This window comes from Melioribacteraceae bacterium (assembly GCA_030584085.1).
Classification (GTDB): Bacteria; Bacteroidota; Ignavibacteria; order Ignavibacteriales; family Melioribacteraceae; genus SURF-28.
Genome location: CP129490.1, coordinates 2998912 through 3229597, shown reverse-complemented (window position 1 = coordinate 3229597; position 230686 = coordinate 2998912). Strand labels below are relative to the sequence as shown.

The 230686-nt window shown below is 34.5% G+C and carries 190 protein-coding genes and 2 tRNA genes (2 of these 192 running past the window's edge); 118 read left to right on the top strand and 74 right to left on the bottom strand.

Features of this window, described 5'->3' with window-relative positions; all coding sequences use genetic code 11:
• From QY331_14560 to QY331_14530, 7 genes are all read left to right on the top strand, one after another.
• Positions 1-124, top strand: partial view of an ABC transporter permease subunit gene (locus QY331_14560; protein WKZ69180.1) — the 3' end only. Its footprint begins 716 nt before the window's first position; 124 of the gene's 840 nt are visible here — the last part of the coding sequence; the start codon falls outside the window, past its left edge; it ends in the stop codon at positions 122-124.
• Positions 121-816 (top strand): hypothetical protein, encoded by a 696-nt coding sequence (locus tag QY331_14555; GenBank protein ID WKZ69179.1) that lies wholly within the window; start codon positions 121-123, stop codon positions 814-816. The genes QY331_14560 and QY331_14555 overlap by 4 nt, the downstream gene beginning before the upstream one ends.
• Positions 817-965: 149 nt before the next feature.
• Positions 966-2126 carry an ADP-forming succinate--CoA ligase subunit beta gene (sucC, locus tag QY331_14550; GenBank protein ID WKZ69178.1) on the top strand — a complete coding sequence of 387 codons (1161 nt, stop codon included), beginning with the start codon at positions 966-968 and terminating at the stop codon, positions 2124-2126.
• A 44-nt stretch (positions 2127-2170) separates the two neighbouring features.
• A complete protein-coding gene (locus QY331_14545) occupies positions 2171-2542 on the top strand; it encodes a hypothetical protein (protein WKZ69177.1) in 372 nt (123 codons plus the stop codon).
• 126 nt (positions 2543-2668) lie between these two features.
• Positions 2669-3763: a vWA domain-containing protein gene (locus QY331_14540; protein ID WKZ69176.1), complete on the top strand. Its 1095-nt coding sequence runs from the start codon at positions 2669-2671 to the stop codon at positions 3761-3763.
• A 189-nt stretch (positions 3764-3952) separates the two neighbouring features.
• Positions 3953-4402, top strand: coding sequence for a large conductance mechanosensitive channel protein MscL (mscL, locus tag QY331_14535; protein WKZ69175.1), 450 nt, complete (start codon positions 3953-3955; stop codon positions 4400-4402).
• Positions 4403-4504: 102 nt separating this feature from the next.
• Positions 4505-5077, top strand: a complete 573-nt coding sequence (locus tag QY331_14530) for a YdeI/OmpD-associated family protein (protein WKZ69174.1) — start codon at positions 4505-4507, stop codon at positions 5075-5077.
• A gap of 164 nt (positions 5078-5241) precedes the next feature.
• On the opposite strand, the gene QY331_14525 is transcribed toward QY331_14530, so the two are convergent.
• The 5 genes from QY331_14525 to QY331_14505 all read right to left on the bottom strand — a co-directional run bounded on the left by QY331_14525 (position 5242) and on the right by QY331_14505 (position 13541).
• Positions 5242-5802 carry a hypothetical protein gene (locus QY331_14525; protein ID WKZ69173.1) on the bottom strand — a complete coding sequence of 187 codons (561 nt, stop codon included), beginning with the start codon at positions 5800-5802 and terminating at the stop codon, positions 5242-5244.
• Between the two features lie 263 nt (positions 5803-6065).
• Positions 6066-9191, bottom strand: coding sequence for an N-6 DNA methylase (locus QY331_14520; GenBank protein WKZ69172.1), 3126 nt, complete (start codon positions 9189-9191; stop codon positions 6066-6068).
• 108 nt (positions 9192-9299) lie between these two features.
• Positions 9300-10751 carry a TrkH family potassium uptake protein gene (locus QY331_14515; protein WKZ69171.1) on the bottom strand — a complete coding sequence of 484 codons (1452 nt, stop codon included), beginning with the start codon at positions 10749-10751 and terminating at the stop codon, positions 9300-9302.
• Positions 10748-11512 carry an MCP four helix bundle domain-containing protein gene (locus QY331_14510; GenBank protein ID WKZ69170.1) on the bottom strand — a complete coding sequence of 255 codons (765 nt, stop codon included), beginning with the start codon at positions 11510-11512 and terminating at the stop codon, positions 10748-10750. The genes QY331_14515 and QY331_14510 overlap by 4 nt, the downstream gene beginning before the upstream one ends.
• Before the next feature lie 445 nt (positions 11513-11957).
• Entirely contained in the window at positions 11958-13541 is a 1584-nt protein-coding gene (locus tag QY331_14505; protein WKZ69169.1) for a T9SS type A sorting domain-containing protein, read from the bottom strand.
• Positions 13542-13903: 362 nt separating this feature from the next.
• On the opposite strand from QY331_14505, the gene QY331_14500 reads away from it, so the two are divergent.
• The 4 genes from QY331_14500 (at position 13904) to QY331_14485 (ending at position 19022) form a co-directional block, all read left to right on the top strand.
• Positions 13904-14917 (top strand): tyrosine-type recombinase/integrase, encoded by a 1014-nt coding sequence (locus QY331_14500; GenBank protein WKZ69168.1) that lies wholly within the window; start codon positions 13904-13906, stop codon positions 14915-14917.
• Between the two features lie 218 nt (positions 14918-15135).
• Complete coding sequence (locus QY331_14495) at positions 15136-15948, top strand: hypothetical protein (GenBank protein WKZ69167.1); 813 nt, start codon at positions 15136-15138, stop codon at positions 15946-15948.
• Positions 15949-16201: 253 nt separating this feature from the next.
• Entirely contained in the window at positions 16202-17155 is a 954-nt protein-coding gene (locus tag QY331_14490) for a tyrosine-type recombinase/integrase (protein ID WKZ69166.1), read from the top strand.
• A complete protein-coding gene (locus QY331_14485; GenBank protein ID WKZ69165.1) occupies positions 17145-19022 on the top strand; it encodes a phage/plasmid primase, P4 family in 1878 nt (625 codons plus the stop codon). The genes QY331_14490 and QY331_14485 overlap by 11 nt, the downstream gene beginning before the upstream one ends.
• A 434-nt stretch (positions 19023-19456) precedes the next feature.
• On the opposite strand, the gene QY331_14480 is transcribed toward QY331_14485, so the two are convergent.
• Positions 19457-21346, bottom strand: coding sequence for a site-specific DNA-methyltransferase (locus tag QY331_14480; GenBank protein ID WKZ69164.1), 1890 nt, complete (start codon positions 21344-21346; stop codon positions 19457-19459).
• A gap of 15 nt (positions 21347-21361) precedes the next feature.
• Positions 21362-24058 carry a DEAD/DEAH box helicase family protein gene (locus QY331_14475; protein ID WKZ69163.1) on the bottom strand — a complete coding sequence of 899 codons (2697 nt, stop codon included), beginning with the start codon at positions 24056-24058 and terminating at the stop codon, positions 21362-21364.
• Positions 24059-24387: 329 nt separating this feature from the next.
• Here QY331_14475 and QY331_14470 point away from each other — a divergent pair, with 329 nt between their 5' ends.
• Together QY331_14470 and QY331_14465 are read left to right on the top strand one after the other, a co-directional pair.
• Positions 24388-24999, top strand: a complete 612-nt coding sequence (locus QY331_14470; protein ID WKZ69162.1) for a nucleotidyltransferase domain-containing protein — start codon at positions 24388-24390, stop codon at positions 24997-24999.
• Complete coding sequence (locus QY331_14465) at positions 24992-25399, top strand: hypothetical protein (GenBank protein WKZ69161.1); 408 nt, start codon at positions 24992-24994, stop codon at positions 25397-25399. The genes QY331_14470 and QY331_14465 overlap by 8 nt, the downstream gene beginning before the upstream one ends.
• Positions 25400-25608: 209 nt before the next feature.
• On the opposite strand, the gene QY331_14460 is transcribed toward QY331_14465, so the two are convergent.
• Positions 25609-30372 carry a T9SS type A sorting domain-containing protein gene (locus tag QY331_14460; GenBank protein ID WKZ69160.1) on the bottom strand — a complete coding sequence of 1588 codons (4764 nt, stop codon included), beginning with the start codon at positions 30370-30372 and terminating at the stop codon, positions 25609-25611.
• A gap of 148 nt (positions 30373-30520) precedes the next feature.
• A complete protein-coding gene (locus QY331_14455; GenBank protein WKZ69159.1) occupies positions 30521-31855 on the bottom strand; it encodes a hypothetical protein in 1335 nt (444 codons plus the stop codon).
• Between the two features lie 487 nt (positions 31856-32342).
• Here QY331_14455 and QY331_14450 point away from each other — a divergent pair, with 487 nt between their 5' ends.
• From QY331_14450 to QY331_14420, 7 genes are all read left to right on the top strand, one after another.
• On the top strand, positions 32343-32489 hold the full coding sequence (locus tag QY331_14450; GenBank protein ID WKZ69158.1) for a hypothetical protein: 147 nt from the start codon (positions 32343-32345) through the stop codon (positions 32487-32489).
• A gap of 12 nt (positions 32490-32501) precedes the next feature.
• Positions 32502-32681, top strand: a complete 180-nt coding sequence (locus QY331_14445; protein ID WKZ69157.1) for a hypothetical protein — start codon at positions 32502-32504, stop codon at positions 32679-32681.
• A gap of 96 nt (positions 32682-32777) precedes the next feature.
• Positions 32778-32948: a hypothetical protein gene (locus QY331_14440; protein ID WKZ69156.1), complete on the top strand. Its 171-nt coding sequence runs from the start codon at positions 32778-32780 to the stop codon at positions 32946-32948.
• Positions 32923-33138: a hypothetical protein gene (locus QY331_14435; GenBank protein WKZ69155.1), complete on the top strand. Its 216-nt coding sequence runs from the start codon at positions 32923-32925 to the stop codon at positions 33136-33138. Before QY331_14440 ends, QY331_14435 begins: the two co-directional genes overlap by 26 nt.
• A gap of 28 nt (positions 33139-33166) precedes the next feature.
• Positions 33167-33670 carry a host-nuclease inhibitor Gam family protein gene (locus QY331_14430; protein WKZ69154.1) on the top strand — a complete coding sequence of 168 codons (504 nt, stop codon included), beginning with the start codon at positions 33167-33169 and terminating at the stop codon, positions 33668-33670.
• A gap of 1 nt (position 33671) precedes the next feature.
• Positions 33672-34172 carry a hypothetical protein gene (locus QY331_14425; GenBank protein WKZ69153.1) on the top strand — a complete coding sequence of 167 codons (501 nt, stop codon included), beginning with the start codon at positions 33672-33674 and terminating at the stop codon, positions 34170-34172.
• Positions 34173-34285: 113 nt separating this feature from the next.
• Complete coding sequence (locus QY331_14420) at positions 34286-35128, top strand: zincin-like metallopeptidase domain-containing protein (GenBank protein WKZ69152.1); 843 nt, start codon at positions 34286-34288, stop codon at positions 35126-35128.
• Positions 35129-35388: 260 nt separating this feature from the next.
• Here QY331_14420 and QY331_14415 read toward each other — a convergent pair.
• Positions 35389-35461, bottom strand: a tRNA-Thr gene (locus QY331_14415).
• Positions 35462-35572: 111 nt separating this feature from the next.
• Between QY331_14415 and QY331_14410 the strand changes: the two genes are divergently transcribed.
• Positions 35573-35911, top strand: coding sequence for a DUF971 domain-containing protein (locus tag QY331_14410; GenBank protein ID WKZ69151.1), 339 nt, complete (start codon positions 35573-35575; stop codon positions 35909-35911).
• Positions 35912-36667, top strand: coding sequence for an RNA methyltransferase (locus tag QY331_14405; protein WKZ69150.1), 756 nt, complete (start codon positions 35912-35914; stop codon positions 36665-36667).
• On the opposite strand, the gene QY331_14400 is transcribed toward QY331_14405, so the two are convergent.
• From QY331_14400 to QY331_14385, 4 genes are all read right to left on the bottom strand, one after another.
• Positions 36668-37120: a DinB family protein gene (locus tag QY331_14400; GenBank protein WKZ69149.1), complete on the bottom strand. Its 453-nt coding sequence runs from the start codon at positions 37118-37120 to the stop codon at positions 36668-36670. It lies immediately after the preceding gene.
• A gap of 46 nt (positions 37121-37166) precedes the next feature.
• Positions 37167-40946 (bottom strand): S8 family serine peptidase, encoded by a 3780-nt coding sequence (locus QY331_14395; protein WKZ69148.1) that lies wholly within the window; start codon positions 40944-40946, stop codon positions 37167-37169.
• Positions 40947-40962: 16 nt separating this feature from the next.
• Entirely contained in the window at positions 40963-43770 is a 2808-nt protein-coding gene (locus QY331_14390) for an alpha-amylase family glycosyl hydrolase (GenBank protein ID WKZ69147.1), read from the bottom strand.
• Between the two features lie 73 nt (positions 43771-43843).
• Positions 43844-45856: a hypothetical protein gene (locus tag QY331_14385; GenBank protein WKZ69146.1), complete on the bottom strand. Its 2013-nt coding sequence runs from the start codon at positions 45854-45856 to the stop codon at positions 43844-43846.
• Between the two features lie 237 nt (positions 45857-46093).
• On the opposite strand from QY331_14385, the gene QY331_14380 reads away from it, so the two are divergent.
• Positions 46094-46375, top strand: coding sequence for an HU family DNA-binding protein (locus QY331_14380; protein ID WKZ69145.1), 282 nt, complete (start codon positions 46094-46096; stop codon positions 46373-46375).
• A gap of 50 nt (positions 46376-46425) precedes the next feature.
• Here QY331_14380 and QY331_14375 read toward each other — a convergent pair whose 3' ends face one another.
• On the bottom strand, positions 46426-46947 hold the full coding sequence (locus QY331_14375) for a hypothetical protein (protein ID WKZ69144.1): 522 nt from the start codon (positions 46945-46947) through the stop codon (positions 46426-46428).
• 76 nt (positions 46948-47023) lie between these two features.
• On the opposite strand from QY331_14375, the gene QY331_14370 reads away from it, so the two are divergent.
• Complete coding sequence (locus QY331_14370) at positions 47024-47482, top strand: hypothetical protein (protein ID WKZ69143.1); 459 nt, start codon at positions 47024-47026, stop codon at positions 47480-47482.
• Here QY331_14370 and QY331_14365 read toward each other — a convergent pair.
• The 3 genes from QY331_14365 to QY331_14355 are packed head-to-tail and all read right to left on the bottom strand — an operon-like array spanning position 47479 to position 51567.
• Entirely contained in the window at positions 47479-48501 is a 1023-nt protein-coding gene (locus QY331_14365) for a PorV/PorQ family protein (protein ID WKZ69142.1), read from the bottom strand. The genes QY331_14370 and QY331_14365 overlap by 4 nt on opposite strands.
• A gap of 7 nt (positions 48502-48508) precedes the next feature.
• Complete coding sequence (locus QY331_14360; protein WKZ69141.1) at positions 48509-49330, bottom strand: DUF4249 family protein; 822 nt, start codon at positions 49328-49330, stop codon at positions 48509-48511.
• Positions 49327-51567, bottom strand: coding sequence for a TonB-dependent receptor (locus QY331_14355; protein WKZ69140.1), 2241 nt, complete (start codon positions 51565-51567; stop codon positions 49327-49329). The genes QY331_14360 and QY331_14355 overlap by 4 nt, the downstream gene beginning before the upstream one ends.
• 238 nt (positions 51568-51805) lie before the next feature.
• Between QY331_14355 and QY331_14350 the strand changes: the two genes are divergently transcribed.
• The 3 genes from QY331_14350 to QY331_14340 all read left to right on the top strand — a co-directional run bounded on the left by QY331_14350 (position 51806) and on the right by QY331_14340 (position 59309).
• Positions 51806-54979: a T9SS type A sorting domain-containing protein gene (locus QY331_14350; protein ID WKZ69139.1), complete on the top strand. Its 3174-nt coding sequence runs from the start codon at positions 51806-51808 to the stop codon at positions 54977-54979.
• Positions 54980-55192: 213 nt separating this feature from the next.
• A complete protein-coding gene (locus QY331_14345; GenBank protein WKZ69138.1) occupies positions 55193-58258 on the top strand; it encodes a T9SS type A sorting domain-containing protein in 3066 nt (1021 codons plus the stop codon).
• Positions 58259-58349: 91 nt separating this feature from the next.
• Positions 58350-59309, top strand: a complete 960-nt coding sequence (locus QY331_14340) for a YpdA family putative bacillithiol disulfide reductase (protein ID WKZ69137.1) — start codon at positions 58350-58352, stop codon at positions 59307-59309.
• A gap of 42 nt (positions 59310-59351) precedes the next feature.
• Here the strand turns inward: QY331_14340 and QY331_14335 are convergent, their stop codons facing one another.
• Positions 59352-60788, bottom strand: coding sequence for a PQQ-dependent sugar dehydrogenase (locus QY331_14335; GenBank protein ID WKZ69136.1), 1437 nt, complete (start codon positions 60786-60788; stop codon positions 59352-59354).
• 117 nt (positions 60789-60905) lie between these two features.
• Here QY331_14335 and QY331_14330 point away from each other — a divergent pair, with 117 nt between their 5' ends.
• The 3 genes from QY331_14330 to QY331_14320 are packed head-to-tail and all read left to right on the top strand — an operon-like array spanning position 60906 to position 62166.
• The gene (locus QY331_14330; GenBank protein WKZ69135.1) at positions 60906-61409 is read left to right on the top strand and encodes a sigma-70 family RNA polymerase sigma factor; all 504 of its coding nucleotides are present in this window, start codon (positions 60906-60908) and stop codon (positions 61407-61409) included.
• A 2-nt stretch (positions 61410-61411) separates the two neighbouring features.
• The gene (locus tag QY331_14325; GenBank protein ID WKZ69134.1) at positions 61412-61855 is read left to right on the top strand and encodes a hypothetical protein; all 444 of its coding nucleotides are present in this window, start codon (positions 61412-61414) and stop codon (positions 61853-61855) included.
• Entirely contained in the window at positions 61852-62166 is a 315-nt protein-coding gene (locus tag QY331_14320) for a YbjQ family protein (protein WKZ69133.1), read from the top strand. The genes QY331_14325 and QY331_14320 overlap by 4 nt, the downstream gene beginning before the upstream one ends.
• A 299-nt stretch (positions 62167-62465) precedes the next feature.
• Here QY331_14320 and QY331_14315 read toward each other — a convergent pair whose 3' ends face one another.
• The 9 genes from QY331_14315 to QY331_14275 all read right to left on the bottom strand — a co-directional run bounded on the left by QY331_14315 (position 62466) and on the right by QY331_14275 (position 71835).
• A complete protein-coding gene (locus QY331_14315) occupies positions 62466-63803 on the bottom strand; it encodes a deoxyribodipyrimidine photo-lyase (GenBank protein WKZ69132.1) in 1338 nt (445 codons plus the stop codon).
• 78 nt (positions 63804-63881) lie between these two features.
• On the bottom strand, positions 63882-64340 hold the full coding sequence (locus QY331_14310; protein WKZ69131.1) for an EVE domain-containing protein: 459 nt from the start codon (positions 64338-64340) through the stop codon (positions 63882-63884).
• Between the two features lie 18 nt (positions 64341-64358).
• Complete coding sequence (gene uvrA, locus QY331_14305; protein WKZ69130.1) at positions 64359-67136, bottom strand: excinuclease ABC subunit UvrA; 2778 nt, start codon at positions 67134-67136, stop codon at positions 64359-64361.
• Between the two features lie 185 nt (positions 67137-67321).
• A complete protein-coding gene (locus tag QY331_14300; GenBank protein ID WKZ69129.1) occupies positions 67322-68365 on the bottom strand; it encodes an MlaD family protein in 1044 nt (347 codons plus the stop codon).
• A 12-nt stretch (positions 68366-68377) separates the two neighbouring features.
• Positions 68378-69127 carry an ABC transporter ATP-binding protein gene (locus QY331_14295; protein WKZ69128.1) on the bottom strand — a complete coding sequence of 250 codons (750 nt, stop codon included), beginning with the start codon at positions 69125-69127 and terminating at the stop codon, positions 68378-68380.
• The gene (locus QY331_14290; protein WKZ69127.1) at positions 69109-69918 is read right to left on the bottom strand and encodes an ABC transporter permease; all 810 of its coding nucleotides are present in this window, start codon (positions 69916-69918) and stop codon (positions 69109-69111) included. The genes QY331_14295 and QY331_14290 overlap by 19 nt, the downstream gene beginning before the upstream one ends.
• A 92-nt stretch (positions 69919-70010) precedes the next feature.
• Positions 70011-70376: a YraN family protein gene (locus QY331_14285; protein WKZ69126.1), complete on the bottom strand. Its 366-nt coding sequence runs from the start codon at positions 70374-70376 to the stop codon at positions 70011-70013.
• A 2-nt stretch (positions 70377-70378) separates the two neighbouring features.
• Entirely contained in the window at positions 70379-71002 is a 624-nt protein-coding gene (locus QY331_14280) for a ribonuclease HII (protein WKZ69125.1), read from the bottom strand.
• A complete protein-coding gene (locus QY331_14275; GenBank protein WKZ69124.1) occupies positions 71002-71835 on the bottom strand; it encodes a geranylgeranylglycerol-phosphate geranylgeranyltransferase in 834 nt (277 codons plus the stop codon). Before QY331_14275 ends, QY331_14280 begins: the two co-directional genes overlap by 1 nt.
• Before the next feature lie 103 nt (positions 71836-71938).
• Here QY331_14275 and QY331_14270 point away from each other — a divergent pair, with 103 nt between their 5' ends.
• Together QY331_14270 and QY331_14265 are read left to right on the top strand one after the other, a co-directional pair.
• Complete coding sequence (locus QY331_14270) at positions 71939-72160, top strand: 4Fe-4S binding protein (GenBank protein ID WKZ69123.1); 222 nt, start codon at positions 71939-71941, stop codon at positions 72158-72160.
• 9 nt (positions 72161-72169) lie between these two features.
• Positions 72170-73345, top strand: a complete 1176-nt coding sequence (locus tag QY331_14265) for an NAD(P)/FAD-dependent oxidoreductase (GenBank protein WKZ69122.1) — start codon at positions 72170-72172, stop codon at positions 73343-73345.
• On the opposite strand, the gene QY331_14260 is transcribed toward QY331_14265, so the two are convergent.
• The 17 genes from QY331_14260 to miaB form a co-directional block, all read right to left on the bottom strand.
• Positions 73346-75100, bottom strand: a complete 1755-nt coding sequence (locus QY331_14260; protein WKZ69121.1) for a BamA/TamA family outer membrane protein — start codon at positions 75098-75100, stop codon at positions 73346-73348.
• Positions 75081-76049, bottom strand: coding sequence for a PfkB family carbohydrate kinase (locus QY331_14255; protein WKZ69120.1), 969 nt, complete (start codon positions 76047-76049; stop codon positions 75081-75083). The genes QY331_14260 and QY331_14255 overlap by 20 nt, the downstream gene beginning before the upstream one ends.
• A gap of 5 nt (positions 76050-76054) precedes the next feature.
• Positions 76055-77335, bottom strand: coding sequence for a GWxTD domain-containing protein (locus QY331_14250; GenBank protein ID WKZ69119.1), 1281 nt, complete (start codon positions 77333-77335; stop codon positions 76055-76057).
• Positions 77336-77337: 2 nt separating this feature from the next.
• On the bottom strand, positions 77338-78642 hold the full coding sequence (gene rimO / locus QY331_14245) for a 30S ribosomal protein S12 methylthiotransferase RimO (GenBank protein ID WKZ69118.1): 1305 nt from the start codon (positions 78640-78642) through the stop codon (positions 77338-77340).
• A gap of 62 nt (positions 78643-78704) precedes the next feature.
• Entirely contained in the window at positions 78705-79532 is an 828-nt protein-coding gene (locus QY331_14240) for a phosphatidate cytidylyltransferase (GenBank protein ID WKZ69117.1), read from the bottom strand.
• Complete coding sequence (locus tag QY331_14235) at positions 79532-79876, bottom strand: DUF2007 domain-containing protein (GenBank protein WKZ69116.1); 345 nt, start codon at positions 79874-79876, stop codon at positions 79532-79534. The genes QY331_14240 and QY331_14235 overlap by 1 nt, the downstream gene beginning before the upstream one ends.
• Positions 79873-80832: a CPBP family intramembrane metalloprotease gene (locus QY331_14230; GenBank protein ID WKZ69115.1), complete on the bottom strand. Its 960-nt coding sequence runs from the start codon at positions 80830-80832 to the stop codon at positions 79873-79875. The genes QY331_14235 and QY331_14230 overlap by 4 nt, the downstream gene beginning before the upstream one ends.
• 58 nt (positions 80833-80890) lie before the next feature.
• Positions 80891-81670 carry a DUF3108 domain-containing protein gene (locus QY331_14225; GenBank protein ID WKZ69114.1) on the bottom strand — a complete coding sequence of 260 codons (780 nt, stop codon included), beginning with the start codon at positions 81668-81670 and terminating at the stop codon, positions 80891-80893.
• 7 nt (positions 81671-81677) lie between these two features.
• A complete protein-coding gene (locus QY331_14220) occupies positions 81678-82700 on the bottom strand; it encodes a glycosyltransferase family 9 protein (GenBank protein ID WKZ69113.1) in 1023 nt (340 codons plus the stop codon).
• Entirely contained in the window at positions 82697-83308 is a 612-nt protein-coding gene (locus QY331_14215; protein WKZ69112.1) for a DNA-3-methyladenine glycosylase, read from the bottom strand. The genes QY331_14220 and QY331_14215 overlap by 4 nt, the downstream gene beginning before the upstream one ends.
• A 16-nt stretch (positions 83309-83324) precedes the next feature.
• Positions 83325-83933 carry a tetratricopeptide repeat protein gene (locus QY331_14210; protein WKZ69111.1) on the bottom strand — a complete coding sequence of 203 codons (609 nt, stop codon included), beginning with the start codon at positions 83931-83933 and terminating at the stop codon, positions 83325-83327.
• Positions 83930-85405 carry a glycosyltransferase gene (locus QY331_14205; GenBank protein WKZ69110.1) on the bottom strand — a complete coding sequence of 492 codons (1476 nt, stop codon included), beginning with the start codon at positions 85403-85405 and terminating at the stop codon, positions 83930-83932. Before QY331_14205 ends, QY331_14210 begins: the two co-directional genes overlap by 4 nt.
• A gap of 12 nt (positions 85406-85417) precedes the next feature.
• On the bottom strand, positions 85418-85942 hold the full coding sequence (locus tag QY331_14200) for an LptE family protein (GenBank protein WKZ69109.1): 525 nt from the start codon (positions 85940-85942) through the stop codon (positions 85418-85420).
• The gene (locus QY331_14195) at positions 85929-87035 is read right to left on the bottom strand and encodes a sigma-54 dependent transcriptional regulator (protein ID WKZ69108.1); all 1107 of its coding nucleotides are present in this window, start codon (positions 87033-87035) and stop codon (positions 85929-85931) included. The genes QY331_14200 and QY331_14195 overlap by 14 nt, the downstream gene beginning before the upstream one ends.
• A gap of 60 nt (positions 87036-87095) precedes the next feature.
• Positions 87096-87869 (bottom strand): MBL fold metallo-hydrolase, encoded by a 774-nt coding sequence (locus QY331_14190; GenBank protein WKZ69107.1) that lies wholly within the window; start codon positions 87867-87869, stop codon positions 87096-87098.
• Positions 87870-88562 carry an SPOR domain-containing protein gene (locus QY331_14185; protein ID WKZ69106.1) on the bottom strand — a complete coding sequence of 231 codons (693 nt, stop codon included), beginning with the start codon at positions 88560-88562 and terminating at the stop codon, positions 87870-87872. It lies immediately after the preceding gene.
• A 4-nt stretch (positions 88563-88566) separates the two neighbouring features.
• Positions 88567-89916, bottom strand: coding sequence for a tRNA (N6-isopentenyl adenosine(37)-C2)-methylthiotransferase MiaB (miaB, locus tag QY331_14180; protein ID WKZ69105.1), 1350 nt, complete (start codon positions 89914-89916; stop codon positions 88567-88569).
• A gap of 315 nt (positions 89917-90231) precedes the next feature.
• Here miaB and QY331_14175 point away from each other — a divergent pair, with 315 nt between their 5' ends.
• From QY331_14175 to QY331_14140, 8 genes are all read left to right on the top strand, one after another.
• Positions 90232-90936 carry an SDR family oxidoreductase gene (locus QY331_14175; GenBank protein ID WKZ69104.1) on the top strand — a complete coding sequence of 235 codons (705 nt, stop codon included), beginning with the start codon at positions 90232-90234 and terminating at the stop codon, positions 90934-90936.
• A gap of 3 nt (positions 90937-90939) precedes the next feature.
• Positions 90940-91650 (top strand): ribose 5-phosphate isomerase A, encoded by a 711-nt coding sequence (gene rpiA, locus QY331_14170; GenBank protein ID WKZ69103.1) that lies wholly within the window; start codon positions 90940-90942, stop codon positions 91648-91650.
• Positions 91651-91743: 93 nt separating this feature from the next.
• Positions 91744-92676, top strand: coding sequence for an ATP-binding cassette domain-containing protein (locus QY331_14165; protein ID WKZ69102.1), 933 nt, complete (start codon positions 91744-91746; stop codon positions 92674-92676).
• Between the two features lie 2 nt (positions 92677-92678).
• A complete protein-coding gene (locus QY331_14160; GenBank protein WKZ69101.1) occupies positions 92679-93407 on the top strand; it encodes an ABC transporter permease subunit in 729 nt (242 codons plus the stop codon).
• A gap of 5 nt (positions 93408-93412) precedes the next feature.
• A complete protein-coding gene (locus QY331_14155) occupies positions 93413-94921 on the top strand; it encodes a GldG family protein (GenBank protein ID WKZ69100.1) in 1509 nt (502 codons plus the stop codon).
• Positions 94914-95846, top strand: a complete 933-nt coding sequence (locus tag QY331_14150; GenBank protein ID WKZ69099.1) for a DUF4340 domain-containing protein — start codon at positions 94914-94916, stop codon at positions 95844-95846. The genes QY331_14155 and QY331_14150 overlap by 8 nt, the downstream gene beginning before the upstream one ends.
• A 299-nt stretch (positions 95847-96145) precedes the next feature.
• Complete coding sequence (locus QY331_14145) at positions 96146-97246, top strand: glucosyl transferase (protein ID WKZ69098.1); 1101 nt, start codon at positions 96146-96148, stop codon at positions 97244-97246.
• 189 nt (positions 97247-97435) lie between these two features.
• The gene (locus QY331_14140) at positions 97436-98740 is read left to right on the top strand and encodes a hypothetical protein (protein WKZ69097.1); all 1305 of its coding nucleotides are present in this window, start codon (positions 97436-97438) and stop codon (positions 98738-98740) included.
• Between the two features lie 68 nt (positions 98741-98808).
• Here QY331_14140 and QY331_14135 read toward each other — a convergent pair whose 3' ends face one another.
• From QY331_14135 to QY331_14115, 5 genes are all read right to left on the bottom strand, one after another.
• Entirely contained in the window at positions 98809-100263 is a 1455-nt protein-coding gene (locus QY331_14135) for a M20/M25/M40 family metallo-hydrolase (GenBank protein ID WKZ69096.1), read from the bottom strand.
• Between the two features lie 200 nt (positions 100264-100463).
• Positions 100464-101471 (bottom strand): AmmeMemoRadiSam system radical SAM enzyme, encoded by a 1008-nt coding sequence (gene amrS / locus QY331_14130; GenBank protein WKZ69095.1) that lies wholly within the window; start codon positions 101469-101471, stop codon positions 100464-100466.
• Positions 101472-101578: 107 nt separating this feature from the next.
• The gene (locus QY331_14125; GenBank protein ID WKZ69094.1) at positions 101579-102139 is read right to left on the bottom strand and encodes a transposase; all 561 of its coding nucleotides are present in this window, start codon (positions 102137-102139) and stop codon (positions 101579-101581) included.
• 142 nt (positions 102140-102281) lie between these two features.
• On the bottom strand, positions 102282-103709 hold the full coding sequence (gene pyk / locus QY331_14120; protein ID WKZ69093.1) for a pyruvate kinase: 1428 nt from the start codon (positions 103707-103709) through the stop codon (positions 102282-102284).
• Complete coding sequence (locus QY331_14115) at positions 103706-106186, bottom strand: AAA family ATPase (GenBank protein WKZ69092.1); 2481 nt, start codon at positions 106184-106186, stop codon at positions 103706-103708. The genes pyk and QY331_14115 overlap by 4 nt, the downstream gene beginning before the upstream one ends.
• Before the next feature lie 216 nt (positions 106187-106402).
• On the opposite strand from QY331_14115, the gene QY331_14110 reads away from it, so the two are divergent.
• From QY331_14110 to mfd, 3 genes are all read left to right on the top strand, one after another.
• Positions 106403-108829 carry a HAMP domain-containing sensor histidine kinase gene (locus QY331_14110; GenBank protein WKZ69091.1) on the top strand — a complete coding sequence of 809 codons (2427 nt, stop codon included), beginning with the start codon at positions 106403-106405 and terminating at the stop codon, positions 108827-108829.
• Positions 108804-110168 (top strand): sigma-54 dependent transcriptional regulator, encoded by a 1365-nt coding sequence (locus QY331_14105; GenBank protein ID WKZ69090.1) that lies wholly within the window; start codon positions 108804-108806, stop codon positions 110166-110168. The genes QY331_14110 and QY331_14105 overlap by 26 nt, the downstream gene beginning before the upstream one ends.
• A gap of 776 nt (positions 110169-110944) precedes the next feature.
• On the top strand, positions 110945-114334 hold the full coding sequence (gene mfd / locus QY331_14100) for a transcription-repair coupling factor (protein ID WKZ69089.1): 3390 nt from the start codon (positions 110945-110947) through the stop codon (positions 114332-114334).
• Here mfd and QY331_14095 read toward each other — a convergent pair.
• Positions 114308-115678 (bottom strand): hypothetical protein, encoded by a 1371-nt coding sequence (locus QY331_14095; protein WKZ69088.1) that lies wholly within the window; start codon positions 115676-115678, stop codon positions 114308-114310. The two genes, mfd and QY331_14095, sit on opposite strands and share 27 nt — an antisense overlap.
• Before the next feature lie 212 nt (positions 115679-115890).
• Between QY331_14095 and aceE the strand changes: the two genes are divergently transcribed.
• The 4 genes from aceE (at position 115891) to QY331_14075 (ending at position 122948) form a co-directional block, all read left to right on the top strand.
• Positions 115891-118575: a pyruvate dehydrogenase (acetyl-transferring), homodimeric type gene (gene aceE, locus QY331_14090; protein ID WKZ69087.1), complete on the top strand. Its 2685-nt coding sequence runs from the start codon at positions 115891-115893 to the stop codon at positions 118573-118575.
• 25 nt (positions 118576-118600) lie between these two features.
• On the top strand, positions 118601-120280 hold the full coding sequence (locus tag QY331_14085; GenBank protein ID WKZ69086.1) for a dihydrolipoyllysine-residue acetyltransferase: 1680 nt from the start codon (positions 118601-118603) through the stop codon (positions 120278-120280).
• Between the two features lie 67 nt (positions 120281-120347).
• Positions 120348-121760, top strand: coding sequence for a dihydrolipoyl dehydrogenase (lpdA, locus tag QY331_14080; protein WKZ69085.1), 1413 nt, complete (start codon positions 120348-120350; stop codon positions 121758-121760).
• A gap of 6 nt (positions 121761-121766) precedes the next feature.
• Positions 121767-122948 carry a tetratricopeptide repeat protein gene (locus QY331_14075; GenBank protein WKZ69084.1) on the top strand — a complete coding sequence of 394 codons (1182 nt, stop codon included), beginning with the start codon at positions 121767-121769 and terminating at the stop codon, positions 122946-122948.
• On the opposite strand, the gene porQ is transcribed toward QY331_14075, so the two are convergent.
• Positions 122938-123867 carry a type IX secretion system protein PorQ gene (gene porQ, locus QY331_14070; GenBank protein ID WKZ69083.1) on the bottom strand — a complete coding sequence of 310 codons (930 nt, stop codon included), beginning with the start codon at positions 123865-123867 and terminating at the stop codon, positions 122938-122940. The genes QY331_14075 and porQ overlap by 11 nt on opposite strands.
• A 151-nt stretch (positions 123868-124018) precedes the next feature.
• Between porQ and htpX the strand changes: the two genes are divergently transcribed.
• The 8 genes from htpX to QY331_14030 all read left to right on the top strand — a co-directional run bounded on the left by htpX (position 124019) and on the right by QY331_14030 (position 131782).
• Positions 124019-124864 carry a zinc metalloprotease HtpX gene (gene htpX / locus QY331_14065; protein WKZ69082.1) on the top strand — a complete coding sequence of 282 codons (846 nt, stop codon included), beginning with the start codon at positions 124019-124021 and terminating at the stop codon, positions 124862-124864.
• A gap of 122 nt (positions 124865-124986) precedes the next feature.
• Complete coding sequence (locus QY331_14060) at positions 124987-125580, top strand: hypothetical protein (protein ID WKZ69081.1); 594 nt, start codon at positions 124987-124989, stop codon at positions 125578-125580.
• A 74-nt stretch (positions 125581-125654) separates the two neighbouring features.
• Positions 125655-126395: an outer membrane protein assembly factor BamD gene (bamD, locus tag QY331_14055; protein WKZ69080.1), complete on the top strand. Its 741-nt coding sequence runs from the start codon at positions 125655-125657 to the stop codon at positions 126393-126395.
• Positions 126395-126874 carry an acyl-CoA thioesterase gene (locus QY331_14050; protein ID WKZ69079.1) on the top strand — a complete coding sequence of 160 codons (480 nt, stop codon included), beginning with the start codon at positions 126395-126397 and terminating at the stop codon, positions 126872-126874. The genes bamD and QY331_14050 overlap by 1 nt, the downstream gene beginning before the upstream one ends.
• Entirely contained in the window at positions 126804-128888 is a 2085-nt protein-coding gene (locus tag QY331_14045) for a VCBS repeat-containing protein (protein WKZ69078.1), read from the top strand. Before QY331_14050 ends, QY331_14045 begins: the two co-directional genes overlap by 71 nt.
• Entirely contained in the window at positions 128885-130498 is a 1614-nt protein-coding gene (locus tag QY331_14040) for a hypothetical protein (protein ID WKZ69077.1), read from the top strand. Before QY331_14045 ends, QY331_14040 begins: the two co-directional genes overlap by 4 nt.
• Entirely contained in the window at positions 130491-131126 is a 636-nt protein-coding gene (locus QY331_14035; protein ID WKZ69076.1) for an ABC transporter ATP-binding protein, read from the top strand. Before QY331_14040 ends, QY331_14035 begins: the two co-directional genes overlap by 8 nt.
• The gene (locus QY331_14030) at positions 131123-131782 is read left to right on the top strand and encodes a heme exporter protein CcmB (GenBank protein ID WKZ69075.1); all 660 of its coding nucleotides are present in this window, start codon (positions 131123-131125) and stop codon (positions 131780-131782) included. Before QY331_14035 ends, QY331_14030 begins: the two co-directional genes overlap by 4 nt.
• On the opposite strand, the gene QY331_14025 is transcribed toward QY331_14030, so the two are convergent.
• A complete protein-coding gene (locus QY331_14025) occupies positions 131779-132453 on the bottom strand; it encodes a response regulator transcription factor (protein WKZ69074.1) in 675 nt (224 codons plus the stop codon). The genes QY331_14030 and QY331_14025 overlap by 4 nt on opposite strands.
• 105 nt (positions 132454-132558) lie before the next feature.
• Here QY331_14025 and QY331_14020 point away from each other — a divergent pair, with 105 nt between their 5' ends.
• The 13 genes from QY331_14020 to QY331_13960 all read left to right on the top strand — a co-directional run bounded on the left by QY331_14020 (position 132559) and on the right by QY331_13960 (position 143540).
• Complete coding sequence (locus tag QY331_14020; protein ID WKZ69073.1) at positions 132559-132954, top strand: Fur family transcriptional regulator; 396 nt, start codon at positions 132559-132561, stop codon at positions 132952-132954.
• Complete coding sequence (locus tag QY331_14015) at positions 132930-133769, top strand: zinc ABC transporter substrate-binding protein (GenBank protein WKZ69072.1); 840 nt, start codon at positions 132930-132932, stop codon at positions 133767-133769. The genes QY331_14020 and QY331_14015 overlap by 25 nt, the downstream gene beginning before the upstream one ends.
• A complete protein-coding gene (locus QY331_14010) occupies positions 133766-134518 on the top strand; it encodes a metal ABC transporter ATP-binding protein (GenBank protein ID WKZ69071.1) in 753 nt (250 codons plus the stop codon). The genes QY331_14015 and QY331_14010 overlap by 4 nt, the downstream gene beginning before the upstream one ends.
• Position 134519: 1 nt before the next feature.
• Complete coding sequence (locus QY331_14005; protein WKZ69070.1) at positions 134520-135314, top strand: metal ABC transporter permease; 795 nt, start codon at positions 134520-134522, stop codon at positions 135312-135314.
• Positions 135315-135325: 11 nt separating this feature from the next.
• A complete protein-coding gene (lgt, locus tag QY331_14000; protein ID WKZ69069.1) occupies positions 135326-136111 on the top strand; it encodes a prolipoprotein diacylglyceryl transferase in 786 nt (261 codons plus the stop codon).
• A 17-nt stretch (positions 136112-136128) separates the two neighbouring features.
• Complete coding sequence (locus QY331_13995) at positions 136129-137283, top strand: hypothetical protein (GenBank protein ID WKZ69068.1); 1155 nt, start codon at positions 136129-136131, stop codon at positions 137281-137283.
• A 90-nt stretch (positions 137284-137373) separates the two neighbouring features.
• Positions 137374-137616: an AbrB/MazE/SpoVT family DNA-binding domain-containing protein gene (locus QY331_13990; protein WKZ69067.1), complete on the top strand. Its 243-nt coding sequence runs from the start codon at positions 137374-137376 to the stop codon at positions 137614-137616.
• Positions 137610-137972: an endoribonuclease MazF gene (gene mazF, locus QY331_13985; protein WKZ69066.1), complete on the top strand. Its 363-nt coding sequence runs from the start codon at positions 137610-137612 to the stop codon at positions 137970-137972. The genes QY331_13990 and mazF overlap by 7 nt, the downstream gene beginning before the upstream one ends.
• 11 nt (positions 137973-137983) lie before the next feature.
• Complete coding sequence (locus QY331_13980; protein WKZ69065.1) at positions 137984-138409, top strand: hypothetical protein; 426 nt, start codon at positions 137984-137986, stop codon at positions 138407-138409.
• A 1-nt stretch (position 138410) separates the two neighbouring features.
• Positions 138411-139841 (top strand): RsmB/NOP family class I SAM-dependent RNA methyltransferase, encoded by a 1431-nt coding sequence (locus QY331_13975; GenBank protein WKZ69064.1) that lies wholly within the window; start codon positions 138411-138413, stop codon positions 139839-139841.
• Positions 139842-140053: 212 nt separating this feature from the next.
• Positions 140054-141151, top strand: coding sequence for a T9SS type A sorting domain-containing protein (locus QY331_13970; GenBank protein WKZ69063.1), 1098 nt, complete (start codon positions 140054-140056; stop codon positions 141149-141151).
• Between the two features lie 69 nt (positions 141152-141220).
• A complete protein-coding gene (locus QY331_13965; GenBank protein ID WKZ69062.1) occupies positions 141221-142759 on the top strand; it encodes a T9SS type A sorting domain-containing protein in 1539 nt (512 codons plus the stop codon).
• 169 nt (positions 142760-142928) lie between these two features.
• On the top strand, positions 142929-143540 hold the full coding sequence (locus tag QY331_13960) for an inorganic pyrophosphatase (GenBank protein ID WKZ69061.1): 612 nt from the start codon (positions 142929-142931) through the stop codon (positions 143538-143540).
• Positions 143541-143629: 89 nt separating this feature from the next.
• Here QY331_13960 and glnA read toward each other — a convergent pair whose 3' ends face one another.
• From glnA to QY331_13945, 3 genes are all read right to left on the bottom strand, one after another.
• Positions 143630-145054, bottom strand: a complete 1425-nt coding sequence (gene glnA, locus QY331_13955; protein ID WKZ69060.1) for a type I glutamate--ammonia ligase — start codon at positions 145052-145054, stop codon at positions 143630-143632.
• A gap of 8 nt (positions 145055-145062) precedes the next feature.
• Complete coding sequence (locus QY331_13950) at positions 145063-145509, bottom strand: Lrp/AsnC family transcriptional regulator (protein WKZ69059.1); 447 nt, start codon at positions 145507-145509, stop codon at positions 145063-145065.
• A gap of 126 nt (positions 145510-145635) precedes the next feature.
• Complete coding sequence (locus QY331_13945; GenBank protein ID WKZ69058.1) at positions 145636-146772, bottom strand: 4-phosphoerythronate dehydrogenase; 1137 nt, start codon at positions 146770-146772, stop codon at positions 145636-145638.
• Positions 146773-146863: 91 nt separating this feature from the next.
• Here QY331_13945 and aspS point away from each other — a divergent pair, with 91 nt between their 5' ends.
• The 13 genes from aspS to QY331_13880 all read left to right on the top strand — a co-directional run bounded on the left by aspS (position 146864) and on the right by QY331_13880 (position 163681).
• Positions 146864-148630 (top strand): aspartate--tRNA ligase, encoded by a 1767-nt coding sequence (gene aspS, locus QY331_13940; protein WKZ69057.1) that lies wholly within the window; start codon positions 146864-146866, stop codon positions 148628-148630.
• A 378-nt stretch (positions 148631-149008) separates the two neighbouring features.
• Positions 149009-149392 carry a hypothetical protein gene (locus QY331_13935; protein ID WKZ69056.1) on the top strand — a complete coding sequence of 128 codons (384 nt, stop codon included), beginning with the start codon at positions 149009-149011 and terminating at the stop codon, positions 149390-149392.
• Positions 149393-149477: 85 nt separating this feature from the next.
• Positions 149478-149879 (top strand): hypothetical protein, encoded by a 402-nt coding sequence (locus QY331_13930; protein WKZ69055.1) that lies wholly within the window; start codon positions 149478-149480, stop codon positions 149877-149879.
• 115 nt (positions 149880-149994) lie between these two features.
• Complete coding sequence (locus QY331_13925) at positions 149995-151335, top strand: type II secretion system F family protein (GenBank protein ID WKZ69054.1); 1341 nt, start codon at positions 149995-149997, stop codon at positions 151333-151335.
• 14 nt (positions 151336-151349) lie between these two features.
• A complete protein-coding gene (locus tag QY331_13920; protein WKZ69053.1) occupies positions 151350-153143 on the top strand; it encodes a GspE/PulE family protein in 1794 nt (597 codons plus the stop codon).
• Positions 153144-154370: a PilT/PilU family type 4a pilus ATPase gene (locus QY331_13915; GenBank protein WKZ69052.1), complete on the top strand. Its 1227-nt coding sequence runs from the start codon at positions 153144-153146 to the stop codon at positions 154368-154370. It begins immediately after the preceding gene.
• A gap of 4 nt (positions 154371-154374) precedes the next feature.
• Positions 154375-155961, top strand: a complete 1587-nt coding sequence (locus QY331_13910) for a hypothetical protein (GenBank protein WKZ69051.1) — start codon at positions 154375-154377, stop codon at positions 155959-155961.
• Entirely contained in the window at positions 155951-156835 is an 885-nt protein-coding gene (locus QY331_13905; GenBank protein WKZ69050.1) for a hypothetical protein, read from the top strand. The genes QY331_13910 and QY331_13905 overlap by 11 nt, the downstream gene beginning before the upstream one ends.
• 1 nt (position 156836) lies before the next feature.
• On the top strand, positions 156837-158099 hold the full coding sequence (locus QY331_13900) for a type II and III secretion system protein (GenBank protein ID WKZ69049.1): 1263 nt from the start codon (positions 156837-156839) through the stop codon (positions 158097-158099).
• A gap of 1 nt (position 158100) precedes the next feature.
• Positions 158101-158466 carry a response regulator gene (locus QY331_13895; protein WKZ69048.1) on the top strand — a complete coding sequence of 122 codons (366 nt, stop codon included), beginning with the start codon at positions 158101-158103 and terminating at the stop codon, positions 158464-158466.
• Positions 158463-161921, top strand: coding sequence for a response regulator (locus QY331_13890; GenBank protein ID WKZ69047.1), 3459 nt, complete (start codon positions 158463-158465; stop codon positions 161919-161921). The genes QY331_13895 and QY331_13890 overlap by 4 nt, the downstream gene beginning before the upstream one ends.
• Positions 161922-161925: 4 nt before the next feature.
• Positions 161926-162603, top strand: a complete 678-nt coding sequence (locus QY331_13885) for a response regulator (protein ID WKZ69046.1) — start codon at positions 161926-161928, stop codon at positions 162601-162603.
• Positions 162604-162619: 16 nt separating this feature from the next.
• Positions 162620-163681 carry a saccharopine dehydrogenase NADP-binding domain-containing protein gene (locus tag QY331_13880; GenBank protein ID WKZ69045.1) on the top strand — a complete coding sequence of 354 codons (1062 nt, stop codon included), beginning with the start codon at positions 162620-162622 and terminating at the stop codon, positions 163679-163681.
• A 20-nt stretch (positions 163682-163701) separates the two neighbouring features.
• Here QY331_13880 and QY331_13875 read toward each other — a convergent pair whose 3' ends face one another.
• On the bottom strand, positions 163702-165006 hold the full coding sequence (locus QY331_13875; protein WKZ69044.1) for a toxin-antitoxin system YwqK family antitoxin: 1305 nt from the start codon (positions 165004-165006) through the stop codon (positions 163702-163704).
• Positions 165007-165121: 115 nt separating this feature from the next.
• Here QY331_13875 and QY331_13870 point away from each other — a divergent pair, with 115 nt between their 5' ends.
• Entirely contained in the window at positions 165122-165529 is a 408-nt protein-coding gene (locus tag QY331_13870; protein ID WKZ69043.1) for a thioesterase family protein, read from the top strand.
• A gap of 5 nt (positions 165530-165534) precedes the next feature.
• Here QY331_13870 and QY331_13865 read toward each other — a convergent pair whose 3' ends face one another.
• From QY331_13865 to QY331_13835, 7 genes are read right to left on the bottom strand one after another with little or no spacing between them, the layout of a single operon-like run.
• Entirely contained in the window at positions 165535-166845 is a 1311-nt protein-coding gene (locus tag QY331_13865; GenBank protein WKZ69042.1) for a class I adenylate-forming enzyme family protein, read from the bottom strand.
• Positions 166846-166892: 47 nt separating this feature from the next.
• Positions 166893-167948 carry an enolase C-terminal domain-like protein gene (locus tag QY331_13860; GenBank protein WKZ69041.1) on the bottom strand — a complete coding sequence of 352 codons (1056 nt, stop codon included), beginning with the start codon at positions 167946-167948 and terminating at the stop codon, positions 166893-166895.
• Positions 167945-168841, bottom strand: coding sequence for a 1,4-dihydroxy-2-naphthoate polyprenyltransferase (locus QY331_13855; GenBank protein WKZ69040.1), 897 nt, complete (start codon positions 168839-168841; stop codon positions 167945-167947). The genes QY331_13860 and QY331_13855 overlap by 4 nt, the downstream gene beginning before the upstream one ends.
• 42 nt (positions 168842-168883) lie before the next feature.
• Entirely contained in the window at positions 168884-169717 is an 834-nt protein-coding gene (gene menB, locus QY331_13850; GenBank protein WKZ69039.1) for a 1,4-dihydroxy-2-naphthoyl-CoA synthase, read from the bottom strand.
• 30 nt (positions 169718-169747) lie between these two features.
• Positions 169748-170572 (bottom strand): 2-succinyl-6-hydroxy-2,4-cyclohexadiene-1-carboxylate synthase, encoded by an 825-nt coding sequence (gene menH / locus QY331_13845; GenBank protein WKZ69038.1) that lies wholly within the window; start codon positions 170570-170572, stop codon positions 169748-169750.
• Positions 170569-172320: a 2-succinyl-5-enolpyruvyl-6-hydroxy-3-cyclohexene-1-carboxylic-acid synthase gene (gene menD / locus QY331_13840; protein WKZ69037.1), complete on the bottom strand. Its 1752-nt coding sequence runs from the start codon at positions 172318-172320 to the stop codon at positions 170569-170571. The genes menH and menD overlap by 4 nt, the downstream gene beginning before the upstream one ends.
• Complete coding sequence (locus QY331_13835; GenBank protein ID WKZ69036.1) at positions 172304-173728, bottom strand: isochorismate synthase; 1425 nt, start codon at positions 173726-173728, stop codon at positions 172304-172306. The genes menD and QY331_13835 overlap by 17 nt, the downstream gene beginning before the upstream one ends.
• A gap of 88 nt (positions 173729-173816) precedes the next feature.
• On the opposite strand from QY331_13835, the gene QY331_13830 reads away from it, so the two are divergent.
• Both QY331_13830 and QY331_13825 read left to right on the top strand, forming a co-directional pair.
• Complete coding sequence (locus tag QY331_13830; GenBank protein WKZ69035.1) at positions 173817-174476, top strand: SprT family zinc-dependent metalloprotease; 660 nt, start codon at positions 173817-173819, stop codon at positions 174474-174476.
• Between the two features lie 24 nt (positions 174477-174500).
• On the top strand, positions 174501-174923 hold the full coding sequence (locus tag QY331_13825) for a MarR family transcriptional regulator (GenBank protein ID WKZ69034.1): 423 nt from the start codon (positions 174501-174503) through the stop codon (positions 174921-174923).
• A gap of 6 nt (positions 174924-174929) precedes the next feature.
• Here QY331_13825 and prmA read toward each other — a convergent pair whose 3' ends face one another.
• From prmA to purM, 4 genes are read right to left on the bottom strand one after another with little or no spacing between them, the layout of a single operon-like run.
• Positions 174930-175781 (bottom strand): 50S ribosomal protein L11 methyltransferase, encoded by an 852-nt coding sequence (prmA, locus tag QY331_13820; protein WKZ69033.1) that lies wholly within the window; start codon positions 175779-175781, stop codon positions 174930-174932.
• A complete protein-coding gene (dacB, locus tag QY331_13815) occupies positions 175778-177193 on the bottom strand; it encodes a D-alanyl-D-alanine carboxypeptidase/D-alanyl-D-alanine-endopeptidase (GenBank protein ID WKZ69032.1) in 1416 nt (471 codons plus the stop codon). Before dacB ends, prmA begins: the two co-directional genes overlap by 4 nt.
• A complete protein-coding gene (locus QY331_13810) occupies positions 177193-178551 on the bottom strand; it encodes a YchF/TatD family DNA exonuclease (GenBank protein ID WKZ69031.1) in 1359 nt (452 codons plus the stop codon). The genes dacB and QY331_13810 overlap by 1 nt, the downstream gene beginning before the upstream one ends.
• A 23-nt stretch (positions 178552-178574) precedes the next feature.
• Complete coding sequence (gene purM, locus QY331_13805) at positions 178575-179567, bottom strand: phosphoribosylformylglycinamidine cyclo-ligase (protein ID WKZ69030.1); 993 nt, start codon at positions 179565-179567, stop codon at positions 178575-178577.
• A gap of 192 nt (positions 179568-179759) precedes the next feature.
• Here purM and hrcA point away from each other — a divergent pair, with 192 nt between their 5' ends.
• From hrcA to QY331_13755, 10 genes are all read left to right on the top strand, one after another.
• Positions 179760-180803, top strand: coding sequence for a heat-inducible transcriptional repressor HrcA (gene hrcA, locus QY331_13800; protein WKZ69029.1), 1044 nt, complete (start codon positions 179760-179762; stop codon positions 180801-180803).
• A gap of 15 nt (positions 180804-180818) precedes the next feature.
• Positions 180819-181454 (top strand): nucleotide exchange factor GrpE, encoded by a 636-nt coding sequence (grpE, locus tag QY331_13795; GenBank protein ID WKZ69028.1) that lies wholly within the window; start codon positions 180819-180821, stop codon positions 181452-181454.
• Between the two features lie 2 nt (positions 181455-181456).
• Positions 181457-182578 carry a molecular chaperone DnaJ gene (gene dnaJ, locus QY331_13790; GenBank protein ID WKZ69027.1) on the top strand — a complete coding sequence of 374 codons (1122 nt, stop codon included), beginning with the start codon at positions 181457-181459 and terminating at the stop codon, positions 182576-182578.
• Between the two features lie 121 nt (positions 182579-182699).
• Entirely contained in the window at positions 182700-183083 is a 384-nt protein-coding gene (locus tag QY331_13785) for a helix-hairpin-helix domain-containing protein (protein WKZ69026.1), read from the top strand.
• Positions 183084-183110: 27 nt separating this feature from the next.
• A complete protein-coding gene (locus tag QY331_13780) occupies positions 183111-183671 on the top strand; it encodes a hypothetical protein (protein WKZ69025.1) in 561 nt (186 codons plus the stop codon).
• A 7-nt stretch (positions 183672-183678) separates the two neighbouring features.
• Entirely contained in the window at positions 183679-184599 is a 921-nt protein-coding gene (locus QY331_13775) for a hypothetical protein (GenBank protein WKZ69024.1), read from the top strand.
• Positions 184599-185144 (top strand): 16S rRNA (guanine(966)-N(2))-methyltransferase RsmD, encoded by a 546-nt coding sequence (rsmD, locus tag QY331_13770; protein WKZ69023.1) that lies wholly within the window; start codon positions 184599-184601, stop codon positions 185142-185144. Before QY331_13775 ends, rsmD begins: the two co-directional genes overlap by 1 nt.
• The gene (locus tag QY331_13765) at positions 185134-187227 is read left to right on the top strand and encodes an FG-GAP-like repeat-containing protein (GenBank protein ID WKZ69022.1); all 2094 of its coding nucleotides are present in this window, start codon (positions 185134-185136) and stop codon (positions 187225-187227) included. Before rsmD ends, QY331_13765 begins: the two co-directional genes overlap by 11 nt.
• An 18-nt stretch (positions 187228-187245) precedes the next feature.
• A complete protein-coding gene (locus QY331_13760; protein ID WKZ69021.1) occupies positions 187246-189198 on the top strand; it encodes a choice-of-anchor B family protein in 1953 nt (650 codons plus the stop codon).
• Positions 189199-189202: 4 nt separating this feature from the next.
• On the top strand, positions 189203-190627 hold the full coding sequence (locus tag QY331_13755; GenBank protein WKZ69020.1) for a beta-propeller fold lactonase family protein: 1425 nt from the start codon (positions 189203-189205) through the stop codon (positions 190625-190627).
• Between the two features lie 23 nt (positions 190628-190650).
• Here the strand turns inward: QY331_13755 and QY331_13750 are convergent, their stop codons facing one another.
• Positions 190651-191856 carry a right-handed parallel beta-helix repeat-containing protein gene (locus tag QY331_13750; protein WKZ69019.1) on the bottom strand — a complete coding sequence of 402 codons (1206 nt, stop codon included), beginning with the start codon at positions 191854-191856 and terminating at the stop codon, positions 190651-190653.
• Between the two features lie 69 nt (positions 191857-191925).
• On the opposite strand from QY331_13750, the gene coaD reads away from it, so the two are divergent.
• Positions 191926-192447, top strand: a complete 522-nt coding sequence (gene coaD / locus QY331_13745) for a pantetheine-phosphate adenylyltransferase (protein WKZ69018.1) — start codon at positions 191926-191928, stop codon at positions 192445-192447.
• 1 nt (position 192448) lies between these two features.
• Here coaD and QY331_13740 read toward each other — a convergent pair whose 3' ends face one another.
• Positions 192449-192664: a hypothetical protein gene (locus QY331_13740; GenBank protein ID WKZ69017.1), complete on the bottom strand. Its 216-nt coding sequence runs from the start codon at positions 192662-192664 to the stop codon at positions 192449-192451.
• Between the two features lie 91 nt (positions 192665-192755).
• Between QY331_13740 and def the strand changes: the two genes are divergently transcribed.
• Entirely contained in the window at positions 192756-193283 is a 528-nt protein-coding gene (def, locus tag QY331_13735; protein WKZ69016.1) for a peptide deformylase, read from the top strand.
• A gap of 69 nt (positions 193284-193352) precedes the next feature.
• Here the strand turns inward: def and QY331_13730 are convergent, their stop codons facing one another.
• Complete coding sequence (locus tag QY331_13730) at positions 193353-195500, bottom strand: sodium:solute symporter family protein (protein ID WKZ69015.1); 2148 nt, start codon at positions 195498-195500, stop codon at positions 193353-193355.
• Positions 195501-195996: 496 nt separating this feature from the next.
• On the opposite strand from QY331_13730, the gene QY331_13725 reads away from it, so the two are divergent.
• On the top strand, positions 195997-198081 hold the full coding sequence (locus QY331_13725; protein ID WKZ69014.1) for a peptidylprolyl isomerase: 2085 nt from the start codon (positions 195997-195999) through the stop codon (positions 198079-198081).
• A 47-nt stretch (positions 198082-198128) separates the two neighbouring features.
• Here QY331_13725 and QY331_13720 read toward each other — a convergent pair whose 3' ends face one another.
• Together QY331_13720 and QY331_13715 are read right to left on the bottom strand one after the other, a co-directional pair.
• Complete coding sequence (locus tag QY331_13720; GenBank protein WKZ69013.1) at positions 198129-199154, bottom strand: hybrid sensor histidine kinase/response regulator; 1026 nt, start codon at positions 199152-199154, stop codon at positions 198129-198131.
• A 1-nt stretch (position 199155) separates the two neighbouring features.
• On the bottom strand, positions 199156-200505 hold the full coding sequence (locus QY331_13715; GenBank protein ID WKZ69012.1) for a sigma-54 dependent transcriptional regulator: 1350 nt from the start codon (positions 200503-200505) through the stop codon (positions 199156-199158).
• A 168-nt stretch (positions 200506-200673) separates the two neighbouring features.
• Between QY331_13715 and QY331_13710 the strand changes: the two genes are divergently transcribed.
• Positions 200674-200745 (top strand) — tRNA-Lys (locus tag QY331_13710).
• Positions 200746-200995: 250 nt separating this feature from the next.
• Here the strand turns inward: QY331_13710 and QY331_13705 are convergent.
• Complete coding sequence (locus QY331_13705) at positions 200996-201808, bottom strand: sugar phosphate isomerase/epimerase (protein WKZ69011.1); 813 nt, start codon at positions 201806-201808, stop codon at positions 200996-200998.
• Positions 201809-201938: 130 nt separating this feature from the next.
• On the opposite strand from QY331_13705, the gene QY331_13700 reads away from it, so the two are divergent.
• From QY331_13700 to QY331_13605, 20 genes are all read left to right on the top strand, one after another.
• Positions 201939-202994 carry a LacI family DNA-binding transcriptional regulator gene (locus tag QY331_13700; GenBank protein WKZ69010.1) on the top strand — a complete coding sequence of 352 codons (1056 nt, stop codon included), beginning with the start codon at positions 201939-201941 and terminating at the stop codon, positions 202992-202994.
• A gap of 70 nt (positions 202995-203064) precedes the next feature.
• Positions 203065-204399 (top strand): ABC transporter substrate-binding protein, encoded by a 1335-nt coding sequence (locus tag QY331_13695; GenBank protein ID WKZ69009.1) that lies wholly within the window; start codon positions 203065-203067, stop codon positions 204397-204399.
• A gap of 11 nt (positions 204400-204410) precedes the next feature.
• Positions 204411-205340 carry a sugar ABC transporter permease gene (locus QY331_13690; GenBank protein ID WKZ69008.1) on the top strand — a complete coding sequence of 310 codons (930 nt, stop codon included), beginning with the start codon at positions 204411-204413 and terminating at the stop codon, positions 205338-205340.
• On the top strand, positions 205340-206176 hold the full coding sequence (locus QY331_13685) for a carbohydrate ABC transporter permease (protein WKZ69007.1): 837 nt from the start codon (positions 205340-205342) through the stop codon (positions 206174-206176). The genes QY331_13690 and QY331_13685 overlap by 1 nt, the downstream gene beginning before the upstream one ends.
• Positions 206177-206178: 2 nt before the next feature.
• Positions 206179-207528 carry a GWxTD domain-containing protein gene (locus QY331_13680; GenBank protein ID WKZ69006.1) on the top strand — a complete coding sequence of 450 codons (1350 nt, stop codon included), beginning with the start codon at positions 206179-206181 and terminating at the stop codon, positions 207526-207528.
• Positions 207529-207563: 35 nt separating this feature from the next.
• Positions 207564-208517, top strand: a complete 954-nt coding sequence (locus tag QY331_13675; protein ID WKZ69005.1) for a hypothetical protein — start codon at positions 207564-207566, stop codon at positions 208515-208517.
• Between the two features lie 26 nt (positions 208518-208543).
• Positions 208544-209842: an outer membrane protein transport protein gene (locus tag QY331_13670; GenBank protein WKZ69004.1), complete on the top strand. Its 1299-nt coding sequence runs from the start codon at positions 208544-208546 to the stop codon at positions 209840-209842.
• Positions 209843-209901: 59 nt separating this feature from the next.
• Entirely contained in the window at positions 209902-211851 is a 1950-nt protein-coding gene (locus QY331_13665) for a T9SS type A sorting domain-containing protein (protein ID WKZ69003.1), read from the top strand.
• A gap of 72 nt (positions 211852-211923) precedes the next feature.
• Positions 211924-212877, top strand: coding sequence for a zinc-binding dehydrogenase (locus tag QY331_13660; GenBank protein WKZ69002.1), 954 nt, complete (start codon positions 211924-211926; stop codon positions 212875-212877).
• 43 nt (positions 212878-212920) lie between these two features.
• Complete coding sequence (locus tag QY331_13655; protein WKZ69001.1) at positions 212921-215809, top strand: TonB-dependent receptor; 2889 nt, start codon at positions 212921-212923, stop codon at positions 215807-215809.
• A gap of 26 nt (positions 215810-215835) precedes the next feature.
• Positions 215836-218019 (top strand): hypothetical protein, encoded by a 2184-nt coding sequence (locus QY331_13650; protein ID WKZ69000.1) that lies wholly within the window; start codon positions 215836-215838, stop codon positions 218017-218019.
• Positions 218020-218067: 48 nt separating this feature from the next.
• Positions 218068-219051, top strand: a complete 984-nt coding sequence (locus QY331_13645) for a PorV/PorQ family protein (protein ID WKZ68999.1) — start codon at positions 218068-218070, stop codon at positions 219049-219051.
• A gap of 23 nt (positions 219052-219074) precedes the next feature.
• Positions 219075-221264: a GH92 family glycosyl hydrolase gene (locus tag QY331_13640; GenBank protein WKZ68998.1), complete on the top strand. Its 2190-nt coding sequence runs from the start codon at positions 219075-219077 to the stop codon at positions 221262-221264.
• A gap of 20 nt (positions 221265-221284) precedes the next feature.
• Positions 221285-224563 (top strand): glycosyl hydrolase, encoded by a 3279-nt coding sequence (locus QY331_13635; protein ID WKZ68997.1) that lies wholly within the window; start codon positions 221285-221287, stop codon positions 224561-224563.
• A gap of 16 nt (positions 224564-224579) precedes the next feature.
• On the top strand, positions 224580-225494 hold the full coding sequence (rbsK, locus tag QY331_13630) for a ribokinase (protein WKZ68996.1): 915 nt from the start codon (positions 224580-224582) through the stop codon (positions 225492-225494).
• Between the two features lie 24 nt (positions 225495-225518).
• On the top strand, positions 225519-225920 hold the full coding sequence (gene rbsD, locus QY331_13625) for a D-ribose pyranase (protein WKZ68995.1): 402 nt from the start codon (positions 225519-225521) through the stop codon (positions 225918-225920).
• Between the two features lie 17 nt (positions 225921-225937).
• The gene (locus QY331_13620; protein WKZ68994.1) at positions 225938-226921 is read left to right on the top strand and encodes an aldo/keto reductase; all 984 of its coding nucleotides are present in this window, start codon (positions 225938-225940) and stop codon (positions 226919-226921) included.
• A 244-nt stretch (positions 226922-227165) separates the two neighbouring features.
• On the top strand, positions 227166-228623 hold the full coding sequence (locus QY331_13615) for a hypothetical protein (protein WKZ68993.1): 1458 nt from the start codon (positions 227166-227168) through the stop codon (positions 228621-228623).
• A gap of 62 nt (positions 228624-228685) precedes the next feature.
• Positions 228686-229195 carry an ureidoglycolate lyase gene (locus tag QY331_13610; GenBank protein ID WKZ68992.1) on the top strand — a complete coding sequence of 170 codons (510 nt, stop codon included), beginning with the start codon at positions 228686-228688 and terminating at the stop codon, positions 229193-229195.
• 18 nt (positions 229196-229213) lie between these two features.
• Positions 229214-230686 carry the 5' portion of a DUF6259 domain-containing protein gene (locus tag QY331_13605; protein WKZ68991.1) on the top strand. It continues 192 nt past the right edge of the window, so the window shows 1473 of its 1665 coding nt (coding positions 1-1473); it begins with the start codon at positions 229214-229216; the stop codon falls past the right edge of the window.

The following is a 230686-nucleotide window of genomic DNA, read 5'->3' as shown; positions in this document are numbered from 1 at the left end:
GTTTTTTGGTGACCCGGTTGGTTACGATGTTATAATTGAATCGGGATTAATATTGCTTGGCCATATTGTAGTTCTATTTGCAGTTACAACTTATATATTTAATCGTAAGGACATTCTTACATGAGAAAGATAATTTATCTATTAATTATTGCATCAGTTTTATATTCACAAACTGTTGATCCGAATGAAGTACTTCAAAAAACCAAACAAAAGATAAACAGTGTAGAAGATTATCAAGTTGAAGCAGTTATAAAAATTGATGTAAATTTTCTTCGAGTTCCGGAAACTCACGCAACCATTTATTTTAAACAACCCGATAAAATTAAGATGGAATCTACGGGTTTTGCGTTACTTCCTCGACAAGGATTGAATTTTTCGCCTGCAAATTTATTGAAAGACGAATACACGTCGGTTTTTGCTAAGGAAGATATAATTAATAAGAATCCTGTTTACTTAATAAAAATACTTCCGTTATCGGATTCGTCGGAAGTCGTGCTCTCGAATCTCTGGATTGATAAGAATAAATTTATTGTTTACAAAATCGAAACAACCACAAAAAAAAGCGGGACTGTTACAATCGATATTAAATATGGTGAACAAATTGAACACGCTCTGCCATCCGAGTTAAGAATTTCATTCAAAGTCGATCAGATGAATTTACCACCGGGTATGACAGGCGAATTTGAATCAAATCAAGAAACCCAAAAAGAAGGTAAGATGGAAGGTACAGTAATTGTTCAATACGAAAACTATAAAGTAAATATTGGTCTGAAAGATGAATTTTTTATAGAAGAAGAGAAATCAAAAAGAAGATAGATTTATTTGTAAGATTGATCTTAAAACTCTTTAGTTGCTATTATAACCCACTATTAGCACTAAAACACGTATTTCAGTCCAAATTGATTCTTAGACCCAAATCGTTTAATTTAGCATACATTTTAATAGGAAATTAACGGAAGGAACTAATGAAAATTCACGAATATCAAGCAAAAGAGATATTGCGGAAGTTTAAAGTTGCAGTACCTGAAGGAATAGTTGCATTTAATGTTGATGAAGCAGTAGATGCGGCAAAAAGAATAGGTGGAAATGTTTGGGTTGTGAAGGCTCAAATTCATGCCGGTGGAAGAGGAAAAGGCGGTGGTGTTAAAGTTGCTAAAAGCATAGATGAAGTCCGCGAATATGCTAAACAAATTTTAGGAATGAATTTAATAACTCATCAAACCGGTCCTGAAGGCAGATTAGTAAAGAGATTATTGATCGAACAAGGTATAAATATTGAGAAAGAACTCTATCTGGGAATTACATTAGACAGAGTCTCATCAAAAAATGTTATTATGGTCTCAACTGAAGGCGGTGTTGAAATAGAAAAAGTTGCTGCCGAAACTCCCGAGAAAATTCTAAAAGAAGCAATTGATCCCGGTGTCGGTATTCAAGCTTATCAAGCAAGAAAATTAGCATTCGGACTCGGTTTGGAAGGCGAACAATTAAAGAATGCCGTAAAATTTATTATGGCTCTTTACAACACATATGAAGCTACCGATGCATCTTTAGCCGAAATTAATCCTTTAGTTGTAACTAAAGAAGGAAACGTAATTGCTCTCGATGCAAAAATGAATTTTGATGATAACGCATTATTCCGTCATCCGGATATTATCGAATACAGAGATTATGATGAAGAAGAACCGCTTGAAATTGAAGCATCAAGATTCAATTTGAATTACATTAAGTTGGACGGTAATGTTGGTTGTATGGTCAACGGTGCCGGTCTCGCAATGGCTACAATGGATATAATAAAATTAGCCGGCGGTGAACCTGCAAACTTTTTAGATGTCGGCGGCGGTGCAAATAAAGAAACTGTATCAAATGGATTTAAAATTATTTTATCTGATCAAAATGTGAAAGCAATTTTAATTAACATCTTCGGCGGCATTGTAAGATGCGATAGAGTTGCACAAGGTGTTATTGACGCTGTAAAAGAAATAAACGTACAAGTTCCTATTGTTGTTAGATTAGAAGGAACTAATGCAGAGGAAGCCGGTGTTTTATTAAATGAATCCGGTTTAAAATTTGAAGTCGCACAAAGTTTACAAGATGCGGCAAAAAAAGTTACGGCAGTTTTGAATTAAAAATATGAGGAGAATCTAATTCTCCTCAAAATTTTATACTAATTATGATAGAAATTAATTTACCTACAGAAGCAGCAATATCTTTATTGAATGATCAATTTGCTCTGGAGTTTAAGCGTCAAAGAAAACTCTCGAAGAATAAATCCTTTAATTCAATTGAAGAGTTGAGTGATTCGGAATTTAAAAAAATTCTTGAGATTTCTCTGTTCGATATTCTATCGCTTTTACCAGTGACTTTAATCACAGAAGAGAGTAATCTTCCTGAAATAATTTCAAAGTCTGTTAAAGGTCTTGCATACAAATATTACAAACCATCCTTTTATAAATTCAACGAAAAGAACGCAAAATCAATTCTTTTATTAGTCCGAAAATCCTTTGGTAGTTTTAGCAGCACAACTACTTTTCAAAACAATTAATTCACTTGTTTTTCTTATGCAATTCAAATCACAATTGGACTATTGTGTCTGAATAACTAAATGCATATTTTATTCTGTGCTTTTAGATTAACAACTAAAGTTAACCAGTTATTTAAAGGAGGGTATATGTTCAAGAAATTACTTTTTATTTTGTTAGTGGCAATGAGTTTAATTTTCTTTGGCTGCGATAAAGCCGAAGATGATGACAACACTAATACAGATATTCCTGCCGATCCGGTGAATGTAACACCACCAACCCCGACAAAAAATAATGTTCAACCGACGGCTTCATTTTCTGCACAAGGCGAACGTATTAACGTAAACTTACAAGGATTGGTTGATCCTAATACTCAACAACCGATTAATCTATTTTACAATTCAAGTAACCCATCATCATCAAATTTATTTGTTACACAAAATGGAGTTACAAAAGGACTGTTAGTTACTAAAGTAGGTACAGGTACAACTTTAAAAGCCGATGTTGTTTTTACAGTTGATAACTCAGGCAGTATGGGTGAAGAAGCTGATGTTGTTGCAACGGGTATTGTCAATTTTGCAACAGCCCTTGCTAATAGCGGATTAGATGTTCAATTTGCATGTGTCGGCTATGACGGAAGTGTTAACGGTGCACTTAATTTTACAACAGCAGCAAACTTATCAACTTATTTAAACAGAAGCGGATATACCGGAACTTCGCGAACGGTTGGTTTCGGCGGTGGTGATGCTACAACTTTACAAACAAACGCTTCTTCGTTCGCATCGGGTATTTGGGGTGAAAACGGTGTTGTTGGTTGTTTATTCGGATATCAGTATTTCAACTGGAGATCTGGCGCTTCAAAAGTATTTATAAACTTTACTGATGAGCCGACTCAACCAGGCTCAAGCGGTGAATACAATACTGCACAATTATGCAACACAATTGGCGGTATTGCTACAGTTCATACTGTATTTAGCGAAGATACAACTTATTATTCCGGTTATTGGAGTGCTAGTTATGAACGTCCTTGGGACATGTCAAAATGTACAGGCGGTACTGTTAAATTTGTAGATAGATATGCAACAAACTTAGTATTGACAGATCTTCCTGTAGTTGGCGCACTATCAAACAGTTACTTGGTTGAATATATGAAGGGTTCATCTACAGTACAAGAGTGGCTTGTTAAAATTATTGTTTACACTTCAACTGCAGATGGAGAAATAACATACAGAGTCACTTACTAATGTAATTGACAAATTTACTGTTCTTTAATATTTTGATACATCAGTTAACAAATATTAGTGAGGGAGACTTCACTACTTGCCGGCAAACCCATCTACGTGATGGGTTTGCTGTTTTAAATATAGTATTGTTACACTTTTTTTGAATTAGCATAATTTGTAAATTTAATCCTCACCAATAAGGAGTAAGAAATGTTCAAAGAGTTCAAAGAATTTGCTATGCGGGGGAATGTAGTTGATATGGCCGTCGGTATAATTATCGGTGCGGCTTTCGGAACAATTGTAAAGTCTCTTGTATCTGATGTTATCATGCCGCCTATTGGATTGCTGCTTGGGGGTGTAGATTTTTCTAATTTATTCTTTGTAATTAAAGAAGGTACGCTTCCCGGTCCTTTTGATACTTTACAACAAGCACAGGAAGCGGGAGCGGTTACAGTAAATTACGGTACTTTTATTAATACAGTTATTAGTTTTTTGATTGTCGCTTGGGCAATTTTTGTACTCGTTAAAGGCATGAATAAACTAAAAAAGAAAGAAGCAGAAGTTCCGGCAGAAGCTACCACGAAAGAATGCCCATATTGCTTCAACACAATTTCGATTAAAGCAACCAAATGCCCGGCTTGTACTTCTTCGCTGACTTAAAAAATCATTAATGTTTGTTTTCGAAACCCGGATTATTCTAATGATTCGGGTTTTACTTTTTATTAATTCAAAAAAACTAACCATATTCAAAAAAGGATTTGTGTGCAGCCTAAATTTTTCAAAACAAAAAAAGAATTAAGAAAATGGTTTGAAAAAAATCATAACAAATTAAATGAAGTGTGGATTGGTTACTATAAAATTGCAACAGGTAAAAAAAGTATTACCTGGTCGGAATCGGTAGATGAAGCAATCTGCTTTGGCTGGATTGATGGCTTAAGAAAATCAATTGATGAAGAAAGTTATATGATCAGGTTTACCCCAAGGAAGCCAAGCAGCAATTGGAGTGCTGTAAACATTGAGAAGGTAAAAATACTTACTAAGCTTAGCTTAATGAAACCGGAAGGTATTAGGGCGTACAAAAAAAGAAAGTCCCATAAATCAAAAGTGTATTCGTACGAACAAGAAAGTGATCAACTCGAAAAAAGGTTTGAGAAAATTTTTAAAAAGAATAAAAAAGCATGGCAGTTTTTCAATGAGATGCTGGCTCCATCATATAGAAAAACTTCAATCAGATGGGTGATGAGTGCAAAACAAGAAACAACCAGATTAAAACGACTAGAAATATTGATCGATTCATCCGGTAAACATGAAAAAATCCCGTTACTAAAAAGATAGACTGTAGGGGAAACAAATCTTGCGTCCACCTATAACATCAGATAGATTCAAGATTCGTAGGGGTCGAATATTTTCGACCCCCGGAATATCTTCGACCCTCGGAATATTTTCGACCCCGATTGTTCGTTAAAAAATATTGTGAGAGGATGCAAAATTTGCATCCCCTACATCAAGTCCAAATTTTCGATATTTTTTTCAATTTCCCATCGCAACGGATTTTGTTCGATGTAATCTCTGATGTGGTACAATTCTTTTTCGTTGCGAATTATCCTGTCATAAAATGAACGCTGCCATTTGAAGTTTGCAATGTTATTATTCTTGCACCATATGGTAACACCGATTTTAAATCCCTTTACAACATTAGATAAATTCGAAGGTTGTATGGGTCGAATATCTTCGACCCTTAGAGTATTTTTGTCCCCGGTCGTATTATTATCATTTACATTTCGGGGTCGATGATGATCGACCCCTACGTCATTGATTATTATGATTGCATGGATGTGATTTGGCATTACAATAAATTCATCTAATTCTACATTGGAATAATGTGATGGAATTTCTTCTAAAAGTTTTTTTGTGATTTCCCCGAGTTTATTCAAAATCATTTTACCGTTTTTAACCTCACCGAAATGATAAATGTGCTTATGCGTGCATATTGTTACGTAATACCATGCGGGATTGGAATAATCATACTCGGGTAATCTGTTACGTTTGCGGTTTTTCATTTTGTTATTATTTGGGGATGCAAGGTTTGCATACCCTACGCTTTATGATTAATAATATTGCTTCGGGGTCGAAAATATTCGACCCCTACATTATTTTATTAATATTGCATTTGTGGACGCAAAATTTGCGTCCACTACTTTATGATATTATTTGTTACGGGTCGATAATGATCGACCCCTACATTTTAAATTTTGTTTGGGGGACGAAAATATTTGTCCTCAACATAAATGTTTGTGAAAATTTTTAATTACAAATTAATTCGTTAAATGAAATCAATTTTGTTAATCTCTTTCATCAATCTGTCGGTTTCGGTTAATGCGACGATGATTTTTTGATAATGTTCAATGTCTTCGTTGGTGAGGGTTCTGCCTTTGCGGTCTTTTAACCATTTTTGTGCGGGTTGGTATCCGCCGATGTAAAAATTCCACGCGGATTCAGGTACGTTGCCGAAATATTGGGTTTCGTTAATGTACACATGGCCTGTGGTGGACGCAAATTTTGTGTCCATTATGTTGTGGGAATTATTTGTCTGGGGTCGATCATCATCGACCCCTACATTTTTGTTTTTTGGGGATGCAAGATTTGCATCCACAACATATTTTATTTTACCGACTTCGTATGAACCGTCGTTGGGGAATGTGGTTATAAATTTATTTACAACGGGTGATTCTAATAAATGTATTTCACGTAATTTCGTCCCGAGTTTTACCAGCTTATTAAATGTGGTTTTATCTTTTGGATACGGCACACGCGGGAAATCTATCTTTAAAAATTCTTTGTACTTTTCGCGGTAACTTGGTGAGTGCAGTACCGCATAAATGTAGTCTAATATTTCTTTCGGCTCTGTTTTACCGGTTGTCTTTTCTAACTCGTTAACTATTTCTTGATTTAGGTTCGGTACTTTTTCGCCGTCTTCTGTGTAGAGGTAGAGAGGGAATGCGTAGGTTGACTCTTTTGTTTGTAAAGAAACGGAACAAATATCACTTAGTACTTTGGTGATTAGAACGTGCTGGAAATCAAAACTACTTTGTTGTCTGCATGTCAGTAGAGAGATATTATTTTGTAGCATATTCTTCATTACGTTAAATCGATGTCGAACAACTTTCTTCAAATCGTATTCAATGTTTCTCACATCAAATGGTCGATATAAATATTTATAATTATTCTCAGCAAATTCTCGATGACTGACTAATTCACCATCATTATGTGTTTTAACTCCAGATGTACTTGATGAGAAAATCTCATCAATCTTAAAACCTTTTTCATACATTTCTATTGATTCAAAATCCTTCTCAACAAAAAAGTAATTCGGTTCGGCGGTTTTTAATTTTTTCCATTTTATTGTATCAATTTTATTTTCATTCAGTTTTTCAAATTTTATTTCGCGTTTGCCGTAAAGTTCGGCAAATTTAACAATTGCCCGTAGGGGACGAATATTTTCGTTCCCCAGAATATTTTCGTCCACCGTGTTATTGTTATCATTCCTTCGGGGTCGATGATGATCGACCCCTACGTTATTTACTTTCTTGATCATTATTGAAATTGCGACACCTTGCTGAATATCAAAAACATTTTCATCTTTGCTTCCGTCGGGTGCGGTTTCTTTTTTCTTCGCGTTGCCGTGTAAATCTAAAATGTAAATTTCGTCAAATGTTTCAAGCAGATGTTTACGCATTTGTCTATGAATAATTCCATCCAAAAAAGAATTATTCGTTATCATAGCGACAATTCCGCTTCCGTTTTTTTCAATGTAATGTTCTGCGTAACGGATAAACTTAATATAATCATCGCTTAACGGCTGAATGTTTCTTTCGTTCAAATCTTTTTTGTAATCTTTAATCAGGTTGGTTATCCAATCACCTTTATTGGAAGAACTAACGCTGTAAGGCGGGTTTCCTATAACAACCATAATCGGCGTATCGTTTTTAATCTGCGCCGCTTCTTTGGATTCTTCGGCTATGCTTTCTGCAAAACCGAACCCGGTAAAAAGATCGCCGATTTCATCGGCTTCTTCGAGAGAGTTAGTTAGATAAATTCCCAATCGCCGGTTGAAATGTTTGAATCCCGTTGCCTTAAAAGCCATACTTAGTTTAAGATGAGCAATAGTGTAAGGCGCCATCATAATTTCAAAACCATGAATACGTGGAAGCAGATCGTGATGAACATAAGTTGTCCATCTTCCGAGTTGTCCGTTATCTTTCAAACGCAAATAAATACTTCTTATAACCGCGCTTAAAAATGTTCCGGTTCCTACCGCGGGATCAAGTATTTGAACTTTGTGAATATCGTTTTGAGTTTTTGTCGTATCCGCCAAACCGTTCGGTAGTCCGAATTCTTTCTGCAGAAGATGATCAACTGCACGGACAATAAATCTAACAACCGGCTGCGGTGTGTAATAAGCGCCGAGTTTTTTACGAAGACCGGCATCGTACTCTCTCAAAAAATCTTCATAAAAATGAATAACCGGATCGGGACCTTCATTTGTCTTTCCCCACAAATCATCGCGGAAATACTGCTTCATTAACTCGGGTACATTTGCGTGAGAAAAAACTTCGCAAAGTTCATCGACAATGTATTCGAGACGTTTGTCAAAATCGGGACCGACAATATGATCGAAGAAATGACGAAGAAACGGGTTTGAAGTCGGGACAAGTTCACGAGCTTCTCTTCGTGAAAAATTTTCGGGTGATTTATCGTGATACCTTGCAACAAAAAGTCCGTAAACTAAAGTCTGCGCATACATATCTGCGAACGTTTCAGCTTTAAGATCGTGAACAAGAAGTTTCTGAAGAGTTTTATAAATCTTTTTTATTTCATTATTCTTTTCCGAATCAACAGAAAGAAATTGAAGAAGATTATCGCGGATACGCTGAGCTTTACCGCCCATAATTTTTGCAAGATGAAGTCCGTTCTTAATCGGTTCTTTTTGTGATTGTGTAAAATCGATTAATGTTTTTGCAGCGTGTTCAAATGAATCGGGGAAAGGATTGATTGTTCTATTCTTTAAATCATATTCGGCAATTTTGATAGGTTCGTCATAACGCTGACCGTTTCTGTAAAAACGAAACTCAACATAATCGGTAAGCACTAAATTCGTATAACCGAAATACCGCGCCATCTGTTCGGACTTTTCAATTTTATTGAGATCAACGCCTATATCTTTTGTTTCGATGTATAGAATTGAAATATCATGTTTAAGAATTGCGAAATCCGGTTTGTTGCCATCTTTTGCTTTTGCATCGTGATCAATTCGCGGGCGGGTTACAACTTTTTCAAAAATATCTTTTAGTAGAATTTCAAAATCTGTGCGATAACCCATTTCGCTTGTTTCGGGATGCTTGAACTTTTTTGAAATTGAATTGAGATAATTTTCAAAAGCATTTTTCATGGAAAGTAAAATAATAAAAAATGATTATAACTTAACTATTAAAGTTTGGTTTGCTGGATGAATTGTTTTTTAGAAATGATTTTTTGCTATCTACTATTCAAACAAATTTTACTCACTTTTTAGCTTCCATGTCTGAGGTAAAAAGAATAGGATCACACCATAAATTTCCAACCGACCAAGAAGCATAACAGCAGATAAAATCCATTTACCGACATTTGGGATCATGCTGAAATTTCCGGTTGAACCAACTTCGCCGAGACCGGGACCGACATTACCCGCAGCGGCAATAGTTCCGGTAAAAGCTTCAAGCGGATCGACATTAAATGCTACTAATAATAATCCACCTACAAACACAATCAATAAATAGACTACAATATAAAGGATGCCCAAGAACGAATCTTCATCCTTTATATTTTTGTTACCGATTTTAAGGCTTATTATTGCTCGAGGATGTCTAAGAAGTTTTAATTGTTTACCGATCGCTTTAAAAAGCATAACAAACCTATCGGCTTTAATACCACCCGAAGTAGATCCGGCAGTGGCACATTGCAGGGCAAAGAACATCAGAAGGATTTGAGAAAGAGCCGGCCAAACGCTGGAATTTGTTGTTGCAAACCCGGTAGAAGTTCCGAGTGAAATGACTTGGAAAGCTGAATACCTTAGCGCATCTGTGAAGTTAGAATAATTACTTCCGTAAGTATTAAAGGTAACAATGGCGATTCCGGCAATCATTATAAATAAGTAATAACGAACTATTGTTGACTTAAAAATATTTAGCGAACCTTCAAAAAATGTTGTGAAAAGTAAACCAAAATGTAAACCGGATAAAATCATAAATACGATTATGACGATCTCGATTCCGAGACTATCATAGTACGCAACGCTTAAATTTTTAGGAGAAAAACCACCGGTCGCAATCGTCCCGAATGAATGAGTAATTGCATCAAATAAATTCATTCCGAAAATCATCAAGAAAATTGTTTGAAGAAAAGTTAGACCGACATAAACCATTAAAACAATTCTTAAAGTTTTTTTTGCAGTTTGCTTAAAATTATCTTGCGCCACAGGTGACATTTCAGTTCGATAGAGAATCATACTGGCGGAACCCAAAGAGGGAAGTACCGAAAGTACAAACATAATTATTCCCATTCCGCCTAACCAGTGAGTAACACTTCGCCAGAATAATAATCCGTATGGAAGCTTTTCAATGTCGGTTAATATCGAAGAGCCGGTAGTTGTAAAACCGGAGACACTTTCAAACCAGGCATTTGAGAGAGTAAATTCACCTCCCCACATAACATACGGAAGCATACCTACAATGCAAGTGAGAATCCAACTTGCAACAACAATAAATAAACCTTCGGTTTGGGTTATATTATCTGCCGGAGGAACAAAAATTAAGGGAAAGAGACCGAATAATGCTGTGACAACAGCGCTATAAAATAAAACACCAAAAGAATTATCGCCGTAAGCCAACCCGACAAATGCCGATATTAATAAAAAAAGAGCATCTATTAGCAGCACTAATCCTACATATCTCAATACAAAATAGAGTCTCATTTTATATTTCTATTTGCCTCCGATAATGAACATAAAGTGCTTATAGAAGTATTTAGTGATGTAAGTTCATCTTTTGATTCAATATTTATTGAATATGGTTTTTTCTTTTCAATAAAATCTTTAACGCCGTTATTAATTTTCATTATTGGATTCACGAAATAATAATTGACAAAGTAATTGAACATAAGAGAAAAAACTAATGCTGAAAGGATAGCAATAATAGCAGGCATAAGTGCACGGTTAGCTTGCTCACGCAAATTGGATGCTGTCGAAAACATCGCTTTATCATTAATACTCATTAAATCATTTACGGAAGATTTTACAGTTAAGAATTCTTTGTGTACACTTTCAAAATACCAATTAATATCACCTTCTTTTGAAGTCCCGACTATTGGTCTTTCCCAGATATTTTTATAATTCGCATAATTATTTTTAATTTTCTCAATGTAGTTCCCTTCATCTGCAATGGTGAGATTATTAGCTGCGATTTTAAAAGCATTTTGAAATTGAATATCAGCATCGGCAATAATTTTTCTACCTTCATCCCATTTACCAAGAATTAGTAAAAGAACACCGCTATCCTCGCGCTCTAATGCTTCAATCATTTTCTTGGATGCGTCGATACTTTTGTAGTTGTCTTCCATTATTTCATTAACTGAAGAACCGATCGATTTGATTTCATAGATTGACCATACTGCGGCTGCGGCTAGCATAATAACTAGTATTAAGAAACCGGAAAGAATTTTAAGTCGTAGTTTCATATTAACCTCACTGCACAAATTTAAAGGCAATAAACTAACTTAACTAAAATCCATTATAGAAATTATAAAAATTATTTTAGCTCTAGTATCGGCAAAATAGAAAAAGTAATAATGGAATATTTATCAGACTATATGACTATCGGGTATAGTACAGAATTATCCAAATCCAATTAATCCAAGTAGTACTATTAAGTTTAGCATTCCTAAATACAGCAATGTTAATATTTCATCCTTTAATTCACTTGGTGAAAAAATTGTAACTCTGCCAAATGAATTTAGGTCAGCCGGTAATTAAAGAATAGATTTTGACGGCTCAAATCTTAGCAGTGGTGTTTATTTCTATCAGACAACTGCAAGCGAATATACATCCACTAAGAAGATGTTATTAGTAAAATAGTATTCTTTTGATTTATAATCGGGGTGGACATCTAAGTCCCGATTTCTATTATTTTCTTAGTATCATTTTTTTAGTCTTTGTTAACTCCCCGACCGAAATTTTGTAAAAATATACGCCGGTTCCTATTTTATTAGAATAAAATTCCACTTCATGCGCTCCTGATTCAAATTTTTTATTAACAAGTTCAGCAACTTCTTGTCCCAGAATATTATACACCTTTAATATTACGAAATCAGTCTTTGATATTGAAAATGGTATATGAGTAACCGGATTAAAAGGATTAGGATAATTTTGACCCAGGACAAACTTAAACTGTTGATTTTCCAGCAAACCTCCTGTTGGAAATGAAATAGTAGGATCAAAGCTCTTAGAAACTACTGCTGTGATAATTTGATTCCCAGGTCCTCCGCTTAATTGATTTGTAACCAGCCAACCATTAACTAATCGAACGTCAATCTGTGTTTCGGAAGCCCCTCCAGGATTCAGTTGATCCGTATCATCTTTGAAAGTTAATTTCATATTGTTTGCATCTTTTGAGATCCCCGTTAGAGTAACTGCATGGCTTGATCTCCAACCTGTTCCATCCCAATTTGAGTAAACCATTGTTACATCTTCTCCGGCATCCATTTCGCTTTTTATCCAATCCCATGATACTTGATTAGCATTCGGATTTTGAGGATTAATTCCCTCATTTTCAGCAGAATGTCCGTAATCAAAATTTGGAGAATCAATATCGCGATTCAATCCGAGGGATTGAAATTTCACCGAGATGGGAATTCGATTACTATCTATGAAATCCAATGCACCTTCAATTACGCCCTGCATATCCGGAGCTCCGGAAGCAAAATCTCTATTTACCGCCTCATCAAGCTGTTGAATCATCTGCCGGGTTGATAATCCTGTATTGAATTCAGAATGTTTTGAATCAAGCCAAGCAAAACTGTTTGCTAAAGATGCCTGAGCGCATGCGTTAAGATCCCCCTGATATAAAATATTTCCCTGATTGTCCATATTGAATGGATATGTCGAATTGTCCAGATCAATATTAGGAACTTCACATCCTCTGTAAATCCATGTAGTATCTCGTTCGGGAGTCCACATCGGAATTAATGGGGTTACTTCTATTGAGTCTATTTTTGTTGATGTTTCAACTCCGTTTCCAACAGCATAATTATAATCCCCGATAAGATATTCTGAAAATTCCTCAAGAGGCAGGTTAGGCTTTTCAAGTAAAAGTTTCTCTGTCAAAATGTAAGCAATCGATAATTCTTGAAGATTCATTCCGCTCAGTCCTCCAACAGAATGGAGATCCAGCACACAATTCAAAGTAACAGGAGTATAGAATGGATTAAGTATAATATTCTGTCCCCACCAAACATCTTCAAATCCAGGATTGACTGATTTTGCCACGATATTTAAAACTTGTCTTTGTTGATCAGGCGGTGAATCATAATTGATAGTAATCAAAGCTGATGCTGAGTTTTCGATTTCAATCGGTTTAATATAATTGATCTGCTCAATGGAAGTTATTAGTGTTGGATATTTTTGGGCTAATAAAACAATGGAAAGGAAAAGTATAATATAGAAAGTATTCCGAACGGAGGATAAAGAAGATATGTCCAAAGGTTTCATCTTCTACCCCCAATATTTGTTACTTAAAAATAATCAAGCTGATCATCATAATAAATACAAATGTGCAGCAATCAAAACAGAAGATTATTAAACGAGTAAAAATGATATTATAATAATCGGGTTTACGATTTGGTTTGAAAGTAAAATGAGGTATTAAACGAAATAGAATAAATAAAAAACCCCGATTATAAACTATAATCGGGGTTTTTGTGAGCTGGCAATGGGACTCGAACCCGCAACCTGCTGATTACAAAGAAGCCGGTATATTGCATTTAATGATTGTTTTTTCAGCAATTTTGAGCACTGTTCAGTGGACTGTTCAGTAAGCTATCGTAAGACCTCTTGTAGCAAAGGAGGTCATTATGTTTATCTTCAAACGAGGAAATGTTTATCATGTAGAATTCCTTGATCCAATCCAAAACAAAATCCGCAGAATCTCTAGTGGTTCTAAACTAAAGTCCGAAGCAATTAAATTTGCTTCCAACCTTGAAGCAGAATTAACCAAACCTAAAGAAACGAGAGCAATTAAGTTCAGTACCTTTAAGAAAGAATATACTGCATATGCAGAACATCGGTACACTGAGTCATACATCAGAAGTATCGACCTCTCTTTCCGGCAATTAATAAATTACTTCGGTGACAAACAATTAACTCAGCTAACAAAGCATGATGTAGAAAAATTTATTGGGGAAACATATTCCAGAGCAAAATATTCAGCACATCTCTATAATCGTACACTAAAAGCTGCTATGAACAAAGCTATTGAATGGGAATTACTTGTTAAGAATCCATTCAAGGGAGTTAAAACACCTAAGACAAACAGAAAGTATCCGGTATTTCTAACAGATGATCAGTTCAATAGAATACTTGCTCATACAAATAATGTGTCAATGAGAAATATCTTTATTATGGCTTACAATACGGGTCTTAGACTTGGTGAGTTAGTTAATCTAACCTGGTCGGCAATAAATATGGTTGAAAAAATTATTGTTGTGGGTAATCACAATTTTACTACAAAAAGTAAAGCCGCAAGAACAATTCCAATGAATTCCACTGTTTATTATCTGTTGAAAGATTTATATAAAGACTCAGTGGATATAGAAGCATATGTGTTCACAAATTGCAATGGAATTAGATTCAACAATGATCATGTGAGCAAATCATTTAAGAAGGCAATTATAGCTGCTGAATTAAATCAAGATGTACACTTCCATACCCTACGTCATAGCTTTGCAAGTAAACTAGTACAAAAAGGAGCAAGCATTTATGTGATAAAAGAACTGCTTGGACATAGTGATGTCTCTACAACTCAGATTTATTCACACCTAAATAGGGAATCACTCAAGAATGCGATTGAATTGCTATCAAACGATTGATATAACAGCAAGGTGAACTGTATATAATGTATAAATCTCCATTGGGATTGAGATATAACATCGGTTAAATATTGGTTAAATTTGTCAAGAATAATATATTTTAATAATTTTCTAAACTTTTATTAGAATCTTCTGAATAAAAGTGTTAAGAAAAATCGAAGTATTTCTAACACTTTAGTTTTTCATTAATATTGTAATTGAACAAAATCGGAACAAGTATGATCAATTCTCAACTTTCAAAAGAGCAGAAAAGAGACATTATCTTACAAAGTGGATTTTTAAATATTTATAGAGAGAAACTCCAAGAGAAATTAAGTGAATTGGGGACAAAAACTAATAAAGGAAAAATGCCTTCTGTTCCATTTAACTTGGAGGAGCCAGATGAATTTGGATATAAACGCGGAAGTGAATTCGAGTCATTTAGAAATAATTTAGCCATTATTTCCATTCGCGACCTAGTCAGCATTATGGAAAATGATTTTGATGAATATTTGAGTATAAAACAAGAATCTATCTCGATAGAAGATTACACTAAGAAAAAAAAGTTCTTTAATTCACAGAATATTTATCATTTATTGAAGGATGATATAATTATTTGCATTGAGATACATGTGGAAAAAGTAAGAATGAAAATCGATTCATATTTTAGACCATACATTCTTTTAGCAGAGGCTTTTAAGCATGACAGACTCTCTATAGATTTTCGAGCTAGTATTGATGAAGCAATCTATATTGACAATCAATCTAAAACTTCTACAAAAGAAATCAAAAGCTTTAACTCAACAATTGAGACGGATGTGATAGAAGCATTGAAAGAAGGAGCGGAATTAACCTCGACATTAAACGGAGGTAAAGCAGATTTATCAAAGATAGCAAGAACTTATGGAAAAGCTCGCTCCTCTTTTGAGGAAGATCTTAAAAAGCATAACATCAAATATGATGGTAAAACGAAATCATTCTATGATTGCAAGGGAGAAGTAATAATTAATTGTAATACATTGAAAAAAGATTTGCAATTAGAAATTAATTAGCCTTATTACTCGCAATTAAGTAAAGACTTAATCCTCAGAAGAAATCATACCGTTAATTTACGTGAATTATTCCATCAATAATTTATTTGTTAAGAACCGTTAAATTTTTGTCAAAAATTGAGACATAACATTTTCTTCGCCCTATCAATATTTTCTTTTCATAATCGTTAAAAATGCAGATTACATTTCACGGAATTTAACGGAACGTCTCCTGCAATAATCTCTGTAACTCAAAATAAAACGGAGATTCTACATGAATTTCAAAAACAATCTTAACAACTTCTCGACGGAGGAAATGAAATTCCTCCATGATTCGCTTTCGAATCTTTTGGAAAAGCGAAGTAGCAGTTCGTTGCACCTTGATGGATTTAGCCAAGAATACACTCGGTATTCTAAATCCTATCACTCATTAAAGTACAACAAATCCATCGAACTTTCATTTCAAAAAATGATTGAGTTCTTTGGAAAAGATGCTAAGCTGATCGATATCAATTTTAAAAGAATAATTGATTTCATTGATTGGCTAAAGCAGACCGCTCCCAAAGGGTATCGCGTCTATTATCGCAACCTCAAAGCAGCTTTTAATAAAGCTAAAGATTGGGAGTACATTAACGACAACCCGTTTACTAAAGTAAAACTTAGTAAACAGCAATTGGAGTTTCCTTTCTATCTGACGGTAGAAGATCTGAATCTAATTCTGGAAGAGACTGTAGACGTTACCCATTCAACTTTGTTTCTGTTTGCATTCTTTACGGGATGTAGATTATCAGAAATAATCAATCTAAAATGGAGTAATGTCGATTTCTCTAATCGAGTAATTACAATCGGTGATAATGAATTCATAACAAAAACTCGTGAACAACGTATAATTCCATTATCCAATCGATTGCATTCTGCTCTATTAGAATTAAGAAACAACAATAGCTCAAATGGATATGTTTTCTGTAAGAAGAACGGTTATCGTTATTCCACAGACTACATTTCAAAACTGTTCAAATCAATTGTGCGAAAATTAGGGTTCGATGAAAAAATCCATTTCCACACGCTCCGTCATTCATTTGCGAGTCATTTAGTGCAAAATGGAGCTGATTTATACACAGTAAAGGAAATCTTGGGGCATAGCAATGTTAAAACAACAGAACGATATGCTCACCTAAATCTCAATAACTTAAAAAAAGCAATGGAGGTGTTTAATTATGCAGCATAATCTACAACAATTAGAAGTCATGAAAAAAAGATGCAATTATATGGTAAATAATTTAGATAAAATGATAAGCAAAGAGGATTTAGAAGATTATGATCTTTTAAAGTCAGCAATTCTCTTTTCCGAATTCGAAGAAATTGGTAAAAAGCAGTTTCAAATTCTTTGCTTCGATGCCGGTATTGATTTGAATAGGGTTGATGAAATATGGAACTCAATTCAAACTGATGAAAAACCTAAAAGTGATTTATGTGAAATGATTTGTGGTAAGGAGAATTTATGTTCTCTTGCAAAATCATTAAACATAAAAACTCCACTTGAACTGCCGGAAAGAGTCAGTGAAAAATTCAATGAGTCATATGCGGCAAAATATTTCATTGATTACAACAAGCACTTTATCTTATATCATCTTGCAACTCATAATTTTTATTATTATGAAGATGGTGTTTGGAGTGTACTACATGAGGATAAATGTAAAATGCACATTGAGAGTTTTCTCAATGCAATTTATGAACCGGAGCAAATAAACACTACACGAATCAATGGATTATTCAAACGACTCAAAACAAAAGAAGAATTATTTTTCGAGAGGGATTTCAATAGCGATAAAATGATTCTTAATTTCAAAAATGGTTTATACGATTTATGCAAACAGCAACTTATGCCACATACGCCTCATCATAAATCAACAATACAATTTCCTTTAGTTTATGATCCTGCGGCTGAGTGTAAATTGTTTGAAGAAAAAATCATTGAAATACTTGGCTCGAAAGAAGTTGTTGACTTCATACTCAAATGGATGTTGTACACAATGATCCCAACGTATGAATACCAGAAATTCCTTTTCCTTCTTGGTAAGGGAGCAAATGGAAAGTCAACACTTATTAATTTGTGGTCGGCTTTTCTTGGCAAACAGAATGTACGCAATCAGTCATTAAAAGATCTATCCACAAACGCGAATTATTCCGTTCAACAGTTAGTTGGTAAGTTGGCGAATTTCTCTAACGAAATATCATCTTCAGAAAAGGAATCGAGCATTCTAAAATCACTCTCCGGAGGCGATACCATAGCTGCTCGGCAAATTTATGAGAAACCATTGGAGTTTTATAACAATGCGCGACTCATAATTGCAGCTAATCGAATGCCTTCATTCAAAGAGGTTGATAATGCAATTCTTAGAAGGTTACAAATAGTTAAATTCGAGAATAACTTCGAAAAAAATCCTGATCCAACGCTTGATAAAAAACTGATAATGGAATTATCGGGAATTTTAAATCTTGTACTTTCAAAAGTACCGGAAATCATAAGAGAAGACGGATCCGTGTATTTTGATTCTCCCAAACATGTTGATGAAAACATCGAAGTCTTTAAAAGAAAGACAAATTCTATAGGTGAGTTTGTTGAACAAAGCTGTGATCTAACTGCCGAAAGTGGAATTGATTGCGCGACAACATTAAAGCATATCTATGCTTCATACCAGCACTGGTGCAACAAAGAACAAGGCACAACTGCCAAGTCCAGAACGGAGTTTATGAATACGCTCGAGTCCTTATTCCATTGTCCGACCCATATCATAAATCACGTTAAATCACACTCCGGGAAGATCTACAAGAAAATTCATTGGGTTATAGGAATAAAAGTAAATGATTCTGAGTTTGATTACACGGCAGATGCTGAACCGATTAAATCAATCCTCGGAATTTCTCAACAGACTGAGGAAGCCACGAAGGAAGAAGAATTATTCCCGGATTTAGATTCTGAAGAATACGAAGAATTGTATGAACTCATGGAAGAAATCGGGATTTCACCTCATTCTAAACCTTTGAGCGAGGATGAACTTCTGAACTTACCTGAGTATAATGGCGAGGAGTGAGTCTAAACCTCTTTGTTGGTAAATCATGAATCAAACAGATATAGTGCTTGTGGAACAATTAGTTCCGCAAGCACTGATTTTTCATCCCTTGAATTATTAATTCTATAGCTCCTATTTCATATATGGGTGGAGAGGTGGAGTACTCACCCATACATTAACTGAAACTTTTACAAGCAATTAATCTTTTAGTATTTACAAGAACAATCTCCACCTTTCCACCTTTGCTGATATATATATGTCTATAATATATATTGCTTTCCACATAAGGATATAATGTATAATCTATAATATATGATATGATTTCTAATTTTGGCTGTAATCATTATTGAGCTTTTTACATCGGATATAATGGAGGAGAACTTCCGTTCTCCATGCTCAAGGAGGAGATTCAACTGTCCAATATATATAGGATATACATGAATATATTTGTATCTCTAGAAAGCTACTAAATAATCTCCCAGTAATTGTTTGAGATTCCACTTCATCTTTGTATCCAGCGATTGCTCTAGACATATAAACTTTGTATCCTTATAACTCTGCAGTTCTGTAAAAGTATCCGGCTCGATCTTCATATCGAGACAGATCAGTGCTGATCTTTCGCCGTCAGAGACTTTATATAGATCATTCTTCTTAAAGCTCTTAATCTTCTCCTTGCTGTAGTTGAGTTTAAAGCCATTTTTCAACAGTACTTCATCCATCACATCAGCCGCATTAGTAAGACTTATAAATGAGGCTTCTTTTTCTAATATATACTTCTCTAACGCCGCGGCATTCTCTTCTTCTGATTTATCCGGATCCGGTCTAAAATCAACTCGAGGGAAGTTGGATTTAGCAAGTCTGTAGACCTTAAAGCCAAGAGATAAATCCTTATCCTTGAACAAGTCCGGTTTATCTGCCATTTCATTTTCTATCCTGGCTGTGACTCTTTTGTTACGTTCAATTGTTATATCAGAAATCTTTTTATATCCGGCTTTATGGGCTTCGCTCTTTTCATCTGTTAATTCCGGTATCTGTATAAGGACGAATTTTCTATTCCCGCCGTCCTCTTTGTTAAGCTCCATAACTGCCTGAGCAGTGGTTCCAGAGCCAGCAAAGAAATCAAGGACAATTTCATTCTCAGATGCGGCAGTTTCAATAATCTTTTTTAATAACCTAACCGGTTTAGGATAATCAAAAACGTTTATTCCCAATAATTGATCAACCTCTTTCGTACCTTCATCGATGGAACCTGAGTTTTTATAATTCCAAAAATTGATTGGAACAAGTCCTTCTTTTAATTCTGACATAAATACTTTTAGACGGGGATAGGTATGATTACCAGCTTCTCCCCAATACAAGCGATTCTCCTTGATGTGCAAATCGGTTTGTTCTTTGCTATACTTCCACGAATGAGTTGGATGATATATCTCATTATTCGTGTATGGATTTATGATGCTATAGCATAAATTTGGTCTCTCGGATTTTGGTCTTTGGCTTACATAGGAAATGCTTGTCCAATCACCTCTTGGATCATTGTCTGGGTTTGAATAACCTTTATTTGATTCTTCTGGGCGTGGTTCGCGCATTTGTGAAAGCTTATCCGACTTTCGATATACTGCAATATATTCAGCAACATTGTTCATGAGTTTTGCATCGTTACTCCTTCCAGCACGTTTTAACCAAGTTATTTCGCCCACCAAATTATCCTCACCAAATATCTCGTCACATAATTTTCGCAAATGATGAACTTCGGTATCATCAATCGAAATAAAGATAACGCCATCTTCACGCAACAACTGCCGGGCTATAAGAAGCCGGGAGTACATCATATTCAGCCAATTACTGTGGTATCTGCCGCTTGAATCAGTATTTGTATCTAATCTAACACCGTCTTTTGTAACGCCAATATGCTCCCAGTAAGATTCCTTGCTTTCATCCCACTTATCGCTGTAAACAAAATCTTTTCCTGTATTATACGGCGGATCAATGTATATACATTTAATCTTTTCTCTATATGCAGCAAGGAGGCATTTTAATGTTTCTAAGTTTTCTCCCTCAATAATCATATTGCCATCAGCCTTATCCGGATTCACAGAACGGTCAACATCATATCTTAATGTAGCTCGGCTCGGCGTAAATGCTCTTCTCTTGGCTTCGCTTTTACCAAACCACTTAAACTCATATCGCTCGGTTTCATGAACTGCAGCCGGATCAACTAATTTCTCCAACTCATGAGTATTAAGTTTTCCTTCAACTGTGAATAAGTCCGGATATAGTTTTTTCAATGTCTCTAATCGCTCCGAATTAAGATCGGGAGTTTCCATCATATATTTTCCTTTACTCATAAAAATTTCTCCGTCTTAAATATCCGCGGCTAATACTTTACTATCAGCTTTTTTCTTAAATGATTTGTACTCTTTAACCGGCGCATAGTAATCGAAAAATGCATCTATGCCAAGGGCAGTAAAATGCTTTTGTGCGCATTTAATCTTTGTGATTTCATCTAGCGTTAGAGCTTTATGATCATTTATATCATTAGTGCCTTTGGTTTCTATAACAAAGTAAAATTCATCGGCATCAGTGCTTTTAATCTTCTTCCGTTTTAGTACAATTCCAAAATCCGGATTATAGGGACCAATCGGAGTATCGATCTTATAAAATTCCGGCAGCTTTAAGAAACATACAACTTCACTATCTGTATCTGCTTCCTTGGCAAACTCTTTTTCTATATCACTTTCCCAGAACATCAAATCGTAGATTCCTCTGTTGGGCGTTTCTTGAAATCTATCAGTATTACGGATGATGATTTCTTTTAAGTCATTTAAATCATACTTATCACCGTTAAGCTTATATGTCAAGCCTCTTACTAATTCATCTAACTCAATTTGCCTGATCTTTGTAACAGCTTCTTGTAAAAACTTAGGAGGATTCTTGGCTACTTCATTATAATTATCAATTCCTTTTAATATTTCAAAAACAGATTTGTATGAAATCCCTGTGTTTTCGCTGATCTCTTCAATTATATCCATTGGCGCAAAAGTAACTTTTCCTTTCCCGGCTTGACGCCCTTTATTCTCAGCAGTAGTATATACATCCTGGATATCGCTTATACGGTGCAAAGCCACTTCAACTTGAGGAGCTTCCACCTTAATCGTCTTCAAAGCTTCGATGGATTTTGCAATTATCACATCATCATCAAAGGAAACTAAATAATCTGTTTTGCGTGCTAGTTTACGCCAGAACTTCTTAAAAGATTCTGACTCAAACAGAGTCTTATTTCTTGTTGCTTTCTTCTCTGATTTCTTTTCACCTTTATGGGTATGCCTTGTTTCTGCTCCGGCTTCGGTTGAGCCATAAATCTCAACTATTTCACTTTGATATTGAGCGGCAAACGCTTCATATGTCTCATTAGGAATAATCGTAAGTAAATTGATCTCTTCGCCTTCGCGTACTGACGGCTTATCATAGATTCGCCGTCCGTCTTGGTTTACACATATTCTTAATCCGCGCCCGATCTCTTGACGTTTTTTAATCTCACTATATGACTGATTCAAGGTTGCGATGTTAAAAACATTTGGATTATCCCATCCAACCCCAAGAGCCGAATGAGAAAATATAAATTCTACCGGGTTATCTATTGAAAGCAACTTCTCTTTATCTCTCAAGATTAGATCGAAGAGTTCTTTGTTCGTATTCATGGAACGTTCACTATCGGTATAATCTCCCTTGCCGGTTTGAGCAAAATAGTATCCTTGAATATTTTCTATATCCTCTTTTGATGGCTCTTTTTTATAAACTTCTTTATAGACTTTATTGTATTGTTCAGCAAAAGCTGTCTTGATAATTCCATTGTCATCTATATAATTTGCAACTCTGTCTATAAATATCAGCGACAGACATTTGATCCCATGCTTCTTTAGTTTTTCCTTCTTATCGAAATGACTATATATTAGCCAATATAATTGTTCACCGAATATCAATGAAAAATCCTGAGCCTTCTCTGATTCGTTAATTACTACGCCATTCTTAAACTGCACGAATCCTTTTTTCATAGGCGGTTTTGTAATACGGTCAATTTCATATCCAGGGTAACTAACATTATTTGTTACTTCATCAAGTTTATCATCTTTGCCAAGGAGTTTAGTCCCTTTGAACTTATAGCCGCTTGCGGTAAGATGCCAAGCCTTAAGCTTCACCTTAATATCTTTAGAAGTGTCTATTCTATCAATCTCTACTTTCATTGAGGCTTCGTCATTCTTTTCGGTAACGGTAAGAACCTCTATCTTTTTAACCAAACCTTGTTTATAACTTTCAAATGGAGTTAGGCGATAGATGAGATTTCTCATTACTTTATGAGTAGCCGAATAACGGAGTTTATAAATTGGATTCAACTTCTTAATACGTTCTATGGAATTATCTGTATCCATTCCTTCTTGCGGCTCATCCATTATAATAAATGGATTAGTTGCGCCAATCGCATCGATGTATGCTAGGTTAGCAAAGAGATCTTCTCGTTCAGCCTGATTCAGAATCTTATCTTCAGAATTAAAAGACTGCAGCGTCATTACCATTATTTGCGGATGCTGCTCCTCTATATAACTCTTTACCTTACTCAATCTTTTGCTATCATACTCGAATAAGTTCGGCGTAAATCCATAGAGATCGTCCAACTGTTTATGAAATGCCTCAAACGTTGATAAGATACCTTCTCTTATAGGAACTGTTGGAACCAATATTATAAACTTGGTAAAACCATAACGAGCATACAATTCATAAATTGTTTTTAGATAAACTAAAGTTTTACCCGTTCCGGTTTCCATTTCAATACAAAGATCATTCTCCTGGGAAAGTTTACCAGCTTCCAAGGATATCCCGTTTTCTTCGGTGACTTTTTTAATATTGGTTAACAGTTCATCTTTGGTAAGCGTAAGAATATTCGAACGAATTCCATCACTCCCGGCGTTCTCGAAGGTATTTCGTTCCTGTCCCTCAAAAACTTTTATAACTGAGTTAATCGCCTTTTGCTGATATTCGAGTTGTTCGAGTTTTAGAATCATTCACTATAAGTATTTTTGAATTGCAATCCGAATTTAGCATAAAATAAATCAAGATTAAAGCTTACGGATGATCTTACATGAACTTGCAGTTTCAACTAAGGATAAATCTTCTCTAAGCTTAAGTGTTACATATCGAGCCTATTCCAATCTCTCTCGAAACCCTGGGAATTCTATTTAAGCTAAGTAAAATGAATTCTCCCAATAAATCTTTTTTGACTTTCCCTTATATCGCAAAATTTCTATTATATATTTCCATAATAATCATTATCTTTGTGTCAAGTTTACTAGACATATGTCAATAATAATAGACACAGAATAAGTGAGATAAGATGAAAATCTATAACGTACTGAACAGCATATTTTCTGCTCCTTCAGCGGTTTCATTGTTAAGAGAACTTTCAATTCGCAATACGGGTTTAACCGGTCGTGAGCTTGCTAGGATTACTAATCTAACACCGCAATCCGCCCACAATACCCTTGCAAACTTGGAGGCTCTCAAAATAGTCAATAGAATTACAGCCGGAAGGTCTCACTATTTTACCTTAAACCGGAATCATTATCTAAACAAGCAAATAATTGAAAACCTATACTCATATGAAAGAGAATATATAAACGCAATATTTGAAAGTATTAAAAAGAGTCTTGGCAAGTGGTCAATTAGCTTAATTATATTTGGTAGTGTCGCGCGAAGAGATGAAACAGTTGAAAGCGATCTAGATTTATGCATTGTCTATAAGGGAAAGAAAGCTCTTGTTGAGGAGAAGATAAGTAGTTTACGTGATAAGCTGTTTAATGAATTTGGTGTTAATCTTGCCCCATTCTATATAACCGAGCGAGAATTTAAATCAAGGGCTAAAAATATAAAGCCGCCAATTGATAATATAATCAAAGAAGGTAATGTTATTTCCGGTAAATCAATAAATAGGATAATCCATGGTTAAAAAAGTACCAAGAAAAAGATATGATGCAACCGACTATTCCAAGTTTATCAAAGTCTCTCATAATTTTATAAATGGAGCTGACGTTGCGGCAGATTATGAATACTACAATGCAGCCGGGGTCTTGATTATTCACGCTGCAATTGCTCTTGCCGATGCAGTTACCATACGGTTTGCCTCAGTAAAATGCACCGGGGATAATCATTATGAGATTATCAAATTATTAAAGGAAGCTGCCCCAAACGATAAACAGAAAAGTAAAGCTATAGCTCACTTTGAAAAGTTGATCGATCATAAGAATATTGTTTCCTATCAAGGAGAACTGTATAAAGTTTCTGACATCCAGCTATTACGGAAACACTTTGAAAGATTTAGTGCGTGGGTTGAATTGATTTTATCCTAAATAGTGAGGTTTTATCTCATGGATACTCTGTTATACAATCCTAATATTTATGCGAACCAACCGTCCAGCTCATTAGGCTTTTTAATAATATATTTTGAGGTATTTTCTTTGAATAAGTTTGTGAAATATTTTGGCTACCTCATTGGAAGTATTCTTTAATGATAATTAAAGTACGTAGCGACTTCACTAAAGAAGCCGCTACATATACATTATTTCACCAGCATCATCTTTTTAGAAGTAACAAAATCATTTACTTCCAGACGATAAATATATACACCGCTTGATAGTTCATTTGCATTGAATACAGCTTCATATCTACCGTCTACCAAGTATTCATTTACTAGTGTCGTAACTTCTCTGCCGAGTATATCGTACACTCTTAACTTCACATGACCGGATTTCGGTATTTGGTATTTTATTGTTGTTGTAGGATTAAATGGATTAGGATAGTTTTGAACTAAGTCATAATCTTTTACAAGCAGTTCACCTTTATAATTTAATTCATGGTAGCCCTTCTTATACATTAATGAATCCTCCACCAACAAATTACCGATGCTGTAATTCTGCTTAAAGTTATCCTTGACCTGTAAGCGAAGTCTAACAGTTTTATTCCCGATACCTTTTGTATCTACTTGATAGTTTTTATTGGAATAATAATTAATACTGTCGGAAGTAAAGGTTACATTATCATAAACACCGAGTACTTTTTGACTTTTATCTTCTATCAACTCAACTTTGAAATTAATGTATTTATTTTTCTCCAGCGCAACCTCAACATCTGCCGAGTCAGCTACTCCACACATCACGCCATATGTAAATTGTGAGTTATCATCTAGAGTAAAAGGTTCACTAACTAAAAACTTATTTAATTGATTGGAATTTTTTATTTCCTTCATCGTGTCCGGAAGTTCAACGAAATTTACCTGTACACCATCAACAATAATTTCTCCAAAAGTAAAGTAGAATTGCACGCTGTCTCTTGTTGTTACACCTTCTCTGCCGATTAATGCATAATTTTCAGTAGACCCTTGTTTATATTGCGTAGCTATATTGCCATTCTTCAATGAATAAGGCGGTCCTAAAGGTTGAAGATGTTCACTTGGATAGTCAACATCAAACCATTTCATATTATTTAGCGAAGAGCCGTTGGAGAGCATAAAAGATTTCCCGCCGTCGGAGATATTAAATATTGTATTAAACCCGTCTCCACTTTGAACTCCACGGGTATAGTAAGTTTCCAAACTAGTTTCTGTATAATAAGCAAATACAACCGAACTCCCCGCAGTATTAAGAGCAACGTCATCAACATCACTTCCGAGAGCTTTTATAATACCGCTCCAGCTTGATCCGTTAAATGATCTTAGAAGTCCTCTTTCCTTCCATTCACCAAAAGAACATCCGCCTCCGCCAAATGCATTTGTTTTCCATTGGATTGGTCCCGGTTCTTCCTCACCGGCTTCATATCTTTGCCCAACCCATCCAACATAAACAGTTGATCCGGAAATAACTACTTCGGGGTTCCAGTGGTTTTCGTATCCACTTTGGTTTGAGATAGTAGTAACGTTGCTAAACTGCGGAATATCATTTGGTGATGAAGCTTTAATATATTTTATGCTATTATTGCTCTCCGCCCAAACCAAATAATAGTTCGAGTAGCCTGCTATTTTATCTGAAACAAGACTTGGTGTTGTTGATAAAGATGTTGAGTTCGGGATATTTATTACCACAGTCTTCCAATTAATTTGTTGATCCGTTAAATTCATAACTCCGAATCGATAACACAGATTGTCTTCTTGTCCATAAGCTATTGAGCCCATTCTTTCCCAAACTATAAAAACTCTTCCGTCTGAACCGGTTGCTAATACCGGATTGGCATCGTGGCTATTATAATCTCCGAAGTCTTGTGTAACCTGATATGTCAACTCCAACGACCCATAAAGGAAAAATTTGTAAACAATAGAATGCCAGTCCCAATTATCGTCTTGCTGAAAAACTATGCTTACACCTTCACCAGATACATCAATGGAGGGTAGTTTCCCTCTATAATTGTCAAGAGGTTGAGCATTGTTCATTAATTCCCAAGAACTTCCTCCGTCTGTACTTCTCTCATACCAAACATGGTCCATGCTCTCGTAAACAAGATGGAGGTGACCATTGGGCGTTCTTGCTATTTTGCGCTGACTTGCACCCCGCAATGCACTAGTTGTATTGCTTAATAATGAGCCTTTGTAGTTTGCAGTTACAACAGGGTCATCACTTGTAAAGACTACAGGACTCTTATGAAATCCATTATCGAGTTGTGGAGCTAGTCCTTGAGTGCCTGTTGAACTTACGTCAAGGTATTTTACTGTTGTATTCAACCCATTTAATGTAATTGATAAAACATCTGCAAATTTAATTGAGTAATAATATCCATCAGGTACGAGTTGATTTTTAAAAACTCCTTTATAATTAGTATTCTCGTGTAATAGAAATGGTGAACCTAATTCTTTAAATTCGGCATCCACTCCGCTATTGTATTTTGCGTCAGCATGATTACTACTAACCCTATCTAACAACCAAGGGTCTTTAAAATATAACTTGTTATTGGGGTCATTAACGTTTTCGTAACCTTCAATACTATTTTTAATAGTCAAATCGTTGGCAATAGGAGAGAATTTTGCTTCAAACACATTTTCTGTTGAATTGATTCCAAAAGTATTAAAATTGATTAATGAAAGTAATGCATTAGTTGCATCTTCCCATCTATGCATAAGTTCATTTGCATTCGGGTTAATTTCTTGCGAGGCTTTCAATATTACTTGTGAGCCCTGATTTTTGCTTCGATAAAAAGGAACACTCTCTGTCTGCCAACTATTATTTTCCCAAATCTTAACATCACCAAATGGAGTGAGATCGGATGCTAATTGATTAACCTCAACATTACCTTTGTAGTAAATTTTAATTTTAGGTGAATATTTACTATAAAGTCTTTGACCACTCGTACCTGAGGCCTCATGTTTATTTATGAGAGAAAAATATATTTTTTCACTGGATTGCCTATCAACAATATCTTGAAATTTACTGATAAAGCCACTATTGGTTATATTATATTTTTCAAATTGTGCTGGGATGGTTTCTATCACTCCACCTATAGCAGTGGCACCCCAATACACACTTGGTAAACTTCCTGGTTGAGGAGCGGTATAATTGTATAACTTATAAAAGTTATCAATACCTGATTGAAAATCAATTTGTAGCTCAACACTTTCAATTACTGAATTTTCTGGAATATTATTTCCAATTCCGCTAAACCAAATGTAAGCCCTGCCTATTATTGGTACATAAGAATTCATGAGACCCAAATACCCAAGATGTATATCTTCATTATTTAGTTCTGTGACAAGAGTGCCTGCTTTTTTTAGTGTTTTTGCATTCCCTACAATTGTAATCGATTGAATATTTTCATTAATATAATATTTCCCCGTAACTGTTTCACTCTCTGTAACAGTTCCATTTGGTAATGTAAAAATCGATTTTGCCTTTATAATCGTTGTCTTATTAATTGTAATAGATTGACCATCTGTATAATCAATAGTTGGTTCACTTTCATCAAGAGAATACTTTATTGTAGCCCCCTCAGTAAATGTAAAAATTCGAATATTTTGTTCACCGGTATAATGACTTGGTGGCGGATCAAAGTATGGCTCTGCCGGTTGAGATGATATTGTAAATGTTTGACTTGTTCCCCAGCCAATTGGCAAAGTATATCCCTCGTATTGCAAAATATATTGACCTTCGATAAGTTGATCGCTTATAGTCCATTGAAATGAATTTGCACCACCTGATGCGGAGGTATAATTGCTAAGTATAGGCGGATCCAGAGGAATTAATACTTCACCCTCATATCTTTTTAGAACAATATTAATATTTTGTCCCAATGAAGTTCCGTGATAATCGAACCAGTTTATAGTTGTTGTGCCTCCCTTCATTAGTTTCTCACCACCTAAAGGTTTAAGGGTATAAATAAATCTATTTGTTTCCCAACCAAGATCTTCTAAAATTCCTAATAATATTGGTCCCGGGGTATGCACAGCTTCAGCATGTGCAGTTTGAGGAGTTATAAGGGAATTTATGGTCCCTTCAAGATATGTGTTCTCATCAAGATGAGCAATGCTCGATCCTCCGCTCCAGGTTGAAGGAGAATATAGTTTGGGTTCAGTATTGTTATTACTTTTCATTGCTTTAGGCCCATTGAATTTAACATTTCCTGAGGTTACTGCTGATCCCAATGTTTGTGGGTTAGTGATGTTTGTAAGAAGATTACTTCCAGACTTTTCATGCTTGTCAAAAATTGTTGGATATATTCCACTTTTATCATTATCAATGCTATCCAATCCCATCCATGCATCGCCTTCTGAATAATAAATCGAATGAGTGACCCCTAGACCATGAGCGATTTCATGCATAGCTATAGTAACAAAATCTGACTTGCCTTCGTATGGTATACCATGAACTGAAAACGACCAATCTTGACTAGCATTAAATGTAAGAATAAAGTCAAACTCTGGAGGATTGGTCAACACCCCTTTTTGTTTTGCCAATGCTGTCGGGTATTGATAATTGTTAGAGGGCGCATCAGGAAAATTATTGTAATAAAAAGTTTCAGCTTGTGCATTAATTGTCGCATCAAGAACATCCCATTCCACTTTTACTTTTATATCATTCGCTGCTACTATTAGGTATGACCAAATGTCTATAGCTTTTTGGAATGCTTCCTGTTGTTCTAAAGACCATGAGCCTTCGAAGGTAATATCAAAATTCGAAGATGGGGATTTTGCCAATATATTTCTTGATAAATATACAGATGGTGCTTCAACAGATGTAAAAGCATTACCTGGTTTAACTTTACAGACTGAAGTAATACTTTCCTGTGAAAACATTGTTGAACATATTAATACTAATGGAAGTAGAAGTAAATTGAATTGCTTCATTACTGTTTCCTTATAATAATGAAAATAACGCGGACAATGAGTATATTTAAAATGAAATAGGTATCCACATAGTCAAGGTAACCGCCTGATGAAGTGTTTATCTATTTCTTTTTATTTACTCCCGGTGCCGCCATCACCGGGAGTTTGATTAATTTCTTCTGCCGATTTTTACTACTGCCTTACCTCCCTCTCTTCCCGCTATAGCAATTATATCATCCTTAATTGCAACTTGTCCAAGCGCTCCGCTACCTAAGCTTACCAATGATTGCCAAGTAATGCCATTAAAATGTAATATTAGACCAAATGCACCGACAACGAAGATATCATTAAGCTTTGTACCCAGCACTTTATTTGTAAATATTGATGGAAGACCTGGAATTCTTTTCCAATCTTGACCATCATATTTATAAACTCCGTCTCCACTAGAATATATCGGCAAACCTTTTCTTGTCCATGTTGAAGTAATGCTGGTTCTTGAGTCCCATTCCATTTCATTTACGTTATTATTTTCGTCAATTAGCAAAATTTTGTTATCCCCATCAATAGATTGTGATATAGCCGATGCAACGACGTTTAGCTTATTATCAATCGGGGAGACATAACCGATAACATCTGCTATACCTGCATCATTTTCACTTTGGTATATAATTTTCCATCCGCTTCCATAGTAATTATAGACTGTTCCATCACTTCCGCTACCCAAATAAATATTATTTTCATCTGTACCCCACATACAAGTAACTTGACCTGTAAAAGGTAAACTTTGCATAAAAAAGGCTTTTGTATCAAATTGAGTAAAATCCCACTTTAATAAATTGGCTGAGCTGGCTATAAAGGTGCTATTAATTCCAAACGAATAAATAGCATTGAATCTGCTATAAGCTTTATAGTTATATAATGAATCATAAATCTGAACTTTTTCTACGGACCAAGTAGAGCCATTCCACCGAGCCAAACCATATGGCTCAGAATCGTAATCACCATTTTCATCTTTTAGAAATATTTCACCAACCGCCCAAATGCTATTTTCATCAATGATGGCAACATCATAGAGAATACTTGAAAAGTCTCCAAACTCGTAGGTCTGCCATGTAAAATTATGACTGGTTGCTTCCAATGTTTTTATTGTAACTTCATTTGTTGTTTCAATAATCTCATTCCTTAGAGATTTTGATACTTTATATGTATAATCTCGATTTTCATTAAGACTTGTATCAACAATAACTGTATCTGTAGCGGAACTGTTAAAAGTAGTAATTACACTATTATCTCTTTCTAGTATTAAGTCATAATCCCTATTTGGTTGACTGTTGTGCAAGTGCAGATATACTTCAGAAACACCAACATCAAGTTGAATTATATAAAAATCGGTATAGTTGATCGGTGGTTCTGTCGTGTTGCATGAAACTAGAATAAAGAACAAAGGCAAAAGGAAAAAGTAGATTAATGCCCGATGTGTTTTTAAGTTAGATATAGTTTTCATTTTTCCGCCTAAATTTTAATTTCTTTTGTTCCGCTCAAGCTGATGAGTTACTTGAGGCTGCTTTCACTAATTCAAATTAAGTAATTATGCTTTTTATTGCATTACATTTATCACCTCCTAAATTTATTGACGAGAAGTGTTCATCGACAGCCGCGAAATAAATTGTTATTTGTTTATAATATAGGTTGGCAATCAATTAAAGTAAATCCGTAGAAATACGGAGGAATAGGACATCGGGGGTTTTTATTGAGCAAGCATGTTTAGAAGAATGATACAATAAAGTACTTTGACAAATAGACCCGACAGCTAGAAGGAACCAGGTATATCCTTGAAGTTAGCATGGGACCCTTTTCAATTCCGATGCGAGGCCGCCGGTCAAATAATATAACCACATAATCTTTACATAAAAATTCAATTTACAGCCGCCTTTGAGAGACAATCTCATTGGCGGCTTTTTTTATTCATTCAAATCAATTAGGAGGTCTTTATGCAAAAGCAAAATCTCTCAGACAGTATCAACATGCCCGTTATGGTGACAGGTGCTATCATCACTACCTTTATCATGCCGCCTTTGGCTCCATTTGTCTGGATAGCTGTTGCGGTATGTGCAGTAATCAAATTATTCAATCTATAACAAGGAGGGAATATGGTATCAACCAAAGAAGTAAGCTTAACTGTAAGAAAGCCCTACAATTATTTCCCCATACCGGAACACGAGAAGAAAAGAGTTAGTAAGTTTCTCTCCAAAACTCTCCTCGAAGTAGCCAACCGCTTTGACGGCCCCTCTAAAATAACCGTCACCATTCAAGCCAAAGGCAACGCCTGACAGAACTGACGCTTTTCAAAAGTATATCTATTCTCAAAACCTGTCAGAAGTGGCAGTAACAATCCAATTAATTAATAACTCAACATGGAGGTAAAAATGTATTCCCCGAAGATCAAGGAGGAGTATGTTCCTTTACTATATCAGCTGAAGCAGAAAGTAAAGAAACCAATGACCGTATTGGTCTCTGAAGCTATAGCTGAATTTCTAACCAAACATCAATCATTAATTAAGGAGAATCAAGATGAAAAGTATCCATCAAATCGATGAAGTATTAGTTGAACAGAAACTAAAGCAAAACGGCGGGTATAGTTATTTAATTTATTCGCCCGAAGATGATATAGTCATCTGTCCATGGTGCTATAATCAAACAGTATATTCTTTTTCCATGCCTAACCGCTGTACAGTCTGTGCAAGAGAAATCACCGATGCTGACTTACTTAACTCATACCAAGACTAATTAATAACCAAAATGAAAGGAGCTAAATATGGAATCAAGAGATTTCATCGACGAATTAATCCGTGAAGCGGAACAGAAAGAGGAGCAGCAATCCCTTGCCTATTATGATATGCTTATTGTGGATATCATTAATGAGCAAAAACGGATCAATGAGATTAATGATCAGACCAAGCGGGAGATTGAGCTTATCAATCAATGGAAAGACAGCATGATAACCAAGCATTTAGATCGGATTGAATTCCTGGAAACTAAACTTCATGCTTTTATTGTAGAGAGTAATGTAAAAACTATAGATCTGCCTCATGGAAAGCTACAGATTAGAAAACGCCCAGATAAGGTAGAGGTAATAGATGTTGATACATTTATTATATCGGCAAAGAGTGAGATGTTGAAGGCTATTCCGGAAAGCTATAAGCCTGATCTAAATGGAATAAAGAACTATATAAAAAGAACGGGTATTGTTCCTGAAGGTGTAAAGTTCACAGAAGGGCAAGACTCATTTAGTCTATCACTAAAAATATTGGAGGTATAAAATGGTAACTAGAACTAAGCTTGAACTTGAGGTCAACAAGGCAGTTGAAATTGAGATAATGTACAATGAACCAGTAACTGGATTTAATTCTTATGGAGAATATTTTCTTTATGCAGTTAAAGTCGGCGAAGAAGAGTATGCCTTTTTCCCGCCGCGGGAAGTACATGATGCTCTAAAAGAACTTAAAGCCGGAGATCGAGCAACTATAACAAAGCTAGTAGCAAAACGAGGCTCGAGAATTGTATCAACTTATGACGTAAGTGTAAAAGGCAAAGTTAAATCAAAACCCAATCAGACCATTACTGAAGTTGATGAGCCTGAGCCGGTCAAGGAACAAGAACCTAAAACGGATAACTATTATGAAATCATGCTTCAGTCATTCAAGGATGCAATCAAGATAAGTAATGAGTTAAACGGTATGGTTGAGCCAACTAGAGTCGCCATAACTTTATTCATACAACGCACCAAGAACGGTAACGGTCATAACGGCTTCAATTACTAATCTATAATAAATAGGATCTGATCAATCCTATTCCATTCAAATCTACTTGCGCAAGTAGTGCTTTATAAATCACATACAATAAATAATAACATCTATATAGAAGGAGAATTTATATGAACCGTCAAACTATATATTCACGCATAACTGATACTATACTCTCTAAGCTTAAGGAAGGAACGATTCCATGGAAACGCTCTTGGAAAATTGGATTGCCAGCTAATTATATTTCAAAGAGAATCTATTCCGGAATAAACTTTCTATCCTTGCTTGTAAATGATTTTGCATCTCCATATTACTTGACCTATTTACAATGTTCTAAGAAACAAGGCAAAATACTTAAAGGGGCTAAGGGCATACCTATTATATTTTGGAAAATCACTGATATAGCAAATAAGGATATAGATGATATGTCTAATGAAGTTAAACAAGTTCCCATTGCTCGACTAAGCTATGTATTCAATTTAACTCAAACGGATCTATATAAAGATAACGCGGATCAACTGAAGATCTATTCTTGTGAATCAATAATAGAGGGCATGGGAGATAATAGACCTGTAATAAAGCACAATCCGGTAAGAAGTTACTACTCTTCAAAGAAGGATTATATCTCTATTCCTCAAATAGATGATTTCGATAATCCCGATGAATATTACAGCACACTTTTTCATGAATTGATCCATTGGACTGGAAATATCAATAGACTAAATCGATTGTCAATTATATCCGATGTAGATAAATATTCACTGGAAGAATTAACTGCCGAAATTGGTTCAGCTTATCTTTGCGGTTTAACGGGAATAGAATCAAATGTAATAGATAATCAATCATCATATATAGAGGGCTGGTACAGAAATCTTCAATCTAACCGAGATGCATTAATCAAAGCTTCTTTGCAAGCACAGAAGGCAATAGATTACATTTTGCGAGACTACTCCCAATTGTCTGCTTCCTCCTAGTTCTAAAAATCCACTCAAAATATTGCTATCCATAAGTTGTTGTGTTTAAAGGGTTTATTGGATTTATAGATTATACGAGGGAATCTTATTTATAATTCATGACAAAATTCGTAAGTTTCGATTACAATCTTAATTAACCCAAGATGTTCTTACGATAACTTGATAAAAAGTGTTCAGTCAACTGTTCAGTGCGATTTTAGTTTAAAAACAAAAAACCGCCTTAAAGTCAGACGGTTTATTGCGTTTTTAAGCTATTTTCGAGCTGGCAATGGGACTCGAACCCGCAACCTGCTGATTACAAATCAGCTGCTCTACCAATTGAGCTATGCCAGCATTTTTGAAGAGTTCAAATCTAATATATTTTCGTTTTCTAAGCAAGAAGAAGATTAATATTTTCCTAAACTATATATTTGTAATTATTCTTATTTAGAAAGTGGGCAAAAATTGAATCCAACCAAAATTAAAATAGATGACGGTTTCTTAAAACTTACTTGGGATGATGATTCTTCGGATCTGATATCACTAAACTACTTGCGGGATGAATGTCCTTGTGCTAATTGTAAAGGTGAAACAATTCTTCTGAAAACTATGCGACCGGCAAGACAAAATAAAAATGCTCCGGGTCGATATGATATAACCAAAATAGATGTAGTCGGGGGATATGCGATAAAAATTTCTTGGAAAGATGGGCATGACACGGGAATTTATAGTTGGCAATACCTTAAGACATTGGCAGAAGATGAAGCAAGCGGAAAATCTCATGATTATAAACCGTTGATATAAATGTTAAGCAAGAACGCAATTAAATATTATTCAACTTTACTTCATAAAAAATATCGTGATAGAGAACGAAAATTTATTGTCGAAGGAAAACGGATTGTAATCGAGGCGTTAAACAGTTCTTTAATTTGCGAAATTGTTTTGGTTACGGAAAATTTTATTTCTTTAGAATCTAAGCTTGTTGAAGAATTGAAATCTTCTCACCGCGTGGAAGTTGTTAAAGAAGTTGATTTTAAAAGATTGTCCGATACACAATCACCTCAAGGAATACTTGCAGTTTTAGAAATGGAGAAACTCAGTTTCATCTTCGAACCAAAGTCTAACGTTATTCTTGCGATGGAAAATATTTCTGATCCGGGTAATGTCGGGACTATAATTAGAAATGCGGATTGGTTCGGAATTCAACAAATAATTTTAAGTGAAGACTGTGCAGAGATTTTCAATCCGAAAGTTTTACGTGCATCTATGGGATCTGTTTTTCATTTAGAACATGCGCACAACATTGATTTTTATTTAGAGCTGGCTAGATTAAAGGAAAACGGTTATAAAATAATTGTTGCCGATATGGATGGAGAAAACATCTATAATTTTATTAAACCCGATAAATTTGTAATTGTAGTTTGTAATGAAGCTCATGGTCCCTCTAATAAACTTCTTGAACCAGCAAATGCAAAAATTACTATTCCTCAAAAAGGAAAAGCCGAATCACTAAATGTTGCAAGTGCTTCGGCTGTAATATTAAATGAGCTTACTAAATAATTATTGTCGTTTATATAAAATATAATCTATTGTCGCGGGTTCAATCCCATTTTGTCTGAGTAGTTGATTAATTTGTCCACGATGATAATTCCCATGTGCGGATAAGTGTGTTAAGATATCACTCAGTGTATTTTCGAATTCTACTCCCTTAGTGTTTTTGTACTTTATTAATTTGTCAAAATCATTTGCTTCTTTAACAAAATCAATCCACTTGCAAAATAATTCATTAAGCATTTTAATAATATCTTCAGGGCTACTCTCTTCAAATAAATTTGAAAAACATCTTTCAGTATTATTAACACGACTTAACCATGCATCAGTTGCGGCAGCGATATGATGAAACAAAATTTTACATTTTGATGGTATTTCCTCTTGATTCACAAGAAATTCTGCAATTTTATTATTTGCCCAATTATCGTATTCTAATAACGTTATAAAGTATTCTCTATTCATAATTATAGTACGTAGCGACTTCAATATTGAAGCCGCTACGAAAATATTATTTTATCAGCATCATCTTTTTTGTATGAACAAAATTTTGTCCGTCACTTCCAAGAGCAGAAATTCTATAGAAATAAATCCCGCTGCTTAACGCATCTGCTGCATTAAATGACAGTGAATAATTTCCGGAATTCATGCTTGCATCGGCAAGTACCTTTACGACTTCACCTAGAACATTATACACAACAATCTTTACATCGGATTTAACAGGTATCGCAAAATTAATTGTTGTGCTAGGATTAAACGGATTTGGATAATTTTGACTGATATCAAAAGACAACGGTATTTCATCGAGTCTTTCTACAGATAATGTCGGATCCGGAGTTACATTAACTATCACATCATCTATGTAAACGCCATCGGCAGTAGTGCTTCCGTTTGTATAAAGTCTGAATCTTAAATACACTTCACTGTTTTCAGCAGTTGTATAATTTGAGATATCAATCGTTCTCTGCGAAAAGAAAATAAAGTTTTGTGAAATTGCATCAATGATTTGCCAATTTCCTCCACCGTTACTTATTTCCAGAAGAAGTGAATCCACCCCAACTTCTAATTGAGATCTTACCCAATAGGAAATTTCACCGGAAATGTAGTTGCTTAAATCAAGCGGAATTTTATAAGTAGCTGTACTATTAGTATTGTTTCCATAAGTTCCGGAAGGACTATCGCTTAAGGAATAATTTCCATTCTTCTTAACTGTTGATGAGAGTCCCCAAGTTCCGGTTAAATCCCATTCTAAAAATGGTAATTCGAAATCATCTACAATTTGTGTTGTATCTATAGTGAATGAAACCGTATCCGATGTTCCCAGGTTTGCATTACTTGATAAATCATTCACAGCAAAATAATAACTTACCTCATCTCCCCATGTAAGTCTAGAATCAGAAAAATCGATTGTACCGGAGAATGTATTTAAATCAAAAAATGATAATGGTTCCGAAATTACCGATCCGTCATTTACCCAATAGTTTATTGTGGCGGTAGATCCGTCAATTCCATATTCATCATCTAAAAATGCGAGCAATTCATAAGGAGAAATACCGCTTAAGTTGATCGAGTTCCTCAAAGGATTGCTGAGCATCTGAACAGTTGGAGGTACTATATCTGCACCGACGTAAAACGAATTTTCTCCTGTAACAATGCTGTATCCATCGTCAGTAGTAATTCCAATAAAATAAGTAATATCAGTTCCATCAGCTTGAGGGGGAATACTTGCTTGGTAGTTGTCATTGCCGCTGTTAGTCATTTCTAAAATATTGTAAGGTGGTGTACCATCCGTGTCATAGTATAATTTTACAGATGACAAAGATGATTCACTTTGCACTGTAATATTAACTTCAATTGGTGATTCAGTATCCTCGGTATTACCAACAACAGACAGCCAGTATTGAATTCCGGAGAACCAACTGATTATTCTGCTTAACACAGTTCTTCTGGCATCATCGTCCAAAATCGACTCGTATCCACCGAAAGCAAAATATACTAGATCATAATCTCCGCGATACCTAATTGCACCTGAAGTCCCGTCATTAAAATTAAAAATTGATTGTGCACCTCCAATTCCCGAAATTCTATCCGGATACTGATTTGCACTCGATCTTCTAATTTGAAAAAATTCAGAACTGATACCGTGACTTATGGGATCACTGTCAACCCCATTTATAAAAGACATACCGGCATCATCGGCAAGGTAATTGGATTTTAGATAATTATTGAAAAAAGTGATATCAAGATTATCGGCGTTTTCATTTAAGTCCCAGCCAATATCTTGCCCGGAGAGAAATAGTGCACCGCCATTATCCAAATATTCTTCAATTGCGGCTCTATCGTTAGCATCTAGCGAAGGGAAGGCCCATTCGCAAGCCCAAATAACAATATTATATTTACTTAACATTTCATAAGTAATGTCTGTTTGAAGTCTATGCACGTAATCAAATGAAATTTTTTGTGTATTAAAATCATCGAAATAGAACTGGCTGAAATCAACTGTACCGTTATTATCTTCTTCAAAATCTGCTACAAATAAAAGTTGTGGTGCAATTCCGAGTTGGAAGTTTAATGTATCATCAACATCAGTTCCGCTTAAAACTAATTGCATTGGAACGGCTGTTGGAAAAGCATCAGCTGAACATGATACTGAAAAAGTAACAGTTTGTTTTGATGTGTTTGTATCTAGAACACTGCCAATTGAAGCGATGTTTTCTGAACCGTCTAAAATTGTAATAGGCCATTCGACTAGCGCAGAAAGATTAGCACTAATATTTGTAGTTGCAGCCCACATATTACTTATTTCAATATTTACATCAACAGTTTCACCGGGATCTAATATTCCATTACCGTTACCGGAAGTTTCTGAAATAGTAATATTCTCAAATTGCAAATTCGGAGGAAGTGGAGTAACCGATTCGGAGAGAGCTCGCGCAGCATTTACTTTACCGGTTCCTAATGCATCAACAAATGCCGGATTAACATCATCAAGATTATCGGCGGTTTTTACTACTTGAGTAAATAATTCTATGACATCCATTCCCGGATATTTAGCTTTAACTAAACCTGCAACCGAAGCAACTAATGGTGCAGCCATTGAAGTTCCGGATAATCGAACATATTTATTTCCACCAAAGTAACTTGATGGTTCAACAATTGTACTCAATATACTCGAACCGGGAGCTGAAACAGCTATATAATCACCATAATTTGAGAATGAAGATTTAGTATCATTTGGATCAAGTGATGCAACGGAAATTATCCATGGTTGTGCACCTAATGCAGAAGGTGTTTGGTTGTTGGAGTTTCCTGCAGATTCTATAATTAATACACCATTTAAAAAAGCATAAAAAGCCGCATCAACTATTAACTGCCCTGAACTGCCGGAACTTTGATTTGTTATATGAGCACCATTATCGGCTGCATACATATAAGCCTGAGCAGCAAATAGACTGCTAACATAACCTCTTCCATCATTACCGTTCCAACCGGCTCTTAATGACATTACTTGAGCACCGGAAGAAACTGATGCAATTCCAATATTGTTGTTAGTTTCTGCTGCAGCAATTCCCGCTACATGAGTTCCATGTCCATTATAATCCATGGGGTTATTATCGGGAACTTCACCATCTTCATTAGGTGAAGAATTTGTTGCTCCGGAACCGGAGACGCCCGTAACAAAATCCCAACCTCTTATATCATCAATGTATCCATTACCATCATCATCTATTCCATTGTCAGCAATTTCACCGGAGTTCATCCAAATTATATCGGCAAGATCTTCATGATCCCAATCAACACCGGAATCTATAACGCCAATAATAACTGAAGAACTTCCATATTGATCATCCCAGGCTTCGGGAGCTGAGATTTGAGGTAAATGTTGTTGTGAACCATATAAAGGATCGTTAGGAATTTCCTCGAGAGGGGAGAGATAAATTGGTTCAGCATATTCAATCGATGGATCTGCATTAAGTTGTATTATTAATTTATTTACATCAACTACTGTTGGGACTTCGTATACAAAAATGTTGTTAAGATTGAGATGGTTCTTCAACTCAATATTTTGCGCACTTTCAAAGACGGCTTTTTCTGCTTGAAGACCAAACTTTGCACTCAATTGATCTTTCACCTTTTTGTTAACGGCACCGTAAGAATCCATCTTTTTATATTTAACAACCACTTTTCCTGGTTGAATTATTACCTCCGGATTTGCTTTGAAATAGTTAGTTGAATTTGCAGCAAATGCAATGGAAAACGATAGAAGTATTGCTATAAGAAATTTGGACATCAGCCCTCCTGTTGATTTATTTTAAAAGAATCATCTTTCTTGATTGAAAAAAATTATCGGCATCTATTCTATATATATAAACACCGCTTGATAAGTTTTGGTTAAAATCGTTTGTACCGTCCCAGCTTACTTGGAAACTGCCCGGCTGCATCTCTTCGACTAATAATGTTTTCACTTTCTCTCCAAGAACATTATAGATGTTAATATTCACAAAACTCTGAGCCGGAATTGAAAAATTAATTGTTGTACTAGGGTTAAAAGGATTTGGGTAATTTTGAGATAGTGAATAATTAACTGGAATTTCATCATGTTCTTGAATAACATTACTTATAATATCACCTTCGGGAGTTGGTAATTTTTCTGTTGTGAATATGTGAAAATCACCCGGTAATAAATTTTGGAATGGTGCCGAAGATGTATATTCAACACTGTCCCCGGTAAAAAAGTTATACCATGTCCCGGTACTTTGGAAATCAAGAGGTTGACCGTTTGAAGTAACTCCGAAATTCCCAATGATATAAACATTCATTGATTCGTGATACAATTTGATTTTCTTAATCGAGCCGCTGACACTCAACTGAAAATCATCCGTATTGAAGGCTTCATAATTTTTCTTCAAATTTATTATAGCAGAAAATGTTTTAAACAATTTTTCTCTTGCAAGAATATCTTGATAATCCCATCTGATCGGTTTTGGAGTTAATCGATCGCTATCGGTTCCGGATGGATAATTTATTGAGTAATCATAACCCAATTCACCGAACTGCCAGATCATTTTTGGTCCCGGAATTGTAAAGAAAAACGCCGCGGCCATTTTCATTCTTTGAAGCGCTGTAACTAACTCTTGAATGTTATAGCTTCCATTTGAATTTCCGTAAAGCAAATTTTTGTACATCAATCTTTCTTCATCATGACTTTCCATATAACCAATTAAATGCGGATCATTCCATCCACGTGTTTGATATGAAACCCAGCTTAAATCGGATTTATTGTTATCATGATAACCCATAGTTGCTTCATTGTATTGGTCGGTCATTTTTCCCCAAAGCATGAAACCGTAATTTGCTAATTCAGTTTCTTCGTTATTTGCTCCAAGGTGTTCAAGAATCATATAAGCGTCTTCATCGTAAGTCCTAACTTCGTCATACATTCTTTTAAGTAAAGCAATTCTTGATGCATTGTAATCATAAAAACTTCCGGTTTGCATAAATCCCTTTGAGAGATCAAAACGGTAACCGTCGAATTTAAATTCCTCCAGCCAATATCTATTTACTCTATCAACAAACTCTTGAGTTAATTTGCTTTCATGATTCATATCGTAACCGACATTAAAATCATGTCTAGCAACCGGATTAAACCAAGGATTATCTACTGATGGTCTGTTTAATGCATCATTCCAATATAATCTTACCAGCGGTGATTGACCGAATTGATGATTTAATACCATGTCAAGAATTACAGCAATACCGCGTGCATGACACTCATCAATAAATTTTTTCAATGCATTTTTTGTTCCATAATATTTATCAACGGCAAACATAAACGAAGGATTGTAACCCCAACTAATGTTTCCTTCAAATTCATAAATGGGCATTAATTCGATTGCGTTCACGCCAAGGCGTTCGAGATAATCTAATGTATCAATAATTGTTTCATAACTATGTGATGCAACAAAGTCGCGAATTAAAAGTTCGTAAATAATAAGATTGTCTTGAGGAGGTCTTTGGAAATCTGTTACCTGCCATTCATATTCCTCTTGTGCTGTTTGGAATACTGAAACAGGTTCGGTCGTTTTCCCGAAAGGATATGGCTTTAAGTTTGGGTATACATCATCTGTTATGTACGAATCATTCCAAGGATCTAAGACTTTATCAGTGTAGGGATCAGCAATTAATAATTCACCATCTACTAAATATTGGAAAGCGTATTCTTCGCCGCTCGTTAAACCCGTTATCTCGATCCAGTAAGTTGAGTCATTTGGTGTACGTTTCATGTATGAATCAGGACCAAATAACCAATCATTAAAATCTCCGGTTACATATACAAACTCTTTCATTGGTGCAAGTAGTGCAAGGGTTACACTTGTCTCGCTTGTATAGTTAATGCCATGCATAATTTCATCAGGTAATTCAGCTTCTTGAACTTCACCGCGAACTATAAAAATTGCAGAATCGGAAACTGAATTTGATTGAGAATCGACAGCTTTGGCGATTATATATTTTGACATTTCCTCTGTAGCTGAGAGAGTATAAGTAATCGTATCTTTATCTGTTTGTGTCAATAGTTCGTCATTCAGAAATAAATAAAGAGAATCCGCAGATGAACTGATTGCGGTTATGTTTAGTTCATCACCGACTTGCTTAATAGTAAAGGGAGAAGATGGCTGCAATATTGTTACTTCCAAACCGCCTTCGGAAATTGGAAGAAATATATCTTCTGTTTGTTGTGAAGCATTAGCGCTTCTGAAAACAAAATTTAGTGAAGTAATTTTTACGCTGGGACTCGTTATGTTATAAAATTCTCGCGGGTAACCGATTTCGAGTTCATATAAATCGGTCCCGATTCTTGTCAGTTTGGGTTGAGTCGTGTTATTGCCCCAAGTTCCAATTACATACTGCCAATTTTGAGTAGCTGTATTAACACCTGTATGTACATAAAGGTCACCGGTATATCCGACAAGACTTTTATTTGTTGCTTGTGTTGCATCAAATGTAATTGTAATAAAATCATCTTCGGTAGGAAATGGGGGATCGGATGAAACAACCTGTGCAGTTAAACTAGTAAGTGTTATTAGTAAAAGTAAGACATTTAAACGTAATTTCATTTGTAGACCTTTAGTTGGTAAATAATAATTGGGGAGTAGCTTAATATATTGCAAAATAAACTCTAATAAAACTCTAATCAAGGAATTCCCACGCGACTCCAAATCTGAATCCCGGCGGTTGAATAGGGTAGTATGGGATAAGATAATATTGTTCGTTTAATAAATTTTCGAAAACCAAATATACTATTGCACGTTTTCTTATTGTGCCGGCAACAAATAAATCTAACTGATAATTACTATCAATAAATAATTCTGAATTAAACCCGGATAAGGGATTTCCATTAATGTCAATGTAAGCATTTTGCATTCTCTGAAAATCATAATGAGCAAATCCCCGTTTACCGTAAAACTTATAATTAATTCCGGCTTTTAGATCGAGATTGTCGTTGAATAATGTATCTATATAATATAATCCTCCGAAAGACGTCTGCTCCGGAATAGTGTAAGAAGGTAAACCACTCTCGCCAAAATAAATTGAAGAGTTTGTTTGTAAAGATAATTTCCAAAAATTAACATCTAGTTTAAGATTTAGACCGTTTCTTTTTACAGTTGCAAAGTTATAATTCGTAATCTCAGATTGGTTGAGATAATCATTTACATCGTCTACTTTTCCTAACGGCTGAATTGATTGTTCAATTGAAAAATATTCAAGAGAAAGATTGAAGAAGGAATAATCAATCATCAAGCTTGCATCAATTACCTGAACATCACTCTTTTGATTAAATGACGAAGTAAGAAAATTATTTACGTCTCTATCATAATCGGAAATCCCGAATCCAAATTTCAACCAGTTCAAAGGATTAAAAATAACATTCCCGCCCCAGCCGAAAAATCCATTATCATCCAAAGCTGATTGCTTAATGAATGCAGAAGGAGTAATTAATCCGGAAAGAAATGAGCCGCTTAATTTTCCACCGATTGACCATCTGTCTTGTGTAGAGATGTGATTTGCATAGACTACATCAAAATCAGTTCTTTCATAATTGCCAAGTATTTCTATATTAAACGGAGAAAAATCAAATCTCTGCTGAAGATGTGCACCAAAAGTTTTATAAGAATTATTATTGAAAATCTTTACCTCGGTGGTATCAAACGAGAGTTCATTCTGTCTATATTCATTCAAAAAATATTGATAGTAGAAGGTAAGATTCGTGTAACTCAATGAATCGATTTCAACGATTGAAGAAATTGAAAAATTATGAGTTGTTGATTTATGATATCTGTCTATAAAATTAACTTCCGCTTGTAAATTTTGAAATAGCTCAGTAGGAGTTGTATTAACATTAACTCCGCCGTTTAAATCCATATTCAAATTTGAAAAACTATAACTGCCGATAATATTCAAAAAATTAGATGGCATATAACGAATCGAAGAACTGAATTGCCAATTACTCAACTCAGAATTAAGATATCTTGAATCCGTGCTTTGATTTGAAATACCGAAGGAAAGGTTTACTCTTTTGAATAAATAAGCGCTGAATTTTCCATCAAAGCCACCTTCATTTTCAGGAGCTTGATAAAATCTTATTCGCGAGTATGGTCTTATGTTTACCCTGTTCTTTTTAATAAAATTAATTGATACGGGATTATTTCGGTTGTTATAAAAGAACCCTGAAGAAAGCGATGGAATTTCAATCAGATCATAATCTTCGGACTGGAGAAGATTGAGGTCTAGAGCATTTTGATAACGATTCGTTATCTCAATCCCGTTTGATAAAAATGAAATGTTATCAAATCCCAATCCAAATAAATAGACTTCAGATGGATTTCCAACCGAACCAAGATCGGCATGATATCCGAACGGAAATTGATTAATTAAATCACCGCTATATCTATAATCACTTCTATCTATTGTCTCCTTATCAACGGATTCAATTAAACCGTCAGTTAACGATAAGCCTTGATAATACAAGGGTTTCAGCGTATCGCGTTTAACCGGTACTTGCAAGGAATCAGATATTTGAATAGCTGTCGAATCAACAGAAGTAGAATCTGAAATATTGATTATCCCTTGCTGCGGTTGGGCTAACAATGAAATTGAAAAAACTATAAATGAAAAGAAAAGAAATTTTGTTTTGATCATCATTAATAAGTAGTAAATATCTTTCGAAAATACTCATAATAATTTTGAGTGCCAAGATTCGAATCTAAGTACAAATGACTGGAAATTTGTGTCTTGGGAAACCCATATCCCGCGTGAAGATGGTGGAATTGACCTCGATCAAAAAATAAAGCAAAACGTTAAAAAAGATTTCATTTATTAATGAAAATGTTTATTTTTATTCATCACTAATTAATCTCTAACTAAATAAGAGGGAGAGCCATGGCAAAATCAATGACTAAAGCCGAAATAGTAGATCACCTTGCCGGCAAGGTTGGTACAACAAAAAAACAAGCTACAGAATTCTTAAATACTTTTGTTGAATTAACCTACAAACAAGCTAAGAATGAATTTGTAATTCCAGGCTTAGGTAAAGTATCTGTTGGCAAGAGAAAAGCAAGAATGGGCAGAAATCCACAAACAGGTGCTGCGTTAAAAATTCCTGCTTCAAAAGTATTGAAATTCAAATTTGCTAAAGCTGCTAAAGATGCAGTTATAAAATAATTCTGAGTTTTATTACGGAGATGTGAACCCCGGCAACTACCGGGGTTTTTTTATTTCTTCTTTACTCGTTTTGATCTAATCAACGCAATGTCTTCATTAAACTCTTTCATCTTGTCGAGAAGTGAATTGTAGAGTTCTTTGTTAACATTACTTAAAATTTTTGTAACAACTTGATTGTAACCTTTAAGGTGAATTCTAATGGCAATTGTTTGGTTATTGTTGTCAATTATATAAAGTGGTCGAGCTTTATTTCCGCTGAAAATACTTCCCTTTATTTCTGTTATATCTTTGTGATAAATTGTTAACGATCTTTTTGAAAAGAAGAAATCTTCACAAATCATTTTTTCATTATCGACGGAAATTTTATAAGGGAAAAGTTTATAGCCTCTTATATAATGACGGTTTAAGAAGAAAAGTATACCGGCTTCAAATATAACGGCAAATATGTAATACCATTGGTAAAATGATGCAAGAATATAAACGACAAGATAAAATAGTAGCACAATTGTAAGCGGAATATTTGCCCAGCGGTAAATTAACCTTGCAATAAATGAATATGTGTGTATTGACATAATTTTTTTTCTTTTTCTAAATTTACTTATTCTTTCCGTAAATTGGTTTTAAATAATTATAGAACTTGGAGGTGATATGATAAAAATGTTAGTCTACTTTTCTTTAGTATGCATAGTATATTCTCAAAGCACACAGTTAAAATCATTCGATGAACTTTATGAAACTTTGATGAACGGAAATGATGTTAACATAGTTATTAAATACGGAATGACAAAACTCATTATTGATGGAGAAGAAAGCAAAGCTCCGGATGCGATTGGCGGAATGGAATTATCGACTTATGAATATTTTGCACCCGGCGTTGTTAGAAATGATAAAGCTTACATCTCATGTTCGGAAACTGTTTTAATAAACCATCCCTTTTATGGCGTTGTTTATAATTATGCAAAATTAAGAATCTATGAAGATGATACAGTTGAAATTACTGCACAATATTTAGATCCCGTTTCATATGAAATAAAAATGAATGAAAAGTTTATAACAATTTTTAACAATGGTGAAAATGAAGGTGGAGTTTATTTTTATAAAGATTAAAATCCCAAACTAACAGAGATAATATGATTGTTTGAGAAAAATCTTGCTTGTCTAAATCCATAATCAACAATAACGTTAAAATCCCCTTTAATTCGGAAACCGGCACCAAAACTTGGTCCGAAAATATTATTATCTGAATTTTCATCTGCTTCTTTTATATAAGTATAACCGCCACGCAGATACACTAAATTATCATATGAAAATTCGCCTCCTATTTTATACTCATTGTTGAAATATTCACTGCTTTGAAAAGCAGTTGAAAAAGAGATTGAGTAATCCTCAGTTATTTTTTTATCATATGCAATTCCGATTTGGACTTGTAGCGGAAGTTCAAACTCAGGTGTGTCGTATTTTATAAAATCAATACCACCGGTACCTGACCTTTCTGTTTGAGAAAGCAGATCGGCTCCGTCAAATTGCAATTCCGGACCTAGATTTTTTAACACTCCGCCAAGTTTTAATCCTACGATACCGAACATCTTAGCTATTTGAAAACCCAAATCAAAGGAGATAGTATTTGCTGTAGTTTGAAGTATTTTTTCAGTGACCAAATTTGCGCTTACACCTACGGTTAAGTTATCCGAAAGCGAATTAGAATAAGTAATTCCGGCTGTTATGTATGTAGGAGAAAAATTTTCTCCGGTGCCGTAAGGCTTTTCAACAGTAGTGATAGGTATTTCTCCAAAATCCAAATTTCGAACATTTACGGCGAGTACGCCAAAGTTTTCAAATTTAAATCCGATTGCTGCATAAGAGAAATTAATATCGGCTAAATACTGCATATAAGAAAACATAACTCCGATATCATTATCAATATAAAAAAGTCCGGCGGGATTATATGTTAGCGCATCAAGTCCCGAAATACCGGCAATGTAAGCATCACTTAAAGATAAACCAACTGCACTTGTAGGAATTAATAGTTCATGTGCACCGGCTACCCCTGCTTTGTCTTGGGCTGATAAGCTTAATGATATTAACAAACTAATTACGGAAATATGTTTGTATATATTCTTTTTCATAATATTTTTATGGAATTTTAATAATAAAATCAGATTTACCTATAAATAATCCAATAGCGTTCCCGGTTACATTCCAACGTAAGTTTATCCCAGATTGACTAAAAATATTGGTTGAAGCATTGTTTGCGTCTTGTGTAATAAAGTAATTATAGAATACCTCATCGAATGCATGTATGCGAATAAATAACGAGTTGCGATATTGCTTTACAAGGTTGTTAGGAATAGATCTTGTTTTAATTAATAATAGTCCGGCAAGATTAGCATCTTTTTCTCTAACTAAATTAGGAATAACGTCATCTTCAATTCTCACAGTATCAAGAGCATCAAGCACAGACCAAGTTGCACCGTAAACGGCATTTTCTCGCGGAGTTAAAAATCCTTGCAAATAAAAAACAGAATCACCGGCTGCAGATATTTCACTTTGTACTTGTGCTTTTTGGAATGTTGTAGAAAATGGAATATAAGTTTGTGCTTTTATTGTATCTCCATGCCAAACCGCATTTAAAGAATACTCTTCTCCGTTAACAGCAATGAGATTATTATTCACGTATATACCGTCACCAATATGCTCAAGCGGAAAAATATTACTTCCGTTTCTTATTGAAACATTAACATCCTCCAGAAACGTTTTACTTGGATCGAATGTAGAGTTAGGTGGAAATGTTTTTCCGAAATAAACTTCAATTGGTTTACCTGCTTCAAGCAGAGATCGAACAACAACCTTCTCATTGAATGATAAGTCGTTATCAACAATCTGATCACTGCATGACCAAATTGAAAATGATAAAACAAAAACAAATATGATTCTATTAATATAAAAGTTTTTCATAATCGAACCGATAAACTTACTGTTGGTAAAATTGGGAATAATGTAAACTGTTTAAGAACCGGTGTTGCCGTATTTGCTGATTCGTCAAATTCATAATCTATATATCTTGCGAAAGCATTTTGTTTGTTATAAACATTATATACACTGAAGCTAAGCTTACACGGTACTTCAAACCAATTAAAACTATAGGTCGCACTTATATCCATTTTGTGATAATCGGGGAGTCTGTATTCATTGATATTTGTGTAATCAAGATAAATATCTCTCCCGTTTTCATTTGATGAATATATGCTTGGAAAATAATATTGCCCTGTAGGCATCGTATATGCTTGGCCTGATGCATAATTCCACGTCATCCCAAACTCCCAACTTTCCGAAAATTGATAAGTTACGACAACAGAAATATCATGACGTCTGTCATATCTTGGATAAAATGTAATACCTCTATTCAGATTATCGAAATTTCTTTCAGTCAAAGCAAGTGTATATCCAATCCAACCTGTAAAGTCACCCGATCGTTTATTTAAAAATAATTCAAGACCGTAAGCGACACCGTTACCCTCGGTAAGTTGATTTTCAATTTTTTCCTCAAATGTAAAAGTTGAAGTATCACTGTATTCATATAATTTTTGCATGTCTTTATAATAAGCCTCTGCACTCAGTAAATATTGTTTATCATTTGATACCCATTCTAATCCGAATATTCCTTGCTGTGCATAAGTAGGTTTAATTTCCGGTGTGGATGGAAACCACATGTCGGTAGGAAGAACGACATCATTTCTTACTATTAAATGTAAGAATTGATTGCCTACTCCATATGCCGCTTTAAGAAAAAATTTATCAGTAACTGCAAATTTTAAAGCAGCACGCGGTTCGGGACTAAAGTACCTTGCTTTAGGAAAACCATATAGTCTTAATCCTAAATTTGCAGTTAATAATGGAGTTATGCGCCATTCATCTTGAATAAATACGGATCCTTCCAAACCAACTAAACTATTTTCGATTCGCTCATCGCTTTCAATTTCGGAAGTATAAAAATTGTTATTCAATAAATTAAATCTATGGATGATAACCTCAGCACCAATTTTAACCGAATGTTTTTCAGTCGATAAGTACTGTCCTTCTCCCTTTATGGAATAGTCCTCAATTTTAGAGGTAGAAAAGAAATCCTGTTTAAATGCATCAGGGGCTTTATCTAAAATAAGAGTATTAAATTCGTAACTGGTATAATTAAATGAAAATAGAGTATACTTATTTTGGGCAGGTACATTTAGCCAACTTAAATTAACAAAGGTATTTTTCCAGCTGATATCATAATCAACATCCTCAGTGTTTGATGGTGAGGTTAAATTATCATCACCGGTATAGGCACTTATTGAAATCATATCATTATCCGTCACATTCGCGGAAATCTTCGCGTTGATATCATAAAAATTATATAACGGATAATTTTGATCATCCAAAAAAGCTTCCTGAAGTTTATTAAGGTATAACATTCTACCGGAAATCATATAAGTAATATTTTCGTTTATAGGTCCTTCAATGGCAAGACGAGAACTTATTAAGCCAACCCCAATATTAGCTTTATCTTGAAAAGGGTCACCGCTTCTTAATTTAATATCTAGTACACTAGAAATTCGCCCGCCATATTCGGCACCGAATCCACCTTTAATTAGTTTGATATCTTCAATAGCATCGGAGTTAAAGGTTGAAGCAAAACCACCAAGATGAAATGGATTATAAACAGTTACACCATCAACCAGAGTTAATGTTTGATCCGGTGAACCGCCTCGCACATATAGTCCGTTCGATAACTCGGATGAAGAAGTTACTCCGGGAAGCATTGTCAAAGCTCGGTACACATCCGCTTCTCCGCTCATTGACGGAAGCTGCTCAACAAAGTTCGGATCAATTCTTATTGTACTTATATTATAGTTTGTATCCTGTTTTGCTTCGACTAAAACTTCATCAAGTCTTAGTTGAGTTTTTTCCATACCTAAATCTAACTCGACAGTTCTTGGCGGCGATATAATTACAAAATTCTGCTGCAATGGTTTATATCCCAAAACTTGAACATATATCCAGTATTCACCTGGCGATAGTCGTTCAATTTCATAATTGCCGTTAAGACTTGATGCAGTACCGGTAATCTGATTAAGCCTTCCTTCATCCGAATATAAAAGTATGTTTGCATTTGGCAGTGGTTCATCTGTTTGGATATCGGTGATTTTCCCCATTACTTTTCCAGTGCGGTTTTGAGCACTGTATGAAACTATTAGGATTAATAGGAGACAGATTAGGCGAGTAATTTTCATACTTATTTATATTCGTTAAAAATTTGTTCAATATATCAACATTTTGAAATAAACAAAAGATATTAATTGAAGAACTAGTAAAATATTTGAAAATATTATTATGTTTTCATTTTCCATATATAATCTATATTTTTAGAAAAATTTTGAAGGACTGATTCGAATGCAAAAATTTATATTTTTTTTTGCTTTGCTATTTGTTTGCTTTAGTGGATTGGAATTAAAATCTCAGGACAAGCAAGAACTAATAATAAATAGTGGAAAAAGTAAGCAATCAGTTCAATACGAAATGAGTAACAGTTTCACTTCAATAAACCAAATGAAGTGTTGGGTATCAAACACTAATCCTGGGGCAATTAAGAGAACATTAGGCGGTGCTATTGAATGGCCTGGTGGTAGAAATGCTTTTAAGCAACTTGTTTTTTTTGATGGCTTACAGCTGTTAGGATATATAAACGGTGAACCACGAGCATTAATTCAAAACTCATATTTCCTTCCTCAAAATTTTGGTGCTACTCTTCAACCCGGCAAAATCTTTGATGACGGCACCCCGGATAATCCGAATAATTCAAAATATAGGATATACAAAATCCAAAAAGGTTGGGAAAGTTTACCCTTTGGTGCTGTTCGTGATGAACTTGAAAGAGATTATAATCAGTGGCCTGTAGATGATGGTGCACCTTGGGTTGATATTGATGGTGATGGTTTTTTCTCAAGAGGTGTTGATCAACCCGATTTCATTGGTGACGAAGTATTATTTTTTGTATCAAATGATTCAGATCCCTCATTAAAATTAGCAGTCAATGGTACCACATATTCGGATCCATTTAATATTGAATTCCAAGTTCTAACTTTCGCAAAACAAGGTACCGGAATTTTGGGAGATGTTGTATTTAGAAAAATTAAACTCATTAATAAAAGTAATCACACAATAGAAGACTTCGTTATTAGCTGGTACAGCGATATCGATATTGGTGGCCCCGGGGATGATGCAGCCGGGATTGATACTTCGGCCGGGTTAATGTATACATATAATTATACGAACAATGATGTCATTTATGGAGAAGCTCCGCCTGCTGCTGGATATATCTTAGTGTACGGACCTAAAGTCAAAGGCTCTCCTAATGACAGCGCATATTATAATGGGAAATGGATTCAAGGTTATAGAAATTTAGAGATGGTTAACTTTAATTATTTCCGAGGTTTTGGACCTGTCCCCGACGGTGTAACTGATTCAGCTTATTATTACGATAAAATACGAGCTCCAAGAAATGTTGAAGAATACATAAATACAATCAATGGTTTATGGCATAACGAAAGACCTTTCGTAAATCCTTATACAGGGGAAGAAACTCTATGGCCCCTTAGTGGAGACCCGGTCTCAAAATCGGGCTGGTATGATCATCCAAATGCATGGCCGGGAGACACTGCAAATCCCGGTATGTCAGATAAGTATAGTCAATTTGCGATTGAGGGATTTGATTTTGCACCTTTTGATACAGCCGAAGTAGTTATTGCTGTCATTGCCGCTCAAGGTGATGATAACATCTTAGGAATAGAAAAATTAAGAAGAATTTCCAAAGCAGTTAAGAAATCATATTTAGAAGGCTTCCGAACAAATTTAATTCCTCAAAAACCCCTTACTCATTCATATGAAGATGACCAATCGGTTACACTTTGGTGGGAAGGCAATGCAGAAAGTTTTGATGAGTTCGATATATTTTTAGAAAATCAAGGTTTGTCGGACACAACATATACCTTTGAGGGATACATTGTCGAGCAGTATAGTGACTCCCTAGGCAATAATCCCGAAACAATATTTATTGCCGATAAAGTAAACGGAGTGACGGTAATTGAAGATAATCAAATTGTAAATGGTGTTAGTGTAAAAGTCCCGGTAATTTTTGGGAGTGATAGTGGCTTAAAACGATTTATAAACATAAATAGTGATGCATATACAAACGGTCCGCTGTTAAGTGGGAGTGAATATTATTTTGGAGTATCGGCATATGCATACTCGCGATTTAGTGATCCTTCTTATTTAAAAAGTGAGCCTAATATATTTAAAATAATTCCGGGTAAATCAAAAATTGATTTCAGCTCGCCCTATAGTCAAAACGAGAATGTTGAAAGTAATCAAACTGTTGGTGTTTCGGACGCAACGGTATCGACTCAGATAATTGATCCGGCATCAACAACTGAACATACTATTAAAGTCGAATTTGTAGATACAACTTTTGGAATTGCATATAATTTGATTAATGCTGCCACGCAGGATACGCTTACCAAGCTTAACTACCAAATAACACCGGATATTAAAGACAAACAAATTTATAATGGTTTTATTTTACTAATGAATGATTATGGAAGAGATTCTATTATAGCAATAGATCCTAACAGAGCATATGCAGTAAACGAGATCTTGGAGATCAGAAACGAAGAAGGATATTTAGACACGCCAACGAAATTATTGAACAAGTATAATTCAACAAACAAGTGGAAATTCAGAATAGGCGGAGTACAATTTCCGAAAAAGAGTCATCTCAACTATGCGGAGAATATCGGTTATAACACATATGAAATACGCTTTACCGAAGAGGGAAGTGAGTATTATACAACCGGCTATTCACCGTTATTCTTTTTCCGAAATGATGATCCTAAAGGAAAAGGAAGATTGCCTTTTGAAATATGGCAGATAAGCAGAGACGGCAAAGAGACGAAGCGGTTGATAATAAAAGTATTTGATCAGACCTTAAGAGATACCGCATGGACAAAAGATGAAACGACAAATATGTGGGAGAGATTCTATTGTTACGAACCGGATGGAGAATATCCGGAAGTATTTCCTGAGACCTCGGGAAGAAGTTTCAGTGCGCAGCATAGAGTAGGGAATATAGTATTCGAAGGAGAACAACCGGAAGAAGGAACGATCATACGTATAACGACATTCCGTCCTCTAAGCGATGGAGATGAATTTGAGATATCGTTAGAAGCGCCTAACTTTAATGACACCGAAAGCGGTAAGGAGAAGATAGATGAGATCAGTGTATTCCCGAATCCGTTCTTTGCGGGAAATAACATAACGAATCAAAATTATGTACGGTTTATCGGATTACCAACGAAAGCCACGATAAGAATATTTACGATATCGGGGCAGTTAATAAGAAAATTAGAAAAAGATGATCAAACAAAATACATTGATTGGGATGTAAGAAATGGAAGCAATCAAATAGTAGCAGGCGGAATGTATATAGCTCATTTGGATATGCCGGGAATAGGAACGAAGGTATTGAAAGTGGCTGTAATTCCTTCTAAAGAATTTCTTGATATAAGATAACCAATTATTCTAACCTTGAGGATTTCCTTAGAAATTAAACCCGCGGTCTAATTTTTTAAAAAATATCTTATACTTAATTGTAATTGGATCATATAATATAATGTAGACATGTTAATAAAAAATAACACATATAGATTATTTAAGTCGCTTCTTTGTCTATTGTTTATAACAACTTTCTATTCGCAAGAAAATTTTCTCTTGCAAAATAAATTAATGAAGCAAAGCATACCTCAATATGAATCATCAGTAAAATCACTTTCAATAAACCAGATGAAATTGATCTTGAGTAATACAGAAATTGGAGCAGAAAGTTTGGATGATGTTGGTTTCGGTGCAATTAAATGGCCCGGCGGATCCAAAGCATTCAAACCATTAGTCTGGTTTGATGGTTTACAACTAGTTGGGGAAGTGAACGGTCAAACAGAAGTGTTGATTAGAGCGAGCGGTGGTTTATATCATAGAGTTCAGCCCGGTAAAATGTTCGATGATGGTACGCCGACTAATCCGGAGAATCCCCGCAATAAAACTTATAAAATTCAACGTGGTTGGGAAACTCTTCCCTTTGGAGATTTACGTGATGATCTTGAAAGTGATTTTAACCAATGGCCGGTTGAAGATGGTGCATCATGGATAGATATTGATGGAGATGGTTTCTTTTCTAGAGGAGTTGATCAACCTGATTACATCGGTGATGAACATGTATTTTTTGTTGCCAATGATGCAGACTCTTCATTAAAATCCGGAGTCTTAACAGGAAATATTTATTCGCTCCCGTTTGGGATAGAATTTCAAGTGTCTGCCTTTGCCTTTCAAGGTACAGGAGTTTTGGGAGATGTTGTTTTTCGAAAGATAAAAATGATAAATAAAAGTGGAAAAACGATTAAGGATTTTATAACCAGTTGGTATTCGTTCCTCTCAATTGGCGGTATGCCTGATGATGGAGTAGGAATTGACACTGTTCGAAATTTTGTTTATGGATACAATCGCGATAGATTTGATGATGAATATGAAAACTTCCCTCCGGCATTCGGATATGTTTTTCTCGAAAATCCGATCATTGAATCATCTAATACCGATAGTGCTTTTTTTAACGGAAGATGGAACAAAGGATATAAAAATATAGAGTTAATGAGTTTTAATTTTTTTCGAGGATATGAACCTGTAATTCCTCTTAATGATCCTTACTATGAAGACAAGCTGATTGCTCCATATAATGTTGAGTCATTTTTAAATACAATTAATGGAAAAACACATAATGGCAGGCCACTAATTGATCCGAATACAGGTCGTGAAACTGTTTTCCCATTAGCAGGAGATCCGGTTGAAGAAACCGGTTGGTATGATCTTCTTGAAGGGTGGGGCGGTGATACCGTGCATATCTCAAATTCGTTTAAACAATTCCAAATTGCATTAAGACCGTTCGATTTCGCACCGTTTGATACTCAAACAGTGGTTGTCGCAAATGTTGTTGCACAAGGGGAAGACAATATTGATTCGATAATTAAATTACGTGAAAAGGTTAATTCAGTTAGAAATGCTTATTATAATAATTTTTTTATAATACCGGATCCTTCAAAACCGCAGATCTATCAGTTCACTGAAAACAATAAATTTACTCTTTGGTGGGAAAGTAACGCAGAAAACTATGATGAGTTCGATCCATTTTTGAAAAATCAAAATCTATCGGATACAACATATACTTTTGAAGGCTACCTAATTGAGCAATATGCTGACTCATTGGGCAATGATCCTGAAATTGTTTCTATTATTGATAAAACTAATGGTGTAACTGTTATAGAAGATAATATTATTGTAAACGGTGTTAGTGTCACGGTCCCGGTTATCTTTGGAAATGATAGAGGTATTACAAGATTTTATTCGATTGATAAAGATGAATTCACCGGAAAACCTTTATTAAACGGACAAGAATATTATTTCGGAATTAGAGCCTATGCATATTCTCAATTCAGTTCTCCAAAGTTTAAGATAAGTCCGATTGATGTAATTAAAATTGTTCCCGGTAAACATAAGATTGATTTCAGCTCAATATATAAGCATGATGAGAATATACATAGTAATCAAATTGAAGGAATTACAGACGCAAATGTATTAACAAAGATTGTTGATCCATCGGCGATAACAAAGGATAGTTATATTGTTGAATTTCACGATGCTACTTTCGGATTGTCGTATGATTTAATTAATGAAACCAAAAATGACACTTTGGATAAAACAAACTACAAATTAAACACAGAACTAAAAGAGAAACATGTGTATGATGGATTTCTTCTACTTGTTGATGATTTCGGAAAAGATTCAATTAACGCGATAGATCCTAATCGCACACATGCTGTAAAAGAAATCTTGGAGATCAGAAACGAAGAAGGATATTTAGACACACCAACGAAATTATTGAACAATTATAATTCAACAAACAGATGGAAGTTCAGAATAGGGGGCGTACAATTTCCTAAAAAGAGTCATCTAAACTATGCAGAAAACATCGGTTATAACACATATGAGATACGATTTACCGAAGAAGGAAGCGAGTACTATACAACGGGCTATTCGCCGTTATTCTTTTTTAGAAACGATGATCCCAAAGGAAAAGGAAGATTACCTTTTGAAATATGGCAGATAAGCAGAGACGGCAAAGAGACGAAGCGGTTGATAATAAAAGTATTTGATCAGACCTTAAGAGATACCGCATGGACAAAAGATGAAACGACAAATATGTGGGAGAGATTCTATTGTTACGAACCGGATGGAGAATATCCGGAAGTATTTCCTGAGACCTCGGGAAGAAGTTTCAGTGCGCAGCATAGAGTAGGGAATATAGTATTCGAAGGAGAACAACCTAAAGTTGGAACGATCATACGTATAACCACGTTCCGTCCACTAAGTGACGGAGATGTATTTGAGATAACATTAGAAGCCCCGAATTTTAATGACACCGAAAGCGGGAAGGAAAAGATAGACGAGATAAGTGTATTCCCGAACCCGTTCTTTGCAGGAAATAACATAACGAATCAAAATTATGTACGGTTTATCGGATTACCGACGAAAGCCACGATAAGAATATTTACGTTATCGGGACAGATAGTAAGAAGAATGGAGAAAGATGATCAAACAAAATATGTGGATTGGGATTTAAGAAATGAAAGTAATCAAATAGTAGCCGGTGGGATGTATATAGCACATTTGGAAATGCCGGGTATAGGGACAAAGATATTAAAAGTAGCAATCATTCCGTCCAAAGAATTTTTGGATATTAGATAATAGTTATTTAGAGTGGATTATTAAAGCCTCTTGCAATTAGTTATCTTGTAAGAGGTTTTTTTATTCTTGTCATCACATAAATGCGAGTTATATGAAATACGATGCAATAATAATCGGTGCCGGTCCAATCGGACTTGCATGCGGAATTGAAGCCGAGAAAAAGAAATTGAATTACCTTGTTATCGAGAAAGGATGTTTGGTAAATTCAATTTTTAACTATCCTACTAATATGACTTTCTTCTCAACTTCGGAACGATTAGAAATTGGAGATGTTCCTTTTATATCACACGGACCAAAACCAACAAGAACCGAAGCGCTTGAATATTACCGCAGAGTAAAAAGTTCATGGAATCTCAATGTTAATCTGTATGAAAAAGTTACCGAAGTTAAAGGAAAGAAAAATAATTTTACTATTACAACAGATAATAATAAATACGAAACTAAAAATGTAATTGTATCAACCGGATTTTTTGATTATGCAAACTATTTAAATATTCCCGGTGAAGAATTACCTAAAGTAAAACATTATTACGATGACCCGCATCCATACATTGATCAAAAAATTATGGTTGTTGGCGGTGGTAATTCTGCTGTGGATGTAGCATTGGAAACTTATCGCCGCGGTTCGGAAGTTACGATGGTAATTAAAAAAGACAAAATTGATGAGGGTGTTAAATACTGGGTTAAGCCTGATATTGAAAACAGAATTAATGAAGGATCAATAATAGCTCACTTCAATTCACATCTAATTGAAATAAGAGAAATGGAAGTTGATATACAAACTCCAAAAGGCAAACTTACAATTGAAAATGATTTTGTACTTGCTATGACAGGCTATCATCCAGATTTTGATTTTCTTATATCTTTGGGAATTGAATTAAACGAAAAGCGCGAACCAATTTATAATCCCGAAACATTTGAGACTAATATTAAAGGAATTTTCCTAGCCGGAGTTGTGAGCGGAGGGATGGATACCGGAAAATGGTTTATTGAAAACTCTCGTTATCATGCGGAAAATATTTTCAAATTTTTATCATCTGTAGAGATTTGATTAACTTGTCCGCCTCAGGCGTGATCAAATCTCTACGATAATTTATTTCATCAGCACCATCTTCTTCGAATCGGAAAAATTGTCTGAGGTCAGTTTAAAATAATATACACCGCTTGCTAAATTTTTCGAAGTATAGTTTATTCTATTCATTCCTTTTACAGCAGTTCCATTAAAAACTTCTTCTACTTTCTCTCCAAGATTATTAAAGATTTCTATCTTAACCTTTTCCGGCTTGGAAAAATAAAATGAAATCATAGTATCGGGATTAAATGGATTTGGGTAATTCTGATTTAGTTTGTAATCGATATTCAATTTACCTTCTTCTTGAACGCCGGTTGGTTCACCAAGAAATTTATAGATTCTACCGTTTGTAAAAGACGCAAAATAGAGTTCATCATTTTGATCAACTCCAAATGTTGAGATTGCAAGTCCGGTATTATTGAATATCAGCATATTAGTAGGATTCTCTCCTTCAAAATAAACCCAGATTCTTCCGGTTATGAAATCACCATAAACATAACCACCGAATAATTCATTTGCTTTGCTTCCTCTATAAACAAATCCACCGGTAATTGATTGTCCGCCGTTAGGATCGTTGTGAGCATATTCCCAAACCGGTAACTCTAAACCGGTTTGATCACAATTTGTCGAGGGATCATAACAATGAAAACCTTCCATGATTTTCCAACCATAATTCTTTCCGCTTTCAATAATATTTATTTCTTCGTAAGCATTTTGACCAACATCGGCAGCCCAAAGTTTATTTGTAATCGGATCAAAACTGAAACGCCAAACATTTCTTAATCCGTAAGCATAAATTTCTTCACGCCAATCTTCGTTATTCCCGACAAACGGATTGTCATCGGGTATTCCGTAATTCAAACCGTTAGCCGGATTATCAACGTCAATTCTTAAAATATTTCCAAGCAATGTTGTTCTATCTTGTCCGCTGTTTAACGGATCGCCACCGCTTCCACCGTCACCTAACGTGATATATAGATATCCATCCGGACCAATTACAATTTGTCCACCGTTATGATTACTGTAAGGCTGTTCAACTTCCAACAAAACAAATTCACTGTTTGGATCAGCTTGATTAGGATTATTTGCTGAAACTTGAAATCTTGAAATTACTGTCCTTCTTGGATTGCTTCTTGTATAATCCAAATAAAAATATCCGTTCTCGCTATAGTTTGGATGGAAAGCTAAACCAAGTAATCCTTGCTCGCCGCCGTAAAGAACTTTATCTCTGATATCTAAAAATACCTCGGTGGAATTCACCAAAGAATCATTTTGAAATACACGAATTCGTCCCTCTTGTTCAAGAACAAATAAACGGTTTGAATTATCTCCGGCATGTTGAATATCAACCGGGGCGGCAAATTCTAAATTAGGAAACGCTTCTACATATCTTAGTTGCGCAAATGATAATGTTGTAAAAAGTAGTAATGAGATCAGTAAACTTATACGATTAAACATGGCATTCCTTTCTTTTCTACTTAAAATGATAATAATTTATGAGAAGTTCAAAATCCATAAAAATATTTTGAATAAATAATTAGATTGAGTGTATCATTGTTAGGAATTCGGAAAAAATTGAAAAACACTTCGGATAAAATCTTGTTTACTACTCTTGCAAAGGCAAATATGAAACGCGCATATTATTCGGCTCTTGCTATTGTTGCTAATCATGATGATGCGATGGAACTATCACAGCAAGCATTCTTGAGAGCTTATAAAAGTTTTTCGAGTTATGATCCGGAAAGAAATTTTTTTACTTGGTACTATAAGATTCTTAGAAATTTATGTCTGAATTTTATCCGCGATAGTAAGAACAGAAAAGTCAGCTCGTTTATAGATAATATAGAATATGAATCAAGCGAGAGCATTCAATTTGAAATCGAAAGAGATGAAGATGCTCAAAAAATAACAGCAGCGTTGAATAGCTTGAGTGATTCGGATAGAGAAATAATTATTCTAAAAGAATTTGAGAATTATAGCTATAAAGAAATTGCCGAAATGCTGGAGATACCAATCGGTTCGGTAATGTCAAAACTACATTATGCAAGAAAGAAATTAGCAGAAAAGATAAAAGAGTGATTATGAATGAACGAGAAATTTATTTGATGGAACTGGCGTTGGAAGGCGAACTTTCAACAGGCGAAAAAAAAGAGTTTGAAAAAATGATTAATGAAAATTCTTCTATTAAAAATGAGTTCGAAGAACAAAAAAGAATTAAGGGGGTGCTGATGAATATGTCATTAAAAAATCCCGGCAAAGAATTTTGGGATGGTTACTGGTTAAGTATTTACAACAAGATTGAACGTGGTATTGCATGGATTTTAATTTCCATTTCTGCGATAGTCATCGCCGCTTACGGAATCATTGAAGCAATTCAGAATTTATTAGCTGAAACCGATATCCCGATGTTTTTAAAAATTTCAATAATAGTATTTGTAATCGGAATTGCGATACTAATCTTCTCGCTTATCAGAGAGAAAATCGCAACCAACAAAGTTGATAAATATAAGGAGATACAAAGATGATAATTACAAGTTCATCTCAAATTGCCGGTAAAGAAATTAAAAAAACATTCGGGATTGTAAGAGGGAATACGATTCGTGCAAGACATATAGGTAAAGATATTTTAGCATTATTTAAAAATATATTCGGCGGCGAAATTCAAGAATACACAAAGTTGTTGGCTGAGTCGAGAGATCAATCTCTTGATAGAATGACCGAAGAAGCCAAAGCACTCGGCGCTAATGCAATTGTTGATTGCAGATTTTCAACAAGTTACTTAATGGCAAACGCAGCAGAAATTTTGGTTTATGGTACTGCGGTTTATGTTGAATAGAGAACTTTGCGTCTTGGCGTCTCAGCGGATGTTTTTCATTGATTCACCGCAAAGACGCAGAGACGCAAAGGAAAAATTTGATGAATCCTACAATATTATTTTTCACAACAATCTTTCTTACCGGAAAGTTTTAATTGGGCTAAAGCCCAGATGTTTTTTTGTTACACATTAATCCGTTGGCTGAAGCCAACGGCAAGAAAGATCAAAATATTTCATTCATTGCCGTCCGCTTTAGCGGACGGATGAAAGCAAAGAATGGAAAAAGGGCTTTAGCCCCATTGTTAGGAGGAAGAATAAATTTAGATAAATCTTTCTATATACTTTTTCACATCAAACTTGCGCTTGCAGCCATTGTAATTCATGAATCTGATCTTTCCGAAGACAGGTCTTTCAGTCCAGGCTCTATCGTGTACACCACCGATTGACCAAGCACATCCGACATAACCATTTGGGTCTCTGCCGTCAAGTTCGTATTTATCATTTAAATAAATCGAAAACTCTAATGCTTCTTCGGGTGTTTCAGTCCACTCAAGAATTTTCTTAGCCCAATACATTCGCATATAGCCATGCATTTTACCGGTAGTTACCATTTCAATTTGTGCCGCATTCCAAAGTTCGTCATGTGTCTCAGCATTTTCAAATTGCTCTAATTTATATGTGAATTCTCTTTTATCATTTCTATGCTCATTCAATGTTTTCTTTGCCCATTCCGGGAATCCATCAAACGAATCATAGTTCTTGTTATAAAAGCAAAAATTATCAGATAGTTCTCTTCTTACAATGAGCTCTTCAAGAAATGATTCTTTATTTATTTCCTCACCTTTAACTTGCAGTGTTTCCTTTACAATTCTTTGTGCTGAAATTTGTCCGAAGTGAAGATATGGTGAAAGATTTGATAAGACATTTTCATTCGGGTCATTTCTTTTTTCGCTGAAGTTTGTAAAACGCTCATTTAAAAATGAATTCAACATTTTTAACGCATTACTTTCACCCGGTTGTATCCAATCGACTTCTTTTACATCAAAATTTATCTTTAATGTTTTGTGAGCTTTTTCCCAATCGATCTTTTCACTTTTTAGGTTATGTGATTTTTGTTTTGCAAGTGTCGGAAACTCATCTAGATATTCATCTAATTGTTTCTTTATTTTTGGACGAATTGTATAAGCTCCGAATTCTTGTTTGTTCGAAGCTTCCCAAACGGGAACTATGTTGTGGGCATCAACAGTATAGAAGGGGATATCAATATTTTCAATTACATCTTTTTTCCATTTACGAATTAATCTAAGTGGATTGAAATCGGAAACTACAGCAGAAGCATTTAAGTGTTTTGATAATTTTGGAATTTCTTCACCGGGATCTCCGGTTAATAAATAAAATGCAATGTTTAATTTTATTAATGATTCTTCTACTTCTTTCAACCCGGAAAGCATAAATCCATATTGACGAATTGTAGCATCAAGAAAAGTTGGGACAAGACAAAATGCAACGACTACAAGTTGATTTAATTCTTTCGCTTTTTCAATCGCAAACTGCAAAGCCCAATTATCTTTAACACGTTGATCGCGCTGCATCCAATAAATGACGGGACCGCTTGCATGGGCTGCTTCTTTTTGTTGTTTTATTCTTTTTATGTTCATTATATATCTTTGCCCCTTAGCGACTTTGCGGTTAATCTATTTCACCGCTAGGACGCGGAGACGCAAAGCAAACCTTATTTAATTTCCCATCTTTACAATTTCATCAAACTCAGTTTTTGTAAGCGGCATAACGGATAAACGATTTCCGCGTTGAACTAGTTTCATATTTTTCAATTTAGCATTTTCTTTCATATCTGGGATTGGAACCGGTTTGTTAAACTTCTTAACAAATTTAACATCGACCATAATCCACGTCGGGTTATCTTCTTTACTTTTAGGATCGTAGTGTTTATCATCGGGATCAAAGGCAGTGAAATCGGGATAACCTTCTTTTACAACTTCACAAATTCCAACCGCAGCGGGTGGTTCGGTGTTGCTGTGATAAAAAATTACTTGATCACCTTTTTTCATTTCATCGCGCATAAAATTTCTCGCTTGATAATTTCTTACACCATCCCAATATGTTTTTTTGTCTTTTTCTAAATCATCAATTGAGTAAACATCAGGTTCGGATTTAATTAACCAATAATTAGCCATTATTTATCTCCATTTATTCTACAAAACTTTTTTTAGATATTGTCCGGTAAATGAGTTTTTCACTTTTACTATTTCTTCGGGAGTTCCAAATGCAACGACATTCCCTCCTTTATCTCCCGCATCGGGACCAAGATCTATAACATGATCCGCATTTTTTATTATATCTAAGTTATGTTCAATTATCAAAACCGAGTTCTGGTTTTTAATTAACATTTGGAAGCAGCTTAAAAGTTTCGAAATGTCATCAAAATGTAAACCGGTCGTAGGTTCATCAAAAATGAAAAGTGTGTGTCTATTTTTCTTTTGAGCTGATAAATGTAGTGCGAGTTTAATTCTTTGTGCTTCACCACCGGAAAGTGTGTTTGAAGGTTGCCCGAGTTTAATGTATCCTAATCCGACATCTTCCAACACTTGAAGATATTGAGCTATTTTATTGTTGTTAGTGAAAAACTCTAATGCTTCGGTGACTGTCATATTAAGAACATCGACAATATTTTTACCTTTATAAGTTACTTCTCTTGTTTCTTTTTTATAGCGTGTACCTTTGCAATCATCACACTCTAAATACAAATCAGCGAGAAATTGCATTTCGATTTTCACATAACCTTCACCGGAACAAGTTTCGCATCTTCCGCCGGGAACATTAAATGAAAAATAACCGGGTTTATATCCACGTGCACGAGCTTGAGGTGTGTTTGCAAATAATTCTCTGATGTGTTCGAATCCTTTTACATAACTAATGGGATTTGATCTTGGTGTTTTACCTATTGGTGATTGATCAACTATTTCAATTTCATCAATAAATTTTGTTCCTTCAATAGAATCATACTTACCGATCTTGGGTGGATTTTGTCCAAGCATTTTTGCGATACCGCCGTAAAGTATATCATGAACCAAAGTACTTTTGCCGGAGCCGCTGACACCGGTAACCACAACAAATTTCTTTAGGGGAATGTCTATATCAACATTTTTTAGATTGTTTTCTCTTGCGCCTCTTATTTTGATTACCGGGGTTTCATTCAAATTACGAATACTTGGTAAAGGAATTGATTTCTTTTTAGAAAGATAATTACCGGTTAACGAATTTGGATTGTTCATCAGTTCATCATGAGTACCTATAGCAACTATCTCTCCACCTTTAATTCCGGCTTTTGGTCCCATGTCAACGATTAAATCAGCTTCTTCCATCATTTCTGAATCATGTTCAACGACAAGAACCGTATTGCCGATATCGCGAAGTGATTTCAAAATATTAATTAGCCTCGTGTTATCTCTCGGATGCAAACCGATTGTCGGTTCATCCAGAACATACAAGGTTCCGATCAATGCCGAACCCAAAGATGTAGCCAAATTAATTCTCTGAGTTTCACCACCGGAAAGTGTGCTGCTGAGTCTGTCTAATGTTAGATAACCTAATCCGACATTGTTTAGAAAAGATAAACGTTTTCTTATTTCCTTTAGGATTCTATCAGCGACTTGTTCTTCATACTCGGTTAATTGTAAAATCTCAAAAAATTTATAAGCACGTTCGATAGACATTTTAATAATGTCGCTTAATGAATGATCGTCAATTTTAACTTGCAGAGCTTCTCTCCTTAATCTCGATCCTTTACAAGCTTTGCATGTATTATAACCTCTGTATTTACTCAGTAATATTCTGATGTGCATCTTGTAAGTTTTCTTTTCTAATTTTTCAAAGAAGCCGTCGATGCCAATAAATTCTTTAAAACCTCCGTGAACTTTTTTCAATTGTTCTTCGGATAATTTTTCAAAAGGCACATTAATTGGTATACCGTTTTCTTTTGAACCTCGAATAAGATCACGTAAATGTTTGCTGTATTTTACACTTCGCCAAGGTGCAATTGCTCCTTCAGCTAATGTAAGTTTTGGATTAGGTACAATTAAATTCATATCGTAATCCATAGTACGGCCAAATCCTTGGCAGACGGGACAAGCTCCAAACGGATTATTGAATGAAAAGAATCTCGGTTCGGGTTCTTCGTATCGTATTCCACAGCATTCGTAAAATTTGGTAAAACTTTTTATCTCATTTGTGTCCGCATTTATAATTGTTAATCGATCTTCACCTTGTTTAAATGTTGTTTCGATCGAATCGGATAACTTTGAACGAATACCTTCTTTGCTGGATTTGAATCTGTCAATCACAACAAATAAGTTCTCCATTGATTTCGCTTTTAATTCTTCATCGTTTAGATCATAAATTCTATCTTTATAAAATATTCTGAAGAAACCTTTTCGTTTAAGAAGTTCAATTTCATCTTTTATTTTTCTTCCTTCGTGAAGATGCGGAGGATAAACCAGATAATATTTACCGCCTTCGGGTTGATCTTCAATCCATTTTACAACCGTTGTAGTTGAGTCTTTTGTTACAACTTTCCCGCAACTGAAGCAGATTGTTTTCCCGATTCTTGCAAAAAGTAATCGAAGATAATCGTAAACTTCTGTGCTGGTCGCAACTGTTGAACGAGGATTTCTTGCGCCTTGTTTTTGTTCAATTGCTACAGCCGGACTTATTCCATAAATGAAATCAACATCCGGTTTGCTCATGCGTTCTAAAAATTGCCGTGCATACGATGATAAGCTTTCTACATATCGACGCTGTCCCTCTGCATAAATCGTATCGAAAACAAGAGATGATTTACCCGAACCGCTGACACCGGTAAATACAATTAATTTATTTCTCGGAAGTTCAAGATCAATGTTCTTTAAATTGTGTTGGCGAGCGCCTTTAACAATAATTTTATCTTTAGAATATTTCGGTTGGAATTTTGTCATTTTTTGAGCAAGTCGTAAAGTTTAAAATTCTATTATAACAAAATTTTGTGAGATTGTTAAAGCAGAATTCAGAAGAAAAAAGTTAGTAGTGAGGATGATATTGTATTAGTCGGAAGTAGGTAAGTAGAAGTAACGACTAAAATAGCAAAAGCGAGACAATTCATTGAATAGTCTCGCCGAGAGTATCAATTTTTCTGTATTTCAGTTAATTCTTCTTGGAGTTTTTTCAGCTCTTCGATTTTTTCATCAAGTTTATTTTGTTCTTGAAACAGCTTTTTTAATTTATTGTCAATTTCTGCTTGATATTCAACTTGGTCCCAGTAACCGCGTTCTTCAAAGTATGATTTGAATAACCAGTTTCGTTTTAGCGCCTCCATATTCTCAGCAAATTTTGAAGCTCCGGAACTTGCAAACTCTGACGTTTGAACAAGATTAGCAATGACAGTTTTAACAGAATCATAAACAGATTCATCGGCTAGAAGAGCGCCAAGCGCACCTTCTCCACGGTTAAGTTTTGCGGTTAGTTCTTTAATATTTACTATTGTTGAATCAACATTATGCATTACATCGTTCACACCTTTTCCAAGTTCAACAATGTAATCGGTAATTTCATTCAATGTTGTTGTAATATTTTCCAGACTTTTATCGGCAGATTGAGTTAAATCAACAGCAGCATAATAAAGTTCATCATCATTAAAAATCTTTCCAACCGTTCCTTGTCCGGTATTCACTTTCGAAGTTAGTTCCGCAAAATTTGCGGTCATTTCCCTGAGGCTGGTTATAACTCCACGACTCTCTGTTATAATTTCCGAAATATTTACAGGGTCAATTGATTCGATAAATCCACCATCAGCTACTATTTCAAGATCAGGAGAACCGGGGGAAATGGATACAATCTTCTTTCCTACCAGACCTTCAGTTGCTATTGAAGCACGACTATCAAGTCTAACAAAATTTCTAACTCTCTCTTCGATTCTCATTGTAACGATAACTCTGCCTGCTTTTTCCGGGGCGAGTGATATATCTTTTACGCTACCAATATCATAACCGCTTAATCTAACGGGGGCTCCGGTTTTAAGTCCTTCTACTTCACTAAAATTGGTACGGATAGTTATAGTTTCCGTAAATAAAGAATCTTTATTTCCGATAAATAAAATAGCAATGATAATTAGCACCGTTCCGAGAAAGACAAACAAACCGAGCCTAGCGCCCTCAAGATGCTTTAACATTTTCTACCCCTTTTATTCATTAATTATTTCGGTACTAAAAAAGTTTCTTAAAAATTTATCGTCGGAATTAATTAGTTCCGGTATTGTCCCTTCGTATGATATTTTTGAATCACGTAAAAATATCGCACGATCTGCAATTATATTAGCGCAAATTAAATCATGAGTTACAACGATGGAGGTCATGTTTAATCTTTTTTGCAAAGTTAATATTAGTTCACTTATTTCTTTAGAAGTAATCGGATCAAGTCCGGTTGTCGGCTCATCATATAACATGAGTTCGGGTTCAGTTATAATTGAACGAGCTAGACCAATTCTTTTTTTCATCCCGCCTGATAATTCCGATGGCATTTTATCAATTGCTTCTTCTAACGAAACATGATCGAGAGCAGTTTTTACTTTTTCATCAATTTCTTTTTGAGTAAAATCAAAATTCTTCTTAAGCGGAAATTCTAAATTCTCACGTACAGTCATAGAATCATAAAGTGCTGCCCCTTGAAATAAGAATCCAATATTTTTTCGAATCTTATTAAGTTCTTTCTTTTTTAGCTCGATTACATTCTTATCGTTGATAAAAATCTTCCCGGTTTCTGGTTTTAATAATCCAATAATGCATTTCAACAAAACACTTTTCCCGGTTCCGCTTTGTCCGAAGACGACAAAGTTTTCACCTCGATCAACGTATAATGAAATATCATCAAGAATAATATTTCCGTTAAATCCTTTAGTAAGATTTTCGATTCGTATTAACCTAGCGTCGGCCATATCCACATCGTAATTTTTACAAGAACCATATCAAAAACTAATATTAAAAGAGATGCCATTACAACAGCAGTTGTTGACGCTCTTCCTACGCCTTCGGTTCCACCTTCAGCGGTAAATCCTTTAAAGCATCCGACTATTCCCACAATAAATCCAAACACAAAAGTTTTTGCAACACCGGGAATAAAGTCCCCAAATTCAACTGCACTGATAACTGCATTTTGATAATAGGTAAAACTCATACTTTCCGCAATAATTACAGCAATGTAACCTCCGATAAGAGCAATAAAAATAACATAGACGGTAAGAATTGGGAGAATCATTGTGGTTGCTATAACACGTGTAACAACCAAATATTTAAAAGGATCGATAGCTGAAACTTCCATTGCATCGATTTGTTCTGTCACTCGCATGGAACCAAGTTCTGCTCCAATCCCCGAACTGACTCTTCCCGCAAATATAAGTGCGGTTATAACAGGTCCAAGTTCTCTAACTACAGAAAGCGAAACTGTTGCAGGAAGAAAATCGGTTGCACCAAATCTTGCAAGTACAGGCCAGCTTTGTAAAGCTAAAACTAATCCAATAATAAATCCGGTTATACTGACAATACCAAGTGTTTTTACACCCAACTCATCCATGTGCTTTTTGATTTCGGAAATTTCGTATGGCGGAATTAGAAATTGTTTGAAAAATTCTATAATAAAAATAGTTAACCCCGTCAACGAAGTAAAAAAAGTATAGATTGCTTCTGATGGAGTTGGTCTCTTTTTGAATTTTATTTCAGGAAGATTCATACGATAATTTTTCCGCCGGACTAATTATACGCTAAAATATAAAATAAATCGGAAAGTATTTATCTATTATATAATTAAGAAAATGAATAAAACTAAAATGCATTTTCTATGTGATTTATATCAGGTTTTTCATTTGGCAAATTGAGTATTGCAATTACATCAATTCTGGCATTTTCGAAAGTCAATTCATGACCTTTTTCTATAATGTAGAGTTCTGAGATTTTACGAACTTGTCTTTGTTTGGATTTTGTTAACGCATATTCGGGCGGACCATATTCTAAATTATTCCTGTACTTAACTTCAACAAAAACCAATTCGTCTTTATCCATTGCAACAATATCAATTTCACCCTTGCCGTAGCGATAATTTCTTTCAACTATTTCAAATCCTTTTTCTTTGAGAAATTTAACGGCAAGTTCTTCACCATAATTGCCGGCTTTTTGTTTTGAGTCGGACATAATTAATTCTCAACTAAAACTAATTGCTCTTCTTTTGATAATATCCGTGTTAAAAATGTTTTACGATGAAGCGAACAAGCACCATATTTTTGAATTGCTTTTATATGTGCTTTTGTCGGATAACCTTTATTTGTGTGCCATGAGTAATGTGGAAATTTTTCTGCTTCTTTCTTCATTATTCTATCGCGTGTAACCTTTGCTAAAATTGAAGCCGCCGCAATTGAATACGATTTCGAATCGCCTTTTACAATGGCTCGTGTCTGAACACTAGAAGGGAATGTTTTGTTGCCGTCAATCAAAATAAGATGAGGCTCTATCTCTAATTTTTCAACTGCAATTTTCATTGCGAGAAGGGAAGCGTTTAAGATGTTTATTTCGTCAATTTTTGTGTGGTCGACAATTCCGATTCCAAATGAAACGGCATTTGCAACAATTTCAGTAAAAAGCCTTTCGCGGGTTTTTTCATCTAGTTTTTTGGAATCATTTATTCCCGGTATGATTTTCCCGTTTCCAAATATAACCGCTGCAGCAACAACAGGACCCGCGAGCGGTCCTCGACCCGCTTCATCAACACCGCAGATTATCTTGACCTGTTCAGAATAAAATTTATTATCAAAGTCTTTCATTATGCCCCGATTAAAATCGCAAGTAACCCAAGCATCATATTAATCTTAATAAGGTTACTTGCTCGTCTTAATGTTGCCAATTCCTTGTTGTTATACAGTAGTTTTATTACAAAGACAAACAGCGGATTAACCAAAATGGTTATTAATACAAAATATTCAGCAGAATAAATTCTGTAAAAAAATGGAAGCATATCAATTACAATTAATAGTATTATTAATGAGATTATTAATGCAACCGAAAAATCCAATCCAAATTGTTGCGGAAAAGTTTTAACACCGATTATGCTGTCACCTTTTATGTCTTCGGAGTCTTTTATTATTTCTCTTATGAAATTAGTAAAAAATGCAAAACCGGCAGGTATTAATCCGCCGAAAAAATTCTCAACTACAATTCCACCAAGAACTAGAGGGAAAGCAGTCGCAAATGCGACAACAAAATTACTAAGTAAAATTATTCTCTTCAGATTTGTTGAATAAAGTAATAATAATAAGTTGAGGAAAATCATAATAACTAATATCTCTACGGCTACTAAAGCTGAAAGTAGTAATGAAATTCCAACGGTTATAAAGTATAATCCTTTGGCGGATTTTAGTGACATCAATCCAAGCGGGAGAACACGTTCGGGACGATTAATTTTATCAATTTCGAAATCTATTACATCATTTATCACATTACCTGCGGCAAATGAAAATGTAACTGAGAGAGCTGTTAGAATTACAATTAATGATAAAGAATCAAATGAAGCAGAAATTACAGCCGAGATAATAACCGACAAAAAAGTAATTATTAGGTTTATGGGGCGAAGAATTTTTATAATTGCTATCAATTTCATTAATTATGCTATAATATTGTTACAAAGATAAGATCAATGTTTGTTAAAGTAATAAATAATTATATATTTTCGCATTAATTATCTTATTTAAAGAAAGGCAACGATGTATCGAATTGCAAAAACCGGCGCTAAATTGATGATAGAAATCCTTCCTAACAAATGCGATTTCTGTGGGTGTTGTGTTGGCGTCTGCCCTGATGATGCAATCGAATTGAAAGAAGCCGAAATAAGAATAATAGATGAGAATTGCACAAATTGTTCAAAGTGTATTTGGGCTTGTCCGATTGAAGTAATCAAATTTAATAAAGAAGGATTTCTGAAGTAAAAGGATACTATGTTAAAGAAAGAATACGATATAATTGTTGTTGGTGCTGGTCCTGCCGGAACTGTTGCTGCGAGATATGCCGCCATGCAAGGAGTCGATGTACTCGTTCTCGAAAAAGATAGAGATGTTGGTTATCCCGTCAGATGCGCCGAAGCTATTTCGAAAAGAAATGTAGTGCAGTTTATAGAACCAAACGATAAATGGATTGCCGCCAAAATAAATAAGTACGCGTTTATTTCTCCGAATGGAAAAGAAGTTGTAATAGAATTTGATGAAGAGAACGGTTACGTATTAGAACGAAGAATTTTTGACTATGAACTTGGAAAACTTGCAACCGAAGCCGGGGCTCACATACAAACCAGAGTTTATGTAAACGGATTAATCCTTGAAGGCGAAAAAGTTTGTGGAGTTAAGGCTGAATATCAAGGTGAACAAATTGAGATTAGATCAAAAATAGTTATCGGAGCTGATGGAGTTGAATCTAGAGTCGGAAGATGGGCGGGAATCAAAACTCATATTGATTTTCGAGAAATGGAAGCTTGCTTTCAAGTTACTGCAACAAATATTAATAATGTTGATTCACATACACTTTATTTTTACCTCGGTTCCAATTATGCACCGGGCGGATATTTTTGGGTTTTCCCAAAAGGTGATAAGACTGCAAATATCGGATTGGGTGTGAGCGGTGATACAGGAAAGAAACGATCTGCACTTTCTTACCTGAACGAAAATATGGAACGGTTTTATCCCAATGCATCTGTATTAACACAAGTTGCCGGAGGTGTGCCGTGTGCATTAACATTAGAAAGAATTTCAGGTGATGGAATAATGCTTGTCGGAGATGCGGCACGTCAAGTTAATCCGCTTACCGGAGGAGGAATTGGAAGCGGAATGATTGGCGGTAAAGTTGCCGGCGAAATTGCAGGGAAAGCGATCAAAAGTAATAATTTAAAATTAATAGATAAGTACCGTGATAAATGGATGAAAGAAAGAGGGAAATCACACTTAATTTTTGATCGATTGAAAGAAGGAATTTTTAATTTATCGGATGAAGAGTTTAACGATATAATCGAAAAGTTATTAAGAATACCAAAAGAAAAAAGAACTCTAGGCAAATTTTTTGTAACTGCCTTAGCAAAAAAACCATCATTAATAATTGATGTGGCAAAAGTCTATGTAGTGTAATTAAAACTCATTCACTATTGCAAAATGGATTTTTCCTTGACTAAATGAATCACCTTCACCGAGCGCAAAGCTTACACCTAAAATTCCTAAACCGGTTTCTAAATTTAATCCAAGTCCATATCCGTATTTAAATTCGGAAAGTTCAATTAGATCTCGTGACTCATCTGCATTTCTTAAATAATAACCAGTATCGAAAAATAAATACGCATAAGTGCGAGGCGTGAGTAAATATCTATATTCCAAGTTCGACCAAAAAGTTCGATTCCCGAGAAATTGATTTTCGCGATAACCTCTTAATGTTGTAGTTCCGCCGAGCATGTAATAGTCGCTTATTTCAAAAAAATCACCTCGCATTTCTCGTGCATGAACTCCGGCGGCAATAACTTGTCTGTTAAATATTTCATAGAAATAAGAAAAATCTAATGTTAACCGCTGCAAGTTTATTTCGGTCTTTGTATCACTGGTGATAAACTGTGCCGGACCGTTAATTGATTTTTTACTGTATAAATATGAATTGACAAAATATATTCCCTCGGTTGGAGCATAAACATCATCTCTGCTATCGATTGAAAGCTGAATACCTGTGGAAAGTATGCTTGCATTATAAACAGTAAAAAATGAATTCTTATTTTCGGTCGGAACAATTGATTCGGTTGAAAAAAGTAAACTTGCGGAGATATCATCCGTGGCTAAAAATTCTATTGATCCATCAAACTTGCTTTGGACATAAGTTGTATCTTGCTTTCGTTGAAAAAATCCCAGACCAATATTAAATGGATAGCCCAGAATCCACGGTTCCATATATTTAATTTCGAGTTCTTGAGAATTCCGATTTTCTTTATGCCATTTAAATGCAGCGGCTCTCCCGGTTCCGAATAAATTTCTTAAACTAATATTTAGAAACCCGGTGAAGTATCCGGTTTCATTTTCATTACCTGGAACGAATCCTACAATTCCGTCAAAATTATTCGTCTCTTTTTCCTGAACTGTAATTTGCAGAACTCCTTCATTGCTGCTGTTAAAATAATAGCCCGGTGTATTGACTTGTTCAAAAAATCTAAGTCTATTTAACTTCTTCGGAATTGATTCAACTTTATCTTGTGAGTATAATTCCGGCGGAAAAATTCTTGCTGCACGAAGTATTACTTGATTATTGGTTTTATCATTCCCAATTATTTCTACCTTGTCGATTGTACTTTTCTCATTCTTTTCAAAAGTTAACTTTACTTTGACTTGACTTTCATCTTCAATTTCAGAAAAGGTTATTGAATTGATTACAATTTTTGCGAAGGGAAAACCAATGTTTTCGTATTCATCAAGTATATTTGAAATGGCTGATTCAAATTCTGTCTTATTAAAAATTTCGCCAATCAAGAAATCTAGTTCTGAATAAAAAATTAATGAATCGTGAACGCTCAGATTTGAAATCTCAAACTTGCTGAAATAAGAGGGATTTCCTTCATCGATTTCAATTTTATAAGTGAGTGAAGAATCGGAATTAATCGCGGAATCAATTTTTGTAATTTCTGAAGAGAAGTAGCCTCTGTCATTAAGATTGGAGAAGATTCTAGAAGTGATTGTATCAACAATTCCCACAAAATTAGGTGTGCCGCTATTGATTGAAATCCAGCTTAAATATTCTGATGAAGGGAATTTCTGATTGCCGGAAATTTCTATAGAACCAACAGGTTGTGATTGAAGAGTGAGTATTACAAGAAGAAATATTGAAGCATATTTAATAGTTTGGTGAATCATCTATCAATTTCATTTTCTTGCCGACCGGTTCAATACTTATAATTTCTGCTAGTTCTTTGGCTTTTGCCGACTCAACATTCGCGGCTTCAAAACTTTCTGTATTAAGTGCACCGAGTGCAACGGCTAGCTTCATAAAATCATTATAAACCAAAGCTTGTTCTATACCATAAATTATTCCGGCTACAAATGCGTCACCACTTCCCATAGAATTAATTGCATTTACTTTAGGCGGGGTCGTTTTGAAATGAAAATCGAATTTTGAGGAATACACATCCTTTTCACCGTCAGTTATAAATGCCATCTTTACATTCTTTGCATAAAGTGAGTCTAGAAATTCCATTATTGCTTTTTCATCATGAAGATTAACATCTAACGAAGATTCAATTTCTCTTTTATTATTATGAATTGCAAAAGGGGATAAGTCTATACATTCTGGCAAATGCTCACCATAAGTGTCCACAATGGAAATTTTATCGTACTTATTTGAAAGTTCAATTCCTTCAATAAAAATTCGATTGGTTGAATTGTTCGGTGAACTTCCGGCAAATAAAACAATGGAACAATTTTGAATTGCCTTATCTAATTTGTTAATAAACTCATCAACTTCACGTTCACTTATTTCTGAATTGGGTGAAAAATATGAGGTCAGTTCTTTTTTCTCATTATAAATAGTAACAGCAGCGTATCGAGTTTCGTCTTTAGTACTTACCGCATTAAAATTGATTTGTTCGGTCTCTAAAGCTCTTCGTAATAATTTACCGTTGTTACCACCGAGGAATGTAAGTGCAAGATTTTTAATTCCAAGTCTGTTTAGCTGCCGACTAACGTTGATACCTTTACCGCCGGCATAAAGTATTTCTTTTTGACTTCGGTTAATTGCACCTTGCGTAATTGAATTGAATATCAATCTTCGTTCAAGCAGCGGATTTGGTGTAACAGTTAATATCATTTATTCTAGTATCTATATCTGTTAAGATCTCGGTAGTCTCTGTTTACTAAACGGTAATCACCGAATCCGGTGTAATCAATAAATACAAATTGACGATTAAGATTGTAGTAATCCCATACTTCGTATGGTTTAGAATCAACGGCGAAAGGATGTCTATCAATATAATCGGGTGGACCAAGTGAAACATAGACCATTCCCATATCGGTTTGCCAGCCTTCTCGTCTATAAGCCTCAAAATTTCTATTTGCATGATCTATTCGTCTATAATACTCAAGCATCGCTTCGTTAACTTTAGTGTTTGGAGTAGGGTCTTTAACTTCCCAAAATTCTAAAAATCTTTCCAACTTTTCTTGAAAAGATTCGGAATTCATAATATGATTTATTTCACTAGATTCGGCAATATATAACATTTGGTCAATAGCTTTTTGAAGATCAGTTATGCTTCTCGGAATCCCGATAACTCTTGCATAAAATGATTTTCCTATACCGGCTATTAATGAATCGTTTAGGTTTGTCACTTTAACAACTAATTCATACTCGCCAAAAGTAAAAGACGGATATTGAAGAGAACCATAAATTTCGTTAGTGCCTTTATCCAATTTTTTCTCAATGGTATGAGTGTAATTTTGGTTTTCGTTTTTATCCCGTATCCCATACTCAATCTTAATATCTTTTTCTTCGTCGGAATAAAGTTCATAATAGAAGTTTATAACTTCGTCCATACTTTCAACAGTTTGGGAGATATTAGGAACGATTCTTTTACCACTTTCGGTTTCAACAAGTTCTGTAATTAATAAGAGATCGCTTATACTAACTTGAGTATCAAATGGCATTACTTCCAACGTATGTTCGCTCGTTACATTTCTTTTGGAATCTACATCTTCAACGATACATCTGACGAAATAATTACCCGGTGCAAGTTGAAATGATCTTAAACTCAAATTGAAATTTTTTGAAGTGGAAGTCTGATTGAAACTATTTGCAGTTACAACTTCCTCCCATATATCATTACTGATAATATTGCTCTTATCCTCGTTAAACATTGTCAAATTAACCGAATATTTCCCGACAAATTTATCATCTACTTTAACAAATTGAATGTTTGTATAAGGAACTTGTACAAAGAGATCAACCCTAGATTTACCGGTTTCATCACTTTTGTAATTTAAAAAATCCAGATTAAAGTTTGGGGCCGAAGGATAAATTTGTTTTTTACTTTTATCTTCCTGTGCATTAATTGTTAGAAAAAATGAAATTATAAGCGATATGAATAATAAGTTCTTCATGTTTATTTTCCCCCATTACCGGAATGTTTTGCAAATAAATCATACTCATTACAGTCATAAATGTCAACTTCATAAAAATTACCCGGTGTTAAATATTTTCCATTCGGATCAATAATTACTTCTCCGTCAACTTCTGGAGCATCTCGTTCACTTCGTGCAATATAATGTTGATCTTCAATATCATCGATAAGCACACGAATTTTTCTGCCAACCAGCTTTTCGTTTTTAGATAACGAAATTTTTTGTTGAAGATTCATCAGTTCGTCTTTTCTTCTTTCCTTTTCTTTTAGGGAAAAAGGATCACCTAAAATAAAACTTGTGGTTGTTTCTTCTATTGAATAATTAAAAACTCCCATTCTATCGAATTCAATATCTTTAACAAAATCATAAAGTTCTTGGAATTCCTTTTCTGTTTCGTTGGGATATCCTACAATAAAAGTCGTTCTTAAAGTTATATCAGGAATTCTTTCTTTGATTTTATAAAGGAGCTCTTTTGTTCTTCTTGAACTAATTCCTCTGCGCATAGAACGAAGAACATTGTCAGAAATGTGCTGGAGCGGCATATCCAAATATTTGCAGACTTTTGGGTTTTCTGCAATTGTTTCAATTACATCATTCGGGAAATGAGAAGGATAAGCATATAAAAGTTTGATCCATTCAATTCCATTGATATCACTTAGGCGATTTAATAGTTCCGATAGATTTCTTTTTTGATAAATATCCTTCCCGTAATCGGTTGTATCTTGACCGATGATTATTATTTCTTTCGCCCCATTTTTAGCTAAGCTTTCGGCTTCTTTTAATAATTGTTCCATCGGTTTTGATTTATGACCGCCGCGCATCAAAGGAATTGCGCAAAACGAACATGGATTATCGCATCCTTCACTTATCTTTAGATAAGCATAATGTTTAGGTGTAGAAACAATTCTTTCGCCGAGTAGTTCATATTTTAGATTACCGCCGAATTCCTTAACGACACCTTCATAATCTTCGGTTCCAAAATACTTGTCAACTTCCGGGATATCTTTAACAAGATCATCCATGTATCGTTCGGATAAGCAGCCGGCAACTACAACTTTTTTGATCTTACCTTTTTTCTTTAATTCCACAGCTTGTAAAATTGTATTGATTGATTCTTCTTTAGCCGCATCAATAAATCCACATGTGTTTATGACAATTGAATCGGCATCGTCACTATTTTTAACTAATTCAAAATTATTTGCGTTTAGCTGTTTCATCAATCTCTCAGAATCTACAGTGTTTTTAGAACAGCCAAGCGTAATTATATTTATTTTATTTTCTTTCATTCTACCAAGAATTTTTAAGTCACTAATTTAAGGAAATATCGGGCAATAAGTTTAGTGGGGAATTATAACTGCATTGTATAAATAAGGTAAACATAAACTGCCGGTGCGCTGAATAAAAGAGAATCGAATCTATCAAATACACCGCCGTGACCTGGTATTAAAGCCGAAGAATCTTTCACGTTCGCATCTCGTTTAATCAGACTTTCAATTAGATCCCCAATTTGTCCAACTGTTCCAACAATTGTACCGATTATAAATGAATCAACAAGTGAGAGGAAATCCAAAAGTATGAAGTGAGCCGCTATCATTGTGAGAATTGAAAAAATAAATCCGGCAATTGCACCTTCCCAACTTTTCTTAGGACTCACTCGCGGGAAAAGTTTGTGTTTACCGAATGCAGTTCCAAGAAAAAAAGCAGCTGAATCACAAATCCAGATAGTTACAAACAAAGCAATGATTAACAATCCACCTTGTTCATATAATTGATTTGAAAAATTAAACAACTCTCTAATGCTTAATAAAGAAGCGGAAAATACTCCAATGTAAAAAATGCCGAGAAATGTACTTCCTAAATTTAATATTGCAGAATTATTATCTCTATATAATTCGACTATCAATAAAATAAATGAAATCAAAAGGATGAGAATGTAAAAATCAAGCCAATCAAAATAGACATTCAATAAAATTAACACGACCGAAGTTAATCCAAAAATTAAATTTGGATTTGTACCTTTGCTTTTGACTAAAATTGAAAATTCAAAAAAAGAAATAAGGGCAATTCCCAAAACAAAAATCAGAAATAGTATTCCACCGAAATAGGCAGCTAGGCCGATAAATGGAATAGCAGCAACTGAGACAATTATTCTTGTTCCGGTTTTGTTACCCGACATTATTCTTCTTCACTCTCGTCTGTTCGAGAATTAATATCATTAATAATTTCTATAGCAGTTTCAGCATCGGATTTTTTTACTAAAATTTTTATGACGGAAAGATCACCAACGGTTGGATAATTTCTATCCTTTTGTCCTAGAATTAATGCATCAATCTCGGCACCTTCAAGGTTGGCTTTATACATTTCGGCTTTATAAATCTCATCAGTTGTATAAACTACAAGCCAATCCGAATGATGAACAAGATGTCCTTCGAATACATCCTTAGTAACAAGTTCAACACCGCAATCAGGACAAGTTGTAACTGTATCAACATATTCACATTCACAATTTGGACATATCATAATAACTCCTTCTTTTTTGAGAGTTTATCGTAATTCTTGTTTAGAATATAAATATAAACCAAGAATAGCAACAGAAAGAAAAGAAAGAAAAATGTGTTAATTCCAAGATCTGCCGGATCAGCGGCAGTTGCTTGCAAAAATTCATCATCACCAACTATGAAGAAAGAAATAATTGCTATAAGATTATTTAAGAAATGTAGAATCAAAGGAATGAATATGGATTCACTTTTAAATGCAGAGTAACCGAAGAAAAATCCGAGTGCAAATAGTGCAATCAATCCGTATGGATTAAAATGATATAAGGCAAAAAAGATTGCAGTCACAAAAGCTGCCCAAACGGGCTTTATTCTAAATTCAAAACTTTTTTGAACATAACCTCTAAAGAAAACTTCTTCACAAATAGAGGGAACTACTGCTACGACAAAAATTATAAATGATGCTTCAAAAATTGTATCGCTTCTTAAAAGTTCGGAATAAGTTTCTGTTACCAGTTTATCTAAACTATCCAATAAATTTTTAATTACTTGAATAATATGAATTTTTTGGGCAAGAAGATTAAGTAAATAATTTTGTAGGTAAAGATAACTTTGAAGAAGCGGTGCAATGAGGATTAATCCAAATACAAAAGCAAAAACTTCTTTTACTGTTGGAAGTTTAAAACGAATAATTGTTCCAACATCTTCATAAACTAGTTTTGCAAACATGAGTGCGGGGAGAAGTATAAACATTACTTGTCCACCGATTGTCATCAATCGCATCGCGTTAACATTCGCGGATTCAAGGTCTAATCCAAATATTAGGAGAGTTAAGAGACTACCGCCAATTTGGTAGAGAACAAAAACCACAATTAGACCCGTGAACGCCGCGGCGATTGGCGACATGGTTGGTTCAATATTATTTCTGAATTGATCCTCTTTTTCCGGAGGATCTTCAAAATTGCGGAATTCTTCACTCATATGGAATCAAAGGTAAGAAAAAGAGGTAAAATTCTCTATTAAAATTTAGTAAGATTAACTAATCTACTTTAGAGGTAAATTCACCGGCAAGTCCTTCATAGGCAGTCAATTCCGAATCAATTGAACCGATTATTACTTTTGTTTTTACTTTGATCGGCACTTTAAGTTCATCATCGGATAACCAAATAATTATGTTACCTTCGTTCTTAAACAAACCGCCTTCCCTAACTAGTGGTTCAACTATAATGCAATCAAAAGTACCGGCATCAACTGTTATTCTTTCTTTTCCGTGATAAACAACATCAAGCGGATAAACTTTATCGTTATAAAAATTTTCTAAGTTGAACCGGTCGCCTTTTTTCATTCCGCTGAAATCAAAAGTACGTGTGATATAAAAAGCTGACATTATATCGTTAACATACTTTGGAATTTCGAAAGTACCGCCGGTTGTTTTGGCCGAACCATTTCGCTGATCAAAAAACGCCGAGAAATCTTTAGTATAATTTCCTTCTCTAATGTGCTGTTCAAATCTCCAAGGGAAAATTCCTTCGACATCAATAAATGTTTCGTATCTATCTCTAACAATAAAAAACGGATCGAAGGCCGGAACTGTGTTGACTCTAAACGTAACATGGTAAACATCTCTACCGGCTAATTTTTTGATTTTTGGAATCGCCATTTCTGCAATACCTGCAGTTACAAAACCATACTTAACATCAAACGTTAATTTTTCACCTTCTCGAAATGCTTTGTTTTCTATTTTTCTGAAATCATCGGCATTTACAGATACGGTTAATAAAAGTGTAAAATATATTATATATAGTATTAGCTTTTTCATAATAGACTCAATTCAATAGAGTTTTGATTTCCGAATAAACATTATCAATATCAATACTGTTCATACAATCCAATTTTTCACATTGTTCTCTTGTGCAATTTTTACAATCAATTGATGGTGAAAAGATTATACTCTTATCAGTGTAAGGTCCCCATCTTTCAACTGAACATTCTTTGATTTTTGGATAGAAACCGACAACATTCTTGCCAAGAGCTGCTGCTATGTGAATTGGTCCGGTTGAATTTGCAATTAACATGTCACTTTTCTCGATAACTGCAGTTAACTCTTCGAGAGTTAATTTACCGGCTAGATTGTATGAGTTTAGTTCGTTCATAATTTTGTCACATGTGTTTTTTTCTGATTGCGAACCTGTAATTAGTATTACACAGTCCAATTCATGTGCCAAACGATATGATAATGAGCTAAACTTAGAAATTGGTAAATCTATTGAACTTCCACCGCTTCCCGGGTGAATTATAATGATTTTCCTGTTGTCCGGTATATTATAGTCTTCAAATATTTGATCAACTTTTTGTCTACTTTGTTCGCTAATGTGTATATCAAATGATACATCTGTTTTTTCAATATCAGTAATGCCTATTTTTTTCAACAGAGTTAAATTATGCTCAAGTTCATGCTTTTCTCCGGTTTTTCTGTGCTCATAAACTTTGTCCGTAAACAAAAATGAAAACCACCTATAACCTGATCCAATTCTTTTTTTAATACCTGCAAGTTTTAAAGCGAGCGAAATTCTAAATCGGGGATATACCATTATAGCCGTATCAAACTTTTCGCTCTTTAAAATAGATAGTACTTTCCAAAAATTTGTTTGATTACTTTTTTCGGGAAGAATTATTGTGTTGTCAATAAACTTATTGTTAAGAGTAAGCGGACTTGTATATTCTCGAACTAAAAATGTCACATGAGATTTTGGATAAAATTTCTTTATATACTTTGCCAATGGTAACGTCAGTACGACGTCACCAATTCGATCAGTTCTTACGATTAATATTTTATTCGGTGAATTCATTTCTTCGAAACATACGGATTATCTTTGATATAAAAACGCCAAGGAAGTTCAACTGATTTCTTAATTCCGATTCTTTGGGTGACAATTATATTTTTCTTTGAAACATCTTCCGAATCTAAGAGAAAAATTTCTGATGAAGTTAAATCGATTCCGTTTTCTTTTTTTGTAATTGAAAATGCTTTGCAAAATTTAGCCGGACCATTTGTTAGGTTTATGATTTCTTTGTCAGAAAGCACTCTTGCATCAAATCTATGTAACTTCATTTTTTCTAAACCAAACAAAGGTTCAACTCCTCTAATCAAAACGGCTGCTCCTTCACTTGCTTTACCACATACTACGTTAGCACAAAAATGCATTCCATAAGTGAAATAAACATAAAGATAACCACCTTCTTTGAACATTACTTCGTTGCGTATTGTTTTACCATTAAAGGTGTGAGCGGCTTCATCATCTCTACCACGATAAGCCTCAACTTCTACAATTTTCCCAATCAAATATTCAGATTCAACTTTTCTAAAAAAAAGTTTACCCAACAGCTTTGGAGCAAGTTTTACGGCATCGATTTGATAGAATTGCTTGGTAAGTTTTTTAGAAGGGTCAAATTGCATACAAAAGGAAAATGAATTAATTATTCATCATGTTTTTTATTTCTTCTATTTTTCTTTCATAATATTCGGTTTTGGCTGGATTACTCTCTATTAATTTCTCATATATATCGAGAGCTTCTTTGAAGCTTGATTGAGCTAAATAAATTCCGGCTAATGTTTCGGATACAAATTGCTTCCCCCGTGGTTCGGATTCATCAATTTTGGGGGTTATGTTACTGTCTATTGGTGGAATTTTTGCTTTATTAATAGTTTCGGCGAGGTTTTCCAAATCTTCTTCTAACGGTTTTTTAATTCTAGTAATTTCATCTTCGTTGTTCTGAATATTAGATTTCTCTTCCTCGATTTTTTCTAAATAATAATTAATTGTGGAATCATCATTTAAAATTGGTTTGAGCTCATCAAGTTTATCAATTACTTTTTTATATTCACCTTTCTTTGCAAGCGCTTGGATATAAACAAGTTTAGCACTTATATAATCGGGATAAAGTTCCATTCCTCTTTCTAACATTTGAATGGCAGTATCAGTGTTACCTGATTCTAATTCGCTTTCTGCTACTCTCGCAAAAAGAGGAGAAGAAGGATTGAATTCATATATCAATTTTATTTTTGCTAAATCTTTATTCATGCTGCAGATTTTGATTTTTTTGTAAACGAGTTTCTAAAAGAAAAATAAGATACCGATGCAAATCCAAAGAAGAACATTAACTGAAACGGAAGTGCAGCAATTTCCATAAAGTAAATTGATGCGACAACGCCGATCAAACAATAGATTGCAAGAATCATTTCGATATAAGCCGAGCTTTCAATTTTCATATTAAGAAAATATTGATTCTTCGCAAGGGAATCATCTTTTTTTTGAATTTTAAATTTCGGTGTTCGTACAAACTCACTTTTTCTGTTCATCAAAGCTTCCATAACCGCGCGAGAATTATTTACAGCAAAACCCATACTTCCCGCCATGAATAAAGGGAAGAGAGCAATTTTCTTTCGCCAATCTTCATGAACATTTTTCTGTGCGAAAAGATAAAACACAAATGAACTTAAAAATGCAATCACAAATATCGACATGAAGTTAAAAAAGTTATCGTACGGACCGCTGTTTTTAATAAAGATTAACGGAACATTCAAAATACCGGCAAGCAAAATAAATGGGAATACTATATTGTTTGTAAGATGAAATGTTGATTGTAATTTAACACGCATTGGAATTTTTGATTTCCAGACTTCGGGTAACATTTTCTTTGCTGTTTCGATAGCGCCTTTTGTCCATCTAAACTGTTGTGCTTTAAGAGCATTCATTTCGGCCGGTAATTCAGCCGGAGTGGTAAAATCTCTCAGGTAAATAAACTTCCAGCCTTTTAATTGTGCTCGGTAGCTTAAATCAAGATCTTCGGTTAAGGTATCTGCATGCCAGTTGCCTGCGTCAAGAATACAACTTAATCTCCAAACTCCTCCGGTACCGTTAAAGTTGATAAAGAATCCAGCACGGTTTCTAACGGTTTGTTCTATTACAAAATGTCCGTCGAGCGCAAGTGCTTGTATTTTGGTTAGCATGGAATAATCTTCGTTTAGATGCTCCCATCGCGTTTGAACCATTCCCACATTATCATCGGCAAAAAACTTTAAAGTATTTTTCAAAAAATCTGGTTTGGGAATAAAGTCGGCGTCAAAAATTGCAACATATTCACCAGTTACAGATTTCAATCCTTCTTTCAGTGCACCGGCCTTGTATCCGCTTCTGTCAGTTCTGTGAATATGTTTTATGTTAAACCCGAGTTTTTGTTTTTCCTCAACTATTTTTGCAACAACTTCGACTGTTTGATCGGTTGAATCATCAAGAACTTGAATTTCCATTTGTTCTTTGGGAAAATCAATTGCACAGACTGCGTCAATTAACCTTTCCGAAACATACATTTCATTATAAAGCGGTAGTTGAATTGTAACTGTTTTGTGTAAGACTTCTTCAGCTTTTTCTTTAGGAATATTTTTTCCGTACTTGGATTGATAATAGACCATTATAAATCCGTGACTGGCGAAAATCATTAATATTGATAACGATACTATGTAAGTAAGTAAAACTATTTCATCGAAATTCATGTTAATCCCTTTTTACCAATTAGATACAACCGCAAGCAGTATATCTTCGGTTATTTTATCTATTGCTGTTTTAATAGCGTCGTTTCTGAAGGTTGTAATGTCACCTTCGTTTACATAGTCTGCATAATTTGAAAAAGTTTGCTCAAAGATTGTTTTTTTCATTATAAAATCTTTATAAATGACTCTAACAGTTAATGTGACTCTTCTAGTTTCTACTGCGGTAATACCTTCTTGAGCTCCAACTGATGACGGGGCATCGACAAGCGAGAGAATTGTACTTTCTAAAATTGCATCGGCATTAACTCTTTCGCGAATTTGTAAAGAGTTATCATCAATAAATTTTGTTATTAATTCATTTGTGAAATCTTCTCTTAAACTTGGTTCGCCCGAACCGCTTCTATCATCAAACAATGGAATGGCAATCGATTCAAGATGCTGAGGAATTGAGGCTCCGGTAAAAGAATAACTGCACGCACTTAATACCAAAGCAATTATGAATAATATAAATATACTTTCTAACTTTCTATTGAATGTCATAATCTTTTAATTTTCTGTAAAGTGTACGTTCACTAATATTCAAAAGTTTTGCAGCTTTTCTTTTATTTCCTCTTGTAAAATCGAGTGCATTTTCGATAGCTTGTTTTTCAAGTTTATCGATTGGAATTACTTCATCGACTTCAAACTTTTTACCGGTGTTTTGAATCTCGGAATGGTTGTTCAATGCAATATCTTTTAATTCAATCAAATCCTTTTTTATTTCGATCAATGCGCGATAAATCATTTCTCTATCTAATGCTTCAGGAGATCGGTTTAAATGAACGGGTAAATTTTTTATTTGATCCGAAGAATCACCCAACGATAATAAAGGAAGAAAATCTTTTTCGGTTAAATAAGAATCTCTCGATAGAGCAGTTGCCGTTTCAATTGCATTTTTGAGTTCGCGGATATTCCCGGGCCATTTATAATTGTATAGTAAATCCCATGCTTCTTTGCTTAATTGTGGTTTTGTAATTTTATTTTCTGTTGAATAATTTTCTAAAAAATGTTCAATGAGAGCGGGAATGTCCGAAGGTCTTTTACGAAGCGGGGGAATACTCAACATGACTGCTTTCAAACGAAAGTAAAGATCACTTCTAAATCTTTTTGCGGCAACTTCATCTTGCAAATCTTTGTTTGATGCTGCGATTATTCTAACATCAACTTTGGTTACCGTTTCGCTTCCTATTCGCATAAATTCTTTAGTCTCTAAAACACGAAGTAACTTTACCTGAGTTGTTAACGGCATTTCACCAATTTCATCAAGGAATAATGTACCGCCATCGGCAATTTCGAAGTAACCTTTCCTATCATCTATTGCACCTGTGAAAGATCCTTTTTTGTGACCGAATAATTCACTTTCTAAAATTCCTTCGGGAATTGCACCGCAATTAACACTGACCAATTTTTTGTCGGAACGATTACTTGCACCATGAATTGCTCTGGCAAAAACTTCTTTACCGGTTCCCGATTCACCGTAAATTAAAACTGATATGTCAGAATGTGCAACTTGCAGCGCAATATCCGATAAATCTTTAATTTCTTGAGATTTGCCAATAATTCCAAACTTATTTTGAAATTCTGTGATTGTCATAATTCATTTTTTTTGAGAAGTTTAAAATAGCATAAATGATGCTGATAATTAAGGGAAATCTTAAAAAAGTATGACAGAATGTCCGTCTTCTGCCAACATCACTTTTACAGAATGCGGAAATGTTTGGTTTCTGAGGTATTTTACAAGCTCTTGTTCATCTTCATCCGAAATATGTGTGAGATAAATTTTTTCCGGGTGATAATAAGCTACAATGCCGTGTATCCAATCTTTATCAATATGAGTTGTTTCGGTGATAAAAATCTTTGGTTTTACTTCATCAAAAAGAAATAAGTCTTCACGTATCCCGATATCGGATGTATAAATAATTGATTCATCTTTTATTTTAATAAGCATGCTAGAGGATACAAATTGATTCTCCGGAATTGAATCTGTTCTGTACTTATTTGTTATGTGTGAATTTTGTTTAGCATAGAAACTAATTTCATCATCAATCGGATAATCTTTTCCGAATTCAAAACCGATTATATCTAATTCGAATTGCAAACTTTCTTCAAATATGTAAGTGGAGTGAAGAAAATTTTTCAACGGCTCGACTAAATTTGTGTGGGTAAATATTGTTAGTCTACCAACTCTCTCATCTAATTTCATCTGAGTTATTAAAGAAGCGATTCCACTAAAATGATCGGCATGATAATGTGTAAAGAGAATAGAATTGATTGAATTAAAAGAGATACTATTCTTCAGAAATGCTTTTGAAATTCCATCACCGCAATCAATTAATAAATTTGTATTTCCGTTTTCAATTAATATTGATGAATGATCTCGTTTAAGAGATGTTTTGCCCGAACCGGTTCCGATAAATCTTATTTTCATTTATTCTACTGAAATTACTCTTCCGTTCAAATCATATTTACTTTTAAGGTAAGAAAGCAATGGAGATGCTTCTTGTTCGGTTGAAAGATGACCGAACATGACAACATTAAGAATTGAGCCGCCGACACTTTTTGTCCCCAGTTCAACCGGATAACCATCATTCTGAATTGCGTTTGCCAAATTTTGTGCATTTTCTAAATTTAAAAATGCGCCGGCTTGTATCGTAAAATTATATTTGTCGATTTGCTGAACAGGTGGTTGAGCAGGTTTTACCGGCTCTTTCGCAATTTCAACTTCGTCCGGAATTGTTCTATCCGCAGCTCGAATATACGGTGATGAAGGATAATCATTTTTCAATTTTGTAAGTAAATCTTCAGCTCTTTTATAAACCCCAAGCGAATAATAATAAGAGAATACTCTATACAATGCCGCATCGGCATAATTACTTTTGGGATGCTGTTCGTATATTGTTTGATATTTTTGGACAGCGGAATTACCGTCTTCTGTTAAAACTGCGTCAAGAAAATATACTGATGGATCGTTCGGGTGTGAAGTTTTTAATTTGCTCAATCCGTTTACCGCAGAAGTATAGTCGCCATCTTCAATTGCTTTTAGATATTCAACAATGCTAACTTCTTGAGCAAACAGAGCACCAACTAAAAATAAAACAAATATTGTGGATTTTATTTTCATCCCTTTACGCAGTTAGGGAAACTTTTTCGCCGACCGGATTAACGATTTTCATAATATCACCGAACAATGTAGCAGAAGTTGCGCGATTAATTTTTACTTTTACATAATCGCCTTTTTTAATTTCGTCATTTAACGGGAAGATAACAACTTTATTCGTATCGGTTCTTCCGGCTAAAAATTGATCGGACTTTTTGCTTGTTCCTTCAACAAGAACTATCTCATCGGTACCAACTAAATTTTGATTTATTTCGTAAGAAATTCTTTGCTGAAGATCGATTATTTCGTTTAATCGTTTGGCTTTTGTTTCTTCGGGAACGTCATCATTCATTTTGAATGCTTTTGTTCCTTCACGGGGTGAATATTTAAACATATAGGCGCCGTCATATCGAACTTTTTCCATAACATCTAAAGTTCCTAAATGATCTTCGTAAGTTTCTGTAGGAAATCCAGAAATTATATCGGTTGAAAAACTTACACCGGGAATAATTTTACGAGCTTTTTCAATCAACTTGAGATAGTGATCTACCGTATAGGTTCTGTTCATTTCTTTTAAAATTCTATCTGAACCTGACTGAACAGGAAGATGAATATAGTTACATAAGTTTGGATGTTCGGCAATTGTGTAAAGTAATTTATCGGACAAATCTTGCGGATGTGAAGTTGTAAATCTTACTCTGATTGATCTATCGACCGAAGCTGCTGCAGCAAGTAAATCAGCGAAATCTCTGCCTTCATCATTGTATGAATTAACATTTTGACCGAGCAAAGTAACTTCTCTAAAACCTCTTCTTGAAAGCTGTCCAATTTCTTCAACAACCGATTCTAAATTTCTGCTCCTCTCTCTTCCGCGTGTAAATGGAACAACACAAAATGTACAGAATTTATCGCAACCTCTCATCACGGAAATCCAAGCTGAAAGTCCGTCTTCTCGATAAGGAATTATATCGTCATAAGTTTCTGTTCGAGAAAGTTTAACCCCGATTCCTTTTTCACCCGAAAATGCAGTATCGATGAATTCCGGAAGTCTTCTGTATTCATCCGGACCAACGACAAGATCAACAACTTTTTTAGATTCAACTAAATCTTTACGAAGTCTTTCCGCCATGCAACCAAGAATACCTATAACCATTTCGGGATTCTTGTCCTTGTATCGTTTCAAGTTTCCGAGTCTTCCGTAAATTCTTTGTTCTGCGTTATCCCTAACACTACATGTATTTAATAAAATTACGTTTGCATTGTTAAGTTCTTCGGTTAACTCGTAGCCTTTGTTTTTTAAAATACCCATTACTAATTCGGTATCGGCCACATTCATCTGGCAGCCGTATGTTTCGATATATACGCTATTCTTAGCCATCTTATCTTATTTTGTTATAAGGGAACAACAAAAATAGGAAAATTAATAACGAGTCAAAAGGTATAAAACAGCATTCAATAATATGAATGCAAAGAGACTGAAAAAAGCAGCAAAGTATATTTTTCGCTTTTTACGCCATTCGTGGATATTCGGAGGGTTATCGTTATATTTGTTTCTAGTGAACATGATTTCTGATTTTAATATTAACAAAATTACTGAATCGAAAGTTTATTAGTTTTGATGCAAATCAAACATAAAAGTTTCGGAAAATCAAAAAAATATCATTTATAAGCACAAAAAGTTCAAGGGAGTGAAATGGATTTAAAAGATAAAGTAGTATTAGTTACGGGAGGTTCCTCGGGAATTGGTTATGCAATTGCCGAGATGGCAAAAAATAAAGGAGCAAAAGTTATAATTGCAGCAAGAAATCGCGAGAGATTGGATAAAGCTGCAAAACAACTCTCAGCACTTCCGGTTTTATGCGATGTTGGAAACGAAAAGCATGTAATTGAATGTTATGATGCGGTTATGAAAGAATTTGGAAGATTGGATGTGCTTATTAACAACGCAGGTTTCGGTTACTTTGCGATGATTGATGAACTTGACAAAAAGAAATTTGAAGAAGTTTTCAATACAAATGTTGTCGGTGCCGCTTTGATGGCAAAATATGCAGCTAGAATTTTTAAGAAGCAGAATTACGGAAATATTGTTAATATTTCTTCTACTGCTGGAATAAAAGGGTATGCAGGCGGAACTGCCTATACCGCGACAAAGTTCGCATTAAAGGCAATGTCGGAATGCTGGCGGGCTGAATTACGTCAACATAATGTTAGAGTTATTCATGTTAATCCAAGTGAAGTTCAAACAGATTTCTTTACAAACGCAGGTGGTTCGGAAAGAAAGTTTAACGAAACAAAACTTATTGCTGAAGATATTGCACATTCGGTTATTTCCGCGTTAGAAATGCATGATAGAGGATTCATTACAGAGTTAACGGTATTCGCGACAAATCCTAAATAGATTATGGACATCGAAGAATTAAAAAAACAAGCTGCAGAAAAAGCAGTTGAGCAAATTCAATCCGGTATGGTTGTTGGATTAGGAACGGGCAGTACAACTACTTTCGCAATTCAAAAAATTGCCGAACTATTAAAAAGTGGTCAGTTAAAAAATATTGTCGGAATTCCAACTTCTAAGACAACGGAAGAATTAGCAAGATCACTAAATATTCCTTTAACCACATTTGCAAAAATCCAAGAAATTGATCTTACAATTGACGGCGCCGATGAAGTGGACTTCGACCTTAATTTAATTAAAGGTGGAGGAGGAGCTTTGCTTCGTGAAAAAGTAGTCGCGCAAGCAAGTAAAAAGGTAATCATTATTGTTGATGAATCGAAAGTCTCCAAGCATCTCGGAGAGAAATGGCATGTGCCGATTGAAGTTTTACAATTCTGTGTTGAGCTCGAAAAAAAATATTTGGAATCAATTGGTGCAAGAGTAAAATTACGTTCAGGTAAAGATGGCAATCCATTCATTACTGATGAAGGTAATTATATTTTAGATGCAAATTTCGGAGTTATTAATTCACCGCAAAGTTTAGCAGGACAATTGGAATCCAGAGCGGGAATTGTTGAACACGGACTATTTATCGGATTAGCTGATGAAGTTATTGTCGCAGCAAGCAATGGTACTAATTCGTTAAAAAAATCAAAAAAGTTGAAACCCATTTTATAAACTGATTGTAAGAAAACTCGGTAATAAAATTTTTTGAATTTTTTAGATCTACTTAATAAGTTTGCAACGTTTCTAATCACATACTGAAAAATTATGAGCATTAAAGTAGAAAACCTCACCAAAAAGTACGGCACACAAAGAGCAGTCGATAATATTTCGTTTGAAGTAAAAGAAGGAGAAATTCTCGGATTTCTCGGACCGAACGGTGCCGGTAAAACTACAACAATGAAAATCATCACATGTTACATGGCTCCATCAGACGGCGATGTAACTGTTGACGGACTTTCAATTCATGAAAATCCCGATCTGATCAAAAAGAAAATCGGTTACTTGCCGGAATCGAATCCGCTTTATTATGACATGCCGGTTTTAGAGTATCTCGAGTTTGTGGCCGAATTGCAAGGAGTTCCAAAAGATCAAATCAAAAAACGAATTGTTGAGATGGTTCGGGTCTGCGGTTTAAATGTTGAAAAACACAAGAAGATCGGTGAACTATCGAAAGGTTACAGACAGAGAGTTGGTTTAGCTCAAGCCATGATTCATGATCCCGATATTTTAATTCTAGACGAACCGACAACCGGTCTCGATCCAAACCAAATAGTAGAAATAAGAAAACTCATCCGTGAATTGGGAAGAGAGAAAACCGTTATACTTAGCACACATATTCTCCCCGAAGTTGAAGCAACTTGCGATAGGATTTTAATTATCAATAAAGGTAAAATTGTTGCCGACGGAACTCCGGATAGTTTAAGAAATAAAGCGAAGGGACAGGAAGTCTTACGTGTTCAGATTTCGGAAGCTTCAAGTAAAGATGAAATTATTTCATCACTTCAACAACTTGAAAATGTTGCGATGGTTGATACGGTACAAATTAGTGAAAACACTTTTATGGTAAACAGCAATCCGGGTACTTCATCGCGTAAAGACATTTTCCATTTATGCATAAATAAAAATTGGGTGTTGACTGAAATGTCACCAATCGAAACAAAATTAGAAGACATATTTAGAGAATTAACTACGAATTAATTATGAAATCAGTTTGGGTAATTACAAAAAGAGAATTAAGATCATTTTTTGATTCGCTCATTGCTTATATAATGATTACGGTTTTTTTAGGATTGAGCGGATTTTTCACCTGGCTTTTCGGTTCCGATATTTTCTTGTTGGGACAAGCAACTCTTCAACCATTTTTTTCGGTTGCTTATTGGACTTTATTCTTTTTCATTCCCGCATTAACCATGAGAATGATTGCCGAAGAAAAACGCAGCGGAACATTGGAATTATTATTAACTAAACCGGTTTCCGATTGGCAAGTTTTACTTGGAAAATTTTCTGCCGCATTGTTGTTAATAGTTATTGCCTTAGTTTTAACAATCCCATATTACATTACAGTTTGGGCAATCGGTCCGGTTGATCACGGCGCGGTTTGGTGCGGTTATCTCGGGATGATTTTAATGAGTATGGCTTATATCGGAATAGGATTATTTGCAAGCAGTCTAACCAATAATCAAATTGTTGCTTTCCTCACATCACTTTTTATCGGGTTATTCTTCCTAATCATTTTTGATGTGCTTGCAGGCAGTTTCACCGGAAGTTTTGCGCAGTCCTTTAATTTTTTAAGTATATCAACTCATTATGAATCTATTTCACGCGGTGTTGTTGATACAAAAGATATTATCTATTTCTTATCCATAACATTTTTAGGATTGACACTTGCAGAATCTGTTTTATCAAAAAGAAATATTGTTGAGAATTAACGTCTATGCTTACTAAAAGAAAAATTCAAATATCACTCGCGTTTATTGTTGGAATTCTTGTTCTTGTAAATTTTATATCCGACAAATTTTTTCTTCGTTTAGATTTTACCGAAGACCAACGTTACAGTTTAAGCGAAGCAACAAAAAATATTTTGACGGAACTTCAAAATCCCGTTACGGTATCGGCATATTTTTCGGAAGAACTTCCTCCTGATATCGCAAAGGTAAGAAGAGATTTCAGAGATTTGTTGATTGAATATTCCAACAGATCGGGCGGAAATGTTGTTTATGAATTTATAAACCCAAGCGAGAATGAAGAAACAGAAATGAAAGCTCAGCAGAGCGGAATTTCTCCGATAATGATAAACGTTCGCGAGAAAGATCAGATGAAACAGCAGAGAGCTTATCTCGGTGCGGTTGTTCAAATGGGAGAAAAGAAAGAAGCAATTCCGCTAATTCGTCCCGGTGCCGCAATGGAATATGAACTTTCTTCAGCAATCAAAAAAATCTCTGTGAATCAAAAACCTAAAATTGCTTTAGTGCAAGGTCATGGTGAACCATCATTAATGGAACTCCCTCAAGCACAGCAAAAGTTAAATGTTATTTATGATGTTGAAGAATTCACGATAACAGACACTACGTTAATTCCGAATAATTACGAAGCTTTACTTATTGTTGCACCGAAAGATACAATCCCGCAATCGCACTTAACGCAATTAGATAATTATATAAATAACGGTGGAAGATTATTACTTGCCTTAAACAGAGTTGAAGGTGATTTACAAAATGCACGAGGAGTGGAAGTTTACACAGGTTTAGAAGATTGGCTTGCTCAAAAAGGAATTACAATTGAAAATAAACTTATCATTGATGTAAACAGCAGTCAAATTATGGTTCGCCAAGAACAAGGCGGTTTTGTTATGAATACACCGGTAAGATTCCCATATTTACCGATAATAACAAATTTCAATGAACATCCGATTACAGAAGGACTTGAGCAAGTTTTATTCCCGTTCGCAAGTCCGATTATTTTTAATCCGCAAGACACGGCAATTGGAATTACGCCTATTGCATTTACTTCGGAAAAATCCGGAACGGAAAACTCAAACACATTTTTTGATATATCAAGAGAATGGAATCAAACCAATTTTAATCAGTCTAATCTAGTTGTAGCTGTCGCAGTTGAAAATGACATCGGAAGAATGATTGTATTCGGTGACGGTGATTTTATTATAAACGGAAGCGGACAAAATCAACAGAGACTTAACGAAGATAACGTAAATCTTTTTGTTAACGCAGTCGATTGGCTTGCCGATGATACCGGACTAATTCAACTTAGAACGAAGGGTGTTACCGGAAGACCGATTGATCCTACACTTGAAGACGGTACGAAAGCATTATTAAAATATCTCAACTTCTTACTGCCGATATTTGCCATTATTCTTTACGGAGTTTACAGATTCCAAATAAAACGAAAATTGAAAACCAAATTGATGAACGTAGATTATGATTAGTGTGTTATCAAACAAAAAGCTGGGACTTGCATTTCTTGTATTGCTGATCATTGCAGCAATCATATTCTTAACCGATCAAGGATCCAATGAAAGATCATTCAGAACGGAATTAGTTTCTATTGATACTTCCAAAGTTTCGCAAATTATTATTTATCCGAGACAAGCAGATACTGATAAAATTAAGTTATACCAAGAAGTAGATAAATGGAAGGTGGAATTAAGTAACGATAAATCGGCTTTGGTTCCTCAAAGAAAAATTGATGATATTCTTAACCAACTTGTAAATCTAAAACCGGAAAGATTAGCCGGAAGAGGGGAGAGCAGTTGGGTTGATTTTGAAGTCGATACCTCCGCAACAAGAGTCGAAGTTTATGAAGGTTCAAGCAAAACACTTGATTTGGTGATCGGCAAATTTACATTTCAGCAGCCGAGAGCAATGAAAACATTTGTCCGCATAGCAAACGATACAGATGTTTATGAAGTCGACGGATTTCTTAGTATGACATTCAATCAAAATAGAGATTCCTTTAGAGATGCAACTGTAATCAAAGGTGATGTAAATAATTGGAAGAGTATTTCATTTTCTTATCCGACGGATAGTTCTTATCAGCTTGTGAAGGTTAATGACAACTGGCAATTTTCAAACGGTGCGGCTGTTGATTCGGCAAAGACATCAGTGAAATTACGACAACTTGCAAGTATAAACGGAAATGAATTTTTAGATGTAAATAAATCTGAATTACCTTTACCTCAATTCAAATTGACAATCATCATGAATGACGATAGCCAAATTGAAGTATTCGGCTACAAGAAAGAAAATAATTTGATTGTCAATTCCTCATTAAATCCCGATTCATACTTTAACGGAAGCAAAAATGATTTGTTCAATAAAGTATTTGTCGGTTCGAAAGAATTTTTGAATTAAAAACTATTCGTGTATTCGTGGTTTTAAAAATTTTTGTTGCCACTACTGCACGAATAAAAACCTAACATTCTTGTCCTCCGTAGTTCTACGGATTTACTTTAACTAAATCCCAGTTTATATTATAATCAGATAACAACTTTTTTCGCAGCTACTGAGAAGACGCTCTTCGACAATAAATATTGATGGTAATGTATGTAATGCAATAAAAAACATAATTACTTAATTTGAATTATTGAAAGCAGCCTCAAGCAAGTCATCAGCTTGAGCGGAACAAAAGCAATTAAAATTTAGGCGGAAAAATGAAAACTATATTTAACTCAAAAACACATCCGGCATTAATCTACTTTTTCCTTTTGATTTTTGCCTTTGTCCTCGGAGCATGCAATACAACAGAACCCCCAGACGGCGATGGAGATAATAAACCGGACACAACAAGCCACAACTTTACTTGGGAAACTTTCACATTCGGAGAGCAAAGCAGCAGTGTACTCTATGACGTAGCGATAATAGATGAGAATAACATTTGGGCGGTTGGAGAAATATATATGTATGATTCAACCGGAACAATTGACCCGTATCCTTATAATGCAATTCATTGGGCTGGGAGTGAATGGGAATTAAAAAAAATTATTGTTGAATATAAAGGCAATCAAACAATCGCACCATTGTATGGTATTTATGTTTTACCAGATGGTAATATAGTCTTTTCTAGTGGATTACCATACTTACCTGAGGGTGATGATTGGAAGCTTTACCATTTATGGGAAATGGGGATTTTGAGTGATGATGACGGAAGTGTAAAACATATTTGGGGTACGTCAGTTAATGATTTATACTTTGCTGGTGATAGAGGAACAATAGTTCATTACAATGGAAATAGATGGTTAAAAATAGAAAGCGGAACGGAGTTGAATATACAAGACATATATGGGAGTATAAATACAAATAATGGTGAAGTAGAAATATTATGTATAGCATCAGATAAATATCAAAACAATGGTTATTCACTGATAAAAATAGTGGATAACACTGCTGACAAACTTACAGCAACAGAATTACCCTGGAGCTTAAGCAGTATTTGGTTCATACCCGGCAAAAAATATTATTTGGGTGGGGACGGACTTTATATGGCAAATAATCCTGAAAGAGCCTGGCAAAAGGAAACAAACTTTCCAACATATTATAAAGATAGAATTAGGGGAATAGGATATAATGATATAGTAGTAAGTGGGTCAAACGGTTTATTATCTCATTATAACGGTAATACCTGGAAACATTATATGGAAGAAGAACTTCCTTATATTGTAGGACGATATAGTTCTGTAAATATCAAGGGAGATATAATAGTTAGCGTGGGTTACAGAGACAGAGAAGCAATAATAGTGCTTGGTAAAAGGTGAAAGAATGTTAATAAATAATCATAGCCCGCCAGGAGATTAAAAGCGGAAGAGGAGTGTTGCAGCACTCTCTCTTCCTTAAAAACAAACATCAGGCAAGCGAAATTATTTCACAACGTGAAATACGCCTTTTTGTTTGTTGTTATGAAAGATAATAACTTATTACAAAAATAGGTTTAAGAAGAGGTAAAAATGAATAAGCTTATACTTTTGTTGACTTTTTTGATTCTGGCATGCAAAGAAGATCCACCGGTTGCACCCCCTGATCCACCACCTCCGCCAACGGTAATTAATGATACACTTGAAGTATCTATTATCGACGTTACACACATAAGTATTGTCGTTAATGTGACTTCAACTAAAAACAATACAAAATCATTTGTTGAGTTATACAGAACAGAAAATAGTACTGGGTACCTTGTAGCAGAATACCCAATAACAATAACAGATACAACAATTGTTGACGATAACAGCGGAAATGATTTACAGCTTAACACTGAATACAGTTATTATGCAGTAAGAAGAGACACCTCCGGAGCAAGAAAAGACACGAGCAGCATAGCTTATGCAGCAACACTTGAAGCAACTGCTTTTAATTACACCTGGGAAGAGTATTCGATAGGTGAATGGAACAGCGTGCTTTATGATGTTTGGGGAAGTGATGAAAATAATGTATATGCTGTAGGAGGTGTTCGTGTCAATGATACTTCATATGGGGTTATTCATTGGGATGGAACAGAATGGAGTATTTTTAGTCAATTTGGCGGCGGTGTTGCTATCCACGGCTTTTCAGCAAATGATATTTGGAGTGCCGGCGGCGCTGTTTATAATTTTGATGGTAATGAATGGAACCGTGTTGATGGATTCACAAGTGGTAATCAATCTTTTCCATTGGATCAAGTTCTATTTGATAATCGACCTTATTCATCAATTTGGGGCACGAACAGTAGCAATTTGTATTTTGGAAATATACGTGGTGATGTAGTTCATTGGGATGGTGCAAAGGCAACATTAGTCTACAGCGATAACAGTGAAGTGAATGTAAAAGATTTAGACGGTTATAGTGATGATTTTATTATAGGTGTAGGAACTGGCTTAGTGCCACCAGTTCTAGCAATTGAATTTGACGGTAACGAGTGGTCTGCACTTTCTATTCAACAAATCTACTCAGCTAACACAGTATCAATAATAACACCCAATCATGTTTATTTCGGAGGTGGTGGCATATTTCAATTGAAATCGGATCTCTATTCACAAGCTTATAGTACCAATTACTACGTCTGGCGGATCGATTACAATCATCAAAATGGTGTAACTGCAGCAGTTGGTGCTTTTGATGCTGTTTATCTAAACAATGGAATAGAGTGGATGGACTATAGTGGACAAATCACATCGGATAAAACTACATATACGTGGATATTCATGATCAACAACACGATCTTTTGTGTTGGCAGTACATTAAACGAAGCAAAAATAATTGTTGGGAAAAATTATTAAGCTGCTTACATTGATATTTTAATCAAACCCTCTTCCGGATGTTATGAATCTCTCCCAGAAAAAAACAGCTAATTAACTATCGTTTCTCTGTTATAATTTCCATCAGTAATTTCACTCAAAGTTTGAAAAGCAAGTTTGGTAATCTCTTCAAACACAATAGGATTTAATGTTTCCGGTTTATCACTTTGAGAATGTAGGTGAGTATAACTGAATCTTGTTACAAAATATAAACTCGGTATTCCAATGTTATGAAAAGGCGTTGCATCAGCACCACCGCCGGACCAAGTTGCATCGACTGTTAATTTTGAATTTTGTTTATCAAGTTCACGAGCTAAGTTCCATAAATTAGGAGCACTCTTACCGTTACCAAGTTGAATACTGTCGCCGTGACCAACACAATCCATGTTTAACATTGCAACAACTTTCTCTTTATCCACGGGAAGATTATCGGCTAAATACTGTGCACCTTCCAATCCCGATTCCTCATTAGAAAATAACGCAAATATAATCGATCGATTCGGTTTAATTTCTTGAGCCGTAAATGCTCTTGCAATTTCAAGTACTGCAGCCGAACCTGATGCGTTATCATTCGCACCGGGAAAAAATATTTCTTTTCCTTGCTGTCCGACGTGATCAAGATGCGCACCAAGCATTACATATTCATTTTTTAATTGTTCATCACTGCCCGGAAGAATGCCAATTATGTTTACAGTCTCTTTTTCCTTTTCATATTTTGCATTAACAACAATTTGTACTTCCGAATTTAATTCAACCGAATGAGGTTTTTTCTCGTTATCAATTTTTGTCTGAAGTTCAACAAGAGTATAGTCCGAATTCTTGAAAAGATCATCAGCTACATGAAGATCAACGTGGAGTTGAGGGAAACTTACATTTTGTTCACCGCTTCCGTGTAAAACACTTCCTATTGGTGCTCTCGGAATTTCATCATTTGGAAATGATACAAACAAAATTGCTTTGGCACCTTTATCTGCCGCAACTTTAGATTTTGGTCTGGGTGTTCCTTCCGGCCAATTTTTATCTTCTATTTTCCATCTCGGATTTTCTTTAAACACCATTACAATTTTATCCGTTACATCGATTCCATTATAATCATCATAACCAATTTCTTGGGATGAAATTCCATAACCGGCAAAAACAACTTCACCTTTAATATCTCCCGAACCGGTGAAACCGCGGAACACATAATCATCACCAAGTTTATATTCCTTTACAATTTTATCATCTTCAATTAGATTAAGCGAGCATGGAGGGAGGATTTCATTGTACTCAACATTAAATTTTTGAAAATATGATTTACCTTGAAACGGTTGCAGACCAATTTTGCTGAATTCATTAGCCATAAACACTGCCGCTTTATAATAACCTTCGCTTCCGCCAAGTCTTCCTTCAAGTTCTTCACTTGCAAGATATTCAACTGTATTCATTAGGTTTTCTGATTTTATAAAATCGGATTGCGCAAAAGAAAGAGTTGTAATTAATATGATCAATATAATGCGATGCATTGGTTCCTCAAGTATTATATTTATTAAACATTGAGTCAAAGATATTAATAAAAATATAATGGAGGAAATGATTGAAGATGATTAATTGAATTGGTTATTGTGGAAGAAAAATCTAAAACAATATTTATATGATCTTTGAAAGCGTATTCAAGTTAGCAAAAACAAAAATCCGGGATTTTCAAAATCCCGGGTTTTTCTAATTAGAACTTTCCTGCAATTTGATTATTACACTTCCAACATTTACCATATTTTAGTTTATTATCGATGACCGAATGCCAATCTCTAATAATAAGCGGTTCATTGCAGTTTGGGCAGTAAGTTGTTTGTCCATCTAAATTATGCACGTTGCCGACATATACATATTTTATCCCACTCTTAATTGCTATGTTTCTTGCCATTTTTAAAGTTGAAGCCGGAGTTCTTGTTTTATCCAACATTTTAAAATCAGGATGAAATGCTGTAAAGTGAAGTGGAATTTCATCTCCAAGGTTTTCTAATATCCAATCGCACATTTGTTGTATTTCTTCGGGGGAATCGTTTTCATCTGGAATTAACAGGGTCGTTATTTCAAACCAGATATCTGTTTCATTTTTAAGCCAAAAAAGAGTATCGAGGACATCATTGAGATGCGAGAAAGTAATTTTGTGATAAAACTGTTCCGTGAAAGCTTTCAAATCTACATTTGCCGCATCAATATATTTGTAAACATCTTTGCGAGCTTCTTTATCAATATAACCCGCAGTAACCATGACTGAATTTATCCCTTCCTCACGAGCAAGTTTTGAAATGTCGATAACATATTCACCAAAGATTGTCGGGTCATTATAGGTAAAAGCTATCGAAGGAGTTTTATATTTTTTCGCAATTTTGATTACATCTTCAGGTGATGCTTCAAGCGAATGAAGGTCATCATATTTTGATTTACTAATAGTCCAGTTCTGACAGAACTTGCAACCAAGATTACAACCCGCTGTCCCGAAACTCAATACATCAGTCCCGGGATAAAAATGACTCAGTGGCTTTTTCTCAATCGGATCAACAGCAAAACCGGTAGGTCTTCCGTATCCCGTTGAATATAGTTTTCCGTCAATATTTTCTCGAATGAAACAGAACCCTTTTTGCCCAACTCCAATTGTGCAATAACGCGGACAAAGTGTGCAAAGAATTTTTCCGTTTTCTTGAGTTTCCCACCAGTTAGCTTCTTTCATTTCAATGTATCCCCGGGATTTTCAAAAATAAGACGTAAATCCCAAACCATTGCTTAACTAAATTAAATAGACTAATCCCGGGGATTTACATAAACTCCCCGAGTTACTCAACCAAATAATAACTCAGCCAATTTCTCTTTATCAAATTCTTGATAACTCTTTACAAAAGATCGATAATCTTTGACCTGTTTTAAAATAATATTTTTACTAACAAAAGATATCTCACTTGGCTTTATATAATCAGTATAACTTGAAAACTTCCATTCATCAGGTTCGCTAACGAGCTTTGCTCTGACCGGATTCAAATGAATGTATCTTGTTAAGTGTAAGAGATAATCATTATCCGGTACTAATTTTGATTTATACCTTCCTTCAAAAAGAGGTCCGCTTCTATTTGTTTCTTTATTAAACGATTTAGAATAACTGAGAAATAATTTTTTTAATGCTGTTAAAACCTCTTCTTCTCTTTGAACAAGTATTAATAAATGGAAATGATTCGGCATTAGACAGTAAGCGACAATTTCTGTATAAGGTGATAAATATTGGTTTACTTTTTCAAGGAAGAAATAATAGTTCCGCTTTGCAAGAAATATATTAGAATGATTTACGCCACGATTGTAAACATGATAATAACAATCATTAAAAAATTTTGTATCACGGTACGGCATTTTTGACTCTTTGAATTTATCAATCTATGAGGAATGGAAATTAAATGAGAAAAATCCCCGGGATTTTCCGGATAGAATAAATTAGATACTATTTGAAATTATCAAAATTACCGGGTAAATCCCGGGGATTTGTACAAAGAAATTAAATCACAACAAATCTCAACCAGCTTTTTCTGCCTTTTTCTGTATAAGGTGCTCCGGAAGTAAAAATAACAACATCTCCATTTTTTACAAATGATTTTTCTTTAATGATACTTGTAGCTTTTTCAATGGCAGCATCTTCCTCAGAAAAATCTTCCATGAAATATGGGAAAATTCCCCAATGGAGATTCAGATTATTAAGCGTATCGAAATTATTTGATATTGCGATAATAGGAGAGACAGGTTTAAATTTAGAAATTACCCGAGCTTTTCTGCCACAATTAGTAAATACAACAATGCATGCTGCCTTTACTTGTTCAGCAATGTTAGCAACCGCAAGTCCGACTGAATCAAAAAGATTATCAGCTAAGTTTTCCGGAACAGAGTATTGAGCATTACATCTGAAATTTCTTGTGGCTTCAGTTTTATGCAGAATATTATTCATAATTCTTACAGCTTCAATGGGATATTTACCTATTGAAGTTTCGGCGCTTAACATTACCACATCCGTTCCATCCCAAACAGCATTTGCAACATCGGAAGCTTCAGCTCTAGTCGGGACCGGATTGTTCACCATGGATTCGAACATTTGTGTTGCGGTTATAACAAGTTTGCCAACAGAATTACATTCGCGGATAATTTGCTTCTGAATTATCGGAACATCTTGAGGGGGCATTTCGACACCGAGGTCACCGCGGGCAACCATTATTCCATCGGCAACTTTTAATATATCCGAAAAATTATCGACGGCTTCTTTTTTTTCAATTTTTGCAATTACGGGAGTTTCGTTGTTGTTACTTTTTAACCAATCTTTTAGTCGTATAATATCTTCCGGTTTCCTTACAAAAGATAATGCGATATAACTTATTTTGTGATTTAAACCGAACACTAGATCTTCGATATCTTTTTCAGTCAAAGATGGAGTACTCAAATTCATTCCCGGTAAATTCATACCTTTTCGAGGTTTTAAAACGCCACCTTCAATAACTTCACAAACTAAATGATCATTTTTCTTTTTCACTATTTGAAGATTTATTAAACCGTCATCGATAAGAATTGTATTTCCAATTTCCGCATCCTCAAGTAATTCTTTGTATGAAGTTGAAATCATATTACTCGTCCCGATAATTTCATCCGAAGTAATTTCAATTGATTTTCCGGCTAGCAACTCAATTTCAGGTTCAGCTAAATCACCAGTACGAATTTTTGGGCCTTGTAAATCTTGAAGTACCGGAATCGGTAACGACATTTCCGTTCTAACATTATGAATTTTACTCAATACTTTGTCAAAGTAATCATAACTGCCATGCGAGAAATTAAGTCGAAATGCATCAACACCGACATAAATTAATTTTGCTAGTTGTTCTTCTGAATCCGTTGCCGGACCAATTGTTGCGAGAATTTTTGTTTTAGCTAAAGCTCCGATCACTTTTTGCCCTTTTTACTTTTCTTTGTTTGATTTGCTGCTGTATTGTTATTCTTATTTTGTTGTTTCGGTCTTGCGAGGTGATACATTTTTACTAATTTCTTTTCAACTTTTCCAAAAACGGAGTTTGTTTCATAGCTTCCGCGTTGATTTTTCTTTCCGGCTTTAACTCCTGTTAGAATTTCGATTGCTTCTTCAACTCTCTGAACTGGATAAATATGAAATTGTTTTTCTGCAACGGCTTTCACAACTTCATCATTCAGCATTAAGTCTTTTACGTTTTGTATCGGAATAATTACGCCTTGCTTTTTATTGAAACCGGACTTCTTACAGATTTCAAAGAACCCTTCAATTTTTTCATTCACGCCACCGATAGGCTGAATATCGCCTTTTTGATTAACCGATCCGGTTATTGCTATTGATTGTTTGAGTGGAATTTCAGAAAGACAAGAAAGTAAAACGCAGATTTCCGTTATTGATGCACTGTCTCCGTCTATTGTTCCGTATCCTTGTTCAAAAACTAGACTTGCATTAAATGAAAGCGGAACTTTATTCCCAAATGTCTCTTTGAAATATCCGCTAATTACAAGTACACCTTTGTTGTGTGTACTTCCGCTTAATCCGGCTTCACGTTCAACATTTATTATACTTCCATTACCGAGTGATACCGATGCGGTTAAACGTGTTGGTTTACCGAATGAATATAGTCCGTTCCCATAAACTGCTAAACCGTTTAATTGACCAATTCTTTCACCCTTTGTGTCAATTAAAATTGAACCTTCGGTTATCATCTCAGTTACTTTTGATTCATACAAGCTATGTCTTTCTTTTGCCGATTCGTATGCATGGTTAACATGATATGCGGTAACAAATTTATCGCCGTTATCTTTTGCCCAAAAACTAGCTTCGCGAGCAAGATCAGTTATATATGCAAACCGAGTCGTGAGCTTTTTCTGATCACCGGCATAACGTGCGCCGTACTCGGCAATTTTTGCTATTGCACCCTTGTCGAACTCAAGCAGCTTTTCATTCTCAATTAATTTTTTAACAATTCTAGCATATTCGTTTAAAGCCGTGTCAGTTAATTTCATTTCGTAATCAAACTCGGCTTTTATTTTAAAAATTTTGTTGAAGTCATCTTCGTAGCTTGTAAGAACGGAATAGATATAATTATTACCGACAAGAATTACTTTAACATTCATCTCAATCGGTTCCGGTTTAATTATACTTGGTGAGAATTGGTATAGATTTGCAATATCTTGTATTTCTAATTTGCCATATAACAATACTCGTTTTAAGGCTTTCCAAACGCCGGGTTCACTGCATGCATCCATTGCATTTATTACAATATATCCACCATCAGCTCTTAGTAAAGAACCTCCCTTTATTCTTGTAAAATCCGCATACCAACCGCCTTGCCCGTCACTAAATTTTTCAATCGTTCCAAAAAGATTGCTGTATGAGGGTGATGTTTCGATAAATACCGGACATTTTTTTGTGTTTGAATTATCGAGTATAATGTTTACTTCATAATCTTTGAGATAATCGACAATAAAACCTTCTTCAGATTTTTCTTGAGCAGGTCTTGCACCTTTGAAGACTTCAAGATTTGCAAAAATATTGGCTTTAACTTTTTCTAAATACTCAATTACACTTTGATCTTTATAAACAGATTTCAAATGCCCGATTACTGCTTTAATGAGATGATCGACTTCATTTACTTCCAATTTTAACATTGCTTCTCGAAGTTCTTGACTGAGCTTTAGACTATTCTTGAACAAAGTTTGTAAGCCTTGTTGATTCTCTGTGTATTTTTGAAAAAGTTCGTCGGCTTTTTCTTTAGTGATTTTTTCTTCTTTTACCAACTCATCCAACTGTTGAACCATAATCGGTTGTTTATCAATTACGGCAAGTATTTCGGGACGAGGAACTTCACCAACTTTAATTTGACCAAGTGTTAAGCCATCCTTGTTTAAACTTGCTTCAAATTCGTTCATCATCTTTTGCTGCTGTTCTGTATAACGAGAGATAACATTTTTTTTGAGTTCCACAAAAGATTCACTTTCCAGCGCTTGAGGAATGTGTTCTTGTAAATATTTAATTGAATCGATCAAATCTTTTCTAAACTTACATGCTTTTCCTGCTTCAAAGACTAATAGTTTGGGGCGATCAACATCTTCAAAATTGTTTACGTAAGCATAATCTTTCAGACTTGAGCACTCAGGCGAAATGGTTTCAAGCATAGATTTAATAGTATACATTTTTCCGGTGCCGGAGAGTCCGGTTACAAATATATTATAGCCGGGACTTTCAATATCAACACCAAGTTTGAGTGCTTTAACAGCTCGCTCTTGTCCAACAATTCCTTCAATGGGTTTTACTTTTGTAGTTGATTCGAATTCAAATACATCGGGATCACAAGTCCATTTCAATTCTTCGGGTCTTAGTTCAGCGGGTTTTGGTGCTTTCAGATTCGGCATATATTTACCGTTCAATTTGTTGAAGTGAATTATAAAAATAACATAAAAATGTCGCGATTGAAATAGCGATGCTTTGAATCCAACTAAATATAATACTTCATATAAATGGGATATTATATATTAGTTTTTAAGCTGTCAATTCTTTCTAACGAATTAAATTTACTTTTTTAAATTTCTTATATAACTTTCAAAGTTTGAAAAACCTCATACTCAAATATGATTAATAGAAAAAATATTTTTATAATTTCATTTCTTATCTCAATTCTTCTAACCGGTTTAATATCAATCTATTTATATAGTTCAGTTTTACCACTCAATTTAAAATTAGCCAATGAAAGAGAACTTTCACCTTCCGAAAATAAGTTTGTGGTGCACGATTATGATAAAGATGGAAGGAGCGAATGGTTTGAATTTGGAAATAAAGATTTTTCGAATAGATCTATTGTACTGTTCTATATAGATGAAAATTTATTCGTTGAAGAATTCTCAGCTAAAGGAAAAGGAGACATTCGATGGAATCATTTTACTGATATTAATGATGATGGAAAAGATGATATAATTTTATTCACAGTGGATAAAGATTCTCTTTTATTAACAATTATTGATTTACATTCATTGAGTTATATCGAAAAAGAAAGATTTATCTTGACTCGTGAAAAAGATAACAACCTCATGTGGGATCTCGCATGTTATTATATTGGGAAAATAAAAAATGAACTTTATTTCTTTATTGGTGCTGGGTATTCTCATCATCCAAGAGTTTTTATCTCATACGATTTAACCAACGGAACAATTTCGAATTCATTTAAAGTATCCTCCATTTTTACTTATAACGAAATAATTAGTACCGAAAAAGATGCTGATCAAGTAATTGTCTCAGTGAGTTCAGCAACAGGTAATATTCCCGAAGGTAAATTTAACGATATGACGAATTGGATATTGATGTTCGATCCCGAACTGAACTTGATCAGTAAACCCAAGAATTTTGGTGAATACCCCAAATCCGGTTTATATTCAGTTTACTTACATAATAATAAGAATTCAATTCTTGTCATGGAGACTTTTTCATCTACCTTAAGGAGAAAAATAAAAGTTCATTCATTAAATGATTCGTTAATTATTAAAAACACCTTAGAGATAATTGGCACTAGTGCAGACATTAAATCAATAAAAATAAGTGGGAAGGATTATGCAATTATTGCTGCGAATTCAGGAAAATTAATTTTAGTTGATGAAAACCTTGAGGTAAAGCAGCAAGTATCTATAGGTGCCGGGAAAGATTATAAGATATATATCTCTGATCATAATTATGACGGAGAACCAGAATTATATTTGTTTTCTGAATATGAAGTATTTATGTATTCTGATAAATTTGATCTATTGCTGGAGAAAAAATTTTCTAGGCACATAATAAATGAAAAGAATTTCATCTCAATAGATAAAAATAATAAAACAAGCGAAAGTGGAATTTTAATCAACACTTCGGAAGGTATGAGTTATTACAACATTATTGAAAATAAGAACTATAATACCCTCCCAATTTACTCCATATTATTATTGATTTTGAATTTTCTACTGATGTTCATTCTCTTGACTCTTTATAATGTCTATCAACTTTTTGTTAAACGAAAACACGCAATACTAAGAAATCATTCTTTTGCAATTTTTGATTCATATGGATGGTTAATTCAAAAATCACCAAGATTTAATTATGCAATAAATATTAATTCCTTGGACGAGTTACTTGAAGAATTAGAAATAAATACAAATAGGGAAGATTTTTTAACTGAGATTAGGGATAATAAGAAAACGATAAAACTTAATGATCATATAATAGAGTTTATTCTAATTGAGGATAATAAGTATTTACATGAGCCAATAATTTATGCACAAGTAGAATTTAACCAATTAAAAGATGTATTTGAAAAAGACGTCTGGTCTAAATCAATTCAAAAAATTGCACATGATATTAAAACACCTTTATCATCAATCTTGTTGAATCTTAAAGCAATAGGTCTAAGATTAGAAAAAGTGAATTTTATCGGAAAGGATGAAGTAGTAAGTGATATTGACGCGATGAAAGCCGAATTGGATAGAATTAATAATTTGACACGCGGCTTCTTACGGTTCACTAATATTGACAAACCAAAATTTAAAATCACAAATCTTGCCGAACTTATAGAGGATGTAAGAAAATCATTTTCATTCTTCACAAATAATGGCATTCAAATTGAAGTTCAAATAGATAGAAGCATCTATATTTATGCGGATGACCATCAAATCAAAGAAGTTTTTCAAGTAATAATTGAAAACGGAATCGAGGCAATGAATCACTCGGGTATAATCAGCATTAGTGCAGAAATTATTGATGAGAATCCGGACACACGGTGTAAAGAGGTAATGATCACAATTTCAGATCACGGAGAGGGGATGAGTGAAAGTGCATTAAAAAAAGTATTTAATACAACTTTTACATCCAAACCAACAGGTAACGGATTAGGATTAAGGATTGCAAAAAAAATTATTGATTTGCATAAAGGCAAAATAGAAGTTTATTCCAAGCTTGGTATTGGCAGCACATTTAAAATATTTTTACCACTAGAAAAAATTATTAATAATGAACAAAAAAATTCTGGCAATTGATGACGATAGCGGATTATTGGCTTCAATCAAAAAAACACTAGAACTTACAAACTATGTAGTTACAACTCTAAACGATCCGAGCAAATATGAATCAATTGAGAATGTTGATCAGTTCCAAGCTATTCTTCTTGATATTAAAATGCCTAAGATCGATGGTTTGGAACTTTTGACAATCATTCATTCCAAACATCCTCACATTCCTATAATTATGATTTCCGGTGAGAGTGATATTCAAACTGCGGTTCAGTCCTTAAAAGACGGCGCTTACGATTTTATAGAAAAGCCAATTGATCCTGATAAACTTTTAGTGACAATAAAAAATGCCGTTTCCATAAAATCTCTTTATGATGAAAACATTAGAATGAAAGATGAGATTTCAAAACAGTATTCTATTGTGTATGAAAGCATTTGGATGGAAGATATTATGCACAAGGTTGAACATATGGCACCCACACGAGCTAAAGTGCTAATATACGGTGAAAGCGGTACAGGTAAAGAGTTAATCGCAAGAGCACTTCATGAAAAAAGTGATAGAAGAGACAAACCTTATGTAAAAATAAATTGTGCCTCAATTCCTTCTGAATTATTAGAGAGTGAATTTTTCGGTCATAAGAAAGGATCATTTACAGGTGCAGCAAACGACCACGAAGGTAAGTTTATTCAAGCTGATGGCGGTACATTATTTCTTGATGAAATTGGTGATATGGATTTACGATTACAATCAAAATTATTGCGTGCTGTTGAAGAATCTGAAGTTGAATTAATTGGTGACAATAAGCCACGCAAAGTTGATGTAAGAGTAATATGTGCTACAAATAAAAATTTACCGGATCTTGTTAAGCAAGGTAAATTTAGAGAAGATTTATTTCACAGACTAAATGTTGTCAAAATAAATATACCTCCGCTGAGAGATAGAAAAGATGATATTCCCAAATTGGTTGAATTCTACATTAAAAAATTTAATGAAGACTATAATAAAAAAATTGAAGGGATTAATGCTCGTGCTGTTGGCTTGCTTAAAAGTTATGATTGGCCCGGCAATGTAAGGGAACTAAAAAATCTTATAGAGAAAGTAGTGATATATAATGTCTCGAATACAATTACCTTCGAGGATATTATTAATTCATTGGACGAAGGAATTTTGCGTCACTTAGAAAAAAATACTGAGTTGAAGAATTTCAATTCTCTTAAGGAAGCTAGGCAAGAATTTGAGAAACGCTACATATTAAAAACACTAAATGAATATGAATGGAAAATCCAAGAAACCGCAAATGCTCTTGGTATCGATCGTACAAATCTTTTTAAGAAGATGAAGAGTTATGAAATAGAAAAATCGTAATTGTAATCATGTATTCCCGAAGTTCTTGTGTTGCAAAAAGTGCAACGAAAAAAACTATTTCGTTTCAAAGTTTCAACTCTATTAAAAACTCACCCCGTTCTAAACTCCAAAAGATAAGATTTTAATGGTATGCAAATTGATTATAGTGGAATCGAGTGATTATTTACAAAATAATCAGAGTTGGGCTCATGTTAATCGATAAAAGTTACGAAAACAAGAATCAAGTAAAGAGGGATTTGATCATAAGTTTAGCTTTATTTTTTGCAACCCTTTCTATCATAGTAATTCTTCTTTGAAGTAATGAACCGATGAATGAGGGTGGTTGCTTCTCTCTAGGGGTCGGTTAATCCTGGCCCCGCCGATTTGAACATTCTCTTAAATATAAATTGACATCTGAATTAAAATTTATTTACGGTAAGCGGGTCGGAAATAGATCGATAAAAGTGTATCAAAAACTTGATAACACCTATTTTGTAATTTTAAAATCTTATTTTCTTGGAATCTGTTATTGTAAAAAGAATTTATCGTTTTCAAATTACGGTGCGGTTGAAGACCTCATAATTGATTTTAAAGAGCAACACCACAACATTCGCTGATTCTTTAAATATCATTACACTAAATCCGAAAGCTATTTTTTTCATCATATAATTTAATTAATTTCACAAAGTCAATTCCCAGCGCCTTCTATAGGTGATTGGCGTATTGTGTATTTTAAAAAATTTTTTAGAAATATCGATTTATGGATACTTAATCCGTTGTCGTTTCAGACTGAAATTATGACTAATCAATTCGCTTTAATAAATAGAATAAATGAATTAAAAAGTTTTCAGAATTTTTTTGGCCTCTTGAGAAATCTGACCGAAGACAAATCCAGACTCTATATCTCTTCAATCCCGGATTCTGTTAAATCAATTTTTATTGCCGCACTTGCTGAAAAAGAAAAATCAGTCTTAATATTATTGCCGGATACTAAATCCGTAAACGAAACAAATGTAGAGTTAACAATTCTCGGGTTAGGTAAGCATGTAATTACGATTGACAAATTTGATGAAGAAACCATTCAAGAGAGAATTACTGAAATTAATCAAAAGGAAAAATTAGTTCTTGTTTCCACTTATAAAATTTTGCAAACACCACTTCCATCTCAAGAAACAATTGAAAAAAATACTACCAAAATTGTCAGCGGTACGGAATTCAGTTATGATGAACTGATTGAGTATCTCAGTTTACTAAACTATGATAAAGATAGGTTTGTCGACGGACCCGGAAGCTTCGCGGTTCGCGGTTCGATAATTGATTTTTGGTCATACAGTGAAAAGCAGCCGTGCCGTTTGGAATATGACGGCGATTTTATTGAATCAATTAGATACTTTGATTCCGAAACACAACGCTCTTCCAACAGAGTTGAGTGCGTAACGCTTGCTTCTTCATTAGAAGATATTTCCGCAGAAAATTCTTCACACATTTTAGACTATTTAAAAGAAGCAATTGTATTCGCATCATCTTATGAGATTGAAAATTTATTTAAGAATGAAATCCAACCATCGAAAGAAAAAATTATTGACGAATTTGATGAAGAACTTAAAAAAGAACTGTTTGATGGTGAAATTGAGATTGAAAATGCTGATGAAATAATCGCAGAAAAATTTTTCGTAGATAGTAAAGAATCACTCTTCTCAAAAAATGCTAGATGGATAATTGAAGATGAACTTGGTAGTTCTGAAAACTATAACAATCTCAAAATCAATGACGCTCAACTAATCAATTCCAATTTCGAACTGTTGTTCAATCTGCTTACAGATTATGCGAAAAAAGGTTTTGAAATCGCTATAACTACTGAAAATGAATTACAATCAAGAAGAATGACAGAGCTTCTATCCGAATTCAAAATTGAATTGAGAGATTTGATAGATACCGGTAAAATTAAAATTGATGTGCTTCCTATAAAAACCGGTTTTGTTTGTAAAGAAGAAAAGTTTCTTGTGCTCTCGGATTACCAGATTTTTAATAAACCTTATCGAACAAAAATTTCTCAGCGACAACAATTCAAAAAAAATCGTGCAAAGGAATTTGCTTCATTAAAAATTGGCGATTTTGTAGTTCACGAAACTTTTGGAATCGGTCGTTATGCCGGATTGGAGACTATTAAAATTGGTGAAACGGAACAAGAAAGTATCAAAATTCTTTATGCCGAAGGCGGAAAAGTTTATGTAAATCTAAACTATCTCTCTTTAGTTAAAAAGTTTTCATCAAAAGATAATGCAGAACCAAAACTTTCTGTTCTTGGCAGCAATGAATGGAAAGCAGCAAAGAAGAAAGTTAAAAATAAGATTAAAGATGCCGCGCGTGATTTGATAAAACTCTACGCTAAAAGAAAAGCTTCAGTTGGATACAAATTTAATCCCGATACAATTTGGCAGAAAGAGTTGGAAGCTTCTTTCTTTTATGAAGACACGGTTGATCAAGTAAAGGTTACCGATGAAGTAAAAGGCGATATGGAATCGGTAAACCCAATGGATAGACTGGTCTGTGGTGATGTTGGTTTCGGTAAAACAGAAATAGCTGTTCGTGCTGCTTTCAAAGCCGTAAGCGACGGTAAACAAGTTGCGTTGTTGGTTCCAACAACTATATTAACCGAACAGCATTTCAATACATTCAAAGATCGATTAGCCCAATTTCCTGTCAAAGTTGAAGTCTTATCAAGATTTAGAACAAAGACTCAGCAGACTGAAACAGTTAAGCAACTTGCAAATGGAAATGTTGATGTAATTATCGGAACTCATAGACTTCTTTCTAAAGATATAAAATTCAAAGACCTTGGTTTACTTATAATAGATGAAGAACATCGTTTTGGAGTTATGGCAAAAGAGAAGTTAAGAACCTATCGTGCAAATGTTGATACGCTCGCATTAACTGCTACTCCGATTCCACGAACATTAAATTTATCTTTACTTGGCGCAAGAGATTTATCAATTATTGCAACTCCGCCTCCGAACAGACAACCAATTTACACACGAGTAGAAAAGTTTGACATCGACAACATTCGTAAATGGGTTTTAAGCGAAATTCAAAGAGACGGACAAATATATTTTGTTCATGATAGAGTGCAATCAATAGATAAAATTGCCGCATATATTGAAAAACATATTCCCGAAATAAAAATCGGAATTGCGCATGGTCAAATGAAACCATCACAACTCGAAAAAGTTATCTATGATTTCTTGAATAAAAAGTATCATATGTTGTTGGCTACAAAAATTATTGAAAGCGGACTCGATATACCTAATGTTAATACAATTATTATAAATCGAGCTGATAGATTCGGACTTGCCGAACTTCATCAATTACGTGGAAGAGTAGGAAGGTCGGATAGACAAGCTTATGCTTATTTAATTGTTCCATCACTAAAAACAATCACGAAAAATGCTGTAAGACGATTACAAGCAATTGAAGAATATACCGAACTTGGAGAAGGTTTCAGTTTATCAATGCGTGATTTAGAAATTCGCGGTGCAGGAAATTTATTAGGAACGGAACAAAGCGGAACAATAGATACCGTTGGTTTTGACATGTATGTGAAATTGCTTGATGCGGCAGTTGAAGAACTTAAGCATGAAGAATTCCAAGATGTATTTAAAAATTTACCGAAACCAAAAGATAGAACCGAGCCAAAAATTGACACATATTTCGAAATCGGAATTCCTAAAAATTATATGCCGGATCAATCGGATAGACTCAGTTTTTACACAGCGCTCTTTTCAGTTTTAAAAGAAGAAGAATTTGCCGAAACAATTGAAGAAATGGAAGATCGCTTCGGTAAATTTCCGAAAATGGTCAAACACCTTATCAACGCGGCTAAACTTAGATATTATGCATCTTATGCAATGTTTGAAAGAATTATTATTCAACGTAAGCAAATAACTCTTGTTTTTCCTAAAGGAGAGTATGAAAATTATTACAAGAATCAATTTCCGGATTTTCTAAAATGGATTATGGAAGTCCACTCAAAAGATGTACGCTTCGTTCAAAAAAATGATACAATGAAATTAGAAATGGAAAATAAATATTCCGATCCATCGGATACTCTTCAATACGTTATTAAATTCTGTAAAGAAGTAGAAAAAATCTTGAATAATGAATTAGTCACATCCCAACTTACTCATTAAGTTTTTGACATCTGCACGATCTACTGAATCATTTTCTGCGATATATGCTTTGCTTAGATAGTAACAACAACTATCAGTATTGTTAAATATACCGTTGATCATACCCATCCAATAAAGAAACTTAGAATTTGTTGTATCAGTTTTAAATGCTCTATATATATAAGGTTTTGATTCTTCGTATCTTTCTTCAAAATAATTAGAGAGACCAATTTTGAAATTTAGCTCAGTGAACATACTTTTGCTTGTATCTTCTTTTGCCTCATACAGTTTTGAAAAGTATTTTTCTGCTAGTTTATATTCTCCCAAATCATAACATACTCTTGCATAGTAGAGATATAGGCTATATCTATCACTTTTTGTGAAATAATAGCCATCTTCAATACTCTCCGAAAAGACTATCTCACAATATGTCTTGGATTTTTCAAAATTCTTTTTTCTGTGTTCTATTAGTGATAAGTAGATGTAAGACCTTAGGCGAGTAATTTTGCTTCGAGTCAATTGAAGAGCATTGTTTAAGTAATGCTCAGCTAAATCATATTGCTTACTTTCCAATTTTGTTTTACCAGCATAATAAAATAAATTATCGATATTTAGTGGCCATAACAAATAATTTTGAGTTAACTTTATTGCAGCATCCAAAAGATATTCAGCAGTCCTAAAATCCTTTTCCAGATAAGCTATTATCCCTAATAAAGCCTTACTTAAATAAATAAGAGAATTGGGCAAATCCTTTATAATAATTTCATTATAAAGTTTTTCAGAAGATGGTATTTCTGAAAACTCAAACTGGGGTGTAAGAATAGGGAGAGCATGGTTTTTAAGATTTTCTGAAACATCATTTTTTACAAAACCTAATTCAACTGCTGCAAGTGCATTTGTGATTTCCGACTTGTAATAAAAATCTTCTTGGACTTCTTCATTATCATACTTACCTGGTGAGATTTTGGGCAAAAACAACATTGGTTTTATACCATACTTATCTACTCTACCACCAATAACAATGGTTGCATTATAAATTTTGCCTTGATGCCACATTGAATTTATATTTTCACTTTGGAGGCTTGAATCTAATATTTCAATTCTAACGTTAGAAGACCAAAAAGCTCGGTTAAATGCTTCTTTTAATCTGATATCGAAATTCAAATTATTCTCATTACTAATAAAGTTAGCTATTAGAATTAACTTTTCATTTTCATAAGCAGGTTTTATATCGTCATTGTTTGGTAGAAATGAGTTTAGAATATTTACAAGAGAATTTAGATTTATAAGTATTAGTAGAATTGTTAGAATCAGCACTGAATAGGCTGTAATCTTTTTTGTAGTAAACTTTCGTTTTATTGCCATTACAATCTTGTGCACCACTATTTAGTATTTCAAGTTAATTAATTTTATACTAATTCTATACTTTTTTTTTGATATAGATAAATCATGTAAAGTATACTTTACATAGACTACAACTTTATCAAGAATATTCTTACATTTCTGGTCGATATTTAAGAGAGCGTGTCATATTTTCTTAAAAATTGCGAAAATTGAATAAATTCAAAGGATAAATTATGGCTGATAACAAAAACAATGGTGCAGAGAATCTTAAAGATATTGAAAGAAAGGAATGGTTAGAGTCACTTGAGTATATTTTACAAGCATATGGTCCGGAACGTGTAAAAGAATTACTTCACGATTTAGATACATATGCACATGAATCCGGCGTGGAATTACCTTTCACTGCAAATACACCATACATCAATACCATCCCTAGAAGTCAACAACCACATTTCCCGGGAGGAAGAGAAATTGAACGCCGAATAAAAAGTTTAATTCGTTGGAATGCAATGGCAATGGTTGTCCGTGCAAATCGTGAAGAACCAGGAATAGGCGGACATATATCAACATATGCTTCTGCTGCAACTTTGTATGAAATCGGGTTCAATCATTTTTTCAGAGGCAAAGATGATAATAACGAAGGTGACATGATCTATTTCCAAGGTCATGCCGCACCCGGAATTTATGCAAGAGCTTTTCTTGAAGGAAGATTATCGGTTGAACAATTAGAAAATTTTAGACGAGAACTAAAACCCGGTGGTGGACTTTCATCTTATCCACACCCTTGGCTAATGCCGGATTTTTGGGAATTCCCAACTGTATCAATGGGACTTGGTCCTATTCAAGCAATTTATCAAGCTAGGTTTAATAGATATTTGGAAGATCGCGGACTTAAGAAAGATACAGGTGCAAAAGTTTGGGCATTTCTTGGCGACGGTGAAACAGATGAACCAGAAACTCTTGGTGCAATTTCTCTTGCAGTTCGTGAAAAATTAGATAATCTGATTTTTGTGATTAACTGCAACTTACAAAGATTAGACGGACCGGTTCGTGGTAATTCAAAAATTATTCAGGAATTAGAAGCAGGATTTCGTGGTGCCGGTTGGAATGTAATTAAAGTTGTTTGGGGAAGTGATTGGGATCCGCTTCTTGAAAATGATAAAACAGGTTTACTGGTTAAACGAATGAATGAAATGATTGACGGTGAATCGCAAAAGTATATTGTCGAAGATGGATCATACATAAGAGAAAATTTCTGGGGAAAATATCCCGAGTTAAAAGAATTAGTTAAAGATCTCTCCGATGAACAATTACAAAAAATGAAACGCGGCGGACATGATCCCGAAAAAGTTTATGCCGCTTATAAAACCGCCGTCGAAAATAATAACGGAAAGCCGACGGTCATCCTTGCGAAGACAATTAAAGGATACGGACTAGGTGAAGCCGGTGAAGGAAAAAATATTACACATCAACAGAAAAAATTAAACGAAGAAGAACTCGGAGAATTTAGAACTCGTTTTGGTATTCCTATTTCTGATGAAGATGTTTCAAAAGCTCCGTTTTATCGTCCTTCCGAAGACAGCGCAGAAATAAAATATCTGAAAGAAAGAAGAAAAGCACTTGGCGGTTATGTACCGAAAAGAGTTGTAAAAAATCAGTCTATCCAAACTCCATCAGAAGAATTATTTGAAGAATTTTATAAAGGAACCGATGATAGAGAAGTTTCCACTACAATGGTTTATGTGAGAATTCTCACTAAACTTTTGAAGGATAAAGAAGTTGGTAAACTAATTGTGCCAATTGTTCCGGATGAAGCAAGAACATTCGGAATGGAATCTCTCTTCCGTCAAATTGGTATTTATGCACACGGGGGTCAACTTTACGAACCGGTTGATCGTGACAGTCTTCTTTATTATAAAGAGGCAAAGAACGGTCAAATACTTGAAGAAGGAATTACTGAAGCCGGAGCAATGTCTTCATTTATTGCGGCCGGAACATCGTATGCTAATCATGGAGTTAATACAATTCCATTCTTCACTTATTATTCAATGTTTGGTTTCCAGAGAATTGGTGATTTGGCTTGGGCTGCAGCCGATATGAGATGTAAAGGATTTTTAGTTGGAGCTACTGCCGGCAGAACAACACTTGCCGGAGAAGGTTTACAGCATCAGGACGGAAATAGTCATCTTTTAGCATATCCAATTCCTAATCTTAAAGCTTATGATCCGGCTTATGCTTATGAACTTGCAATCATTATTCGCGAAGGAATTTATAGAATGTATGAAAAGCAAGAAGATTTGTTCTACTACGTTACAGTTATGAATGAAAGTTACGTTCAGCCGACTATGCCTAAGGCAGCAACAAAAGAAGGCATATTAAAAGGAATGTATAAATTCAGTGAATCGAAAAAGAAATCCGTAAAAGCAAAAGCTCATTTATTAGGAAGTGGTACAATACTAAATGAAGTAAGAAAAGCAGCGGAGATTCTCGAAAAACAATATGCTGTTGCCGTTGATGTTTGGAGTGTTACAAGCTATAAAGAACTCCATTTGGATATAATGGATACAGAAAGATTCAATAGAATGAATCCAACTAAAAAAGCTAAGGATCCTTACATTAAAGAAATTACAAATGATGAAAAAGGTGTGTTTGTTTCTGCATCTGATTATGTCCAAATATTATCAGATGCTATTTCAAGATACTTGCCCGGAAAATATGCATCGCTTGGAACTTTTGGTTTTGGTAGAAGTGAAGGACGTGCATCGCTTAGAGACTTCTTTGAAGTGGATGCAAAACATATAGTATATGCGACTCTTCACACATTAGTACAAGACGGTAAATTGAAAGCTGATGTTCTGAAAAAATCTGTTAAGGATTTGGGAATTAATCTTGATAAACCAAATCCAACAAAATCTTAATTGAAAATTAAACTTAGGAATTGAAATGGCTATTGAATTTAAATTACCTGAACTTGGCGAAAATATTGAAACCGCTGACATTGTAAATGTTACTGTTTCCGAAGGTGATGTAATAAATGTTGATGATATTGTATTAGAGATTGAAACAGATAAAGCTACAGTTGAAGTCCCATCAGATGTTAGCGGAAAAATTACTAAAGTTCATATAAAAGCCGGTGAGACAGCAAAGGTCGGACAAGTAATTTTGACTCTTGAAAAATCCGGAGAGTCAAAATCAGAAGATGCACCGAAGAAAGAAGAAACGAAAACAAGTGAGAAAAATACCGAAGCGAAAAAAGATGAAACACCGAAAAAAGAAAAAGTGAAAGAAAATAAAACCGAATCACCACAAAAAGAAATTACCGGAAGTTATGAATTCAAACTTCCCGAACTTGGTGAAAATATTGAGAGTGCTGATGTCACTGCGATTTTGGTTAAAGTCGGAGATGATATAAATGAAGATGATCCGGTTCTTGAAATTGAAACCGATAAAGCAACAGTAGAAGTGCCGATTGATAGAAGCGGTAAAGTGACCGAAGTAAAAATTAAAGAAGGTCAAAAAGCAAAAGTTGGTGAAACAGTTTTGGTTTTAGAAACTTCTGGATCTGCAATAAAAAAATCCCCTGAACCGGAAAAAAAGGTTGAAGAGAAAAAGGAAGAAAAAGTCGAAAAGAAATCTGAAGAGAGATCTGAATCTTCCAAAGCTGTTGAAATTCCAGCAGATTCAACTCACTCGGCTAGACAGTTCAAAAAAGAAATTTCGGGAAAAATTGCACCGGCATCACCAAGCATAAGAAGATTTGCCAGGGAAATTGGAATTGATATTCACCAGGTAAGAGGATCAGGACCGGGTGGAAGAATTTCAATTGAAGATGTGAAATCATTCGCGAAAAATTTGAATGAAAATATAAGCAAAGGTGGCGGAGCAATTGGAATCTCATCTGAAACATTACCGGATTTTTCAAAATGGGGTGAAATTGAACGTGAACCAATGAACAACATTAGAAAGAAAACAGCCGAACATCTTTCATATGCTTGGGCTACTATACCTCATGTAACGCAATTCGATAAAGCTGATATAACGGATCTCGAAAAATTTAGAAAGCAATTTTCTAAGCAAGTTGAAAATGCCGGTGGCAAACTAACAGTCACTGCTATTCTATTGAAAATTGTAGCCGAAGCTTTAAAACAATTTCCTCAATTCAATTGCAGCATTGATATGGAAAAGAAGGAAATTATTTATAAGAAATATTTTAATATTGGAATTGCTGTTGATACCGAACGTGGTTTGTTAGTTCCTGTAATAAAGGATGTCGACAAAAAAAGTATAACAAAACTTTCTATTGAACTTGGTGAAATAGCTGGTAAAGCGAGAGATAAGAAAATTGCTCTCGAAGATATGCAAGGAGGGAACTTCTCTATAAGTAATCTTGGCGGAATAGGCGGTACCTATTTTACACCAATTGTCAATTCACCAGAAGTTGCAATACTCGGTGTATCAAGAGGAAGCTACGAACCGGTTTATAAAGATGGCGAATTTGTACCAAGACAAATGCTTCCATTATCACTTTCGTATGATCATAGAATAATTGACGGTGCTGATGCAATCAGATTTTTAAGATGGATTGTGGAATCCTTAGAAAACCCATTTAAGATTTTGTTATAAAATTTAACTTTGTGTCCTTCGAGCTCTCTGTGGTGAACTGAATTGGACAAAAATTTTGGAGAAAAGAATGTCAAAAAAAATAGTAATTATTGGGGCGGGAACCGGTGGATACGGGGCTGCATTTATGGCTGCCGATTTAGGAATGGATGTAACATTAATTGATAAAAATGAAAAAGCCGGCGGAGTTTGTTTACAGCGTGGATGTATTCCTTCCAAAGCACTTTTACATGTTGCAAAATTATTAAATGAAACAAAAGAAGCCGAACATTGGGGGATCAAATTTGGAAAACCTGAAATAGATGTAAACAGAATTCGAGAATGGAAAAATAAAGTAATTTCGCATATGACAGGTGGATTAGGTCAACTAATAAAACAAAGAAAAATAAATTTTATTCAAGGTACTGCAACATTTATCAACTCATCTAAAATAAAAGTTGAAAAAGCAGAAGGCGGAACCGAAGAACTCACTTTTGATTACGCAATTCTTGCTACAGGTTCAGTTCCCGCTAAAGTTCCTAGTTTGGATATTGGCTCAAAGAGAATTTTAGATTCAACGACCGCTTTAGAGATTGAAGATATTCCTAAAAAATTATTGGTTGTCGGCGGTGGTTACATCGGACTTGAACTCGGAACAGTTTATGCTGCTCTCGGAAGTAAAGTCATCGTTGTTGAAATGACTTCAGGTTTATTGCCAGGTGCTGACCGTGATCTCGTTTCTATTCTCTCGAAACGTGTTAACTCAATGATGGAAAATGTATACCTCAACACAAAAGTTGTAGATATTAAAGAAACCAAATCCGGATTGAAAGTCACATTTGAAGGTGACAAGGTAGAGGAAAAAGAACAAACATTTGATAAAGTACTTGTTTCGGTCGGAAGAAAACCTGTAACACAAGGATTGGGATTAGAGAATACAAAAATTCAATTGGATGATAAAGGATTTGTAAAAGTAGACTCACAAAGAAGAACAGATGACCCGAACATTTTTGCTGTCGGAGATATAGTCGGGAATCCGATGTTGGCTCATAAAGCTACTGCTGAGGGAAAGGTTGTTGCAGAAGTAATTGCCGGACATAAAGTGGTATTTGAACCTGCTGCAATTCCGGCAGTTGTATTTACCGATCCGGAATTAGCGTGGGTTGGTTTAAATGAAACCGAAGCCAAAGAAAAAGGTATAAAGATAGAAGTTGCAAAGTTTCCTTGGGCTGCAAGCGGCAGAGCAAAAACCCTCGAGAGACTTGATGGTTTAACAAAATTAATTATTGATCCGGAAACCGAGAGAATATTAGGTATGGGAATTGTTGGAGCTGGTGCCGGTGAATTGATTGCCGAAGGTACATTAGCTGTTGAAATGGCGGCATTGGCAAAAGATGTTGCGTTAACAATTCATGCGCATCCAACCTTATCCGAAACTGTTATGGAAAGTGCGGAATCATATTTTGGTGAAGCAACGCATATTTACAGACCAAAACGAAAATAATTTTTTATGAATTTAATAATTCAATATTTTTTTAATGATAATAACCCACGGCTAAAATCGTGGGTTATTATTTTATGCATACTTTTCATTTCTACAATTGGGTTTGCTCAGACTGCCAAATTTGATTCTCTTGTTCACGTAGGTATAAATCAAATCTATGCTCTTCAATTTGAAAATGCTCAAGAAACTTATGGTCTAATCAAAAAGGAGAACCCTAAACATCCTTTCGTCAAATTCTTCCCTGCTATGATTACTTGGTGGAAGATCATGGTTGATTTAGATGATGAGCAATATGACGATTTGTTTGTAAATCAACTGAATGAAACAATCAATTTTTGTGATGATCTTTTGGAAAAAAATCCAAATAATGTTGATGCACTTTTTTTCAAAGGGGGTGCTTTAGGATTTAGAGGAAGATTTTATTCCATCAGAGAAGAATGGCTTGATGCCGCTGCGGACGGTAAAGATGCTCTTCCTCTTGTTAATGAAGCCTACAAGCTTGATCCGAAAAATGTTGATGTACAGTTTGGGTTCGGGATTTATAATTATTACGCAGAAGTGATTCCCGAAAAATATACTTTCTTAAAACCAATTATGTTCTTTTTCCCAAAAGGAGATCGCACAAAAGGAATAAAACAACTGCTTAACGCATCAAAAAATGGAAAGTACACAAGAGTAGAATCAAAATATTTTTTGATGACATTGTATTATCAATTTGAAGATGATAATTCAACGGCTCTTAATTTTGCTAAGGAATTAATTCAGCAATTTCCTAACAACTCCACATTCCATAAATATTATGCACGATTGTTAAGACGAGTTTCCGAGATTACGAAATCAACAGAAGAGTTTGAAGAGATTTATAATCGATGTATCAATAAGCAAATTGGTTACGGTAAAAAATTACAAAGAGAAGCAGCATATTATATTGCAGATAAATATTGGCGGGCTGCAGATTTTGATCAAGCAATAAAATTTTATAAAGAATGTTCCGATTTATCTATTTCTTTTGATCAGGAAGATGATGGATTTAATGTGGTCTCGTTACTTCTATTGGGAAAGATTTATGACCATCTCGGTGATCGTAAAAAAGCAATTTTTTATTATGAAGAAGTATTAGATCTCGATGAATATAACAATTCACACAAAACAGCAAAAGAATTATTAAAATCGCCTTTTAAAAGGTAGTAGAAACACCAAATCTATGTAAAGCCCCAATCGAACCCATTGATGAAAATGCATAATCAATCGTATAATCACTAACCTTAAATCCTAATCCCAAATTAAAACCGGCTAGCCCGGATGAACTGCCTACCTTGTATTCTTTACGTTTTTCATTTTCGTAACCAATTCGAATTCTGAGCGGACTGCTGAATTTAATTTCTGCACCTACAGTTACTTGTTTAAATCTATCACCAAAGTTTTCATAATCTTCATTCAACCTGTTCAATGAAGCGTAAAACTTGAAAGGGGTGTGAGCAAGTTGTTTTGTAAGACCGAATCGAATGTCTAAAGGAAGATCTTCTTTGCTCTCAAAATACGATGAAAGTTGAGTCCCGATATTCAAAAAAGATAGCCCGAAGTTCCAGCCATCATCAGGTAAAGCATAATGTAAACCTAAATCAAGAGCAACGCCTGTTGCGGAATAATCAGCAATACCCGAATAAACAAATTTTACGTTCGCACCGTAATAAAAATTTTCATCAAGTTCATTTCCGTAACCAATTAGTAATGCGAATTCATTTGCACTAAATTCACCAAGTTCATTACCGCTTACATCGGCTTCGGTAAATGTACCGTAATTTATATATTGAACACCAATTCCAAATCTTCCTATTTCATCAAATTCTTGTGAGTAAGTTAAGCTTGCAGAATTTATATCAACTAAATGTTTGACAAAAGAAAATGAAGCCGGTCTGTTTTCCAAGAAATTAATACCGGAGGGATTATAGAAGATAACATTCGGATCATCGTTACTTGCAACATAACTTCCACCTAAAGCCGCTGCTCTGGGACTCATATCCAATCTTAAAAATTCAAAAGTATTCTGTGCAAAAAGTATCGAAAAAGTTGAAAAAAGAATTAAAATCCCGAGATAACGCTTCATATTTTCCTCAATTTTAACTGTCGATATTAATTATAATTGAATCGAATGGCAAGGTAAAATTAAAGGTCGATATATTGGATAAAGTATCCTTAAGGAACAAAGTGAAAAATATTTATGTTAAATTTGCTCGTATAAAATAATGAGGAGTAAAATGAATTCTGTTAAGACTGTATTTTTGATGACCTTGATGATGGTTCTCTTTCTGCTGGTTGGTTCAGCTTTAGGCGGGGAAACCGGATTAATTATTGCGTTTGTATTTTCATTAGCGCTTAACTTTGGAGCCTACTGGTTTTCAGATAAAATTGTTTTAAAGATGTACAAAGCACAGGAAATAACAAGAGAGAATAATCCTCGTTTGTACGACAGTGTTGCAATGCTTGCTGAGAAAGCTCAATTACCAATGCCAAAAGTTTACATAGCTGATAATCCAACACCCAATGCTTTTGCAACCGGAAGAAATCCCGACAATGCGGCCGTTGCGGTAACTTCTGGCATTTTAAGAATTCTTGATCAGAAAGAATTGGAAGGCGTTTTAGCACACGAGCTTGCGCATATTAAAAATAGAGATATTCTAATTAGTACAATTACGGCAACATTGGTCGGTACAATTACTTTCGTTGCTAGAATGGCGGGATATACAATGATGTTCAGCGGGAGAGACAGAGATTCGGGAGATACGATTTCATCTTTAGTTTTATTGATTTTATCTCCGATTATTGCTGTACTTATTCAGCTAGCAATTTCAAGATCAAGAGAGTTCATGGCAGATGCTGGTGGTGCCGAAATATCGGGTCAGCCTCTTGCATTAGCGGGTGCTTTAAATAAATTACAAATGAGTAATAAGCAAATGCCTATGAGAAATGCCGGCACATCATCGGCTCATATGTTTATAGTAAATCCATTCGCCGGAAAATCTATGATGAAACTTTTTTCAACTCACCCTCCTGTTGAAGAAAGAATAAAACGTTTACAAGAAATTGCCGCCGGTAGAAGATAAATCTTTTTAATACTCCGAGAGGCAATCTCTCGGGGTATTCCTTTCAATATTAATAGTAATTCCACTTTTTATTTTAGAAAAGTAGTTTTAACTTCCTATCACAATTTTCAAGAAATTATTATTTGAGAACAACTAAAGTCATATCGATTGTATTATTTTTTACTATTTCTAATCTTTTATTCTCTCAGACTAAATCAAATCTTGAAATTATACATAGCTTAATTGAAAATAATGTAAGTCAATTACTAAGAAAATTACCTCATGAAGTATCGCCATTCCAATTTGAGTATTTCTCGCAAACTGAATATGAAAGTTTAGAGAATAGATTTATTTATCACCTTTCCTCAAAAGGATTGTTCACAAATGATTCTTCTGCCGCAAAAGTAAAATTTTCTCTGGATGAAATTGCCATATCTTATTCCGAACCTTTTAGAAATGGACTTCTTGGCGATTTTAAAATTGAAAGAAATGTGAAGCTTAATGGCACTTTTAATTTTGGTGATAAAGATAAAATTTATCATTCCGATATGATCGAATCAGTTTACTCCGACACTCTTTTTTATTCTGAAATAAGTGAAGTTGAAGCTCAGACTTTGGCAATAACTCATGGAACAAAACCTGATGAACCGCTGTTCGAGAGTCTTCTGGAACCTGTTATTGCAGTTGGGGCTGTAATTGTGACAATTATCCTTCTATTCACGGTCCGGAGCAAATAACAGTTCTTTGAAGCCAGAAGGAATTTCTTTATTTTTATCTTTCATTTTTTAATTTTTCTTAAATATTTGGACTTATGAAATTACTCTTAGCTATAGCCGCAATTATATTTATTATTGGTTGTTCAGGAAGTAAAGACACGACATTGATGACTCCGGACGAACATTACCAATATGCTTTCGAATTTTTCAAAGATGAAGATTATATCGAAGCACAAAGTGAATTCCAATCAATTTTACTTCAATATCCGGGCAGTGCTGTTAATGATGATGCACAATATTATCTTGGTTTAACTTATTTCAAAAGAGAACAGTATTTATTAGCCGCATATGAATTCAGTAAGTTAATAAGAGATATTCCCGCAAGTGAATTTGTTCCGGAAGCACAGTACATGTTAGCTGAATCTTATTATCAGCTTTCACCTCCTTATCCTTTGGATCAAGCTTATACCCAGAAAGCAATTGAAGAATTTCAAGCGTTTATTGATTATTTCCCGCTAAGTCCGAAAGTTGAAGAAGCTGAATTAAAAATTCAGGAAATGAATCACAAATTAGCCGAGAAACTTTACAATAATGCCGTGATTTATGAAAAGATGGACTATTACAAAGCCGCAATAAAATATTATGGTGATGTGCAGGAAATTTATCACGATACAGAATTTGGTCCGACAGCACTTTATAAGAAAATACAATTAGAAGTAAACAGAGAAGATTATTCTTCGGCTAAAAAAGATATTAATACATTTCTTGCACGTTATCCTGATCATAATTTGGCAAAAGACATTCAGCAAATTGAAGAAAGAATTGCGAACTTCTAATGCAAGAGAATAAAATTAAAACAGTATCCGAATCAGTTGTTACTATGACCGAGCTGGTTCTGCCAAATCATACAAATCAACTTGGCAATTTGCTTGGCGGACAGTTAATGCATTGGATTGATATATGCGCGGCTTTATCGGCAGCCAGACATTCGCATCGAGTTTGTGTCACCGCATCAGTCGATAAAATTGATTTTCATCATCCAATTAAACTCGGTAATGTTGTAACTTTAATGGCTTCGGTTAATAGAGCATTCAACACTTCAATGGAAGTTGGTGTAAAAGTTTTTACCGAAAGTCACAGAGAAGGAACTAGGATTCATTCCAATACTGCATTCTTAACTTTCGTAAGTGTTGATGACGATGGAAAGCCGGTTAAAACATTTGAGATTACTCCTCAAACAGAGGATGAAAAAAGACGATATAATGACGCACTTAAGAGAAGAGAATACCGCCTTTCACAACGCAAAAAAGATTAAGCTTTTTATACTATTTGTTGTTTTCCCTTCCTTGGTTTATTCCCAAATTAATTTAAATGGTTTTGGCGAAGTAAATCAATTTAATTCAATTTCATCTGCCACTTCACTTGTTACATCTTACATTGATAGTGATCGAGAACCGGATTACATCGTCGCGAATTCGTCCAAAACCATAACGGTTCATTTATCAACTCAAGACTATAAGATTAATTCAATTAATGTTCCTTTTGAAATTTCGTTATTACGCAGAATAAAGAAAGTCGGTGAAAGTGAAACTGAAATTGGATTTCTTTCTCGGCGTGATAAAGTTTTTGGTACTTTTATAATCAATGCAAAAGGGAAGCTCAGCAAACTCCAATCAACTAAGTTCGAAAATAATCCCGAAAATTTTGTTATTTCACGAAATACACAAAAAGCTCTTGTGTTCGGAAGTAATTTTGATGGAATAAAATTAGTCGATACCGATTTTAATGGCGAAACACTTGATCTAGTAAAAGGAAGACTCGTTAGAGATGCTGTATTTTATGACTTTGATAATGATCTTAACACCGATATTGTTTATTACGATATTTTTAACGGAACGTTAAATCTTATCCGGAACGAAATAAATTTTCAGCTTACTGAAATTAATCTATCTAAAGAAATTAAAAATTTAACTCGATTTCGCCGAGCCGATTTCAACTATGACGGATTTGAAGATTTACTGTTTTCATCTGCTAACGGAATTGAAATTTTTCAGGGCGATTCGATCTCGGTTTTTGAACAAAGCAAAATTTTAATCAAAGAAAATGATGTCAAAGACTTTCAGCTGATTGACTTAAATAATGATGGTTATTTAGATATTGTTTATCTGAAAAATTCTGTAACAGGCAAGCAACTTTTTGCTTCTATTATGCAAAACGGTAAGCTATCAAAACCAGTTTTGTTGTCAGGAGTGAACTCTGTTGCAACTTTCGATGTATCAAGCTGGAGCAAAGTTAAGTTGTCGTTTTTTACTGATGAATCTAAAGTTACGATGATGACTTCAATAAGTGAACTTGAGAATACTTTTTTGCGACTTGGGGCATTACCTTGCAGAATATTTGCATTCAGAAAAGATTCAAATTCCTTATTAAATTTAGCTATAATTGATTCAATCGATAATACGCTGAAATTATACACAGAAGCTTTGAGCAAATATTATGAGTTCAAGCTCAAAAATTTACACAACAATCTGAAAGTTTCTTTTCTAGACAACGAAAAGCTATTGCTTATTATCTTCACAAAAGGTAGAAAATTAATCGAGATTCTGAATATAAATTTAACAGACGGTTCTTATTGGACGAGACAGTATTATACCATAAATAATATATTGGACCTAAAAATTGACAATAGGGAAAATAATCTTCCCGCGATTATAACTTTAACGGATAAGTCCGGCAGTGTTTCCATTGAAGAATTTGAATATAAGGGAATACGATACAGTAAAAGTGAGCCTACTATCATCAGTGAGAATATAAAAACAGCTATGTTTTCTGCTACTAAAAAATATGGTTATATAAAAAAAATATCAGATTACAGTTTTGAATTAGGGGTAGAATTTTTGAAAGGTTCAGATGTCGCCTTAGCAAATAATAGAGTTGTAAATATCGACACTACTTTTTTAACTTATACTGCTGTAAAAAGCTTCGGAAATGAAGACGATCCCATTATTCTATATGTATTAAAAACTGTGATGAATAGTTATACGTTTATATTTTACAATAATAATTTCATAAAACTTAATAACACTATTGATCTGGAAAATATTCAAAATGTTTTTAGAAAAAGAGATAATATTGCATCGATGTTTTTTACAGATGATAACAAAATATATTCAGCAGAGATTAGACTTAATACAGGAAAAATTCCGTCAATTGAAGAAATTGCTACTTATAAAGGACCATATATTGTTGAATTTATAAATGAGCAAAATAAGTACATGTTTATGATAAATAAAACCAGTAATCTGATAGAACTAAAGAAAATTGAATGAAAAATTTTATTCAAACAATATTGTTCCTATGTATTATTTCCTCCTCAATCTTTTCACAAGATTTGGATTCTTTGTATCATAAATTTTTTACGTCGATAAATTATTCTAAAGCAGCAGATGAAATCAGCAGCGGAAAGGTTGAGACAATTAAATGCGGGATGTACATCGTAAATGAATTGAAAGAAAATTTTGAGAAACTTAGTCCTGAGCAAAAAAATAATTTGTCTTTCCTTCAAATGAGGCCACAGACTGAAACGAGTATCATCTCACCATCCGGATATTTTAGAATACATTATAATACTACCGGCGTTCATGCACCGGGATACAATCTAAATGAATTATCAATTGCGTTAGACTCAACAAAAAAATTTGAGATAGATTTTCTCGGTTATCCCGAACCACCAAACGATAATGGCGAAGGAGGAGATAATTTATATGATGTATATATTCAAGACCTCGGTTCGATTTATGGTTATACTGATTTTATGAGTACAAGCAATAGCCCAAGTTTTATGGTAATCGACAATGATTTTAATATTCACTACACCAAAGGAATTGATGGTGCGAAAGTAACTGTTGCCCATGAATTTCATCATGCAATACAAGTGGGAAGTTATTTATATCGTTCAAACGATTCATTCTTCTATGAAATGCTCTCGACAAGTATGGAAGAATTTGTATTCGATACAATTAACGATTACTACGACTACATTCCCAATTATTACAATAATGCCCAAGCCCCGTTTTATGCAACATACGGCGGTGGATATGATTTAGCGATATGGAATATTTTCCTTAAAGAAAAATACGGATATGACGTCATTAAACGTTCATTAGAAAATGTAGTCAATCATTCAGCTCTAGAATCGATAGCAAATTCAATAGCAGAATTTGGCGGGTCTTTTAAAAGTGATTTTGCAGAATTTGGTGTTTGGAATTACTTTACCGGATCGAGAACAAAACGAGGAAAATATTTCGATGAAGCAGAATATTATCCTCATATAAAACCTGTAATGAGCATAAATTTCAATCCATCTTCAGAAATGGTAATGGTGAATTCTAATCCGGTTAGTAACAATTATCTAAGATTTGTAGATGTATCGCGAGGATTGCCTGATACACTTGTTGCTATAGTTACTAATAATGATTACCAGTCAACATCAAGGACAGAATTTAACTATTATCTTTATAATTATAGTGCTGAAGGTTCAACAAATATTAATGATTTGTATTGGTCTAAAATTACTTCAAACAAAAAATCAATATTTAGCGAGACGGTTATTTTCAATAATGAGTTAGCAGTTGAAGGAAATACCGAAAGAGTAGAAGTTGATTTCGCATTTCCGCAACCATTTAATTATAATAAACACGCATTTCTTTATATCCCAACTTCTAAAGATATTTCCGGTAAATCGTTTCTAAATATTTATACGACATCAATGGATTTAGTTTTTTCTGATGAAAAGGATATCTTTGCAACTGATAAAATTGTTGTGAGATGGGATGGAAAGAAATCGAATGGAGAAAAATTACCAACCGGAGTATATATTTATGTTACAAAGAGCGGCGATATCATAAAAAAAGGAAAGCTTGTTATCTACAATGAATAATTATTCTTTATCTCTAATTGATGTTACGAAAATATTCGGACGCAGACTAGTCTTCAAGAACATTTCTTTGGAGATGCATAGCGGAAAAGTTTATGGTATTTCCGGAAGCAACGGATCGGGGAAATCAACTTTAGCAAAAATTATCGCCGGATTAATATCACCTTCAAATGGTAAGATCGAACATAAATCAAACCAAAAGAAAATTGAGCTCGAAAAACTTCATGACTATTTAGGTTTTGTTTCACCATATCTTTTTTTATATGATGAATTTTCGGCTGAAGAAAATCTTTATCACTTTGCCAAAATTAGAGGTGCAAAAGTTGATACAGAAAAAATCGAAAACCTTTTTGACTTGTTTAAACTTTCCGATAGAAAAAAGGATTTATTGAAAGGTTATTCTTCTGGGATGAAGCAGAGAATGAAATTCATCTTTGCATTACAGCATTCACCTCAAATACTAATTTTTGATGAACCGACTTCCAACTTAGATAATGCCGGTAAGGATGCTGTTTATAAACTGATAACCGAAGAAGGTAAACAAAATCTTGTGATAATTGCATCGAATGAAGATAATGATTTGTCTCTTTGCGATTCTGTTATTGATGTTGAACAATTCAAGGCTTTATGAAAGCGTATTCATTATTTAGAAAAGATTGGCATTCAGAATTAAGAACACGTTATGCAATAAACGCATTAGCAATGTTTATCCTTGTGACTATAAGCGTGATTTTGTTTTCAATAGGAAGCGAAAAAATAACTGAATATTTAACCGGCGGATTATTGTGGGTAGTTATATTTTTCTCGGCAATGTCGGGTCTTTCAAGAGCGTTTGTTTCCGAGGAAGAACGCGGCACAACTTTAACACTGCAACTTATTGCCTCACCTTCTACAATTTATTCGGGGAAGTTAATTTTTAACCTACTTCTCGTATTCCTTATGAATATCGCAATAACATTTTTATTTTTTATACTGTTTGAATCTTTTGTAATAAATAACTTCGCTTTGTTTTCAGTTACTTTTATTCTCGGTAATATAGGAATCGCGGTTTCATCTACAATCATAGCGGCAATAATTTCTAAAGCAAGTTCCAAAGGAACATTGTACCCGGTTTTATCCTTCCCGATTTTACTTCCACTTATATTAACGTTATTGGAATTAACAAAATTTGCGATGGATGGAGATACACTAGAGGAATCTTTTGTAGAAATTGCGGTGTTAGTTTGTTATGATGTAATAATGTTAACTGCTTCTTATCTTCTTTTTGATTTTATTTGGAAAGACTAAGTTCCGGTCGATTTTTTTCTCTCATGCACACTTACAAATTTTATTGCAAACGCAATTAACTGCGCAGAAGAATTAGCCCCGACTTTTTTTGATATTTTATATCTGTGAGATTCAACAGTTCTTGTTCCGCAATTTAATCGATCTGCAATTTCTTTTGTCGAATAACCTTCACTAAGATAATACAATACTTCTTTTTCCTTAACCGTTAAACATAAATCCGGATCAATTACCAAGTCGGAAGATCTACGGTAACTATCTTCAAGCTCTTGCAACTTTTCCTGTGTCCATTCTTTTCCATAATATTCTCTACCATTTACTACAGAATTAATCGCAAAAGATAATTCCTTTCGTTCAATATTTTTTCCTATCAACCCTTTCCCGCCAATTTTTCTTGTAAACTGAACATACTCTGGTGTGCTGTACATCGACAAATAGAGAAATTTAGCGCGTGGTATAAATTTGCGTACTTCGTTTAGTGCATCGTATCCGGTAAGCACGGGCATTGATATGTCAACAATTGCAAGATCGGGTTGTAATTTTAAGAATAATTCAACTAACTCTGCACCATCACAGGCTTCTCCAACTACTTCGACATCATCAAATTCATTCAACAGAGCAATAAGTCCCTGTCTGAATAACTGATGATCATCGGCAATGATTAATTTAATCATACTAATAGACCGAAATTTTATAACTCAACAAATATAGTTAATGAAAACAAAAAAGTCTTATTGCAAGTAATTTGCAATTGGAATTAATCAATATTAATTTTACCTATGAATTATAAAACAATATTTAGTGAAAATAAGATAAAATTCACTCAACCGCGCAAAGCTGTTTTAGATGTATTACAAGCGAATACTAAACCACTAAGTTTGGATGAAATTCAAAGTAAATGTTCGAGTATTGATTTCTCAAGTGTGTATCGTGCAATTAAGTTATTTATTGAAATTGGTATTGCTGCTGAACATTATTTTGGTGATCGTAAACCCAAGTACTCTTTGGTATTGGATAAAAATCATCATCATTTTATAAAATGTATTGATTGTGGTAATATTGAAGAATTGAAAAATGTCTGTATAATCAATGAAATAAATAAGAAAACTAAGTATAAGATTTTGGATCATTATATGGAGTTCATTGGAAGATGTCCCGATTGCGCGAAAAATTAATTTTTATTTTAATCATATTTATTTTCTTATCATGCAATCATAAAGTCGATGATGATGAGAAGAAAGTCATAGTCGTTACGATTCCACCATATAAAGATTTAGTACAAAGAATTACTCTAGATAATTTTAATGTAATTTGCTCAATTCCCGAAGGGGCAACTCCACATCATTTTGATCCTTCTCCTAAACTTATCCAATCACTCTCAGTTGCGGATTATTATTTAGCTGTCGGTAAGTATATGGAGTTTGAAGATGTTTGGTTGGAAAAAATAAAAGGTATAAATAAGAATATAAAAATCTTTGATCTCTCGCAAAATGTAGATTATTTAAAGTCGGATCCACATATTTGGTTAAGTCCCGCTAGATTGAGAATTATTTCCGAAAATATTTTAAAGACCGTCATCGATATTGATTCATCAATGCAAGATGAATTTAACAATAACTATAGCATGGTTATTGATTCTCTAAATATTATTGAAAATGAACTAAGAGAGAGTTTCAGTAAAATTAACAGCAAAGTAATACTTTCATATCATGGTTCTTGGGAATATTTTGCGGATGATTTCGGGTTTACACAAATTTCAATTGAGAAAGGCAGTAAATCTGCAAGTGCAAAAGAAATGAAAGAAATTATGAATATCGTTAGTAACTCAAATGTATCGGTGATTTTTGTTGATCCACAACATGGTAAATCTTCCGCTGAAGTTATTGCACAAGATCTTGATCTTGTATTAGATATATTAAATCCTCTTCCTACCAATGTATTTAAGAATTTTTACGAAATGAAAGAGATAATTTTAAGGCACTATAAATGAAAGCAATCGTAGTTAAAGGTCTCTACTTCAAATATGACGAAACACCAATCTTAGAAGATATCGACTTTGAAGTTGAAGAGAATGATTTTGTTGGTATCATCGGTCCAAATGGCGGAGGTAAGACAACTTTCATTAAAATTCTGGTTGGGTTATTAAAACCGAATAGCGGAACGGTGAAAATATTTGGTAGAGAAATTAGTAAGATGAGTCATTCAATCGGTTATGTACCGCAACTCTTTAATTTTGATAAAGACTTTCCCATATCTGTTATGCAAGTTGTTTTGATGGGAAGGTTATCAAAACAAAATTTAATTTCAAGATTTGTGAATGAAGATTATAATTCAGCCACTGAAAGTTTAAAAAAAGTCGGAATGTATGAGTTTAAAGATGAGTTGATTGGTAACTTGTCAGGCGGACAGAAACAGAGAGTTCTTATTGCTCGTGCTCTATCGGTAAATCCTAAAATATTAATCTTAGATGAACCAACCGCAAGCGTTGATAGCAAAGCCGGGAAAAATTTCTATGAACTTCTACACGATCTAAATGAGAATATGACAATAATAATGATCTCACATGATATCGGAGTTGTTTCTCAATATGTTGAAAAAATAGCCTGCTTAAATAAGAATTTAGTATTCCATGATTCAAAAGAAATTTCTCGAGAAATGTTAGAAGCCACATATCAATGTCCGGTTGATTTAATTGCTCATGGATTACCCCACAGAATTTTAGACGAACATAATCACTGATATGCCGGAAATATTTACATATGATTTTATGCTGAACGCAATTGCCGCAAGTATTCTTGCAAGTGTTGCTGCAGGAATCATTGGCAGTTACGTTGTTGTCAAAAAAATTGTTTTTATCTCCGGCGGGATTTCTCATTCAACTTATGGCGGAATCGGACTTGGTTATTTACTCGGGTTCAACCCAATTTTTGGAGCGGTTGGCGCTTCGATTATTACAGCAGCTCTTGTTGCCAAAATTAGCAGGAAAGAGAAACAATCCGAGGATATGTTAATTGGAATTATTTGGGCTTTGGGTATGGCACTCGGCATTTTCTTCATCAATTTATCCGAAGGTTATACACCGGATTTGATGTCATATCTATTTGGTAATATTCTATTAGTTTCCGGAGTCGATCTTATTTTAATGATATTATTGAATTTAATCATCTTAACGTCAGTTTATTTTTTCTTCGGTAAATTTCAAGCGGTTACATTTGATGAAGAATTTGCTAAAAGCATCGGATTAAATACTGAAAGAATTTATTTATTTCTTTTAATTCTTATAGCCATAACTGTAGTGATGCTTATAAAAGTAGTCGGAATTGTTTTAGTCATTGCTTTGCTGTCAATTCCACCGGCTATTGCGGTAAAATATTCCAAAAGCTTAAAACAAATGATGTTACTTTCTGTTTTGCTTGGCTTGATATTTACAATTTTTGGTTTATTTATATCATATTACTTAAATTTAACTTCTGGAGCCTCTATTATTTTTATTTCTGTGATAGGGTACCTTATTTCATATCTTAGTAAGAAGTAACTGAGGGAATATTGATTATTTGGGATTTTAATCCGAACATCATTTCGATTGGACCGCTTACAGTAAGATGGTATGGTTTGTTATTTGCGTTATCTTTTATTATCGGTTACCAGATATTTGTTTGGATCTACAAACGCGAAGGAAGATCGGAAAAAGAACTTTCCGATTTAATATGGTACATGATAATCGCAACAGTTGTGGGTGCACGTTTAGGACATTGTTTGTTTTATAATCCTTCCTTTTATTTTCAAAATCCTTTTGAAATTATTGCCGTTTGGCATGGCGGACTTGCAAGTCATGGAGCGGCAGTAGGAATTTTAGTTGCCATTTATTATTATGTTAAAAAAAGAAGAGACATCAGTTATTTTTGGCTGATGGATAGAATTGTTATAACCGTTGCGCTTGCCGCATTTTTCATCCGTTTAGGAAATCTTTTTAACTCAGAAATTATTGGGCTTCCGACTGATGTAGCATGGGCATTTGTCTTTACGAAAATTGACGACATACCAAGACATCCTGCACAGCTTTATGAAGCGATTGCTTACTTGATAACATTTGTATTTTTATTTGTTCTTTATAAAAACAATTACAAAAAACTAGCTAATGGTTTTATCTTCGGATTATTTTTATTGATGATATTTGGTTCTAGATTTTTCATTGAATTCTTAAAAGAGGATCAAACCTATTTCGAAGAAGGAATGTTTTTGAATATGGGACAATTGCTGAGTATTCCATTAATTGTCGCCGGTATTTATTTTATTTATACAAGATGGCCTCAAAAAACTTCTGTTAATTAATCCTTCCGGGAGAATATATGATTTTCAATAAAACAAAAGTTGTTCTTTATATAACTATATCACTTTCATTTTTCTTATTGCAGTGTTCTGATAATTCTTCCGGTGAATATGTGTCTGAGCAAGACTCATTAAGATTCACCGGCGAAATTCACTTACGAAATATTACTCAACTTACCGACGGTGGAAACAACGCCGAAGCCTATTTTAGCTTTGACGATAAACAGCTTGTATTCCAAAGCGATTGGGATAAAATAAATCTTCAGGGATGCGACCAAATTTTTATAATGAATGCCGATGGTTCAAAATTACCTGACGGAGATCATTATCAACGTGTTTCTACCGGATTAGGAAGAACTACATGTTCATATTTTCTAAAAGACGGAAGAATTATCTACGCATCAACTCACGAAGCAGATTCGGCTTGCCCCGAAGAGGTTATGTTTAGTGAGGGGAGATACGTCTGGCCGATATATGACAGCTATAATATTTATGTGTCAAATCCAAATGGAACTGATTTGGAGATGTTAATCGGCGGAGAAAGTTACGATGCGGAAGCAACCGCTTCTCATGACGGACGATATATAATATTTACATCAACCCGTTCAGGTGATTTGGATTTGTGGCGATACGATTTACAAACAGGTGAATATTTACAATTAACAGATGAACTTGGATATGACGGCGGTGCATTCTTTTCTCGTGATTCTAAGAAAATTGTTTGGCGTGCAAGTCGTCCGGTTGGACAAGCCGCTGCGGATTACAAAGAATTGCTAGCACAAGATTTAGTCGAGCCGAAAGAACTTCAAATCTTTGTGGCTGATGTTGACGGTAAAAATGTTCAGCAAGTAACTGATTTACCAGGAGCAAATTGGGCTCCGTTTTTTCATCCCGATGGAAAAAGAATCTTATTCTGTTCAAATCATCATTCACTTGAATATGGCGGAAGATTATTCGACATATTCATGATAAACATAGACGGAACCGGATTAACTCAAATTACACACTCAGGTACCTTCGATGCATTCCCAATGTTTTCATTCGACGGCAAGAAACTTGTTTTCGCATCGAACCGGAATATTGATCGAATGGAAAGTCGTGAAACAAATATTTTTATAGCTGATTGGATTGAAAATCCCGAAGAAGTTGATATTAATTTCAAGTCACTTAAATAACGTCGAATTATTAGTGGAACCGATTTTAATTGAAAAATTGACTCGGTGAATGTATCTTTATTGTAGAAACATCTTTAAGGGAATATTTTTATGAAAGTAAAAATTCAAAAGTGGGGAAACAGCTTGGCATTGCGTATTCCGAAAGCATTTGCTTTCCAATCAAAGATTTATGAAGAAGAATTTGTTGAATTAAAGCTGGAAAAAAATCGACTTGTAATCGAACCAATTAAAGAGAAGAAATACTCTTTAAAGAAAATGATAGATGGTATTGAGAGCTTAAATCTTCATGATGAAATAGAATTTGGAAAGTCAACCGGAAATGAAGTTTGGTAAAATCGATAGATAAAGTGAAGAAGTATATTCCGGGTAAGGGAGAAATTGTTTGGTTAGATTTCGATCCGCAAACTGGTCGCGAACAAAAGGGCAGACGACCCGCTTTAGTCATTTCACCAAAAATTTATAATGAAAAAACAAACCTTGCTGTATTCTGTCCAATAACTAGTAAACGAAAAAATTACCCATTCGAGGTGCTTATTCCTGACAATGATAGCATTAACGGAGTAATATTATCTGATCAAGTTAAAAATCTTGATTGGAAATCCAGGAATGCTGAATTCATTACCAAGTTGCAAAATGATGCAATGTTGGAAGTTATGGCAAAGTTAGAAGCGCTATTATTTAGTAAATAAATAAAATTTTTATGAAAGAAAAAGAATTTGCAAAAGAGTGGGTAACAAATAATAAAGGAAAAATTAATTCTTTCCCTGATGATTTTCTTTCATCCGGAAAAACAGAAAAAATTATACTTCCACAAAAAGTTTTGGTATTGGGCTCGGAATTATTCGGCACTTATGAAATACTTGATGAACATGGAAATGAAGAATTAAAAGTAGACGATATTTATAAAGCAAAATTTATTCTTTATTCAAATAGAACTAAGCCGAAATATATTAATTGTCCGATTGATGTAAATGAAATTAAATCGGTTGTCAAATCGTATGAAAAATATTTAGATGAACTTCTTGAACAAATTAAGAAGGAATTCAAATCAACATTCCCGGATTCAAAATCATTTCCCGAAATATCAAATTATATATTCAATTCACTCAATCTAAAACGACATTAAAATGCAGAACATTCAGTTAAGCGAAAACATTACATCTTACATTAAAGATGTTTTTAGTGAAACGTTTCTAAAAAATTACATAGACTATCATCAAAGCGAATACAACCCTTACTTAAGAATCTCGTCATTTGTCGATGAACAAAATATGTTATCTCGACTTGCAAATTATGGAATACAGTTAGAGAAGATTGAAAATGTTCCATTAGCTTACAGAGTTCTTAGCGGGACTCAAATGATAGGGAAGACTTTAGAATTTGCCCTTGGTAAATATTACATACAGAGTTTATCGTCAATGATTCCGCCGCATGTTTTGAAACCGACTGAGAACGATAAAGTTCTTGATCTTGCAGCCGCACCAGGATCAAAGACAACTCAGCTTGCAGAGGTGATGAATAATCGAGGAACACTTTATGCAAATGAACCTAATGTAAACAGAATAAAAGGATTGGTCTTTAATCTGGATAAACTCAACTTTGTGAATATCGGTGTAATAAAATTCAAAGGTGAACTACTCAGTAAAGTTTTTGAGAATTACTTTGACAAGATTTTAGTTGATGCACCATGCAGCGCACTCGGCATTGTTCAAAAAAAAGGTGAAGTAAGTAATTGGTGGAACACAAATCAAGTTGATAAAATTGCAAATTTACAATTGCGAATGTTAATCAGCGCTATTAAAATGGCAAAAGTCGGTGCTGAGATTGTTTACTCAACTTGTACGATGACAGTTGAAGAAAACGAATTTATCATAAACAAAGTTTTACAAAATTATCCAGTTGAATTGGAAGTAATTGAATTGCCCGTTAAATCGCATGAGGGATTTACAAGTTATAACGGAAATCAGTTTTCTTCCGAGTTAAATAAAACAAGAAGAATTATTCCTTGGGAAATAAACTCTGAAGGATTTTTTGTAGCAAAGCTTCGAAAAATCGATTCAACAATCGCGAACAGAAAAGCAGAAATTAAACCGCGTGATCGCGAAATGATTTCTGCAAGAAGTAAGAAGATTGAAAAATATTTATTTGGTTTGTGTGATCATTACGGAATTGAATTTGAATATTTCCAAGAGCATCAATATTTATTTAGAGGTAATGATATTTTCTTCCTTCACAAAAGCTGGGAAGCTGATGATCTAAGCGTATTTCATCGCATCGGAACTCCATTCGGTCTGGTAGATAAAAATGATACAGCACATTTCCATTCACTCGGTGCTCGTTACTTTGCACCTCACATCACAAAAAATAAAATTGATTTAGATGATACCGATGACTTAAAAAATTATTTAACCGGTGGAACAATCAAGCGTTCGTTTGATGGTGAAGGTCAAAAATTAATTGAAAGCCGGGGTTTTGCATTCGGTACGGCAATATCTTTTCCTGACGGACTCAAAAGTCAATTCCCGCGCAATATGCGGACGGGTGAAATAATTATTTGATTTGTAAAGTGAGAATCCCTGCTCGCTTATTAAAAGACCTTATGGCTTTTTTCTACGTATTTCTACTGAGTTTAAATAAAGTCTAAAACAATGACTGAGAAATAAATAAAAAATATTGAAAGAGATTAAAATTTAACTTGACACTGAGGTATTAAAATCACAAATTGCATTTGCCGGCGTTTAATTTTAATATTAATTTAAGGAGTTAAATAATGAAAAAGCTTCTATTTATTCTATTTATATTTTTATGGGGGGGGGTGAACCACTTTACTTCTGCTTCCGAATCTGCCGAGTTTAGAGTTCACATTCGTAATAACTTATATGCTCAAGAAGTAGAAATAACCCTCTCTCGTGTCAGCTTATGTTGGGATTATAATCATCAGATTTCAAATTCCTTTTTGGGTGATACCAAATATACTGAGTATAATGACAGATTAGGATGGGATTTTTATAATGCAGCACAACCATACGATGACGATTTAGCCCTAGCAAGATACAAATGCTCATCTAAAATCGATGGACTTTCATTCGACTACTTTTACATTGATTATCGAACTTCGGATTTACCAGGTTCATACAGTGCGGCAGCAGATATTGATGTTTACTTCAATACAGCAAATGGAAATTTTTACTGGAACGAAGCTTTAACTATTTCAGTCGGGTCTTCATATACTATCTGGGGATTAAACGCTTCCATTGATTATACAACAACAGGTCTGGAACCTTATACTCCGGACAGTTTCGATTTAACATCAAGCAACAATCATCCTTATCTTACGTGGTCTCATTCTTCCGAAGAAGATTACTGGACTAATTATGCAATTTATAGAAGTGTAGTTTCAGGCGATAATCCTCCAGGTAATTTTTCAAAAATTGAAACTGTTAGTAAGTATACAACTAGTTATACTGATAATGATTTTGTTACTGGTTCACCAAACACTGCTTATTATAAAATTGTTGCTGTAAATGGAACAGCCGAATCAGATTTTACTGCTACAAAAAGTATAGGGGTTGCAGCTTATAAAACAGGAAACGAACAAACTCAACATACTTATGAATTACACCAGAATTATCCAAATCCGTTTAATCCATCTACAAACATTAATTACACAATTGCAAAAAATGATTTTGTTTCTATAAAAGTATTTAATATGCTAGGCGAGGAAGTTGCTGATTTGGTCAGTTCCATACAAACGGCAGGCTCATATACAATAAGATTTGATGCGGGTAATTTACCAGCCGGAGTTTATTTGTATAAAATTAATACGAGTAATTTCACGAACGCTAAAAAGCTATTGCTCATTAAGTAACTTAAAGAAGAATAAAAGGGCGGTTAAATTAACCGCCCAGTAAAACTCTTTTAATAATAGGTGAATAAAATGAAGATTGTTTACATGATTTTTATGTTTTTATGTCTAACCATTGCCCAACCACAGGAAACAATAGAATGGCCGTCACTGGCGGATTCTCCATGGCCTACCTTTAGAGGCGACGCCCAAGCGACCGGCAGATCGCAATATGTTGGACCGAAAACACCAAATCTAATTTGGGAAGCCGATTTGCCTCTTGGAATTTTATGGGGACCAACAATCGGATATAATGAAAAATTATATTTTGGAACTCATGCATTCTTATTGAGTGATACAAGCGAAAGCAATTTAGTTTATTCGTATAACTCTGATGGTACAATAAATTGGTCATTTGAAACCGGAGACTGGATAAACAATGAAACTAAACCAATTGCTGCCCACAATGGTACGGTTTATTTTACAACAGGCTTGGGTGAACTACTTGCTATGACTCAGTCCGGTGACTTGAAGTGGCGTACACCGGTGATGAGTATATTTTATATCTCGATTAGCAAGGATGGTGAAGTTTACGGTAGTATTGGCGATACTTTAGTAGCTTACAATTATTTGGGAGAGCAAATTCTTCAAAAAGATATTGGTGAAGTGATTGTATCACCGGTTACATTTTCTACCGATGGAGAATCTCTTTTTTTTCATACCGGCGCTATGTATAAACCAAACTCAACAAATTATATTTACTCTACGGATAAGGAAGGCAATCTTAACTGGAGAATGGGATTTAGTAATTCTAATTATGGTGAAATAGCGATAGACAATTCTGATAATCTTTATTTCTATGCATCTATCCCAGGTTCTCCGAGCCCGCAATATTTATATTCACTGAACAAATCTGGTAGCATCAACTGGAAATTTCAAGTTTACGTTTATAATAGTTATTCTGCCCCTACAATTCTTTTCAATGGGGATATTGTTTTTTTTACAAGATTGATTGATCGTAATTTAATTATTTCTTTGAACCAGAATGGTGAAACAAATTGGGAATATGAGCTTGATCCTGACGAAGATGTATTTTTCGCTGATATTAATCATCCATTAGTAAGTGATGCCGAAGGAAATATATATTTGGGTTCAACAGATGGTAATAATTTTTACGCACTGGATAGAGAAGGAAACCTGCTTTGGAAATACGATTTGGAAGGTAGAGAATTTGACAGCTCACCTGCCATCGGATCAGATGGAACACTTTACCTTGGGCTAAACGGTAGTTCATTTGACCGGTCTCAGACTAGAACATTAATTGCAATAAAGGATGATCCAAACTCGGTACGTGATGAAGAAACACCAACAGAATTTGCTCTATATCAAAACTACCCAAACCCATTTAACCCAAGCACCAGAATCAAGTATCAAGTAGCAAATACAGCAAAAGTAAATTTAATAGTATATGACATACTTGGTCGCGAAATAGCTACTTTAGTTAATGAAATAAAACCGGTCGGCACTCATGAAGTTGAGTTCGATGCGTCAGAACTACCAAGCGGAATTTTCTTTTATAGATTGCAAAGCGGTGATTTTACTCAGACAAAGAAGATGATGGTGATAAAATAAGTAGCCGCCGACATTTGTCGGCGTGTTTTATAAAGGAAAGATCTAATTCCACAAAAATATAACATTTCTTGTATATTTTAATACCGCAGACATAAAGTCTGCGGATACAATCAGTTCCGACAATTTCAGATAATTTTCATTAGTTTTCGACTAACAACGGAGAAAATTAATGAGTGAAAAAAGTTACTTTAATTGGCGTCCACATCCTTGGCATGGATTGAATCCCGGACCCAAACCACCGCAAATAGTAAACGCATATATAGAAATAACACCATTCGATTTAGTAAAATACGAAGTCGATAAAGTAACGGGTTATCTACGTGTTGATAGACCGCATAGAACATCATCAACTCCGCCGACTTTGTATGGATTTATTCCTCAGACATTTTGCGGTGAACGTGTAAATAAACTTTCACCGAAATCAGCTCGTGCTGATGGCGATCCGTTAGATATCTGTGTAATAAGTGAACGCCCGATTAATAAATCGGAAGTTATACTTCGTGCAAAGGTTGTCGGTGGACTTCAAATGATTGACGGTGATGAAGCCGACGATAAAATTATTGCAGTACTTATAAACGATAATGTTTGGAGCGAAGTAAACGAAGTCGCCGATTTACCAAAATCATTTCAAGACAGATTGCATCACTACTTTGAAACTTATAAACAAGTCCCGGGTGAAGAAAAACATACACACGTTGAAAAAATTTATGATTCTACACATGCGTTTAAAGTAGTAGAAGCGGCAATAAAAGATTATGAAGAAGAATTTTGGATGAAATAAAAAAATCCCCGGGATTTGTCCATTAAAAAAGACACTCTGAAATTTATGTCGATCATATTATAACCGAAAATCCCGGGGATTTTGTAATACTAACAATCGTAATATAAACCAAACTCATATGGATGTGGTTGAAGAGCCATTGGTTTAATTTCTTTTTCAAATTTATATTTTATCCATGTCTCAATTACATCTTCGGTAAACACATCACCTTTTAATAAGTATTCGTGATCATCTTCAAGAGCACGTAATGCGGCACTTAAAGATTCAGGTGTTGATGGAACATTTGCTAATTCTTCTGCTGGCATATCGTAAATATCTTTATCAAGCGGTTCACCGGGATCAATTCTATTTAATATTCCATCCAAACCAGCCATTAATATTGCGGAGAAACCAAGATATGGATTACCGGATGGATCAGGACATCTAAACTCTACTCGTTTTGATTTTGGAGAATTTGAATACATTGGAATTCTGATTGAGGCACTTCTGTTTCTTTGTGAGTACGCTAAGTTGACGGGAGCTTCATAACCCGGGACTAATCTTTTGTATGAGTTTGTAGTTGGATTTGTAAATGCTAAAATTGATGCGGCATGTTTGAGTAACCCGCCAATAAAGTAAAGTGCCATTTCACTTAATCCGGCATAACCGTTTCCGGCAAATAATGGTTTACCATCCTTCCAAAGAGATGTATGCACGTGCATTCCGCTTCCGTTATCTCCCATTATTGGTTTCGGCATGTATGTAACTGTTCTACCGAATTTTCGAGCAGTATTTTTTACAATGTATTTGAACATCAATAATTGATCGGCTGCTTTTATCATCGGTTCAAAACGAAGATCAATTTCACATTGCCCGCCCGATGCAACTTCGTGATGCTGCGCTTCAACATGAATGCCCGCTCTTTGCATTGCTAAAACCATTTCATTTCTTAGATCCATTAATGAATCAGTCGGAGGAACCGGGAAATATCCTTCTTTATATCTTGGTTTGTAAGCTAGGTTCGGACCTTCATCACGACCTGAATTCCATCTACCTTCAACTGAATCAACCATATAAAAAGAACTGTTAGGATTTGATTCGAAACGAACATCATCAAAAACAAAAAACTCAGCTTCGGGTCCATAATAAACCGTATCAGCTAATCCAGTAGATTTTAAATATGCTTCGGCTTTTTGTGCAATGTTACGCGGACATCTTGAATACTTTTCTTTTGTAGAAGGTTCATAAACATCGCAAATTAAACTTAGTGTAGGAGCTTCAATAAATTCATCAAGGAACATTGTTGTTGGATCAGGAATGATCAGCATATCACTTTCGTTAATGACTTTCCAACCGCGAATTGAAGAACCGTCAAATCCATATCCATCTTCAAATGAATCTTCACTAAATTGTGAAACCGGAACAGTGAAATGCTGCCATTGACCGGGGAAATCCATAAACTTAAAATCAATGAACTCTATATTCTTTTCCTTAACTGTACTAAGGACTTTTTTAATATCATCTTTGTTTCCCATAAATGCTCCTATATATTGATTTTTGTTGTTTCTTTAATTGTCGATAAAACAAAACTTGTGATTGTTCTTGTAACACCAGGCCATGATTGAATTTGGCTCAATAATTTTTCGAGCGATTCTGTGTCTTTAACAAGTGCTTTCATAATGTGTGAACCTTCGCCAAGAATTGAATGACATTCTAAAATTTCCGGTGTCTTCAAAACTTTATCTGAAAGTTTTTCATAATTTTTTGAGGAATCCATTACAACAAGAATAAAAGCCATCAAATCAAATCCGAAAGATTTGCGATCGATTTTTGTGTAATAACCTTCTATAATTTTATGATCTTCAAGTTTTTTAAGTCTATCACTCAATGAAGGGAGTGATAATCCTACTGCTTCCGCAAGCTCACTTCTCTTAGTTCTTCCGTTTTCTTGGAGCATGTTGAGAATCTTAATATCTACGGCGTCAAGCATAATCAACCTTAATTATTAAGGAAAATTATAAATAATGGCTGAAAATATAAGGTGAGCAAAAATAAAAAGCAAATTAATTTTGTATAGATTTGATTCATCAAATCTCTGCTCTGAAGTCGTGAAAGTTTACGCTAGATTGAATCGCAGCTTTTCTAAAATGTCTTTTTGATTCGGGGTAAGATTTTCAGAAGGAATAAAATAATTATTGAATTCTCGTCTTAGATTATAATTCTTGCGAAGTTTATCAAAATTTTCGGCTAGTTTGGATTTATCAATCTCGGTCAATTCTTTTAGCAATTCTGAATCTTTTTGAATATCATATATTTGTTTTGTTATTCCGAAAAGTAGATTTTCAATGCCATCCGATTTATCAATAAATAACTTGGAATTCTCGACTTCCTTTAATTTTGGTTTCCACATTTTTTCTTGATTCAAGAAATTACAAAGTTCATTATAAATCATTGTTGTTCCGTTTACTTTACCTTCATAAGAATATCCGGCAATATGTGGTGTCCCGATAAATACTTGTTGCAATAATTTTTGATTCAATAATGGTTCGCTTTCCCAAACGTCGAGAACTGAAATAATATCATTCTTGTTTTCAATTCTGTCCAACAATGCTTTATTATCAACAACTCCACCGCGTGAAGTGTTGATGACTATTGTCCCGGGTTTTAATCCGTTAATTTTTTCATGATCAAGTAAATGGAAAGTCTTATCAATTCCCGTCTTGTTCATGGGCACATGGAAAGTAATTATATCGCATTGTAGAACATCTTCCAGTGCAGCAAAATCATAATCAAAATTTTCTCTTAGTAAAGGTGGATCGTTAACTAATACTTTCATTCCGATTGCTTTAGCCGAATAAGTTAACTTCTTCCCGATATTCCCGTAACCGATTATTCCAATTGACTTTTTCTTGAGCTTGAAATCATGAAGATTTGCAAGATAAGCTAAAGTCGTTAAAACATATTCGGTAACTGCGAAGGAATTGCATCCAGGTGCGCTTGCGAATTTAATATTGGCTTCTTCTAAATAATCCTTATCTAGATGATCGGTTCCTATTGTAGTAGTCCCTACAAATTTTACATTCGTCCCATTTAATAATTCTTTATTAACATTAGTAATTGATCGCACAATAAGAATTGATGCATCTTTAAGTAGTTGATTTGTTATCTTGCGTCCGTGAGTTAAAGAAACTTCCCCGAATTGTTCAAAAGCTTCTTTACAGAATTCGATATTTTCATCCACAACTATTTTCATGGTTACCAAAATAAATAAAATGCGATCTAATTTGTATGAGCATTCTTATTTAATTATTTTTGAAGCTAATTTTTCAGCATTGGAGTAAAAGATGAAGTTTAACAAAAGAACACATACTTGCGGTGAATTGCGTCAGGAAAACATCGATCAACATGTTGTACTTAATGGTTGGGTTGATAATAGAAGAGATTTAGGCGGTGTAATTTTCATTGATTTGCGTGACCGTTACGGAATTACACAAGTTGTGTTCGAACCGACATATAACGAAGAAACTCACGAACTTGCATCTCAATTGAGAAGTGAATTTGTAATTTCAATTGAAGGTAAAGTAAGAAAACGTCCGCCGGAAACCGATAATCCAAAATTACCAACCGGTCATGTTGATGTTATGGTTGACAAATTAATTATTCTCAATAAAGCTGAAACACCTCCGTTTCCGATAAAAGAAAAAGTTGATGTTAACGAAGATCTGCGCTTAAAATATCGATACTTAGATTTAAGACGCGAATCAATGCAAAGTAATATTCTATTGCGGCACCGAATGTATCAAAGTGTTCGCAAATATTTCGACGAACAAAATTTTGTTGAAGTCGAGACACCAATTCTAATGAAGAGTACCCCGGAAGGTGCAAGAGATTTTCTCGTTCCCAGCAGAGTACACAAAGGAAAATTTTATGCACTTCCGCAATCACCGCAAACATATAAACAATTGCTGATGGTTTCCGGATTTGATAGATATTTTCAAATTGTAAAATGCTTCCGTGATGAAGATTTACGTGCTGATCGTCAACCAGAATTTACACAGATAGACGTTGAAATGTCATTCGTTGATACAGAGGACATATTCGAAGTTGTAGAAGGATTGATGAAGAAGTTATTAAAAGAAGTAAAAGATTATGATCTGGAAACACCAATACCAAGATTATCATTCAACGAAGCGATGGAAAAATATGGAAGCGATAAGCCTGATCTACGTTTTGACTTAGAAATGGTGACGTTGAATGAAACTTTCAAAAATTCCGAGTTCAGAGTTTTTCATGATGCCTTAGAAAACAATGGTATTATAACTGGATTACTTGCAAAAGGATGCGGAGAATATACAAGAAATCAACTAGATGTATTAACTGATTTCGTTAAAAAACTTGGAGCCGGTGGTTTAATATGGATGAGGGTTAAAGAAGATGGATTAGAAGCTCCGGTTGCAAAATTCTTTACTGACGAAGAGAAACAAAATATAATTTCTGCATTGAAAGCTGAACCGGGTGATTTAATATTTATTCTCTCCGGTAAAAAATTGAAAACACTTTCGCAAATGGGTGCGCTAAGATTAGAAATGGCAAAACGTCTCGATCTAATTCCAAACGAAGAAGTTTGGAAACTTCTATGGGTTACCGAATTTCCATTGTTCGAATGGGATGAAGATTCACAAAGATATTATGCAATGCATCATCCTTTTACATCGCCCGTTTTGGATGATGTTGAAAAACTAAAAAGTAATCCCGGTGATGTTAGAGCCAGAGCTTACGATTTAGTTCTCAACGGAAATGAGGTCGCCGGTGGCAGTATCAGAATTCACAATGCCGATCTTCAAGCTGCTATGTTCAAAGCACTCGGAATTTCCGAAGAGGAAGCAAATGAAAAATTCGGATTCTTGATGGGAGCTTTTAAATATGGCGCACCACCTCATGGTGGAATTGCATTTGGATTTGACAGATTAGTGATGCTTCTCGCAAATGAAACTTCAATTCGAGATGTGATGGCGTTTCCAAAAACAGCAAGTGCAACTTCTCTGATGGATAATTCACCATCACCGGTTGATGAACATCAGCTTAAAGAACTCCATATCAAATTAAGATAAGTTGTTTTTAAGTAGCCGCAGACTTTACGTCTGCGGTGAAACTCTCTATTGGTTTTACTTCTAATCATTATTTAAAACCATCTCTCTTAAATTTAATTCCTGAACAATAGTTTAATCCCGAAAAATGTCGGCGGTTAAATGTACTGTATAAAATCGCTAATTCTTTTATTCGCATTTAATCGAACTTAGCAATTCTTACCGGAAAATATTACCGGATAATTGAGAAAATTTCCTGATGGTCTAATAAAATTTTCTTGCGTCTGATTTGTAAAACCAATATTATAACAAAAACGGTAAAAATTACTTTATTAATTCTCCATTTGCATGATTGGTAAGAAAATTGCTTAAACATCTTCACTCACAAAAAGAGTAAGGTAGATGGGTCAACAGCAGTTACTTTTAATAGTTTTAGGTGTTATTATTGTTGGTATTGCAATAGTTATGGGGATTAATCTCTTTAAGGCAAATGCTGTTGAGGCAAAAAGAAATAATGTAACGAATGAATTAGTAAATCTAGCTGCAATGGCTCAACAATTTTACCAAAGACCAACCGCCCTCGGGGGTGGAAGTCGAACTTTCACCGGATGGCAAATTCCAGCAGAGCTTACCTCTACAGCAAACGGATCATATAAAATTGAGAGCATTGATGCACAACAAATTATATTAATTGGGACAGGGAATGAAGTGGTGACAGGCAATGATTCAGTACAAGTACAAATTGAAATTAATCCTAGTACATATCTAGTGGAAATAATTAATTGAATATATTTCAAAAATAAGTATTGGCATGAAAATCTCTTATAATCACTTAAACAAATAATCACAAACAAATTAACAGGAGTCACAAATGGGTCAACAACAATTATTACTTATCGTTCTTGGCGTTATCATTGTTGGTATCGCTGTAGTAGTTGGTATCAACGTTTTCACAGCAAGTAGTTGGCAAGCAAATCAGGATGCAGTTGTTGCAGATTTAACTAATATAGCGGCATTAGCACAACAGCATTATAGAAAACCAGTTGCTCTTGGTGGCGGCGGAAATACATTTGATAATTGGGAACCACCAGCACAGTTAAACCCTACACCTAACATGAATGCTGCAATTACAGTAACTGGAAATTCTGGCCAAGGTCCGGTTGTATTAACAGCTACTGGTACAGAAGTCGATAGTGACGGAAATCGGGTCACGGTGATTATGACGGTTGGACCAAATTCAATAATCTCCACAGCATTTGCGGCAGAGGAATAAGAATAAGAAAAATAATATTTTAGAAACTTTTGATTACTTTTTTCTTAAATTAAAGGCAGGCAAATATTGGTTAACTAATTTGCCTGCCTTTTTCATATTGAGGTGACTTAAAGTTATGATTGAACTAAGATTCAATGCCATAAAACCCAACGGTCAACCTATTACCGGTACAATGACCTCGCCCACTTTCGCTGAAGGCAAAAAGAAAGTAAAAGCACTTGCTGAAAAAAATCAGATCAAAATTAAATCAATTGAAAAAAAATCTACGTTCTTGTATAAAGTTAAACGTGGGACAGAAAAGCCTATTACGGGTGAACAGAGAGCTTTTACTAAATCTGAAGTTATAAGTGCATTACAAAAACTTGGTTATCAAGTTATATCGGTAAATAAAAAGTTACTCGATTTTAATTTAAAACCACCTCCACAGGAAATCGTATCTTTCGTAAAGCTAAGTGCTGACCTTTTGGAACAAAAATTGCCTTTCTCTGAAATTCTTACTCTTTTAATGAATGACTTAGAGAATAAGACTTTGAGAGAAACATTAAAACAAATAAACAACGAATTGAAAAAAGGTTCCGATAGCGAAACCGTTTTTATGAAGTATCAAGGAGTATTCGGAAAGTTTACCGCTTACATGTTAGGTTTAGCTTCAAAAAGTGGTAACATGGCGGAAATATATAGAGCAACCGCTAAATTTCTCGAAAGACAAATGGAGTTTAGAAAAAATTTAAGAAGTGCATTAATTACTCCGATCATTACTCTCTTTGTTCTCTTTATTGCTGTTCTTTTTTATGTTGGATATATTTTTCCAGAAACAGCAAAATTATTTGTGAAATTTGATATTCCTTTACCACCAATGACCGCATTTACTTTAGTAATGAGTGACTATCTTATTTCAAACTGGTGGCTTATTTTAATACTTTCAATCGCACCACCAATTGGTTTAATTTATTTCGGGAAAACCCCAAAAGGCCGGTTATGGATTGACCAGTATATGATGAAAATTCCAATAATGGGTTCATTAATTCATAAAACTGCTATAGAAGTATTTTGCCGAGTCTTTTATACTCTTTACACCGGTGCCGCTGAAAGTATTGAACCAATTAGAATTGCTGCCGAAGCATCGGGTAATAAATATTTTGAAAATCAAATTAAAACTGTTTCGATTCCTTTAATGATTAAAAAGGGCGCGGGAGTTACCGAAGCATTTCAAGCAGCCGGGGTTTTTACTGAAACTGCGATTAATCGATTTCACTCCGGTGAAGAAACCGGTACAATTAAAAATACAGCATTGCAGCTCGCAAACTATTATGAAAGCGAAACGGTATTCAGATTAAAAAATGTTATTGAGATGATACAAGTTTTTATTGCTATGGTAATAATGGTTGTTATGATTGCACTAACATTAGTCTCGGCAGAAACAGCAACCATAAGTCCAAAGTCACCAGTAATGTAAATTATGGATAGATTATGTTAGATACACAACTTGAAATGACGGATAAAATTGGCTACTTACTTTTAAAGAAGGGGATCATCGATGCAAAAATTTTAGAAGATGCCCTCAAAATTAAAGCAAGTGATCAAGCTAAACTCAAGAGAAATCTCGCACAAATTTTAGTTGATGAGTTTAATTTTGATCATGATACTATTTTCCGTGAAGTTGCAGTCCTCTATGCATTCAGAGAATTAAATTTACATGTTGAAGCTTTGCCCGAAGAACGAATTGCAGAAATGCGTAAGATGATTCAAGCGCAGAATGAAGATATGAAAATTATGCTTCGCGAGCATCGAGTTATTCCTTATAAATATGACGAAAGACAGCGCGATAAACTTATTTTAGCCGCCGTTGATCCAACCGATAGATCACTTTCAAAAATTGCATTTGGATTAAATGCCAAGAAATATGAAATAAATTATTTACGCAAACGCGATTATGATAAACTTATAGAAATTCTCGTTCCACCGGAAAATGAATTCTTAAAAATGATGGAATCTGCCGATGAAGAAATTCACATATCCGATGAACAGGAAGCGCAACTTGACGAAGAAGAATTAGATGCCGAGATAAATAAAAGTGCTTTAATTAATCTTATTGAAGCAGCATTAATAGAAGGTGTTCGTAAAGGTGTTTCGGATATTCATATTGTTCCCAAATCTTCCACAAAAACCGAAATTCATTTTAGAGTTGACGGCAAACTGCAGCTCTGGCATGCCCAAGAAGGCACACTTCCCGAAGCATTAATGGCTGTTGTAAAAGATAGATCAAAAGGGTTGGATCGTTTTGAAAGAGAGAGAGCTCAAGATGGATTTCTTCAAAGAGAAATTGACGGACATATAATTCGATATAGAGTATCTGTTCTTCCGATGGTAGGAACTGAATTAAGAAACAAATTTGAAAGTATTGTAATTCGTATTCTTGATGATAGAAAAGTCATAAAAGATCTTTCAAAACTTGGTCTCGTAGGGTATGGAAAAACGGCATTCGAAAAAGCTATACGTCAACCTCAAGGAATGGTTATCTTAACGGGTCCTACAGGTTCAGGTAAAAGTACGACATTAATTGCAGCTTTATATCAAGTGGTTACGCCTCAAGTAAACGTACTAACAGTTGAAGATCCGGTTGAATATGTTATTGAAGGTGCGCGGCAGTTGAAGATCGGTCATAAAATGAATTTTGAGCAGGCAATTAGAGCAATACTTCGTCACGATCCCGACATCGTTCTTGTTGGTGAGATGCGTGATAAAGAAACTGCTGAGACTGCAATCAAGTTAGCAAATACCGGACACTTAACATTTTCTACACTTCACACTAATGATGCACCAAGTGCAATTTCACGTTTATTTAAAATGGGAGTAGAACCTTTCTTAATTGCTTATGCCATCAACTTGATTGTTGCTCAGCGTCTTATTAGAAAGCTTTGTAGTGATTGTAAAAGAAGAGTAACTCAACTTGACGATAACATTATTAAATCCGCCGGATTAAATATTGAAGAATGGAAAGATGCCGAAATCTATGAAGCTGTCGGTTGTCCGAAATGTAACAACACGGGATATAAAGGCAGAATGGCAATTCATGAAGCATTATATTTCACAAAAGAATTAAGAGAAATTATTGTAAGATCAGGCGAAGAAGTTGATGAAGAAAAAGTAAGAGTTCAATCAAAGAAAGACGGTACAAAGAATTTAAGAGAATCAGGTTTTGAAAAAGTTCGAATAGGATTGACTTCAATTCAAGAAGTATTGGCTGCAACAACGGAGGACTAATTGTTAGAAGATGCCAGACAAATATTATCGAGTTTTACACAATCAATTCCACAATCCATTTTTGGTCCGGAAAGAGTTGAATACATAATTCATCACAGCAGTGAATTACCCGATGAGAAAAGATTACAGTTAATTAAGTATGTGAATGCAATATTGACTGTGATGGTTGATCGTGAAGCGTCCGATGTTGAAATCGGCGGGCATGGAACTAACGGACTCGTTTGGCTAAGAATATTTGGCGATAAAAAGAGAGTTGAACAACTTCCAAAACTTTCAGCCGATGAAACCTCATTATTGATATCATGTTTATTAAATGAAAATCAGAGAAAAGCTCTTGCTGAAAATAGAAATTTAGATTTCAGCTATACATTTTATCATACAAAAATGGGTAAGGATCTTCGTTTCAGAGCTGATTCCTATTTTGATCTGGATACCCTAGCATTAAATATGCGTTATATTTCGGCTGTAATCAGGCCGATTGATTCTCTTGAATTTCATCCATATGCAGTCAAAATGATGAGTCACAATTTTATGAAATTCGGCTTATCACTAGTAACGGGTATAACCGGTTCCGGTAAATCAACAACTTTAGATTCGATAATTGATTATCATAACAAATTTGATCCGGCTCATATTGTAATTATTGCCGCACCTGTTGAGTATGTTCATAAATCAAATGCATGTTTAATTCGTCACAGAGAAGTCGGAAGAGACGTTACAAGTTTCAAAGACGGCGTTATACAAGCATTACGTCAAGATCCGGATATTATTGTGATTGGTGAAATGAGAGATCCTGAAACAATAATGGCTGCTTTGGAAGTTACTGATACAGGACATAAAGTTTTCTCTACACTGCATACTTCCTCCGCGGTTGAATCGTTAGATAGAATAATTGCGGAAGTTCATCCTTCCGAACAAGAACGCGTTAGAAATCGTTTGGCGGATGTTCTAGTTTCTGTTGTTTCTCAAAAACTTGTTCCTACACTTGATGGAAAACGAGTTATGGCTAAAGAAGTGCTCGTCGTCACACCAAGTGTAAAAGCTGCAATAAAAAACAATAATACCGGTGAAATTTACGGTATGATTAATCAAGGTGCACCTCAAGGCATGGTAACTATGGAACAAGATTTGCTTAGGTTATTCAAAGAAAGAAAGATTTCGAAAGATAATGCAATTGCTTATTCGAATAATAAAACAAGAATGCTCCAATTAATGAGGGCAGTCTAAATTAATGAAACCTTTTGTATTCGTATATTGTGAAGGTACAGATACTAAAATTGTTGTCGCTGTTAAGGAAAAAGATAGTGTCAAGATTCTTAGAACAGTTTCCTTAAATGCAAACGGCGGCGGTAAGGCAGATGCAACACCTTCTGAAGAGAATGTTCAATCATTCGATATGGAAGGTGTCTCAGGCGATTTTAGTTTTGATGAGTTTGGATCTTCGGACACCAGCGAAGGCGGTTTTTCTAATGCCGAGATCGGAAACATTGCATCCGGTTTGGAGGGAATAAATCTAAACTCAGCGAAATTTATCCCTATTGGTACCGAACCGGGAATGAACTATCATATTTATGATGGACCGAAAGAGAAAGATAAACATAAACAAATTTTAGCAATTACTACTGACATCGAGCAATCAAAGAATATTTATGTTGCACCTGATGTCATTGATTATATTCCTTTTAATGATAAGTCCTTACTAGCCGCATTTTTTGAAAATAATGTCCCTTGCCTCGAACTTCTAACACAACTGGCAGAACACAATAAAAAAAGAAATTATAAAATTCAGACAATAAAAAGCGCTGATATTTCTCTCGCTTATTATGTCGCAAAAGCAGTAAAGTTTTTCCCAGAAGATTATACACTTATCATTTATACAGGGAAAGAATACAGTAAATTAATATTTCTCGAAGGAAGTAAACTTAAACATATTGGATCAACATTAGATATTGGTACCAAGAATTTAAGTACCTACGATGTTTACTTTTCGAAAATTCTTCTTGAAATGGAAAACGGCGGAATTCCGCAGCTTGATAACGTGATACTTTGTGGTGAAGATAGATCGGAAAATTTAATTTTATCCTTTTATGGAACATTCCCCGAAGCAAACGTAACCGAGTTAGAATTTAATGGTTTCAACACATCTAACTTATCAGCCGAAGCAAAAACAAAGTTAGCCGATTTTGCGATCCCTCTTTCTGTAGCAACTGAATTTTTTGACGAACAAGATAAGAAGTACAAAGGAATAAATATTCTTCCTCGCTATATAGTAGAGACGCAAAAAATACTTCAGTTCGGTTGGTTAAGTTATGCTTTAATGCCGCTTATATTCTTAGCCGCATTCTTGTTTACTTTTTTGATTTTGGAAAATGAAAGAGAGATGGAAGAGCTTGACGTCGAAATTGCGCGACTAACAAGATTGCAACAAGAAAACCAGGCGTTAATGGATCAAATCTATCCGCTATCGGATAAAATTGCCGGATTTGATGTTACTAAAGCAATTCTAGATTCGGCTACAGTCGGAACTGAAATTTGGGGTGAAACTTTCGATCAAATATCAGACTTTGTTGAGCGAAGAAGAAATTTCTGGATTACAAGTATTCAAAACCTCCCACAAAATCAAATTAGAATAAATGGTTATTCATTATCAAGAAGTGTACTTACTGAATTTGCCGATTATTATAACTCAGCAATCTTAGAAAATATTACATATGAACCTTTACGGGAAAGCAACGCTTTTTCATTTAACATGGTTTTTAGTTTAGATGAAACGCGGAAAAATTTACGGTCACAGCAAGGAGTAATGAATGGACCGTAAAACAAAAAATACAATATTGTTAGCTGTAATTCTTTTAGTAATTGTTCTAATTGGCGGAGTATATACTTTTGTTATACAGAACGGGAAAATTGACGATAAGAATGAGAAACTAAAAGAAATCAATTTAAATGCGTACAACACAGATGATCTGATAGATCAACTACTAACTTTACAAGCTAGAGCTGCAGAGCTCGATTCAATACTTTCATTAAGAAAATATAATGTCCCGGTTGTATTGAGACAATCCAGATTTTTCGATTTCGTGAATAACGTTAGTTTCGGATTTTCTCCTCAATCATTTGTGAATATTTCTTATAAAAGTGTAGAAAGTGAAACACATTTTAAGAAATTTATTTATGCAGTAGAAGGCACAGCTACATTCAATGATTTGTATAAACTGATTTATGCAATAGAGCAAAGTAAAGAGCTTAAGAAAGTATCGAATGTAGCAGTTTCCAATTTTGTAAATGTTGATCAAGAAGGATTTGCACATTACTTAGTCTCGTTCAAATTTGATGCTTCGGTTTATTTTTCGGATAATGACAGGTTTGCTTCATCAACTCTTAGAGAGAATCGATTGACGGCAAATCCATTGTATGATGTATTCTATCCGCTTATAAGAAATGAAATACCGCCGAATGTCAATAATTTACTTGATGTTCAAACCGGACAACTTCTTGCATTAATACCTGAAGGTGCATTTGTAGCAGATGCAAAAGGAAACACTTATTTACTTTGGGAAGGTGACGAAGTTTATCTAGGTTACTTGACGGAAATCGATTATCAAAATAGTCAAGTACATTTTATTTTGAACAAAGGCGGCATAATTGAGAAAGTCAGTTTAAGTTTAGTAGAAAAAAACGTGAGTAAATAAAATGAAAAAGTTAATTATAATACTGTTGATGATGATCTGGTCAGTCCCAATTTTAGGGCAAAAAGATCTTGAGAAAATGTTGAGTGATTATAAAAACCCTGCTGAACTTGTTACACTTTCTGAAGAAATACCATTCGAACAAGCAATAGAAGTTCTCAACAAGGTTAGCGAAAAATCGACCGGTCAAAGAATAGTCTCTACTGCAGGATTTACAGATCCGATTGGAATTAAGATTGAGAACATGCATTTCAAACAAGCTTTTAAAATAATTGTTCAATACAATAATCTCACTTATGAAGAAAAGCCCGAAGTAATAATTATCAAGAAAAAAGATGATTCACAAATTGAAAGATCGGCTGATACATATGCTGCCGTTGACTCTCGCGAAGTGAAAATTTCAGCAATATTTTTTGAAGCTAATATTACGGAAATGAGATCACGCGGAATAAATTGGCAATTTTTACTTTCCAGAAGTGGATTAAACATAGGAGCAAACTTTAAATCATTTCTAGAAGACCAATCATCTACTTCAACAGGAGGAGCTACCGGGGGAAGTTCAACGCAGCAGCAACAATCTCCACCGGACTTTACAACGAACTGGGAATCCGAATACACAATGGGCGAGTTTGACGGAACCGCAGAAGGGGTATTTAAATTTTTTGAAGAAGAAAACTTGGGCGAAATTATTGCTAGACCTTCAATAACCGTACGTGATGGAAATGTGGGAAAAATTCAGATCGGCCAAGATATTTCCATCAAACAAAGAGATTTTGCCGGCAACGTAATTGATGTATTTGTTCCAACCGGAACAATTTTGCAAATAACTCCTTACATATACGATGAAGAAGGTGTAAACTATATTTTATTAAAAATTAATGCTGAACGAAGCACAGCTCCGACAATCACAGAACTTTCTACAATTATAAATAAAACAAACGCTTCCACAGAAGTTTTAATGCTTGACGGAGAAAAAACAGCAATAGGTGGATTAATTGTTAACGCAGAATCCTTTGTTAGAAGAGGTATTCCATTATTGAAAGATTTGCCATGGTGGTTTTTTGGTTTAAGATACATTTTTGGGTATGATGAAACAGAATACACAAAAAATGAAACTATAATTCTATTAGAAGCGAAAATTCTTCCTACATTAAAAGAGAGACTTGCCGAGAAAAAGGAGGGAAGAGAAGTTATGGAAGATTTTCGAACCGAAGCACAAAAATCATTAGAACAGTATAAAACTAAAAAGGACGAAGACGAGGATTGACGTGGAGTCTCTATTAATAGTAGATGATGACATAAATCTTTGCGAAGCTCTTTCCGATGAATTGAAAGAAATCGGCTATAATGTTAGTACTGAAAATAGTGCCGAATCTGCAATTAAATTTCTCTCCGCAAATAAAGTTGATCTAGTTCTTCTTGATCTAAAAATGCCCGAGAAAGACGGGTTTTACGTTCTCAATAAGTTGAGGGAATACGGGATGAACGTAAAGGTAATTGTTTTAACGGCATATGCTGATGTTAAAAGTGCGATTGATTCAGCGAAATTGGGTGCTTCTGATTTTGTAAGTAAACCATATGATCTTGACGATCTTATTATTACAATCAGAAAAGTACTTCAAAGAACGCAATGAAAATTAATGCCAGATTATTATTACTAACATTTACAATTGTTGTTATTATAACCGTCTCATCAACAATTGTATATTTTTCACTTACCAATAAAATTATTACAACTCAGCAAAACCAAAGTATTCTTAATTCAACAAACGATTTCATTTTCAATTTTCAATTAACTGTAGAAGAAATTGAAAACAGTTTTAACAGAATTGTAAGATCACAACAACCAAATTACCGCATTGAAAATGAAAGCCCTCATCTTGATTTTATATTTACGTTGATAAATGATTCCCAAATTGATTTTAATTCCTTTAGTGGAAGTAAGAATCTTAATGTAAGAAGTAAAAACTTGACGCTTATGCAATTTCTAAGTGATAACCCTAACATTATTTTAAAGTATGATGTTAGAGAAGAAAACACATACTATTATGGGAAAGTAATTACAGAGAAACTCTTAAACGAAATATCCGAAAAAATTAGAGCTAATATATCTTTAGTTGTTAATAACACTCCCGTTGAAATGACTAAATCGGGAGTTAATCAAGTTTATCTTCCCGCTCTACTTGATGCAATTGAATATTTAAAATATAAAAATAGATTCGATATTTATTCCGGCAATTATGAGTCATACGATTTTTACGCTACTCTCTATGTGCCAAGCAGTTTATTGGCAAAGGATTATAAACTTGGATTTATAATTTATAATCCTCCAAAAGAAGTTCAAGAATTTCGTTCAAACACTGGTTTAATTGCAATCATTATTACAACTTCCGGAATTGCATTGGCTTTGATTCTAGTATTGTTATTTACTTCGAAACTGCGAGTTCAAATATCTAATCTGAGTTATGCCGCTGAAATAATTGGTCAAGGTAATCTTGATCACCGTGTTCCGGTTGATAGCAAAGATGAACTTGGTAAACTCGGAATTGCTTTCAATAAAATGTTAGATGAACTGAAAGCACAGAAAGAAGCAGAAAAGGAATATACTGAGTTTATCACGTTATTAAATCAACAACCCAAATTGCATGAAATTGCCGATGCTGCCATTCAAAAAATTGTTAAAGCCACCGGTATTTCTTTCGGAGTATTGTATTTAGTTGAGGGCAAAGACCGATTAAGGAAAATTGCATCCCATGGAATAAGCATTGGTGTCAGCGAATCGAATAACAACTTCGATTATTATAGAAACGCAATTGATCAAAAAGATATAATAGAGTTCAAATTCAAAAAGAATCTTCCGGTTATTAAAACAGGTATTGCCGAAATAAGGATTAAATACACATTAATCATTCCGATAATTTATGGAAATGACGTTGTAGCCGTTATTGAATTAGCTTCTGAGGAAATTCCGGAGAAGGAAATTAAATCCTATCTTATAAACATTCGTGAGCAATTGGCAATCGGTATAATCAACGGTGCTGCTGTTGAAAGATTAGAAGAGTTGGTAGAAAATCTGAAAAAACTGAATATCGAATATGAAAATCAGAATAAGGAATTAAGAGAACTTCATCATGAATTAAAAATAAAGGCAGATGAATTAAACTTAGAAAGAATTAAAGCTCTCGAATCAACCAAACTTAAATCCCAATTTTTAACTAATATCACACATGAATTGAAAACACCGCTTAATTCAATTATTGGTTTATCAGATCTTATAAGTAAAGACGAATTATTAATTGATACACATAAGAATAGACTGAATGTAATAATTCGAAACGGCAAGAAACTACTTAATCTGATTAATAATATTCTGGAATTTTCAAAAGCCGAAGCCGGTAAAACGATAATAAAAAATGAAAAATTTGAGCTGCATCAATTCATAGAAGATCTAAATAGTTTTGTTCAGCCACTTGTGATAGAAAAGGGACTTAATTACATCTGTGAAGTTCCGAAAAAAAGTTCAGTAATTTTATTTACAGATAAAAGCAAACTAGAGCAAATTTTAATTAATCTGCTCAACAACGCAATTAAATTTACTGATGAAGGCGTTATCAAATTATTTATATCTATTGAATCAATGCATTCATTAAAAATTGAAGTTTCCGATACCGGTATTGGCATTGATGAAAACGACAGCAAAATTATTTTTGAAGAATTTAGACAAGCTGATGGCTCTATTTCGCGACAGCATGATGGAACCGGACTCGGACTTTCAATTTGCAAACGTTTTGCTGAATTACTAAATGGAAAATTTTCCTTAGAAAGTGAAGTTGGAGTTGGTTCGAAATTTACTGTTCTATTGCCAAATATAATTCAAAGTGATTATGAGTCATATCAATTAAATGAAAGTGATATCCAACTTACTAAACGTAGTCTGATTTTAGAAGAAAACAAAACCGACAAAAAACTTATAGGTGATTATTTATTGCTTAATGATTTTCAAATTATTGAGTATGATGATAAATCTTCGTTAATCTCTTATATAAAACAAAATTACATTTCAACAGTAATTATCAATCAGAACTACAATAACAACCAAGGTTGGGAAATATTAAAAAGTATTAAATCCTCCAACGAAGTAAAAAATGTTAAAGTAATTATGGTCTCGACTTTCAACGAGAAAAATTATGGCTATGGATTAGCGGTTTATGATTATATCAATTATGACCAATTAAAATATAGTTCAGAACGGTATATCAAAAAACTTTCGTTGGAAACAGACAATAAATTGCCGAAAATTATCTCATTGCTAAAAGATGATGAATTAAAGCAAACTATTGCCAATGTTCAAAATGTTAAATCGATTAGCCAAAATAATTTTATTAATAATGTAAGTGGAAGTTTTGATGGTTCTCAACCTGACTTTGTATTTCTTGAGTTAGATAGAAAATCAATTGAGATAATTGATATAATTAAGCACGAAAGATCTACAAGAAAAATACAATTTGTGTTGGTATTTAATAACGAGAGTGAGACAAGGGAAATTGTAAACCAGCTTAACAAATACACATTAAATAGAAAACACCATGTCATTGATGTTTTGAAAATTATACGCGATAGATTAAAAATTGCTGAAAATGAGTTAGCAAAAGCAAAACTGTTAATTGACGAAACAATTCCATCGGTTCAAAAGGAAATTGAGGTTAATACCATAAATAATGTAAAAGTGCTGATAGTCGATGATGATAAAGATACTCTATTTACTGTTGGTGAAATTGTTCAGAGCTTGGGTTATAATCCTTTGTTTGCAAAAAACGGAGTCGAATGTATTCTTACTTTGAAACATGAAGTTCCGGACTTAATTCTACTTGATATTATGATGCCCAAAATGGATGGATTTGAAACATTAAAAGAAATTCGTAAACATAATGAATACAAAAATATTCCGGTTGTTGCATTAACTGCATACGCAATGCTGGATGATAAAGATATTATTGATAAAAGCGGATTTGACGATATAATTACAAAACCAATTGATATATTAGCAATAACTTCTAAACTTAATAAATTGTTTGTGAACAGGATATAAATTAATGAGTAAAATTTGTGTAATTGATGATCACCCGGAAAATGTTTTTATACTTCAAGACAGACTAGAAAAAGCCGGGTTCGAAATTATAACTGCTTACGATGGTAAAAATGGTTTAGAAAAAATTCGTGAAGAATTGCCAGATCTAATTTTACTTGATGTAATGATGCCCGGAGTTTCAGGATTTGATGTTTGTAGATCAATTACAAAGGATGATTTAACGAAACACATTCCGGTTATCCTACTTACTGCTTTAACCGGTACAGAAGATTTGGAAGAGGGCTTGCAAGCCGGTGCATTTGACTATATTAAAAAGCCTTTCAATAGGGCAGAACTTCTGGCTAGAATTAAAGCAGCACTTAGGTTTTCCGAAACAAATAAATTCTTGATTGATATTGAGAAAGTAAACACTTTTGCAGCAACAGTTCTAACCGCCAACCACGAAATAAAGCAACCACTCACATTAATTAACCTAAGCACAACGGCAATCAGGAGAGAACTCTCTAAACCTGAACTTAATATGGAAGCAATCGAGAAACGTGTTAAATTTATTGAATCTGCAACAAAAGAAATTATTGCAGTCCTTGAAAAACTAACATCAATTAAAAAACCTATCTTTACAGATTATATCAATAACTTAAAAATGATTGATATAAACACGAGCCTTACTAAAAAATCCTAAATGTGAGTTAAATATTATGAACAAGCTTATTGTATATGGTGCATACGGATATTCTGCAAGGTTGATTATAGAAAATCTTAAAAAGAAAAATATCGAGCCTGTTCTAGCGGGAAGAGATGAATACAAACTTCGTAAAGCAGCGAATGATTTTGATTGTGATTATATGGCATTTGGGTTGGAAGGCAAGAACAATCTCACAGAAAAGATTAAAGATTTTCACACGGTATTGAATTGTGCCGGCCCATATAAATTTACTGCTGATAAATTTATCGAGGCATGTTTAGCAACACAAACAAATTACATCGATATAACAGGTGAAATCCCGGCGATTGAATTTGCGTGGAAAAATAATCAACCAGCGATCGAGAATAATATTACAATTTTACCTGCTGTTGGGTTTGACGTGATTCCAACCGATTGTATTGCAAAAAAGCTTAAACAAAGTATGAATGATGCTATTTCTCTTAAACTTGGATTTGAAGGAATAAATACTAAGATATCGCGTGGTACATATCTAACAACTTTAGAGATGATTAATGAAGATGGAAAAATCAGAAAAGATGGTAAAATTATTTCTATTCCCCTGACTGATCTGACATATGAAATAAAGAATGATAAAATTGATTTCGAGGGAGTCGCTATTCCTTGGGGTGATGTAAGTTCTGCTTATTATTCTACGGGAATTCCGAACATAGAAGTATATCTTGGTTTGTCAAAATCGCTTTACATTGCGAGAAGATTACTTGCGGCAGGTAAAAATCTGATTGGTCTTAATTCGGTTAAGGATTTTTTAATGAAACAGTTATCAAAAAGAACGGACGGGCCGACAGATTATGAAAGACAGAAATCCTCAATGATTGTCTGGGGAGAAGTAACAAACAATAAGGGTGAAAAACTTTTTGAAGCATATCGTTTTATTGATGGCTATGAAATTACCGGAAGAGGTGCGGCTGAAGCTGTTGAGAGTGTATTGAATGATAAAGTAAATAAAGGAACTCAAACACCTTCACTCGTCTTCGGATATGAATTTATGAATCAGTTTGTAATTGAAAAGATTGTTGAAATGAAGATATCTTAATAGAATCCAAATGATTAGCGTTACTGTAAAATCTGTTTACCGGTTTGATCCAATACCTCGTCACGGATAAGCCTACCGTAATTAAACTCTGCCTTTCTTCTGAGTTTGCCATCGTTAAAATAAGAGAAAGCCGTTCCCTCAAGCCGATTATTTTTATAAATTGCAAACTCTGCAACTTCACCGTTTTTATGATAAGTCTTAAAAATTCCGTTGCGTATTCCTTTTGAGTAATTTTCCTCTGCAAAAAGCTCACCGGTTCTATAATAATATTTTACAGTTCCTTCAAGAAAATCATTTTTGTAAAAATTTTCTGAAAGAAGTTCACCCGATTCATAGTAAGTAACAGCAGAACCGCTTAGTTCATCATTCGTATAATTATATTCACCGACTAAAACTCCTTCATCATTATATACTTTTGCCTTACCGTTTTTTAATCCATTTATATAGTTTATAACCTTCGAGATATTCCCATTCGGATGAAAGTAGGTGTTTATTGAATCAAGCTTTCCGTTTTCAAAATTTAAGATTGATTCGAGGTAACCATTATTATGGTAATATTTATTTACTCCGTCTCGAACACCTTCTTTGAATTTTACTTCGGCCTTTAATGTTCCTTCTTCATAATATTCGTTAAAATTTTCCTCGACTTTATCAAATTTGCCAACAATATCGTATCGTTCACGTTTTACAATTTGTCCGCTTTTGTAAGTATCTATTACTTTGATTGAGCCATCCGGATAGTAGATATATGATATCCCTTCAAGCAAATCATTTTTATAATTTGCTTCTAAAGCTACAACACCAAAATCGTAGTACACCTTGCTTATCCCTTCAAGCTTTCCATCAACATAATTTCTTTCGACTTCGACGGGACCGGATTCAAAAAATATTTTAGAGAGGCCATTTAGCTCATTGTTCTTGTAATTCCAAATTGCTTGAAGAGCACCGCTTTTATAATAGGTTCTTGTAAATCCGTTAAGTTGATTATCGGTATAGTTTGGCTCAGCCCATAACTCACCAGTTTCGTAATACCATTTTGAAATGCCTTGCAGCATTCCGTTTTTATAATTCCAGATCATACTCAACGTACCGTCGGGAAAATACCATCTGGATTCACCTTCTTCCTTGCCAAATTCAAAATACCATTCCTTCCAAAGTTGACCGGTATTGTAGTATTCCTTGTAAGTTCCGTGCCTTTGGCCGTCAAAATAGGTTCCTTGCGTCTCGAGCTTGCCGTTGGGATAATAAGTTCGTTTAACCTCTTGGGCCGAATTGGTAAGGATTGCCATCAAAAAAAGTATAATAAAAAGTGAATGTATTTTCATAGACCGAGTCAATTTGAGAATCACAAAGCTAATGAATTGATTGAACAAATTGAATGTAAAAATTATTTTATCTTTGTTTTATAATTAACAATATATAAACAAAATGAGACCGAGAATGTTTCACACAAAAGAGCGTCTAAATTTTTATGATTGTGATCCGGCAGGGATTATATTTTTCGCAAGCTTATTAAAACTTGCTCATACTTCATATGAAAAATTTCTAGCTGAGGTTTCGCCCAATAGAAATTATTTTTTTGATAATGAGATTGTTTTACCGATTATTCATTGCGAAGCCGATTATCACAAACCCTTAAAAGCATTTGATGAAATTGACATCACAATAACAGTACAAAAATTAAAACAGAGCTCTTTTGAATTGTATTATACATTCGAAGTAAATCAAATACTTTTTGCTGAAGCTAAAACCGCTCACGTTTGTGTTGATAAAAAAAAGTTTTCAAAAACTAACTTGCCCGGCGATCTTATGAATGGTTTGTCAGTACACCTACCAAAAGATAGTTGAGGAATTTATTGAAATAATTTTTTTATTCCTGACAAATTAATTTTACCCATTTCATCGACAGGTATTTGATCTATTTGTTTGATCGCTTTTGGTATTTTATAAGCAGTTAATCTAGCTTTTAAGTCTTCAATTATTTTTTCTATTTGAATTTCCTCGCTTGATGTAATAACAGCACAAACTTTTTCTCCCCACTTTTTATCATCAACACCAAAAACAACGGCTTCATTAATTAGATCAAATTTTAATAACTCAGTTTCAATTTCGCGGGGATCGATTTTTTCACCACCGGATATAATAAAATTATCGATTCTTCCTTCAATAAATAGAAACCCATCCTTGTCGATAAAACCAATATCACCGGTATTGAACCACTTGTCTTTTAGTCGATCGTTATTGAGATAATGATTTTTATAGTAACCACTAAATAGCGAAGGTGACTTAACTAGAACCTCACCATCATGAATTTTTACTTTAACATTAGGTAACGGTTTTCCGGCGGAATTTAACTTTTCAATTCTATCAGTAGGCTCAAACATGGAAATCATGGATCCGGTTTCTGTTGAACCATAAACTTTATATACAGGGAGCTTTTTATCATATGCTCTAATTAAAAAATCAGACTCAATCGGTCCACCTCCGGCAAAGACAGCTTTTATACTGTCTTGAAAATCTATATCACTCTCAATAAATCTTTTTAGTGTTGCATTAACGAACGACATGTATTGCGGTTTATAAAACTTTATAGACTCAATTAGGTTCTCCGATCTCACCGAATTAGGGATACATAAAGTACCACCTGATAAGAGGCTTCTCAATATCATTTGAAAACCACCAATTCTGAAGAATGGAAGAGAAGCCAACCAAAGTTCATTTGATTCAAATAAAATTTTTGAGTCAATACTTTCTGCACTTGAGTATAAACTTCTGAAAGTATGCATTACAGCTTTGGGATTGTTTGTCGAACCTGAAGTAAAGAGAATAAGAGCACTATTATCAACAGTATAAATTTCATCACGAATTTGGTTTTCTCGTGTTGTAACAACTTCTGCAATGTTTTTACAATTTATAAAACTGATTTGTTGTTCTCTTTCTTCATCCGGTAGATTTGGATTAATCGGAAAAACAATTCCACCAAGATTCCAAACTGCAAGTGTATTAATTACAAAACTCGGGGAATGATTCGCATTTATACCAACGATATCACCTTTCTGAATTGTACTTCTCAATTGCGAAGATACAAACTGTACTTTTTCATGCAATTCATTGTAGGTCAATATTTTGTCATTTGATAGTAGAGCATAATTATTAGGATTCATTTTAACTTGCTCTAATAACCAATTGCTATGTAATGAAACAGTTAACATTATGAATTAATTTCTATTTCCGAAATATATTTATCAATTGAGAAATGAACTTTGCCTCTACTGACCGGAAACGCATCATCTACTGGTTGGTTAGTAAATAGTTCAGAAGTGTTTAGACCCTGTGCTAGATTATTATTTACTAATCCAGAACATAAAACTAAATGCCTTCTACCTATATTGCTTTCAAATGACGAAGAAATTATAATCTTAATATTTGTGCCTTCAATAAGTTTTTGTAATTCTAATATTTGTGAAAATCCGCCAAACAACATCGGTTTAACAATTAGAAATTTTAAGTCGGAGTTATTCATTAATTCTTTAGCATCTTTTAAACTTCTAAAAGATTCATCTGCTGCTAGTGGAATAGAACAATTATAACTTAAATCGCAGAGATCATATTTATCTTGAACCGGCTGCTCAACATATTCGATAGGAAAAGATTTTAATAAATTGCAATGACTACTGGTTTCATCCTTTGTCCATGCGCCATTGGGATCGATTCTAAACTTCAGCGAATTATTATAATTATATTCAGTCCACTCTAATAATGTTAATAATTGGTCAATATTTTCCTTCCCAACTTTGAGTTTTATTGTACCAAACCCATCTTCGATGAACTTTTGAATTTTTGCTTTGGATGATTCAATATCTTCTATACCAAGTAAGCCATTTACATTTATGTTATTTGCTAATACTGGAAAGTGGCTTAACTCAAAATTTCTTTTGAAATAGGCAGACAAGAAAATTTGTTCCATTGCATATTGAACTGATGGCATTAAAGAAATGTTTTTAATTTGATCAAGAATGTTTTCAAATTTGAAACCAATTTTCATTGGAAAAATTGAGTCTATTTTTTTTAATTCATTTTCGACTTCAATAAATGTTTCGGTGCTGTAATTCGGAAGGGGAGCAGCTTCTCCAAAGAATTTATTACCGTCGCTATCTTTACATTCTAAAATGAATACTTTTCTCTCGTTAAACTTTTCTCTTGAATTAATAAATTTATCTTTGAATCGAAGCGTATGCGAAAAATATTTGAACGAAGTCAGTTTCATAAAAGTATTCCTACGGCAAACAGTATTCCGTAAACCGCAGAAAGTTTAGCTGTGAGTGCTAAAGTAGAATTTAGATCTTTCCCCGAAAGCTTAAAGATCATTGAAACCAATTTTATTGCAATGGGTAAGGTCAAAAGAGGAAGAAATACATAAATGCTCTGCTTATAAGTGAAGTAAACCAAGAACAAAATTGAGTAAGAAAGAATCATGAAAATTAAATATTGCATCTTTGCAAAAGTACCGCCAAATTTTACCGCTAAAGTATTTTTTCCCGCTATTTTATCTTCTTCCAAATCTCTATAATTATTTACAACAAGGATGTTTGTTATGAGTGCACCGACAGGAATTGAAGACCAGAAAACTAACATCGTTATTTCCTGAGCTTGAACATAGTATGTTCCGATTGTACCAACAAACCCAAAAAATATAAATACGAAAATGTCACCGAGACCATTGTAAGCTAAAGGATACGGACCCGCAGTATAAGCATAACCAGCTATTAATGATAACACACCAATAATAAAAATAAACCAACCGGCTAGATAAACGAGATACATTCCAAGTATGAACGCGGTACTAAAAACGACTGCTATTCCAATTCGCATTTCGTTTTCGGAAATTAGACCTGATACAAGAACTCGAATAGGACCTAGTCTATCTTTTTTATCGCTGCCTTTTAAATAATCATGTAAATCATTAACAAAGTTAGTCCCAATTTGAATTAAGAGAGAACACAGTAATGCAACTATTGCAGCAATAGGATTGAATAATCCGTCGTGAATAGCTATGGAAGTCCCTACAAAAACCGGCATCACAGCAGCCGGTAAAGTTTTGGGTCGACTTGCAAGGAGCCAGCTTTCAATTTTCGATATTTGATTTGTACTTTCTAACACAAATAGTTTTTAGCAATTACTTAAAAAAGTATCTAGAAAATTTTATGGAACTCTTGGAAATTTAGAAAAATCCGGTTTACGTTTTTCATTGTAAGCGTTTCTGCCTTCTTGTGCTTCGTCACTCATGTAATAAAGTAATGTTGCGTTACCCGCAAGTTCTTGAATTCCTTGTTGTCCATCAAGATCAGCATTGAATGCAGATTTTAAACATCTTATTGCTAACGGACTCTTTTCGAGAATTTCTTTAGCCCACTGAACACCTTCTTCTTCAAGTTTTTCTACCGGAACAACCTTGTTTACCAGTCCCATTTTTTCTGCTTCTTCAGCGTTATATTGACGGCATAAATACCAAATTTCTCGTGCTTTCTTTTGTCCGACAATACTTGCCAAATAACTTGATCCGAAACCTCCATCAAAACTACCAACTTTGGGACCGGTCTGGCCAAAGATTGCATTATCAGCCGCAATAGTTAAATCACAAACAACATGTAGAACATGTCCTCCACCGATTGCATAACCGGCAACTAATGCTATTACGGGTTTCGGCATACTTCTAATAACTTTTTGAACATCAAGAATATTTAATCTAGGAATTCCGTCACCACCAACATATCCTTTATCACCACGAATGCTTTGATCACCACCGGAACAAAAAGCATACTTTCCATCCTTTGCCGGCCCGGCTCCTGTTAATAATACAACACCAACTTCGGGATCTTCTCTTGCATCTAAAAATGCTTCATGCATTTCCAAAACTGTCTCGGGGCGAAATGCATTGCGTTTATCCGGACGATTAATTGTAATCTTTGCAATCCCGTCCAGCTTTTCATAAACAATATCCGAATAGTCTTTAACTTTTTTCCAATTAAAGCTCATTGTAAAACCTTTTAGTTAGTAAACAAAAATTTATAGAAAATTAGTTCTCAAAAAGCGATTGACTAAAATAACAAAATCGGAAGGTTTTTCTAAATGGATATTATGTCCGGTGTTTTCAACTATAGAGTATGTTGAGTTTTGAAGCTGTTGATTCATTTGATCATTTATTAAGCAATACTTTTTATCACTTTCGCCGACAATTAATTGAATGGGAAAAGTAAAAGTGGTCAAACTTTCCCAACAAGGTTTCATTTTACCTTGACTGAACCCAAGCAATGAATTTGCCAAACCGGCTGGATTATTATTCAATTTACTTATCTTTATCCGATTGAGTATAGATGTGGATAATTGTTTTTGAGAACTAAATATTGGTAAGTTCATCCAGTAATCTACGAACCATTCAATTCCATTTTTGTGAATATTTTCAGCAAGAAGCTTATCGCTATGTAATCTTTCATTTCGCTGATTATCCTCTTGGATACCGGGTGAAGTTGATTCTAAAATTAATCCATGTACTCTCTCTCTGTAATCTTCCGCAAATGATAAGCTTAAACGTCCCCCCATGGAATATCCGCAAAGTATTGCTTTGTTGATACTTAACAGGTCTAAAATTTCCTTGAGATGATTTACTAATGTTAATTGTTCATATTCAACAATATCATTTGGTGCAGAAGATTGACCGTGACCAATTAAATCAAGAGCAATGCAAGAAAAATTTTCATCTATTTGAGGAATTATTTCTTTCCAGTCTAATGACGAACCGGAAAATCCATGGATAAAAAGAATGGTGGGTTTATTGGTATTATAATATGTTGCATCAACAAAAAGATGATAATTTTTGAAAGGAATTTTCATAAATCTTTTTCGACAAGTTGAATTACATCTCGAAAATATTTCTTTCTTAGTTCAATTGCTTTTCGATAATCTGTTTTAATTTCCAACAAACTGAAATCTCTGTTCGTCAAACTAACTTTTAATTTCTTAGTCAACGAATCAAATGACTTTATTGAATAATACTTAGCTTGATATGTTTTAGCAAGTTGCGAAAATTCTAAATTAAGAGGTGTAAAAAAATACTCGTCAAAAATTGATTTTTCTTTAACCACGGGAAGCATACCGAAAATTGCACCGCCGCCATTGTTAATCAATATAATTGTCAGTGGTATTTTATACTTCTTAATTATATGTAATCCATTCGTATCATGAAAGAAAGAGAGATCGCCCGTAATTAAAACAGTAGGTCGTTTGGAAGCGACAGAAATTCCAGCTGCAGTGGAAGTTATTCCATCTATTCCGCTCGCACCACGATTTACAAACAAGTTAATATTTTTATTTGATTTACTCTTGAAAAACTCTAAATCACGGATTGGCAGACTATTTGAAACAAATACATTTGAGTATTTAGGAAGTGATTCAAATACTTGTTCAAGGATATTTACTTCTTCATAAACTTTTGTGGCTCGTAGAAAACTATTTTTCATTTTTTCAATTCTATTATCAATTTCAATAATGGAATTTAAATATGTCCGACTCTTATTTTGATCTATCTTTTTATAAATCTCACTGCAGAATAGAATCGGATCAGATGTTATTGTATACGCAAAATTAACGCCTGAATCTTTTCTATCCCCAAAAGAATTTACTGCAACTTTATATGATTTTAAATTCTTTAAGAAATCCAACATTGCGTTTGATGTTGGTGCGTTACCAAATTGAATAACTACTTTCGGTGAATATTTTTCAACAAATTTTGAAGAGCGCAAGAATGCTGGATGATTGACAATTAAATTTTTGTGATTACTCTTTAGAAAAATTCCGCTAGCACCGTCACATAATATTGGGTAACCGGTTTTGTCTGAAAGCTTAATAATTTCTTTTATAAAATCCTTTGAGTAATTATCCCACCCGACTAATATTAATCCTTTTCCCGATCTATTTATTTTCGAAACAACATCTTTCAGGATTTTATTTTTTGCTGAATACTTTCTTGTGTCGACGGTAAACGATGTACTTAATTCACTAATGCTCTTAAGTAATTCACTTGGGATGACACAATCATAAGTAGATTTTTCTAACGGTTTATCGAATTGAAAATTGAAATGAACCGGACCACAATTTTCATGTAAAGCAATTTCGAATGCTTTGCTAATATTTTTATGTATTGAAATGAATGCGCTTAATTTGATATTCGGCAATGCAATATCTTTAAATAAACGAATATGATTTCCGTAAAGGTTATTCTGATTTATTGTTTGATTTGCTCCTGTATTTCTTAATTGTGCCGGTCTATCAGCAGTACAAATAATAAGTGGGATTCTTTGGAGATAAGCTTCAATAATTGCAGGATATAAGTTTGCTGTTGCAGTTCCCGATGTTGTTAACAAGGCAACGGGTTGATTTACAGCTTTGGCAATTCCAAGAGCAAAAAAAGCGGATGATCGTTCATCAATATTAACATATTTTTTAATTCTTTTGTTCTCGGCAAAAGCGGTAGTTAGTGGTGTATTCCTTGATCCAGGAGAAATACAAACATGCTTTACTCCAAATTGAACAAATTGATCAACTATAAACTTTGACCAGATGTAGTTAAGATTGTGGGACATTTTCATGCGGAAACAAAGATAAGATCGGTTTTAATTTTAATTCAGTTTCTTCAAATTCTAACTCTGGATCAGAACCTTCAACAATACCACAACCGGCAAATGCAAAAAGTTTGTTGTTCTTTAAAAGTCCCGATCTTATAGCAACGGCAAATTCACCTTGCTCTTCAAAATTGAACCAGCCGATTATTCCGGCGTATAAACCACGATTATAACCTTCTGTGGTTCTAATAAAATTTAATGCACCAGACCAAGGCACGCCGCATATAGCAGGTGTTGGATGAATCTCTTTCAAAATTGAAAAAATTGTATGACCAGGTTTTAGTTTAGCTTTGATTGGTGTCCATAAGTGTTGAATGTTGGAAAGTTTTCTAATTATTGGTTTTTCATCATAGACAATTTCATCAGAAAACTCTGCGAATGAATTTGTAATAAAATCAACAACCGCATACTGCTCGTTTAAGTTTTTCTTACTAAGTAACAATTCTTCGGCTAGTCTTTCATCGTCGCTTTGATTTTGCCCACGCGGAGTTGAACCCGCAAGAGCATCAGCTTCAACCCATCCGTTTGAAATTTTTGCAAGCTTCTCCGGTGAAGCACCAAAAAATATTGATTCATTTTTACCGTAAGCAAAAATATAACATCTTGGATATTCTTCGGATAGTTTATGTAATTTCTCTGATAGAATTGGTTTACCGGATATGTTTAAAGAAACTCTTCTTGATAAAACAATTTTTTTGTATGTACCGCTTGAAATCTGATTTAGTGCAGAATGAACTTTATCAATCCAATTTTCGCGTTCATTTTTGTCATAAAGATTTGATTCATCAACAGATTCCGGTTCAAAAATCTGATTCTCTACCTGCAATGACTCAAATAATTTCATTCTGGATTTAAATAAGTTCGCTAGTTCAATTTCCGGTAGGTTTTGATAGGTAAAATTTAGTACAATAAAATATTTTTTATTTTGTTTAAGAAGTACCAACTTAGGAATAAACCAGTCAGAATCTGCAAAATCTTTCCATATTGATTCCGTGGAATTCCCCTCGGGAGAAAATTTCATTCCACCCATAAACACAGGTACCGATGAAATATTAAGAGAAGTAAAATTCGTGAAATAATTATTTATCCATTTCTCAATTTGTGTGCGACTGAGTTCAGTTCTATTTTCACCGTATGTTTGAACTTCATCAAGAGAATCAATACCTAGTATTGTGTAATCCTCATCAGGTTTTTCCCAATAAAAAAAAGAATGGCTACCCGAATTTAGATTATTAATAATTTGATGAAAATTAATTTTAGGATAATCGTAAGCAAATGAAATCAATTTTATTCGGTTTGTTTCATTAACTTTATCGGATTTAATTCCGTCTATGAACTGAAAGAGATTTTCAATTTTTGGAGTCAACACAAATACTTTATTTAAATTAGACGTTAAAATAAAAAAATAAATTGTAGTTATAAAGCTTGATTACATTAATAGAATAAGATGAACTAACATGATAAAACAAGTCGATGTAAATAATAAAAGTTACAACATAGTAATAAAAAAAAGTAAGCAAGCAAAACATATACAATTACGCATCCATAAAACAGGTGAAATAAATCTAATAGTTCCCCTTAGAAGTTCTATTGAAAAGGCGTTAAATTTTTTAGATGAACAATTAGAATGGATAGAAAAAAAAATATCAAAACTTGCATTTAATAAGAATAAATTCAGATATTTAGGTAGTCGAATTAATATCCGTAGTATTACGGATAAAAAAGATAATCTGTTCTCTATTTACTGGTTTGATAATGAGTTGATAAAATCAACAAGTCAAGAAATTAAAGTTGAACAACTTTATGATCAATGGCTCTTTGAGAAAGCAAAACTATTTATTCCGCAAAGAGTTCATCAACTTGCTGATAAGTATGGCTTTGTCTTTAACAGTGTGAAAGTTAAAAGATTAAGATCACGCTGGGGAAGCTGTTCTTCAAAAAAGAATCTATCGTTCAGTTATAGATTAATGCAGTTTGACATTAATGTTATCGACTATGTTATTATCCATGAACTCTGTCATTTAAAAGAAATGAATCATTCTAAAGCATTTTGGAGTTTAGTAAGAAGTGTTTTACCAGATTATCAGAATTACAAAAAAACTTTATCATCCAATTAATAATTCTATCAGAGAGGAGTTAGAATGGACCAAGCAAAAACCGATTTAGCACTTGATCTTTGGACAAAGCTTTCCAAGGCGTATGACAAAGTTCGTAAAGATCAGATGAAACAAATGTCTCAAGAAAAATTAACTGCACCACAGTTCAATGTTCTTGAAGTTCTTGCTCGCAGAGGACCCCTTCCTCTAAAGCGAATCAGTGAAGAATTAATGGTTACCGGAGCTAATATTACATGTGTAGTAGATAATCTTGAAAAAGAAGATTTAGTATTACGCGTTCACTCTAAAGAAGATAGACGAGTAATCAACGCTGAACTTACAGAAAAGGGAAGAGAAAAAATTAATGGTATCTTACCTGCTTATGCAGCACAGATGGCTGAACTTACAAGTGTTCTAAATGAATCCGAGCAAAGACAGTTATCAACACTTTTAGAAAAACTGAATTAAACTGTTTTAAATTCTTTTGTTAAAATGGAGGGCTATCCATTCGTTCATTCTTTTAAGTGAGATGAATTGGAAGCCCTTCTTTGCATAAACTTCTTTAATATCATCTTCGTCTATATTTAGCAAACCCGAAAGTATCAAATCTCCATTATCTTTAATTTTATCCGAAATCTTTTCTGCTATATCTACTAAAATATGTTTATTGATGTTAGCCAATATTAAGTCAAAATCTTTATCGTCAACAGAATCGATCTCGCCGAGCTGAACTTTGACTTTATCCTCTACTAAATTAAGCTGAACATTTTCTAAACCATTTTCTAAACACCACTCATCATTGTCAATTGCAATAACATTTTCTGCTCCAAACTTAGCGGCTGCTATTGCTAAAACTGCTGTTCCACTTCCAACATCTAGAACTTTAGTATGATTATCGTAGACTTTTTCCATCAGTTGAAGAACTAATTTAGTTGTTTCATGTTCGCCTGTTCCGAATGACATCTTAGGATCAATTGTGATGATTAGTTTGTCCTGAGAACTTTCAATCGGCTTGAATGATGGTTTTATTATAATTCTATCGGTTACATGAATCGGACTAAATTTCTTCTCCCATTCTTCATTCCAATTAATTTCTTCTATTTCATTTTCTTCAACCTCGTAGGTTTCAATTAAGTTTTCTTGTTTTAATTTTTTTAACTCATCTTCTATTTCATTTATTGAGACTGAAGATTTTGGTGAAGAATATACAATCAAGTTCATTTCGTTTTCTGTAATTCCCTCAATATCAAGATTCCATAATTGACCCGAGATTAAATCAATATTGAAAGGAAGTGCAGCTATTACAAATACTTTATGCTTTCTCATTTATAACTCGCTAATATTTTACAAATCTCATCTTGAATTCTTCTTGCTTTTCTTGCTGAACCGGAATAATTCTGTACAAAAATTGAAAAAGCCAACATATGGTTATTGGCAGCTTTTGCATAACCGGAAACTGTACTTACACCGCTAATAGTTCCGGTTTTAGCACGAATATTCTTAGATAAATTAAATTGCCGCATTCTATTTTTTAATGTTCCGTCAACTCCGGCAATCGGAAGTGATTCATAAATTACATTGTAGACTGCCGATTGTTTTTTATATAGATACTTAAGCAAGTCAACTATTAATTGAGCTGAAATCAAATTGTAGTGTGACAATCCGGAACCATCAGCAAACACAAATGTTTTAGGATTATAACCGATTACCGTAACTAGGCTGTCAATCATTCTTAATCCTTTTTCTGCTGAAGCTGATCCGGAGAAAAACTTTGAACTCAATTTTCTAATTAACATTTCAGCACCCAGATTATCACTTTCTTTGTTTACATCATTTATAACTTCAATTATATTTCTTCTATTAACGTACAGTGTATCGAAGTCATCGGTGATTTTTTTGATTGTCGAATATCCATTGAATTCAATTCCATTCCCATTCAATTGCTCGCCGAATATTTGAATAAAGAATAAATGCGGATCTATGATATTAACCTTTGCTGAATCAACACCTTTGTTATGCGAAATATCACCTTTAATTATAATTCGGTTTGAATGATTTAGCCAATCTCTGGTTACTGTTATATTAGAAGTATCTTCTATTGTTGTAACTAGTGAATTCTCAAACGTGTAAAAATTTGATTCGGGATAAAGCGAGACTTTCGCAATTGAATCAATCTGTGAGGGTGAAAAATATATAGTAACGTAATTCTTATTTATGTTTAAGGGAGAAAGATATGGATTAAACGAATGTGGATTATCATCCCACATCCATCCTTTTCCAAAGTAAAGTGAATCCATTTCGGAAACATCAGCATAAATATTTCCTTCAACTTTTCTAACACCGCTTATTTTAAATTTTTTAATAATCGTGTCAAAATCTTTCAAAGTAAAAAGCGGATCAAAACCGCCCTTAACAATAATATCTCCAATTAATACGGAGTCAACAACTTTCCCGTTTGTATAAAATGAAGTTTCGAAATCAGCATCTTCACCAAGATAAAATAAGGCTGCGGAAGTTGTTAATAATTTCATATTTGAGGCGGGACGCAAAACTAATTTTTCATTTTTTCTGTAGAGATATTTTTCGGTTTGCAGATCATATACATCAATAGCAATTTGAGAAACAGTAAGTAAACTATCCTGAAGCAAAAAATCGATTTGTGTTGATAAATTTTGAGAATGAACTTGCGATGGAATTATTATATAAACCGCTACAAATATTAAAGCAATATTCTTCATTAAAAATATGCTCGTTCTCTGAATTCAGCCCCGATTTCTTCGGTTACTAATTTTCTAGCTTTCTCTTTGTCCACTTCGTCAATACCAACTACCGACATAACAACTTTAGAATATTGTTTTGCAAGTTTTGCAAATTCAATCATTTTGGAATGCATATCAGGCTTAACCCGCATCAGTTCTGCATATTGCTCCGGGTAAACAGAATTTAAGCTGACTGATACAGTATCAATCAATCCTTTTAGCTCAGGTGTAATATCGCGTTGATTTATAACATTACCGTGTCCGTTAGTATTCATTCTTGTTTTGCCGCCGTTTTCTTTTACATACTTAGCAACTTCCTTCACAACATCCCATCTAATGGTTGGTTCACCATAACCGCAAAAAACAATTTCATCATATTTTGTCGGATCTCCGATTTCCTCAATGTAAACGGAAGCCTGAGGTTCTTCGCTTTTTTTCATTTTCAATTTGTAACCTTGTACTTCAGCGGTAGTTTTTCTTTTACAGAAGACACAATCAGAATCGCACCTGTTTGTAACATTTATATACAATGAATTACCGATCTGGTATGTATAAACCAGATTACTATTCTTTCCGATTCCGAAAAGTTTGTAAGCATTATAAGATGTAATTTTTGCAAGTTCATCTGAAGATATATTATGAACTTCGCAAATTGTTTCGGCGATTAGAGGAATGTTGGAGGGTTCGTTTCGCTTCCCTCTATATGGAACTGGTGTCATAAACGGTGCATCGGTTTCCAGCAATAAATGCTCAGGGGGAATTGACTTCAAAATATTTCTTATGTCATCGGCTTTTTTGAATGTAACATTTCCGGGAAACGAAATGAAGTGATTCATACCGATTAATTCTTTTGCATCATCTGCGGAGCCTGCAAAACAATGAAACTGTGCTCGTAATGAAGTATCGGCATATTCTCTTATAATTTTCATTAAGTCATCATTCGATTCTCTGTTGTGGACAATTATCGGCAGATCTAATTTAATTGCTAATTCAATTTGAGAACGAAAAGCCTTCAGTTGAATTTCTCGCGGTGAAAAATCGTAATAATAATCCAATCCGATTTCACCTATTGCAACTACTTTTGGATGTTTGCTAATTTTTTCAATTTGTACTAGTAATTCATCCGTCCATTCCTTTGTTTCATGTGGATGAACTCCAACACCCACAAAGATATTTTCATATTGATCGGCAAGTTTAATTGCTTGCATTGAAGTCGGAATATCAGTGCCGGGGACTAGAATTGCTCCGACACCAGCGTTGCGAGCTCGTTCAATAACTTGATCTAATTCATCGTTAAAATTCGGAAAGAAAAGATGAGCATGAGTGTCAACGTACATAGTTTTCCATTTTTATATAAAAATTAAGTTTGAATCGAACCAATAATTATCGGTTCTTCATTAATGTCTCTACAAAGATTTATAACATTATCCACTTTGGATTTATCTACAACTGCAATTAAACCAATGCCGAGGTTAAAAACTTCTCTCATTTCATCATCGGAAACATCACCAACTTTTGAAATCAATTTAAAGATTGCAGGCATTTCCCAAGCTGACCAATCGATTTTAATTTTTAAATTTTCCGGAACGACTCTTTTTGTGTTCCCGATAATCCCGCCACCGGTGATGTGTGAAAAAGCATTGACCTTACTTTTAATTTTTGTAATCAATTCGAGATAGGATTTATGAATTCGTAAAAGTTCTTCACCGATCGAAAATTCAAGTTCGTCAACTTTATCAGTCACGGAATACTTACTAAAAAGAACATTACGCGCTAACGAATATCCATTTGTGTGAAGTCCATTCGATTTAAAACCTAAAAGAATATTTCCTTCTTTTACTTTAGTTCCGTCAATTATTTCAGATTTCTCAACTACGCCGACAATTGTTCCGGAAACATCATATTCGTGTTCATCGTATAGTCCCGGCATTTCAGCAGTTTCGCCGCCGATTAATGCGACATTATTTTCTTTGCACGCAATTGAAAATCCTTTAATAATTTGCTCTGCTTTATCGGGAAATAATTTTCCGAAAGCGAGATAATCCATAAAGTATAAAGGCTTTGCACCGCAAACGGCAATATCGTTTATACAATGATTTACCAAATCTTGCCCAATCGTATCATGCTTATCCATCATAAATGCAACTTTCAACTTAGTGCCAACACCGTCGACACTAGAAACAAGAACGGGATTTTCATATTCCTTTTTATCAAATTCAAAGAACGCACCAAAATGACCGATGCCGGTTAATACATTTTTGTTAAAAGTTGATTTCGCATAATCCTTAATCCTAGAAACCGTTTCATCGCCGGCTTGAATGTTTACACCGGATGATTTATAATCTGCTGCCACACCTACTCCATTTAGTTTAATTAACAAAGATAAAGCCTGTTTAGGTAAAGTGAAACTTTTTATGGAGATTTGTTGTAAAGCGACAGTAAATCATTTAATCATATTATGTTAGAGCCTATTGAAATGATGAAAAATTAAACTATTTTTCATAAATTTGCGGTTCACTTTTGTGTGATGATAACTATAAACTAAATGGAAACTTACGAATTAACAGATCGCGAAAAAGCAATTTTACGATATGTGATTCAGCAGTTCATTTTAACTGCCAATCCGGTCGGATCGCGTAATATTGCTAAAAGATATGATATTGGTCTTTCACCGGCTAGTATTAGAAATATTATGTCCGATTTGGAAGAATCCGGTTTCTTGAATCATCCACATACTTCTGCCGGAAGAATTCCGACCGATAAAGGTTATAGGTTTTATGTTGATTCGTTGATGGATCCACCAATTTTAGATTTATCTCAAAAAGATTTGATCACGCAAGGATTGGAATCAATTAAAGGTGAGACTGAGGATTTACTCAAACTTACTTCTGTAATTTTAAGTAACTTAACAAATCAACTTGCTTTAGTAACCTACCCGAAATTTGATCAAGCAATATTACAAAAGATTCAAATAGTTCAGTTATCATCTAAAAGAATTCTCGTGGTAGTTTCTGTAGAGTCCGGTTTGGTTAAAACAATTACACTTGAATTAACAATTGATATTAAGCAAGAGAATTTACAATTAACTGAAAGATTCCTGAACGAGAGATTAAGCGGATTAAAATTTTCTGAAATCAGAAATACTTTGAATGAAAGAATAAAAGATTACAAACACGAAGAAAGCAAACCTTTAATAAGAGTATTCATTGATTCGGTCGATCAAATTTTTGCCGATAATAAAATTGAGGACAAATCATTTTTAGCCGGAACAAAAAACATTTTGAATCATCCGGAGTTCGAAAATCACGAACATTTGCAAGGTGTTATTGAATTAATAGAGGATAAGGATATAATTATTCATTTAATGGATTCAAAAAGAACCGGCAGTGTCGATAATGTTTCAATTACAATCGGTTCGGAAAATATCCACACTAAATTTTCCGATTATAGTTTTGTTACTAAAGAATATAAAGTTGGCGAAGCAACCGGAACACTTGGAATTATTGGTCCAAAAAGAATGGAGTATTCAAAAATTGTCGCAGCCGTAGTTTACATCGGAGAGCTGCTTTCAGAAGAATTAAAAAAATAGTTGAGGTAATAAATTATGTCAAACAATAAGAAAAAATCTGATGAAAAATTAAAAAAGGATGAAATGAAACAAGACGATACAAAAATAGAGATTGAACGCGATGATGTTCAACGACAAGAAGTAAATGAAGACGATGTTCAACAAGTTATCGAAATGAACGCAAAAATAGAATCACTCTCTAAAGAAAATGAACAATTAAGAGATCAACTTTTACGAAAAGCCGCTGAGTTTGAAAACTATAAAAGAAGAACCGAAATTGAATCGGCAAATTTTATTAAGTATGCAGGTGAAGCTGTTATTACTAAAATGCTTCCTGTGTACGATGATCTTCGAAGATCGCTCGAACATGCTGATTCAAAAAATATTGATTCGCTTAAAAAAGGAATTGAACTTGTAAACGAAAAATTTACACGCATATTAAAAGAGATAGGTGTTGAAAAAATTGATGCAAAAGGAAAAGAATTTGATTTTAACTTTCATGAAGCACTAATGCAGAAAGAAGTCGAAGGAGTTCCTTCACATATAGTGTTGGAAGAAATTGAACCGGGTTATATGTATAAAGATAAAGTGATTAGGCATAGTAAAGTTATAGTTAGTCAAGCCTCGTCAAAATCTGATGAACAGCAGCAACCCGAAAATGATAAAGGATAAGAATGAGTAAGAGAGATTATTATGAAATACTCGGTATTAATAAAAATGCTAGTACCGACGAGATTAAAAAATCATATAGAAAACTAGCATTAAAATATCATCCAGACAGAAATCCGGATGATAAAGAAGCTGAGGAAAAATTTAAAGAAGCTGCTGAAGCTTATGAAGTCTTAAGCAATGACGAGAAACGGCAAAGGTATGATAGGTTTGGCCATAGTGGAATGAGAGGCGGACAAGATTTTCATGGTTTTTCTGATGTTAATGATATCTTCAGTCATTTCTCCGATATATTTGGTGGTGCTTTCGGCGGATCATCTATTTTTGATGATTTCTTCGGTGGTGGAAGAACATCTTCAAGATCGAGACAAAGAACATCAGGTACACCCGGCACAGATTTAAAAGTTACCTTAAAATTGACATTGGAGGAAATTGCCTCCGGTACTACAAAAAAAATAAAAATAAAAAAGTATATTAAGTGTAATACATGTAATGGTTCCGGAGCTGAAGATTCAAACTCTTTTCAAACATGTTCTGTTTGTAATGGTTCAGGCGAGATTCGACAAGTTTCGCGTTCTGTATTCGGGCAGTTTGTAAATATTGCCGCATGTAACAATTGTAACGGAACAGGAAAAGTAATTTCCAAAAGATGTGGTACTTGTTCGGGCGAAGGCAGAAATTACGATGAATCAACAATTAGAATAAATGTTCCGGCCGGAGTTACGGATAATAGTTACATGTCATTACGCGGAGAAGGGAATGCCGGTAAAAATGGCGGTCCAGCTGGGGATGTAATTGTTATCTTCAAAGAACTTGAACATGAATTTTTTGAACGCGACGGCGATAATGTAATTTATGATTTATTTATAAGTTATCCGGAAGCAGTAATGGGAACCGAAGTCGAAGTTCCAACATTAAACGGCAGAGCAAAATTAAAAATTGAATCTGGCATTGAGTCCGGCAAGTTTTTGAAAATGAGAGAAAAAGGAATTCAACATCTCAATAGTCATGGTGCCGGTGATCAATTAGTCAGAGTGAACATTCATATTCCGAAAAAAATAAATTCGAAAGAGAAAGAATTATTAAAAGAACTTCAGGAGATGCCGAATATTAAAGTTCCCAACTAAAGAAAGGAATTTTAACATCAGATTTAATGAATTCGGAAAAAAGATCGGATTTACTAACACGGAATTCAAAGTAATTCTGTTTTTAGTGATCGCTTTACTTTTGGGAGCTTTTCTCAATTATTTGAAATATGAACCTGAAAGCAAAGAATTAATTACGTTCGATCACACTGAGCAAGATAATTTATTCGATTCAGCAGGAATAATGCTCAAAAATGTGGAAAAAAGAGTTGATTCTAAGCAGGAACTTTTGGATTTTAGTGTCGATAAATCTAAAAGAAGCAACGGCGAAAAGAAAGAGCTTCTTGAAAAAAGCATAAACATTAATACTGCCGATATTGAGCTTTTCATAAAATTACCTGGCATTGGAATTAAAACCGCCGAAAAAATAGTTGAGCTCAGAAATCTCAAAGGTGGTTTCGGATTTATTGAAGAACTGCTTGAAGTAAGAGGTATCGGCGAAGTTAAGTTTGAAGGAATTAAAAAATATATATACGTTGCTAAGTAACAGTAATTTTAATCCGCCGGAGGAAAAATGAGTTCTAAATCTGAACCTTGGTATGTGCATGCGATTTTATACGTTATTATTCTTGCATTGGTTTATGTGTTAATTCAGGTTGCCATTATTGGCCCTACACAAGTTATTGAACAAGAAAATTATTACAAAACTGAATCCCGCACTCGAATGTTAAATATTCGTGAAGCTCAGATTTTGTGGAGAGAAAAAAATGGTAATTTTACCGATGATTTACAAAACCTAGTAAATTTCATTCAAAATGATACAATGGTTACTAAGTTAGAAGGACAAGTTGATTCTCTTACAGGAAGATCAAAATATCCGTTCAAAGCACTAAGCCACGGTGAATTTACGGCCGAATCACTTTACTGGTCTCCAAGATCGCCACACAAGTATTATACTCTAAAAGTTGATACATCTGTTATACTAGATACTGTAGTCAATAGAAGAGGAAATATTGTTCGTGTTGATACGTTAACTGAAATTGGTAAACGCTATTTGCTTGAAGATCCTTATGGTTATGGTAAAATTGGTGATTTAACCAGTGATGCATTAATTAATACCCCATCTTGGGAATAGTAATGTAATGCCTTTGTTTGAAAACCATGTTGGTATTTCGGTTAGTATTAATAAAATTAGATTAGTTGAGTTAGTTTATACAGAGAATGAATTTTTTCTGGAGAACATTGACGAAGAAAACTTTGAAGAAGATTTATTACCAAAATTCATAGCCAAAAACTTTTTCAATGTTCTCCATAAATCTTTTCAGCAAATCCTTTCTAGAATTTCTATTTCATCAAAAAATGTTTCATTCAGTTTAGATCCTGAATTTTTCCAAATTTTCCATGTACCATTTGATACTACTCTCTTGAAAAGAGATCTTATCGATCATTTAAAATGGGAACTCAGCAAAATTAAACCGTCATTAAATTCTGGTGATTATATTCTTCAGAATATTGAACTGAAGAAAGTAGATGAATCCGGCTATAACCAAACAGCAGTTTTAGCTTTACACAGAAATTATTTTAATTCACTGATAGAGTTTTGTAAAGAAAATAAACTAGACCTTAAGTTTGTAGATTATTCGCATACAGCATCTAATAATTTGCTGAGGTTTATTAAAGCTATCAAGGGATTATCCGGTTTGAGTGTTTTCAAATCGTCTCATGATTATTCATTCATGATTTTGGATGATTTTATTCCTACATCTTTGATTAAAAAGGAAAGTGTGCAACACGATACTTATTTGGCGGATGTCAAAACAAAAATAAATGAGCTGGTTGGACATAGATCAGGCTTAAGCGGATTTTTATTCTCATTTATTACCGGATCAACAATTAAAAAAGCAGATATTGATTCACTCAATAAAATGTTTGATCTGAACTTTAAAATTCTTGATCCATTTGCTGTTATCAAGACAAGTGAAACTTTTTCCTCTTCAATTAACATTCAAGAAAACACAAACGAATTTACTTCGGCTGTAGGTGTGGCACTGAGACTTTTTTAATGCGCATTATTGCAGGTAAATATAAAAGTCGTGCTGTAAAGGCACCGAACCCAAAATTTACACGTCCTACAACCGACATGGTAAAAGAATCTATTTTTAATATGCTTCAAAGTAGATTTGATTTTACAGATGTAAAAGTGCTGGATATCTATGCAGGCTCCGGTTCATTAGGATTAGAAGCATTGAGCAGAGGAGCAAAGGAAATCCATTTTGTTGAATTGAATTTTTCTGTATATAAAGTATTAAGCGGCAATATAAAAAGTTTAGATGAAGAAAATTCTTGTAAGATTTTTAGGAAAAGTGCGGTAAAATTTTCTGCACAAACCGAATATGAAAAGTATGATTTAATTTTTGCCGATCCACCGTTTTTTGAATACGATATACATGATGTTTTTAAAAATATTATTGCAAACGATTTTATTAATGAAAACGGAATTTTTATTATTGAGCGATCAATTCAAACAGAAAAAAAAGATGTTGCCGGTTTTGGCATTGAACCGATTAAGAAAATTGGCGACAGTCTGATTTATTGGTATGAAAAATAAATTTATAATTTTATTTCTTTTCCTCACCTCTGTAATTTTTTCACAATCATCAAATTATGTTAGAGAGATCAATCCGTTTGAAGTAAGTCACAAACATGGATTGTTTAATAATATTTTCAGCGGCGGATTAAATAATCCCGAATTTCAATTCGTTGATATTGATGCCGATGACGATTATGATTTGTTTATCCTAAGTAGTGAAGGAAGTTTTGTCTTCTTCGAAAATACGGGTAATAAGTTCAATCCGGTTTTTACATTATCGGAAAAAATTCCAATTGGATTAGCCGTTTACGATTGGTTTTTCTTTGTCGATATAGATAACGATTCGGATTACGATTTCTTTACTGGTCAGCGCGGAAGCAAGGTTAAATATTTTGAAAACAACGGTAGTAAGTTCTCATCAAACTTTGAATTGAAAATTGATACCGTAAGAAATTTTCTTGGTCAGGATTTGAATGTCGAATCCGGATCTAATCCGGCATTTGTTGATATTGATAACGATGGTGATTTTGATCTAATTTGTGGAAACACAAGCGGCACGGCAAATTTTTATAAGAATATCGGAAGCCCCGAAGAATTTGTTTTCGATAGTTTAGATGGCGAATGGCAAAATCTTAGAGTCGGTTTAGGTAAAATGCAGAATCAAAATCGGCATGGCTCAAGTTCCATTGAATTTGTTGATATAGAGAACAACGAAACATTAGATTTATTTTGGGGCGATTTATTTAATTCCAGTTTATACTTCATCCGTAACACCGGCACTCCAAATGAACCACAAATGGTTATTGAATCAAGTTCATACCCAATTAACTCCGACAGTATCTCAACCGAAGGATTTAACATGCCTAGATTTATTGATATCGATCACGACGGTGATCTCGATCTGTTTTCTTCGGTATTATGGAATGATCCTTCTATTAAGCGTTCAATTTCGTTTAGAAAAAATAACGGTGGCAATCAATTTGAGTTTATCACAGATAATTATTTAAACCTCCTCGATGTCGGTTCGAGAAGTATTCCGGAATTAATCGACATTGATAATGACGGCGATCTTGATTTATTCATCGGCAGTGAAGATATTTTTGATGGATCAATCTATTTTCTAGAAAATACAGGAACCGCCAATGATCCCTCCTTTGTCTTAGTTGATTCAAATTACTTTGGTATTAACAGTGAACTTTCATTATCTCCGACATTCGGAGATCTTGATAATGACGGTGACTTTGATCTTCTTGTAGGAAATACGTTTAATGATATTTTATACCTCGAAAATACGGGGACAAAAGTGAACCCTAATTTTGAAAACAGAGGTGTTTTAAAAAATCAAAATAACCAAAACATAAATGGTGGTGTTTATATTCGTCCGAGATTATTTGATGTTGATAATGACGGTGATCTTGATTTAATTATAGGCAATTTTAAAGGTGAAGTTCTGCTCTATAGAAATATTGGAAGTCCGGCAAACTATTCTTTCCAACTCGATGAAAGTTATTTTGATTTAGGGAAACCCGGAAATTATACAAATCCATTTCTTTACGATTATGATAATGATGGTATCAATGAACTTTTTGTCGGAATTGACAGCGGTTATATATTCCTCTATGAAAATGATAATAACATTACCCCAAATTTTGTTCTAATCGACAATAACTTTCTTAATAAAAATTTTGGTCGTGAACCCAATATTATGTTTGGTGATTTAGATAACGATGGAGACGATGATCTAATTATTGGTAATATGAAAGGCTGGTTATATTTCTACAGAAATTCAATTGTTTCGTCTGTTCAAAGAGATCAGCTTAAGAATCAGCTTAACATTTCGATAAAATCATATCCTAATCCATTTAATAGTTCAATACAAATTGAAGTGAGTATCCCAAATAATATCTATTTTTCTTTAAAGATATTTAATATATTAGGAGAAGAAGTCTCATTATTATACCAAGGGACTTCGACAGGGGAAACAAACAAATTTGTATGGAACACAAATAAGTCTAGTTTAGGGTTATCTTCAAGTGTTTACATTGTTTCGGTGCAGACAGAAAGCAAGATAGAAAACCACCCCGTTTTATTTCTGAAGTAAACTTTTTAAGGAGAATTTATGAACAGAATCATTTCAGTGATTACACTGAATATTTTTCTATTTATTTCGATAAACGCTCAAGAGGGGATTGAATTATTAGGTTCAATAAATCCCAGAGCTTCACAAGGATATAATGATATCTGGGGTTATGCTGCAGATGGTCGTGAATATGCTTTACTAGGTGCCGGTGGAGGGACAAGTATAATTGATGTGACTGATCCTAACGTCCCTGACGAAGTGGCTTTCATTGCCGGACCGCCGTCCAGTTGGCGAGATCTTAAAACGTATAGTCATTATGCATATATTGTTACCGAAGGAACTTCCGGTGATAACGGATTACAGATAGTTGATCTTTCCGGGTTGCCTAATTCGGTAAGTTTAGTAAAAACTACTAATGAATTCTTTGAACGTGCCCACAATATTTTTATTGTTGATAAATATGCTTTGGTAATCGGGACTAATAACGGCGGAGGTATGCATATCCTAGATTTAACCGATCCGGAAAATCCTGAAAGAACAGCATACTATTTAGAAAGTGGTTATGTACACGATGTTTACGCTTGGGGCGATACGGTTGTTGCTTGTGCCGAAGATACATATGATTTAGTTGATATATCCGACAAATCAAATCCAAAAAAGATTTCATCCAGTATTGCATTACCCGGAATTTATGCTCATAGCGGTTGGGCGACGGAGGACAAAAAATATTTTATTGCTGCAGAAGAATTCAATCAGCGAGATATAACAATATGGAATATTGAGGACAGGAATAACTGGGATTTAGTCGTTGATGAATTCAAACTCTCAAATACAACACCGGTACATAATATCTTTGTAAAAGGCGATTATGCTCACATCTCTTATTATGCTGATGGTTATGTTGTCTTGGATGTTTCGGACCCGACAAATCCGTTAGTAGTCGGACAATATGATACAAGTCCCTCCGAATCAGGTTTTAACGGGGCATGGGGTTGTTATCCATTTCTTCCTTCCGGAAATATTATTATTTCCGATATGCAAACCGGCTTATATGTTTTTTCCTTTACTCCCGTTGAAAACCCGGCTCCTTTTTTATCTCCGGTAAATGCGACAAATGAAATCTTAGTTGAAGAAAATGTTGATCTCGGACTAGAAGTAATGGATAACGGAACAATCGTAGAAGCATATGTTTATTATCGTACCATAATAAACAGTGCAACCGGAAATTGGAATAGAATTGATGGAGAATTAACCGACAACAATGAATTCAATTTTACAATCCCATCGCAGCAGCATTTAACAACAGTTGAATATTATTATGCGGTTGCCGATGACGGGGGAAAAGTTGTTACTTCTCCAAGTGGTGGCGGTGGAACCCCGGCCGGCTCTGTTCCACCTGAAACGTTTTACAGTTATAGGACAATTTTTGCCGGTACACCTGTAATAGTTTCTTTGTCACCGGTTTTTTCTGATACTACTATTGTAAAAGGTGATAAAATTGAATTTACAGTCGAAGCTGTTGATACTACACAGCTTGATATATCTTATGAATGGTTTTTAAACGGACAAAAGAAAAGTAATTTGGATAGTTATACTTACGGAACGACTTTCGTGTTTGCTGCCAGAACTGATACACTTGATTTGGTTGTTACTAATGGATATAAGTCTGTTTCAAATAAATGGATTATTAGTGTCGATTTAACTTCTGATCTCGATGATGATTTGACTCTGAGTTATGATTTGGTGCAAAATTATCCCAATCCTTTTAATCCATCGACAACAATTTCGTATTCAATTCCGGCATCTGAAAACGTACAATTAAAAGTATTCAATTCGTTAGGAGAATTAGTTTCTACCCTTGTGGATTCATACCAAAACAGCGGAAAATATGAAGTTAATTTTGATGCACGCGAGCTTAGTTCCGGGTTTTACATTGCACATGTAGTAGCTGGTAAATTTTCTAAATCGATAAAAATGTTATTGGTAAAATAAACTCATGAGAAAAATATTTCTAAGCGGAGTAACTTTATTCTTACTTTTTCTTATCTCATGTTCTGATGATAAAATTGTTCAACCTGATGAATCCAACAAAAATGGATTTGAATCAACAGAAGTTGCACAGATATTTTCTGATAATTGTGCCACTTCAGGTTGTCACGATTCAAATAATCCCGAAAACGGGCTGAGTATTACTTCTCACTCTAATTTAATGAATGGAAGCTCTGCGCGTCCCCTTAACTCGGGCGGTTTATATGGCGGAGATGTAATCGTTCCCTTCAATTCAAAAAGAAGTTTGTTATACCAAATGATATCGGGAAACGCATCAGTGCAAATGCCCTTTCAACGAGCCGCACTTTCGCAAGAAGAGGTTGTTACAATTAAAAACTGGATAGATGATGGTGCAAAAGATGAGTTTGGAGCTGTACCTTTTTCTAATCCAAGTTATAGAGTTTTTGTTTGTAATCAAAGAAGCGATGCAATCTCTGTTATTGATGGTGATGAGAAAGTAGTTTCACGAGTTTATGAAACGGATTTTTCTGAATTGAACGATGCACCGCATATGATTAAAGTCTATGGGAATTATTTTTATGTAACTTACATTACTGCCGGACGTTTTGTAAAATTTGATAAACATACCGGTGAAATAATAGGGCAAGTTGAGCAACTTGAATTTCCCGGGATGATAATGATTAATTCAACCGGTTCAAAGGCTTATGTATCGAGATCATCTACGGCACCAGGTTTATTTAATTCGATTTATGTGATTGATTTATCTTCAATGTCTCTCAGCAATGAAATCCTTTTACCTGTTAGCGGAATTCCTCATGCAATATCATTATCGCCGGATGACAAAATTCTTTATGTTGCAAACCTAACTGCTAATAGAATTAGTATAATTGATACAGAGTCCGATTCATTTCAACAAGATGTTTTGTTAAGTCAATCAGAAAATCATGAACCGATGGAAATAGAAATATCCCCCGACGGAAAATATTTGTATATATCAGGAAGAGCATCGGGCAAATTGGTTATTTTAGATACAGAGCAGTTGACTGTTGTAAAAGAAATCATGGTTGGAATGATGCCTATGCATATAGCAATTTCGCAAGACGGTTCAAGGATTTACGTTCCTTCAATGATGACGAATACCGTTAATATAATCGCTTACGAAGGAAATGATTGGGTTAGAACTTCTCAAATAACTCATCCCGGATTTACGCAATTACATGGTTGTGAATTATCACCTGATGATAGTTATTTATATGTTTCCAGCAGAAACACGTCAGGAAGTTTTGTACCGGCATATACAGTCAACGGGGAATCTAATCACGGTACAATCGGAATAATAAATACGCAAACTCTGCAAGTTGAAAAGCTGTTGGAAATTGAAGAGTATGGTGCAGGAATAGCTGTTGATTAAATATTCCAACTCTATTCAAAATATTATTTCAACGTGATTAAGTAATTGTAAAAATCCGATATTTTAAAAAACTTGTTTGTAAAATTACTTTCCCAAATTGAAAATTCATTGACAAACTCATCTTTGCTTAAATCATAATTCGGTAAATCATCCGTTGCGGTTCTGTTGTTATAAAAGATATTATCTGATATATGAAATGATTCTGGTTGAGAATGAATTGCAAGTGCACATTGATAACAATAATAATCCGGCGAATCGTATTTGGGGTTTTGTCCGGTTAAAACAAGTATGTTGTTTTTGTAGTGACCGGTAATTTCTCCTCCGGTTTCTCTTGAAATTGAAGAACCGCATGCACCGGTGTTATAGATAATATTATTATTAATAAACCCAATCGGGTTACCGATTCCAGCATCCCAATAAGCGATTCCCCATGTCAGCATATCTTCAATTATATTCAACTCAGCTTCAACTTCGGCATCGACAAAAATTCCTAACCCTTTCCAGTATCTTTTTAGAAGGTTTGATTTTACAGTAGCCTTGGCATTCCATGTAATTCCGATAGCTACACCTCTTCCACCTCCTGCAATTTTTGAAGTTGCCTTCTCAACACCATCGACAATATTGTTTTCAATTACCGCTTCTGAATTTCTATAAAGAGTTATTCCATCCCATGAATTTCTAATAATCTTATTGTTTCTGATCACAAGCTGTGAATTTTCTCTTCCGCATATTCCCATTATCCCCACGACATTTCTCACAACTTGTGAAGAATCACCTATGTTATCTTTTATGATATTGTTTTCAATAACAGCACGACTATTTTTGATAACAATGGCCGCATCGGTTGCCATACCGCTTGTATCTCTTTCACCACCTGTTATAACTAAATTTTTTAATTCAACACTTCCTGAATTTAACACATAAATCCCATAACCGGAGTTTGTTTTAATAATAGTCTTATAGTTTTCATCGCCTATTAATTTTATGGATTTACCTCGTAATATTAGTCCTGCGATCGCATTAATAAGTGTATCAGGGTTTTGGCAATTTCCACAAGTTGAATCAATTATTTGAATTGGTTGAAGATCATAAATTCCCGGAGCAAGTATCACAATTGCTGAATCAATACTACTCTTAAAAAAGGATTGAAGCTCCTCGCTTGAATTTATAAAAAAATCTTGTGCTTGGACGCTTAATCCAATCAAGAAAATGAATAAAATCCGTTTCATAAACTCCTCATAAAAATATCAGACTAAAAATAACAATTAATTCACACTAAGATAATTTTTGAAAACTAAATGATTTCCTTATATTTTCAAGTAAACAAAGGAAGAATTGATATGAAGATAGTAGTTTATCCTGGTACTTTTGATCCTGTTACAAACGGTCACATAGATATTGTAAAGCGTGCTGTTGAACTATTCGATAAAGTCATAGTTACAGTCGCACAAAATCCATCGAAGACATGTTTGTTTAGTACATCTGAAAGAGTTGAGATGCTTGAAGAAAGCTTGAAAGGATTTGAAAGAGTTGATATTGATTCTTTTGACGGACTAGTAGTTGATCATGCCAGGGCAGTAAATGCTGTTGGAATTATTAGAGGGTTACGCGCGGTAAGTGATTTTGAATATGAATTTCAGATGGCTTTAATGAATAGAAAATTAAATGATAACTTAAGAACTATTTTTCTTATGCCGCACGAAAAATATACATATCTTAATTCCACAATTATAAGAAACTTGGCACAGTTCAAAAGTGATGTAAGCGATTTTGTTACACCATTTGTTGAGAAAAAACTTCGTGAAAAATTTAATTATTGATCTATGTGTTAAGTGCTAATAAAATCCAAACAAAATGAAGCACAACGAAATAGAAAAATCCAAAAATAGTAACTTTCCACCAGTATCTGTGTCTTCTCTTTGCGGGATTATAACCGCCGGCTTTTTTAACCAAGACCATACCAATTGTGAAAAAAATACCGCCGACACCATAGAGATAGATGAAGGGAAGCCAAACATTAAAGAATGAATTTGACATGAACTTTTCCAAAAAAATTAGCGAGAAAATCTAACTAAGCGTTTCATGATCTGCAAGAGAATTATTTTACTAACTATAAATGAGAAACAAATTGAGCGAACTTTTGCAAATTACTGAATTGGGAAATCCAATTTTAAGGATGAAAACAAACGATATTAATAAAATTGAAGATTTCGAAAAATCTTTGATTGGAAATATGAAATTTACAGTTGGAAAAGTGAGCGGAGTCGGTTTAGCAGCCCCTCAGGTAAATGAATCAAAAAGTATATTTATAATTGCGTCCAAACCAAATACTAGGTATCCAAATGCACCTGATATGCAGCCGGAAGCAATTATCAATCCTAAAATTTTGAGTTCCTCAGAAGAAATCGTAACTGATTGGGAAGGTTGTTTAAGTATTCCGGGATTAAGAGGATTAGTCCCGCGCTCAAAATCAATTATTGCAGAGTATTTAAATGAAAACGGGGAGAAAGTAAAAAAACAATTTGATGATTTTGTAGCGAGAATTTTTCAACATGAATTTGATCATCTTGAAGGAATTGTATTTCTGGATAGAATGGAATCTTCAAATGATTTAGTTACGGAACGAGAATATCAACAGATTATATCGAAGAAATAAAAATTAGTGTATAATAAAAAAACCCAACTTCTTCAAGAAGTTGGGTTTTTATTTGGAAAATATAAGTAACTACATTTCTTTTTCTGCTTCTAATTTTTTGCCTTCATCAAATTGTCCATTTAACTTATGTTCATTGTTAATGTAAACAATTCCGTCTTCATCGTGTGGTTCGCCAATGACCGAGTGCACGGATTTTAGACCACCCATATAACCGCGTGCATCGCATAAGTATACTAAATCACCGATATTGGCTTTCATTTTACTCATATCATTTTTAGAAAGATTTACAATATCATCATCACCGTCTTTTAATTTCCAGCTTACCTTAACAATTTCACCTTCTTCATCGTTAATCTTACTACCCTTAAACCATTCTTTTGCTTTAGCGATAGACCAAACAGTCAAACCTTCGGTGTTATTGTAAGGGTCATATTTTACGTAATAAGTAACAGATAATGAAATCAAATAAGTCATTAGGAGAGTAACAAATAACATTAACATAATTAGTGGTGTATCAGTTGTCTCAACTCCAAATAATGGTTTAGCAAATGAAACAACAAGGAATAACATTATTGAGAACAAAGTTATTCCAATCATAATATTTTTTTGATTACCTGATTGCTTGATCTTCTTAATAAAACTTTTTTGTTGAGCTGTTGTTAACGTAATTATAACTGCGACCGCAGCACAAACAAACAAATTATACAAAGCCCGTATGTATGAATATGGATGTGCCGGATCCATTTCAATTCCGTGATCAAAAGGAGCGATTAATACTCCCGGATATTTTGCACCTAAGATCATCAAAGCAACACCGCCGAGAAATGTTGATATCACAGCAGCGGGTGTAAATCTCTTCCAGAATATTCCCAAGAAAATAGCAACGACTAGTGGAGGTGTTAAAGTAGAATGGAAAAATCCGTGTGCTTCATAAACAGTTGGGAAATTTTTAAAAGCTAATACACCAACAACGCCTAAGGTTGTTATAACAACTGAAGAAGTTCTAGCAGCAAATAATTCTTTTTTATCGGTTTCTTTATCTGTAAGAATTTTTGCCTTAATCCATTTCTTAAACGGACGATGTACATCATTGATATAAATTGCGGCAGTAGCATTAATTAATGTATCAACGGTTGACATTAATGCCGCAGTAAGCGCAGCCATAATAAAACCAAACACACCGGGTATTGCGACAATATTCGCTACTACTACAAAAATCTGATCGGGTTCTGTATTTGGTGGAACCGTCATAGGATCGGCAACCGAGATAGCTTTCCCAATCCAGCCGGCGTTACCTACAACAATTGCTGAAAGAGGTAACATAAATAAAATATTAAAAGTAGCGGCTTTTCTTCCTTCATCAACACTTTTAGTTGCCATGAATCTCATTATCAGACCCATATTCATAAACAGGAATCCGACCGAACCGGCAATGCCATCCTGCCAAAAAATGCCAACGAAATTGAAACTGGAAGGATCATTAAAATTTGCTAACGGTAATTTCCATTCGGTTGGTAACAGACTCCAGAAGACGTCAAATCCACCGACATAATCTAAGCCAAGCACGAAGAGGAAAAAACCGGCAAAGAGTAAGATAAATCCCTGGAGTAAATCGGTAAAAATAACGGCAGTCTGACCGCCGAATGTAATATAGATGCCTGTAATAATTGCTATTACTATTACAGCACCCATCAACGTTATTTCGAAGTTCATTCCCCAAACTTCGAATGCCGGAGGCAGCATAGGAAGTATTGCTTTTCCAAGAGTTAAAAAACCAATACTTATATAACCGATCATATATAATAGAAGAAGTATTGTAGCTAAAAATCTAGCTGAAGGACTGAATCGTTTTTCAAAATACTCAGGGATGGATCGAATTTTTGTATAAACGATTATGGGGAGCCAGCCGAATAAGAAAAACGGAATAAAAAACCAATCGTTTATATAAGTCATTGTTGAAGATAGACCGTTCTCAAAACCTTTAGCAGAATATTTTATGAAGCTATGACTGCCGACGCCTGTAGCTACAATTGAAAAAGCAATTAACCACCATTTGAAACGTCTTCCTCCGAAGAAGAAATCTTTTGTGCTTCTATTGTATCTTCCGAAATATGTACCAAATAACATAATCAGAAGAAAGTAAACAACCATTACCACCCAATCAGTTGAAGAACCGATATTGTGAAATGTCTGAAGTTTGCCCGGTGCTGTTTCCATAAATTAAAAGTATAGTGCCGCTATGATTAGAAATGCATGAAGAAATAAGAAATAAAAATATCCGCCAAGACTTATGTAGAACCATTTTTTATGACGCTTAATTTTTAAATTAAGTGCACCACTTTTAGTAATGATAATCATTCCCACTACAAAGAAGATTCCACCAACAGCATAAAGGTATATAAACGGTAACCACGAGTTAAAAAAAGACGGCATTTTTATTTTTGATTTGTTTTGAGTTTTGAATTGGTGCAAGTTAGTGAAGCGGATATATTTTTGCAAACAAAACCGAAAATTTTGCACCGGATTAAGAACAATTTTAGTAGTTAGCAAAGCTAATTTAAGTCTTAAGAATATTTTGTGATTTTGGAAGATTATTGGTAGTCAGTTAGAAAGGATATATCAAATGCCATCAAAAAATCTTTGCTTTTCAGCTTCAGCCTATCTAAATTTAAAGTCTGAATCTTTTTAATCGCAAAACAAGGAGTAGTAGATTATGGGCATGATGGCCAAGATGAGAAGTTTGGCTCCGTGGTTCATTATTACGGTAGGTGGTCTTTTCGTTCTATTTATGGTTTTATCCGATTCGCAATTAACAACAATAATGGGACAGAGATCAAACAACATAGGTTATGTTAACGGAAGAGAAGTTACTTATCAACAATTTTCCAATTACCTTGAAAACGTAAGAACCCAACAACAAGCACAAACTGGACAAGATATTGATGAAAGCCAAATGGATGCTCTTCGAGATCAAGTTTGGAGTATGATTGTAAATCAATTATTAGTAGAGGAAAAAATTGATGAATTTGGTATCGTTGTTACCGATGAAGAAGTTAAAGATGCGATACTGGGTCCAAATCCTCCGGCATTCTTAAGACAAAGTTTTATTGATACAAACGGTGTATTTAATAGAGAAGCTTACGAGAATGCATTGTTTGATCCGAGAAATGCGGAAATATTAGTTCAAGCTGAAGAAACTGTTCGTGCACAAATGATACAAGACAAATTGAAAAATTATTTGTCCAATTCAGTTTTTGTAAGCGAAGGTGAAGTAAAAAGAAAATTCATTGAACAGAATTTTAAGTTTTCAGCAGAATACGCTTTTATAGACGGATCACGTTTACCTGATTCTTTAATTTCATTTACTGAAAAAGATTTAAGAGAATATTATGAGAACCATAAATCTGACTATAAAGTTGAAGCTCAGCGTAAACTGAAATATGTTCTGTTTGAAAGAAATGCATCGCTGGACGATTCGGTTAGCATCAGAAAAAATTTAGAAGCGATTGTAAGTGATATTAAAAACGATACTGCTTCATTCAGATCATTTGTAAATATTTACTCCGATCTACCTTATTCAAAAGATACTTTAAGCGTCGACAAGATTCATCCTGAAGCTGTTGAAATATTACGAAATTCAAAATCCGGCGATATCATCGGCCCGGTTGTAACAACAGAAGGATATGTTGTTTACAGATTAACAGATAAAGTAAGAGGAGCTAACGAATTTGCAAGAGCTTCCCATATTCTTGTTGCCGGTGATAATGATCAAGTGAAAGCAAAGGCAGATTCGGTTTATAACGCATTAGTAAAGGATGCGGATTTTGCAAAAACTGCAATCGAGATTTCAGAAGATCCGGGTAGTGGCGCTAGAGGTGGTGAACTTGGCTGGTTCTCTAAAGGCCAAATGGTACCTGAGTTTGAGCAGGCAGTTTTTGGTGGCCAAGTCGGTGTCGTTCAAAAACCTGTAAAAACTCAATTCGGATATCATATTATTAAAGTCAGCGATAAATCAAACGAGCAATACATAGTTGAAAAGATTGTTAACGCAATACAACCTTCCGGAACTACGCTTGATAGATTGTTTGAAAACGCTAATGATTTTTCTTATTTATCAAAAGAAAACAGTTTTGAATCTGAAGCTGAATTGATGGGATACAATGTAATAGAAACCACTCCTTTCAGCGATAACACTCAATTTATTCCCGGAATCGGAGCTTCAAGTGCTCTTGTAAGATTTGCATTCGATAATAGTCTTGGTACGATCAGTGATGTCTACCGTGTTCCAGCTGGTTATGTAGTTGCAAAAATTTCGGAAGCTACAAAAGCTGGATTCAAACCCTTTGAAGAACTTGAAGCACAATTAACATCAGCTGTTAAGCTTGAAAAGAAACGTGCTAAAGCGAAAGAAATGATGCAAACGGTTTATGAGCAAGTTAAAGATGCCGGTACTTTAACCGGAGTTTCAGAAATCAATCCGCTTGCCAGATTTGATGTTGTTAGAGATCTAACAGCTAAGGGAAATATACCTGGTATTGGAAGAGATTTTACTTTTATCTCCTACTGCTTAGAAGGTCCAATAAAAGAAATATCGGAACCAATAGAAGGTACACGTGGTGCTTATCTCATAAGAATTGCTAATAGAACAGAATTCGACGAGAATAATTTTGAAACTCAAAAGAAAACAATAAGAGATAATTTACTACAACAAAAAAGACAACAATTTTTTGCAAACTGGATTGAAAAGGTACGAGAGGATGCTGATATTGTCGATAACCGGCATCTCTTTTATAGATAAAATTAAAAAGGCTGACCAAGTGTCAGCCTTTTTTTATACTAAAACTGTTAATCAAATTTTTGTAATGCCGCCAAAATCTCAGAGAAATTATAAGGTTTTCTAATAAACTTATTTATACCTAGACTCTCAATCTCTTGATTTACAGAATCGACATTTGAACCGGAAGCAAGTATTATCGGGATTGATTTATTAGTATCCCTTATTTTTTTTACACACTCAAGACCATCCATCTCCGGCATCTTTTTATCAATTATAAGTAAGTCAAAATTATTCTGCTCAATAAATTTGATTACTTTTACTCCATTATCCGCAATATCAACGTTGTAGCCATTTGACTTAAGTAAATCAGCTAAAACCTCACTTACCGAAACATCATCTTCCGCCAACAGAATACGTTTCGATTTATTCAGCACCTCATCAAACACCGGAAATGTAACAGTAAACTTTGTTTCGCCATTTTTGCTTTTCACTGAAATCGAACCATTGTATTTTTCAATTTTCTCTTTCACAATAGCTAAACCGTAACCGGATTCATGTAATTTTGATTTTGTAGAAAATTTTGGGTCGAATATTTTTGAGATGTTTTCTTCAGCAATGCCCTCACCAAAATCGATTATTTCGATCGATACTTTTTTTCGATCACTCGATAACGGATAACATAGATTTATAAAAACTTTTTGATTGACATCAGAAGCTTCCAAAGCATTCTTGATAATATTATAAATTATCCTAAAGAAATCGGTTTCGTCAATTAACAGGAAAATCGCTTCTTGTATTTCGTGGAAGTTGGTTTGTAATTTACTCTTTTCATCGAACGAAAAGCTTTCAAAAATTTCGTTGAGAGAATTAACAATATTTATTTTGCTTATTGATGAGCTACTTTTCTCATTTGGTTGAAGATGTGCATGTACAATATCCGATGCACGTTTGGCGGAATTTTCAAGTCGGGAAATTAGTTTTTTTGTTTCTTCTGTTGGGTTAGATAATTGCTTTAATAATTCGATTTCATTGATAATACTTGTCAAAATATTATTTAAATCGTGGGCTGAATTCTTAAAAGTATCGTTCGTCATGTTACTTCAAATCATACTTTTTAATTTTTGTGTAAAGAGTTTTTTGACTAACTCCCAAAGCTCGTGCGGAATTTTCTCTGTTCCAGTTCAACTTATTAAGCACTTTGTGAATATGTATTTTCTCAAGTTCTTCGAGAGATAAAATTTGTTCTAGATTTTCCGAGAAACTGTTAACTTCAGAATAATCGCTCTTAGGGAGATTCAAATCTTTAACTTCAATTAAATCACCATCGGAAAAAATGATAGCTCTTTCAATTATGTGTTCAAGTTCTCTTACATTACCCGGGTATTTATAATACTTCAACTCATGCTCAGCTTCCGGAGATAATCTTTTGGGAGATCGTAAAGATGATTTAGATTTAAGGAAATAGTTTGCTAATACAATAACATCATCCTCACGTTCGCGAAGAGGAGGTATAGTAAGAGTAATCACGTTTAATCTAAATAAAAGATCTCTTCTGAAAGAACCTTTTTCGGCTTCTTCCATCAAGTTTTTGTTTGTTGCGCCGATTACTTTTACATCAGATTTTAGATTACTAACACCACCGATTCTTCTAAACTCACCTTTTTCAAGAAAACGTAATAATTTTGGTTGAAGAGTTAAACTCATTTCTCCAATTTCATCTAAAAATAACGTGCCGCCGTCCGCAATTTCAACTAGTCCTTGTTTAGAAGCTTTTGCATCGGTAAATGCTCCTTTTTCATGACCAAATAATTCACTTTCAATTAATTGATCAGGAAGAGATGCACAGTTTATAGCAACAAAAGGTTTATCTTTCCTGTTAGAATTTTTGTGAATAAATTCGGCGAACAATTCTTTCCCTGTTCCGGTCTCACCTTCAAGCAAAATATTTGAATCAGCCAATGAAGCTTTTTGCGCATGTTCTAGGGTGAGTTTTAATGTATTGCTTTCACCAACTATTTTATGGGGTAGAGCACTGCTTAATTTCGAAGAAAGAATTTTATTTTGTACGAGAAGTTCTTTGTGTTTTAAAGCGCGGTCAATAACAACAATAAGTGCATCAAAGTCATAAGGCTTGGTGATGTAATCATAAGCACCCATTCTAATACAATCAATTGCCGAACGCATTTCAGATTTCGCAGTTAATACAATCACCTGTACTGTAGGATGAAATTCATTAGCGAACTTCAGAACTTCTTCTCCGTTTACTTCCTTCATTTCTAAATCTAATAGCAGTAAGTCGTAGCTCTTTTGCTTTAGATTCTCAATTGCAAATTTTCCGTCAAGAACAATATCTACATGAAAGTTTTCGTTTACAAGTTCTTCTTTTAATAGATAAGCAAGAATTTCATCATCATCGGCAATTAATATTTTGGCTTTTTCGTTCATTTGCTCTTTTTGGAAAAAAATAATTGTGAATCCATCTATAATAAGCAAATTTCCAACAAAATGTAAAAATTACCGGTAAGAGATAAACACAAAATAAAATTAAAGATAGAGAATTGTTGAAATTATAAAATGAGAAGTGTATCTTTAAGGCTCAAATTTTGACGGTTTGGGCGCGTAGCTCAGTGGTAGAGCATCTGCCTTTTAAGCAGAGGGTCGGTGGTTCGAGACCACCCGCGCTCACAGTAGTTAAACCCTTGTAAGTTAAAGACTTGCGAGGGTTTTGTGTTTTTAGGATATTTTATGCTGAAGTAGAAACTGAAGTTTTTTTTGTTCCACTTTTTGTTTTTGAAATTGCTAATAAAGAAAAATTAATCCGATCTCATATAAACAAAGACTCATCTTTTGGAACATGAGCTTTGTGATTGATTCATTATAGAGATTATCTCCCTAATAATGCTGTTGACTCTTGAGAATTTTAACTTAGCAGAAGTTAAATCTCAAGCCTTGAATTGAGTATCTCTCTCATCTTAATGTTTGTTTCCCAAGCATCACTTATAGGTTCATTGGAAAAGGGAAGAGTGTGCATATAATTCGGCGGACCGAATTCGGGAGTTATAGTAATAAATTCTTTTCCCTCTGTCTTTCTTTTATCTATAATCCTTTGCCAAATTGAAAGATGATTATCTAAATGTGATTTCCATTCCGGGGCGGAAGGATTAGTTACTTGAGGGCCCTCTTCATATCCAACACGGGCATGAATGTGAAAGCTTCTATCAATTGCCTTTTGTAGATTCTCGGATTGATTACTCAAGTCTGATTCATGAACAACCATCCAGTGTGAAAAGTCGGCAGTAAGTTTTAATCCGGATGAAGCTTCAAGATAATTAGTTGTATCGATTAATGAATATGTTAACCTGGCGCGGTGTGTTTCAATTAAAAATTCAACTCCGCATTGTTTACTGAATTTATTGATTTTATCAATAAGCAGTAAATTTTCATCAAAAGAGAAGTAATCTCTACCAGCATGAACATTAACCAACTTCGAACCGGCTTCTAGTGCAAACTCGGCTTGTCGTTTAAAGCTTTCAATATGGTCGGAAATTGTTTTGCCGTCGGTTAATATTTGTCCAATTAAAAATAATCCGTTTGACTCATGTAAATCCTTAATCACTTTGGGGTCATCTTTTACGGAATCAAAATAGAGTTCAGTACCATCAAATTTATCCTCAGCAACTCTATTGATGAAATGAATCAAAGGATCATTCCACATTTCCCATTTCGATTTTGTGAATATAATTTTCATTTAATCTCCTTCCTAAAAAAGTTTTAAAAGTGTTTCTAAGTGCCGATTTAACTTGACAAGAAAATCTGATTGTAATATATTGCAATCCAGCACAAAGGTTTGTGCAAAAAATATAAAAAACCCCAATAAATTGGCAATTACACTTAAAGATATCGCCGAAAAAACTAATTGTTCAGTCTCAACTGTTTCACGAGTATTGAACAATAAGAGCAAACAATACCGCATTGCCGAAGAAACCGAAAAATTAATTCTTGAAACAGCCCACAATCTAAACTACCGACCAAATGAATTAGCGCGTGGATTAAGATTGAAGCGATCACACACTATTGGTTTGGTGGTTCCGGATATCTCAAATCCATTCTTTGCTTACGTTAGTCATCTTATACAAAGACATTCATATGAAGCAGGCTATAGTTTAATACTTTGCAATACTGACGAAGATATTGATTTAGAAATTGAACAAATTGAATTACTAAGACGAAAAGGAGTTGATGGTTATATAATTTTGCCGGTTGGAACAAAGCAAGATCATATTTACGAACTATTAACATTAAACAAACCTTTTGTATTGCTTGATAGAATATTTGATGATATCAAAACAAATGCAGTGGTCGTTGATAACTATAAAGGGGCATACCAAGCCGTTAAACACTTGATAGATAACGGTCATACGCGTATCGCTATTATTCAAGGGTTGCAAAATACATCTACTAATAATGCCAGAGTTTCCGGATATATAAATGCACTCAAAGATCATCAAATTCCACTAGATGAAAAACTTATTGTGGGAAATGATTTTAGAAAAGAAAACGGATATATAGAAACTAAATTATTATTAAGATTGGAAGAACCACCAACTGCAATTTTTACGACAAGTGATCTTATTACACTTGGTACACTTCAGGCTATATCAGAAGAAAATAAAACAATTCCTAAAGATGTCTCGTTGGTTGCATTTGATGAAATAGATTATGCACCATTTTTAGTTGCGCCATTAACATCGGTTAGGCAGCCCCGAGACTTAATGGGACAAGTAGCTGTAAAATTATTAATTGACGATATAAAGTCACGTGGTACAAATAAAAAAGAACGGCTTGTGCTCGATCCCAAATTAATATTGCGTAAATCGGTTTACAATTTACGTTCAAACGAATCCGAGTTTTCTGCCGTTTACAGCGGTTATTAGTAAAAAAATATGCAAATTTGCGCAATCGTTTGTACAAATTTTAATGGTAAATAAATTAGCGAGAGTCAAATTGAAAAATGTAGTTAAGTTTATTGTAATTCTAATTGGTTTGTCTTTATTATTCTCAAGTTGTGGTGAAGGCAGTAGCGGTACTGATGGAGAAACTAAAGAAATTGTTTTTTGGCATAGTTTTGTTTCATCAACAGTCCCGGCACTTAATGCACTCATTGCAGATTTTGAATCAACTCATCCAAATATCAAAGTAAAAGCACAGTACATCCCAACGGGTGACGCACTGGTGCAAAAACTGATTACTTCTATTCAAAGTAAAACCGCACCGGATATTTCTTGGCTTCATGCCCATTTTATTGAAGATTTGGTTGAAGCCAACGCTATCTATAAAATGGATCATTTCATAGACGGGGAGAACGGTCTGGAAGAGGGAACTTTGGAAGATATTTATCCGGCTTTGCTTCAGTATGCTTCATGGAGAGGAACTCTTTATACTATACCAATGGAAGCAACAAATTTAGCACTGCTATATAATAAAGATATGTTTCGAGCAGCTGGCCTAGATCCAAATCATCCACCTAAAAATTGGGAGGAATTGCAAGAGTATGCTGAGAAACTGACTTTTGACAAAAATGGCGACGGAAAATTTGAACAAGTCGGTTTATTCTTACCTGTATTCCCTGCAGCGGGACCATTAAGTTCGTGGATGGTTTGGCAATTTCATCCTTTCTTATGGCAAGCGGGCGGATATAAAATTGATTTGGAGCAAACTCATGTTATGTACCATGAAGAAGCAGGAGTCCAAGCTCTCCAACTATGGAAAGATATTTACCAGAAGTTAAGACTCGATGTTTTTACACCTGATTATGATGTGGCATTTGCTTCAAAGAATTTAGCAATGGCGATGGATGGACCTTGGAATTTACCTCGTTATAATGAAATATTGAAAAATATGGATTGGGGATTTGCTCCTCTTCCTGCCGGACCGGAAAAAAGAGCAACAATAGTCGGAGGTGAATATCTGGCGATCTTTAAACAAAGTGAAAATCCAGATGAAGCTTGGGCGTTTCTTAAATGGATTATTGAACCGGAAGTTCAAGCAAAATGGGCAATGACTTCAGGATATCTTCCAATTAGAAGAGCCGTGTTGGAAGTCCCGGAATTTCAGAAATATTTGGAAGAAAATCCAAACTTCAAAGTATTTGTTGATGAGATGGAATATGGTCAGGCCGAAAGACCTATCGATTACGGCGGAATGGAAATTATGAGACACATGGCTGATGCAATTGAGAAAGCAACTGTTGGTAAACAAGATGTACGCAAAGCCCTTAATGAAGGAGCAGAACTTTCTAATAAAGTATTGGATGCAGCTAACGCAAAACATAAAAACTAATTTGACGGGTAATGAAAAATTCTTCCACTGATATTAAAGCAAAAAAGCAATCAAGATTACCTTGGAAAAGAAAGGATGATACGTTAGGAGCAATTCTATTTCTATCTCCGACGCTCGTGATTTTTATAACATTTATTTTATTCCCTGTTATCTTTTCATTCTACCTCAGTTTTCACGAATGGAATATGTTCAGTAATGAAGCGACATTTGTCGGATTAGAGAATTACAAAAGAATGTTCGATAGCCAAGAATTTTGGAGCGTGCTTAAAAACACCGCTGTTTTCACATTTGGAACCGTTCCCTTAAATATGATTGTAGCCCTATTGGTCGCAATGGCATTAAATAAACATATAAAGGGAAAGAAATTTTTACGAACAGCATTTTTTGCACCTGTAATTATTTCCCCTGTTGCAGCAGCAGTTATTTGGCGATGGATTTATGATCCGAACTATGGCTTGTTAAATTATGGAATTAGTTTTTTTGGTATCGATTCAATCAATTGGTTAAATGATGAAACTGCCGCAATGTTTGCATTAATTATTATGGGAGTTTGGAAAACTTTCGGTATAAACATGGTTCTATTTTCTGCCGGTTTACAGGGTATTCCTGAAACTTATTATGAAGCTGCAGATATAGATGGTGCCGGTAAGTGGGATAAATTTTGGAAAATAACTTTACCTATGCTTGCGCCAACCACATTCTTTATTATGATTATGTCTATGATCAGCTCATTTCAAGTATTTGATTTGGTTTATGTTCTTACATCGGGCGGACCGCTTGGAAGCACGAAAGTGTTTGTATTCTTTGTCTACGAATACGCATTCAAATATTTTGAAATGGGATACGCATCAGCCGCGGCATATATATTATTTATTGTGTTAATAGCATTAACAATGCTTCAAGTTAGATATATGAAAAACCGTGTTCACGGAGCGTTTTGATGAATCAATTGAAGATATTAAAATTATCGAAATCAATTATAAAGCATATAGTGATCTATGCATTGGCTTTTGTTACACTTGTGCCATTCATTTGGATGATACTCACTTCACTTAAAGATATGAGTGAAATTTTTGTGTATCCTCCGCAGTTTTTCCCCTCAGAATTTAAATTCGAGAATTACAAGTTAGCATTCGAAGCAGCTCCTTTTGGCAGATACTATTTTAATAGTCTATTTGTTGCGTTTACGGTTACACTCGGACAATTAATTACTTGCTCAATGGCAGCGTTTGCTTTTGCAAGAATGCAATTCCCGGGAAGAAATATTTTATTCTATTTATTCTTGGGAACAATGATGATTCCTTACAACGTAACTATGATTCCATCATTTCTAGTGCTCTATTGGTTAGGTTGGATTGATACTTATTACGCATTAATTGTTCCCGGATTGGCTTCGGCTTTTGGTACATTTTTATTAAGACAATTTTTTATCACAATTCCAAAAGAACTAGAAGAAGCCGCATTTATAGATGGAGCAACTAAATTACAAGTGTTATGGAAAATTATTGTACCGTTAGCAAAACCTGCACTCGCTACACTTGCAATTTTTACTTTTATGGGTGTCTTCAACGATTTTATATGGGCATTGATAGTTCTAAATTCCGAAGATATGCAGACCGTACAACTCGGATTAGCAATCTTCCGTGACAGGTATCTGACCCAGTGGGATTTATTGATGGCTGGTTCAGTAACTGCAGTATTACCAATACTAATTGTCTTCTTTTTTGCGCAAAAATACTTTATACAGGGTATCACTTTAAGTGGGTTGAAAGAGTAAAAGTGAAAAAAATCACTAAATATGGTTTACTTTTAATAATTACGCAAACGATTGCGCTAATTTGTGCAGCACAGCAAGATTTACCTACAAATAGCGGCGGTGATATTCAGTTTTATGTTGATGATGCATCATTTTTTAATCAGGGTAAAATTTATCAAGAATTTTACCTTGTGATTTATACGGATCAACTCAAATTAGCACCTAAAAATAATTCGATGTACGCTGATCTTACTATAAGTTCTGTAATTAAAAATTCACAAAGAGAAATCATTAATAAAGAAAGCTGGAATACAGAAGTACATGTCGGTCTTGATTCTGAATTAATTGAGACATCAATTGTCCATGATCAATGGTCACGAAATCTGGATGCAGGCAAATATTATTTAGAATTAGAAGTTAAAGATAACATTACCGGAAAGCTAGGAACAGCTAGAAGAGAGTTTAGTGCCGCACTTAATTCAGATAGAAAAATATTTATAAGTGAAATTGAATTTGCATCGGAATTTATTCCTGATGCTGACGGAGCTGGAATTTTTGATAAAGGATCGGTTTCCGTTATTCCGAACCCATCAAGAAGATATGGCTTGCTTAATCCTATTCTTTACTTCTATTATGAAATTTACGGTGCAGATGATGATTTAGAAAAAGAATTCCAAATATCATATGAAATTCTTGAAAAAAACGGTACCTCCCTAAGGTCTTTCGAAGGAAAGACCATTAAATTATCGGGCGTAACAGTCGGTGTCCCAAACGGTTTAAACGTTTCTGTTGTTGCGTCCGGTATTTATACTCTGGTTGTAAAGCTTAGCCATAATGAGACTGTAGTTGCTGAATCAAGCAGAGAGTTCGAAGTAATTCAATTAGACTATCTTAAAAAAGAACCTCTTTTAACCAGAGAGCAAGCTGACATGTTTGGTGAGATTATCCGTTTGATTTCAACCGAAAGAAACTATCAGACATATGAAAATCTAAATTTGACCGCAAAAGCTAAATATCTAATAGAATTTTGGCGTCAAAACGACCCACATCCTTTTACCGATGAAAATGAATTATTCAATAGAGTAGTTCAGCGGTATCAATATGCTAATAAGAATTTCAGTTGGGGCGGAATTGACGGTTGGAAAACTGATCGCGGTAAAATCTTAATTAAATATGGTATGCCAGATAACATACAGAGATTTGCCTCTCAACAATCAACTTCACCTTATGAAATTTGGGAATACCAAGCACGCAGAAATTATATATATGTTTTTGGAGATTTAAGAAGCGATGGCAGGTATACACTTCTTCATTCAACTAAGGAAGACGAAATAAATAATCCTTATTGGAAAGAAGAATTAAATAGAATGTAATAACAATCTTTCTCAAAAAAGACGAGAAGTAAGAAATGAAAAATTTCATTAAACAATTCGCAACACTTTTTATTTTGGTGATTATTTCAATCTCTTTTATTACTTGTTCTGAAGATGATTCCGGATTGGCGCCGTATGTCGGTTCTCCGGCAATGTCGAACATTGTAATTGAAGCTGAATCATTTAATCCAAAAATTACTTGGGTAGGAGGGTATGCTTCAATCTTAGGGGTTAACCGTGGTACTAAAGCCGCACTGGATACTTCGCTCGTTTGGCTAATCTCCACCGAAGGAAATAATCTAAAATTTCCGGTTAAGTTTGGTGAACTTCCATCAGGTGCTCAAGATTTAACCACTCAATTTGGTGGTACTGTTTTAGACAGCCTAAACGAAGATGAAGATTATCATTTCTTTGTTATGAAACAAAATGCGTGGGATCAGGTCTCTTCGGAAGTCGGAAAAGCTTTTGTCGCTGATCCGGGTCTTGAAGAAGGACAAATAATTTCCGGACAAGATTCAGTTTACATCTCATCAACAATTTTTACTTCTTTTGCTCAACGACTCGATGTATTTATCAATATAGAAGGATTAAGTACTTTCGGTCAATTAGGTGTAATCTCTGTTAAAGAAACCAGAAGTAACAGACCAATAATCGAATGGACAATAACACAATCGGGTGTTACTGATTCATTGATTTCAGTTATTGGTATTGCGGAAGGTAATCAATACTCTCCAGGCGGAACTGTCTGGGAAGTTTATTCCGAATCATTGGATAATGGCTCAACTGTTTATGGTAAAGAGAACGTAATCTCAGCTCCTTTAAATGTTGGGGATTCTCTTGCTGGTACATTCGCATTTGTACCATTTGATCAAACCGGACTTGAAAGAAATAAAACTTACTACATATGGATAGCAAATAATCTTTGGGGAGGCGAAGGCAGACTTCGTTTTGAACAGGGATATGCATACGCAACATTTAATGTAAGATAAAAAGTTTACGAAACTTGGAGTTAATTATGAATTCTAAGAAATTCAAAATATTTATTACGCTACTTTTTCTAATTGGAACAACTATCACTGCAGGCATTCCGTCATTCTTCCCGGTTTCTAGTTCGAAGTCGATGTCATTAAACGGAATTTATGCTGCTGGCAGTGATGGAATTTCAAGCCTTTCTACTAATCCCGCAGGACTTTCACAATTAAACGGAAGAGCTATTGAATTTTCTGTTTTCGGAAGATTAGGGCAGCAAGATTATGTGAATACTAATGAAACCCTTTTTAGATCGTTCAGAGATGATGATATAGGATTTAACATTGGTGCTTTCTGGAAAATAACAGATGATGTAACGGTTGCTGTTGATTACAACAATGCAGTTCAATACAGAGTTAACTGGCCTTTCGCAAAATTCTTCCAAGGTGATTCCAACTCTGCAGTCTTAGCATTCGATCACTTTAATGATTTTTCAATTACATCTATTAATCCATCGGCTGCTGTTTCTTTCGGAAATATTTCCGTAGGCGCTTCTGTAAATATTCTTAACATTAAACACAAAGCCGGTTTTTATCAAGGTGATCCGAACTGGGAAGCAACAGTTGCTGGCTTAGGTGGTTATCAAGTTGACTATAGTGCAGATGCTTGGACGTTTGGCGGCACACTCGGCATTCAAGCAGATTTAACAACTGATTTGCGAATAGGAGCTTATGTAAAAAGTACAATCAGTGCCTCACTTGAAGGAGATGCACAAAGTAGAATGTTGGCAGATTTAGATTCAACGGTTTCTAAAACGTCACTTTCAACTGATTTTGAACTGCCGTGGGTGTTTGGCCTTGGTGTTTTATACAATCTAAGTGATAATCTTAAACTTAACGTTGACGCTCTTTATAGTTTGTGGAGCGGAACACAATCTGTACAAAATTATTCCTTCGGTAATGAAATATGGAATAATCGATTCTCTTCTGTTGATTCTATTTCTGGTTACAAAGCAGGGCAATTCCAATTACAATATGAAAACTCATTTAACCTCGGAGTTGGGTTGGAATATTTCCCAAGCAGCAGTGTAACTCTAAGATTTGGTTATAGATACAGTCAAACACATTTTTCGGAAGCAACATATAATATGTTATATCCTGCGGTCGATCAGCATTGGCTATCATTTGGTGTGGGCTTTTGGTTTGAAGAACTATACATGGATTTAGCCATTGCATACGCGGCAGGTATTGAAAGAACGGTTGATCAAAATTCGAATTTCTTTTATCCGGGGAATTATAACGGAAATGCATTTGTACCAAGTATGAATATGAAATATCAGTTTTAGAAAACTGTAGTTCAAAAAAACTACAAAATTAATCGCTTTAACAAAAAGGAGGATGTCATATGGTCAAACTAAAACTACATGTTGTTTGGCTTCTTTTATTGATTCTTACTATTTCTGTAAGTGCACAAGAAATTGTACGTGAAATGGTAACAGTTCCAAAAGCAGATTCCGGGGCAATTACTATTGACGGTCTTATGGATGAACCCGAGTGGACAAATGCTGCTAGAGCAGATCTTGTGACTGGTACGGGTTACAATATCTGGGCAAACAAGTATTACAGAGAATCTCTGGCAGAGCCTGAATTCGATCAACTTTTTGCTCGCATGTTATGGAGTAAAGACACATTATATGTGTTTGTTGTAATTGATGAATTTGTTAATGATTCAACTGGACTCTTCTTCCCTGGTCAATGGCAAGGTGATCAACTCTTCGTTTCTTTATCCAATAGGTTGGCTGATAACATGATGGGTTGGTATGACGGTAATGTTTATGCCGCTCCCGATGGACCTTATCATTTTTTAATTATAGGTGAGGATGTAACCCTAAACATGGGCAATGAATCATGGATTCCTGATAGATATCAACGTTTTGAAGGTGATACTGTTAGATCATTTGATGCAAATGATATCAGCAGATCAGCTGTAGTTATAAATGAAGAAGAAGGTATTTGGGCTGTGGAAATGGCTATCTATAATCCAAACGTTAATGCTCAAGGTAAGATAGGCTTTAACATAGGTGGTAGTAATGGATCACAAACTGCATTTGACGAGTTTGAAGATGCATACCAATATTATACATGGCAGCCTCATATTCCTAATGATCCTTGGGGCGATCCACTAGGTAATGGCGATCCTGGTTTTACTAACCTTGCAAATGCAGACTATTGGGCAGTTCTATATTTTGAACCGGGTGATGATGATATCATTCGTCAAACAATGGATGTGCCGATGGCAGATTCTGGTGCCGTTATTATTGATGGTGTAGCTGATGAAGGTGCATGGGGTGATGCAGCTCATATTAATTTAATTTCCGGAACAGGTTATAATATTTGGGCAAACAAATACTATCGTGAATCTTTAGTTGAACCAGAGTTTGATGAGTACTATGCAAAATTACTTTGGTCAAAGGATACACTTTATGCATATATCCACATTGACGAGTTTGTAAACGATTCAACCGGACTCTTCTTCCCTGGTCAATGGCAAGGCGATCAACTTTTTGTATCACTTTCTAGCAGAATTGGTAATGATATGATGGGATGGTATGACGGTAATATTTACGCTGCTCCCGATGGTCCTTATCATTATTTAATTCTTGGTGAAGATGTTACTCTTAACAATGGTAATGAATCTTGGATCCCGGATCAATATCAAAGATTTGAAGGTGATACTGTAAGAGTATTTGATGCAAACGATTACAGTCGATCAGCAGTTACACTTGATTTTGCAACTGGAGTAATGACAGTTGAAATGGCAATTTATAATCCCCATGTTGCAAGCCAATCCTCAGTAGCATTCAATCTTGGTGGAAGTAACGGTTCAGAAACTGCATTCAATGAATTTGAAGATGCATACCAATATTATACATGGCAGCCTCATATTCCTAACGATCCTTGGGGCGATCCTCTAGGTAATGGTGATCCAGGATTTACAAATTTAGCTAATGCAGATTATTGGGCAATGTTGAATTTTGTTTCTACAATTTCAAGTGTTGGTGATGATGGTGGACGCGAAGAATTAGTTAATGATTTCCAATTATTGCAAAACTATCCAAACCCGTTTAACCCATCAACTACAATTAAATTTAGAACTCCTAAAGCTACACAAGTATCACTAAGAGTATATAATATTCTTGGTCAGCTGGTAGCAAACTTAGTTGATAACAAATTTGTTCAAATGGGCGAGCATACTGTTCAATGGAATGCTTCCAGTTTGGCAAGCGGTATTTATTTCTATGAATTGAGAGCAGATAATCTCGTTCAAACAAAGAAAATGATGCTTCTCAAGTAATAATGATTGTTATTCGGCACAGCTGAAAAAGCTGTGCCGATGTTTTTGAAAATTTTGATATGAAGGTTAAAAATGAAAGCGGCTTTATTATACGGACCACACGATTGGCGAATTGAAGAAATTGAATCTCCAAAGTATGAAGACGATGAATTAATCATCTCAATTAAAGCATGCGGTGTATGCCATTCGGAATTGCATCAATGGGAACATAAAATTGATGGATTAGATTATCCTAGATTTATTGGGCACGAAGCAGCAGGAATTGTAAAATCTGTCGGTAAAAAAATTAAAAAGTTTAAAGAAGGTGACCGAGTTGCTTTGTGGATTTTCGGTAAAGGATTTGCCGAAGAAGTTACGGTAAAAGAAAATCAAGTATTTCCTATTGAGGACTTTGTTTCATTTGAAGAAGCTTTGGCTGAACCAATTTCTTGTACGACAAATGCTCTTATCAAAACTAATATCCAAATTGCCGATACTGTTGCACTAGTTGGAACTGGATTCATGGGATTAATATTGTTACAACAATTGAAACATCAAGGCGTTTCAAAAATAGTAGCAATTGATGTACGCGATGAAATTTTGACAGTTGCTAAAGAACTTGGTGCTGATGTTGTCTTAAATCCTTTGAAGGAAGATGTGCCTGCTGAAATAAAAAAATTGACTAACGATCAAGGTGTAGATGTTTCCTTTGAAGTCGGTGGTGTTCAAGCTACTCTTGATATGGTTCCACAAATCACAAGAATGGAAGGCAAAGTTGTAATCTTCGGCTACCATCCCGGTAAAAGAATTATAAATGATCTTGGTTATTGGAATTGGATGGCTTGGGATATTATAAACGGGCACTTTAGAAATATGGATACGATACTTGATGGGTCTCGACGAGGGATGGATATGGTAAATACAAAAAAAATTAACATGAAACCTTTAGTTACACATGTATATAAATTGAATGAAATAGAAGATGCATTTATGGCGGCAAAAAATAAACCTGATGGTTTTATTAAAGCTGTCGTTGTAATGGATTGATTTTGATGCTGTATTAAACAAAATATTATTTAGGGATGCTGCAATGAATAATAAAAATACTATAAAGAAAATGTTTTTGGTAACTCTGCTGTTAACCATCTCCAATCTTTTTGTTTTACCGGTTTATGCTGCTGCTGGAAAAATTTCCGGTAAAATTATTGATTCGGAATCGGGTACTCCGTTACCGGGTGTAAACGTTGTAATTGTAGATCATCAATTTGGTTCGGCAACAGACATGGAGGGTGAATATTTTATTCTAAATGTTCCACCCGGTGTTTATGACTTGCGCGCTACTATGGTTGGTTATAAGCCCGTTGTAATGCAGGGAATCCAAGTAAGCATTAATCACACAACTACTATTGATTTTGAACTTGAACCTACCGTCTTTGAAGTCGGGGATGATATTGTTGTTATTGCCGATCGTCCTTTGGTAGAAAAAGATCAAACATCAACGAGGCATTTTGTTAATGCAAGAGAAATTGCATCTAGACCGGCTGAACAACTATCACAAATCTTAAATACTCTTCCCGGTATTGATCAAGACGCTGCCGGCGAGCTTGTGGTTAGAAGAGGTAGCCTCGATCAAGTTGCATTTTTAATTGATGGTATTCGTGCACGCAATCCACTCGATTTTGAACCTTACACAAATATCAATCTTACTTCAATCCAAGAACTTGAAATTATTACCGGTGGATTTAATGCCGAATATGGTGAAGCTCGTTCGGGTGTTTTTAATATTGTTACTAAAGACGGTACCGAAAAAGTCCAAGTTTATGCGGAAGGTAGATGGACTCCTCCAGGTTTAAGGCATTGGGGTACAGCTTTTTATGATTATTCAACCGAACGTTATTGGGAAAATACACACGCTCGTCACTTGCAATGGTGGATTGATAACCCTGATCAATGGGTTGATCTCAAAGGAATACCGGGAAATGATCCTAATAGTGAATGGACACCGGAAGAAGCTTTTGCGAACTATATGGCAACACATCAACCATTAACAGATTATACAGAAAGAAGCAGCTATCAGACAGAAATTTCTATCGGTGGACCGATGCCGTTAGATAATTTTTATTTCTTTGTTTCAGGAAAGTTTAGACAACAACCGCCAATTACAGGCAATAGCTACAGAAAACTTGGTACTTGGTTGGATGCTACCGCAAAACTTACCTATCGATTCAGTAAAGATTTTAAATTTATGTTTTCTGGATTTTTTGGTCAGTCAAATACCAATCCCGGAATGGAATATATGAGAGGAGATTGGGTTTCCGGACATGGCTTGGAAAATAAGTACGCTTACTATGATTTTGATGGTTATCCTGAAAGCAATATTGATGGACAAACTTTTCAAGTTACACACGTTTTAAGTCCTAGTACATTCTATGAATTGAGATTAACAAGAGTAAACAGATACAGAAGTACAAGTACATTCCCGGGTGATGAACTAGGATGGGAACAAGGAATTCCTGAGTTTGATAGACTTAGAGCTTATGATGAAAATGGAAATCCTGTTCCGGGTGGATTTAGTAATCTAGTTGGATTACATACAACAGGTTATTACTATCGCGGAGAAGATAAAAATATTGACTGGACATTTTCCACCGATTACACTAGTCAAATAAATAAAAGCTGGCAATTAAAAGCTGGTGCGGATTTTACTTATTATACACTTGATCGCTTTCAAGAAGCAAAAGCATTTAATGCAATCGAAGAAAAAGTTTATAATCCGTACGAAGGAAATTTCTATGCCCAAAGTAAACTCGAGTTTGAAGGACTTATCATCAACCTTGGGTTTAGATATGACTTTTATAATCCTAATGACAGAAAATTTGTAGATATTTATGATCCACTGGATGTTTACGCTGCATCAAAAGAAGGAAGGGATCCAAACCCGGTTACAATTGAAACAGAAACTTTTGGACAGTTCTCACCACGTTTAGGGATCTCTCACCCTATATCTGAAAACACTGTACTTCATTTCTCATACGGACACTTTTTCCAACGTGCAGCTTTTGGTAATTACGGTGAAGGAACTGGTGGTGATGCAGCAAATTTACAAGTAAGCGGTATATTAAATACTTACATAGCGAATTCAGATCAACTATATCCCGCACCTTATAATCTTGGTAATAGAGATCTTAAACCAAGAAAGACTGTTGCATATGAATTGGGAATTGAGCATAACATCGGCGGAATTGTAGCAGATATTACAGCTTATTATAAAGACATTACAAACACAATCCGATCAGTAACGGTTATTACACGCTCTGGCGGGAGGTATATCACAACCGGTAACGGGAATTATGGTGATGCAAAAGGTATTGAAGTATCTCTCCGAAAACCTTTGTCGGGATGGTGGGGAGGATATCTTAACTATTCATGGAGTACAGGTATAGCCGGACGCTCGGGTGATCCCGATGTACTTGCGCCACCGGAATCAAATATTCAAGTTAGCAGAATAATGGATGTCGGTGATTTTATTCTCTACGATCCGGCTCGTTTAAAATTTGGATTTACAATAGCTACACCTTCTGATTTTCCGTTTTTAGGTGGAATTTTATCAAACGTTCAAATTGCGTTGGATTACCAAGTGTATTATCCGCATGACAGAATTGCAAGTCATGTCTTTTCGGAAGCTGGTACGCAATTTATAAGAACCGCTGATAAAAATGCAGATTTCCGATTACGTAAAGAATTCGATTTTGGTTTCATTAAACCGGCACTTTTTATTGAAGTAAGAAATTTATTTAATGATACATGGACAAATGTTGATGCTGTAAAATCAGCATCACCTGAAGATCGTGTTGAATTTATTAATTCGCGGTTTGCTACATATCCGGAAACAAAAACAAACAATGCTCCATTCCCGGATGTAATCAAGTACAGAAATCTACCCAGAACTATAACATTTGGGTTCGCTATACAATTATAATTTGATAAAAAAGAAGTGATAAAAACATGAAAAAATTCAAAATATTTTTAATTGCACTTAGTATAGTTCTTTTAACGGGTTCTATATTTGCGCAAGAAATATCAAACACACACACACGCGGAAAATTATGGGAAACTATTTATAACTACGGATTTATTGGTGATCCTGGCGCGTGGGATTATCTTCAAGTAACCGGAATCGGGTTTTATCCCGGTTTCTCCGGATACACTTTTCCTAATGATGAATTTCAAGCAAATGGATTTATCACTGATGCAAACTTTCATAATTTTCGATCCGGTCCATGGATTATAGCAAAGGATGCTCAAACGTTAGTTGCTCCGGCATTTACACCTGAACGGAAGGATTTCTTAATTTATCATTCATCGCTTGCAACAGGAGCAATGAATGTTCAAACTAATATTCCTCCGTTTACTAGAACGGAAAATTTTGTCGAAGAAGTCGGTTACGATCCACTATTTCCGGAAGAAGTTAATTATACAAAATTTCATACCGGAACAGGTGTAACTGTTAAACAAAGATCTATGGCATGGAGCTTTCCCGGTTATGATGATTTTATTATCTATGATTATGTTTATAAGAACGAAGGTAAGATGGCGTTACCCGCTGTCAACCGAGTTGATGATTTAGTTCAAACCCTCAATGAAGTTTGGATTGTTTTCCACAGCGGTATTCAAGTTTCTACAAAGGGAAATTTAAATTTCTATTATGATTCTGATTTTCTTTCTTCAACCGCACCAGCCGGTGGATTTGGTTGGCATCCGGGCGGTGGATACACAGATTATTATGCTGTTGAAAATGATGATATTGACGGGAAAGGACTTCTTTATTATAGCCGAGACTACAATGGTGGTAAAGAACCCCCGCCTTGGGTTCAGCATGGTCAAAAAAGTAATTGGAGAGATTTATTGCGAGTAAGACCGGAATGGCAACCTGAACTTCAAGATCCTTCAGCATTTGGATTTGTTTTCTTGTATAGAACTCCTCCCACCGGTGCAAGTGCCGATCCTTTCGAAGCTGACCCTACTCACTTTAATATATATAGTGATGAAGGAGATAAATTTAACGGTAAGACAGTCGACTTTGAAGGCTTCGGATTGACCAGCTTTAGTGCTGAAGAAATTTATCAATTTGCGAGACATGACAAACGACCAAATAATAGCGGCAGATTATATAACTGGTACACGAGTTCTTTTGGACCTTATACATTAGCCCCGGGCGATTCAGTTAGAATAATTGTAGCTGAAGTTGCTGGAGTTATGGATCTATGGGATGTAATTAAAGGCGATCCTGATGGTAAATATCCTGATAGCACTATTGCGGACATTAGAAGAAATGCTGAAGCTGCGCGAAATGCAATCAAATGGGGAATAGGTGCACGCGTTAATGGTATCGATCTTGCTGCCGATGTACCTGATTCACCTCCGGCCCCAACTTGTTTTGCAGCGAATGCTTCAAGAGGATCAGATACTGCAATAATTGCAATTAAGTGGGATAAACTTGCTGAAGAAGTCCAATTTACCGATGGCGCAGGAAATATTTTTTATGATGGTGTTACGGATCTGGATGGATACAGAGTTTATAGAGGAATAGATAAACGTGGAATTTGGGAACTGGTAGCTGATATTCCCAGAGCTGAATTTGCTGACTACTTTAATGAAGAATCTGGCTTTTATGAATACGAAGATAAAGGTTTACAATTTGGTTTTGAGTTCTATTATTATGTTCAAGCTTACAACCTAACACCGAGAACATGGACTTCCGCAAATGGTACCATTGTAAACAATTTACCAGAGTTAATAAGTTCCGATAAAAATAGAACACCACTAACAGCAGCAAAACCGGGACCTATAAATTTAGCTGAAGAAGGTTGGGATGTTTTTGTTGCTCCAAATCCATACATAGAAGGGGATCCTAACCATAGTTTTGGTGAACCAACACCTAGAAAAATTGAATTCAGAAACCTGCCGGAAAGAGCAACAATAAAAATATTTAGTGTTGCTGGTGATTTAGTTAAAACTATTGAACATCAGCCTGATGATCAAGGCAACTTAAGCGGAAGTGCTGTATGGGATCAACGTTCGGATTCCGGTCTGTTAGTTGCACCAGGTTTGTATATATATGTAGTACAATCAAGAACAGAGAATTCATCTGGTGATAAGACAAATGGTAAACTAATGATAATACGATGATCTTATTTAGATGGTTAACTTAAGAAAATTGTCTGGAGGAATAGAAAATTGAAAAAATTAATTATTAGCATAATCATTTTATTGTCGGCATCGCTCAGTATTAATGCTGAATTTAATAAAGCCGGCAGAACAGCTATGCAATTCTTAAAAATTGGTATCGGTGCTCGTCAAGCCGGAATGGGAGAGGCTAGCATTGCGAGTGTGCAAGATGTTAACTCCATCTTCTGGAACCCAGCAGCTGTAACTGGGATAAATGGTGTTCAAGCTTCTTTCACATATACAACATGGATTGCAGATCTTAACATTATGAGTGGCGCTGTGGGTATTACTCTTGGCGATATCGGAACACTTACGGCAAGTTATATTACCATGGATTACGGAGATATTCCAATGGCCTACACTACCAGTCAATCCGGTAATATCGATACAAGAACGGGAAACTTTTTTACCGGAAGTGATCTCCTCTTCGGAGTGGGTTTTGCCAGAAAATTTACCGACCGTCTCTCAATTGGTGTTAACTTAAAATATGTTCGTGAAGATCTCCATACCTATTATAGTGATCTCTGGGCTTTTGATGTAGGCAGTTTTTATGATACCGGTTGGAAAGGAATTAGGCTTGCAATGAGTGCTCAAAATTTTTCAAGCCAGGCTAGATGGTTGGAAACAAAAGAAGAAGAACAACAATCATATGAATTACCCATCGTCTATAGAATCGGTTTAGCAATTGATTTGATGGGTGGTGAAGATTTATTCCTTGGAGGAAATTTTGATGAACATAAAATTACACTCAACATGGATGCGATACACACAAATGATTATGCGGAAAGATTACATCTTGGGTTAGAGTATACTGCTTTTAATATGATTGCACTAAGAACTGGTTATAGACTTAATTATGAAGAAGGAAATTTAAGTTTAGGTGTAGGGTTTAATTATGATGCGGGATTTGCAAAACTAAACATTGATTACGCCTATGTGCAATATGATTATTTGGAATCACCACATAGAGTAACAGTATCAATGGAATTCTAAAATCAAAAAATTAATCATAAAACTTGAGAAAGAATTTATTCCAATATCTACTTATACTTTTTATAACTGCCCCTGGGTTTGTTAGTGAAGAAATTGACGTTCTAAAATATGTAGATACAACTATCGGGACAGAAGATGGTGGAGGCGCTACTTTTATTGGTGCCTGTACTCCGCATGGAATGGTTAAACTGGGTCCCGATACACCGTTACCTCAAAATACATCAGGTTATGTTCCTGATGCACCGATATTAGGATTTAGTCATACACACGTTAGTGGCACAGGCGGTGCTGGAAAATACGGAAACATTATGGTCATTCCCCAAACTGGTGATCCTGTTATAAAAAATTATTCTTCCAAAAAAGCTAAAGAATTTGGAACTGCTGGATATTATACAGTTGAATTGAATAGATGGAATATTAAATCGGAATTAACTGCTTTACATAAAGTTGGATTTCACAGATACACTTCGTTAGATGAAAATTCACTTACACTTCTATTTGACCTTTCTCGAGTAGTAAATGTTGTTGAATTCAGCCCGGGTGAAAACATTCACTCTTACATTAAAATAATCGACAAAAATAATATTGAAGGTTACGGAACATACAAAGGTGGAATAGGACCGACGGTGCCTTACACAGTTTATTTCGCAGCACAAACCTCAAAATCAATTAAACAGTTTGGTGTATGGCGTGACGAGACAATTTATGAAAACGTGAATGTAAGTTACGGTGACAGTATCGGTGCATTTATAAAATTTAGCATCAATGAGATAGAGTTAAAAGTTGCAATTTCATTTTTAAGTCTTGAACAAGCAAAGAAAAATTTGAATGAGGTAATTGATTTATCATTTGATGAAGCCAAAGCTAAAGCCCAATCAATTTGGCTTAAAGAATTAAATAAAATTCAAGTAACCGGGGGAACAGAGGAACAGAAAACTCTTTTTTATTCTTGTCTATATAACACAATGCTAATGCCGACCGATGTTACGGGAGAAAACCCCCGTTGGAATTCAGATCAACCAGCATTCTGGGATTTTATTGCTTTGTGGGATACTTACAGAAATGTTAATCCGCTTTACACAATTATTGATTCCGAAAAACAAATAAGAATATTAAATAGTTTGTTAGATATTTACTCACACACAGGTTGGATACCCGATAATTGGTCATCCGGCTCATTCGCATTTATGCAGGGCGGAACAAACAGCGATGTACTCTTTGCTGATGCAATGGTAAAAGGATTAAAGGGCTTCGATTATGAACTCGCTTACGAATCGATGATCAAACACGCTGAAACTCCATCCGACTCACCTTACGAATACGGAAAAGATTCCGACGAGTATTTGAAACTCGGTTACTCATCATCAAACAAATGGTGCGGTTCTTCAAGAACTCTCGAATATGCATTTAATGATTTTTGTGTCTCCCAAGCTGCAGATATATTAAACAAAGAAACAGACAGAGAAAAATATCTCAAACGTTCACTTAATTCTTACAACATCTTCAGAGAAGATGAAAAATTCTTCTGGGTTAAAAATCCCGACGGCAGTTGGGTTGAAGGATTTGATCCCGAATTCAGAATTGAAGAATGGTGGGAAGGTCCATATTTCTACGAAGGTATTCCTTGGCATTATTCAACTTTTATCCCTCACGATATTGGGGGATTAATTGAACATCACGGTGGCAAAGATAATTTCGTAAAGTTTTTAGACAGAATGTTCCATGAAGGGCATTACATTCAGCACAACCAACCCGATATACTTACACCTTACTTATATGTTTATGCCGGAAGACACGATAAAACTGTCGAACGAGTTAGAGAAATTTTGGACAGGGAATACAAAACCACAACAAGTGGTTTGCCCGGACAAGACGATGCAGGATGTATGTCTGCATGGTATGTTTTCAGCGCAATGGGATTTTATCCAAACGCGGGACAAAATTTATACTTAATGAGCTCTCCGATTTTTAATGAAATTAAAATCGATATAGGGAACGGTAAAAAATTCAAAATCACAGCAGAAAATTTATCACAAGATAATATCTATATACAAGAAGCAACCTTGAACGGGAGTGAATTTAATAATGCTTGGTTCACTCACGATGATTTACTTAACAACGATGAATTAAAATTAATTATGACAAACAAATCTAGTGGATGGGGAAGTGCGTATGTTCCCACATCAGCTTCAGAGATATTGAATAAAATATAGAAGACAGGAGAAGTTATAATATGAACTTTGCTAAACTATTGGTTGAAGGTGAGAAATTAACGAAGGATAATTTTGCTAATCCACCGAAAGCTATGGGAGTTTTACCGTTCTGGTTTTGGAACGGTGAAATGAATGAAGAAGAAATGATCTGGCAGATGAAAGAATACCATGCGAAAGGAATCTCGGGATTATTTATTCATGGACGCTTCGGTGAATCAATCGGTTATTTATCCGATACATGGTTTGAAAGAACTAAACACGCAGTTAAAGTCGCCAAAGAAATCGGTATTGATGTTTGGGTTTACGATGAAATGAATTGGCCGAGTGGAACTGCTTATCGAAAAGTATCTCAAGAAAATCCAAAACTCAGACAAAAATATTTGGAAATGGTTGCACTTCCTGTTCCTGGTCCTTTATTTACATTTTTAGAGGCAACAGATGATAGATATGTAAATACTGGTAACTCAAAACCTATAGTTGCTTATGCATGTTCCGAAGAAGAGTTTCAAACTAATCTTAATCCTGATACAATAATCGATCTAACACCTAATCTATCTTTCAATGCAGTAATTCCATGGGAAGCACCAAAAGGAAATTGGAGATTACTTTATTTCTTGGAAAAAGAAATTGATTACTATATAGATGCTTTAAATCCCGAATCAACCAGAAAGTTTCTTGACGAAACTCACGAAAAATATAAAGCTGCAGTTGGAGAAGAATTTGGAAAAGTTATGCCGGGATTTTACACAGACGAACCGGCTATGCATTATTACCATGTTGGTATGCAGAATCAAGTTATACCATGGACTACACAGATATTTAAGATTTTCCGTGAAAGAAGAGGTTACGATTTAAAGCCATATTTGGGCGCTCTCTTTTTGGATATGGGTGAAAGGACAGCTCAAATCCGTTATGATTTTTGGAAGACTTTAACCGAACAATATTCTGAATCCTACTATCAACAGATTAGAGAATGGTGCGAAGCAAACAATGTGTTGTTCACCGGACATTTACTCGGTGAAGAATGGATTTGGATGCATGCAAGATGCGAAGGAAATATTTTCAAACACTTAAAACATATGCATATAACCGGCGTTGATCATCTTTACCCAATTGTCGGAACAAAAGAAGCTGCAAGTCAACATGTTGCGTTAAAGATTGCAAGTTCTGCAGCACATCATTATGGAAGTAATCAATTACTATGCGAATCAATGGGCGGAACTTATTGGGATTGCACACTCGAAAGAATGAAGTGGATTGCAAACTGGGAATATGTTTTAGGCGTAACAATTTTTAACAATCATGGTTATCATTACTCAATTGAAGGTGAACGTAAACGCGATTGGCCGCCATCACAATTCTATCATCATACTTGGTGGAAGTTCTATGATAATTTCGTAAAGTATATGTCTCGTCTTGGACACATGCTTTCGGCAGGTAAGCACATCGCAAAAGTATTAATGTTGTATCCGATCAACAGTGCTTGGGCAAATTATAAACCAAGCGGCCCCGATCAATTTTTCAACTTAATGCAGTCAGATTTTGATTACTTGACTGATTTGCTTCTTAGATTACATTATGATTTTGATTACACCGACGAAGATATTCTCGCGGAAGCAGAAGTTATTAATGGAAAAATTAAGATCAATCAAGAAGAATTTTCGGTAATATTTTTACCACCTATCACAGCGCTTCAACAAAATGCATTCGATAAACTTTACGAGTTTGTATCACAAGGCGGAACGGTTATAGCCGATACAGTTATTCCAAGTACTTTACTTGATGCTAAAGATGACAATTCATTAATAAATATTAAAAAGTTATTTGGCAAGGATCCTGCTGAACTATTGAAACACTTAAACAATGGTTCATCATTCGCGGTAAATAAAGTAAGCAGCATAGGAAAAGGTTCCGTCTATTTATTTGAAGGGAAAGGTTTATCCGTTGAAGATAAAGAAGGCGATATTAAGAAATTACTTAATGAAATAGTCACCCCTGATATTACCATAAGCGAAGAAGAAGTATTTTATTTACACAGAGTAAAAGATGATTATGATTTGTTCTTCCTAACAAACACACAACAGAAAAACCTTGGCAATGTTGAAATTACATTTGAAAAAGTCGGCACTCCTGAATTGTGGAATCCTGAAACCGGTGAAATTAATAAGATACATCAATATTCAGTAGACAATAATAGACTTAAAATATTTCTACCATTCGATTCAACTCAATCACACTTTGTAATTATTAAAGATGAACTTGAAAAACCATTTGTTCCATCAAGTAATCTTACAGTTACTGACTTAACAAACGAAAAACTCATTGGCTATTCAAAAGAAATGATTAACAAAGCGGAAGCAAAAGTAATTACTAAGGATGGCGAGAAGAAAATCACTAATGATGCGATTAAAAAACTTGACGACATAAAATTAGACAAAAGTTTTTCATTCGAAATTACCGAGGATAATGTTTTATGCATCGGCAAATACAAAATGATGATGGAAAATGATTTATCTAATATTGATGAAGTCATGAACGAAAATTACGATGACAGTAATTGGCTTGATGTTACAATGGGTGCATGGGAAATGCAGCTTCCACAAGAAAGAGACGATTCTACTTATCCCGTTACACTTTGGTACCGGACTTCCTTTGAAATGGAAAAAGTGCCGGCAAATCCAAGAATATTAATTGATGGATTCAGCGGAAAAGAATACACCATGTTCATCAATGGAAAAGAAGTAAAAGATAAAGGCAGAAGAAGCAGAATAGATGCGGAGATAAAGGAAGTCGATGTTAAAGCTTTTGTCAAAGAAGGGAAGAATATTGTGGCAATAAAATTAGTAGTAGTAAGAAGAACAGATGGAATGCTTGATCTACTTAAAGTTGTTGGTGACTTTACACTCAATAAAAAAGAGAATACATACTCAATCGGTGAAAAAGTAAACACAATTGTATTAGGTGATTGGACTAAACAGGGTTATCCTCATTATTCTGGAACCGGTGTTTACACAACCGAATTCGATTTACCGAGAGAATACTTAAATGGAAATTTATTCCTAAACGTAAACTGCGGTGAAGATGTACTCGAAGTAAAAATCAATGATGGTGAATCAAAAATTGCTTTATGGAATCCGTATCAAATTGACATCACCGGCTTGGTGAAAGAAGGTAAAAACAAAATTGAATTAAGTGTAACAAATACTTTAATAAATATGCTCGAAGCCGTCGAACACAAATCCGGCATTTTCGAGCCCCCGGTTATTATTCATGCACCGGTATATGAAATAAAAATTTAGTATTGCGGAGTAATTAATGAAGAAGGAAGGTGTATTAGTTGTCGGCAGTGCAAATATGGATCTTGTCGTTACAAGTGAAAGATTTCCTAATCCGGGTGAAACAGTTTTTGGAAAGAATTTTGCAATGTTTCCGGGCGGGAAGGGTGCTAACCAAGCTGTAAGTTGTGCTAAACTAGGCGGTCTAACATATTTCTTAGGTAAGATGGGTAACGATGATTTTCAATCGTCTTTAATAAGATCATTAAATGAAAGCGGAGTGAATATATCCGATGTTTTAATTGAAAATGGTGCACAAACCGGAGTTGCACTTATCAGTGTAGATGGATCGGGTGAAAATGAAATAATTGTTATATCCGGAACGAATATGCGTTTCACGACAAATGATTTGCTTAAAAAACAAGAATACTTTTCTAAAGTAAAAGTAGTTCTTTCCCAGCTTGAAATTCCTATTCAGACTGTTACATTAGCGGCACAATTGGCTAAGCAAAACGGTGCAATTTTTATATTAAATCCCGCACCGGCTGCTCCATTGAGTGATGAATTGTTTTCATTTATTGATTACCTCACACCTAATGAATCCGAACTTGAAATTCTTTCAGGTATAAACATTGTCGATAAGAGTTCAGCTGAAAAGGCTTCAAGAGTTCTTTTGCAAAAGGGACTAAAAAATGTTTTAGTGACTCTTGGAGAGAAAGGTTCTTTATTAGTGAACAATAACTCTGTAAAACATTTTGAGACTTACAAAGTTAAGGCAGTGGATACAACTGCGGCAGGTGATAGTTTTAACGGAGCACTTGCTTACTCGTTATCAATAGGAAAATCAATCGAAGAGGCGATTCATTTTGCAAGTTATGCAGCTGCTATTTCGGTTACTAGAATGGGTGCTCAAACATCAATGCCGACTTTGAGAGAAGTAGAAAGTTTACTCTAACTTTAGAAAATAGTGGGAGAAAAAATGAAAAAATCCGGAATTCTTAATGCACCACTTTCAGAGATTGTAGCAAGACTTGGTCATACAGATAAACTTGTTATATGTGATAGTGGATTACCGATTCCACAAAATGCATTCGTTATTGATCTTGCTGTTACAAACAATGTACCTAGATTTATCGAAGTATTAAATGTTGTTATGCAAGAATTAGCGGTAGAAAAAATTATTATCGCTGATCAACTATTTACGAGTGGAAATGGTGTTTTAGAAGATATCAAAAAAATAACAGACGGTATTTTACTTGAGCATGTTGATCATGAAGAATTTAAAAACATAACACGCAGCGGAAATAATGTTTACTTTGTGAGAACCGGTGACATTACGCCTTATGCCAATATCATACTTGAATGTGGAGTAACTTTTTAAGTGAGTGCATTGAATTTATGAAATACAGAAAATTCGGAAATATGAATTGGGAAATTTCAGAAATCGGTTTCGGAGCTTGGGCTATCGGCGGCGGATGGGGACCGCAGAGTGATGACGAGTCAATCAAAGCTCTTCACCGTGCGCTTGATCTCGGTGTGAATTTTATCGATACGGCTCAAGGTTACGGTGAGGGTAAAAGCGAAGAGATAATCGGTAAAGTATTGAAGGAAAGAACGGAAGAAATATTTGTTGCCACAAAAGTTCCTCCCAAAGAATTCGATTGGCCGGCAAAAATTGATTACGATGCACGTAAAGCTTTCCCGAAAGAATTTATAATTGAAGAATGTGAAAAATCATTAAAGAGACTACAGCGCGATTATATTGATGTTTATCAATTTCATACTTGGTCAATGCGCTTTAATGACCAACTTGAATGGTTTGAAGCATTTGAGAAATTAAAGAAGGATGGCAAAATAAGAGCATCCGGAGCTTCGGTTCCCGATATCGATCCTTACTTTATCGATGGAGCTGTGGTAGAAGGAAAAATCGATTCGATTCAACTAATCTATAATTTATTCGAACAGTTTCCGGCTTGGAATACATTAAAAGTTTGTAAAGCGAATAACATCGGAGTAATTGTTCGTGTTCCCTTTGATGAAGGTGCTTTAACGGGTAAGTATAATTTGGCTACAACTTTTCCCGAAGGTGATGTAAGACAGCATTACTTCCGCGGAAATAATTTGAAAGCGGTTGTTGATAAAGTTAGCGAGATAAAAAAATATAAAGATGAAAAACATCCTAACTTATCAATGGCTGACTTTGCATTAAAATTCTGTTTAAGCAATGATTCAGTGTCTACTGTAATCCCGGGGATTAGAAATATCAAGCAGGCGGAAATGAACAGCGCGGTTAGTAACGGAAATTATTTTCCAAAAGATGAAATCAAAGAGTTGGAACAATTCGCTTGGCGAAAAGATTTTTGGAATGAGGAAGTAAGCTAATAAGGATTTGTTCGTTGAAAGAAATAATTGCCGTTCAATTTAGTGAACGGGGGAAATAGCAACAAACTATACGGACTTTAGTCCCATTAAATGCCAAGGATGGGGCTAAAGCCCAGAGATAAGTTGGCAATCTTAATCTCCGACTTAAAAGTCGGGGCAAAAAAAAGTATGCAACACACATAGAAGTGGACACAAATATTAAGAAATCACAAAAGTTTCAATCAAATACAAAACGGAGAAAACAATGAAAAAAATATTATTAATCATTTTAACCGGAATGCTTCTCTTCGCATGCGCGCCCGACGAAGAAAAAGCAATTCAAGATAAGTTGATGTACGGTGAATTAACCGTAAAGAACAACACAGCTTATTACACAATGCCGCTTGGACTATGTGAAGACTGGCCTGAAGAAACAACTACTCGAGATATTTATGTAAATGATTTTGAATTGTTGAAAAGATCCGGCATAAAATATTTGCGAATATCATTCGGATGGGATGCAATCGAATATGAAAAAGATAAATACGATTGGCTCTTTTGGGATGACTTCGTAAAAACCGGTGTTGAAGAATACGGTATTACAATGATACCTTATGTTTGCTATACTCCCGCCTGGAATTCAACCGAACCAGTTGACTCAGCATTATATTGGAATATCCCGCCGGTTGATATGGAAGAATGGGGAGAGTTCATGTTCGACCTTACTACACGTTATAAAAAATGGATCAAAACTTGGGAGCTTTGGAACGAACCCGATATATGGATTTACTGGAGAACTCAAGATGTCGGACAATTTGCAGAGTTTCATAAAATTGGAGCCGATGCTGTTAGAAAAGCTGACCCCGAAGCTAAAATTGTTTTGGGTGGAATTGCTTATAGACCCGAATGGATTCAATCACTTTTTGAAGATCATGGATTAAGTCCTTATGTCGATATAGTAAATTGCCATAACTATTTTGAGACCTGGCATAAAAATCCTGTTGAAGAAATTACAAGCTATGTAAACGATGTATATAATGTAGTTGCCAAATATGGCAACAACCAACCAATTTGGATGGCTGAAGTCGGTTACAGTACTTTCCGTCAAGGATCTATGGTGTCAGATTCCTATACAGCATATTATGAATATGAACACACCCCAAATTATCAAGCTGTTGATATTGTTAAAAGAATTGCTCTTGTTCGCTCGACCGGACAAATAGATGCAATGGCTTGGTATGAAATAAAGGACTTACCACCGAGTGATGAAGTAATTGGTGATATTTATAATAACAAACACCTTGGTATTGCCTGGGCAGATCATTCACCCAAACCGGCAAACCAAGCATTGATCTTTGTAAATGAATTGTTCGCTGATCCTATAAAGAGTATCGGTGAAAGTGTGGTATCAAGTGCAGATGAAAAAAGTGACAGTCGTTACGTTGCATTCGAAAGAGAAAACGGTGATGTGATTTTATTTGCTTGGCTGCAAACTGTTCAATATGATAAGAGAACGGACGACAAAACCGGAATGGTTAAAGATACCCGCGTAGAAACAGTTAGTTACACAATCCCGTCAGCTTTAACGGGAACAGGGACACTTTACAACGAACTTGGTGAAGGCAGTGAATTTACATCTATCGAAAAATCCGATAATCAAACTGTTGTAAAAAATGTAACTCTTGAAGGCGGAAAAATAGCAGTGATGGAAATTAAGAAATAATTGTTAAACTCAACCCCCTGTGTCCTCCTTCTCTTTGTAAGAGAAGGGGGAATGAAAGGGGGATGAGTTATTTTAATAAGTTAAATAGATTACAAAGAATTATGATTACAATAAACTCAAAACCAATAACCGAAGACAACTTCATAAAATTCGGTAAGGTAGTTAAGTCACCCAAAGGTGAACCGACAGCACAGGCCACGGATTTCAAATTTTGGTCGGATATTGCAAATTATGAAATTGATGGAGCAACAGAAATCGGGATATGTACGGTTTACAAACAACCGAAAAGTATTATAAACGGAATGGAGCGGCATCTTGACACTCCCGAAATTTTAATTCCGATTGATGCGCCGTTTGTTCTTCCGTTATTAAAAGAAGGCGAAGCCGAAGAACAATCTGAGGCATTTCAAGTTGATATCGGTGAAGCTGTAGTAATCGATAAAGCAGTTTGGCACGGAGCATGTCTGCCAGTTGGAAAAGAAGAATCATCTTACTTTGTGATATTTAAAAAAGGAACACCTAACGAAGACGTTTACAAAAAAGATATAAAAGAAATCGAACTTCAATTTTGAAAAACAATTACGGTTAATATGAGGACAAACATTCAGTCAGATTCATTGCGAATCGATTTTGCAGAAGACTTTTCAATTGATGGTCTTTTTATTTTAAAAGAAAGCACAAAGGTTTGTGCCAATGGTGAGCAATCTATTATCATTAGAACTCACAATGCAGTTTCAGATCCGGCAGTGCTTCAAAAAGTTAAGTCAATTGAGAAAAACGAAAATTCAATTCAGTTCTATTTTGCGGATGAAGGCAAAGAATATTCAGCGATCGTGGAATTTTTTAAATCAAACAAAGGTGTGTTGGTTAAAGTTAAAGTCGAGGCACCACGCCCGATTTGGTTAGTGGAGTGGAAGTTAAATGGATTTGATTTTGACGAAGTATTGGTTCCTGCTTTGGGCGGTCAATCAATCAGCAAGGATATGCCGAAAGGGAAAACTCTTTCATACAAATATCCTTTCTGGTGGAATTCACAGTTTGTAATCGGCAAAACTATAAATGGTGGATTAATTTTCCGGTCTGAAGATAAATCAAACGAATTAAAATTGTTAAGAGTAAGTAAAACTAAAAATAATTTTGAAATTACATTCGGACACGAAGCCGCAGCTCCCCTTAATTCCAATCATCTTGAATATGAATTTTTTATAGAAGTATTTGAAGGTGATTGGAAATGTGGTGTTAATATTCACAAGAAATGGATGAAGGAAAATTTCAACTTGGTTGATTACAAAAAACATCCACATTATCCCGAGTGGATGGAAAATATAAATTTTATTCTTGAACCTTGGGGAGCAAGAAAAGGAACTAAAGCTCATCATACATTTGATCAAATAGTTGACCGACTTCATGATTGGAAAAAACTACACGATCCAAATCAAACTTTGCTATACTTGCCCGGCTATGCTCAGAACGGAGTTGATTCAAATGCTCCAAACTATGATCCAAGTGAACAATGTGGTGGACCTGAAAAATTCAAAGTTCTTGTAGATACTGCACATAGACTCGGCTATAAAGTAATGATTCACACAAATATTTTGGCAATGACTTTTGTTCATCCTTTGTATGAAGAATACAAAAAGTTTACAACAACCGATCCATGGGGACGAGAACTTACTTGGGGATTAGATATCGATGGTGATTGGCTGCCCGAACCTTTCTTTGCTTATATGAATCCAGGTTACAATGAATGGGGAGATTTGATGACTAAAGTTCTCGGAGATTTAATTAACAAGTATAAACTCGATGCAGTATTTGTCGATCAAACACTGCTTGCATTTAACAATAATCGAGGACCGAATTTTATTCAAGGAATGCACGATCATATTAAACGATTGCAAGAAGAATTCCCAAGGGTACTTTTTGCTGGAGAAGGTATTAACGAAAGAGTTCTGCCGAGACTGCCGGTTGTTCAAATTCATGGCATTGACAGTATTGCCGAAGTTCATGGAATGGATGACAGAGTTCAATGGCGAAACGTTCATCCAATTTCATCTTATTTGTTT

Excerpts from the sequence above, each read along its gene's own strand:
- QY331_14555 (WKZ69179.1), top strand. The coding sequence starts at position 121 with ATGAGAAAGATAATTTATCTATTAATTATTGCATCAGTTTTATATTCA.
- sucC (WKZ69178.1), top strand. The coding sequence starts at position 966 with ATGAAAATTCACGAATATCAAGCAAAAGAGATATTGCGGAAGTTTAAA.
- QY331_14545 (WKZ69177.1), top strand. The coding sequence starts at position 2,171 with ATGATAGAAATTAATTTACCTACAGAAGCAGCAATATCTTTATTGAAT.
- QY331_14540 (WKZ69176.1), top strand. The coding sequence starts at position 2,669 with ATGTTCAAGAAATTACTTTTTATTTTGTTAGTGGCAATGAGTTTAATT.
- mscL (WKZ69175.1), top strand. The coding sequence starts at position 3,953 with ATGTTCAAAGAGTTCAAAGAATTTGCTATGCGGGGGAATGTAGTTGAT.
- QY331_14525 (WKZ69173.1), bottom strand. The coding sequence starts at position 5,802 with ATGAAAAACCGCAAACGTAACAGATTACCCGAGTATGATTATTCCAAT.
- QY331_14520 (WKZ69172.1), bottom strand. The coding sequence starts at position 9,191 with ATGAAAAATGCTTTTGAAAATTATCTCAATTCAATTTCAAAAAAGTTC.
- QY331_14515 (WKZ69171.1), bottom strand. The coding sequence starts at position 10,751 with ATGAGACTCTATTTTGTATTGAGATATGTAGGATTAGTGCTGCTAATA.
- QY331_14510 (WKZ69170.1), bottom strand. The coding sequence starts at position 11,512 with ATGAAACTACGACTTAAAATTCTTTCCGGTTTCTTAATACTAGTTATT.
- QY331_14505 (WKZ69169.1), bottom strand. The coding sequence starts at position 13,541 with ATGAAACCTTTGGACATATCTTCTTTATCCTCCGTTCGGAATACTTTC.
- QY331_14500 (WKZ69168.1), top strand. The coding sequence starts at position 13,904 with ATGTTTATCTTCAAACGAGGAAATGTTTATCATGTAGAATTCCTTGAT.
- QY331_14495 (WKZ69167.1), top strand. The coding sequence starts at position 15,136 with ATGATCAATTCTCAACTTTCAAAAGAGCAGAAAAGAGACATTATCTTA.
- QY331_14490 (WKZ69166.1), top strand. The coding sequence starts at position 16,202 with ATGAATTTCAAAAACAATCTTAACAACTTCTCGACGGAGGAAATGAAA.
- QY331_14485 (WKZ69165.1), top strand. The coding sequence starts at position 17,145 with ATGCAGCATAATCTACAACAATTAGAAGTCATGAAAAAAAGATGCAAT.
- QY331_14480 (WKZ69164.1), bottom strand. The coding sequence starts at position 21,346 with ATGAGTAAAGGAAAATATATGATGGAAACTCCCGATCTTAATTCGGAG.
- QY331_14475 (WKZ69163.1), bottom strand. The coding sequence starts at position 24,058 with ATGATTCTAAAACTCGAACAACTCGAATATCAGCAAAAGGCGATTAAC.
- QY331_14470 (WKZ69162.1), top strand. The coding sequence starts at position 24,388 with ATGAAAATCTATAACGTACTGAACAGCATATTTTCTGCTCCTTCAGCG.
- QY331_14465 (WKZ69161.1), top strand. The coding sequence starts at position 24,992 with ATGGTTAAAAAAGTACCAAGAAAAAGATATGATGCAACCGACTATTCC.
- QY331_14460 (WKZ69160.1), bottom strand. The coding sequence starts at position 30,372 with ATGAAGCAATTCAATTTACTTCTACTTCCATTAGTATTAATATGTTCA.
- QY331_14455 (WKZ69159.1), bottom strand. The coding sequence starts at position 31,855 with ATGAAAACTATATCTAACTTAAAAACACATCGGGCATTAATCTACTTT.
- QY331_14450 (WKZ69158.1), top strand. The coding sequence starts at position 32,343 with ATGCAAAAGCAAAATCTCTCAGACAGTATCAACATGCCCGTTATGGTG.
- QY331_14445 (WKZ69157.1), top strand. The coding sequence starts at position 32,502 with ATGGTATCAACCAAAGAAGTAAGCTTAACTGTAAGAAAGCCCTACAAT.
- QY331_14440 (WKZ69156.1), top strand. The coding sequence starts at position 32,778 with ATGTATTCCCCGAAGATCAAGGAGGAGTATGTTCCTTTACTATATCAG.
- QY331_14435 (WKZ69155.1), top strand. The coding sequence starts at position 32,923 with ATGAAAAGTATCCATCAAATCGATGAAGTATTAGTTGAACAGAAACTA.
- QY331_14430 (WKZ69154.1), top strand. The coding sequence starts at position 33,167 with ATGGAATCAAGAGATTTCATCGACGAATTAATCCGTGAAGCGGAACAG.
- QY331_14425 (WKZ69153.1), top strand. The coding sequence starts at position 33,672 with ATGGTAACTAGAACTAAGCTTGAACTTGAGGTCAACAAGGCAGTTGAA.
- QY331_14420 (WKZ69152.1), top strand. The coding sequence starts at position 34,286 with ATGAACCGTCAAACTATATATTCACGCATAACTGATACTATACTCTCT.
- QY331_14405 (WKZ69150.1), top strand. The coding sequence starts at position 35,912 with ATGTTAAGCAAGAACGCAATTAAATATTATTCAACTTTACTTCATAAA.
- QY331_14400 (WKZ69149.1), bottom strand. The coding sequence starts at position 37,120 with ATGAATAGAGAATACTTTATAACGTTATTAGAATACGATAATTGGGCA.
- QY331_14395 (WKZ69148.1), bottom strand. The coding sequence starts at position 40,946 with ATGTCCAAATTTCTTATAGCAATACTTCTATCGTTTTCCATTGCATTT.
- QY331_14390 (WKZ69147.1), bottom strand. The coding sequence starts at position 43,770 with ATGAAATTACGTTTAAATGTCTTACTTTTACTAATAACACTTACTAGT.
- QY331_14385 (WKZ69146.1), bottom strand. The coding sequence starts at position 45,856 with ATGATGATCAAAACAAAATTTCTTTTCTTTTCATTTATAGTTTTTTCA.
- QY331_14380 (WKZ69145.1), top strand. The coding sequence starts at position 46,094 with ATGGCAAAATCAATGACTAAAGCCGAAATAGTAGATCACCTTGCCGGC.
- QY331_14375 (WKZ69144.1), bottom strand. The coding sequence starts at position 46,947 with ATGTCAATACACACATATTCATTTATTGCAAGGTTAATTTACCGCTGG.
- QY331_14370 (WKZ69143.1), top strand. The coding sequence starts at position 47,024 with ATGATAAAAATGTTAGTCTACTTTTCTTTAGTATGCATAGTATATTCT.
- QY331_14365 (WKZ69142.1), bottom strand. The coding sequence starts at position 48,501 with ATGAAAAAGAATATATACAAACATATTTCCGTAATTAGTTTGTTAATA.
- QY331_14360 (WKZ69141.1), bottom strand. The coding sequence starts at position 49,330 with ATGAAAAACTTTTATATTAATAGAATCATATTTGTTTTTGTTTTATCA.
- QY331_14355 (WKZ69140.1), bottom strand. The coding sequence starts at position 51,567 with ATGGGGAAAATCACCGATATCCAAACAGATGAACCACTGCCAAATGCA.
- QY331_14350 (WKZ69139.1), top strand. The coding sequence starts at position 51,806 with ATGCAAAAATTTATATTTTTTTTTGCTTTGCTATTTGTTTGCTTTAGT.
- QY331_14345 (WKZ69138.1), top strand. The coding sequence starts at position 55,193 with ATGAAGCAAAGCATACCTCAATATGAATCATCAGTAAAATCACTTTCA.
- QY331_14340 (WKZ69137.1), top strand. The coding sequence starts at position 58,350 with ATGAAATACGATGCAATAATAATCGGTGCCGGTCCAATCGGACTTGCA.
- QY331_14335 (WKZ69136.1), bottom strand. The coding sequence starts at position 60,788 with ATGTTTAATCGTATAAGTTTACTGATCTCATTACTACTTTTTACAACA.
- QY331_14325 (WKZ69134.1), top strand. The coding sequence starts at position 61,412 with ATGAATGAACGAGAAATTTATTTGATGGAACTGGCGTTGGAAGGCGAA.
- QY331_14320 (WKZ69133.1), top strand. The coding sequence starts at position 61,852 with ATGATAATTACAAGTTCATCTCAAATTGCCGGTAAAGAAATTAAAAAA.
- QY331_14315 (WKZ69132.1), bottom strand. The coding sequence starts at position 63,803 with ATGAACATAAAAAGAATAAAACAACAAAAAGAAGCAGCCCATGCAAGC.
- QY331_14310 (WKZ69131.1), bottom strand. The coding sequence starts at position 64,340 with ATGGCTAATTATTGGTTAATTAAATCCGAACCTGATGTTTACTCAATT.
- uvrA (WKZ69130.1), bottom strand. The coding sequence starts at position 67,136 with ATGACAAAATTCCAACCGAAATATTCTAAAGATAAAATTATTGTTAAA.
- QY331_14300 (WKZ69129.1), bottom strand. The coding sequence starts at position 68,365 with ATGTTAAAGCATCTTGAGGGCGCTAGGCTCGGTTTGTTTGTCTTTCTC.
- QY331_14295 (WKZ69128.1), bottom strand. The coding sequence starts at position 69,127 with ATGGCCGACGCTAGGTTAATACGAATCGAAAATCTTACTAAAGGATTT.
- QY331_14290 (WKZ69127.1), bottom strand. The coding sequence starts at position 69,918 with ATGAATCTTCCTGAAATAAAATTCAAAAAGAGACCAACTCCATCAGAA.
- QY331_14285 (WKZ69126.1), bottom strand. The coding sequence starts at position 70,376 with ATGTCCGACTCAAAACAAAAAGCCGGCAATTATGGTGAAGAACTTGCC.
- QY331_14280 (WKZ69125.1), bottom strand. The coding sequence starts at position 71,002 with ATGAAAGACTTTGATAATAAATTTTATTCTGAACAGGTCAAGATAATC.
- QY331_14275 (WKZ69124.1), bottom strand. The coding sequence starts at position 71,835 with ATGAAATTGATAGCAATTATAAAAATTCTTCGCCCCATAAACCTAATA.
- QY331_14270 (WKZ69123.1), top strand. The coding sequence starts at position 71,939 with ATGTATCGAATTGCAAAAACCGGCGCTAAATTGATGATAGAAATCCTT.
- QY331_14265 (WKZ69122.1), top strand. The coding sequence starts at position 72,170 with ATGTTAAAGAAAGAATACGATATAATTGTTGTTGGTGCTGGTCCTGCC.
- QY331_14260 (WKZ69121.1), bottom strand. The coding sequence starts at position 75,100 with ATGATTCACCAAACTATTAAATATGCTTCAATATTTCTTCTTGTAATA.
- QY331_14255 (WKZ69120.1), bottom strand. The coding sequence starts at position 76,049 with ATGATATTAACTGTTACACCAAATCCGCTGCTTGAACGAAGATTGATA.
- QY331_14250 (WKZ69119.1), bottom strand. The coding sequence starts at position 77,335 with ATGAAGAACTTATTATTCATATCGCTTATAATTTCATTTTTTCTAACA.
- rimO (WKZ69118.1), bottom strand. The coding sequence starts at position 78,642 with ATGAAAGAAAATAAAATAAATATAATTACGCTTGGCTGTTCTAAAAAC.
- QY331_14240 (WKZ69117.1), bottom strand. The coding sequence starts at position 79,532 with ATGTCGGGTAACAAAACCGGAACAAGAATAATTGTCTCAGTTGCTGCT.
- QY331_14235 (WKZ69116.1), bottom strand. The coding sequence starts at position 79,876 with ATGATATGTCCAAATTGTGAATGTGAATATGTTGATACAGTTACAACT.
- QY331_14230 (WKZ69115.1), bottom strand. The coding sequence starts at position 80,832 with ATGAGTGAAGAATTCCGCAATTTTGAAGATCCTCCGGAAAAAGAGGAT.
- QY331_14225 (WKZ69114.1), bottom strand. The coding sequence starts at position 81,670 with ATGAAAAAGCTAATACTATATATAATATATTTTACACTTTTATTAACC.
- QY331_14220 (WKZ69113.1), bottom strand. The coding sequence starts at position 82,700 with ATGAATTCACCGAATAAAATATTAATCGTAAGAACTGATCGAATTGGT.
- QY331_14215 (WKZ69112.1), bottom strand. The coding sequence starts at position 83,308 with ATGCAATTTGACCCTTCTAAAAAACTTACCAAGCAATTCTATCAAATC.
- QY331_14210 (WKZ69111.1), bottom strand. The coding sequence starts at position 83,933 with ATGAATAAAGATTTAGCAAAAATAAAATTGATATATGAATTCAATCCT.
- QY331_14205 (WKZ69110.1), bottom strand. The coding sequence starts at position 85,405 with ATGAATTTCGATGAAATAGTTTTACTTACTTACATAGTATCGTTATCA.
- QY331_14200 (WKZ69109.1), bottom strand. The coding sequence starts at position 85,942 with ATGACATTCAATAGAAAGTTAGAAAGTATATTTATATTATTCATAATT.
- QY331_14195 (WKZ69108.1), bottom strand. The coding sequence starts at position 87,035 with ATGACAATCACAGAATTTCAAAATAAGTTTGGAATTATTGGCAAATCT.
- QY331_14190 (WKZ69107.1), bottom strand. The coding sequence starts at position 87,869 with ATGAAAATAAGATTTATCGGAACCGGTTCGGGCAAAACATCTCTTAAA.
- QY331_14185 (WKZ69106.1), bottom strand. The coding sequence starts at position 88,562 with ATGAAAATAAAATCCACAATATTTGTTTTATTTTTAGTTGGTGCTCTG.
- miaB (WKZ69105.1), bottom strand. The coding sequence starts at position 89,916 with ATGGCTAAGAATAGCGTATATATCGAAACATACGGCTGCCAGATGAAT.
- QY331_14175 (WKZ69104.1), top strand. The coding sequence starts at position 90,232 with ATGGATTTAAAAGATAAAGTAGTATTAGTTACGGGAGGTTCCTCGGGA.
- rpiA (WKZ69103.1), top strand. The coding sequence starts at position 90,940 with ATGGACATCGAAGAATTAAAAAAACAAGCTGCAGAAAAAGCAGTTGAG.
- QY331_14165 (WKZ69102.1), top strand. The coding sequence starts at position 91,744 with ATGAGCATTAAAGTAGAAAACCTCACCAAAAAGTACGGCACACAAAGA.
- QY331_14160 (WKZ69101.1), top strand. The coding sequence starts at position 92,679 with ATGAAATCAGTTTGGGTAATTACAAAAAGAGAATTAAGATCATTTTTT.
- QY331_14155 (WKZ69100.1), top strand. The coding sequence starts at position 93,413 with ATGCTTACTAAAAGAAAAATTCAAATATCACTCGCGTTTATTGTTGGA.
- QY331_14150 (WKZ69099.1), top strand. The coding sequence starts at position 94,914 with ATGATTAGTGTGTTATCAAACAAAAAGCTGGGACTTGCATTTCTTGTA.
- QY331_14145 (WKZ69098.1), top strand. The coding sequence starts at position 96,146 with ATGAAAACTATATTTAACTCAAAAACACATCCGGCATTAATCTACTTT.
- QY331_14140 (WKZ69097.1), top strand. The coding sequence starts at position 97,436 with ATGAATAAGCTTATACTTTTGTTGACTTTTTTGATTCTGGCATGCAAA.
- QY331_14135 (WKZ69096.1), bottom strand. The coding sequence starts at position 100,263 with ATGCATCGCATTATATTGATCATATTAATTACAACTCTTTCTTTTGCG.
- amrS (WKZ69095.1), bottom strand. The coding sequence starts at position 101,471 with ATGAAAGAAGCTAACTGGTGGGAAACTCAAGAAAACGGAAAAATTCTT.
- QY331_14125 (WKZ69094.1), bottom strand. The coding sequence starts at position 102,139 with ATGCCGTACCGTGATACAAAATTTTTTAATGATTGTTATTATCATGTT.
- QY331_14115 (WKZ69092.1), bottom strand. The coding sequence starts at position 106,186 with ATGCCGAATCTGAAAGCACCAAAACCCGCTGAACTAAGACCCGAAGAA.
- QY331_14110 (WKZ69091.1), top strand. The coding sequence starts at position 106,403 with ATGATTAATAGAAAAAATATTTTTATAATTTCATTTCTTATCTCAATT.
- QY331_14105 (WKZ69090.1), top strand. The coding sequence starts at position 108,804 with ATGAACAAAAAAATTCTGGCAATTGATGACGATAGCGGATTATTGGCT.
- mfd (WKZ69089.1), top strand. The coding sequence starts at position 110,945 with ATGACTAATCAATTCGCTTTAATAAATAGAATAAATGAATTAAAAAGT.
- QY331_14095 (WKZ69088.1), bottom strand. The coding sequence starts at position 115,678 with ATGGCAATAAAACGAAAGTTTACTACAAAAAAGATTACAGCCTATTCA.
- aceE (WKZ69087.1), top strand. The coding sequence starts at position 115,891 with ATGGCTGATAACAAAAACAATGGTGCAGAGAATCTTAAAGATATTGAA.
- QY331_14085 (WKZ69086.1), top strand. The coding sequence starts at position 118,601 with ATGGCTATTGAATTTAAATTACCTGAACTTGGCGAAAATATTGAAACC.
- lpdA (WKZ69085.1), top strand. The coding sequence starts at position 120,348 with ATGTCAAAAAAAATAGTAATTATTGGGGCGGGAACCGGTGGATACGGG.
- QY331_14075 (WKZ69084.1), top strand. The coding sequence starts at position 121,767 with ATGAATTTAATAATTCAATATTTTTTTAATGATAATAACCCACGGCTA.
- porQ (WKZ69083.1), bottom strand. The coding sequence starts at position 123,867 with ATGAAGCGTTATCTCGGGATTTTAATTCTTTTTTCAACTTTTTCGATA.
- htpX (WKZ69082.1), top strand. The coding sequence starts at position 124,019 with ATGAATTCTGTTAAGACTGTATTTTTGATGACCTTGATGATGGTTCTC.
- bamD (WKZ69080.1), top strand. The coding sequence starts at position 125,655 with ATGAAATTACTCTTAGCTATAGCCGCAATTATATTTATTATTGGTTGT.
- QY331_14050 (WKZ69079.1), top strand. The coding sequence starts at position 126,395 with ATGCAAGAGAATAAAATTAAAACAGTATCCGAATCAGTTGTTACTATG.
- QY331_14045 (WKZ69078.1), top strand. The coding sequence starts at position 126,804 with ATGAAAAAAGACGATATAATGACGCACTTAAGAGAAGAGAATACCGCC.
- QY331_14040 (WKZ69077.1), top strand. The coding sequence starts at position 128,885 with ATGAAAAATTTTATTCAAACAATATTGTTCCTATGTATTATTTCCTCC.
- QY331_14035 (WKZ69076.1), top strand. The coding sequence starts at position 130,491 with ATGAATAATTATTCTTTATCTCTAATTGATGTTACGAAAATATTCGGA.
- QY331_14030 (WKZ69075.1), top strand. The coding sequence starts at position 131,123 with ATGAAAGCGTATTCATTATTTAGAAAAGATTGGCATTCAGAATTAAGA.
- QY331_14025 (WKZ69074.1), bottom strand. The coding sequence starts at position 132,453 with ATGATTAAATTAATCATTGCCGATGATCATCAGTTATTCAGACAGGGA.
- QY331_14020 (WKZ69073.1), top strand. The coding sequence starts at position 132,559 with ATGAATTATAAAACAATATTTAGTGAAAATAAGATAAAATTCACTCAA.
- QY331_14015 (WKZ69072.1), top strand. The coding sequence starts at position 132,930 with ATGTCCCGATTGCGCGAAAAATTAATTTTTATTTTAATCATATTTATT.
- QY331_14010 (WKZ69071.1), top strand. The coding sequence starts at position 133,766 with ATGAAAGCAATCGTAGTTAAAGGTCTCTACTTCAAATATGACGAAACA.
- QY331_14005 (WKZ69070.1), top strand. The coding sequence starts at position 134,520 with ATGCCGGAAATATTTACATATGATTTTATGCTGAACGCAATTGCCGCA.
- QY331_13995 (WKZ69068.1), top strand. The coding sequence starts at position 136,129 with ATGATTTTCAATAAAACAAAAGTTGTTCTTTATATAACTATATCACTT.
- QY331_13990 (WKZ69067.1), top strand. The coding sequence starts at position 137,374 with ATGAAAGTAAAAATTCAAAAGTGGGGAAACAGCTTGGCATTGCGTATT.
- QY331_13980 (WKZ69065.1), top strand. The coding sequence starts at position 137,984 with ATGAAAGAAAAAGAATTTGCAAAAGAGTGGGTAACAAATAATAAAGGA.
- QY331_13975 (WKZ69064.1), top strand. The coding sequence starts at position 138,411 with ATGCAGAACATTCAGTTAAGCGAAAACATTACATCTTACATTAAAGAT.
- QY331_13970 (WKZ69063.1), top strand. The coding sequence starts at position 140,054 with ATGAAAAAGCTTCTATTTATTCTATTTATATTTTTATGGGGGGGGGTG.
- QY331_13965 (WKZ69062.1), top strand. The coding sequence starts at position 141,221 with ATGAAGATTGTTTACATGATTTTTATGTTTTTATGTCTAACCATTGCC.
- QY331_13960 (WKZ69061.1), top strand. The coding sequence starts at position 142,929 with ATGAGTGAAAAAAGTTACTTTAATTGGCGTCCACATCCTTGGCATGGA.
- glnA (WKZ69060.1), bottom strand. The coding sequence starts at position 145,054 with ATGGGAAACAAAGATGATATTAAAAAAGTCCTTAGTACAGTTAAGGAA.
- QY331_13950 (WKZ69059.1), bottom strand. The coding sequence starts at position 145,509 with ATGCTTGACGCCGTAGATATTAAGATTCTCAACATGCTCCAAGAAAAC.
- QY331_13945 (WKZ69058.1), bottom strand. The coding sequence starts at position 146,772 with ATGAAAATAGTTGTGGATGAAAATATCGAATTCTGTAAAGAAGCTTTT.
- aspS (WKZ69057.1), top strand. The coding sequence starts at position 146,864 with ATGAAGTTTAACAAAAGAACACATACTTGCGGTGAATTGCGTCAGGAA.
- QY331_13935 (WKZ69056.1), top strand. The coding sequence starts at position 149,009 with ATGGGTCAACAGCAGTTACTTTTAATAGTTTTAGGTGTTATTATTGTT.
- QY331_13930 (WKZ69055.1), top strand. The coding sequence starts at position 149,478 with ATGGGTCAACAACAATTATTACTTATCGTTCTTGGCGTTATCATTGTT.
- QY331_13925 (WKZ69054.1), top strand. The coding sequence starts at position 149,995 with ATGATTGAACTAAGATTCAATGCCATAAAACCCAACGGTCAACCTATT.
- QY331_13920 (WKZ69053.1), top strand. The coding sequence starts at position 151,350 with ATGTTAGATACACAACTTGAAATGACGGATAAAATTGGCTACTTACTT.
- QY331_13910 (WKZ69051.1), top strand. The coding sequence starts at position 154,375 with ATGAAACCTTTTGTATTCGTATATTGTGAAGGTACAGATACTAAAATT.
- QY331_13905 (WKZ69050.1), top strand. The coding sequence starts at position 155,951 with ATGGACCGTAAAACAAAAAATACAATATTGTTAGCTGTAATTCTTTTA.
- QY331_13900 (WKZ69049.1), top strand. The coding sequence starts at position 156,837 with ATGAAAAAGTTAATTATAATACTGTTGATGATGATCTGGTCAGTCCCA.
- QY331_13890 (WKZ69047.1), top strand. The coding sequence starts at position 158,463 with ATGAAAATTAATGCCAGATTATTATTACTAACATTTACAATTGTTGTT.
- QY331_13885 (WKZ69046.1), top strand. The coding sequence starts at position 161,926 with ATGAGTAAAATTTGTGTAATTGATGATCACCCGGAAAATGTTTTTATA.
- QY331_13880 (WKZ69045.1), top strand. The coding sequence starts at position 162,620 with ATGAACAAGCTTATTGTATATGGTGCATACGGATATTCTGCAAGGTTG.
- QY331_13875 (WKZ69044.1), bottom strand. The coding sequence starts at position 165,006 with ATGAAAATACATTCACTTTTTATTATACTTTTTTTGATGGCAATCCTT.
- QY331_13870 (WKZ69043.1), top strand. The coding sequence starts at position 165,122 with ATGTTTCACACAAAAGAGCGTCTAAATTTTTATGATTGTGATCCGGCA.
- QY331_13865 (WKZ69042.1), bottom strand. The coding sequence starts at position 166,845 with ATGAATCCTAATAATTATGCTCTACTATCAAATGACAAAATATTGACC.
- QY331_13860 (WKZ69041.1), bottom strand. The coding sequence starts at position 167,948 with ATGAAACTGACTTCGTTCAAATATTTTTCGCATACGCTTCGATTCAAA.
- menB (WKZ69039.1), bottom strand. The coding sequence starts at position 169,717 with ATGAGCTTTAATTGGAAAAAAGTTAAAGACTATTCGGATATTGTTTAT.
- menH (WKZ69038.1), bottom strand. The coding sequence starts at position 170,572 with ATGAAAATTCCTTTCAAAAATTATCATCTTTTTGTTGATGCAACATAT.
- menD (WKZ69037.1), bottom strand. The coding sequence starts at position 172,320 with ATGTCCCACAATCTTAACTACATCTGGTCAAAGTTTATAGTTGATCAA.
- QY331_13830 (WKZ69035.1), top strand. The coding sequence starts at position 173,817 with ATGATAAAACAAGTCGATGTAAATAATAAAAGTTACAACATAGTAATA.
- QY331_13825 (WKZ69034.1), top strand. The coding sequence starts at position 174,501 with ATGGACCAAGCAAAAACCGATTTAGCACTTGATCTTTGGACAAAGCTT.
- prmA (WKZ69033.1), bottom strand. The coding sequence starts at position 175,781 with ATGAGAAAGCATAAAGTATTTGTAATAGCTGCACTTCCTTTCAATATT.
- dacB (WKZ69032.1), bottom strand. The coding sequence starts at position 177,193 with ATGAAGAATATTGCTTTAATATTTGTAGCGGTTTATATAATAATTCCA.
- QY331_13810 (WKZ69031.1), bottom strand. The coding sequence starts at position 178,551 with ATGTACGTTGACACTCATGCTCATCTTTTCTTTCCGAATTTTAACGAT.
- hrcA (WKZ69029.1), top strand. The coding sequence starts at position 179,760 with ATGGAAACTTACGAATTAACAGATCGCGAAAAAGCAATTTTACGATAT.
- grpE (WKZ69028.1), top strand. The coding sequence starts at position 180,819 with ATGTCAAACAATAAGAAAAAATCTGATGAAAAATTAAAAAAGGATGAA.
- dnaJ (WKZ69027.1), top strand. The coding sequence starts at position 181,457 with ATGAGTAAGAGAGATTATTATGAAATACTCGGTATTAATAAAAATGCT.
- QY331_13780 (WKZ69025.1), top strand. The coding sequence starts at position 183,111 with ATGAGTTCTAAATCTGAACCTTGGTATGTGCATGCGATTTTATACGTT.
- QY331_13775 (WKZ69024.1), top strand. The coding sequence starts at position 183,679 with ATGCCTTTGTTTGAAAACCATGTTGGTATTTCGGTTAGTATTAATAAA.
- rsmD (WKZ69023.1), top strand. The coding sequence starts at position 184,599 with ATGCGCATTATTGCAGGTAAATATAAAAGTCGTGCTGTAAAGGCACCG.
- QY331_13765 (WKZ69022.1), top strand. The coding sequence starts at position 185,134 with ATGAAAAATAAATTTATAATTTTATTTCTTTTCCTCACCTCTGTAATT.
- QY331_13760 (WKZ69021.1), top strand. The coding sequence starts at position 187,246 with ATGAACAGAATCATTTCAGTGATTACACTGAATATTTTTCTATTTATT.
- QY331_13755 (WKZ69020.1), top strand. The coding sequence starts at position 189,203 with ATGAGAAAAATATTTCTAAGCGGAGTAACTTTATTCTTACTTTTTCTT.
- QY331_13750 (WKZ69019.1), bottom strand. The coding sequence starts at position 191,856 with ATGAAACGGATTTTATTCATTTTCTTGATTGGATTAAGCGTCCAAGCA.
- coaD (WKZ69018.1), top strand. The coding sequence starts at position 191,926 with ATGATTTCCTTATATTTTCAAGTAAACAAAGGAAGAATTGATATGAAG.
- QY331_13740 (WKZ69017.1), bottom strand. The coding sequence starts at position 192,664 with ATGTCAAATTCATTCTTTAATGTTTGGCTTCCCTTCATCTATCTCTAT.
- QY331_13730 (WKZ69015.1), bottom strand. The coding sequence starts at position 195,500 with ATGGAAACAGCACCGGGCAAACTTCAGACATTTCACAATATCGGTTCT.
- QY331_13725 (WKZ69014.1), top strand. The coding sequence starts at position 195,997 with ATGGGCATGATGGCCAAGATGAGAAGTTTGGCTCCGTGGTTCATTATT.
- QY331_13720 (WKZ69013.1), bottom strand. The coding sequence starts at position 199,154 with ATGACGAACGATACTTTTAAGAATTCAGCCCACGATTTAAATAATATT.
- QY331_13715 (WKZ69012.1), bottom strand. The coding sequence starts at position 200,505 with ATGAACGAAAAAGCCAAAATATTAATTGCCGATGATGATGAAATTCTT.
- QY331_13705 (WKZ69011.1), bottom strand. The coding sequence starts at position 201,808 with ATGAAAATTATATTCACAAAATCGAAATGGGAAATGTGGAATGATCCT.
- QY331_13690 (WKZ69008.1), top strand. The coding sequence starts at position 204,411 with ATGAAAAATTCTTCCACTGATATTAAAGCAAAAAAGCAATCAAGATTA.
- QY331_13685 (WKZ69007.1), top strand. The coding sequence starts at position 205,340 with ATGAATCAATTGAAGATATTAAAATTATCGAAATCAATTATAAAGCAT.
- QY331_13675 (WKZ69005.1), top strand. The coding sequence starts at position 207,564 with ATGAAAAATTTCATTAAACAATTCGCAACACTTTTTATTTTGGTGATT.
- QY331_13670 (WKZ69004.1), top strand. The coding sequence starts at position 208,544 with ATGAATTCTAAGAAATTCAAAATATTTATTACGCTACTTTTTCTAATT.
- QY331_13665 (WKZ69003.1), top strand. The coding sequence starts at position 209,902 with ATGGTCAAACTAAAACTACATGTTGTTTGGCTTCTTTTATTGATTCTT.
- QY331_13660 (WKZ69002.1), top strand. The coding sequence starts at position 211,924 with ATGAAAGCGGCTTTATTATACGGACCACACGATTGGCGAATTGAAGAA.
- QY331_13655 (WKZ69001.1), top strand. The coding sequence starts at position 212,921 with ATGAATAATAAAAATACTATAAAGAAAATGTTTTTGGTAACTCTGCTG.
- QY331_13650 (WKZ69000.1), top strand. The coding sequence starts at position 215,836 with ATGAAAAAATTCAAAATATTTTTAATTGCACTTAGTATAGTTCTTTTA.
- QY331_13635 (WKZ68997.1), top strand. The coding sequence starts at position 221,285 with ATGAACTTTGCTAAACTATTGGTTGAAGGTGAGAAATTAACGAAGGAT.
- rbsK (WKZ68996.1), top strand. The coding sequence starts at position 224,580 with ATGAAGAAGGAAGGTGTATTAGTTGTCGGCAGTGCAAATATGGATCTT.
- rbsD (WKZ68995.1), top strand. The coding sequence starts at position 225,519 with ATGAAAAAATCCGGAATTCTTAATGCACCACTTTCAGAGATTGTAGCA.
- QY331_13620 (WKZ68994.1), top strand. The coding sequence starts at position 225,938 with ATGAAATACAGAAAATTCGGAAATATGAATTGGGAAATTTCAGAAATC.
- QY331_13615 (WKZ68993.1), top strand. The coding sequence starts at position 227,166 with ATGAAAAAAATATTATTAATCATTTTAACCGGAATGCTTCTCTTCGCA.
- QY331_13610 (WKZ68992.1), top strand. The coding sequence starts at position 228,686 with ATGAGTTATTTTAATAAGTTAAATAGATTACAAAGAATTATGATTACA.